The organism is Herbiconiux sp. 320_LB, from assembly GCF_059691755.1.
In genome coordinates this window covers 1-223,494 of sequence record NZ_JCAWAD010000004.1, presented here as the reverse complement: position 1 = coordinate 223,494, position 223,494 = coordinate 1, and the positions used below count along the sequence as shown (strand labels likewise).

223 protein-coding genes, 5 tRNA genes, 2 pseudogenes and 1 riboswitch (1 of these 231 only partly in view) are annotated in these 223,494 nt (G+C 70.6%); of the genes and pseudogenes, 110 read left to right on the top strand and 120 right to left on the bottom strand.

From position 1 onward, the window contains the following. A protein-coding gene (locus AC59HU_RS12460; protein ID WP_497223747.1) for an alpha/beta fold hydrolase crosses the window boundary here: on the top strand, positions 1-336 show its final stretch. The gene continues 501 nt to the left of window position 1, outside the view; the window shows 336 of its 837 coding nt (coding positions 502-837); its start codon lies beyond the left edge, outside the window; it ends in the stop codon at positions 334-336. Positions 337-461: 125 nt separating this feature from the next. Here AC59HU_RS12460 and ftsY read toward each other — a convergent pair whose 3' ends face one another. From ftsY to AC59HU_RS12435, 5 genes are all read right to left on the bottom strand, one after another. Continuing rightward, positions 462-1,337 (bottom strand): signal recognition particle-docking protein FtsY, encoded by an 876-nt coding sequence (gene ftsY, locus AC59HU_RS12455; RefSeq protein ID WP_497223746.1) that lies wholly within the window; start codon positions 1,335-1,337, stop codon positions 462-464. 23 nt (positions 1,338-1,360) lie between these two features. Beyond that, a complete protein-coding gene (locus AC59HU_RS12450; protein ID WP_497223745.1) occupies positions 1,361-1,636 on the bottom strand; it encodes a mycoredoxin in 276 nt (91 codons plus the stop codon). Continuing rightward, positions 1,636-2,613 carry a ribose-phosphate diphosphokinase gene (locus AC59HU_RS12445; RefSeq protein WP_497223744.1) on the bottom strand — a complete coding sequence of 326 codons (978 nt, stop codon included), beginning with the start codon at positions 2,611-2,613 and terminating at the stop codon, positions 1,636-1,638. The genes AC59HU_RS12450 and AC59HU_RS12445 overlap by 1 nt, the downstream gene beginning before the upstream one ends. Beyond that, on the bottom strand, positions 2,614-4,053 hold the full coding sequence (gene glmU, locus AC59HU_RS12440) for a bifunctional UDP-N-acetylglucosamine diphosphorylase/glucosamine-1-phosphate N-acetyltransferase GlmU (protein WP_497223743.1): 1,440 nt from the start codon (positions 4,051-4,053) through the stop codon (positions 2,614-2,616). It lies immediately after the preceding gene. Positions 4,054-4,103: 50 nt separating this feature from the next. Further along, positions 4,104-4,175 (bottom strand) — tRNA-Gln (locus AC59HU_RS12435). Positions 4,176-4,259: 84 nt separating this feature from the next. Here AC59HU_RS12435 and AC59HU_RS12430 point away from each other — a divergent pair. Beyond that, positions 4,260-4,760 (top strand): MarR family winged helix-turn-helix transcriptional regulator, encoded by a 501-nt coding sequence (locus AC59HU_RS12430; RefSeq protein ID WP_497223742.1) that lies wholly within the window; start codon positions 4,260-4,262, stop codon positions 4,758-4,760. Between the two features lie 9 nt (positions 4,761-4,769). On the opposite strand, the gene AC59HU_RS12425 is transcribed toward AC59HU_RS12430, so the two are convergent. Then, complete coding sequence (locus AC59HU_RS12425) at positions 4,770-6,626, bottom strand: ABC-F family ATP-binding cassette domain-containing protein (protein ID WP_497223741.1); 1,857 nt, start codon at positions 6,624-6,626, stop codon at positions 4,770-4,772. An 81-nt stretch (positions 6,627-6,707) separates the two neighbouring features. Continuing rightward, positions 6,708-7,337 (bottom strand): Pr6Pr family membrane protein, encoded by a 630-nt coding sequence (locus tag AC59HU_RS12420; RefSeq protein WP_497223740.1) that lies wholly within the window; start codon positions 7,335-7,337, stop codon positions 6,708-6,710. A 133-nt stretch (positions 7,338-7,470) separates the two neighbouring features. Here AC59HU_RS12420 and AC59HU_RS12415 point away from each other — a divergent pair, with 133 nt between their 5' ends. Next, a complete protein-coding gene (locus AC59HU_RS12415; RefSeq protein ID WP_497223932.1) occupies positions 7,471-7,968 on the top strand; it encodes an adenine phosphoribosyltransferase in 498 nt (165 codons plus the stop codon). On the opposite strand, the gene AC59HU_RS12410 is transcribed toward AC59HU_RS12415, so the two are convergent. The 5 genes from AC59HU_RS12410 to rsmI all read right to left on the bottom strand — a co-directional run bounded on the left by AC59HU_RS12410 (position 7,965) and on the right by rsmI (position 13,304). Next, complete coding sequence (locus AC59HU_RS12410) at positions 7,965-8,900, bottom strand: 4-(cytidine 5'-diphospho)-2-C-methyl-D-erythritol kinase (RefSeq protein WP_497223739.1); 936 nt, start codon at positions 8,898-8,900, stop codon at positions 7,965-7,967. The genes AC59HU_RS12415 and AC59HU_RS12410 overlap by 4 nt on opposite strands. A gap of 101 nt (positions 8,901-9,001) precedes the next feature. Further along, entirely contained in the window at positions 9,002-9,868 is an 867-nt protein-coding gene (gene rsmA / locus AC59HU_RS12405; RefSeq protein ID WP_497223738.1) for a 16S rRNA (adenine(1518)-N(6)/adenine(1519)-N(6))-dimethyltransferase RsmA, read from the bottom strand. After that, the gene (locus AC59HU_RS12400) at positions 9,865-10,779 is read right to left on the bottom strand and encodes a TatD family hydrolase (protein WP_497223931.1); all 915 of its coding nucleotides are present in this window, start codon (positions 10,777-10,779) and stop codon (positions 9,865-9,867) included. The genes rsmA and AC59HU_RS12400 overlap by 4 nt, the downstream gene beginning before the upstream one ends. 44 nt (positions 10,780-10,823) lie before the next feature. After that, positions 10,824-12,398 (bottom strand): methionine--tRNA ligase, encoded by a 1,575-nt coding sequence (metG, locus tag AC59HU_RS12395; protein WP_497223737.1) that lies wholly within the window; start codon positions 12,396-12,398, stop codon positions 10,824-10,826. Between the two features lie 84 nt (positions 12,399-12,482). Then, on the bottom strand, positions 12,483-13,304 hold the full coding sequence (gene rsmI / locus AC59HU_RS12390; RefSeq protein WP_497223736.1) for a 16S rRNA (cytidine(1402)-2'-O)-methyltransferase: 822 nt from the start codon (positions 13,302-13,304) through the stop codon (positions 12,483-12,485). Positions 13,305-13,347: 43 nt separating this feature from the next. Between rsmI and AC59HU_RS12385 the strand changes: the two genes are divergently transcribed. Both AC59HU_RS12385 and AC59HU_RS12380 read left to right on the top strand, forming a co-directional pair. Continuing rightward, positions 13,348-15,006 (top strand): dolichyl-phosphate-mannose--protein mannosyltransferase, encoded by a 1,659-nt coding sequence (locus AC59HU_RS12385; protein WP_497223735.1) that lies wholly within the window; start codon positions 13,348-13,350, stop codon positions 15,004-15,006. Next, on the top strand, positions 14,997-16,064 hold the full coding sequence (locus AC59HU_RS12380) for a YeiH family protein (RefSeq protein ID WP_497223930.1): 1,068 nt from the start codon (positions 14,997-14,999) through the stop codon (positions 16,062-16,064). Before AC59HU_RS12385 ends, AC59HU_RS12380 begins: the two co-directional genes overlap by 10 nt. A 23-nt stretch (positions 16,065-16,087) precedes the next feature. On the opposite strand, the gene AC59HU_RS12375 is transcribed toward AC59HU_RS12380, so the two are convergent. Next, positions 16,088-16,402, bottom strand: a complete 315-nt coding sequence (locus AC59HU_RS12375) for a DMT family transporter (RefSeq protein WP_497223734.1) — start codon at positions 16,400-16,402, stop codon at positions 16,088-16,090. Positions 16,403-16,416: 14 nt separating this feature from the next. Further along, positions 16,417-16,480: riboswitch (guanidine-III (ykkC-III) riboswitch) on the bottom strand. Positions 16,481-16,540: 60 nt separating this feature from the next. On the opposite strand from AC59HU_RS12375, the gene AC59HU_RS12370 reads away from it, so the two are divergent. Next, positions 16,541-20,029, top strand: a complete 3,489-nt coding sequence (locus tag AC59HU_RS12370) for an AfsR/SARP family transcriptional regulator (protein WP_497223733.1) — start codon at positions 16,541-16,543, stop codon at positions 20,027-20,029. Between the two features lie 9 nt (positions 20,030-20,038). Here the strand turns inward: AC59HU_RS12370 and AC59HU_RS12365 are convergent, their stop codons facing one another. The 4 genes from AC59HU_RS12365 to AC59HU_RS12350 all read right to left on the bottom strand — a co-directional run bounded on the left by AC59HU_RS12365 (position 20,039) and on the right by AC59HU_RS12350 (position 23,515). Beyond that, complete coding sequence (locus AC59HU_RS12365; RefSeq protein ID WP_497223732.1) at positions 20,039-20,854, bottom strand: ABC transporter permease; 816 nt, start codon at positions 20,852-20,854, stop codon at positions 20,039-20,041. Then, positions 20,851-21,906 (bottom strand): ATP-binding cassette domain-containing protein, encoded by a 1,056-nt coding sequence (locus AC59HU_RS12360; RefSeq protein WP_497223731.1) that lies wholly within the window; start codon positions 21,904-21,906, stop codon positions 20,851-20,853. The genes AC59HU_RS12365 and AC59HU_RS12360 overlap by 4 nt, the downstream gene beginning before the upstream one ends. A 146-nt stretch (positions 21,907-22,052) precedes the next feature. Further along, entirely contained in the window at positions 22,053-23,228 is a 1,176-nt protein-coding gene (locus AC59HU_RS12355) for an RtcB family protein (RefSeq protein ID WP_497223730.1), read from the bottom strand. Between the two features lie 152 nt (positions 23,229-23,380). Beyond that, a complete protein-coding gene (locus AC59HU_RS12350; protein ID WP_497223729.1) occupies positions 23,381-23,515 on the bottom strand; it encodes a hypothetical protein in 135 nt (44 codons plus the stop codon). Positions 23,516-23,686: 171 nt separating this feature from the next. Between AC59HU_RS12350 and AC59HU_RS12345 the strand changes: the two genes are divergently transcribed. Continuing rightward, complete coding sequence (locus AC59HU_RS12345; protein WP_497223728.1) at positions 23,687-24,781, top strand: sulfurtransferase; 1,095 nt, start codon at positions 23,687-23,689, stop codon at positions 24,779-24,781. A gap of 114 nt (positions 24,782-24,895) precedes the next feature. Here AC59HU_RS12345 and AC59HU_RS12340 read toward each other — a convergent pair whose 3' ends face one another. After that, the gene (locus AC59HU_RS12340; protein ID WP_497223727.1) at positions 24,896-27,199 is read right to left on the bottom strand and encodes a thioredoxin domain-containing protein; all 2,304 of its coding nucleotides are present in this window, start codon (positions 27,197-27,199) and stop codon (positions 24,896-24,898) included. Next, a complete protein-coding gene (locus AC59HU_RS12335) occupies positions 27,196-27,930 on the bottom strand; it encodes a DUF1684 domain-containing protein (protein WP_497223726.1) in 735 nt (244 codons plus the stop codon). The genes AC59HU_RS12340 and AC59HU_RS12335 overlap by 4 nt, the downstream gene beginning before the upstream one ends. A gap of 229 nt (positions 27,931-28,159) precedes the next feature. On the opposite strand from AC59HU_RS12335, the gene AC59HU_RS12330 reads away from it, so the two are divergent. From AC59HU_RS12330 to hrpA, 3 genes are read left to right on the top strand one after another with little or no spacing between them, the layout of a single operon-like run. Next, on the top strand, positions 28,160-30,625 hold the full coding sequence (locus AC59HU_RS12330) for a glycosyltransferase family 2 protein (protein WP_497223725.1): 2,466 nt from the start codon (positions 28,160-28,162) through the stop codon (positions 30,623-30,625). Continuing rightward, the gene (locus AC59HU_RS12325) at positions 30,622-32,292 is read left to right on the top strand and encodes a chitinase (RefSeq protein WP_497223724.1); all 1,671 of its coding nucleotides are present in this window, start codon (positions 30,622-30,624) and stop codon (positions 32,290-32,292) included. The genes AC59HU_RS12330 and AC59HU_RS12325 overlap by 4 nt, the downstream gene beginning before the upstream one ends. Positions 32,293-32,315: 23 nt before the next feature. After that, positions 32,316-36,320 (top strand): ATP-dependent RNA helicase HrpA, encoded by a 4,005-nt coding sequence (gene hrpA, locus AC59HU_RS12320; protein ID WP_497223723.1) that lies wholly within the window; start codon positions 32,316-32,318, stop codon positions 36,318-36,320. A gap of 87 nt (positions 36,321-36,407) precedes the next feature. On the opposite strand, the gene AC59HU_RS12315 is transcribed toward hrpA, so the two are convergent. Continuing rightward, entirely contained in the window at positions 36,408-37,226 is an 819-nt protein-coding gene (locus AC59HU_RS12315; protein WP_497223722.1) for a Pr6Pr family membrane protein, read from the bottom strand. A gap of 38 nt (positions 37,227-37,264) precedes the next feature. Between AC59HU_RS12315 and AC59HU_RS12310 the strand changes: the two genes are divergently transcribed. Together AC59HU_RS12310 and AC59HU_RS12305 are read left to right on the top strand one after the other, a co-directional pair. After that, positions 37,265-38,473: an MFS transporter gene (locus AC59HU_RS12310; RefSeq protein WP_497223721.1), complete on the top strand. Its 1,209-nt coding sequence runs from the start codon at positions 37,265-37,267 to the stop codon at positions 38,471-38,473. Positions 38,474-38,543: 70 nt separating this feature from the next. Continuing rightward, entirely contained in the window at positions 38,544-39,374 is an 831-nt protein-coding gene (locus AC59HU_RS12305) for an aldo/keto reductase (protein ID WP_497223720.1), read from the top strand. A gap of 45 nt (positions 39,375-39,419) precedes the next feature. Here AC59HU_RS12305 and AC59HU_RS12300 read toward each other — a convergent pair whose 3' ends face one another. Further along, positions 39,420-39,635 carry a hypothetical protein gene (locus AC59HU_RS12300; protein WP_497223719.1) on the bottom strand — a complete coding sequence of 72 codons (216 nt, stop codon included), beginning with the start codon at positions 39,633-39,635 and terminating at the stop codon, positions 39,420-39,422. 206 nt (positions 39,636-39,841) lie between these two features. On the opposite strand from AC59HU_RS12300, the gene AC59HU_RS12295 reads away from it, so the two are divergent. Beyond that, positions 39,842-40,876 carry a DUF4349 domain-containing protein gene (locus AC59HU_RS12295; protein WP_497223718.1) on the top strand — a complete coding sequence of 345 codons (1,035 nt, stop codon included), beginning with the start codon at positions 39,842-39,844 and terminating at the stop codon, positions 40,874-40,876. Between the two features lie 3 nt (positions 40,877-40,879). Here the strand turns inward: AC59HU_RS12295 and AC59HU_RS12290 are convergent, their stop codons facing one another. From AC59HU_RS12290 to AC59HU_RS12280, 3 genes are all read right to left on the bottom strand, one after another. Beyond that, positions 40,880-42,115, bottom strand: a complete 1,236-nt coding sequence (locus AC59HU_RS12290; protein ID WP_497223717.1) for an acyl-CoA dehydrogenase family protein — start codon at positions 42,113-42,115, stop codon at positions 40,880-40,882. Between the two features lie 86 nt (positions 42,116-42,201). After that, positions 42,202-42,717, bottom strand: coding sequence for a gamma carbonic anhydrase family protein (locus AC59HU_RS12285; RefSeq protein ID WP_497223716.1), 516 nt, complete (start codon positions 42,715-42,717; stop codon positions 42,202-42,204). A gap of 26 nt (positions 42,718-42,743) precedes the next feature. Beyond that, complete coding sequence (locus AC59HU_RS12280) at positions 42,744-44,456, bottom strand: cation:proton antiporter (protein ID WP_497223715.1); 1,713 nt, start codon at positions 44,454-44,456, stop codon at positions 42,744-42,746. Between the two features lie 35 nt (positions 44,457-44,491). Between AC59HU_RS12280 and AC59HU_RS12275 the strand changes: the two genes are divergently transcribed. Together AC59HU_RS12275 and AC59HU_RS12270 are read left to right on the top strand one after the other, a co-directional pair. Next, on the top strand, positions 44,492-44,893 hold the full coding sequence (locus AC59HU_RS12275) for a DUF3592 domain-containing protein (RefSeq protein WP_497223714.1): 402 nt from the start codon (positions 44,492-44,494) through the stop codon (positions 44,891-44,893). A gap of 86 nt (positions 44,894-44,979) precedes the next feature. After that, positions 44,980-46,182, top strand: a complete 1,203-nt coding sequence (locus AC59HU_RS12270) for a low temperature requirement protein A (RefSeq protein WP_497223713.1) — start codon at positions 44,980-44,982, stop codon at positions 46,180-46,182. A gap of 75 nt (positions 46,183-46,257) precedes the next feature. On the opposite strand, the gene AC59HU_RS12265 is transcribed toward AC59HU_RS12270, so the two are convergent. Continuing rightward, positions 46,258-47,943 (bottom strand): AMP-binding protein, encoded by a 1,686-nt coding sequence (locus AC59HU_RS12265; RefSeq protein WP_497223712.1) that lies wholly within the window; start codon positions 47,941-47,943, stop codon positions 46,258-46,260. Between the two features lie 59 nt (positions 47,944-48,002). Here AC59HU_RS12265 and AC59HU_RS12260 point away from each other — a divergent pair, with 59 nt between their 5' ends. After that, positions 48,003-48,149, top strand: a complete 147-nt coding sequence (locus tag AC59HU_RS12260; RefSeq protein WP_497223711.1) for a hypothetical protein — start codon at positions 48,003-48,005, stop codon at positions 48,147-48,149. 72 nt (positions 48,150-48,221) lie between these two features. On the opposite strand, the gene AC59HU_RS12255 is transcribed toward AC59HU_RS12260, so the two are convergent. From AC59HU_RS12255 to AC59HU_RS12245, 3 genes are all read right to left on the bottom strand, one after another. Further along, on the bottom strand, positions 48,222-48,431 hold the full coding sequence (locus AC59HU_RS12255) for a hypothetical protein (protein WP_497223710.1): 210 nt from the start codon (positions 48,429-48,431) through the stop codon (positions 48,222-48,224). Positions 48,432-48,479: 48 nt separating this feature from the next. Beyond that, on the bottom strand, positions 48,480-49,322 hold the full coding sequence (locus AC59HU_RS12250) for a hypothetical protein (RefSeq protein ID WP_497223709.1): 843 nt from the start codon (positions 49,320-49,322) through the stop codon (positions 48,480-48,482). 101 nt (positions 49,323-49,423) lie between these two features. Next, on the bottom strand, positions 49,424-51,079 hold the full coding sequence (locus AC59HU_RS12245; protein WP_497223708.1) for a DUF7059 domain-containing protein: 1,656 nt from the start codon (positions 51,077-51,079) through the stop codon (positions 49,424-49,426). Between the two features lie 48 nt (positions 51,080-51,127). Between AC59HU_RS12245 and AC59HU_RS12240 the strand changes: the two genes are divergently transcribed. The 3 genes from AC59HU_RS12240 (at position 51,128) to AC59HU_RS12230 (ending at position 56,447) form a co-directional block, all read left to right on the top strand. Then, positions 51,128-52,747, top strand: coding sequence for a carboxylesterase/lipase family protein (locus tag AC59HU_RS12240; protein WP_497223707.1), 1,620 nt, complete (start codon positions 51,128-51,130; stop codon positions 52,745-52,747). Positions 52,748-52,849: 102 nt separating this feature from the next. Then, positions 52,850-53,611, top strand: coding sequence for an HAD-IIB family hydrolase (locus AC59HU_RS12235; protein ID WP_497223706.1), 762 nt, complete (start codon positions 52,850-52,852; stop codon positions 53,609-53,611). A gap of 187 nt (positions 53,612-53,798) precedes the next feature. Further along, on the top strand, positions 53,799-56,447 hold the full coding sequence (locus tag AC59HU_RS12230) for a helix-turn-helix transcriptional regulator (protein WP_497223705.1): 2,649 nt from the start codon (positions 53,799-53,801) through the stop codon (positions 56,445-56,447). Here AC59HU_RS12230 and AC59HU_RS12225 read toward each other — a convergent pair. Beyond that, the gene (locus AC59HU_RS12225; protein ID WP_497223704.1) at positions 56,440-57,741 is read right to left on the bottom strand and encodes a glycosyltransferase family 2 protein; all 1,302 of its coding nucleotides are present in this window, start codon (positions 57,739-57,741) and stop codon (positions 56,440-56,442) included. The genes AC59HU_RS12230 and AC59HU_RS12225 overlap by 8 nt on opposite strands. Positions 57,742-58,099: 358 nt before the next feature. Here AC59HU_RS12225 and AC59HU_RS12220 point away from each other — a divergent pair, with 358 nt between their 5' ends. The 5 genes from AC59HU_RS12220 to AC59HU_RS12200 all read left to right on the top strand — a co-directional run bounded on the left by AC59HU_RS12220 (position 58,100) and on the right by AC59HU_RS12200 (position 64,745). After that, positions 58,100-59,485 carry a nucleotide sugar dehydrogenase gene (locus tag AC59HU_RS12220; RefSeq protein WP_497223703.1) on the top strand — a complete coding sequence of 462 codons (1,386 nt, stop codon included), beginning with the start codon at positions 58,100-58,102 and terminating at the stop codon, positions 59,483-59,485. Positions 59,486-59,562: 77 nt separating this feature from the next. Next, on the top strand, positions 59,563-60,588 hold the full coding sequence (locus tag AC59HU_RS12215; RefSeq protein ID WP_497223702.1) for an NAD-dependent epimerase/dehydratase family protein: 1,026 nt from the start codon (positions 59,563-59,565) through the stop codon (positions 60,586-60,588). Beyond that, on the top strand, positions 60,588-62,399 hold the full coding sequence (glmS, locus tag AC59HU_RS12210) for a glutamine--fructose-6-phosphate transaminase (isomerizing) (RefSeq protein ID WP_497223701.1): 1,812 nt from the start codon (positions 60,588-60,590) through the stop codon (positions 62,397-62,399). The genes AC59HU_RS12215 and glmS overlap by 1 nt, the downstream gene beginning before the upstream one ends. Positions 62,400-62,403: 4 nt before the next feature. Next, the gene (locus AC59HU_RS12205) at positions 62,404-63,906 is read left to right on the top strand and encodes a polysaccharide deacetylase family protein (RefSeq protein ID WP_497223700.1); all 1,503 of its coding nucleotides are present in this window, start codon (positions 62,404-62,406) and stop codon (positions 63,904-63,906) included. Further along, positions 63,903-64,745, top strand: coding sequence for a hypothetical protein (locus AC59HU_RS12200; RefSeq protein WP_497223699.1), 843 nt, complete (start codon positions 63,903-63,905; stop codon positions 64,743-64,745). Before AC59HU_RS12205 ends, AC59HU_RS12200 begins: the two co-directional genes overlap by 4 nt. A 15-nt stretch (positions 64,746-64,760) precedes the next feature. On the opposite strand, the gene AC59HU_RS12195 is transcribed toward AC59HU_RS12200, so the two are convergent. The 3 genes from AC59HU_RS12195 to aceA form a co-directional block, all read right to left on the bottom strand. Further along, complete coding sequence (locus AC59HU_RS12195; RefSeq protein ID WP_497223698.1) at positions 64,761-66,356, bottom strand: cation:proton antiporter; 1,596 nt, start codon at positions 66,354-66,356, stop codon at positions 64,761-64,763. A gap of 98 nt (positions 66,357-66,454) precedes the next feature. Then, a complete protein-coding gene (gene aceB, locus AC59HU_RS12190; RefSeq protein ID WP_497223697.1) occupies positions 66,455-68,119 on the bottom strand; it encodes a malate synthase A in 1,665 nt (554 codons plus the stop codon). A gap of 20 nt (positions 68,120-68,139) precedes the next feature. After that, complete coding sequence (aceA, locus tag AC59HU_RS12185) at positions 68,140-69,504, bottom strand: isocitrate lyase (RefSeq protein WP_497223696.1); 1,365 nt, start codon at positions 69,502-69,504, stop codon at positions 68,140-68,142. Positions 69,505-69,688: 184 nt separating this feature from the next. On the opposite strand from aceA, the gene AC59HU_RS12180 reads away from it, so the two are divergent. From AC59HU_RS12180 to AC59HU_RS12145, 8 genes are all read left to right on the top strand, one after another. Continuing rightward, complete coding sequence (locus AC59HU_RS12180; protein ID WP_497223695.1) at positions 69,689-71,122, top strand: helix-turn-helix domain-containing protein; 1,434 nt, start codon at positions 69,689-69,691, stop codon at positions 71,120-71,122. A gap of 143 nt (positions 71,123-71,265) precedes the next feature. Beyond that, entirely contained in the window at positions 71,266-72,123 is an 858-nt protein-coding gene (locus AC59HU_RS12175; protein WP_497223694.1) for a hypothetical protein, read from the top strand. Then, positions 72,120-72,740, top strand: a complete 621-nt coding sequence (locus tag AC59HU_RS12170; protein ID WP_497223693.1) for a hypothetical protein — start codon at positions 72,120-72,122, stop codon at positions 72,738-72,740. The genes AC59HU_RS12175 and AC59HU_RS12170 overlap by 4 nt, the downstream gene beginning before the upstream one ends. 107 nt (positions 72,741-72,847) lie before the next feature. Then, positions 72,848-72,970, top strand: a complete 123-nt coding sequence (gene ykgO, locus AC59HU_RS12165; protein WP_066043286.1) for a type B 50S ribosomal protein L36 — start codon at positions 72,848-72,850, stop codon at positions 72,968-72,970. Continuing rightward, a complete protein-coding gene (locus tag AC59HU_RS12160; protein WP_497223692.1) occupies positions 72,967-74,022 on the top strand; it encodes a FecCD family ABC transporter permease in 1,056 nt (351 codons plus the stop codon). Before ykgO ends, AC59HU_RS12160 begins: the two co-directional genes overlap by 4 nt. A gap of 136 nt (positions 74,023-74,158) precedes the next feature. Then, complete coding sequence (locus AC59HU_RS12155) at positions 74,159-75,172, top strand: ABC transporter substrate-binding protein (protein ID WP_497223691.1); 1,014 nt, start codon at positions 74,159-74,161, stop codon at positions 75,170-75,172. A gap of 14 nt (positions 75,173-75,186) precedes the next feature. Beyond that, entirely contained in the window at positions 75,187-76,005 is an 819-nt protein-coding gene (locus AC59HU_RS12150; RefSeq protein WP_497223690.1) for an ABC transporter ATP-binding protein, read from the top strand. Beyond that, a complete protein-coding gene (locus tag AC59HU_RS12145; protein ID WP_497223689.1) occupies positions 76,002-76,802 on the top strand; it encodes a class I SAM-dependent methyltransferase in 801 nt (266 codons plus the stop codon). The genes AC59HU_RS12150 and AC59HU_RS12145 overlap by 4 nt, the downstream gene beginning before the upstream one ends. Before the next feature lie 56 nt (positions 76,803-76,858). Here the strand turns inward: AC59HU_RS12145 and AC59HU_RS12140 are convergent, their stop codons facing one another. After that, complete coding sequence (locus AC59HU_RS12140; RefSeq protein ID WP_497223929.1) at positions 76,859-79,813, bottom strand: GH32 C-terminal domain-containing protein; 2,955 nt, start codon at positions 79,811-79,813, stop codon at positions 76,859-76,861. A 408-nt stretch (positions 79,814-80,221) separates the two neighbouring features. Continuing rightward, positions 80,222-81,217, bottom strand: coding sequence for a LacI family DNA-binding transcriptional regulator (locus AC59HU_RS12135; protein ID WP_497223688.1), 996 nt, complete (start codon positions 81,215-81,217; stop codon positions 80,222-80,224). Between the two features lie 160 nt (positions 81,218-81,377). Between AC59HU_RS12135 and AC59HU_RS12130 the strand changes: the two genes are divergently transcribed. The 7 genes from AC59HU_RS12130 to AC59HU_RS12100 all read left to right on the top strand — a co-directional run bounded on the left by AC59HU_RS12130 (position 81,378) and on the right by AC59HU_RS12100 (position 87,296). Next, positions 81,378-82,478 carry a substrate-binding domain-containing protein gene (locus tag AC59HU_RS12130; protein WP_497223687.1) on the top strand — a complete coding sequence of 367 codons (1,101 nt, stop codon included), beginning with the start codon at positions 81,378-81,380 and terminating at the stop codon, positions 82,476-82,478. 71 nt (positions 82,479-82,549) lie between these two features. Then, positions 82,550-83,596 carry an ABC transporter permease gene (locus AC59HU_RS12125; RefSeq protein ID WP_497223686.1) on the top strand — a complete coding sequence of 349 codons (1,047 nt, stop codon included), beginning with the start codon at positions 82,550-82,552 and terminating at the stop codon, positions 83,594-83,596. Beyond that, positions 83,593-84,387 (top strand): ATP-binding cassette domain-containing protein, encoded by a 795-nt coding sequence (locus AC59HU_RS12120; RefSeq protein WP_497223685.1) that lies wholly within the window; start codon positions 83,593-83,595, stop codon positions 84,385-84,387. Before AC59HU_RS12125 ends, AC59HU_RS12120 begins: the two co-directional genes overlap by 4 nt. Further along, positions 84,384-84,677, top strand: coding sequence for a putative quinol monooxygenase (locus AC59HU_RS12115; protein WP_497223684.1), 294 nt, complete (start codon positions 84,384-84,386; stop codon positions 84,675-84,677). The genes AC59HU_RS12120 and AC59HU_RS12115 overlap by 4 nt, the downstream gene beginning before the upstream one ends. A gap of 182 nt (positions 84,678-84,859) precedes the next feature. Next, positions 84,860-85,897: a carbohydrate kinase family protein gene (locus AC59HU_RS12110; protein ID WP_497223683.1), complete on the top strand. Its 1,038-nt coding sequence runs from the start codon at positions 84,860-84,862 to the stop codon at positions 85,895-85,897. Between the two features lie 62 nt (positions 85,898-85,959). Next, positions 85,960-86,436, top strand: coding sequence for a cupin domain-containing protein (locus AC59HU_RS12105; protein ID WP_497223682.1), 477 nt, complete (start codon positions 85,960-85,962; stop codon positions 86,434-86,436). A 77-nt stretch (positions 86,437-86,513) separates the two neighbouring features. Further along, positions 86,514-87,296: an alpha/beta hydrolase family protein gene (locus tag AC59HU_RS12100; protein WP_497223681.1), complete on the top strand. Its 783-nt coding sequence runs from the start codon at positions 86,514-86,516 to the stop codon at positions 87,294-87,296. 22 nt (positions 87,297-87,318) lie between these two features. Here the strand turns inward: AC59HU_RS12100 and AC59HU_RS12095 are convergent, their stop codons facing one another. Then, complete coding sequence (locus AC59HU_RS12095) at positions 87,319-88,575, bottom strand: hypothetical protein (RefSeq protein WP_497223680.1); 1,257 nt, start codon at positions 88,573-88,575, stop codon at positions 87,319-87,321. After that, positions 88,572-89,864 (bottom strand): sensor histidine kinase, encoded by a 1,293-nt coding sequence (locus AC59HU_RS12090; protein WP_497223679.1) that lies wholly within the window; start codon positions 89,862-89,864, stop codon positions 88,572-88,574. Before AC59HU_RS12090 ends, AC59HU_RS12095 begins: the two co-directional genes overlap by 4 nt. A 94-nt stretch (positions 89,865-89,958) precedes the next feature. On the opposite strand from AC59HU_RS12090, the gene AC59HU_RS12085 reads away from it, so the two are divergent. From AC59HU_RS12085 to AC59HU_RS12075, 3 genes are all read left to right on the top strand, one after another. Continuing rightward, a complete protein-coding gene (locus tag AC59HU_RS12085) occupies positions 89,959-90,654 on the top strand; it encodes a response regulator (protein ID WP_497223678.1) in 696 nt (231 codons plus the stop codon). Positions 90,655-90,715: 61 nt separating this feature from the next. After that, complete coding sequence (locus AC59HU_RS12080; protein ID WP_497223677.1) at positions 90,716-92,629, top strand: LPXTG cell wall anchor domain-containing protein; 1,914 nt, start codon at positions 90,716-90,718, stop codon at positions 92,627-92,629. 134 nt (positions 92,630-92,763) lie between these two features. Further along, on the top strand, positions 92,764-93,267 hold the full coding sequence (locus tag AC59HU_RS12075; protein WP_497223676.1) for a DinB family protein: 504 nt from the start codon (positions 92,764-92,766) through the stop codon (positions 93,265-93,267). Positions 93,268-93,806: 539 nt separating this feature from the next. On the opposite strand, the gene AC59HU_RS12070 is transcribed toward AC59HU_RS12075, so the two are convergent. Continuing rightward, positions 93,807-94,391 (bottom strand): helix-turn-helix domain-containing protein, encoded by a 585-nt coding sequence (locus AC59HU_RS12070; protein ID WP_497223675.1) that lies wholly within the window; start codon positions 94,389-94,391, stop codon positions 93,807-93,809. Between the two features lie 129 nt (positions 94,392-94,520). On the opposite strand from AC59HU_RS12070, the gene AC59HU_RS12065 reads away from it, so the two are divergent. Together AC59HU_RS12065 and AC59HU_RS12060 are read left to right on the top strand one after the other, a co-directional pair. Next, on the top strand, positions 94,521-94,925 hold the full coding sequence (locus AC59HU_RS12065; protein WP_497223674.1) for a VOC family protein: 405 nt from the start codon (positions 94,521-94,523) through the stop codon (positions 94,923-94,925). Between the two features lie 218 nt (positions 94,926-95,143). Next, a pseudogene (locus AC59HU_RS12060) lies at positions 95,144-95,395 on the top strand (winged helix-turn-helix transcriptional regulator); the annotation flags it as partial. Positions 95,396-95,481: 86 nt separating this feature from the next. Here the strand turns inward: AC59HU_RS12060 and AC59HU_RS12055 are convergent. From AC59HU_RS12055 to AC59HU_RS12045, 3 genes are all read right to left on the bottom strand, one after another. After that, positions 95,482-95,721: a toxin gene (locus AC59HU_RS12055; RefSeq protein WP_497223673.1), complete on the bottom strand. Its 240-nt coding sequence runs from the start codon at positions 95,719-95,721 to the stop codon at positions 95,482-95,484. After that, on the bottom strand, positions 95,718-95,981 hold the full coding sequence (locus AC59HU_RS12050) for a ribbon-helix-helix domain-containing protein (RefSeq protein WP_497223672.1): 264 nt from the start codon (positions 95,979-95,981) through the stop codon (positions 95,718-95,720). Before AC59HU_RS12050 ends, AC59HU_RS12055 begins: the two co-directional genes overlap by 4 nt. A gap of 65 nt (positions 95,982-96,046) precedes the next feature. Continuing rightward, a complete protein-coding gene (locus tag AC59HU_RS12045) occupies positions 96,047-97,069 on the bottom strand; it encodes an aldo/keto reductase (protein ID WP_497223671.1) in 1,023 nt (340 codons plus the stop codon). A gap of 93 nt (positions 97,070-97,162) precedes the next feature. Here AC59HU_RS12045 and AC59HU_RS12040 point away from each other — a divergent pair, with 93 nt between their 5' ends. Continuing rightward, positions 97,163-97,729: a TetR/AcrR family transcriptional regulator gene (locus AC59HU_RS12040; RefSeq protein WP_497223670.1), complete on the top strand. Its 567-nt coding sequence runs from the start codon at positions 97,163-97,165 to the stop codon at positions 97,727-97,729. On the opposite strand, the gene AC59HU_RS12035 is transcribed toward AC59HU_RS12040, so the two are convergent. Next, the gene (locus AC59HU_RS12035; protein ID WP_497223669.1) at positions 97,726-98,073 is read right to left on the bottom strand and encodes a type II toxin-antitoxin system PemK/MazF family toxin; all 348 of its coding nucleotides are present in this window, start codon (positions 98,071-98,073) and stop codon (positions 97,726-97,728) included. The two genes, AC59HU_RS12040 and AC59HU_RS12035, sit on opposite strands and share 4 nt — an antisense overlap. 11 nt (positions 98,074-98,084) lie before the next feature. After that, the gene (locus tag AC59HU_RS12030) at positions 98,085-98,309 is read right to left on the bottom strand and encodes a DUF8778 family protein (RefSeq protein WP_497223668.1); all 225 of its coding nucleotides are present in this window, start codon (positions 98,307-98,309) and stop codon (positions 98,085-98,087) included. Positions 98,310-98,447: 138 nt separating this feature from the next. On the opposite strand from AC59HU_RS12030, the gene AC59HU_RS12025 reads away from it, so the two are divergent. From AC59HU_RS12025 to AC59HU_RS12010, 4 genes are all read left to right on the top strand, one after another. Beyond that, complete coding sequence (locus tag AC59HU_RS12025; RefSeq protein WP_497223667.1) at positions 98,448-98,924, top strand: hypothetical protein; 477 nt, start codon at positions 98,448-98,450, stop codon at positions 98,922-98,924. Then, entirely contained in the window at positions 98,914-99,225 is a 312-nt protein-coding gene (locus AC59HU_RS12020) for a transcriptional regulator (RefSeq protein ID WP_497223666.1), read from the top strand. Before AC59HU_RS12025 ends, AC59HU_RS12020 begins: the two co-directional genes overlap by 11 nt. A gap of 87 nt (positions 99,226-99,312) precedes the next feature. Further along, entirely contained in the window at positions 99,313-100,029 is a 717-nt protein-coding gene (locus AC59HU_RS12015; RefSeq protein WP_497223665.1) for a DNA polymerase beta superfamily protein, read from the top strand. Then, positions 100,029-100,496, top strand: coding sequence for a phosphatase domain-containing protein (locus AC59HU_RS12010; protein WP_497223664.1), 468 nt, complete (start codon positions 100,029-100,031; stop codon positions 100,494-100,496). Before AC59HU_RS12015 ends, AC59HU_RS12010 begins: the two co-directional genes overlap by 1 nt. An 18-nt stretch (positions 100,497-100,514) precedes the next feature. On the opposite strand, the gene AC59HU_RS12005 is transcribed toward AC59HU_RS12010, so the two are convergent. The 7 genes from AC59HU_RS12005 to AC59HU_RS11975 all read right to left on the bottom strand — a co-directional run bounded on the left by AC59HU_RS12005 (position 100,515) and on the right by AC59HU_RS11975 (position 105,247). Next, a complete protein-coding gene (locus tag AC59HU_RS12005) occupies positions 100,515-100,796 on the bottom strand; it encodes a type II toxin-antitoxin system RelE family toxin (RefSeq protein ID WP_497223663.1) in 282 nt (93 codons plus the stop codon). Continuing rightward, entirely contained in the window at positions 100,793-101,077 is a 285-nt protein-coding gene (locus tag AC59HU_RS12000; RefSeq protein ID WP_497223662.1) for a type II toxin-antitoxin system Phd/YefM family antitoxin, read from the bottom strand. Before AC59HU_RS12000 ends, AC59HU_RS12005 begins: the two co-directional genes overlap by 4 nt. 10 nt (positions 101,078-101,087) lie before the next feature. Beyond that, positions 101,088-101,327, bottom strand: a complete 240-nt coding sequence (locus AC59HU_RS11995; RefSeq protein WP_497223661.1) for a hypothetical protein — start codon at positions 101,325-101,327, stop codon at positions 101,088-101,090. 11 nt (positions 101,328-101,338) lie between these two features. Further along, on the bottom strand, positions 101,339-101,626 hold the full coding sequence (locus AC59HU_RS11990; RefSeq protein ID WP_497223660.1) for a hypothetical protein: 288 nt from the start codon (positions 101,624-101,626) through the stop codon (positions 101,339-101,341). A gap of 342 nt (positions 101,627-101,968) precedes the next feature. Further along, complete coding sequence (locus tag AC59HU_RS11985) at positions 101,969-102,841, bottom strand: HIT domain-containing protein (RefSeq protein ID WP_497223659.1); 873 nt, start codon at positions 102,839-102,841, stop codon at positions 101,969-101,971. Between the two features lie 4 nt (positions 102,842-102,845). Further along, on the bottom strand, positions 102,846-103,328 hold the full coding sequence (locus tag AC59HU_RS11980) for a TIR domain-containing protein (protein ID WP_497223658.1): 483 nt from the start codon (positions 103,326-103,328) through the stop codon (positions 102,846-102,848). Between the two features lie 1,625 nt (positions 103,329-104,953). Beyond that, the gene (locus AC59HU_RS11975) at positions 104,954-105,247 is read right to left on the bottom strand and encodes a hypothetical protein (RefSeq protein ID WP_497223657.1); all 294 of its coding nucleotides are present in this window, start codon (positions 105,245-105,247) and stop codon (positions 104,954-104,956) included. A 260-nt stretch (positions 105,248-105,507) separates the two neighbouring features. On the opposite strand from AC59HU_RS11975, the gene AC59HU_RS11970 reads away from it, so the two are divergent. The 11 genes from AC59HU_RS11970 to AC59HU_RS11920 all read left to right on the top strand — a co-directional run bounded on the left by AC59HU_RS11970 (position 105,508) and on the right by AC59HU_RS11920 (position 113,270). Next, entirely contained in the window at positions 105,508-105,726 is a 219-nt protein-coding gene (locus AC59HU_RS11970; RefSeq protein ID WP_497223656.1) for a helix-turn-helix domain-containing protein, read from the top strand. 228 nt (positions 105,727-105,954) lie between these two features. Continuing rightward, the gene (locus AC59HU_RS11965) at positions 105,955-106,386 is read left to right on the top strand and encodes a TIR domain-containing protein (RefSeq protein WP_497223655.1); all 432 of its coding nucleotides are present in this window, start codon (positions 105,955-105,957) and stop codon (positions 106,384-106,386) included. Positions 106,387-106,389: 3 nt separating this feature from the next. Continuing rightward, a complete protein-coding gene (gene thcB4 / locus AC59HU_RS11960; protein ID WP_497223654.1) occupies positions 106,390-107,553 on the top strand; it encodes a Thoeris type III anti-phage system protein ThcB4 in 1,164 nt (387 codons plus the stop codon). A 10-nt stretch (positions 107,554-107,563) separates the two neighbouring features. Further along, complete coding sequence (gene thcA, locus AC59HU_RS11955; protein WP_497223653.1) at positions 107,564-108,217, top strand: Thoeris type III anti-phage system protein ThcA; 654 nt, start codon at positions 107,564-107,566, stop codon at positions 108,215-108,217. Positions 108,218-108,642: 425 nt separating this feature from the next. Next, positions 108,643-108,891, top strand: coding sequence for a hypothetical protein (locus AC59HU_RS11950; RefSeq protein ID WP_497223652.1), 249 nt, complete (start codon positions 108,643-108,645; stop codon positions 108,889-108,891). 441 nt (positions 108,892-109,332) lie between these two features. Beyond that, positions 109,333-109,695: a PadR family transcriptional regulator gene (locus AC59HU_RS11945; RefSeq protein WP_497223651.1), complete on the top strand. Its 363-nt coding sequence runs from the start codon at positions 109,333-109,335 to the stop codon at positions 109,693-109,695. Further along, positions 109,692-110,765: a hypothetical protein gene (locus AC59HU_RS11940; RefSeq protein ID WP_497223650.1), complete on the top strand. Its 1,074-nt coding sequence runs from the start codon at positions 109,692-109,694 to the stop codon at positions 110,763-110,765. The genes AC59HU_RS11945 and AC59HU_RS11940 overlap by 4 nt, the downstream gene beginning before the upstream one ends. Before the next feature lie 11 nt (positions 110,766-110,776). Beyond that, a complete protein-coding gene (locus AC59HU_RS11935) occupies positions 110,777-111,067 on the top strand; it encodes a hypothetical protein (protein ID WP_497223649.1) in 291 nt (96 codons plus the stop codon). A gap of 133 nt (positions 111,068-111,200) precedes the next feature. Continuing rightward, positions 111,201-111,737, top strand: a complete 537-nt coding sequence (locus AC59HU_RS11930) for an immunity protein CdiI family protein (RefSeq protein ID WP_497223648.1) — start codon at positions 111,201-111,203, stop codon at positions 111,735-111,737. A 156-nt stretch (positions 111,738-111,893) separates the two neighbouring features. Then, positions 111,894-112,220, top strand: coding sequence for a hypothetical protein (locus AC59HU_RS11925; protein WP_497223647.1), 327 nt, complete (start codon positions 111,894-111,896; stop codon positions 112,218-112,220). Positions 112,221-112,595: 375 nt separating this feature from the next. Continuing rightward, the gene (locus tag AC59HU_RS11920) at positions 112,596-113,270 is read left to right on the top strand and encodes a hypothetical protein (protein ID WP_497223646.1); all 675 of its coding nucleotides are present in this window, start codon (positions 112,596-112,598) and stop codon (positions 113,268-113,270) included. Between the two features lie 415 nt (positions 113,271-113,685). On the opposite strand, the gene AC59HU_RS11915 is transcribed toward AC59HU_RS11920, so the two are convergent. After that, the gene (locus AC59HU_RS11915; RefSeq protein WP_497223645.1) at positions 113,686-114,564 is read right to left on the bottom strand and encodes a CE1 family esterase; all 879 of its coding nucleotides are present in this window, start codon (positions 114,562-114,564) and stop codon (positions 113,686-113,688) included. Between the two features lie 81 nt (positions 114,565-114,645). On the opposite strand from AC59HU_RS11915, the gene AC59HU_RS11910 reads away from it, so the two are divergent. Further along, complete coding sequence (locus AC59HU_RS11910) at positions 114,646-114,990, top strand: MerR family DNA-binding transcriptional regulator (RefSeq protein WP_497223644.1); 345 nt, start codon at positions 114,646-114,648, stop codon at positions 114,988-114,990. Between the two features lie 107 nt (positions 114,991-115,097). On the opposite strand, the gene AC59HU_RS11905 is transcribed toward AC59HU_RS11910, so the two are convergent. The 3 genes from AC59HU_RS11905 to AC59HU_RS11895 form a co-directional block, all read right to left on the bottom strand. Then, the gene (locus tag AC59HU_RS11905; protein ID WP_497223928.1) at positions 115,098-115,403 is read right to left on the bottom strand and encodes a hypothetical protein; all 306 of its coding nucleotides are present in this window, start codon (positions 115,401-115,403) and stop codon (positions 115,098-115,100) included. Next, complete coding sequence (locus AC59HU_RS11900; protein ID WP_497223643.1) at positions 115,400-115,828, bottom strand: Abi family protein; 429 nt, start codon at positions 115,826-115,828, stop codon at positions 115,400-115,402. Before AC59HU_RS11900 ends, AC59HU_RS11905 begins: the two co-directional genes overlap by 4 nt. Positions 115,829-116,001: 173 nt before the next feature. Next, a complete protein-coding gene (locus AC59HU_RS11895; protein WP_497223642.1) occupies positions 116,002-116,565 on the bottom strand; it encodes a dihydrofolate reductase family protein in 564 nt (187 codons plus the stop codon). Positions 116,566-116,940: 375 nt separating this feature from the next. On the opposite strand from AC59HU_RS11895, the gene AC59HU_RS11890 reads away from it, so the two are divergent. Then, on the top strand, positions 116,941-117,294 hold the full coding sequence (locus AC59HU_RS11890; protein ID WP_497223641.1) for a nuclear transport factor 2 family protein: 354 nt from the start codon (positions 116,941-116,943) through the stop codon (positions 117,292-117,294). Between the two features lie 4 nt (positions 117,295-117,298). Here AC59HU_RS11890 and AC59HU_RS11885 read toward each other — a convergent pair whose 3' ends face one another. Then, a complete protein-coding gene (locus AC59HU_RS11885) occupies positions 117,299-119,224 on the bottom strand; it encodes a putative bifunctional diguanylate cyclase/phosphodiesterase (protein WP_497223640.1) in 1,926 nt (641 codons plus the stop codon). Then, positions 119,221-120,060, bottom strand: a complete 840-nt coding sequence (locus AC59HU_RS11880; RefSeq protein ID WP_497223639.1) for an alpha/beta fold hydrolase — start codon at positions 120,058-120,060, stop codon at positions 119,221-119,223. The genes AC59HU_RS11885 and AC59HU_RS11880 overlap by 4 nt, the downstream gene beginning before the upstream one ends. A gap of 151 nt (positions 120,061-120,211) precedes the next feature. On the opposite strand from AC59HU_RS11880, the gene AC59HU_RS11875 reads away from it, so the two are divergent. From AC59HU_RS11875 to AC59HU_RS11865, 3 genes are all read left to right on the top strand, one after another. Further along, complete coding sequence (locus AC59HU_RS11875) at positions 120,212-120,586, top strand: DUF7144 family membrane protein (RefSeq protein WP_497223638.1); 375 nt, start codon at positions 120,212-120,214, stop codon at positions 120,584-120,586. A 68-nt stretch (positions 120,587-120,654) separates the two neighbouring features. Next, positions 120,655-121,125: a VOC family protein gene (locus AC59HU_RS11870; RefSeq protein ID WP_497223637.1), complete on the top strand. Its 471-nt coding sequence runs from the start codon at positions 120,655-120,657 to the stop codon at positions 121,123-121,125. Then, complete coding sequence (locus AC59HU_RS11865; RefSeq protein WP_497223636.1) at positions 121,067-121,354, top strand: DUF4287 domain-containing protein; 288 nt, start codon at positions 121,067-121,069, stop codon at positions 121,352-121,354. The genes AC59HU_RS11870 and AC59HU_RS11865 overlap by 59 nt, the downstream gene beginning before the upstream one ends. A gap of 123 nt (positions 121,355-121,477) precedes the next feature. On the opposite strand, the gene AC59HU_RS11860 is transcribed toward AC59HU_RS11865, so the two are convergent. Next, positions 121,478-122,308 carry a helix-turn-helix transcriptional regulator gene (locus AC59HU_RS11860; RefSeq protein WP_497223635.1) on the bottom strand — a complete coding sequence of 277 codons (831 nt, stop codon included), beginning with the start codon at positions 122,306-122,308 and terminating at the stop codon, positions 121,478-121,480. A 136-nt stretch (positions 122,309-122,444) separates the two neighbouring features. Between AC59HU_RS11860 and AC59HU_RS11855 the strand changes: the two genes are divergently transcribed. After that, positions 122,445-123,200 (top strand): SDR family oxidoreductase, encoded by a 756-nt coding sequence (locus AC59HU_RS11855; protein ID WP_497223634.1) that lies wholly within the window; start codon positions 122,445-122,447, stop codon positions 123,198-123,200. Between the two features lie 52 nt (positions 123,201-123,252). Here AC59HU_RS11855 and AC59HU_RS11850 read toward each other — a convergent pair whose 3' ends face one another. The 3 genes from AC59HU_RS11850 to AC59HU_RS11840 form a co-directional block, all read right to left on the bottom strand. Further along, a complete protein-coding gene (locus AC59HU_RS11850) occupies positions 123,253-125,574 on the bottom strand; it encodes a DUF2510 domain-containing protein (protein ID WP_497223633.1) in 2,322 nt (773 codons plus the stop codon). 151 nt (positions 125,575-125,725) lie between these two features. Further along, positions 125,726-125,938 carry a hypothetical protein gene (locus AC59HU_RS11845; protein ID WP_497223632.1) on the bottom strand — a complete coding sequence of 71 codons (213 nt, stop codon included), beginning with the start codon at positions 125,936-125,938 and terminating at the stop codon, positions 125,726-125,728. Continuing rightward, complete coding sequence (locus AC59HU_RS11840) at positions 125,935-126,273, bottom strand: DUF7882 family protein (RefSeq protein ID WP_497223631.1); 339 nt, start codon at positions 126,271-126,273, stop codon at positions 125,935-125,937. Before AC59HU_RS11840 ends, AC59HU_RS11845 begins: the two co-directional genes overlap by 4 nt. A gap of 203 nt (positions 126,274-126,476) precedes the next feature. Between AC59HU_RS11840 and AC59HU_RS11835 the strand changes: the two genes are divergently transcribed. The 4 genes and pseudogenes from AC59HU_RS11835 to AC59HU_RS11820 all read left to right on the top strand — a co-directional run bounded on the left by AC59HU_RS11835 (position 126,477) and on the right by AC59HU_RS11820 (position 127,600). Beyond that, positions 126,477-126,788, top strand: coding sequence for a DUF7882 family protein (locus tag AC59HU_RS11835; protein ID WP_497223630.1), 312 nt, complete (start codon positions 126,477-126,479; stop codon positions 126,786-126,788). 91 nt (positions 126,789-126,879) lie between these two features. Beyond that, positions 126,880-127,143, top strand: coding sequence for a hypothetical protein (locus AC59HU_RS11830; RefSeq protein WP_497223629.1), 264 nt, complete (start codon positions 126,880-126,882; stop codon positions 127,141-127,143). Continuing rightward, positions 127,091-127,285 (top strand): annotated as a pseudogene (locus tag AC59HU_RS11825) (DUF2256 domain-containing protein); the annotation flags it as partial. The gene AC59HU_RS11830 and the pseudogene AC59HU_RS11825, both read left to right, overlap by 53 nt. Positions 127,286-127,300: 15 nt before the next feature. Beyond that, entirely contained in the window at positions 127,301-127,600 is a 300-nt protein-coding gene (locus AC59HU_RS11820; RefSeq protein WP_497223628.1) for a DUF3253 domain-containing protein, read from the top strand. On the opposite strand, the gene AC59HU_RS11815 is transcribed toward AC59HU_RS11820, so the two are convergent. The 8 genes from AC59HU_RS11815 to AC59HU_RS11780 all read right to left on the bottom strand — a co-directional run bounded on the left by AC59HU_RS11815 (position 127,597) and on the right by AC59HU_RS11780 (position 132,804). After that, complete coding sequence (locus AC59HU_RS11815) at positions 127,597-128,082, bottom strand: pyridoxamine 5'-phosphate oxidase family protein (RefSeq protein ID WP_497223627.1); 486 nt, start codon at positions 128,080-128,082, stop codon at positions 127,597-127,599. The two genes, AC59HU_RS11820 and AC59HU_RS11815, sit on opposite strands and share 4 nt — an antisense overlap. A gap of 126 nt (positions 128,083-128,208) precedes the next feature. Then, positions 128,209-129,354, bottom strand: a complete 1,146-nt coding sequence (locus AC59HU_RS11810; RefSeq protein WP_497223626.1) for a DUF2510 domain-containing protein — start codon at positions 129,352-129,354, stop codon at positions 128,209-128,211. A 322-nt stretch (positions 129,355-129,676) separates the two neighbouring features. After that, the gene (locus tag AC59HU_RS11805; protein WP_497223625.1) at positions 129,677-130,282 is read right to left on the bottom strand and encodes a hypothetical protein; all 606 of its coding nucleotides are present in this window, start codon (positions 130,280-130,282) and stop codon (positions 129,677-129,679) included. Then, complete coding sequence (locus AC59HU_RS11800) at positions 130,279-130,950, bottom strand: DUF6286 domain-containing protein (protein WP_497223623.1); 672 nt, start codon at positions 130,948-130,950, stop codon at positions 130,279-130,281. The genes AC59HU_RS11805 and AC59HU_RS11800 overlap by 4 nt, the downstream gene beginning before the upstream one ends. After that, positions 130,947-131,339 carry a hypothetical protein gene (locus AC59HU_RS11795; RefSeq protein WP_497223621.1) on the bottom strand — a complete coding sequence of 131 codons (393 nt, stop codon included), beginning with the start codon at positions 131,337-131,339 and terminating at the stop codon, positions 130,947-130,949. The genes AC59HU_RS11800 and AC59HU_RS11795 overlap by 4 nt, the downstream gene beginning before the upstream one ends. Beyond that, positions 131,336-131,527, bottom strand: a complete 192-nt coding sequence (locus tag AC59HU_RS11790) for a DUF2273 domain-containing protein (protein ID WP_497223619.1) — start codon at positions 131,525-131,527, stop codon at positions 131,336-131,338. Before AC59HU_RS11790 ends, AC59HU_RS11795 begins: the two co-directional genes overlap by 4 nt. After that, positions 131,524-131,991, bottom strand: a complete 468-nt coding sequence (locus AC59HU_RS11785; RefSeq protein ID WP_497223617.1) for an Asp23/Gls24 family envelope stress response protein — start codon at positions 131,989-131,991, stop codon at positions 131,524-131,526. Before AC59HU_RS11785 ends, AC59HU_RS11790 begins: the two co-directional genes overlap by 4 nt. A gap of 165 nt (positions 131,992-132,156) precedes the next feature. Beyond that, on the bottom strand, positions 132,157-132,804 hold the full coding sequence (locus AC59HU_RS11780) for a hypothetical protein (protein ID WP_497223615.1): 648 nt from the start codon (positions 132,802-132,804) through the stop codon (positions 132,157-132,159). A gap of 267 nt (positions 132,805-133,071) precedes the next feature. On the opposite strand from AC59HU_RS11780, the gene AC59HU_RS11775 reads away from it, so the two are divergent. The 4 genes from AC59HU_RS11775 to AC59HU_RS11760 all read left to right on the top strand — a co-directional run bounded on the left by AC59HU_RS11775 (position 133,072) and on the right by AC59HU_RS11760 (position 136,489). After that, on the top strand, positions 133,072-133,329 hold the full coding sequence (locus AC59HU_RS11775; protein ID WP_374892951.1) for a BatC protein: 258 nt from the start codon (positions 133,072-133,074) through the stop codon (positions 133,327-133,329). Next, the gene (locus AC59HU_RS11770) at positions 133,326-134,627 is read left to right on the top strand and encodes a cupin domain-containing protein (protein WP_497223613.1); all 1,302 of its coding nucleotides are present in this window, start codon (positions 133,326-133,328) and stop codon (positions 134,625-134,627) included. The genes AC59HU_RS11775 and AC59HU_RS11770 overlap by 4 nt, the downstream gene beginning before the upstream one ends. Positions 134,628-134,837: 210 nt before the next feature. Next, positions 134,838-135,881, top strand: coding sequence for a ferredoxin family protein (locus tag AC59HU_RS11765; protein WP_497223611.1), 1,044 nt, complete (start codon positions 134,838-134,840; stop codon positions 135,879-135,881). A 128-nt stretch (positions 135,882-136,009) separates the two neighbouring features. After that, complete coding sequence (locus tag AC59HU_RS11760) at positions 136,010-136,489, top strand: MarR family winged helix-turn-helix transcriptional regulator (RefSeq protein ID WP_497223609.1); 480 nt, start codon at positions 136,010-136,012, stop codon at positions 136,487-136,489. 132 nt (positions 136,490-136,621) lie between these two features. Here AC59HU_RS11760 and AC59HU_RS11755 read toward each other — a convergent pair whose 3' ends face one another. Beyond that, the gene (locus tag AC59HU_RS11755; protein WP_497223607.1) at positions 136,622-139,669 is read right to left on the bottom strand and encodes a lamin tail domain-containing protein; all 3,048 of its coding nucleotides are present in this window, start codon (positions 139,667-139,669) and stop codon (positions 136,622-136,624) included. A 255-nt stretch (positions 139,670-139,924) separates the two neighbouring features. On the opposite strand from AC59HU_RS11755, the gene AC59HU_RS11750 reads away from it, so the two are divergent. Beyond that, on the top strand, positions 139,925-140,905 hold the full coding sequence (locus AC59HU_RS11750; protein ID WP_497223605.1) for an Fpg/Nei family DNA glycosylase: 981 nt from the start codon (positions 139,925-139,927) through the stop codon (positions 140,903-140,905). Positions 140,906-141,044: 139 nt separating this feature from the next. On the opposite strand, the gene AC59HU_RS11745 is transcribed toward AC59HU_RS11750, so the two are convergent. Beyond that, complete coding sequence (locus tag AC59HU_RS11745) at positions 141,045-141,497, bottom strand: DUF3817 domain-containing protein (RefSeq protein ID WP_497223603.1); 453 nt, start codon at positions 141,495-141,497, stop codon at positions 141,045-141,047. A gap of 91 nt (positions 141,498-141,588) precedes the next feature. Further along, complete coding sequence (locus AC59HU_RS11740) at positions 141,589-142,158, bottom strand: hypothetical protein (protein ID WP_497223601.1); 570 nt, start codon at positions 142,156-142,158, stop codon at positions 141,589-141,591. A gap of 353 nt (positions 142,159-142,511) precedes the next feature. Between AC59HU_RS11740 and AC59HU_RS11735 the strand changes: the two genes are divergently transcribed. After that, entirely contained in the window at positions 142,512-142,718 is a 207-nt protein-coding gene (locus AC59HU_RS11735) for a hypothetical protein (RefSeq protein ID WP_497223599.1), read from the top strand. A gap of 48 nt (positions 142,719-142,766) precedes the next feature. Next, on the top strand, positions 142,767-143,039 hold the full coding sequence (locus AC59HU_RS11730) for a hypothetical protein (RefSeq protein ID WP_497223597.1): 273 nt from the start codon (positions 142,767-142,769) through the stop codon (positions 143,037-143,039). A gap of 23 nt (positions 143,040-143,062) precedes the next feature. Here AC59HU_RS11730 and AC59HU_RS11725 read toward each other — a convergent pair whose 3' ends face one another. From AC59HU_RS11725 to galU, 7 genes are all read right to left on the bottom strand, one after another. Next, positions 143,063-143,581, bottom strand: a complete 519-nt coding sequence (locus AC59HU_RS11725) for a hypothetical protein (protein ID WP_497223595.1) — start codon at positions 143,579-143,581, stop codon at positions 143,063-143,065. A 173-nt stretch (positions 143,582-143,754) separates the two neighbouring features. Next, positions 143,755-143,830, bottom strand: a tRNA-Ala gene (locus AC59HU_RS11720). 30 nt (positions 143,831-143,860) lie between these two features. Further along, entirely contained in the window at positions 143,861-145,168 is a 1,308-nt protein-coding gene (locus AC59HU_RS11715; protein ID WP_497223593.1) for an acyltransferase family protein, read from the bottom strand. Between the two features lie 79 nt (positions 145,169-145,247). Next, positions 145,248-145,517: a DUF7218 family protein gene (locus AC59HU_RS11710; protein ID WP_497223591.1), complete on the bottom strand. Its 270-nt coding sequence runs from the start codon at positions 145,515-145,517 to the stop codon at positions 145,248-145,250. A 127-nt stretch (positions 145,518-145,644) separates the two neighbouring features. Beyond that, positions 145,645-146,667 (bottom strand): hypothetical protein, encoded by a 1,023-nt coding sequence (locus tag AC59HU_RS11705; protein ID WP_497223589.1) that lies wholly within the window; start codon positions 146,665-146,667, stop codon positions 145,645-145,647. A gap of 148 nt (positions 146,668-146,815) precedes the next feature. Then, positions 146,816-147,469, bottom strand: a complete 654-nt coding sequence (locus AC59HU_RS11700; protein ID WP_497223587.1) for a GNAT family N-acetyltransferase — start codon at positions 147,467-147,469, stop codon at positions 146,816-146,818. 34 nt (positions 147,470-147,503) lie between these two features. After that, a complete protein-coding gene (gene galU, locus AC59HU_RS11695; protein ID WP_497223585.1) occupies positions 147,504-148,394 on the bottom strand; it encodes a UTP--glucose-1-phosphate uridylyltransferase GalU in 891 nt (296 codons plus the stop codon). An 84-nt stretch (positions 148,395-148,478) separates the two neighbouring features. On the opposite strand from galU, the gene AC59HU_RS11690 reads away from it, so the two are divergent. The 4 genes from AC59HU_RS11690 to AC59HU_RS11675 all read left to right on the top strand — a co-directional run bounded on the left by AC59HU_RS11690 (position 148,479) and on the right by AC59HU_RS11675 (position 150,338). Beyond that, positions 148,479-149,063, top strand: coding sequence for a 5-formyltetrahydrofolate cyclo-ligase (locus tag AC59HU_RS11690; protein WP_497223583.1), 585 nt, complete (start codon positions 148,479-148,481; stop codon positions 149,061-149,063). A gap of 57 nt (positions 149,064-149,120) precedes the next feature. Further along, the gene (locus AC59HU_RS11685; RefSeq protein WP_497223581.1) at positions 149,121-149,507 is read left to right on the top strand and encodes an FmdB family zinc ribbon protein; all 387 of its coding nucleotides are present in this window, start codon (positions 149,121-149,123) and stop codon (positions 149,505-149,507) included. A gap of 25 nt (positions 149,508-149,532) precedes the next feature. Then, positions 149,533-149,994 (top strand): large conductance mechanosensitive channel protein MscL, encoded by a 462-nt coding sequence (mscL, locus tag AC59HU_RS11680; RefSeq protein ID WP_497223579.1) that lies wholly within the window; start codon positions 149,533-149,535, stop codon positions 149,992-149,994. Between the two features lie 161 nt (positions 149,995-150,155). Continuing rightward, positions 150,156-150,338 carry a hypothetical protein gene (locus AC59HU_RS11675; protein ID WP_497223577.1) on the top strand — a complete coding sequence of 61 codons (183 nt, stop codon included), beginning with the start codon at positions 150,156-150,158 and terminating at the stop codon, positions 150,336-150,338. Between the two features lie 16 nt (positions 150,339-150,354). Here AC59HU_RS11675 and AC59HU_RS11670 read toward each other — a convergent pair whose 3' ends face one another. Then, a complete protein-coding gene (locus AC59HU_RS11670) occupies positions 150,355-154,023 on the bottom strand; it encodes an AAA family ATPase (protein WP_497223927.1) in 3,669 nt (1,222 codons plus the stop codon). Positions 154,024-154,305: 282 nt separating this feature from the next. On the opposite strand from AC59HU_RS11670, the gene AC59HU_RS11665 reads away from it, so the two are divergent. Beyond that, positions 154,306-155,433 (top strand): LLM class flavin-dependent oxidoreductase, encoded by a 1,128-nt coding sequence (locus AC59HU_RS11665; protein ID WP_497223575.1) that lies wholly within the window; start codon positions 154,306-154,308, stop codon positions 155,431-155,433. 49 nt (positions 155,434-155,482) lie between these two features. On the opposite strand, the gene AC59HU_RS11660 is transcribed toward AC59HU_RS11665, so the two are convergent. Then, on the bottom strand, positions 155,483-156,205 hold the full coding sequence (locus AC59HU_RS11660) for a VIT1/CCC1 transporter family protein (RefSeq protein ID WP_497223573.1): 723 nt from the start codon (positions 156,203-156,205) through the stop codon (positions 155,483-155,485). Between the two features lie 105 nt (positions 156,206-156,310). Further along, the gene (locus AC59HU_RS11655; RefSeq protein ID WP_497223571.1) at positions 156,311-158,104 is read right to left on the bottom strand and encodes a cell wall-binding repeat-containing protein; all 1,794 of its coding nucleotides are present in this window, start codon (positions 158,102-158,104) and stop codon (positions 156,311-156,313) included. 85 nt (positions 158,105-158,189) lie between these two features. Here AC59HU_RS11655 and AC59HU_RS11650 point away from each other — a divergent pair, with 85 nt between their 5' ends. Further along, positions 158,190-158,816: a 4'-phosphopantetheinyl transferase family protein gene (locus AC59HU_RS11650; protein WP_497223569.1), complete on the top strand. Its 627-nt coding sequence runs from the start codon at positions 158,190-158,192 to the stop codon at positions 158,814-158,816. On the opposite strand, the gene AC59HU_RS11645 is transcribed toward AC59HU_RS11650, so the two are convergent. Both AC59HU_RS11645 and AC59HU_RS11640 read right to left on the bottom strand, forming a co-directional pair. Further along, positions 158,789-160,132 carry a M1 family metallopeptidase gene (locus AC59HU_RS11645; protein ID WP_497223567.1) on the bottom strand — a complete coding sequence of 448 codons (1,344 nt, stop codon included), beginning with the start codon at positions 160,130-160,132 and terminating at the stop codon, positions 158,789-158,791. The two genes, AC59HU_RS11650 and AC59HU_RS11645, sit on opposite strands and share 28 nt — an antisense overlap. 46 nt (positions 160,133-160,178) lie before the next feature. Beyond that, complete coding sequence (locus AC59HU_RS11640) at positions 160,179-164,348, bottom strand: Pls/PosA family non-ribosomal peptide synthetase (RefSeq protein ID WP_497223926.1); 4,170 nt, start codon at positions 164,346-164,348, stop codon at positions 160,179-160,181. Between the two features lie 155 nt (positions 164,349-164,503). Between AC59HU_RS11640 and AC59HU_RS11635 the strand changes: the two genes are divergently transcribed. Together AC59HU_RS11635 and AC59HU_RS11630 are read left to right on the top strand one after the other, a co-directional pair. Beyond that, positions 164,504-165,178: a TetR/AcrR family transcriptional regulator gene (locus AC59HU_RS11635; RefSeq protein WP_497223566.1), complete on the top strand. Its 675-nt coding sequence runs from the start codon at positions 164,504-164,506 to the stop codon at positions 165,176-165,178. A gap of 25 nt (positions 165,179-165,203) precedes the next feature. Beyond that, positions 165,204-165,626, top strand: coding sequence for a nitroreductase/quinone reductase family protein (locus AC59HU_RS11630; protein WP_497223564.1), 423 nt, complete (start codon positions 165,204-165,206; stop codon positions 165,624-165,626). Between the two features lie 141 nt (positions 165,627-165,767). On the opposite strand, the gene AC59HU_RS11625 is transcribed toward AC59HU_RS11630, so the two are convergent. The 3 genes from AC59HU_RS11625 to AC59HU_RS11615 all read right to left on the bottom strand — a co-directional run bounded on the left by AC59HU_RS11625 (position 165,768) and on the right by AC59HU_RS11615 (position 167,416). After that, positions 165,768-166,052 (bottom strand): GNAT family N-acetyltransferase, encoded by a 285-nt coding sequence (locus AC59HU_RS11625; protein ID WP_497223563.1) that lies wholly within the window; start codon positions 166,050-166,052, stop codon positions 165,768-165,770. 86 nt (positions 166,053-166,138) lie between these two features. Further along, positions 166,139-167,080, bottom strand: a complete 942-nt coding sequence (locus tag AC59HU_RS11620) for a linear amide C-N hydrolase (RefSeq protein WP_497223562.1) — start codon at positions 167,078-167,080, stop codon at positions 166,139-166,141. Positions 167,081-167,149: 69 nt separating this feature from the next. Then, on the bottom strand, positions 167,150-167,416 hold the full coding sequence (locus AC59HU_RS11615; RefSeq protein ID WP_497223561.1) for a hypothetical protein: 267 nt from the start codon (positions 167,414-167,416) through the stop codon (positions 167,150-167,152). 22 nt (positions 167,417-167,438) lie between these two features. Here AC59HU_RS11615 and AC59HU_RS11610 point away from each other — a divergent pair, with 22 nt between their 5' ends. After that, the gene (locus AC59HU_RS11610; protein WP_497223560.1) at positions 167,439-167,918 is read left to right on the top strand and encodes a MarR family winged helix-turn-helix transcriptional regulator; all 480 of its coding nucleotides are present in this window, start codon (positions 167,439-167,441) and stop codon (positions 167,916-167,918) included. Between the two features lie 8 nt (positions 167,919-167,926). Continuing rightward, positions 167,927-168,661, top strand: a complete 735-nt coding sequence (locus AC59HU_RS11605) for a GNAT family N-acetyltransferase (RefSeq protein ID WP_497223559.1) — start codon at positions 167,927-167,929, stop codon at positions 168,659-168,661. 148 nt (positions 168,662-168,809) lie between these two features. Here AC59HU_RS11605 and AC59HU_RS11600 read toward each other — a convergent pair whose 3' ends face one another. The 5 genes from AC59HU_RS11600 to AC59HU_RS11580 form a co-directional block, all read right to left on the bottom strand. Further along, a complete protein-coding gene (locus tag AC59HU_RS11600; RefSeq protein ID WP_497223558.1) occupies positions 168,810-169,850 on the bottom strand; it encodes a PDDEXK nuclease domain-containing protein in 1,041 nt (346 codons plus the stop codon). 53 nt (positions 169,851-169,903) lie between these two features. Beyond that, a tRNA-Arg gene (locus AC59HU_RS11595) sits at positions 169,904-169,975 on the bottom strand. Between the two features lie 72 nt (positions 169,976-170,047). Next, on the bottom strand, positions 170,048-170,545 hold the full coding sequence (locus AC59HU_RS11590) for an HNH endonuclease (protein WP_497223557.1): 498 nt from the start codon (positions 170,543-170,545) through the stop codon (positions 170,048-170,050). A 344-nt stretch (positions 170,546-170,889) separates the two neighbouring features. Continuing rightward, positions 170,890-171,861: a C40 family peptidase gene (locus AC59HU_RS11585; protein WP_497223556.1), complete on the bottom strand. Its 972-nt coding sequence runs from the start codon at positions 171,859-171,861 to the stop codon at positions 170,890-170,892. A gap of 319 nt (positions 171,862-172,180) precedes the next feature. Beyond that, positions 172,181-172,873 carry an iron-dependent transcriptional repressor DtxR gene (locus AC59HU_RS11580; RefSeq protein WP_497223555.1) on the bottom strand — a complete coding sequence of 231 codons (693 nt, stop codon included), beginning with the start codon at positions 172,871-172,873 and terminating at the stop codon, positions 172,181-172,183. 94 nt (positions 172,874-172,967) lie between these two features. Here AC59HU_RS11580 and serC point away from each other — a divergent pair, with 94 nt between their 5' ends. Continuing rightward, positions 172,968-174,086, top strand: coding sequence for a phosphoserine transaminase (gene serC, locus AC59HU_RS11575; protein WP_497223554.1), 1,119 nt, complete (start codon positions 172,968-172,970; stop codon positions 174,084-174,086). A 105-nt stretch (positions 174,087-174,191) separates the two neighbouring features. Here the strand turns inward: serC and AC59HU_RS11570 are convergent, their stop codons facing one another. Further along, the gene (locus AC59HU_RS11570; RefSeq protein ID WP_497223553.1) at positions 174,192-175,343 is read right to left on the bottom strand and encodes a DUF3027 domain-containing protein; all 1,152 of its coding nucleotides are present in this window, start codon (positions 175,341-175,343) and stop codon (positions 174,192-174,194) included. Continuing rightward, positions 175,343-175,723 (bottom strand): cold-shock protein, encoded by a 381-nt coding sequence (locus AC59HU_RS11565; RefSeq protein WP_497223552.1) that lies wholly within the window; start codon positions 175,721-175,723, stop codon positions 175,343-175,345. Before AC59HU_RS11565 ends, AC59HU_RS11570 begins: the two co-directional genes overlap by 1 nt. A gap of 78 nt (positions 175,724-175,801) precedes the next feature. On the opposite strand from AC59HU_RS11565, the gene AC59HU_RS11560 reads away from it, so the two are divergent. The 5 genes from AC59HU_RS11560 (at position 175,802) to AC59HU_RS11540 (ending at position 182,460) form a co-directional block, all read left to right on the top strand. Then, positions 175,802-176,062, top strand: a complete 261-nt coding sequence (locus AC59HU_RS11560; protein WP_497223551.1) for a hypothetical protein — start codon at positions 175,802-175,804, stop codon at positions 176,060-176,062. Then, positions 176,059-178,074 (top strand): helicase-associated domain-containing protein, encoded by a 2,016-nt coding sequence (locus tag AC59HU_RS11555; protein ID WP_497223550.1) that lies wholly within the window; start codon positions 176,059-176,061, stop codon positions 178,072-178,074. Before AC59HU_RS11560 ends, AC59HU_RS11555 begins: the two co-directional genes overlap by 4 nt. Before the next feature lie 27 nt (positions 178,075-178,101). Next, the gene (locus AC59HU_RS11550; RefSeq protein ID WP_497223549.1) at positions 178,102-179,742 is read left to right on the top strand and encodes a DNA repair helicase XPB; all 1,641 of its coding nucleotides are present in this window, start codon (positions 178,102-178,104) and stop codon (positions 179,740-179,742) included. Between the two features lie 121 nt (positions 179,743-179,863). Then, a complete protein-coding gene (locus tag AC59HU_RS11545; protein ID WP_066040896.1) occupies positions 179,864-180,553 on the top strand; it encodes a response regulator transcription factor in 690 nt (229 codons plus the stop codon). Positions 180,554-180,585: 32 nt separating this feature from the next. Continuing rightward, complete coding sequence (locus AC59HU_RS11540; RefSeq protein WP_497223547.1) at positions 180,586-182,460, top strand: sensor histidine kinase; 1,875 nt, start codon at positions 180,586-180,588, stop codon at positions 182,458-182,460. Between the two features lie 622 nt (positions 182,461-183,082). On the opposite strand, the gene groL is transcribed toward AC59HU_RS11540, so the two are convergent. From groL to AC59HU_RS11510, 6 genes are all read right to left on the bottom strand, one after another. Beyond that, on the bottom strand, positions 183,083-184,702 hold the full coding sequence (gene groL, locus AC59HU_RS11535; protein ID WP_497223546.1) for a chaperonin GroEL: 1,620 nt from the start codon (positions 184,700-184,702) through the stop codon (positions 183,083-183,085). A 114-nt stretch (positions 184,703-184,816) separates the two neighbouring features. After that, complete coding sequence (locus AC59HU_RS11530) at positions 184,817-185,839, bottom strand: DUF3048 domain-containing protein (protein ID WP_497223545.1); 1,023 nt, start codon at positions 185,837-185,839, stop codon at positions 184,817-184,819. Positions 185,840-186,029: 190 nt separating this feature from the next. Beyond that, positions 186,030-186,233, bottom strand: a complete 204-nt coding sequence (locus AC59HU_RS11525) for a cold-shock protein (RefSeq protein ID WP_171703748.1) — start codon at positions 186,231-186,233, stop codon at positions 186,030-186,032. A gap of 180 nt (positions 186,234-186,413) precedes the next feature. Then, on the bottom strand, positions 186,414-187,022 hold the full coding sequence (locus tag AC59HU_RS11520; protein WP_497223544.1) for a LytR C-terminal domain-containing protein: 609 nt from the start codon (positions 187,020-187,022) through the stop codon (positions 186,414-186,416). 15 nt (positions 187,023-187,037) lie between these two features. Further along, positions 187,038-187,328: a DUF3263 domain-containing protein gene (locus tag AC59HU_RS11515; protein ID WP_497223543.1), complete on the bottom strand. Its 291-nt coding sequence runs from the start codon at positions 187,326-187,328 to the stop codon at positions 187,038-187,040. A 61-nt stretch (positions 187,329-187,389) separates the two neighbouring features. Continuing rightward, positions 187,390-187,857 (bottom strand): GNAT family N-acetyltransferase, encoded by a 468-nt coding sequence (locus AC59HU_RS11510; RefSeq protein WP_497223542.1) that lies wholly within the window; start codon positions 187,855-187,857, stop codon positions 187,390-187,392. 64 nt (positions 187,858-187,921) lie between these two features. Here AC59HU_RS11510 and msrB point away from each other — a divergent pair, with 64 nt between their 5' ends. The 3 genes from msrB to AC59HU_RS11495 all read left to right on the top strand — a co-directional run bounded on the left by msrB (position 187,922) and on the right by AC59HU_RS11495 (position 190,220). Further along, positions 187,922-188,326 (top strand): peptide-methionine (R)-S-oxide reductase MsrB, encoded by a 405-nt coding sequence (gene msrB / locus AC59HU_RS11505; protein ID WP_497223541.1) that lies wholly within the window; start codon positions 187,922-187,924, stop codon positions 188,324-188,326. Between the two features lie 3 nt (positions 188,327-188,329). Further along, positions 188,330-188,881 carry a nitroreductase family protein gene (locus AC59HU_RS11500; RefSeq protein WP_497223540.1) on the top strand — a complete coding sequence of 184 codons (552 nt, stop codon included), beginning with the start codon at positions 188,330-188,332 and terminating at the stop codon, positions 188,879-188,881. A 136-nt stretch (positions 188,882-189,017) separates the two neighbouring features. Next, positions 189,018-190,220 (top strand): MFS transporter, encoded by a 1,203-nt coding sequence (locus AC59HU_RS11495; protein WP_497223925.1) that lies wholly within the window; start codon positions 189,018-189,020, stop codon positions 190,218-190,220. 34 nt (positions 190,221-190,254) lie between these two features. Here the strand turns inward: AC59HU_RS11495 and AC59HU_RS11490 are convergent. Both AC59HU_RS11490 and AC59HU_RS11485 read right to left on the bottom strand, forming a co-directional pair. Continuing rightward, a tRNA-Thr gene (locus AC59HU_RS11490) sits at positions 190,255-190,330 on the bottom strand. A 101-nt stretch (positions 190,331-190,431) separates the two neighbouring features. Next, positions 190,432-191,337, bottom strand: coding sequence for a DsbA family protein (locus AC59HU_RS11485; RefSeq protein ID WP_497223539.1), 906 nt, complete (start codon positions 191,335-191,337; stop codon positions 190,432-190,434). Between the two features lie 258 nt (positions 191,338-191,595). On the opposite strand from AC59HU_RS11485, the gene AC59HU_RS11480 reads away from it, so the two are divergent. After that, the gene (locus AC59HU_RS11480) at positions 191,596-192,696 is read left to right on the top strand and encodes an ABC transporter ATP-binding protein (protein ID WP_497223538.1); all 1,101 of its coding nucleotides are present in this window, start codon (positions 191,596-191,598) and stop codon (positions 192,694-192,696) included. A gap of 22 nt (positions 192,697-192,718) precedes the next feature. Continuing rightward, positions 192,719-194,008, top strand: coding sequence for a DUF4032 domain-containing protein (locus AC59HU_RS11475; RefSeq protein WP_497223537.1), 1,290 nt, complete (start codon positions 192,719-192,721; stop codon positions 194,006-194,008). A 192-nt stretch (positions 194,009-194,200) separates the two neighbouring features. Here the strand turns inward: AC59HU_RS11475 and rlmB are convergent, their stop codons facing one another. The 4 genes from rlmB to AC59HU_RS11455 all read right to left on the bottom strand — a co-directional run bounded on the left by rlmB (position 194,201) and on the right by AC59HU_RS11455 (position 198,764). Next, the gene (gene rlmB, locus AC59HU_RS11470) at positions 194,201-195,244 is read right to left on the bottom strand and encodes a 23S rRNA (guanosine(2251)-2'-O)-methyltransferase RlmB (protein WP_497223536.1); all 1,044 of its coding nucleotides are present in this window, start codon (positions 195,242-195,244) and stop codon (positions 194,201-194,203) included. Continuing rightward, positions 195,237-196,670 carry a cysteine--tRNA ligase gene (gene cysS / locus AC59HU_RS11465; protein WP_497223534.1) on the bottom strand — a complete coding sequence of 478 codons (1,434 nt, stop codon included), beginning with the start codon at positions 196,668-196,670 and terminating at the stop codon, positions 195,237-195,239. The genes rlmB and cysS overlap by 8 nt, the downstream gene beginning before the upstream one ends. 421 nt (positions 196,671-197,091) lie before the next feature. After that, entirely contained in the window at positions 197,092-198,276 is a 1,185-nt protein-coding gene (gene ispD, locus AC59HU_RS11460; protein WP_497223533.1) for a 2-C-methyl-D-erythritol 4-phosphate cytidylyltransferase, read from the bottom strand. Positions 198,277-198,281: 5 nt separating this feature from the next. Next, on the bottom strand, positions 198,282-198,764 hold the full coding sequence (locus tag AC59HU_RS11455) for a CarD family transcriptional regulator (RefSeq protein WP_066040922.1): 483 nt from the start codon (positions 198,762-198,764) through the stop codon (positions 198,282-198,284). Positions 198,765-198,890: 126 nt separating this feature from the next. Here AC59HU_RS11455 and AC59HU_RS11450 point away from each other — a divergent pair, with 126 nt between their 5' ends. Further along, a complete protein-coding gene (locus tag AC59HU_RS11450; protein WP_497223532.1) occupies positions 198,891-199,466 on the top strand; it encodes a hypothetical protein in 576 nt (191 codons plus the stop codon). 13 nt (positions 199,467-199,479) lie between these two features. Here the strand turns inward: AC59HU_RS11450 and AC59HU_RS11445 are convergent, their stop codons facing one another. Both AC59HU_RS11445 and AC59HU_RS11440 read right to left on the bottom strand, forming a co-directional pair. After that, complete coding sequence (locus tag AC59HU_RS11445; RefSeq protein WP_066040926.1) at positions 199,480-200,160, bottom strand: winged helix-turn-helix domain-containing protein; 681 nt, start codon at positions 200,158-200,160, stop codon at positions 199,480-199,482. Beyond that, on the bottom strand, positions 200,157-201,314 hold the full coding sequence (locus AC59HU_RS11440; protein WP_497223531.1) for a sensor histidine kinase: 1,158 nt from the start codon (positions 201,312-201,314) through the stop codon (positions 200,157-200,159). Before AC59HU_RS11440 ends, AC59HU_RS11445 begins: the two co-directional genes overlap by 4 nt. A 209-nt stretch (positions 201,315-201,523) precedes the next feature. Between AC59HU_RS11440 and phoU the strand changes: the two genes are divergently transcribed. Continuing rightward, positions 201,524-202,180: a phosphate signaling complex protein PhoU gene (gene phoU / locus AC59HU_RS11435; RefSeq protein ID WP_497223530.1), complete on the top strand. Its 657-nt coding sequence runs from the start codon at positions 201,524-201,526 to the stop codon at positions 202,178-202,180. A gap of 97 nt (positions 202,181-202,277) precedes the next feature. On the opposite strand, the gene AC59HU_RS11430 is transcribed toward phoU, so the two are convergent. Beyond that, positions 202,278-203,030: a phosphoglyceromutase gene (locus AC59HU_RS11430; RefSeq protein WP_497223529.1), complete on the bottom strand. Its 753-nt coding sequence runs from the start codon at positions 203,028-203,030 to the stop codon at positions 202,278-202,280. 43 nt (positions 203,031-203,073) lie between these two features. Here AC59HU_RS11430 and AC59HU_RS11425 point away from each other — a divergent pair, with 43 nt between their 5' ends. Beyond that, complete coding sequence (locus tag AC59HU_RS11425; protein ID WP_497223528.1) at positions 203,074-203,895, top strand: class I SAM-dependent methyltransferase; 822 nt, start codon at positions 203,074-203,076, stop codon at positions 203,893-203,895. Here AC59HU_RS11425 and AC59HU_RS11420 read toward each other — a convergent pair. The 5 genes from AC59HU_RS11420 to AC59HU_RS11400 form a co-directional block, all read right to left on the bottom strand. Further along, the gene (locus AC59HU_RS11420; protein ID WP_497223527.1) at positions 203,888-204,319 is read right to left on the bottom strand and encodes a hypothetical protein; all 432 of its coding nucleotides are present in this window, start codon (positions 204,317-204,319) and stop codon (positions 203,888-203,890) included. The genes AC59HU_RS11425 and AC59HU_RS11420 overlap by 8 nt on opposite strands. A gap of 27 nt (positions 204,320-204,346) precedes the next feature. After that, positions 204,347-205,459 (bottom strand): FUSC family protein, encoded by a 1,113-nt coding sequence (locus tag AC59HU_RS11415; protein ID WP_497223526.1) that lies wholly within the window; start codon positions 205,457-205,459, stop codon positions 204,347-204,349. A 55-nt stretch (positions 205,460-205,514) separates the two neighbouring features. Further along, positions 205,515-206,729, bottom strand: a complete 1,215-nt coding sequence (gene ygfZ / locus AC59HU_RS11410; protein WP_497223924.1) for a CAF17-like 4Fe-4S cluster assembly/insertion protein YgfZ — start codon at positions 206,727-206,729, stop codon at positions 205,515-205,517. Then, entirely contained in the window at positions 206,726-207,427 is a 702-nt protein-coding gene (locus AC59HU_RS11405; RefSeq protein WP_497223525.1) for a nitrobindin family protein, read from the bottom strand. The genes ygfZ and AC59HU_RS11405 overlap by 4 nt, the downstream gene beginning before the upstream one ends. Positions 207,428-207,575: 148 nt before the next feature. Beyond that, positions 207,576-207,842 (bottom strand): hypothetical protein, encoded by a 267-nt coding sequence (locus tag AC59HU_RS11400; protein ID WP_497223524.1) that lies wholly within the window; start codon positions 207,840-207,842, stop codon positions 207,576-207,578. Positions 207,843-207,908: 66 nt separating this feature from the next. On the opposite strand from AC59HU_RS11400, the gene AC59HU_RS11395 reads away from it, so the two are divergent. Further along, the gene (locus AC59HU_RS11395) at positions 207,909-208,601 is read left to right on the top strand and encodes a response regulator transcription factor (protein ID WP_497223523.1); all 693 of its coding nucleotides are present in this window, start codon (positions 207,909-207,911) and stop codon (positions 208,599-208,601) included. Further along, complete coding sequence (gene mshD / locus AC59HU_RS11390) at positions 208,570-209,472, top strand: mycothiol synthase (RefSeq protein ID WP_497223522.1); 903 nt, start codon at positions 208,570-208,572, stop codon at positions 209,470-209,472. Before AC59HU_RS11395 ends, mshD begins: the two co-directional genes overlap by 32 nt. Before the next feature lie 63 nt (positions 209,473-209,535). Here the strand turns inward: mshD and AC59HU_RS11385 are convergent, their stop codons facing one another. Further along, a complete protein-coding gene (locus AC59HU_RS11385; RefSeq protein ID WP_497223521.1) occupies positions 209,536-209,880 on the bottom strand; it encodes a helix-turn-helix domain-containing protein in 345 nt (114 codons plus the stop codon). Positions 209,881-210,043: 163 nt separating this feature from the next. Between AC59HU_RS11385 and AC59HU_RS11380 the strand changes: the two genes are divergently transcribed. From AC59HU_RS11380 to pstB, 6 genes are all read left to right on the top strand, one after another. Next, positions 210,044-212,224: an RNA degradosome polyphosphate kinase gene (locus tag AC59HU_RS11380; RefSeq protein WP_497223520.1), complete on the top strand. Its 2,181-nt coding sequence runs from the start codon at positions 210,044-210,046 to the stop codon at positions 212,222-212,224. Further along, a complete protein-coding gene (locus AC59HU_RS11375) occupies positions 212,221-213,150 on the top strand; it encodes an NUDIX hydrolase (protein WP_497223519.1) in 930 nt (309 codons plus the stop codon). Before AC59HU_RS11380 ends, AC59HU_RS11375 begins: the two co-directional genes overlap by 4 nt. Before the next feature lie 184 nt (positions 213,151-213,334). After that, complete coding sequence (gene pstS, locus AC59HU_RS11370; RefSeq protein WP_497223518.1) at positions 213,335-214,471, top strand: phosphate ABC transporter substrate-binding protein PstS; 1,137 nt, start codon at positions 213,335-213,337, stop codon at positions 214,469-214,471. A gap of 90 nt (positions 214,472-214,561) precedes the next feature. Further along, on the top strand, positions 214,562-215,842 hold the full coding sequence (pstC, locus tag AC59HU_RS11365) for a phosphate ABC transporter permease subunit PstC (RefSeq protein ID WP_497223517.1): 1,281 nt from the start codon (positions 214,562-214,564) through the stop codon (positions 215,840-215,842). Next, positions 215,839-216,942 (top strand): phosphate ABC transporter permease PstA, encoded by a 1,104-nt coding sequence (gene pstA / locus AC59HU_RS11360; RefSeq protein ID WP_497223516.1) that lies wholly within the window; start codon positions 215,839-215,841, stop codon positions 216,940-216,942. The genes pstC and pstA overlap by 4 nt, the downstream gene beginning before the upstream one ends. 70 nt (positions 216,943-217,012) lie before the next feature. Continuing rightward, a complete protein-coding gene (gene pstB, locus AC59HU_RS11355; RefSeq protein WP_066040960.1) occupies positions 217,013-217,792 on the top strand; it encodes a phosphate ABC transporter ATP-binding protein PstB in 780 nt (259 codons plus the stop codon). Between the two features lie 85 nt (positions 217,793-217,877). Here the strand turns inward: pstB and AC59HU_RS11350 are convergent, their stop codons facing one another. The 3 genes from AC59HU_RS11350 to AC59HU_RS11340 form a co-directional block, all read right to left on the bottom strand. After that, positions 217,878-218,753 (bottom strand): anti-sigma factor, encoded by an 876-nt coding sequence (locus AC59HU_RS11350; protein WP_497223515.1) that lies wholly within the window; start codon positions 218,751-218,753, stop codon positions 217,878-217,880. Continuing rightward, entirely contained in the window at positions 218,750-219,352 is a 603-nt protein-coding gene (locus tag AC59HU_RS11345; RefSeq protein ID WP_497223514.1) for a sigma-70 family RNA polymerase sigma factor, read from the bottom strand. The genes AC59HU_RS11350 and AC59HU_RS11345 overlap by 4 nt, the downstream gene beginning before the upstream one ends. A 252-nt stretch (positions 219,353-219,604) precedes the next feature. Further along, positions 219,605-220,234 (bottom strand): DNA-directed RNA polymerase subunit beta, encoded by a 630-nt coding sequence (locus AC59HU_RS11340; RefSeq protein ID WP_497223513.1) that lies wholly within the window; start codon positions 220,232-220,234, stop codon positions 219,605-219,607. A 123-nt stretch (positions 220,235-220,357) separates the two neighbouring features. Here AC59HU_RS11340 and AC59HU_RS11335 point away from each other — a divergent pair. Next, positions 220,358-220,430: transfer RNA gene (locus tag AC59HU_RS11335), tRNA-Lys, on the top strand. A gap of 64 nt (positions 220,431-220,494) precedes the next feature. On the opposite strand, the gene AC59HU_RS11330 is transcribed toward AC59HU_RS11335, so the two are convergent. The 4 genes from AC59HU_RS11330 to AC59HU_RS11315 form a co-directional block, all read right to left on the bottom strand. Further along, positions 220,495-220,902, bottom strand: a complete 408-nt coding sequence (locus tag AC59HU_RS11330) for a hypothetical protein (protein WP_497223512.1) — start codon at positions 220,900-220,902, stop codon at positions 220,495-220,497. Further along, positions 220,899-221,825, bottom strand: a complete 927-nt coding sequence (locus AC59HU_RS11325; protein WP_497223511.1) for a DUF8686 domain-containing protein — start codon at positions 221,823-221,825, stop codon at positions 220,899-220,901. Before AC59HU_RS11325 ends, AC59HU_RS11330 begins: the two co-directional genes overlap by 4 nt. Before the next feature lie 40 nt (positions 221,826-221,865). Next, on the bottom strand, positions 221,866-222,216 hold the full coding sequence (locus AC59HU_RS11320; RefSeq protein WP_497223510.1) for a DUF7882 family protein: 351 nt from the start codon (positions 222,214-222,216) through the stop codon (positions 221,866-221,868). Positions 222,217-222,339: 123 nt separating this feature from the next. Beyond that, entirely contained in the window at positions 222,340-223,272 is a 933-nt protein-coding gene (locus tag AC59HU_RS11315; RefSeq protein WP_497223509.1) for an aldose 1-epimerase family protein, read from the bottom strand. Between the last annotated feature and the right edge of the window lie 222 nt (positions 223,273-223,494).

The following is a 223,494-nucleotide window of genomic DNA, read 5'->3' as shown; positions in this document are numbered from 1 at the left end:
GCGTTCCTGGCCGACTGGGAACGCGCATCCGGAACCGTGATCGACCCGATGACCCGCGCCGCGTTCCTCGCCAACGACGGCGCGGCCCTCGCGGCCTACATGCGCGAGACCGAGCGGCAGTCCCGGGTGGCGGATGCGGCGATCGCCGCGTTCCCGATGCCGGTGCTGCTGGTGGCGGGCACCCGCGACCGGCCGCGGCTCGAGGCGGCGCACCACGTGGCCGGACTCCTGCCGACGGCCCAGCTGCACCTCGTCGAGGGCGCGAACCACGCCGACACCCCGCGGCACCCCACCGTGCCGCCCCTCGTGCGCACCTTCCTCGCCGCCCACCCCTGAGGCCAGGCCCCTCTCTCGTCTCGCCGAGAAGTCACCTTTACGTCCAAAACTCCGGATTTGTACGGAGAAGTGACTTCTCGGCGAAGTGGGGGTGGGGTGTGAGGGGGCTGGGGTGTCGGGGGGGGCTAGCCGACGAGGTTCTGGGCGAAGACGTGGGGCGTGAAGCCGGTGAGGTCGTTGATGCCCTCGCCCTGGCCCACGAGCTTGATCGGGATGCCCGTCTTCTCCTGCACCGCGAGCACGAACCCGGCCTTCGCCGAGCCGTCGAGCTTCGTGATCACGAGCCCGGTGACCCCGGCGTGCTGGATGAACGCGTCGGCCTGGGCGAGCCCGTTCTGCCCGGTGGTCGCGTCGAGCACCAGCAGCACCTCGGCGACCGGCGCCTGCTTCTCGATCACGCGGCGGATCTTGCCCAGCTCGTCCATCAGCCCGCCCTTGGTCTGCAGCCGGCCGGCGGTGTCGATCAGCACGATCTCGGTGCCGTTCGCCTTCGCGCGCTCGATGGTCTGGAAGGCGACCGACGCCGGATCCTGCCCCTCGTGCTGCGGGCGCACCACGTCGGCACCGGCGCGCTCGGCCCAGGTGGCGACCTGCTCGACCGCGGCGGCACGGAAGGTGTCGGCCGCGCCGACGACCACCGAGCGGTTGTAGGTCTTGAGGAAGCGGGCGAACTTGCCGATCGTCGTCGTCTTGCCGACCCCGTTCACGCCGACGACGAGCACCACGGCCGGCCGCTCGGTGAGCTTGAGGGTCGGGTCGTACTTGGCGAGACGTTCCTCGATGGTCTCCCGCAGCATCCGCTGCAGGTCGCGCGGGTCGGTCGTGTTGTAGCGCGCCACGTTCGCGCGCAGCTCGCTCACGACCTGCTCGGTGATGTCCGGGCCGAAGTCGGCCTTGATCAGGGCGTCTTCGAGGTCGTCCCAGGTCTCCGCGTCGATCGTGCGCTTCTGGAACATGCCGCGCAGGGCACCGGAGAGCGACCAGGGGGTGCGATCAGCCATGGGATTCCTGACTCTTCAGTGCACTATCCAATGCGCTCGGCGACCTCTCGGGCCGAGGGGTTGGTGGCGGTCGACCCGTCGGGGAAGACCACCGTCGGCACGGTCTGGTTGCCGCCGTTGACCGAGGCCACGAGCTCGGCCGTGCCCTCGACCTCTTCGATGTTGACCTCGGTGTACGGGATGCCCTGGGCCTTCAGCTGGTTCTTCAGCCGGGCGCAGTAGCCGCACCAGCTCGTCGAGAACATGGTGATGCCACCGGCCTCGGGGGTGAACGCCTCCAGGGGCGCCGCCGCGGCCATCAGGCGTCTCCGTCGAACATGGTCGTGACGGAGCCGTCGGAGAAGACCTCGTTGATGGCCCGCGCGATCAGCGGGGCGATCGGCAGCACGGTCAGTCTGTCCCAGTGCTTCTCGGGAGGCAGCGGCAGCGTGTCGGTCACGACGACCGAGTCGATGAACGGCGACTGCAGGATCTCGACGGCCGGGTCGGAGAAGACCGCGTGGGTCGCCGCGACGACGACGCCGATCGCGCCGTTCGCCTTGAGGGCCTCGGCGGCCGCCACGATCGTGCGGCCGGTGTCGATCAGGTCGTCGACCAGCAGGCAGACCCGGCCGCTGACGTCGCCGACGATCTCGTGCACGCTGACCTGGTTCGGCACCCGCGGATCGCGGCGCTTGTGGATGATCGCGAGCGGCACGCCGAGCTTGTCGCTCCAGACGTCGGCCACCCGCACCCGGCCCATGTCGGGCGAGACGACGGTGAGCGTCGCCGGATCCAGCGACTTGCGCATGTGCTCGAGCAGCACCGGCATCGCGAAGAGGTGGTCGACCGGGCCGTCGAAGAAGCCCTGGATCTGCGCCGCGTGCAGGTCAACCGACATGATGCGGTCGGCCCCGGCGGCCTTGAACAGGTCGGCGACGAGCCGAGCCGAGATCGGCTCGCGCCCACGGCCCTTCTTGTCTTGCCGGGCATAGGGGTAGAAGGGTGCGACGACCGTGATGCGCTTGGCCGAGGCGCGCTTGAGCGCGTCGACCATGATCAGCTGCTCCATGAGCCACTCGTTGATCGGCGCGGTGTGCGACTGGATGACGAAGACGTCGCTGCCTCGCACGCTCTCGCCGTAGCGGATGTACAGCTCACCGTTGGCGAAGGTGCGCGCCTCGGTCTCGACGAGGGTCGTGCCGAGCTCGGCCGCGATGTCCTCCGCCAGCCGAGGATGCGCTCGCCCTGAGACGACGACGAGGCTCTTCTCTCCGCTGGCCTTGATTCCGGACACCTATTCTCCGCTCTCTTCGGCCGACTGCGCCGCCGCCGCTGTGGCCGCCGCAGAACCGGGCCGGTTGGTCTCGACCCAGCCGGCGAGGTTCCGCTGAGGGGCCACGTTGATCGCGAGAGCACCAGCGGGAACATCCTTGCGGACGACCGTTCCGGCGCCCGAGTAGGCGCCGTCTCCAATTCTAACCGGGGCGACGAACACGTTGTGCGAGCCGGTGCGAACGTGCGAGCCCACGACCGTGCGGTGCTTGTTCACGCCGTCGTAGTTCGCGGTGATCGTGCCGGCCCCGACGTTCGAGCCTTCCCCCACCTCGGTGTCGCCGATGTACGACAGGTGCGGCACCTTCGACCCGGGGCCGATGTGCGAGTTCTTGGTCTCGACGAAGGTGCCGATCTTGCCGTCGGCGTCGAGCACGGTGTTGGGCCGCAGGTAGGCGAACGGGCCGACGGATGCGCCGGCGCCGATCACCGCGAGCGTCGCGTCGGTGCGCTTGACGACCGCGCCCTCGCCGATCTCGCAGTCGACCAGCGTGGTGTCCGGGCCCACGGTCGCTCCGCGGGCGATGCTCGTCGCCCCCTTGATCTGCGTGCCCGGGAGGATCTCGACGTCGGGGGCGAGGCTCGCCTTCAGGTCGATCCAGGTGGTGGCGGGGTCGACCACCGTGACGCCGTTCAGCTGCCAGCCCCGGACGATCAGGGCGTTGAGCTTGGCCGCCGCCTCGCTCAACTGGGCGCGGTCGTTGACGCCGGCGACGATCCACGACTCGGCGACCGGAACGGCGGCGACCTCGGAGCCGGCACGTCGGAGCAACCCGATCACGTCGGTGAGGTACTTCTCCCCCTGCGCGTTCTCGGTGGTGACCTTCGCGAGCTGGTCGCGGAGCTCGGCGAGCCCGAAGACGTAGACGCCGGCGTTGATCTCGCGGATCGCGAGCTCGGAGTCGGTCGCATCCTTCTGCTCGACGATGCGGTCGAGCATGCCGTCGCCGGTGCGCACGATGCGGCCGTACCCGGTCGAGTCCTCCGGCAGCGCGGAGAGCAGCGTGGCGGCGGCTCCGCCGGCCCGGTGCGCGGCGACGAGCTCGGAGAGGGTGTCGGCGTCCAGCAGCGGCACGTCTCCGGAGACGACGAGCACGTCGCCGTCGAAGTCGGCCGGCAGCGCGGCGACCGCCTGCTCGACGGCGCGGCCGGTGCCGGGCACCTCGTCCTGGTCGACGATGATGCTGCCCGGGAAGTGGTCCTCGATCACGGCGACGACGCGGTCGCGCTCGTGACGGACCACGCTCACGGTGTGGGCCGCATCCAATCGCCCGGCCGTGGCCAGCACATGGCCGATCAGCGGGAGCCCCGCGATCTCGTGCAGCAGCTTGGGGGTGGCGGACTTCATCCGGGTGCCCTGGCCGGCGGCCAGGACCACGATCGCGAGTCGGGTGTCGGTCATGGGCGTTCTCCTAGCTCTGGGAGCGGTCGCGGGCCGTCGGGCCGAGACTGCTCCGCCTCCAGGGTTCGAACCTAGACCTAACAGCTCCAAAGGCTGTCGTGCTGCCATTACACCAAGGCGGACCGCCGGGATCCCGTCCCGGCGCAGTAGTCCAGTCTGCCAGACGGGGGACGGACACGAGCCGAGCCGGTGGCGATAATGGGGGGATGGACAACAGGGACTCCCGGGACACCGTGGACGAGATCGTCGATGCCTGGATGCGCGAGCACCCCGACCTCGACTTCTCGCCGCTGAAGATCCTCTCCCGGGTCTCCCGGCTGGCGAAGCAGCTCGAGCGCACCCGCCGGGCCTCGTTCGCCACGGTCGACCTCGAGTCGTGGGAGTTCGACGTGCTGGCGGCGCTGAGGCGCGCGGGCGAACCGCACGAGCTCAGCCCGAAGGCGCTGCTGGAGCAGACCTACGTCTCCAGCGGCACGATGACCAACCGGATCGACGGGATGGTGCGCCGCGGGCTCGTCGAGCGCCGCACCGACCCGAACGACGGCCGGGGCGTGCTCGTGCGGATGACGGACGAGGGTCGCGACCGGGTCGACGGGGCCATCTCGCACCTGGTCCGCGCCGAGTCCGAGCTGCTCTCGGGGCTCAGCCGCGCCGATCAGGACCGGCTGGCGGCCCTGCTGCGCAGACTCTCGCTCGATATGGCTTAGAGGGCCGCGTCAGCCGTCCAGCTGCTCCGACAGCTCGAGCCACCGCGTCTCGTGCTCGCCGATCTGCGTCTGCAGCGTCTGCAGCTCGGCCGTGAGAGACCCCAGACCGACGTAATCGCTCTGGTCGAACTCGGCGATGCGGTGGTGCAGTGTGTCGATCTGGCCCGTGAGCTTGTTGATCTTGCGCTCGAGCGATGAGCGCTCCTTCTCGGCTGCCCGCAGCTCGGCACCGGCCAGAGCGGGCGCACCCGACGAGGAGCTGCCCGACGTGGAGGTGCCGGATGCGGAGGCGCCGGCGGCGGGCAGGCTCGAGGCGGTGCCGCCCGGTCCGCTCGTGCGGGCCCGTGCATCCGCAGAGCCCGCCCCGCCCTTCCGCAGCGTGAGGTACTGCTCGAGGCCGCCGGGCAGGTGCCGGAAGTGGCCGTCGAGCACGGCGTACTGCTGGTCGGTGACCCGCTCGAGCAGGTACCGGTCGTGCGAGACCACGAGCAGGGTGCCGGGGAAGGAGTCGAGCAGATCCTCCAGCGCCGCGAGCATGTCGGTGTCGAGGTCGTTGGTCGGTTCGTCGAGGATGAGCACGTTCGGCTCGTCGAGCAGGATCAGCAGCAGCTGCAACCGGCGCTTCTGGCCGCCGGAGAGGTCTTTGACCGGGGTCATCAGCTGCGCGCTGGTGAAGCCCAGGCGCTCGAGCAGCTGGCCCGGCGTGAGCTCCTTGCCGCCCGCGACGTAGGAGGTGCGGTACCGGCCGATCACCTCGCTGACCCGGTCGTTCTGCACGTCGTCGAGTTCGGCGAGCTGCTGGGTGAGGGTCGCGATCTTGACGGTCTTGCCCTGCTTGACCCGCCCGGAGGTCGGCTGCACCGCGCCCGTGACGAGCCCGAGCAGCGTCGACTTGCCGGCGCCGTTCACGCCCAGGATGCCGGTGCGCTCCCCCGGCGCGATGCGCCACTCGACGTCTTTCAGCACCTGCTTCTCGCCGAACGAGACCGAGACGTCGAGGATGTCGACGACGTCCTTCCCGAGTCGCGCGGTGGCCATCTGGGTGAGCGAGACGGTGTCGCGGATGGGCGGCTCGTCGGCGATCAGCGCCTCGGCCGCGTCGATGCGGAACTTGGGCTTCGCGGTGCGCGCCGGGGCTCCGCGGCGCAGCCACGCGAGCTCCTTCTTCATCAGGTTCTGGCGCTTGGCCTCCATGGTGGTGGCCATCCGGTCGCGCTCGACGCGCTGCAGGATGTAGGCCGCGTACCCGCCCTCGAACGGCTCGATCAGGCGGTCGTGCACCTCCCAGGTCGCGTTCGAGACCTCGTCGAGGAACCACCGGTCGTGCGTCACGACCGCGAGGCCGCCCGCGTTGGCCGGCCACCGGCGCTTCAGGTGCTCGGCGAGCCAGGCGATGCCCTCGACGTCGAGGTGGTTGGTGGGCTCGTCGAGGAAGATGACGTCCCAGTCGCCGACCAGCAGCGCCGCGAGCGCGACCCGGCGGCGCTGGCCGCCGGAGAGGGTGCCGATGACGGCGTTCCAGTCGATGTCGCCGAGGAGGCCCCCGATCACGTCGCGCACCTTGGGGTCGCCGGCCCAGACGTGCTCGTCGAGGTCACCGACGACGGCCTGTGCCACGGTGAGGGCAGAGTCGACGGTGTCGGCCTGGTCGAGCATCCCGAGCGTGATGCCGCGACGACGGGTGACGCGCCCGCTGTCGGGTTCGATGCGGCCCGCCAGGAGCGAGAGCAGGGTCGACTTGCCGTCGCCGTTGCGGCCCACGATGCCGACCCGGTCGCCCTCGTTGAGGCCCACGGTGACCGAATCGAAGATGACCCGCGTCGGATATTCGAGATGCAGCGCTTCAGCGCCGAGGAGATGAGCCACCCGTCGAGGGTACCCGGTGCAGCTGGGCGCCCCGGCGCGAGGGCGGCTCAGTACAGCTGGGGTCTCCCGCGCATGGGCGGGCTAGAAGCGCAGGATGCGGGTGCGGCTGAGCGCCACCACGGCCCAGGCCACGATGCCGATGAACCCGGCGATGGCGACGACGTAGATCGCGACGGCGCCGTAGCCGCCGGGCTGGGCCGGGTCGAGGAACGGATAGGGGTACCAGCCCGTGATCGCGCCACGGATCATCGTGTACACCGACCAGACGAGCGGGAAGGCGATGATCGCGCCGATCGCGTTCCACTTCAGCGGCGACTTGCCCGGGGTCAGCACCCAGACCAGTACGACGTAGACGGGGGCGATCAGGTGCAGCACCTCGTTCGACCAGGCCAGCGTGCGCCCCTGCTCGAGGGTGATGCCGCGCAGCAGCAGGTTGTAGACGACCCCGGTGGTGGCCATGTAGGTCACCACGGCCGCGAGCGACAGGTTGTACCAGGCGGGGTCGCGCCGCACCGTGAAGGAGTAGACCGCGCCGATCAGCAGCGCGATCGCGGCGAGGGCGTTCGAGAGGATCGTGAAGTAGCTGAAGAAGTTGACGAGGAAGAAGCCCGTGTCCGGCACCACCTCGATGCTGTAGGTCAGTTGCCCGACGATCGCGGCGATGATCACACCCGCCGCGAGGATGCGGATGAGGCCGAAGACGGTGCGCATGCCCACACACTAGCGACCCGCTCGCTCTAGCATGGGAGCCGTGCCTGCCGCTCAGACGAACCCGACCGAACCCGCTGCGACCCCGACGGGAGCCGGCACCGACGCCCCGATCGTCGCCGTCATCCGCCGCGGGATGACGGAGACGCCCGACTTCCCGTCGCCCGGCATCCTCTTCCGCGACCTCTCCGGCCTCTTCGCCGACGGCGAGGGCCTCCGCGCGGTCGGCGCCGCCCTGCTCGAGCCCTTCGGCGAGGTCGACGTGGTCGCGGGCGTCGAGGCCCGCGGTTTCGTGCTCGGCACGGCGGCGGCCGTCGCAACCGGTCACGGGATGCTCGCGGTGCGGAAGGCCGGCAAGCTCCCGGGCGAGGTGCTCGGCGAGAGCTACGACCTCGAGTACGGCACCGCCACCCTCGAGGTGCACCCCGACACGCTGCCGGCCGGGAGCCGGGTCGTGATCGTCGACGACGTGCTCGCCACCGGCGGCACGCTCGCGGCGACCGTGCGGCTGATCGAGCGCGCGGGCTGGGTGACGGCGGGCATCGCCGTGGTGCTCGAGCTCGAGGGCCTCGGCGGTAGGGCGGTGGTCGAGGCGGTCACGGATGCGCCGATCACGGCGCTGTTGACGCTCTAGTCGGCGATGACGCGGGCGCCCGCGACGGGCCCGGTCACCCGCACCACCGTGTAACGCGCCGCGCTCAGCGCGATCTGCAGCTCCAGCGCGCTGTCGATGTCGGCCGCGAGGAAGGCGACCGTCGGCCCGGAACCGGAGACGAGCCCCGCGAGGGCGCCGTTGGCCTCCCCTACCTCGAGCACGGTCGCGAGCCCGGGATGGAGGTGGAGCGAGGGCGCCTGCAGGTCGTTGTGCAGCGCCTCGGCGAGCATGTGCGGGTCGCCCGCGCGGAGGGCTTGCAGCACGTCGGTGTCGACGGCCGGCTGGCCGCGGGCCGGGAAGATGTCCTGCGCGTGGCGTTCGCGGTGCCGGTCGAGCTCGCGGTAGACCTCGGGTGTGCTGAGCCCTTGGTCTGAGAGCACGAGCAGCCACTGGAACTGGCCCTTGGCGAGCGCGGGGCTCAGCTGGTCGCCGCGACCAGTGCCGATGGCGGTGCCGCCGAGGAACGCGAAGGGGACGTCGGCGCCGAGCTCGGAGGCGAGCGTGAGGAGCTCCTCGCGGCCCACGTCGGTGCCCCAGAGGGTGTCGCAGGCCAGCAGGGTGGCCGCGGCATCCGCCGAGCCCCCGCCCATGCCGCCGGCGATCGGCACGTTCTTCTCGATCAGGAGGTGGACGCCCTCGCGGTAGCCGGTGCGTCGCGCGAGCAGCTGTGCGGCCCGGATGGCGAGGTTCGACCCGTCGGTCTCGAGCCCCGAGGTGTCGATGTGGCCGGCGAACTCGACCGAGAAGTCGCTCGCGGGCGAGGCGTACACGTCTTCGTAGAGCGAGACGGCCTGGTAGGCGGTGGCCAGGTCGTGGTACCCGTCATCCATCACCGCGCCGACCTTGAGGAAGACGTTGATCTTGCCGGGAGCCCTGACACGCACGGTCCTCGTGCCACCCCGGTTGATCATGCCTCCAACCTAGCCCACGCCTGCGCGGCCCTCCGCACGGGCCGATCGGGCGGCCGAGCGGCTGCCACGGCAGTAGCGGCAGCAGCGGCAGCAGCAGCGGCTCAGGCCAGCGAGGCCTTGGCGATCGCCAGGAAGTCGTGCACGGTGAGCTGCTCTCCGCGCTCGGTCGGCGCCAGCCCCGCCGCCTCGAGGGTGCGTGCCGCGTTCTGCGAGTCGCCGAGCACGACCGAGAGCGACTGGCGCAGCATCTTGCGCCGCTGCTGGAAGGCGGCGTCGACGATCTCGAAGGTGCGCAGGCGGAGCTCCTCGGTGTCGAGCCCGGAGCCCTCGCGCTCGAAGCCGACGAGCACCGAGTCGACGTTGGGCACCGGCCAGAAGACCTGCCGCGAGACCTGCCCGGCCGTGCGCCACGAGCCGTACCAGGCCGCCTTGACCGACGGCGATCCGTAGACCTTCGATCCGGGCAGGGCGGCGAGCCGGTGCCCGACCTCGGCCTGCACCATGACCACGCCCGAGCGGATCGACGGGAAGTGCTCGAGGAAGTGCAGCAGCACCGGCACGGAGACGTTGTAGGGCAGGTTGGCCACGAGCCGGGTCGGCTCGTCCGGCAGCGTCAGGATGCGCAGCGCGTCGTCGTGCACGACCGTGAGCCGCGCCCCGGGAGCGAGCTGCGACACCGTGAGCGGGAGCTGGGCGGCGAGCCGGCCGTCGATCTCGACCGCCACGACCGCGGCCCCGGCCTCCAGGAGTCCGAGCGTGAGCGAACCCAGCCCCGGGCCGATCTCGACGACCGTGTCACCGGCCTCGACCTTTGCGACGCGTACGATCTTGCGGACCGTGTTGGCGTCGATCACGAAGTTCTGACCGAGCTTCTTCGTGGGGGTCAGGTCGAGCAGGCCGGCCAGATCGCGGATCTCGGCCGGGCCGAGCAGCGAGACGGAGGATTCCGCCGGACCGGGCTCGCTCACGACGCCGTCACGGGTTCGTCGCTCCAGCTGCCGTAGACCAGCTCGGTGTTGGAGGAGATCTGCGCGGCGAGCATGGAGACGTCGGTGCCCAGGTGCGCGGCCATCGCCCGCAGGGTGTGCGGGATCAGGTACGGGGCGTTGGGCCGCCCGCGGAACGGCGTCGGCGTGAGGTAGGGCGCATCCGTCTCGACCATGATGAGCGCCCGCGGCGCGACCGAGAGGGCCTCGCGCAGGTTGGTCGCGTTCTTGAAGGTCACGTTGCCCGCGAACGACATGTACCAGCCGTTCTCGGTGCAGATCTCGGCGAGCTCGGCGTCGCCGGAGAAGCAGTGGAAGACCGTGCGCTCGGGCGCGCCGACCCGCTTGAGGGTCGCGATCACCTCGGCGTGCGCGTCGCGGTCGTGGATCTGCAGCGCCAGGCCGTTCTCCTTGGCGATCTCGATGTGGGCCTCGAACGAGCGGTACTGCGTGGCCCTGTCCTCGTCGCCGGTGGTGCGGTAGAAGTCGAGGCCGGTCTCCCCGACCGCCCGCACGCGCGGCCAGCCGGCGAGCTCGGAGATCTCGGCGAGTGCGTCGTCCAGCCCGCCGGCCTGGGCGTACACCGGCGCCTCGTTGGGGTGCAGGGCGACGGCGGCGAGCATCCGGGGTTCGCGGGCGGCCTGCTCGGCCGACCAGCGCGAGGTCTCGAGGTCGGTGCCGACCTGCACCACGCCGCGCACCCCGACCGCCGAGGCGCGGTCGAGCTGCTCGTGGTAGTCGAGCGAGCCGGCGCCGTCGGGCTCGGAGCCGTTCGCGATCTCGAGGTGCGTGTGGTTGTCGTAGACGGGCACGACCAGCGCCTCGGGCAGCGGCGGATAGCTCCGGTCGGTGCGGTCGGAGGCCTCGCCGGGCTCGCGGGTGCGCAGGAACAGCGGCGGCTCCCCCGGCGTCTCGGGCAGCGCGGGCTCGAACGAGGTCACGATGCCGAGGCTTCGAGCTCGATGCGCGGGAACAGCGCCTCCAGCGGCTGCACCCGGTCACCGCCCCGCCACTCCCAGGCGGTGCGGAGCGGCTGCTCGGAGACCGTGCCGAGACCGCCGATCGCCGTCCACAGCTTCGCCGCGGCCTCGGGCACCACGGGCGACAGCAGCACCGCGAGGGTGCCGAGCCCGCGCACCGCGGTGCTGAGCACGGTGGCGAGCCGGTCGGCGTTCGCCTCGTCCTTCGCCAGCTTCCAGGGCTCCTGGATCGTGATGTAGCCGTTCAGCTCGTCGACGAGCTCCCAGACCCGGGCGATGGCCTCGTGGATGGCGAGCCGTTCGATGGCCTCGTCGGCCTCGGCCGTCACGCGCCGCTCGGTGTCGCGGATCGCCGTCTCGGCCTGGGTCACCGCCGACTCGATCGCCTCGGGGATGGCGCCGTCGAAGTAGCGGGTGACCATGGCGACCACGCGCGAGGCGAGGTTGCCGAAGCCGTTGGCGAGCTCGGCCTGGTACCGCGCGGCGAGGTCCTCCCAGCTGAACGAGCCGTCCTGGCCGAAGTTGATGGCGCGCATGAAGTAGTAGCGGAACGCGTCCGACCCGAAGGTGTCGGTGATCTGCTCGGGGGCGATGCCGGTGAGCTTGGACTTGGACATCTTCTCGCCGCCGACCAGCAGCCAGCCGTGCCCGTAGACCCGCCGGGGCACCTCGAGCCCGGCGGCCATCAGCATGGCGGGCCAGATGACGGCGTGGAACCGGGCGATGTCCTTGCCCACGATGTGGGTGGCGGGCCAGAGCCGGTCGAACTTCTCCTCGTCCGACCCGTAACCGGCCGCGGTCGCGTAGTTCAGCAGCGCGTCGAACCAGACGTAGACGACGTGCGACTCGTCCCACGGCACCTTGACGCCCCAGTCGAAGGTCTGGCGGGAGATCGAGAGGTCGGTGAGCCCCCGGCGCACGAAGGAGACGATCTCGTTGCGCACGCTCTCGGGCTGCACGAAGTCGGGCCGGGTCTCGTAGAGCTCGAGCAGCCGGTCGGCGAACTCGCTCATCTTGAAGAAGTAGTTGCGCTCCTTCAGCAGCTCGACCGGCAGGGAGTGGATGGCGCAGACCAGCTGCCCCTCGTACTTGCCGGTGCCCTCGACCAGGTCGGAGAGCTGCTTGTACTCCTCGCAGCCGACGCAGTAGTAGCCCTCGTACTCGCCGGTGTAGATGTAGCCCGCGTCGTAGAGCCGCTGCAGGAAGAGCTGCACGTTGACCTCGTGCCGCTCGTCGGTGGTGCGGATGAAGTCGTCGTTGGAGATGTCGATGGTCTGGAGCAGCGGCTGCCAGGCCTGGGCGACGAGCTTGTCGGCCCACTCCTTCGGCGTGACGCCGTTGGCCGTCGCGGTGCGCAGGATCTTCTGGCCGTGCTCGTCGGTGCCGGTGAGGAACCAGGTCGGGTCGCCCGCCTGGCGGTGCCAGCGCGCGAGCACGTCGGCGGCGACCTCCGTGTAGGCGTGCCCGATGTGCGGGACGTCGTTCACATAGAAGATCGGCGTGGTGACGTAGAACGTGGAGCCGTCGGACATGCTGACCATCCTAAAGGCCGGGCGGGTGCCGGTGCCGCTGGCAGGGCGCCCGGCGACGACGAGGCCGGGGCCGCAGCCGACGGGTCAGAGGCGGCGGGCCGCCAGGGCTCCCTCGTAGAGGTCGCGGCGGGACAGGCCGGTGGCCTCGGCGATGTCGGCGGAGGCGTCCTTCAGCCGGCGGCCGTCCGAGACCAGCTCGAGCACCTGGGCGACCCCGGTGCCGAGGTCGATCTCGAGGGCGGCGGCGCCGGCGACGACGAGGCAGATCTCGCCCTTGACCCCCTCGGCCGCCCACGCCGCGAGCTCGGCCGCGGTGCCCCGCCTGGCCTCCTCGTAGAGCTTGGTCAGCTCACGCACCACCACGGCACGGCGGTCGGCGCCCAGCGCGGTGGCGAGATCGGCGAGCGAGTCGGCGATCCGGTTCGGCGACTCGAAGAAGACCATCGTGCGGGTCTCGCGCTCGAGCGCCCGGAAGGCGGCGAGACGCTCGCCCTGCTTGCGCGGCAGGAACCCCTCGAAGGTGAAGCGGTCGGTCGGGAGGCCGGAGAGCGCGAGGGCGGTGACCACCGCGCTCGGCCCCGGCACGACGGTCACGCCCACCCCCGCGGCGACCGCGGCGACGACGAGCTGGTAGCCCGGGTCGGAGACCGTGGGCATCCCGGCGTCGCTGACCAGCACCAGGTCGCCGTCCCGCGCGAGCTCGACCAGGGAGGCCGACTTCTCGCGTTCGTTGTGCTCGTGCAGCGGGATCAACCGGGGCCGGTTCTGGATGCCGAGGCCGCGCAGGAGCTTGGCCGTCATCCGGGTGTCCTCGGCCGCGACCACCTCCGCCTGCTCGAGGATCTCGATCAGCCTCAGCGACGCATCCTTGAGGTTGCCGATGGGAGTGGCCGCGAGGATGAGCATGGCCCCAGTCTCCCACCCGGGTCGCACCCGTTAGCATGGCCCGGTGAGCACAGAGGTGACGACCGAGCCCCCGGCCCCGGCGTCGCCCGCACCCCCGGCGCCCTACGACGGGCCCACGGGTTCGCGGCTCGACGACTGGTGGCTGCGCCTGGTCCGCACCCCGGGCCGTCAACGGCTCTGGCGCTGGGGCGGCCCGATCGCGGTGACGCTGCTCGCAGCCGTGCTGCGCCTGGTCGACCTCGCGCATCCGCACAGCCTGGTGTTCGACGAGACCTTCTACGTGAAGGATGCCTGGACCACCTGGAACCTCGGCTACGAGGCCTCCTGGCCCGCCGACGCCGATGCCCAGTTCAATGCCGGGGCCTACCAGATCTTCCAGACCAGCCCGTCGTTCGCCGTGCATCCGCCGCTGGGCAAGTGGATCATCGGGCTCGGCATGGCCGTCTTCGGCGCCGACAACTCGTTCGGCTGGCGCATCTCGGTCGCGGTCTGCGGCATCCTGCTCGTGCTGCTCACGGCCCTGATCGCCACGAAGTTGTTCAAGTCGACGCTGCTCGGCACGATCGCCGGGTTCCTGCTCGCGATCGACGGGCACGCGATCGTGATGAGCCGGGTCGCGGTGCTCGACGGGATCGTCGCCCTCTTCCTCCTGCTCGGCTTCGGCGCGGTGCTGCTCGACCGGGAGTGGCACGCGACGCGGCTCGCCGCCGCGGTCGCGGCCCGGACGACGTACCCGCCCGACCGGCCGGACGGCTCCACCCGGCCGCCGGTCGTGCCCGCCTGGGGTCCGGTGCTCTGGAACCGGCCGTGGGTGCTCGCTGCGGCCGCCGCCTTCGGCTTCGCGTCGTCGGTGAAGTGGTCGGGCGTCTACTTCCTCGCCGCGTTCGGCGTGTACCTCGTGGTGGTCGACGCGCTCGCACGGCGCCGCCTCGGCATCCCGTTCTGGTTCAGCGCGGCCGTGCTCAAGCAGGGGCCGGTGACCGCGGTGCTTCTGCTGCCGCTCGCGCTGGCCTGCTACCTGGTGACCTGGATCGGCTGGTTCTCGACCTCGGGCGGCATGTACCGCAACTGGGCCGAGGCCGCGCAGGGGCAGTGGACCGGCGGGCTGTCGTGGGTGCCGCTGTCGCTGCAGAACTTCTGGCACCTCGAGTCGGCGGTGTACAACTACCACGTCAACGAGCACTCGCCGCATCCGTACCAGGCGAACCCGCTGAGCTGGCTGTTCCTGGTGCGGCCGACGCAGATGTACGTCAACTCGCTGCCGGCCGATCGGTGCGGTGGCGACGTCTGCTACGAGAACATCACCTCGATCGCGAACCCGATCATCTGGTGGTGCGCGACGGCGGCGTTGTTCTACCTGGTGTACCGCCTGGTGCGCAAGCGCGAGTGGCAGGTCGGCCTCGTGCTGATGGGCATGGTCGCCGGCTACCTGCCCTGGCTGCTCTACATCAACCGCACGATCTTCCAGTTCTACACGATCGCGTTCGAGCCCTACATGATCCTCGGGCTCACCTTCGTGATCGGGCTCGCGCTCGGCTCCCGGGGCGATCCGAGACCGGTCCGCACGAGGGCTCTGTGGATCGTCGGCGGCTTCTTCGCGATCTGCGTGCTGGTCTCGGCGTGGTTCTACCCTGTGTGGGTCGGGATGCCCGTGCCGGCCTGGTTCCTCAGCCTCCACTACTGGCTGCCGAGCTGGCGGTGACGCGCCTCGCCGGATCGGCCGGGCTCGCCGGGCTCGCCGTCGCGGGGCTCGCGGCACTGGCGGCCTTCGGCATCCACCTGCTGCTGCCCGCCGTGCCGATGCTCACGGCAGCCGTGGGGCTCGGGATGATCGCGGGTCAGATCCCAGCGGTGCAGCGCGTGCTCGACGGGGTGCTGAAGCCCGGGCTCGCGATCGCGGCCCGGCGGCTGCTGCGGATCGGGATCGTGCTGCTCGGTCTGAAGCTCAGCCTGGTCGACATCGTCGGGCTCGGCTGGGAGACGATCGTGGTGATCGTGCTGATCGTCGGGATCACCTTCACCGCGACGCTGCTGCTGGGGCGCGCGCTGCGGCTGCCCGGCACCCAGCCCATCCTGATCGCGGCCGGCTTCTCGATCTGCGGCGCCTCGGCGGTGGGGGCGATGAGCGCCGTGACGCGCAGCAAGGATGAGGACACCGCGACCCCGGTGGCGCTGGTGACGCTCTGCGGCACCTTGGCGATCTTCGTGCTGCCCGCCCTGCGGATCCCGCTCGGGCTCTCGCCGGAGGACTTCGGGCTCTGGGTCGGCCTCAGCGTGCACGACGTGGGCCAGGTGGTGGCGACCGCGCAGATCGCGGGTCCGGCGGCGCTCGCGGCCGCCGTCGTGGTGAAGCTGACCCGGGTGCTGACGCTCGCGCCGATGGTCGCGATCGTGGGGCTCGTGGAGCGGCGGGCGGATGCCCGGAACGCGGCCCTCGGCGCCGGCCATCCCGACTTCGTGGAGCGGCCGGCGGCGAAGCGGCCGCCGATCGTGCCCCTGTTCATCGCCGGCTTCATCGCCGCGGTGCTGGCGCGCACCTTCCTCGTGCCCCTGCTGCCGCCGTCCGGCGCCTCGGCCGTGCTCGACACCGCCGACCTCGTGCAGACCGTCCTGCTGGCGATGGCGCTGTTCGCGCTCGGCACGAGCATCCGCTTCCGCGCCCTGGCCCGCACCGGCGGTCGCGCCCTCGCGGTAGGCCTCACCTCCTGGGCCCTCATCGCCCTCCTCTCCCTGGCCGCAGTAGCCCTCCTCCGCCCCTGACCGGCTGCGCGAGCTGCCAGAACTCAATGCAGGAGCTTCAGCCCCACTACACAGCCCACGATCCCCAGCACCAGCAGCGTCTTCGCCAGCGAGAAGCCCTCGCCGCCGAAGGCCATCCCGTAGGCGACGGTGAGCGAGGCGCCGATGCCGACCCAGACGGCGTAGCCCGTACCGACGGGGATGGTGCGGAGCGCGTAGGCCAGCCCGCCCATCGAGGCGAGCAGTCCGCCCGCGAAGACGACGGTGGGCCACAGCTTGGTGTACCCCGCCGAGCGGCCCAGGGCCGTGGCCCAGACGGCCTCGAGAACACCGGATGCGATCAGGACGATCCAGGACACGACGACACTCCTCGTGTGGTCAGTCTTGTCGCTCTCCGGGTACTGCGCCCTCGTCCGGAGGCCGCATCGCGGCCTTGGCCCCAGCATGCCCGACGCCCCTGATCACCCCCTGTGCAGGCACGGATTAGGCTGTGCCGGGTGAGCGAGCAACCCTCCGAGACCGGGCCGTCGGGCCGGATCCGCGTCGGCGTGCTCGGCCCGGTCGCGGCCGGCGCCGCCGGTGCCCTCGCCGACGCCTCGGGCCCGCGCGCGAAGGCCCTGCTCGCCTCCCTCGCTCTCGCCGCCCCGCGCCCGGTGTCGGTCGAGCGGCTGACCGACGAGATCTGGGGCGACGAACCGCCGCGCGGCGCGCGGGCGGCCCTGCAGACCCTCGTCTCCCGGCTGCGGTCGAGCATCGGCGACGACCTGATCGAATCGCTCCCCTCGGGGTACCGGCTCGCCCTCGATCCGGCCGCGATCGACCTCCGCGCCGCCGAGGAGCTGCTCGACCAGGCCCGCGCCGCGGCAGCCGACGGCGAGCCCGGTCGCGCCGCCGCCCTCGCCCACTCGGCACTCGCGCTCTGGCGCGGCGAGCCCGGCGCCGATCTGGACGACGGAGCCCTGGCGGCCGCCCTCACCGAGCGGGCGGCCCACGCCTTCGACGCGCTGCAGACGGTCGGGGCGACGGCCGCGCTCGCCCTCGGCCGCCCCGAGACGGCGGAGGAGCTCGCCCGCGGTCTCGCCGCCCGGGCCCCCTACGACGACACCGCCCACCTGCTGCTGATGCGGGCCCTGGATGCGCGGGGCCGGTCGACCGAGGCCGTCGCCGTCTACGCCGGGTTCCGCGAGCGGGTGCAGGACGCCTTCGGCACCAGCCCCGACCGCGAGCTGCAGGCGCTGCACCTCGAGCTGCTCGACCGGGACGCGCCCATCGCGCCCACCCCGCCCACCGCAGCGAACGGGGCAGCCGGAGCGACCGGGGCGACCGGGCGCGCGCCGGGAACCGGCCCCGGGCGGGCCGCCACCACGGGCGAGGCACGCGGTATCCGCGCCGCTCCGAACGCGCTGATCGGCCGCGAGGAGGCGGTGACCGCGATCCTCGCCCTGCTCGAGATCGCGCGGGTCACCACGATCCTCGGCCCGGGCGGCCTGGGCAAGACGCGGGTCGCGCACGAGGTGGCCGCGCGCTCCCTCAAGCGCTTCCCGTTCGTCGGCGTCGTCGAACTCGCAAGCGTGCGCTCGGGCGACGACGTCGTGTTCCAGATCGCCTCCGCCCTCGGCATCCGGGAGGTCGGCAGCAGCCGCCGACTCGGCGACCAGGTGGCCCGCGCCGACCTGCGCACGCGCATCCTGAACCGGCTCGGCGAGACGCGCTCGCTGCTCGTGCTCGACAACTGCGAGCACCTGATCGAGACGGCGGCCGAGTGGTGCGCGACGCTCGCGGCTGAGCTGCCCGGGCTCACGGTGCTCACCACGAGCCGCACGCCGCTCGCGATCTCGAGCGAGCGGGTGTTCGCGCTCGCTCCCCTCGGGGCGGGTGAGACCGATGACGCGGTCACGTTGTTCGTCGACCGCGCGACCGCCGCCCGGCAGGACGCGGTGCTGCCGCGGGCGACCGTCGCCCGTCTCTGCGCGCGCCTGGACGGTCTCCCGCTCGCGATCGAGCTCGCGGCGGCCCGGGTGCGGACGATGTCGATCGACGAGATCGAGCGCCGCCTTTCGAACCGCTTCGCGCTGCTGGCCGGCGGCGACCGCTCGGCCCCGGAACGGCATCGCACCCTGCTCGCGGTGATCGAGTGGAGCTGGAACCTGCTCGGGCGCGACGAGCAACGGGCGCTCGCCCGGCTCTCGGAGTTCGCCGACGGGTTCGGGGCCGAGGCCGCCGGGGCGATGGTGGCGTCGGCCGGCGGCCCGGCGCCGTCCGGCGCGACACCCGCCGGCGCAGCACCCCCAGGCGCCGCACCGGCCGGCCCGGCACCCGGCGAGATCGAGGCGCTGCTCGACGCCCTCGTCGACCAGTCGCTCGTGATGGTGCGCGAGACCGGCTCCGGGCTCCGCTACCGGATGCTCGAGACGGTCCGCGAGTTCGGCCAGCTGCAGCTGGAGCGCACCGGCAGCCGCGACGAGGTGCGCGACGCCCTCTTCTCCTGGGCCGAGGGCTTCGCCCGCTCGCGCCGGCCGCGCCTGGACGGCCGGGGGCAGGTGCCCGCCTTCCGCGAGGTCGCGGCCGAGGAGGACAACCTCATCGACGTGCTGCGCCGCGCCATCGACGCCGAGCATCCCCCGACCGTGATCACCGTGTTCGCGCTGCTGGCCTACTACTGGTCGCTCCGCAGCGCGCACTCCGAGGTCGACGCGTTCAGCCGCCCGGTCTTCGAGGCGATCCGGCGGCACGATCCCGCGCCCGACGAGGTGGATGCACTGGTCACCTCGCTCGCCATCATGTGCGCCACCACGATGGTCGGCGACCTGCGCTTCGCCGTGCGCCCGCTCGGCCTGCTGCGCCGGCTCGTCCGCACGCACGAGGTGACCGACCCGCGACTGGTCGCGATCACGGAGCTGATGTTCTCGGTCGCCGACCCGACGGCCCTGGCCGGCCGGATCCAGGTGATCCTGAGCTCCGACGATCCGGCGACGGCCCTGCTCGGCACCCTGGTCGCCGGGGTCTCGGCCGAGAACGACGGCGATCGCGACACCGCGGCCTCGGCCGCCCGCCAAGGGGTCCGCCTGGCGGCCGGGCTCGGCGACACCTGGGGCGGTGCGATGGCCGCGCAGATGCTGGCCGCGCTGGCGAGCCAGGGCGCCGACCCCCAGGAGGCCCTGCGCTGGGCGAGGCCGGCCCGCGAGGGCCTGGCCGTGATCGGCGCCACCGAGGATCTGAACCAGCTCGACTGGGTGATCGGGATCAACGCGCTGGGCGTCGGCGACCTCGCCGAGGCCGCCGCGGTCTTCGAGCGGCTGGTCGCGCTGCCCGGTCGCACCGACGGCGTCGAGTACCGGTCGATCGGACTCGCGGGTCAGGGCGAACTGCTGCGGGCCCAGGGCCGCACGACGGAGGGTCTCGCGCGGTTGCGGGAGTCGCTGGACTCCTTCGACGCGCCCCGGCTCCGGGCGTCGCCGTGGTTCCGCACGATCCTCTCCGAGACGCTCGCGGCGCTGGTGCTGGATGCCTCGGGCGGCCCGGAGGAGGCGTACCGGCTCGCCCGGCGCATCCGTTCGCGCACGATCGCGACCCTGCGGGTCAGCCCGTTCGCCGATCAGCCGGTGCTCGGCGCCTCGCTCGTCGGCCTCGCGGTCTGGCTGGCCGAGCCGGCGCTGCACGAACCGGCCGACCGGCACGAATCGGCTGATCGGCACGAGCCGGCCGACGGGCACGAGCCGGCTGATCGGCACGGGCCGGCCGACCGGGCCGAGCGCGAGCGCCGAACCGCCCTGGCCCTCGAGCTCCTCGCGCTGGCCGAAAGCATGGGGGCGAAGCAGGACGCCCCCGCACTCCACCTCGCCCCGCTCTTCGAGCGGCTCCGCTCACAGACCTCCGACGCCTCGATCGCCCGCGCCCGAGCAGCGGCCGCCGCCCTCGCACCGACCGAGAGGCCCGGTCGCGCCGCAGCCGTGCTGCGGGCTCCCGGGCCCTGGTCGCTGCGCTGAGCCCGAGGCTCAGGCCTTCTTCATGTAGGCCCGCACGGTCAGGGGCGCGAAGATCGCGACGATCACCGCCGCGCCGAGCAGCGAGATCCACGCGTCGCCCGTCCACGCCCCGGAGTTCGCGAGGTCGCGCACCGCGGTCACGAGGTGCGACACCGGGTTCACGTTCACGAACCACTGCAGGAACACCGGCAGCGTGTCGACCGGCACGAAGGCGTTCGAGAGGAAGGTGAGCGGGAACAGCACCAGGAACGAGATGCCCTGCACGCTGGCGGCGCTGCGGGCGATCACTCCGAAGAACGCGAAGATCCAGCTGATCGCCCACGACGAGACGATCACCAGCAGCCCGGCCAGGATGACGAACCCGATCCCGCCCTCCGGCCGGTAGCCGAGGATGAACCCCATCACGAAGGTCAGCGTCGTGGCGATCGCGTACCGCACGGTGTCGGCCAGCAGTGCGCCGGCCAGCGGCGCGATCCGGGCGATCGGCAGCGACTTGAAGCGGTCGAACACCCCCTTGTCCATGTCCTCCCGCAGCTGCACGCCGGTGACCACCGAGGTGGTCACGACCGTCTGCACGAGGATGCCCGGGATCAGCAGCGGCAGGTAGTTCGCCACACTCCCGGCGATCGCGCCGCCGAAGATGTAGGTGAACATCAGCGTGAAGATGATCGGCTGCACGGTCACGTCGATCAGCTGCTCGGGGGTGCGGCGCACCTTGAGCAGACCGCGCCAGGCCATGCTGAGCGAGTTCTGCACGGTCTGGCCGAGGCCGACGTGGTTCTTCAGGGTGCGCGAGACACCCGGGGCGATGGTGAGCTGGGTCATCGTGCTCCCTCCAGTTCGGGTTCGGTCGCGCGGCCGGCGGGGCCGCCGGTGCCGCTGTCATCGGATGCCGGGACGGGTCCGGATGCGGCATCCCCCGCCCCCGTGTCGTGCCCGGTCAGGGCCAGGAAGACCTCGTCGAGCGTGGGCTGCTGCACCGCGATCTCGGCCACCGCGATGCCGTCGGTGCGGAGCCGGAGCAGCAGGTCGGTGACGCTGTCGGGGTCGGCCATCGGCGCCGTGATCCGGCCGGCCTCGGGCGAGAGCACCGCCTCCACGTGCAGCACGTCGAGGATCGCCAGCCGGGCGCGCTCGAGGCTCGCCGGGTCGGCGAGTCTCAGCAGCAGCGAGGCCGAGCCGACGGAGCCCTTCAGCTCGGCGGCCGTGCCCTCCGCCACGACGACACCGCGGTCGATGACCGCGATCCGGTCGGCCAGCTGGTCGGCCTCGTCGAGGTACTGGGTGGTGAGCAGCACGGTGGATCCGGTCGCGACCAGGCGGCGGATGGTGTCCCACATCTGCGCCCGCGTCCGCGGGTCGAGTCCGGTGGTGGGCTCGTCGAGGAAGATCAGGGGCGGCTGCGAGATCAGGCTCGCCGCGAGGTCGAGGCGCCGGCGCATGCCGCCGGAGAAGTTCTTCAGCGGGCGCTTCGCGGCCTCACTGAGCCCGAACTCCTCGAGCAGCTCGGCCGACCTCCGCCGGGCATCCGCTCGGCTGAGGCCGTTCAGGCGCGAGAAGAGCACGAGGTTCTCGGTCGCGCTCAGCGTCTCGTCGACCGAGGCGTACTGCCCGGTGACGCCGATCAGCTGGCGCACGATCTGCGGTTCGCGCCGCACGTCGTGACCGAAGATCGTGGCCTCGCCGCCGTCGGGCTTGAGGAGGGTGGCGAGCATCCGGATGGTGGTGGTCTTGCCGGCGCCGTTCGGGCCGAGCACGCCGTACACCGTTCCGGTGCGCACGCTCAGGTCGACGCCGTCGACCGCCCGGTTGTCGCCGAAGACCTTGACGAGGCCGTGGGCCTCGACGGCCCAGTCGGCGGATCGTGATTGAGGCATCCGATCTCCTTTCGATCGAGGGGGATGTCTTGGAACCCTGGGGTTCTCGACCAGTGTGCGAGGGCGCGCTTGCACGGGGCTTACACGGCGCTGACACGGGGAGGGTCCTCGTGTCAGCACCGTGCATCCGTGCGGTCTCAGGCGGTTCAGTTGCCCTTGACGTTCACCAGCTGGTGCAGGGTGTGACGGATGCGCACCAGGTCGCGCGCATCCTCCATCACCCGGTCGATCGGCTTGTAGGCCTGCGGGATCTCGTCGATGAAGGCATCGGTGTCGCGGAACTCGATACCCGTCATCGCCTCACGCAGCTGGTCGTGCGTGAAGGTCTTGCGGGCCCTGGACCGCGAGTACTCCCGGCCGGCGCCGTGCGGCGAGGAGTCGAGCGCGAGCGGGTTGCCCCTGCCCTCGACCACGTAGCTCGCCGTGCCCATCGACCCCGGGATGAGGCCAGGAGCGCCGTCGGTCGCGATGATCGCGCCCTTCCGGGAGACCCAGACCTCCTTGCCGAAGTGCTTCTCCTTCTCGGTGAAGTTGTGGTGGCAGTTGATCCGCTCCACCTCCTCGACGGGCACGCCCATCCACTCGCCCGTCTGGCGCACGACGCGGTCCATCATCTCCTCGCGGTTCAGCAGCGCGTAGTGCTGGGCCCACCGCAGCTCGGCGATGTAGCGGTCGAACTCGGCCGTGCCCTCCACCAGGTAGGCGAGGTCGCGGTCGGGCAGCTCGATCCACCAGCGGGCCGTCAGGTCCTGGGCGATCGCGATGTGCGCTCCCGCGATGCGGTTGCCCACGCCCCGGCTGCCCGAGTGCAGGAACAGCCAGATCGCGCCGGTCTCGTCGGTCGACACCTCGATGAAGTGGTTGCCCGAGCCGAGGGTGCCCAGCTGCTCCCGCCAGCGCTTCGCGTACCGCGCCGGGTCGAACCCGGCCGCGGCGGCCTGCGCTTCGAGCTCGGCGATCCGGGGCGCGGCCGTGTCGACGACCCGGCGGTTGACGCCGCCCGCCGAGAGCGGGATGGCGCGCTCGATCTGCTCGCGCAGCTCGGTCAGCCCCTTCGGGTTCGCGACGAGCTCGTCACGGGTGAACTGCGTCTTGACGGCGATCATGCCGCAGCCGATGTCGACTCCCACGGCCGCCGGGATGATCGCCCCCAGGGTGGGGATGACCGAGCCGACGGTCGCGCCGAGGCCGAGGTGCGCATCCGGCATCAGGGCCAGGTGCGGGTACACGAACGGCATCGTGGAGGTGGTGACGGCCTGCGCGCGGGCGTTCTCGTCGAGAATGCTCGCCCAGCTGTACAGGCGGTCGGTGATCTTCTCCATGGTCCTTTCTCTCTTCTTCTTTCGTTCTTCACGGTGCCCGTTCGGACCGGGGCCGCCTCCGCCGAGTGGGCGGGAACGACGGAAGCATGAGAAAAGCCCCGGACCTGGACGCGGTGCGGGGCTCGGACGCTGCCCCTCCTCGGGGCGGCGGATCAGGCCGGATGCACCACGACGGTGTGCTCGAGATCGCGATTGCCGGCGAGTGCGCGGGCAGGGGCGATGACGAGCTGTCGCTGGATGCGCTGCTGCTTCAGCGTCGTGATCGTGGTCGTGGTCTCGATCGACATGGCTCGTCCTTTCTCGTGCGAGGTCGGGGGGGGGTGGCCGGTGATACGGCTTGGTCACGGTAGCGGTGGGCTCGGCCCGCGCGCAAGGGCCTGTCCGACGACCGTTATGTTCACGTTACTTTCTGTTGCGATTACCAGCCGGGGGCTTCGGTTCGTGATTAGCGTGGAGCCGTGACCAGGAACACTGCTCAACGGGTGTCGCCGTATCTCGCCTCACCCCTCGTCTCGCCCCAGTGGCTGGCCGACCATCTCGGGTCGGACGGCCTCGTCGTGGTCGACGCGACGGTGCTGGGCGGGGCGATGCCGGGCGGGGCGTCGTCGGCAGGGTCGTCGGCGGGCGAAGCAGTCGGCGGGGCGGTGGTCTCGATCGGGCGCGGGCCGGTCTGGCGGAGCGGGCGGAACGCCCACGACTCCGGCGACCGCATCCCCGGCGCCGTCTTCGCCGACCTGCTCGACGGGTTCTCGGCGCCCGACGGCGCCCACGTCTTCAGCCGGCCCGATGCCGCGCGCTTCCAGGCGTCGGTGCGCGAGCTCGGGATCGACGCCGAGTCGACCGTGGTCGTCTACGACGCCGGGGCCGGGCAGTGGGCCGCGCGACTGTGGTGGTTGTTCCGGTCGTTCGGGCACGAGCGGGTCGCGGTGCTCGATGGCGGACTCGGCGCCTGGCGCGACGAGGAGCGGCCGCTCGAGCGCGTGTCTGCGTCTTTGTCGGTGTCGATGGCGGTGTCGTCGTCACCGTCGTCGTCGTCGCCCACGGACCTGTCGTCGGCGGAGGAGCTGTCGGAGGACGGCGAGGAGTTCGCACCCTTCGTCGCCGTGGCGCAGCCCGGGTTCTGGGTCGACAAGGCCCACGTGCGGTCGGTCGTGGCCGGATCGCGGAGTGCGCTGCTGCTGTGCGCGCTGTCCGGCTCCGACTTCCGCGGCGAGACGGGGCTGCAGGCTCGGCTCGGCCACATCCCCGGCAGCCTCAACGTGCCGGCCGCCGGGCTGTTCGACCGCGACCGCTCGCGCTGGCTCAAGCCGGCCGCGCTGCGGGAGCGGTTCGGGCGGGTGCTCGACGCGCTCGCTCCGCCCGTCGGGCGGCGGCCCCCCGCCGCGGCGGCCGAGTCGCCGCGCGTGATCACCTACTGCAACCAGGGCATCGCGGCCTCGGCGACGGCCTTCGCGCTCGCGGTGCTGGGCGAGACCGACGTCGCGGTCTATGACGGGTCGCTCGAGGAGTGGACCGCCGACACGCACGCGCCGCTGGAGGTCTCGGCGGCCTGAGGCGCGGCGTCTCGCCCGGGTCTCCACCGAACGGAATGAGATTCGGGGGGTCCGAGTGGAATGGACACGTGACCCCCTCGATTCTCCTTCCGTTCGGAAGCCGGCCTCGTGCTGTCAGGTGCCGAGGCCCGAGGCCTCGGTCGTGGGCAGCCGACAGACGAAGTCGAGACACCGATAGGCGGTGGGCGCGCCGCCCTGCGTGATGCGGCCGGCGAACAACTCGAAGCCGGACTCGGCGAGCATCGCTGCCTGCTCCTCGGTGGCCACCGCGACGACGGCGCCCGTGGCCATCCGCACCGCGGCCCGCAGCCCCTCGGCCCGCATCCGCGCCTCCTCGCCCGAACGCCGCCCGGGCCAGGACTCGATGAGTGCAGGCTCGATGAGTGCAGGCTCGATGGGCGCGGACTCGAGGGGCTCAGGCTCGAGGGGCGCGGGCTCGACGAGCACGAGCTGGGCGCCGGGGCGGGAAAGGCGCGCGAGGAGCTCGAGGGTGGCCCCGAACGCGATCGGCTGCTGCACCGCGAGGGGCACGAGCGGCGCGAGCGCCCGACGTGCGGCGTCGCGGTAGCGCGGCTCGGCGGTGAGCGCGTGCAGCAGCAGCGCCGCCGCGGCGCAGGCGCTGGTGCCCGAGGGGTAGGCGCCCTCCGAGGGATCGAGCTCGGCCGCGAGCCCACGACGGCGCAGCACCGGGTCGCCGCCGCCCGGGGCGACGAAGACGGGCCCGCCGGCCGCGGGGGCGAGCTCGGAGGCGCCCTCCGGCGCCTCGGCCCGGTGCACCTCGGCGCCCTCGGCTGTGACGCCGACGATCTCGCCGTGGTTCAGATCGATGCCGTCCGCGCTCCGGAGATCGGCGTCGAGGTGCCGCTCCGCGCCGTCGGCATCCACCTCGACGCGGCGCTCGACGTGACCGCCGGCGCGACCGCCCGACTGGTCGTCGGGCAGCACCGAGTCGACGAGCATCCGGCCCGCCATCGCGTACCGGGCCGACCCCGTGACCGCGGCCAGGCGCAGCACGCCCTCGGCGAGCATCCCGAAGTCTTCGAGCGTGGCCACCGCCGCCGAGGCGACGCCGTCGACCGAGGCGCGCACGAGACGACGTTGCGAGCCCGAACCGGCACCCGAACCGGATGCCGGCGGCAGGTGGGTGGTGAGCAGGTAGTCGGCGGCGTGCTCGGCGGCCATCGCCCACTCGCCGCGGTCGAAGACCAGGGAGGCGTGGGCGAGGGCGCCGATCGCCAGGCCGTTCCACCCCGTGAGCACCTTCTCATCGAGGGCGGGCGGGGTCTGCCGCGCGCGCTCGGTCGCGTCGAGGCGGTAGTAGCCGCCCTCGACGCGGCGGCCGTCGACGGTGCTCTCGGAATCCTGCGCCGAGGCGAAGCCCCCGGACGGCAGCTGCAGCACCTCGATCAGGAACCGTGCGATGCCCTCGGCGGCCTCGCGCGCCCAGGGCGCCGACGGGTCGGCGGCCCAGACCGTGCTGTAGGCGTCGAGCAGGAGGGCGTTGTCGTAGAGCATCCGCTCGTAGTGCGGGTCGCTCCAGTCGCGCCGGGTGGAGTAGCGGAAGAACCCGCCCTCGACCGGGTCGCGGAGGTCGGAGGCTGCCATGGCCCGCAGCGTGCGGACGGCCAGTGCGAAGGCGCTCGCGGCGTCGTCACCCGAGGCGCCGCCCGTGCCGTACTCCAGCAGGAAGCGCAGCACCGGAGCCACCGGGAACTTCGGCGCCCCGCCGAACCCGCCGAACTGCCGATCCTCGTACTGACCGAGCTCGGCGACGATCCCGGACAGCTGCTCGGGCGAGATACCGGCAACGCCGGCCCCGGCACCGCCGGCCCCACCCGCCCCGGCACCACCCGCTCCGGCACCAGCGCCCCCACCGGCACCCACACCACCGTCGCCGCCCTCCCCCACCGCGACCCGCCCGCTCTCGGCGAGCGCCGACGCGATGCGCTCCGAGACCTCGACGACCTCGTCGTGCCGGGTGGTCCAGGCCTCGGTCACCGCGTCCAGCACCTGGCCGAACGAGGCGTGCCCCTCGACCGGCACCGGCGGCGAGTAGGTGCCGCCGAAGAACACCTTGGCGTCGGGGGTCGTGAACACGTTCAGCGGCCAGCCCAGGTTCTGCGTGAAGGCTCCGGCCGCGGCCAGGTAGGCCGAGTCGACCTCGGGATGCTCCTCCCGGTCGACCTTGATCGCCACGAAGCCCTCGTTCAGCCGGGCGGCGAGCACCGGGTCGCTGAAACTCTCGCGCGCCATCACGTGGCACCAGTGACAGGTCGAGTACCCGATCGAGACGAGCACCGGCACGTTGCGGGCCGTGGCCTCGGCGAACGCCTCCTCGCCCCACGGATACCAGTCGACGGGGTTCTCGGCGTGCGAACGCAGGTACGGGCTGATCGCCTGGGCCAGCCGGTTCGTCATGCCGCCGCCTTCCGCACGACCGTCTTCTCGCCGGCTCGCACCGGCACGGTCAGCCGGTTCTGCGCCGGCGGCAGCGGGCAGACGTAGAAGTCGGAGAAGGCGCACGGCGGCAGGTAGGCGCGGTTGAGATCGACGTCGATCTCGCCGGCCCCGCCGTCGGCCCGCAGGGGCAGGAAGCGGAAGCGGTAGGTCTCGTCGCCGCTGGTCGCGTCGGAGAAGACGGCCTCGAGGCGGGTCACCGGGCCAGTGACGACGAGTTCGACCTCGACACCCCCGATCTCGACGGTGACCGTTCCGGCGAGCGCCTCGCTCTCGACGTAGCCGTCGATCTCGGTCAGGTCGATCGTCGCCGCGTCCTCCGCGGGCTCGAACCGGCCCCGCAGCACCAGTGCCGGGTCGGGCTCGTAGGCGTCGATGTCGGCGACGGCGGCCCGGGAGGGCGCATCAGGGTCGAGCACGCGCAGGGCGACGTCGTCGTCGCGACGGAAGTTGCGCAGCAGCAGACCGCCGACGAGCATCTCGCCGCCCTCGTCGATCGTGCAGTCGTCGCCCACGATCGCGGCGCCGTCGAGGTACCAGGTGCCCGGAAGGCCCTCGATCGTCTGTGGCTCGGGCGAGAGCCAGTGCGTGCCGACGAGTGCGGCCAGGCCGTGCGGGGCCGTGATCAGGCGCAACCGTGCCTGGTGCCAGGCGTTCCACGAATCCACGAATTCCTGCCGACTCTCGCTCACGCGTCCGAGCCTACGCCGCATCCCGCGCCCGTCGCCGAGCGCAAGTTTCTGCTCAGCTTTTGCTCAAGACGCCGTTCTCGACAGTCGTGGCCCACTAGCGTTCAGATGCCGGTGTGGGCCGCATCACCCGAGCGACACACCCGGCGCCCACCCGAAGACGGTCGGCTCCGCGCGAGGCCCCCACCCCCCCGCGCGGGGCCGGCCGCCGTGCACCCACCACCGAGGACCGATGTCGAAATCGACGAGACCGCCGTCAACCAGACGGCGGCAATGGGGTTCCGAGCGCAACCGCACTCCCCTTCCCACCGTGCACCGCAGGCCGAGCGACGCGAAGATCGTCCGCGGGCGGGTGGCCATCATCGTCACCGTCACCGCCTGGGTGCTCTACCTGGTCACCACGATCGCCCGGCAGATCTTCGAGTACGGCAACCAGGACTTCCGCCTGTCGATGGAGGCGGTCTTCTACCTGGTGGTCGTGACCTTCCTGACCTTCTCGGCGCTGATGTACCTGGTCGCCCGGCAGGGTGCGCTCCGCCGGTTCCGCGACCACGTGCGGGTGCCGCGCGCCGAGCTCGACCACCACTTCGCGACCCCGCACCCGGACGGGATGACGGTGCTGGTGCCCTCGTACGCCGAGGAGCCGTCCGTCATCCGCAAGACCCTCTGGTCGGCCGCGCTGCAGGAGTACCCCGCGCTGCGGGTGGTGCTCCTCCTGGACGACCCGCCGAAGCCGAGCGACCCCTTCGTCGCGGCGCGCCTGGAGACCACGCGGGCGATCACCGACGACATCGCCCGGGCGCTCGAGCAGCCCGCCGCCCGGTTCGCGGATGCGCTGCTCACCTTCGAGCACGAGCTGCTGCTCACCGGGCGGGTCTCGCTCGACGCGGTGGAGATCCTGGCCGGCGAGTACGAGGAGGCCGTGCGCTGGCTGCGCGCGATGGCCGAGAGCGAACCGCACGAGGATCACGTCGACACCTTCTTCATCGACCAGGTGCTCGGCGGCCTCGCCGACGACCTCGAGCTCACGGCGATCGCGCTGGCCGCGGCGCTGCAGGCCGAGGTCACCGGCCCCGCCGATTCCGTCGGCGCCGGCCCCGACTCCCCCCTCAGCGGCGAGCGGATGCTCGAGCTGCACCGCCGCCTGGTCTGGATCTTCGGGGTCGAGACCGCGACCTTCGAGCGCAAGGCCTACGCCTCGCTCTCGCACGAGGCGAACAAGGCGATGAACCTGAACGCCTACATCGGCCTGATGGGCGGCCGCTTCCGTGAGGAGCGCATCCCCGAGGGCGTCGTGCTGCGCCCGGTCGCGGGCGCCCAGCCCGCCGACCTCGTCGTGCCGAACGCCGAGTACCTGCTCACGCTCGACGCCGACTCCCTGCTGCTGCGCGACTACTGCCTGCGGCTGGTGTACCTGCTCGAGCAGCCCGACAACGCGCGGGTGGCCGTGACGCAGACGCCGTACTCGTCCTTCCGCGGCGCTCCGACCCGCATCGAGCGACTGGCGGGCGCGAGCACCGACCTGCAGCACATCCTGCACCAGGGCCTGACCGAGTACGACGCCACCTTCTGGGTCGGCGCGAACGCGGTGATCCGGATGGAGGCGCTCGACGACATCCTCGAGATCGAGACCTCGGGCGGTTTCGAGGTGCGCCGCTACGTGCAGGACCGCACCGTGATCGAGGACACCGAGTCGAGCATCGACCTCGGCGAGCACGGCTGGACCCTGGTCAACTACCCCGAGCGCCTGAGCTACAGCGCGACCCCGCCCGACTTCGGCTCGCTCGTGGTGCAGCGACGGCGGTGGGCCAACGGCGGCCTGCTGATCCTGCCGAAGTTCTTCCGGCAGCTGAAGGCGCGGAAGCGCGCCGGCACCCCGGTGCGGTTGACCGAGGTCATGCTGCGGGTGAACTACATGGCCTCGATCGCCTGGGCGAGCTTCGGCCTGGTGTTCCTGCTCGCCTATCCCTACGACAGCCGGCTGCTCAGCCCGCTCGTGCTGCTGGCCGCACTGCCGTACTTCCTCGCCCAGGCGAGCGACCTGAAGGCGTGCGGGTACAAGTACAGCGACATCCTGCGCATCTACGGCTTCAACCTGATCCTCCTGCCGGTGAACCTCGCCGGGGTGCTCAAGTCGATCGAGCAGTCGCTGACCGGCAAGAAGATCCCGTTCGCCCGCACGCCCAAGGTGCGCAACCGCACCGCCACCCAGCTGCTCTACGTCGTGGCGCCCTACGGCATCGTCGCGTTCTCGGTGCTCACCGCCTGGCGCAACGTGATCGACCAGAACTGGGGCAACGCGGCCTTCGCGGCGTTCAACGCCTTCACCGCGTCCTGGGCCATCCTCGGCAACATCGGCGTGGTCAACTCCCTCGCCGACGTCTGGCTCGGCCTCACCGACTGGATGTGGGTCGACAAGAAGCGCCGCGACGACGACCACGACCAGACCGCGAGCGGCGAGTTCGACTGGCAGACGGCGCTGTACCACGGGCACGCCCCGGCCGGTGCGCGCACGGGCTCGCGGCCGGCCGTGCGCCGGGAGACGCGGCCGGCGCGACCCGTCGCGGCGACGCCCGCCGCTGCCACGCCTGCCGCACCCGCACCCGGACCCGTTGCCGGCGCACGCAGTACCACGCCCACCACCTCCGCACCCGCCGCCGACCCGCGCCACGCCCAGAACGAGAAGCACCCCGCATGAGCACCCTCCCCCAGCCCGCCGGGCCCCACGCCGGCAAGCGCCTGTCGCCCTGGCGGGTGCTGCTCGGCCTCGCCGTCGTGGCGGCCGTGGCCGCGGTCGCGGTATTCGGCTTCCGTCTCTTCGTCGTCGACCAGGCGCGGGCGACCAGCGCCGCGCCGTGGTTCGCCGGTTACGTGGATGCGACGCTCACCCCGCAATACCCGTTCGAGACCCCCGAGACGCGCGCCCAGGGCGACGCCGTGCTCTCGTTCGTGGTCGCGGCCTCTCCCACCGAGTGCACGCCGAGCTGGGGTGCGGCCTACTCCCTCGACGCGGCCGCCCAGGATCTCGACATGGATCGCCGGATCGCCCGGATCCGTCAGCTCGGCGGCGACGTCGTCGTCTCGTTCGGCGGCGCGGTCAACGCCGAACTGGCCACCGCCTGCTCGAGCGTCGACGACCTCACCGGGGCCTACCGCTCGGTCGTCGACCGCTACTCCCTCTCGACGATCGACCTCGACGTCGAGGCCGACGACCTGACCGACTCGGTCGCCGGCGAGCGCCGGGCGACCGCGATCGCCGCCCTGCAGGCCGACCGTGCCGCCTCGGGCCACGACCTCGCGGTCTGGCTCACCCTCCCGACCATGCCGACCGGCCTCACCGCCGAGGGCAGCCATCTCGTCGACCAGATGCTGGCCGCCGGGGTGGAGCTCGCCGGCGTGAACCTGATGACGATGGACTACGGAATCGACCTGGGCGGGCGCACGATGGGCGACGCCGCGGTCGACGCGCTGAACGCGGTGCACGGCCAGCTCGCCCACGCCTATTCGGTCACGGGTCACGACCTCACCGACGCGACCCTGTGGTCCAAGCTCGGCGCCACCCCGCTGATCGGGCAGAACGACGTACCCGGCGAGGTCTTCACCCTCGACGACGCGCACCGGCTCAACGACTTCGCGCAGCAGGTGCAGCTGGGCCGCCTGTCGGCCTGGTCGCTCAACCGCGACCGGTCCTGCGGCCCGAACTACCTCGACACCACGACCGTGTCGAACCTCTGCAGCGGCGTCGACCAGGGCGACGAGACCTTCGCCGAGGTGCTCGCCGCCGGCCTGACCGCGGGCGGGGTGGCCGGCACGCCGACCGCGACCGTCGCGGGGCAGCCCGCATCCGGATCGCGCCCCACCCCGACGATCACCGGCTCGACCGGCGTCGCCGGTGCCGGAGCCCCGGCGACCTCGGCCCCCGGACACGAGGGCGAGCCCCCGGCGGATGACCCGGCCACGAGCCCGTACCCGATCTGGTCGGCCGGCACGGTCTACCTCTCGGGGTCCAAGGTGGTCTGGCACGGCACGGTCTACTCGGCCAAGTGGTGGACCCGAGGCGACCGGCCCGACGACCCCGTCGCCGACGCCGCCGACACCCCGTGGACCCTGATCGGCCCCGTGCTCCCGGGCGAGACCCCGTACACGCCGCCGACGGTGCCCGCGGGCACCTACCCCGACTGGGCGGGCACGAGCGTCTACCAGGAAGGTGACCGCGTGCTGTTCCAGGGCGTCCCGTTCGAGGCCAAGTGGTGGACGCAGGGCGACAGCCCGGCCGCAACCGAGCGCGATTCCGACGGATCGCCGTGGGTCGCCCTGACCGCGGCCCAGGTCGCGGAGCTCGCCGCGCCCTCCTCGGGCGGCTGAGCCACGGGTACGATGGAGGGCCGATGTCCGCCGACGCCCCCCTCTCCATCGTCTTCCCTCCCGAGCTGCCCGTCAGCCAGAAGAGGGAGGAGATCGCGCGCGCCATCCGCGACAACCAGGTCGTGATCGTGGCGGGCGAGACCGGCTCGGGCAAGACCACGCAGCTGCCCAAGATCTGCCTCGAGCTCGGCCGCACGAGCATCGGCCACACCCAGCCGCGCCGGCTCGCCGCCCGCACGATCGCCGAGCGCATCGCCGAGGAGCTCGGCCAGGAGGTCGGCGGGCTCGTCGGCTACCAGGTGCGCTTCACCGACCGCGCGTCGGCCGCGACCCGCATCAAGCTGATGACCGACGGCATCCTGCTCAACGAGATGAACCACGACCGGATGCTCAGCCGGTACGACACGATCATCATCGACGAGGCCCACGAACGCAGCCTCAACATCGACTTCCTGCTCGGCTACCTCAAGCAGCTGCTGCCGAGACGACCCGATCTCAAGGTCATCATCACCAGCGCCACCATCGACCCGGAGAGCTTCGCCCGGCACTTCGCCCGCCCCGACGGCACCGCGGCGCCGATCGTCGAGGTCTCGGGGCGCACCTTCCCGGTCGAGATCCGGTACCGGCCGTTGGCTCCGGATGCGCCCGACGCCGACTCCGACTCCGGCTCCGGCTCCGACGAGCCCCGCGACTCACGCGAGGCACGAGAGCGCGAACCCAAGGACATCTTCGAGGCCATCGGCGACGCCCTCGACGAGCTCGGCCGCGAGAAGGCGGGCGACGTGCTCGTGTTCCTCTCGGGCGAGAACGAGATCCGCGACGCCGAGGAGGCGCTCCGGGGCCGGTTCGCCTCGAGCGGAGCCGCGGGCACCACCGAGGTGCTCCCCCTCTACGGCCGCCTGTCGGCCGCCGACCAGCACCGGGTGTTCCAGCCGAGCAGCACCCCGGGCATCCGTCGTCGGGTGATCCTCTCCACGAACGTGGCCGAGACCAGCCTCACCGTGCCGGGGATCAAGTACGTGATCGATGCCGGCACCGCGCGCATCAGCCGCTACTCGGTGCGCTCGAAGGTGCAGCGCCTGCCGATCGAGCCCATCTCGCAAGCCTCCGCGAACCAGCGCTCGGGCCGGTCGGGGCGTACCAGCGACGGCATCGCCATCCGGCTCTACTCCGAGGAGGACTTCGACCGGCGGGCCGAGTTCACCGACCCCGAGATCCTCCGCACCAACCTCGCGGCGGTCATCCTGCAGATGATCTCGCTGGGGCTCGGCGACATCGCCTCGTTCCCCTTCCTGCAGCCGCCGGATTCGCGGGGCATCAAGGACGGGCTCGACCTGCTGGCCGAGCTGGGGGCGGTGCGCGCGGCGAAAGCCGGCGAGCACCCCGGCCTGACCCGCATCGGCCACGACCTCGCGCGCCTGCCGATCGAGCCGCGGTTCGCCCGGATGGTCGTCGAGTCCAAGCGCACCGGCACGAGCCGCGAGGTGCTGGCGATCGTCGCCGGCCTCACGATCCAGGATCCGCGGGAACGCCCGCTCGAGAAGCGCGGCCGCGCCGACGAGCTGCACGCGCGCTTCGCCGACCAGACCAGCGACTTCCTCACCCTGCTCAACCTCTGGAACTACCTCGAGGCGAAGCAGCGCGAACTCGGGTCGAGCGCGTTCCGCCGCCTCTGCAAGGCCGAGTTCCTCAACTACCTGCGCATCCGCGAGTGGCAGGACGTCTACCGCCAGCTGCGTCAGCTGGCCAAGCCGCTCGGCCTCACGGTGGGCGAGCCCGCGGTGAACCCCGACGGCATCCACAAGTCGATCCTGTCGGGCCTGCTCAGCCAGATCGGGCTGCGCGACCAGGTCAAGCGCGACTACCTCGGCGCCCGGCAGACCCGCTTCTCCGTCTTCCCCGGCTCGGCGCTGGCGAAGAAGCAGCCGGCCGCGGTGATGAGCGCCGAACTGGTCGAGACCAGCCGGCTGTTCGCCCGGATGAACGCGGCGATCGATCCCGCCTGGGCCGAGCCGCTCGCGGGCGACCTGCTGAAGCGCACCTACTCCGAGCCGCACTGGGAGAAGAAGCAGGGCGCCGCCGTGGCCTACGAGCGGGTGACGCTGTACGGCGTGCCGATCATCGCGCGCCGCCGGGTGCAGTTCGCCCGGATCGACCCGGCCTACGCCCGCGAGCTGTTCATCCGGCACGCTCTGGTCGAGGGCGAGTGGGAGTCGCAGCAGGCCTTCGACCGAGCCAACCGCGCGTTCCGCCGCGACCTCGAGCAGCTCGAGGAGCGCAGCCGGCGCCGCGACATCCTGCTCGACGACGAGGCCGTGTTCGAGTTCTACCAGGCCCGCATCCCCCGCGACGTCGTCTCGCAGCGCAGCTTCGAGGGCTGGTGGAAGACGGCGCGCCACGACGACCCCGAGCTGCTGACGATGACCCTCGAGACCCTGTTGCCCGAGGGCGCGCCGGAGGTCGACGAGGACGAGTTCCCGGCGCAGTGGCAGCAGGGCGACCAGCGGTTGGCGCTTCGCTACCGGTTCGAGCCGGGCAGCCCGGACGACGGCGTGACCGCGACGGTGCCGCTGGCGCTCCTGCCCCGGCTCGACGAGGCGGCCTTCGAGTCGCAGGTGCCGGGGTTCCGGCGCGAGCTCGTGACCGCGCTCATCCGCTCGCTGCCGAAGCGGCTGCGGGTGAACTTCGTGCCGGCGACCGACTGGGCCGGGCGGCTCCTCGACGAGCTGGGTGAGGATGCGGACGACGCGCTGCTCGCCCGCCTCGCCTCGACCATGTCCCGCCTCGCGCACGTCACGGTCACCGCGGCCGACTTCGACCGCGACCGCATCCCCGATCACCTCAAGGTCACCTTCCGGGTGGTCGACGAGCGCGGGCGCACGGCGGGCGAGGGCAAGGATCTCGCGGCCCTTCAGGCGGCGCTGTCGGATGCGGCCCGGGCGAGCATCACCCGCGCCTCGACCGGTGCGGCCGGCGGTGCGGGATCGGAGACGGGTTCGGGCCGGGGTGGCGGCGGTCGACGCGGGCGCGGTGCGGCCGGTGGCTCTGCCGATGCCGGCACGGACGGCCGTTCGGCCGGTGGCGGCCCGGGGGCCGAATCGCCCGCCGCGCGGATCGCCTCGGCCGGAGGGGCCGGCGGAGGCGCCGGCGGCGGCTCGGGCTTCCGTGAGGTCGAGGGGCTGACGTCGTGGACCCTCGGCGACCTGCCGCGCTTCGTCGACACCCGGCAGCATGGCGGGGTGATCCGGGCCTACCCGGCGCTCGTGGCGGGCAAGGACGACGTCGCCGTGCGCCTGATGGCCACGGCCGAGGAGCAGGCGCGGGCCACGCCGGACGGGTTGATCCGCCTGCTGCTGCTCCGGGTGCCGAGCCCGGCCGCCTACGTGCGCGACCACCTCACCCAGAACGAGAAGCTGCTGCTCGCGACCAGCCCGTACCAGAACGTGAACGCGCTCTTCGACGACGCGCTCCGCGCCGGGGCCGACGAGGCGCTGCACGCCCTGCACCCGGACGGCCTGCTCTGGACCGAGGCCGAGTTCGAGGCGGTGCGCGACCGCTTCTCGAAGGCCGTGCTGCCGCAACTGGACCACACGGTGTCGACCGTCATCCGCATCCTGAACGCCGCCCGCGACGCGGAGCGGGCGCTGAAGAAGGTCACCAGCATGGCGCTGCTGGCCGCGATCGGCGACGCCCGCGAACAGCTCGGCGCCCTCGTGTACCCCGGCTTCATCGCCCGCACCGGGCTGGCCCGGCTCGAGCACCTCCCCCGCTACCTCGCGGGCATCACCTACCGGCTCGAGAAGCTGCCGGACAACCCGGCGCGCGACCGGGCCTGGATGACCGAGGTGCAGACCGCGACGGCGCGCTACCTCGACGCCGGCGGCAGCATCCCGCTGGAGCCGTTCACGCGCGAGCCGCTCGTGCGGGCGCGCTGGATGCTCGAGGAGCTGCGCATCGGCCTCTTCGCCCAGCCCCTCGGCACCGCGGAGCCGGCGTCGCTGCAGCGCATCACGAAGCTGTTGAGTTAGTTCCGCGCCGGTCCCCGCCCGGCGCGGGCGACATGTTCGCGTGCCGTCGCGGATCGCGGCCTTCGGTCGTGATCCGCGGCGACGCGCTCACCGTGGGTCGGCGGGTACGGCCTGCGGCTTCGCAGGGCGCGCGGAACCCGCGGGGTGGGACAGCCTGGTGGCGAGTTCACCTGCAGCGGACCGGGACAGGGATCTCACCAGCCGGAAGGCCGCGGTGAGGATGAGGGCCAGGGCGACGGCGTAGAGGGCGAGCTGGGGGTAGCCGCCGACGGCCTCGGGGCTGACGAAGAAGTAGGGGTACCACTGGGTCGAGGCGCCACGGATGAGGGTGACCACGAACCAGCCGGCCGGGAAGACCAGCACCGGCCAGATGCGGTACGGGCGGCCGCGCGGCGGGTCGAGCATCAGGTCGAGGACGGCGTAGGCCGGCAGCACGAAGTGCAGGATGCGCGAGGACAGCGGCACGAGGAACTCGGCCCCCGTGTACCCCGCCGTGCTCATCAGCACCGCGAAGACCAGCCCCGACACGATCACGTAGGTCGCCACCGTGACGCGCACGAAGCCGAACCAGTGCGGCATCCGGAGCCGGCTGCCGCCGAACACGACCGCCACCGCCATCGTCACCGCGAACAGGATCGCGCTCTCGATCGTGAAGTAGCCGAGGAGGTTGCGGATCGAGCAGGTGCCGAACACGAAGGCGCAGTCGGCGCGCGAGACGAGCGCTCCCACCGCCGTACCGATCGCCGCGAAGCGCACGAGCATCAGCGCCGCGGCTCCGACCAGGCCGGCCGGGGCCGCCGCGGTCGTCGCAGCCGACGCCGATGCCGCTGACGATGCCGCTGACGCTCCTGGCGCGGCGGACGCCGCCGCCGTCGACGCCCTCGGGGCAGGTTCGATCTTGGTCATCCGCGCACTGGCCACTGCATCAACACTAAACTCGTTCGGTGAGCAGCTACACCGAACTCCTGAAGACGCGTGGCGTCGCGCGCATCATCGCCGCCCAGCTCACCGCCCGATTCCCCAACGGGATGCTGTCGCTGGCCTTCCTGCTGCACATCGAGCACACCTACGACTCCTACGGCGTCGCCGGGCTCGTGCTCGCCGCGCTGAGCATCGGCCAGGCCATCGCCGGCCCGCTCACCAGCCGGTTGATGGGCGTGTGGGGGATGCGCCCGGTGATCCTGATCGCGATGATCGTCTGCGCCCTCTCGATCACGTCCATCGCCCTATTCCCGCTCGGGATCGCGGCCGACATGGGCATCGCGCTGATCGCCGGGCTCAGCACCCCGCCCATCCAGCCGGCCGTGCGCACGATCTACCCGAAGATGGTCAACTCCAAGCAGCTCACCCCGCTGTTCTCGCTCGACGCCTCGGCGCAGGAGATCATCTGGGTGCTCGGGCCGGTCGTCATCACCTTCGTCTCGATCCAGATCGGCACCGTCTGGGGCATCCTGCTCGCGGTCGCGTTCCTGGTCGGCGGCGGCATCTGGTTCCTCACCAGCCCCGAGCTCGGCCGGGTGCGCATCCCGCGCTCGAAGCGCAAGCTGGGCGCGGTGCTGAAGAAGCCGCCGGTTCTGCTCGCCACGGTCGTCGGCTTCCTGCTCGTCGCCACCTGCGCGGCCATCGAGGCGGGGGTCGTCTCGACCTTCGGCGAGGGCGGCGCCGAGGCCGGGCTCGTGCTCGCGCTCTTCGCGGTCGGCTCCCTGGTCGGCGGCCTCTCGTTCGGGCACCGGCCGATCAGCCCGTGGTCGCTCGCCCGCCGCATGGCCATCGTGTTCGTCGGCACCGCGATCGCCGCCGCCTCGCTCAACGTCTGGTGGCTCGCGATCACGCTGTTCATCGCCGGCGTCGGCATCGCGCCCGCCCTCGCGGTCATGTTCGCGATCGTCTCGACGAGCGTGCGCTTCAGCGACACCGCCGAGGCCTACGGCTGGGTCGGCACCGGGCAGCTGATCGGCGCGGCGGTGGGTTCGGCCCTCGCCGGCTTCCTGATCGACGGCATCGGCGCGATCGGCGCCTTCTTCGTCGCCGGGGCGCTCGCGCTGCTCGGCTTCCTGGTGCCACTGCTCGGCCGACGCTGGCACCCCGATCTGCGGGGCCGGGATGCGAGCCCGCTGCCGGACACCGAGCCGGTGCAGGCCATCACGAGCTGAGCCGTCGCCCCGCGACGAATGGCCCCGGGCTGAGTGACCCTGCGCTGAGTGGCCCCGGGATAATGGGTGCATGGTCGAAGCCCTGTCGCCCCTGCTCACCCTGAACGACGGCAACCGGATGCCGCAGCTCGGCCTCGGCGTCTACAAGACGACCGACGACGAGGCCGCCGACGCGGTCGACTCGGCCCTCCGCCAGGGCTATCGCCTGGTCGACACCGCCGCGATGTACCTCAACGAGGCCGGGGTCGGCGAGGGGGTGCGCCGCAGCGGGCTGGCCCGCGAGGAGGTCTTCGTCACGACCAAGGTCTGGTTCACCGACAACGGCTACGACTCGACCCTGCGCTCGTTCGGCGAGTCGCTCGAACGCCTGGGCCTGGACCACGTCGACCTCTACCTGATCCACTGGCCCGCGCCGAAGAACGACCGGTACGTCGAGACCTGGCAGGCCCTCCGCACGATCCGCGACGAGGGCCGCGCCCGGTCGATCGGGGTCGCGAACTTCCATCCCGCCCACGTCTCCCGGCTGATCGACGAGACCGGTGAGGCCCCGGCCGTCAACCAGGTCGAGCTGCACCCGTGGCTCCCCCAGCGCGCGCTCCGGGCCTTCGACGCCGAGCACGGCATCGTGACGCAGGCCTGGTCGCCGCTCGCCCGCGGCCGGCTTCTGGACGATGGGCCGGTCGCCGACATCGCCCGGAAGCACGGGAAGTCGCCGGCCCAGGTCATCCTGCGCTGGCACATCCAGCTCGGCGTCTCGGTCATTCCCAAATCGGTGACGCCCGCCCGCATCCGCCAGAACATCGAGGTGTTCGACTTCGAGCTGGATGCCGACGACCTCGCGGTCATCGCCTCGCTCGAGAGCGGGATGCGGACGGGCGTCGACCCGGACGACCGCAACTGACCCGACCGGAATCGGGGCGGCGGCCCGGCTGATCCGTCGGCGACGTCAGTCGCGCAGATCCTCCTTGTAGTCGTTCTTCGCCTTGGTGGCGTCGCGCTCGGCCTCGGCCCGCTTCACGTCGCCCTCGGCACGCTTGACCTCGGCGTCGGCCTGCGCCTCGTCGACGCGGTCGGAGATGCGCTCCTTCGTGTCGTCGACGGCCCGGCCGATCTTCTTGCCGGTGGCCTCGGCCGCATCCTTCGCATCGTCGATGAATCCCATCAGCGCCTCCTCGTTCGTGGATTTGCTCCCCACCCTAGAACGGCTCGCGCTGACCGGCCACCGGTCCCGGAGCCGTTCCCCAGGGAGCTCCCGGAAGCCTTTCCCCCGCACCTCCCGGAGGGCGATCGGGCCGAGGCGATAACGACCGGATAACCATCCGTCGCTCCCCAGCCCGGACTCAGCGATCGATCCCTACCCTGGGCCTCATGAGACGAATGATCCTCGCTTCCGCCGCCGTCGCCGCGGTGCTCGTGCTCGCCGGCTGCTCGGCCGCGGGCTCGTCCGGCAGCTCCTCGAGCGGCACCGGCGGCTCGTCGGGCGGCGTGCCGGTGCCGGCCGGGCCCGGCTCCGAGCCCTTCGTGCCCGGCGACACCGCGCGGGACGGGCTGGGCCAGAACGGAACCGCGGAGGGCGGAGCCGCTGCCGACGGATCGACCTCGTCCGGCCAGAGCGTCATCACGACGGGCTGGATCACCGTCACCGTCGACGACCCGATCGCCGCGACGGAGCAGGCTGTCGCCCTGGTCGCCTCCGTCGACGGCCGGATCGACTCGCGGAGCGAGCAGGCCGGCTCGGACGAGCAGCGCTCGAGCTCGCAGCTGACGATCCGGGTGCCGGCCGACTCGGTCGACGCGACGATCGAGAAGCTCAAGGAGTTCGGCAGCGTCGACTCGGTCTCGCTGTCGTCGAACGACGTCACGCTGCAGGTGCGCGACCTCGACGCGCAGATCGGCGCGCTGCAGGCCTCGGTCGACCGCCTGCTGCAGCTGGTCGGGTCGGCGAGCAGCACGGCCGACCTGATCGAGCTCGAGACCGCGATCTCGGACAGGCAGGGCCAGCTCGACAGCCTGAAGTCGCAGAAGCAGTACCTCGCCGATCAGATCGACTACTCCACCATCACCCTCGACCTGGTGCAGAAGGGCGCCCTGCCGAGCAACGCCCCCGGCGACTTCTGGAGCGGTCTCGCGACCGGCTGGGCCTCGCTCACGGCGGCGCTCACCGGGTTCGTGGTGCTGGTCGGGGTGCTCATCCCCTGGCTGCTGCCGCTCGCGGTGATCGCCGCGGTGGTGATCGCGATCATCCTGCTCACCCGCCGCCGCGACGCCCGCCGCACGCCGGGCATCGGGCACCCGCGGCCGACACCGGGGCAGCCCGGTGGCGGGCAGCCGGCGCCGGAGCAGTCGGCGCCGCACCAATCGGCGCCGCAGCAGCCGGCACCGCAGCAGCCGTCCGGGCGCTAGCGGTCAGCGGAGGTCGGGGCCGGGCTCGGCGTCGGGGCCAGGGCCAGGCTCGGCATCGAGGTCCGGCACCGGCCCGAGCAGCGCGTTCGCGACGGTGGCGTGCGCCGACTCCCCGTCGGAGGGATGGAACAGGCCCGCCACCACGTCGCGGTACAGCCGCCCGAGTTCGCTGGAGTTCGCCAGCGACGAGCCGCCCGAGACCCGCAGCGCCTGATCGACCACCAGCCGGGCGTTCTCGGTCGCCCGTACTTTGAGGCCGACCAGCTTCGGGAACCAGGCCGCGCCGTGCGGCACCCCGGCGTCGACGTCGGCGGCGAGGGCCTGGATCTGCGGCGGGATGCCGTCCTGCAGGATGCCCGCCTCGGCGACCTTCCAGCGGATGTCGGGATCGTGCGCCAGCGGACGCCCCGCGTTCTTCATCGACCGGCGCCGGTGGGCCGCCTCGACCGCGAGCTCGACCGCCCGCTGCCCGATGCCCGTGTACACGGCGGCGAGCAGGATCTCGAACCCGGCGAAGATGCCGAAGATCAGCGGGTCGGCGCTCGGCCCGGCCGGCAACCGGCGGAACACCCGCGACGCGGGGGCCTCCGCCTCGCGGAGCACGGTGGTGCGGCTCTGAGTCGCCCGCATGCCCAGCGTGTCCCAGTCGTCGAGGGTCTCGACTCCCGGGCCGCGGTCGAGGAAGGCGTGCACCAGCAGGGGCGCCTGCGGATCGCTGTCGTCGAGTCCGAACACCCCGAGCCTGGTCCAGACCGGCGAGAGCGAGGTGAAGATCTTCGTACCGGTGAAGGCGTAGCCGCCGTCACCGGTCGGCACGGCCCGGGTGCGCGAGCCGAAGAGCACCAGGTCGTTGCCCGCCTCGCTGTTGCCGAACGCGAAGACCTCGCCCTCCGCGGCCTCGGCGAGCAGCCAGTCGAGCGAGTGGTCGCCCTGGGCGGCCAGCAGTCTCGCGACCCCGGTCCAGACCAGGTGCATGTTGATCGCCAGCGCCGTCGCGGGCGCGGCCGTGGCCAGCCGCGTCTGCTCGCGGGCGACCCGGGGGAAACCGAAGTCGAGGCCGCCGAACTCGGCGGGCACCAGCATCCGCAGGTAGCCGGCCTCGGCGAGCTCGCGCAGGTCGTCCTCGGGGAAGGTGTTCTCGCGGTCGTGCGTCGCCGCCCGCGATCGGATGCGCGAGAGCAGCGCGTCGTCGATCAGCGAGTCGGCGTCCGGCGATCCGGCGGCGTTCAGGTCGGCCATGCGGCCACCTTACCCACCACGCCCGACAGCGGCCCGCGCTGTCCGCCACCACTCCGGGGTCACTCGTCAGCGCCGGCGATCACCGCTCAGTCGGCCGTCGCCACCCGGTGCTCCGCGCTCAGCCGCAGGTAGGTCTGGGCGTTCCGCCGGATGCCGTCGCTCTCGGCCTCCCCGAGCTCCCGCCGCACCCGCGCCGGCACTCCGGCGACCAGCGACCCCGGGGGCACGACCGTGCCCTCGAGCACCACCGCGCCGGCGGCGACCAGCGACCCGCGGCCGATCACGGCTCCGTTCAGCACCGTCGCGTTCATCCCGATCAGGCAGTCGTCCTCGATCGTGCAGCCGTGCAGCACGGCGCCGTGGCCGACGCTCACGCCGGCCCCGATCGTGGTGGGCCGGCCCGCGTCGCAGTGCACCACCACGTTGTCCTGCAGGTTCGAGCCCTCCCCCAGCCGGATCGTGTCGGTGTCGGCCCGCACGACGGCGCCGTAGAACACGCTCGCCCCGGCGGCGATGGTGACCTCGCCCACGAGCACGGCGGTCGGGGCGATCCATGCGGACTCCTCGACCGAGGGGGTGCGACCTTCTATGGTGACGATCATGATCCTCCGTTGTGGCCCGAGCGCGCTCAGAGCCGGTTTCCGAGCCGCGAGACGATCGCGGCCTCCTGGTAGTCGAGCTGTTCGAGGAACTCCCGGGCCGCGTCGTCGTCGAGCCGGTTGCGGTCGCGCTCGTCGACGACGGCCACCCGCTGGGCCTGGATCACCTGGCGGTAGAGCTCCCCGAACGCGCCGCCGCCGCGCCCGGTGACCGCCTGGTCGTCCTGCTGCTCCGCATCCTGCTCGGCCTCGCGGGCGGCGCGGTCCGACTGCCGCTTCACGGCCGACGTGACGCGCTCGAGCACCTCGGGCGGCAAGTCCTTCGGCGGGTCGGCGAGGAACGCCTCGAACACCTTTGCCGAGGCCTGCTGGGCGATCTCCTGGGCGAGTCGGGTCTGCTCCTTGTCGTACTCCTCCTGCTTCGGGTCGCTCAGCGCGAGCGACCGGATGAGGAGCGGCAGCGAGAGGCCCTGCACGAGTAGGGTCCCCACCGCGACCAGGAACGCGATCGCCTGGATCTCGGCGCGTCCCGGGAAGGGCTCGCCGTTCGCCAGCACGAGCGGCACACCGGCCGCGGCCGCGAGCGTGACGACCCCGCGCATGCCGGTCCAGGAGACGACGAGGCTCTCCTTCCAGTCGAGGAAGACCGGGAACTGTCGCGGCTTCCGCCCGCGGGCGACCCGCACGGCGTTCTCCCGCTCGATCCGCTCGCGCACGCGTGCGTCGGTCGCGAACTTGCGTCGCATCACCCGGTCGCCGAGCCAGTTGCGGCCGAAGGAGAGGAACACCCAGACCGGCCTGACGAACAGCACCACGAGCAGCACGAGCGCGCCGGCGCCGAAGACGGCCCAGACCGACTGCCCGGCGTCGCTCAGATCCTGGATCACGAACCGCAGCTGCAGCCCCATGTAGGCGAAGACGAAGGCCTCCAGCAGCACGTCGAGCGACGACCAGACCTGCCGCTCCTGCAGCCGCGTGGCGTACCCGGCGCGGGTCGACGAGCCGCCGATCGCGAACCCGGCGGCCACCACGGCGAGCACCCCCGAGGCCTCGAACTGCTCGGCCAGCAGGTAGGCCGCGAACGGCACGACCAGACCGAGCACCGTCTCGAGCGACGAGTCCTTGAGCAGGCGCCGGATGATCGTGGCCACGGTCGCGAGCACCACCCCCACCAGGATCCCCACGACCGAGCTGTAGGCGAACAGCAGCAGCGGGTTCTCGAACAGCGTGTGGGTGCCGGCGACCGCCGCGACCGTGATGCTGAACAGGGTGAGCGCGGCGGCGTCGTTGACCAGGCTCTCGCCGGTGAGGATCGACATCACCCGTTTCGGCAGGCCCAGCTTCCGGCCGATCGCCACCGCGGTCACCGCATCCGGCGGGGCCACGATCGCGCCCAGCACGAGGGCTGCGCCGAGCGAGAGCGCGGGCACGATCCACGCCGCGACCACCCCCACGGCGAGCGCCGTGACGACCACGAGCCCCACCCCGAGCCCGATGATGGGGCGGAAGTTGCGGGCGAAGGAGAAGAACGAGAAGTTGAGCGCCGCTGAGTACAGCAGCGGCGGCAGCACGATCCCCAGGATCACGTCCGTGTCGAGCTCGAGTCGGGTGAAGCCCGGGATGAACGAGGCCGCGAACCCGACGAGCGTGATCACGAGCGCGGGCTGCAGGCCGCGGCGCTGGGCGAGTCCCGTGACCGCGATCGCGCCCACGATGACCAGGAGCAGTTGGACGCCGTTCACGGTGCCACTCTACCCAGGGGCAATACAGTGGCTGCATGGATGACCCGGCCGCCGCAGCCTCCCTGATCACCGAGCTGTTCAGCTGGATCGGTCTGGGGCTCGGTGTCGTCCTGCTCGTCGTCGGGTACATCCGGGGCGCGTTCTTCCGCGGCTGGCGGGAGACCCTCGGGGTGGTGGTGCTGGATGCGCAGGGCGATCTCGCCTACCGCTGGCTCGGCGAGGACGGCGTGCTCTACGAGGCTCCGTCGATCGAAGACGAGACACAGGTGCTCGAGCCCGGGGAGGACGTGACGGTGTACGTGAACCCGCGCGACCCCTCGGTCGGTCGCATCGACGATCCGGCCCACGAGGGGCGGGCCCTGCGCACCACGGGCTGGATCCTGCTGGGGCTCGGCGTCGTGGCGCTCGTCATCCAGTTCGTGCTGCTGTTCCTCTGAGCCCTCGGGCGCCGCCCCAGGCACCGCCCCCGGTGCCGCCCCCGAGCACCGCCCTCAGCGGCTCGGGGTGCTCGTAGGCTTCTGCCATGCCCCGCACACCCTCTCCCGCCGTCGGCCTGATCCCGATGGTGCGGATGCGCGCCCGCGACATCGACGAGCCCAACCGGGTCTCCAGCCCTCTGGAACTCCTCTTCGACCTCACCTTCGTCGTCGCGATCTCCTCCGTGGTCGCCCAGCTCGCCCACGCGGTCGCCGAGGACCACGTCGGCCAGGCGCTGCCGAACTTCCTGATGGTCTTCTTCGCCATCTGGTGGGCGTGGCTCAACTTCACCTGGTTCGCCTCGGCCTACGACACCGACGACGTGCCCTACCGGCTGCTCACGATGGTGCAGATGGGCGGGGTGCTCGTGCTGGCCTCGGGGGTGCCCAGCGCCTTCGACGACGGCGACTTCACCCTGATCACGGTCGGCTACTTCATCATGCGGATCGCCCTGGTCGTGCAGTGGCTGCGCGCCGCGCTCCAGGATCCCGACGGCCGCGCGACCGCCCTGCGCTACGCGCTCGGCATCACCGTGGTGCAGGCGCTGTGGGTCATCCGGCTGTTCACGGTCGGCGGACTGCCGGTGCCGGCGCAGATCGCGATCTTCGCGCTGCTGGCCGTCTGCGAGATGGCGGTGCCGCTCTGGGCCGAGCGACGGGGCATGACCCGCTGGCACCCGCACCACGTGGCCGAGCGCTACTCGCTGTTCACGATCATCCTGCTCGGCGAGTCGGTGCTCGCCTCGACCGTGGGCGTTCAGGGCATCGTGAGCGCCGGGGCCTCCTCGGTGGAGTTCGTGCTGCTCGCGGTCTCGGGCCTGGCGCTGCTGTTCGGGCTGTGGTGGATCTACTTCCTCGAACCCGCGCACGAGGGGCTGGAGCGCAACCGCGACCGATCGTACTTCTGGGGCTACGGGCACTACGTCGTGTTCGCGGCGCTCGCGGCCCTCGGCGCCGGGCTCGAGGTCGGCGTCGAGGCGGTCGGGCACCACGTCGAGGCTCCCTCGGTCGTGGTGGCCCTGGCGATCGCGGTGCCGGTCGCGGTGTTCCTGGTGGCGATGCAGGTGCTCTATCGGCCGCTGAACGGGGGAACCGTCATTCCGCCGGCCGCGTCGCTCGGAGCCGCCGCGCTCGTGCTGCTGCTCGCGCTGACGGCGGCGGTGCTGCCGCTCGGCGTCGTCGCGCTGTTGATCACGCTCACCGTGGCCGCGGTCATCGCGCTGACCATCCTCATCCGCCGCCCTCGCTGATCCGCACCGCCGAGGGGGCGGGTCGGCGGATCAGCGGGGGCGGCGGATCAGCGAGGGCGGCGGATCAGCGAGCCGTCACAACAGCTCTTTGAGCTCTCGCCGGAGGACCTTGCCGACGTTCGACTTCGGCAGCTCGTCTCGGAAGATGATCTTCGTCGGGCGCTTGTAGCCGGCGAGCTCGCCCTTGAGGTAGCTCTTCAGCTCGGCCTCGGTGAGCGAGGGGTCCGACGGCACCACGAACAGCACCACGGCCTCGCCCGAGCGGTCGTCGGGCACGCCGACGACCCCCGCGTCCTTGACCTTGGGGTGGGCGGTCGCGACCTCCTCGACTTCGCTCGGATAGACGTTGAAGCCCGACACCACGATCAGGTCCTTCTTGCGGTCGACGATCGTGAGGTAGCCGTCGGCCGACATCGTGGCGACGTCGCCGGTCAGCAACCAGCCGTCCTTCAGCACCTCGGCGCTCGCGTCCGGCTGGTTCCAGTAGCCCTGCATCACCTGCGGGCCGCGCACGCAGAGCTCGCCCGGTTCGTCGAGCCCGACGGGCAGGCCGTCCTCGCCGCGCAGCTCGATGTCGGTCGAGGGCAGCGGCAGGCCGATCGTGCCGACGCGCGGGCTGGTCCAGGTCGGGTTCACCGCGACCACGGGCGAGGCCTCGGTGAGGCCGTAGCCCTCGAGCATGTCGCTGCCGGTGGCCTCCCGCCAGGCGTTCGCCGTCGCACTCCTGACCGCCATGCCGCCGGCCACTGCGAGCTTGACCCGCGAGAAGTCGAGCGCCCGGAACGCGTCGCTGTCGAGCAGGCCGCCCGCCAGGGTGCTGACCAGGATGAGTACGCTCGGCCGGGTCTTGTCGAGGGTGCCGATCAGGTCTTTCGTGTCACGCGGGTTGGTCACCAGCACGTTGTGCGAGCCGTAGGCGAAGAAGGCCAGCGCATTCACCGTGCAGGAGAAGATGTGGTACAGCGGCAGAGCGGCGATCACGGTCTCCTCGCCCTCCGTCAGCCGCAGCCGCATCGGGGCGAGCATCTGCGCCTGGTTCGACACGAGGTTGTGGTGCGAGATGATCGCGGCCTTCGTGCCGCCGGTGGTGCCGCCGGTGTACTGCAGCAGCGCCGTGTCGTCGCGGGTGATCGCCGGGAGGCCGACCCCGGCGTGCCGCGCCCCGCGGGAGAGCGCCTCACGGAACGAGACGGTGCCCGCACGACGACGGAGCCCGTGGGCCGGCACCATCCGTCGCACCCGCTTGACGACGAGGTTGGTCACCAGGCGCTTGGGCGCCGGGAGCAGGTCGCCGACCTCGGTGAGGATGACGTGCTTCAGCTCGGTCTCCTCGATCACCGACTCGAGGCGGTCGGCGAAGTTCTCCAGCACCACGATCGCCACCGCACCCGAGTCGGCGTACACCTTCTTCATCTCGTGGGCGGTGTAGAGCGGATTCGCGTTGACAACGACGAGCCCGGCCTTCAATGCGCCGTAGAGGGCGATCGGGTACTGCAGCAGGTTCGGCATCTGCACCACGATGCGGTCGCCCTTGACCAGCCCGAGCTCACCGTGCAGGAAGCCGGCGAACCGGTCGGACAGGTCGTCGATCTCGCGGAAGCTGAGTTCGGTGCCGAGGTTGGAGTACGCCGTCTGGTCGGCGAACCTCTCGGAGGTCTCGTGCACCAGCTGGCCCACCGTCTCGAACGGCGTGTCGCCGACCGTGGGGGCGAGGTCCGGGGAGTAGCTGCTCAGCCAGGGCCGGCTCTCGAATACGTTCATCGCCTTCTTCGCTGTCGACGGGATGGGTTCGCCCTCACGCTACCCGCTATCGTCGGAGCATGAGCGACGACGATCAGGACGACCGGCCCTCGGGCTTCATCGGGAGGCTCGGTCGCGCACGCGCGCTGACCTGGATCGTGATCATCGGTCTCGTCGCCCTCAGCATCGGGGCGATCTCGTTGGTGGTCGTGCTGCAGGGCAGCTGACGAGCCCCGGATGCCGGTCGGACGACGGATGCCGGCCAGACGACGGGTGCGGGTCAGGCGGCGGGATACCGGTCAGACGGCGGGTGCGGCGCTCTCGTCGTCGGGCGTCGCGTCGTCGACGAGCTCCTGGTCCCACTCCACGATGGCCTTCTCGGCCTCGGCGCGGGTGGCGAACGGCCCGAGCGTGGGCGCACCCGGGAAGTCCTCCGGGTTGAGGTCGGTGACCACCAGGTAGCTGATGGTGTCGTAGTCTTCGCGCTCGACGATGTGCAGGTCAGTCATGCACGAGATCCTAGCGGGCCGGGTGATCCGGCCCCTGACAGGGATGCGTCAGAAGTCGAAACCGCCGCCGAAGTCGCCGCCGCCGCCGAAGTCGCCTCCGCCGAAGTCGCCGCCACCGCCGCCGAAGTCACCCCCACCGCCGAAGTCGCCACCCCCGCCGGACCAGTCGCCGCCGGTGTCGGCCCCGGAGGCCTCGACGCCACCGTCTCCGGCAGCCGCTCCCCCGTCGCCGCCCTGATCGCCGCCGCCCTGGTCGGCGCCGTTCTGGTCTGCACCGTTCTGGTCGGCATTCTGGGCGTCGCCGTTCTGGTCTGCACCGTTCTGGTCTGCGCCGTTCTCCGCGCCGGCCTGATCGGCCCCGGGGTCGGGCAGGAACGCGCTGACCAGCGCCGAGCCGATCACGTACCCGGCCACGGTTCCGAGCAGGGACGACGCGACCATGCCGCCGAAGCCCATCCCGCCGCCCCCGGGCCGGCCCTGCCCGGCGTTGGCGAACGACCGCTCCATTGTGCCGGGCTGACGCAGCTCCGACCGGGTCGCCGCCTGGGCGAGCGAGTGCGGGTCGTCGCCGCGGGGCTGCTCGCCGGCGGGGGCGTTCTCGCTGAGCTGGGTGAACAGGATGCGTCGCTGTTCCGGCGTCAGCTTCGTGAAGGCTTCTTCGTGCACCTGCTCGATCGTCTCGGGCGGCGCGGTGCGGAGCAGGTAGCGGTAGCGCTCGACCGCGATCTCGTCCTCGCTGCGCGCGGGCGAACCGTCGGCGGACGCCGGGCGGGCGGCTCCGCCCGGCGCGGGCCGAGCGGGTGAGGATGCGGGTGCGGATGCCACCGGTGCGGGGGCGGGCACGGCCGGCTGCGGCTCGTCCCGGCCGAGGAGTCGGTCGAGGAATCCCATGGTGATCGCTCCGATCTCAGGGGCGCTCGCTGCGCCGTCGCTGGAGTCCAGTCTCACCAAGCCGACTGGCAGATCACTGAGCGCCCCGCGCCGGCGCTCGGTCAGGCCGGCAGGAGGAAGGCGTCGTCGATCAGCGCGCGGATGCGCGGGAGCAGCTCGGCGCGCAGGGCGGCCTCGTCGACCTCGAGCACCTGGGCGATGGCGGCGATGATCGCGCCGGCCGACAGGTCGCCGTCCGAGGCGCCGACGAAGGCGGCGAGCCCGGTGTCCAGCGGCACGCTGCGGCCGAGGCCGCCGCCCTGACGCAGGGTCATCACCACGGGATCGTCCTGGCCCGGCCAGTAGTGGCGCTCCTCGGTCACGTCGGGTGCGTGCACCAGGCGGGCGCGTTCGAGCTCCGCGTCGTCGCGCGCGGTCTGCCAGTCGTGGCCGGCGAGACCCACGGCCAGGTGGTCGCCGAGCCCCACGGGATTGTCGCCGAGCGCGGAGTCGACGTGCTCGTAGCGGGCGAGCGGCACGCGCGGCCCACCGGACCCACCCGGCCTGTCCGGCCCGCCCGGCGCATCCGGCCCGGCGTCGACCGGCCGCCGCAGCAGCACGTAGCCGAAGCCGACCTCCTCCACCCCGCGCCGGTCGAAGTCGTCGAGCCAGGCCGCGTAGAGGGCTTCGAACTCGGGCGAGCCGGGTCGGGTGCCGCCGTCGCGGATCCAGGTCTCGGCGTAGGTCGGCGCATCCTGCCGTTCGCGCTCGATCACCCAGGCATCGAGCACGCCCGAGCCGCGCACGTCGGAGCCCGGCACCCCCGGACCACCCACTCCCGAGCCGCCGGCCCCGGCGCCCGACTCGACCCACGACCGCACCCGGTCGAGCCCCCCGTGCACCGCGTCGCCCGCCACCCGGTACTCCCAGTTGCCGAGCAGCTGCGCGATGCCGCCGGGGGTCAGGTGCTCGGCCGCCTGCCGCACCACGCTCTCGACCAGGGCATCCCCCACCAGGCCGCCGTCGCGGTACTCGTACTGGGGCACGCCCTCGACCCGGGGCGTGATGACGAAGGGCGGGTTCGACACGATCCGGTCGAACCGCTCGCCAGCGACCGGCTCGAAGAGGGAGCCGTGCCGGAACTCGATCGAGTCGATGCCGTTCAGCCGGGCGTTCAGCGCCGCGATCGCGAGCGCCCGGTGCGAGATATCGGTTGCGACGACCCGGCGGGCGAAGCGGGCGGCGTGCAGGGCCTGGATGCCGCAGCCGGTGCCGAGATCCAGCACCGAGTCGGCGGGCTCGGTGATCATGAGACCGCTCAGCGTGTTGGAGGCGCCGCCGATGCCGAGCACGTGGTCCTCGTCGAGCGCGCGGCCGAGCGCCGTCTCGCCGAGGTCGGAGACGATCCACCAGCTCCCCGCCCCCTGGCCGTCGACGAAGCTGTAGGGCCGCAGGTCGAGGCGGGCGCGGAGGCCGTCGTCGTCGGGTCCGACCAGGCCGAGCTCCTCGGCGCCGAGCGAGCCGAGCGACGGCAGGGCGGCGTCGAGCTCCTCGCGCGGCACCGTCTCGCCCAGCACGAAGAGCGCGCCGAGGGTCTGCACCGGGGAGATCCCGGCGCCGGTCGCGCGCCGCCGCGCGAGGGCCCGCACCGCCGGCAGCGTGCGGCCACGGAACAGCGCGGCGGAGGCGGAGGCGCCCCAGAGGGCGTCGAGCGCGTCGACCCGGTACCGGGCCGCGGTCAGGTCGTCGCGGAGGCGGTCGATGAGCTCGGGATTCACCCCTCTATTCAACCCCGCCGAGCCGCCCCCGATCGCTACAGTGTCCCCATGAACCGTGTCGCAGCCGACCCGCTCGTCATCGAGACGCCCTCCGGGGCCGTCCGCGGCACCGTCGTCCACGGGGTCCGCACCTGGCGGGGCATCCCGTACGGCGCAGCCCCGGTCGGGCCGCTGCGCTTCCGCAGCCCGCAGCCGGTCGAGCCGTGGGACGGCGTGCGCGCCGCCCAGGCCTTCGGACCGGCCGCACCGCAGCACGAGGGCAAGGCGATGCCCCTGCCGGACGGCATCGTGCAGTCGGAGGACTGTCTCACGCTCAACGTCTTCGCCGCGGACAGAGAGAGCGACGCCGATCCCGACCAGGCCGGCAGCGCCGACGCGGGCGGCGACGACTACGAGTACGAGTACGAAGGCGACGGCGACGGCGCGACCGGTCCCCTCCGCCCGGTCATGGTGTGGATCCACGGCGGCGCCTACGTCGCCGGCTGCAGCGCCCCGGCGCTCTACGACCCCACTCACCTGATCGAGCGCGGCGACATCGTGTTCGTGAGCGTCAACTACCGGCTCGGCGCCCTCGGCTTCCTCGACTTCTCCTCCCTCGCGACCGAGGAGGAGCCCTTCGACACGAACGTCGGCCTCCGCGACATCCTGCTCGCCCTGCAGTGGGTCAAGAACGGCATCGCCGCCTTCGGGGGCGACCCCGACAACGTCACGATCTTCGGCGAGTCTGCCGGGGCGGGCTGCGTGACCACGCTCCTGACCTCACCCGCGGCCGAGGGGCTGTTCCACCGCGCGATCGCGGAGAGCTCGCCGGCGACCTCGGTCTACGACCAGACCCGCGCCGCGGCCGTCTCGCGCCGCTTCCTCGACCTCCTCGGTGTCGCGCCGGAGCAGGCGGGCGAGCTCCGCCGGGTGTCCCCCGAGAGGCTCTCGGCAGCGACCTTCGAGCTGGTCGCGGCCGTCGCCGCCGACGCCCCGGGGTCCCTCGCCATCGCGCCGGTGGTCGACGGCGACGTCGTGCCCGTGCATCCGCTGGACTCCTACCGCGCCGGCACCCAGCTGCCCGTGCCCCTGATCATCGGCACGAACCACGACGAGGCGACCCTGTTCCGCATGATGAAGTCGCCGCTGATGCCCATCTCGGGCGCCTCGGTGCACACGATGTTCGCCGAGCTCGCCGCCGAGCATCCGGATCTCGCGGCCGCCGAGGCCCGGATCGAGAGCGCCTACCCCGAGTTCCCGAAGCGCACCACACCGGCCGAGCTCTCCCGCGACGCGGGGTTCCGGATGCCGTCGATCTGGCTGGCCTCGGCCCACAGCCGGCGCGCGCCGACCTGGATGTACCGCTTCGACCACTCCACGCCCATGCTCAAGGTGCTCGGGCTCGGCGCCACGCACGGCACCGAGATCGCCTACGTCTTCGGCACGCTCGGCGTCAACAAGAAGGACCCGAGCTTCGACCTCGGCGGTCTGCCCGAGGCCGAGCGGGTGAGCGCGTCGATGCAGGCCCACTGGCTCGCCTTCGCCGCCTCCGGCGACCCGGGATCCTGGGCCGGCTACGACGAGGCGACGCGCTCGACGCTGGTGATCGGGCACGACGAGACGGTGGTCGACGACCCCGACAGCGCGGTGCGGCTGGCCTGGGGCGACGAGGTCATCGGGTTCATCTGACACAATCTAGGGCGGTGCACTCGCATCCCCACCTGTTTCCCCGGCCCGGCAGGCCTCCACCGCCGTACCGCCCCACACCATCGCACACGAGGAGAACCCCCTTTGACGACGAACGTCCGCCTGGTCGCCTTCGATCTCGACGACACGCTCGCGCCCTCGAAGGCGCCGCTCGACCCCCGCATGGCCGAGCTCCTCGTGCGACTGCTCGACGTCGTGCCGGTCTGCGTCATCTCCGGAGGCCAGTTCGGCCAGTTCCAGTCCCAGCTCGTGGCCAACCTGCCGAGCACCGGCGAGGCCCAGCTGGAGCGCCTGCACCTGATGCCGACCTGCGGCACCCAGTACTACCGCTACGAGGCCGACACCTGGGTGCAGGTCTACGCCGAGACCCTCACCGACGACGAGAAGACGCGGGCGCTCGACGCGCTCGCCGACGAGGCCAAGAAGCTCGGCCTCTGGGAGACCGACACCTGGGGCCCCGTGCTCGAGGACCGCGAGTCGCAGATCACCTTCTCGGCACTCGGTCAGGCGGCCCCGGTCGACGCGAAGTCGGCCTGGGACCCGACGGGCGAGAAGAAGGAGTCGCTGCGCGCCGCCGTCGCCGCCCTGCTCCCGGACCTCGAGGTGCGCTCGGGCGGCTCGACCTCGGTCGACATCACCCGCAAGGGCATCGACAAGGCCTACGGAATGAACCGCCTCGCCGAGCTCACGGGCATCCCGCTCGACGACATGCTCTTCGTGGGCGACCGCCTCGACGAGGGCGGCAACGACTACCCCGTCAAGGCTCTGGGCGTGCCGACCCACGCGGTCGAGGGTTGGCAGGACACGGCCGCCTTCGTCGAGGGGTTCCTCGCCGAGCGATCCTGAGGATTCGCCACCGCCCTCGTCGGAAGGTCTTGTGATCGCCCCTGCCCTGGGGTAGAAAGCTCCTACCCGTAATCGGCGCACCCCGCGTGACGCCGCTACGTAGACGGCGTGGTCCTGACCTGGCCCGCCGCGCTCTTCCCAGGCGCTACGTGGCTGCATCTTCCCGACCCGACGGGAAGGAGCCGTGATGACATTTGTGGCTCGCACCGACGAGCTCGAGTACATCGAGCACGTCGCCGCGTCACCCGCCGAGACGGCGACGGTCTTCACCGGCGAGCGCGGGATGGGCAAGTCCCGACTCCTCGAGGTCGCGCACACCCGCCTGCGCGAGCAGTCGGTGCTCCTGCGCGCCAACCCGGCCGAGGCGGCCTGGCCGCTCTCCGGATTCTCGACGATCTTCGCCTCGATCGACGACTCCCGCGCGGTGGAGTTCAGCGGCCGGTTCACGCTCCGCTCGACCGAGCCGCAGTTCATGTTCGCCGCGGCCCGCGACCTGCTCTCGCTGCTGCGGGGGCTGAACCTCGACCCGCTGACCGTCTTCATCGACGACCTCGACCGCATGGATGCCGAGAGCCAGACTCTGATCGGCTTCATGGCGGGCCGTCTGGCCGGCACCGGCCTCCGCTTCGTCGCGTCCGCCTCGCCGCTCACCCCGGACAGCCCACTGGCCGGGTTCGCTCAGCGCGAGATGCCCCGGTTCAGCATCGAGGAGTCGGCCGAGCTGATCTCCTCCGAGCTCGGCGCCGGCGCGGATGTCGGGACCCTCCGCATCCTGGCCTCGCAGGGCGACGGCAACGCGCTGGTGATGATCGATGCGGCACGCTCGCTGAGCCACGAGCAGGCCGCCGGGCTCGAGCCGCTGGTGCTGCCCGCCCGGCCCCACGAGGCACTGAAGGCCGCCGCCGCCGAGCGTCTGGCCGGGGTGCCGGAGAACCAGCGGCGGTTGCTGGAGTCGATCGCGCTCGCCCCGGTCATGCCGGTCTCCGCCCTGCTGGACGGGCCGGACGACGCCGACGCGCTCGAGGAGATCCTCTACGCCGGCCTCGCCGTGGCCCGCGGTCAGTCCGTCCGCCTCGACGAACCGCTGCTGCGCTCCTTCCTCTACTGGGAGATGAGGCCGAGACTGCGGCGGGAGCGCCACCTCGAGCTCGCCCGGGCGACCCGCGAGACCGACCCCCGGCTCGCCACCTGGCACGAGAGTTTCGACGTCGGCGGGGATCCGTCGACCGATCCGCTGCTGGATGCGGCAGCGAGCTTCGTCGCGGACGGCGACGCGGCCTCGGCCGTCGAGCTCGCCGACCGCGCGCTGCTGCTCGCGATCGATCTCACCCGGCACCACGACGCCGTGCTGCGTCTGGTGCAGGCCCTGACCGCCCAGGCCGAACTCGACCTGGCGGCCCGGTACCTCAAGTTCGTGCGCTTCCCTCCCGCCTCCGCCTCGCTCAACATGACCCTGGCCGCCGAGCGGATCACGATCGACTTCGAGCGCTCGCAGTCGATCACCCCCGGCGAGGTCGACGCCGCCGTCAGCCTCTACGGCGACGACGACCCGGTCGGCGCGGTGACCCTGCTCTCGCGCGCCGCCTTCTTCCGGAGCTCGCGGTGGGAGCTGGACGAGGCCCGCCGCGGCCACGCCCTCGGCGGTCGCTTCGCTCCGAGGACCGGGCCGGCGACGATCTTCGCGCACGACGAGGCCGGCGCCCTACTCGACGCGATCGAGGGGGTGCCGGATCCCGGGCTGAGCACGGATCGGCTGAGCGCCGACGACCTCCAGCGGCTGTCGGTCTACTCGCTGGTCACCTTCGGCGAGACGCTCAGCTACCGGGAGCGCTACGGGCAGGCACGGCGGGTCTACACCGTGATCTTCCGTCGCCACTCGCACCACCGGCTCGCCAACGAATGGGCGCGGCAGATGGCCTACGTCAACGAGATGCGGGCCCAGGACTTCCACCGCGCCCGCATCGCGGTCGAGGAGTGGATGGCCGAACCGGTCGAGTCGGTCATCCACCGCTCCACCCGGGCGCTGGCGCTGTACTGGTACACCTCCTCCGGCGATCGCCCCGAGGACGCCGTGGGCTACGCGAAGGACTGTCTCGCGCGGGCCTCGGCCGAGCACCACAGCGCCACCCTGGCGACGCTGTTCACGCTGCAGGGCGCCGACGCGCTGCTCGAGCGGGATCCGGAGGAGGCGGTCCGTCTGCTCAACCAGGCCGACGTCGCCACGGGAGGCGCGGGCCCCCGCAACCCGGCGATGATCCGGCACTCCGCCGACCTGGTCGAAGCGCTGCTGGCGACCGGCCGGCCCCGCGACGCCGAGGCGGTGCTGCGGCGCCTGGAGGACCAGCTCGTCCGCCGCCCCACGCAGTGGCTCGACCTGGCGGTCGCGCGCGCCCGCGCGCTCGTGGCGCCCGACGACCTCGCGGGCGCCCTGTTCGACGAGGCCGTGCGTCGCGCTCCCACCGATTCGCTCGGCTACGACCGGGGCCGCACCCTGCTCGCCCAGGGCGAGTGGCTGGCGCGCCAGGGGGATGCGAAGGCCGCGGCTCGCGCGACCGCCGACGCGGTCACCGCGTTCGAACGCAGCGGAGCCCTGCGCTGGGCCCGCCGCACCGAGGCGCCGGACGCCGCGCGCGCGCCCGCCGAGGCCAGCGCCGTGCTCGCGATGCTCACCGCCGAGGAGCGCGAGGTGGCCCAGATGGTCAGCCGGGGGTTCCGCAACCGGGAGATCGCGAGCGAGCTGTACCTCTCGCTCCGCACGGTGGAGCTGCGGCTGACCCACATCTACCGCAAGGTCGGCGCCCGCTCCCGCTCGCACCTCGCGTCGCTGCTCAACTGACCGGTGTCGCACTCGGCTCCGCCCGGATCGCCCGCCGCGACGGGCTGGTCCAGGTGCCGCTCGTGCGCCCGCTCAGCGCGACCACCAGCGCCATCGCGCAGAGCACCGCGTCGATCACCCGGAGGAGCGGGAAGCAGAGTCCGTAGAGCAGGTACACCGGGCGCCGGGCGATGACCGCGGCGAGCAGGGTCAGCAGGTAGTCCGGCAGCACGACGCCGAGCACCAGCGCGAGCGGCGGCAGCAGCGTGGTCACCTCGGCCGCCGTGCCGGTCGGGTCCCAGCCGAGCGCGACCACCGCCGAGGCGTAGAGCGAGAGCACGATCGAGGGCACCAGGCAGATCAGCACGACGCTCGCCATGACGAGCTCGGCGATGAACAGGGCGAGCACGAACCAGAACAGCCGGAACCGGAACCGGTGCCGCACCACCGTCTGCCAGAACCCGGTGTTCCACCGCTCGACCTGCTTGGCGTAGTCGGCGAAGGTGTCCGGATCCTGCGTGAGCGCGATCGCCACGTGCGGGTGGAACGAGATGCGCCCGAGCTTCTTGGCGTGCAGCTCGAAGGTCATGTTGTAGTCCTCGATCTTGAGGCCCGGGGCGGCGATGTCGATGTCGGCCAGGATGCGGGTGCGGTACATGCTCGCGAAGCCCGGCACGATCGGCACCACGTTCGCATGCCGTGACGCCTGCCCGAACTTGAACAGGTACTGCATCGCGATGTAGACGCGTTCCCGGTAGGCGACCAGGATGCGCCCGACCCGCGTGGGCGACCGCGGGTTCAGCAGCGTCGACGCGCGCCCGGCCACGGCGACGATCCCCGGGTCGGCGAACTCGCCGAGGCCGGTGTCGAAGTAGTCCTGGTTCAGCCGCGTGTCCGCATCCAGGAGCAGCAGCACCTCGAAGCGGTCGGCGATCTCGAAGTGCCTGACCGCCTCGACGATCGCGCCGGCCTTGCCCCGGTTGGGGTCGAGCTCGAGCACGGTGGCCCCGTGGCTCCGGGCGATCTCGGCCGTCCGGTCGCTGGAGCCGTCCGAGACGACGAACACGGCGATGTCGTCGCCGACACCCTCCAGCGCCTCCAGGGTGTGGCCGATCACGAACTCCTCGTTGTGCGCGGCGATCAGGATGGCGACCTGGTCGCGGCCCGGGGTCGCCGCCCGCCGCGCCTGCTCCCGCTCGGGCGTCGACCGGAGTCGGGAGAGCCAGGCGGCGACGACCCGGAGGAGTCCCGCGGTGGTCCACAACAGCGTGTTGATCCCGAAGACGAGGATCACCACGATCACGAAGGACAGCATGGTCCCCTCCCCATTCACTCGGTGCTCCCGGCCCACGCTAGGCGAGGACCGGCTCCGGACCACCCGCACGATGGCTGCGGGAAACCGCACGCCGGAACAGGCTCCCGCAGCCCCACGCGAACCCGCCGTGGGAAACCGCAGTCCTCCCGGATCCGATTGATTTCGCTCTCCGACGGCGGCGACAGTGTCTCCGGGGGCAAGAGTCCGAACATCCGCTCATCTCTCAACCCGACCCGACCGCGTCACCCGGCGCCGGAACGGACGAGGCCTCACCCAGGCACACCCACTCGTCCGTCCCCCGCCGGCGACACCGTCTTTCTGATTGCCAATCGGCACCGGACACCCGAGGGAGAACGTCGTGACCACATTCGAGAGCATCACCCGTGCACACACCGATCAGGACTGGAGGCACGATCGCACCGCCGCGGCCGACCCGGCCTCGGTCGAGCGCACCCCGACCGCCGCGGAGGCGGCCCAGGCGGCCGGCTTCGAGTTCGACGTCGCCATCGTGGGCCTCGGCTACGTGGGTCTGCCGACCGCGCTGGCCTACCACGGAGCCCACTCCCGCGTGCTGGGGCTGGACGTCTCCCAGCGCCGCATCGACGTGATCGAGGCGGGCCAGGCCGACCTGCTCGACAGCGACCGTGCCCGGCTGTCGACGGCGCTGGACGACCCCGGCTTCGTGCTCACCAGCGACCCCGACGACCTGCGCCGCGCGGCGGCCGTGATCGTCTGCGTGCCGACCCCCGTCGACGACCACCTGGTGCCCGACCTGTCGATCCTCCGCGCGGCCTGCGCCATGGTGCTCGACCACGTGATGCCGGGTCAGGTGCTCATGCTCACCTCCACCACCTACGTCGGCTGCACCGAGGATCTGCTCGTCACCCCGCTGATGGCCCGCGGGATGACCGTCGGGCAGGACGTCTTCGTCGCGTTCAGCGCCGAGCGGATCGACCCGGGCAATGCTTCATTCGACCACGAGGAGGTGCCGCGCGTCGTCGGCGGCGCGACCCCGGAGTGCGAGGAGGAGGCCTCGCGCCTGCTGCTGCGCTACGTGGGACGCGTGCACCGGGTGCGCTCGCTCGCCGCGGCCGAGATGACCAAGCTCTTGGAGAACACGTTTCGCGCCGTCAACATCGCCCTGGCCAACGAGTTCGCCGACATCTGCAAGACGCTCGATCTGAACATCGCCGACGTCGTCGACGCCGCCTCCACGAAGCCCTACGGCTTCATGGCGTTCCTGCCCGGCCCCGGGGTCGGCGGTCACTGCATCCCGTGCGACCCGCACTACCTGCTCTGGCAGCTGCGTGAGAACCGGGTCGCGGCGCCGATGATCACCCAGGCGATGACCGAGATCGCAGCGCGGCCCACCCGCGTCGTCGACCGGGTGCAGGAGGTGCTCTCCGGCTCCGGCCTCGGGATGCACGGCACCCGCGTGCTGGTCGTCGGCGTCTCCTACAAGCCCGACGTCGCCGACCTCCGCGAGTCGCCGGCGCTGGAGATCCTCGACCGCCTGGTCGCCCGTGGCGCGACCGTCGCGTTCAGCGACGACCACTTCGACACCATCACGCTGCCGAGCGGTGCGGTGCTGCGGAACCTCGAGGACCCGTCCGCCTTCGGCGCCGCCCTCGTCGTGCTGCACACCCGGCACACCGGCAGCGACCTCGACTGGATCCAGTCGCACCAGCTGGTGCTGGACACCACCTACCGCGGCACCGACGTGCCGCAGCGCACCATCCTCTGACCCGCCCGACCCGGCGAGCAACCCCATCCACCACCCCACCCGACCCAGACCTCGATGAGTGAACAGGACTGAATGACATGCGTACCGTGATCACTGGCGGAGCCGGCTTCATCGGCAGCCACCTCGTAGAACACCTTCTCGAGCAGGGAGACGAGGTCGTCGTGCTCGACGACATGTCAACCGGCGCTCCCCGCAACCTGATGGCGTCGCTCGACGACCCCCGGCTCACCGTCGAGCACGGTTCGGTGCTCGACCGCGAGAAGGTGCTCGCGACCGTGCGGGGCGCCGACCGCGTCTTCCACTTGGCCGCCGCCGTGGGCGTCAAGCTCATCGTCGAGCAGCCGCTGTCGAGCCTGCGCACGAACATCCACGGCACCGAGAACGTGCTCGACGCCTGCGTCGCCACGGGGGCCTCGCTGCTGCTGGTGTCGACCAGCGAGATCTACGGCAAGAACGCCTCCGCCCGGCTGAACGAGGAGTCGGACCGCATCCTCGGCTCGCCGCTGAAATCGCGATGGACCTACGCCGCCGCGAAGGGCATCGACGAGGCGTTCGCCCACGCGTACTGGACCGAGTACGGCCTGGACGTGACCATCGTGCGCCCCTTCAACACGGTCGGCCCCCGCCAGACCGGCCGGTACGGCATGGTCGTGCCGAACCTCGTGGGCCAGGCGCTCCGCGGCGAGCCGCTCACCGTGTACGGCGACGGGGAGCAGACCCGCTGCTTCTCCTACGTCGGCGACGTCGTGCCCGCCATGGTCAGGCTGCTCGCCGAACCCCGCGCCACCGGTCAGGCCTTCAACCTCGGCGGCGCCGAGGAGGTCTCGATCAACTCGCTGGCCCGGCGGGTCATCGACGTCACCGGCAGCACCAGCACGATCACCCACCTGAGCTACGGCGAGGCCTACGCCGCCGGGTTCGAGGACATGCGGCGCCGCGTGCCGGACTACACCAAGGCCGCCGAGCTCGTCGGCTTCGACCCGGCGACGCGGCTGGACGACATCATCCTCCGGATCGCGGCCGAGATGCACACCCGCGACCGGCGCGAACGCGAGCCGCGGTTCGTGCGGCGCGAGGTCATCCTCGACGGCCGGAGCTCCTGATGTGCGGCATCGTCGCGTGCCGGACGGATGCGCCGGTCGCCCCGTTCCTGATCGGCGCCCTGGCACTGCTCGAATACCGCGGCTACGACTCCGCCGGCATCACGGTCCGCACCACCGGCGGGGTCACCGCGACCTCGCGCACGACCGCCAGGGTCGAGTCGCTCTCGCACCGGCTCGCCGGCTGGTCGGGTGCGACCCTCGCGGGAGCCGGGATCGGCCACACCCGCTGGGCGACGCACGGCGCGGTGAGCGAGACCAACGCGCATCCGCACCTGGACTGCTCGGGCCGGGTCAGCGTGGTGCACAACGGCATCATCGAGAACGCGGATGCGCTGCGCCGCGAGCTCGCCGCCCGCGGTCACCGCCTGGTCACCGAGGTCGACAGCGAGGTGATCAGCCACCTGGTCGAGGAGGGACTCCGCGAGACCGGCGACCTCCGGGCCGCCGTCGAGGAGACCACCGCGCAGCTCAGCGGCTCGTGGGCGCTCGTCGCGCTCGACGCCGACACGGGTCGTCTCGTCGCAGCCACGCACCGGTCGCCGCTGCTCGTGGCCGCCTCGGCCGACGGCGTCTTCGCCGCGAGCGACATCCAGGCGATCGGCTCCCGGGTCGACGGCTTCCAGGCCATGCGCGACGGCGACGTCGTCGAGCTGGCCGACGAGCTGATCTGGAGCCGGGACGGCCTGTCCACCGCTCCCCCGCCGTTCGTGCGCTCCTCCTGGACCGCGGTCGTCCGCGATCTCGGCGGCCACCCGGACTTCATGGGCAAGGAGATCGCCGAGCAGCCCGAGACGGCCGCCCGGATCATCGACGAACTCGCCCCGGGCATCGCCGACGGTTCGCTGTGGCGGGGCCTCGGACTCCCCGACTTCCGTCGGGTCGCCGTTCTCGGCTGCGGCACCTCGCTGAACGCGGGGCGCGTGGTCGGCTCGGCGTTCGGTGCCCTCGGGAAGCTGCCGGTCTCCTCGATCATCGCGAGCGAGGCCTCCGAGTCCGTCGTCGAACCCGGCACCCTGCTGATCGCGCTGAGCCAGTCCGGCGAGACCGCCGACGTGCTGCGCGCGATCGAGGACCTCGACCTCGACGGCTCGTCGCTCGTGGCGCTGACGAACACCGCGCACTCGACGCTCGCCCGCACCGCGGACTCGGTGCTGGACTGCCAGGCCGGGCCCGAGATCGGCGTGGCGGCGACCAAGACCTTCGTCGCCCAGGCGATCAGCGGTGTGGCGATGGCGCTCTCGGCGCTGGTCGCGACCGGGCGGATGAGCCGGGCCGACGCGCTGCTGCAGGTCGACGACCTGCGCAGGCTGCCCGACCTGCTGGCGCACGCGATCGCCGTCTCGCACGACCGCATCCCGCCGCTGATCGACGTGCTGCACGACGCCGGCGGCTACCTGTTCCTCGGTCGCGGCCCCGGGGTCGTGTACGCCGCCGAGGGCGCGCTGAAGCTGAAGGAGCTGAGCTACCGCTGGGCCGAGCACTACCCGGCCGGCGAACTCAAGCACGGCCCGCTCGCACTGATCGAGCTCGGCACGCCGGTCGTCGTGATCGACTCGGGCGACCCGCGGATCGAGAGCAACATCTCGGAGGTCGAGGCCCGTGGCGGCCGCGTCATCCGCATCGGCGGAGCCGGCAGCACGATCCCCGCGCTCGGGCTGAGCCTGGGCACCCCGATGCCGGGCGGCATCGACCGCTGGGGGCCGCTGGAGTCGGTGGTGCCGCTGCAGGTGCTGGCGCGCGACCTCGCGCTCTCCCTCGGCCGTGACGTCGACAAGCCTCGCAACCTGGCGAAGTCCGTCACGGTGGAGTGAGGACATGACCCGGACGACGATGTCCCCCCGTGCCCTCCTCGCCCGGGTGGCGGTGGCGGCGCTGACCGCGACCGCCGCCCTGAGCGGGCCCGTGCTCTCGAGCACGGTGCCCGCCTCGGCCGCCCCGGCCGCCGCGCTCAAGCCCCAGACCGTGATCAGCCTCACCTTCGACGACGGCAACGCGAATCAACAGGCGGCCGCCGACCTGATGAACGCCAAGGGGATGAAGGGCACCTTCTACATCGTCTCCGGGTTCGTCGGGGCTTCCGGGTACTTCACCCGCGCGAACCTCGACGCCCTCAAGGCGGCCGGGCACGAGATCGGCGGGCACACCGTGAACCACCCCGACCTCGCGACCCTCCCCGCCGCGGAGGTCAGCCGCCAGATCTGCAACGACCGCAGCACGCTGATGAGCTGGGGCTTCACCGTCACGAGCTTCGCCTACCCGTTCGCCAGCAGTGTGCCCGCCAACGAGACCGCGGCCAAGAACTGCGGGTACAACAGCGCCCGGATGCTCGGCGACCTCCGCACCCGCTTCGGCTGCACCGACTGCGGATACACCGAGTCGATCCCGCCCTCGAAGCCGTACTACCTCAAAGCCCTCGACCAGGTCGACACCACCTGGACCCTGGCCGACCTCAAGGCCTCGGTCACCAACGCCGAGAAGACAGGCGGCTGGGTGCCGTTCACCTTCCACAACGTCTGCGCCTCCGGCTGCGACCTCAACGTCACGCCGACCGTGTTCGGCCAGTTCCTCACCTGGCTGGCCCCGAGAGCCCAGACGAACAACACGGTGGTGAAGACGGTCGGCCAGGTCGTCGGAGGCCCGGCCAAGCCCGCGGTCGCCGGGCCCGTGACGGCACCGGCCGGCCCCGGCGTGAACGCCGTGGTCAACCCCGGCCTCGAGACGGCGGGCGCGAACGGGATGCCCAGCTGCTGGATGACCGGCGGCTACGGCTCGAACACCCCCGTCATCACCACCACAGCCCCGGCCCGCACCGGGAACGTCGCCGGCTACGTCACCGTGTCGAACTACGTCGACGGCGACGCGAAGCTGCTGCCCGCCTTCGACCTCGGCGCCTGCACCCCGACGGTCGTCACCGGGCACACGTACTCGATGCGGGCCTGGTACACCTCGACCGTGCCGACCCAGTTCGCGATCTACCTGCGCACGACGGCGGGCGTCTGGCAGTACTGGACCTCGAGTCCCTGGTTCGCCGCGAACCCGGTGTTCTCGGAGGCCGCGTTCACGACCCCGGCCATCCCGGCCGGTTACACCGGGATCAGCTTCGGCCTGAACGTCTTCGCCAACGGCACCCTCGAGACCGACGACTACTCGCTCTACGACTCGGTCGGGGCGCCCGCGGCCACGGTGGCGGCACTGCCCGCCCCGGCGGTCGCACCGAAGGTGTCCGGGCCGGTCGAGGTGCACATGAACAGCGGGACGGATGCCCCGAACGGCACGACGGACGACCTCGTGCCCCCCTCGACCGGAGCGGCCGGATGACCCGACGCCGGCCGCTCCCTGGACAGCCCCGCCGGTCCCCCCTCCGGCGGGGCCTCGCCGCCGCGGCCGTGCTCGGGCTGGCGGGCGGTGCGCTGGCCGCGTGTTCGTCGTTCCCGATCTGCTTCGGCCTCGCCGGCTGCTCGGGCACCGTCAACACGCCGACGACCTCGCCCGGCTCCCCCGCCGGCGGGCGCTACCCCGAGCACACCGGCATCGTCGCGACCACCTTCTGGGTGGGCGAGATCTTCGATCCCTCCGCCAGCGACGGCAGCCAGGTGCTCTCGACCTTCGACTCGCTCTGGCAGGAGCACTATGGCGGGTGCGACGGCACGATCACCGGCGGCGGATGCGAGACCGAGCCCCGCACGGCCGCGAACGACTACTTCCCGCTCGGGATCACCCCGCTGGAGAACCCGTTCTACCTCGACCTGCCCTTCGACGACATCAACGACGCCGGCGCCTTCGCCCGCCGCGACACCGTCGTGCCGTGGGCCGGCGAGGAGCCCTACGTCTCGCATCAGGGCGACAACGGCTTCAGCTACCTGAAGAACCGCTGGGTCGCGATCAGCTACGCCGGCGCCACCTGCTACGCGCAGATCGAGGATGCGGGGCCGGGCGAGTACGACGACGCCGAGTACGTCTTCGGCGCGGACGACGCCCGGCCGCTGAACTCCCGGTACGGCGGAGCGGGCATGGACGTCTCGCCCGCGGTCGTCGGCTGCCTCGGCTTCGAGGAGCTGAACGGCGAGCAGGCCGGGGTGTCGTGGCGGTTCGTCGACGACGGCGACGTGCCGGCGGGCCCCTGGACCAGGGTGATCACCACCAGCCAGGTGCGGTGAGGCGCTCGCCCCGCGCTATTCCGTCCGCGGCCGGCCCAGGTTGAGCTCGGTCTCTTCGACGTCGATCTTCGCGAGCACGGACTTGACCGCGCGCTCCTGGTAGCGGCCCTCCGCCCGCGCGGCGAGCACGGCCTCGCGCTCGGCCGCGATCATGATGCGGCGCAACCGCGCATAGCTCTTGTACGGGGGTTCGGAGCCCTCCGGTCCGGGGTTCTCCAGCGCGTCGCTCAAGAACTGGGCGTTGATCCGCAGCCGGTCGACGACCCGCTGGTCGACCGCATCCGTCACCTCGTTCTCGAGCTTGGCGAGCCCGACGTTCTGCGCCTCGGCCATCAGCAGGTGCACCTCGGTCTGCTCCTGCGAGAAGTCGGGCGGGGGCAGCTTCAGCCGGCGGATGACGAAGGGCAGGAGCGCACCGCCGAGCAGCGTGCCCACCACGACCACGAAGGCGAGGAACTGCAGGAACGCCCGGCCCGGGGTCTCCTCCGGCAGCAGGAAGACCGCGGCGAGGGTCACGACCCCGCGGATGCCGGCGAAGGAGACCGCGATGCCGTTGCGCCAGCTCCAGCCGCGGTTGCGGAGCCACTGCGGCCCGAACCGGTAGATCGAGGTGGTCAGCATCATCCAGGCGAAGCGGGAGAGGAAGATCGCGAGCAGGATGACGACGCAGATCACGATGGTCTGCCCGATGCTCTCGCCGCCGATCATGATGCTCTGCAGGATCGAGAACAGACTCAGCCCGATGAACAGGAACACCGCGTTCTCGAGCAGGAACTGGATCGTGCGCCAGTTGAGCGACTCGGCGATGCGCGCCTCGGCGGTCTGGATGACGGGGGCCCGGAAGCCGAGGTAGAGGCCGGCCACGACGACGGCCAGCACGCCGGAGCCGTGCAGCAGCTGCGCGGGGATGAAGGCCACGAAGGGCGTGATCAGCGACAGGCTCGTGTCGAGCACCGGCGAGTGCAGGCGCTTCCGGATCATCGCCTGCACGAAGCCGACGACGAACCCGAACCCGACGCCCACGACGATCGCGACGAAGAACTCGAGGATGATGTCCCACGGGGTCAGCGGCACCGCACCCGGGTCGGAGGCCCCGACGATGGCCGCGATCGCGGCGTTCAGCGCCACCAGGGCGGTGGCGTCGTTCAGCAGGCTCTCGCCCTCGAGCACCGTCACCAGCCGCCGGGGCAGTTTCAGCCGGCCGGCGATCGCGGTGACCGCCACCGCATCCGTCGGCGCGACGACCGCGCCGAAGGCGAAGGCGGCGGCGAGCGAGATCGCGGGCACGATCAGCCACGCCGTGAGCCCGACCGAGACCACGGTGAAGGCGACGAGCCCCACCGAGAGCAGCAGGATGCCGTCGCGCCGGGCCCGGACGTCGGCGAAGGAGGTGCGGATCGCCGCGGCGTAGAGCAGGGGCGGCAGCAGGCCGAAGAGGATGAGGTCGGGCTGCACCGAGATCGGCGGGACCCCCGGGATGAACGACACCACTGCGCCCACGACGACCAGCACGATCGGAGCCGAGATGCCGGCACGACCGGCGAGCCCGGAGACGGCGACGGTGACCGCCACGAACGAGACGATCCACACGATGGTTCCGACCGGGTCCATGGAGACCATTATGGCGATCCCGGACCCGGTCGGCCCACTCGAAGGTGACCCCCCTGGGGCCCGGCCGTCAGGCGGCCAGCCCCTCGCGGGCCCGACCGTCAGGCGGCCAGCCCCTCGCGGGCCCGGCTGCGGCGGCTCACGTCGTCGGCGAGGTAGTGGGCATAGGCCGGGATCGTCAGGAAGGTCGGGAACTCCTCCTCCAGCGCGACCCGCCGCAGCACGTCCTCGGCCTCGTCGAAGCGGTCGGCGAGCGACCGGTGGGGCAGCCCGAGCAGCACCTCGTGCAGCACCTCGCCGACGTGCTCGCGGGTGATCCTCGTGCCCTCCTCCGTGACCACGCCGAGGTGGATCCACTGCCAGAGCTGCGAGCGGGTGATCTCGGCGGTGGCCGCGTCCTCCATCAGCCCGTCGATCGCCGCGGCCCCGGTGCCGCGCAGCCAGCTCTCGAGGTAGCGGAGCGCGACCGACACGTTCGACCGCACTCCCGCATCCGTCACCGTACGGTCGACGCCGGTGAGGTCGGCGAGGTCGGCCGCGGAGACCTCGACCTCGGGTCGGAGCCGCTCGAGCTGGTTCGGGCGGCCGCCCAGCACCGCGTCGAACTCGGCCCGGGCGGTCGGGATGAGATCAGGATGCGCGACCCAGGTGCCGTCGAACCCGTCACCGGCCTCGCGCCGCTTGTCGTCGGCGACCTTCGCGAGCGCCCTCTCGGTGGCCTCGGGGTCGCGCCGGTTCGGGATGAAGGCGCTCATGCCCCCGATGGCATATGCGCCCCGCTCGTGGCAGGTCTGGACGAGGAGGTCGGTGTACGACCGGAGGAACGGCAGCGTCATCGCGATGCGGTCACGGTCCGGAAGCAGGTAGCCGGCGCCGCGCTCACGGAAGGTCTTGATCAGGCTGAAGACGTAGTCCCACCGGCCCGCGTTCAGCCCCGCGGCGTGGTCGCGGAGTTCGTAGAGGATCTCGTCCATCTCGTACGCGGCCGTGATCGTCTCGATCAGCACGGTCGCGCGGATGGTGCCGTGCGGAAGGCGGAGGGCGTTCTCGGAGAAGGTGAAGACGTCGTCCCAGAGCCGGGCCTCCTGGTGGTTCTCGATCTTCGGCAGGTAGAAGTACGGTCCGCGGCCGGCCTCGATCAAGGCGCGGGCGTTGTGCACGAGGTAGAGCCCGAAGTCGACGAGGCTCGCGCTCGCGGCCCGGGTCGACCCGGCCCGGTCGGTGTACCGCAGGTGCTTCTCGACCAGGTGCCAGCCGCGGGGGCGGAGAATGATCGTCGGCTGCTGCTCGGCCGGCGCGGTCACGCGGTACTGCCGGCCCTCCTCGCTCGTGAACGAGAGCCGCCCGCGGATCGCGTCGTGGAGCGCCAGCTGGCCGCCGATCACGTTCGTCCAGGTGGGGCTCGTCGCATCCTCGAGGTCGGCGAGCCAGGCGTTCGCGCCGGAGTTGAGCGCGTTGATCGTCATCTTCGGATCGGTGGGCCCGGTGATCTCGACCCGGCGGTCCTCCAGGCCCGGTCCGGCGCCGGCGACCTGCCAGGTCGGGTCGTCGCGGACCGCAGCGGTCTCGGGGAGGAAGCGGAGGTCGCGGCCGTTCTCGACGGCCTTGCGGTTGAGCATCCGGTCGTTCAGCCGCTCCTGCCGCCGGCCCGCGAACTGGTCGTGCAGGCGGGTGAGGAAGCGGAGGGCCTCGGGGGTGAGGATCTCGTCGAAGCGCTCGTCGAGCTCGGCGTGGACGGTGATCTTCGTGGCGGTGGAGCTGGTCATGGTCGATTTCCTTCCGGGGTTCAGTGGAACTGCTCGGACTCGGTCGACCCGACGAGCGCGAGGGTGGCGCTCGTCGGGTTCAGGGCCGTGGCGATCCGGTCGAAGTAGCCGGTGCCCACCTCACGCTGGTGTCTCGTGGCGGTGTAGCCGTCGGCCTCGGAGGCGAATTCGGCCTCCTGCAGCTCGACGTACGCGGTCATGTGACGCTCGCCGTAGCCGCGGGCGAGCGTGTACATGGAGTGGTTCAGGGCATGGAAGCCCGCGAGGGTGATGAACTGGAAGACGTAGCCCATCGCGGCCAGGTCGCTCTGGAAGGTGGCGATCTGCGCATCCGTCAGCTTCGCCTTCCAGTTGAAGCTCGGGGAGCAGTTGTAGGCCAGCAGCTTGCCAGGGTGCTCGGCATGAACCGCCTCCGCGAACCGGCGCGCTAGCTCGATGTCCGGCTCGGCCGACTCGACCCAGAGCAGGTCGGCGTAGGGCGCGTAGGCGAGGCCGCGGGCGATCACGGTGTCGAGTCCGGGGGTGGTGCCGTAGAAGCCCTCCGGGGTGCGGGTGCCGTCGAGGAACGGCCGGTCGCGCTCGTCGACGTCGCTCGTGATGAGGGTGGCCGCGAGCGAGTCGGTGCGGGCGATGACGATCGTGGGAACCCCGGCGACGTCGGCCGCGAGCCGGGCGGCGTTCAGGGTGCGGATGTGCTGGCCGGTCGGGATGAGCACCTTGCCGCCCATGTGCCCGCACTTCTTCTCGCTGGCCAGCTGGTCCTCCCAGTGCACGCCGGCCGCGCCGGCCTGGATCATCGACCGCATCAGCTCGTAGGCGTTGAGCGGGCCGCCGAAGCCGGCCTCCGCATCCGCGACGATGGGGGCGAGCCAGTCCACGGCCCCTCCGGCTGACGCCGGTCCCCGCCCGGCGTGCGCTCTCGGATCCGCCGACGCGGTCGCCGGATCCGAGCCGGCCCCGACCTTTTCGGCGAACTCGATCTGGTCGGCGCGCAGCAGCGCGTTGTTGATGCGGCGCACGACCGCCGGCACCGAGTTCGCCGGGTAGAGGCTCTGGTCGGGGTAGGTCTGGCCGCTGAGGTTGGCGTCGGCGGCGACCTGCCAGCCCGAGAGGTAGATCGCCTTGAGACCGGCGCGCACCTGCTGCACGGCCTGGTTGCCGGTCAGGGCGCCGAGGGCCGGCACCCACTCCTCGGTGTGGAGCAACTGCCAGAGACGGTCGGCGCCACGGCGGGCGAGGGTCGCGTCCTCGGCGACCCGCCCCCGCAGCGCGATGACGTCGGCGGCGGTGTAGTCGCGCTGGATGCCGTTCCAGCGGGCGTCGGTCTTCCAGCTCCGCTCGAGGTCGGCGGCGGTCTCGGTCTGGTCTCCCGGTCGAGTGGTCATCTCGGTGCTCCCTGCTGACGGATGGTCGAATTCCTGCTTGGGTTCGACTATCCGGGCCCTCAAGGCCGCCTTCACCCGGAATCCCGGCAGAATTTCTCGTCTTCTTCTGTTTTCTCGAAGATCCGGAGGTGAGAGCATGTCCTGCATGGCGACGGCGCTGGGGCTTCGGGATGACGATGGTGGAATGATCGACGCTCTCACCATCGGCAGGCGCATCCGCCAGCTGCGCACCGACCGCGGGCTGACGCTCGACGACCTCGGCAGCGCGATCGGGCGCGCGGCCTCGCAGGTCTCGGTGATCGAGAACGGCAAGCGCGAGCTCAAGCTCGGCGAGCTGCAGCGCTTCGCGACGGTGTTCGAGGTGCCGGTCGACACCCTGCTCTCGGCCGAGGCGCCCTCGCGGCGCGCGGCCCTGGAGATCGCGCTCGAGCGGGTGCAGCGCGGCCCCGTGTTCGCCTCGCTCGGCCTGCCGCCCCTGCCTCTGCGCAAGTCGCTGAGCGACGACGCGATCGAGACGATCCTGAGCCTGCACCGCGAGCTCGAACGCATCCACGGCGAGCGCGCCGCCACGCCCGAGGAGGCCCGCCGCGCGAACACCTCGCTGCGTCGAGCGATGCGGGAGCGCCACAACTACTTCGCCGATCTCGAGCAGACCGCGAAAGGCTTGCACGCGGCCGTGGGTCACACCGGCGGCCCGCTCTCCCAGCGGGTGGCCTCCGACCTGGCGTCGCACCTCGGCTTCACGCTGCACTACGTCGGCGATCTGCCCGGGTCGACCCGCTCGGTCACCGACCTCCGCAACGGCCGCATCTACGTGCCGCTGGGCCAGTCGCCGGATGCGGACCCGCGGTCGGTGGTGCTGCAGGCGCTCGCCTCGCACGTGCTGCAGCTCGGCGAGCCGGCCGACTACGCCGAGTTCCTGCAGCAGCGGGTGCGGACGAACTATCTCGCGGCGGCCCTCCTCATCCCCGAGAAGGGGGCCGTCGACATCCTCTCGGCGGCGAAGGATGCACGCGAGCTGTCGGTCGAAGACCTGCGCGACGCGTTCGGCGTCAGCTACGAGACGGCGGCGCACCGCTTCACGAACCTCGCCACCGAGCACCTCGGCATCCCGGTGCACTTCCTGAAGGTGCACGAGTCGGGCACGATCTCGAAGGCCTACGAGAACGACAGCGTGCAGTTCCCGACCGATGCGCTGGGCGCGGTCGAGGGACAGACGGTGTGCCGCTTCTGGAGCGCGCGCCGCGTGTTCGACGTGGAGGACCGGTTCAGCCCGTACCACCAGTACACCGACAAACCGGCGGGCACCTACTGGTGCACCTCGCGCATCCAGCCCTCGTCGCGCGGGCAGTTCTCGGTCTCGGTGGGCACCTCGTTCGCGCACGCGAAGTGGTTCCGCGGGCGCGACACGGCGAACCGCTTCGCCTCGGGATGCCCGGACGAGTCGTGCTGCCGACGCCCGCCGACCGGGCTCGCCGCGCGCTGGTCGGGGCACGCCTATCCGTCGGCGCGGCTGAACTCGTCGCTGCACGCGGCGATGCCGACGTCGGGGTTCACCGGCGTCGACACCACCGAGGTCTTCGAGTTCCTGGAGCGGCACGCCCCGGTGGAGCCCTGAGCGGCCCCCCGACTTAGGCGATGGGGAGGACTCCCCATCGCACTTGCCGACAGGCGTCGATAGGTTCGGTCAGTGTTCCGGTGCGACCGGACGGATCGGGGGACGACGTGAGTGGACCAGGGACGAGAAGACGGACGACCGGGGTGCCCGGCGCCGCCCAGCCGGTGTTCGGGGCGCTGGCGACCGGCGCGCTGGTGCTGGGGCTGGCCGGCTGTGCGGATGCGGGCGACGCGTCCGACCGCGCTCGCTACGACGCGATGCTCGAGGTCGAGAAGGTGCCCGGTGTCCTCGTCGCACCCTACGACTACTACGTGCAGGTCGACCCGGCGGCTCCGGAGGACGAGATCGTGACGACCGTGCTGGCCGTTCGCGACATCCTGACCGGGCTCGGGGAGAACCGGCCGAAGGAGATCGACGCCGTCGCGGTCTACCCGGGCGATGCGACGGTGACGACCGAGTTCACCACCGCCTACGACGACCAGGAGCGGTTCGCGCGGGACGCCCGCATCTGGGCGGGCCTGCTCGACGAGGGATTCACGGAGGTCAGGTACAACGTGTTCGACGAACCGGGCGACGGGGTGCTTAACGTGCATTCCGGCGAGCCGGGCGCGCCCGGCCCCACGGTGAGCGAGGCGTTCGACGCGATGGTGGTCGCGCTCGGCGACGACGTGGACTCGTTCACGGGGCTGCAGACCGAGGCGCTGGTCGACACCATGCTGGTGACGAACCGGTCGGGCCGACCCGCTCTGCCCGAGGGCTGGGGCGATGCCCTCGACGAGATCCGCGCACTGCCCTACCTCCAAAAGTCGGGGGCACGGTTCGATCCCGATTCGACCGCGGTGCGGCTGACGGCGGCCGACGCCGCCGGCGTCACCCCCGAGCAGTCCGCCGAGATCCTGGCGATCCTCTCCGCAGCGGGTGTGCTCCAGCCTTCGGTCAGCGTGACCGTCAGCACCGGTGACGACGATGCTCCGGTGGCGCTGTACGGAGTGGCGCCGTGAGGCGGCGGCTGGTGGCGGTCGCCGCCGTGGCCGTGCTGCTGCTCACCGGATGCACGGAGCGCTACGACTCGCCCGACGACCGCTCGCACGCGGTCGGGGACGCGGTCGCCGAGAAGCTGCGCGACATCGAGCCGCCCGTGGGCGACGTGGACGCGCGGGGCAGCTTCGACGGAATCACGGTGGAGGCCCGACTCGACGACAGGTCCGCCGCCGAGACCCGCGCCTTCATCGAGGCGGCGCTGCCTGTCGTCGCGGAGTCGCCCCTCGGGGCGATGCCGATCCGGATGATCCTGCAGCACGACGCCGCCGCGGGATCGGGCTCGGGCCCGGGGTCGGGAACCCTCGAGTGGCAGGGCTACGACCCGGCCCGGGCCGAGCGGTACTACGCGGCCGTGGAGCTGTGGCTGGAGGTGCTGGCCGATCCCGGTGTGAAAGTGAAGGAGAAGTTCGAGGTGCGGGCGGCCGCCGTCTACGGCGCGATCGAGGTGCTCGACGGTCGCGACCCGGGCGCCTACCGCGCCGAGCTCGACGCCGCACTCGCGCAGGCGGGCTACGTCGACCCGCCGCTCACGGTCACCTCCGCGCCGGCTTCGGGAGCGGTGCCGAGCGGGACGTGACGTGCAACGCGACCTGCCGCGTCGGGCGTCGGATCGCTGGTGAGTGTGGTCGTCATGGTGCGCTACTGTACTTGAGAATCGTTCTCAACAACAGCTAGGAGCCTCTCATGAAGGTCAGGAACTCACTGAAGTCGATGAAGAAGATGCCGGGGTCGCAGGTCGTGCGGCGCCGTGGCCGCGTGTTCGTGATCAACAAGCTCAACCCCCGTTTCAAGGCCCGTCAGGGGTGACCGCCGACCTCGTCGGGTCGATCCGGAGGACCCGGCGCCGCGCACGGGTCGTCGTGGCGGTCCTGCTGGCGGCGGCGGGCGCGGCGACACTCGCCGCGCTCGCCATCGGGCCCGTCCCGATCGCCCCGGCCACGGTGGCCGGAGTGCTGGGCGACCGGATCCTCGGCACCGGCCACGGCGACTGGTCCGAGTCGGCGGAGCAGATCGTATGGGCGACGAGGGCTCCGCGCGTGGCGATGGCCCTCGTCGCCGGCGCCGTGCTCGCGGTGGCAGGGGCGATGCTCCAGGCGCTGGTCCGCAACACCCTCGCCGACCCGTACCTGCTCGGGCTCAACTCGGGCGCCTCCACCGGCGTCGCCCTCGTGGTGCTGGCGGCGGGCGGAGGCGGAGCGCTCCTGTTCTCCGGCGCGGCCCTGGCGGGCGCCATCGGCGCGGTGCTGCTCGTTCTGCTCCTCGCCGGCGTCGCGCACCGCCGGGGTCCGTTCCGGCTGGTGCTCGCGGGACTCGCCGTGGGCTACGCCCTGAACGCGGCGACCAGCTTCCTGGTGTTCTCCAGCGACTCCCCCGAGGCCGCCCGTTCGGTGCTGTTCTGGCTCCTCGGCTCGCTCGCCTCGGTGCAGCCCCTCGCCCTGGCCGCGGCCGCCGTGGCCGGCGTGATCGGGATCGGCGCCCTGATCGTCCTCGCGCCCCTCACCGACGCCCTGGCCTCCGGCGACGACTCGGCCCGATCGGCCGGGATGGACCCCGAGCGCACCCGGATCGGACTGATGGTCGGCGTGTCGGCGATGGTCGGCGTGACGGTCGCCGCGGTCGGCGGAGTGGGCTTCGTCGGCCTGGTCGTGCCCCACCTCGCCCGCCGACTGGTGGGAGGCCGTCATCGCGCGGTGCTGCCGGTGTCGGCACTCCTCGGCGCCATCCTGCTGCTCGCCTCCGACACGGTGGCCCGCACCGCCTTCGCTCCCCAGGAGATCCCGGTCGGTGTGATCACCGGGGTCGTCGGCGCCCCGTTCCTCCTCGTCCTCCTCCGTCACGACGCGGCCTCGCGGTCGTGATCCCGGTCCAGCCGCGGCAGAGCTCCGTGCGCCGGCCCCCGCACCACTGACCCGTCCCGAACCTCCCGACAAGCCCGAACTCCCCGGCTAACCCGAACGCCCCGACAAGCCCGAACCCCGACTAGAGAGAAGACCCATGAGAAGACCCCCCTCCCGCCTGACCGCCCCGGCGGCACTGGCCGTCTCGGCACTCGCGCTGGCCGCACTGACCGCGTGCACCTCAGCGACCGGCCCGGACGCCGGCAGCGGATCCGGTTCGGCCGCCGCCTCCTTCCCCGTCACGATCGACAACTGCGGCACGGAGGTGACGCTCTCCGGCCCCGCGGAGCGGATCGTGCTGGTGAACAACGACGAACTGCCCAACCTCGAGGCGCTGGGCGCGGTCGACCGGATCGTCGCGGTCACCTCTCCCCTCCAGCCCGGCCTCTACGACGACGCGACCTACCGCTCGCTCCAGCAGCTCTCGCCGCTCTCGACCGACACGAACGCGACCGGAGGCTCCGTGGTGTCGCAGGAGAGCATCCTCGGCGCCGAGCCCGACCTGGTGATCGCGCCGGAGAACGCCGTCGACCGCGAGGCGCTCGCCGCGAGCGGCATCGCCGTGTACTCGCCCACCGCCTACTGCAGCGACCCCGGTCCCGAGCTCAGCGAGACCGCCACCTTCGACCGCGTCTGGACGGAGCTCCGCTCCCTCGGGACGGTGCTGGGCGAGAGCGATGCAGCCGAACGGGTCGTGGCGGAGGCCGAGGCGACCGTCAGCGCACCCGCCCCGGATGCCGGCACCGCCGCCGCCCTGTACGTCTCGTCCGGGGGGAGCGTGCTCTCGCCGTACGGCGGCCCGAGCATGGTGACCCCGGTCTTCGCGGCAGCCGGGCTGACCAACGTCTACGGCGACTCCGGCGAGCGGGTCTTCGACGCCAACGTCGAGGACGTCATCTCCCGGGATCCCGCCACCGTCGTACTTCTCTACTCCAGCGGCGACCCGCAGGACACGATCGACGCGTTCCTCAGCGCGCCCGGCGTCTCCGGGCTCTCCGCGGTGCGGAACGGCCGCGTGGTCGCACTCGAGTTCCCCTACACGGACCCGCCGAGCATCCTCTCGGTGAAGGGGCCCGAGAGGCTCGCCGGACTGCTCAGCGGTCTCGGATGATCCAGGCGGATGCCGTGACCGTCCGGCGGAACGGCCGCGTCCTGCTCGAGGACGTCTCCGTCACCGTGCCGACGGGCTCGGTGACGGGCATCGTCGGGCCCAACGGGAGCGGGAAGACCACGCTGCTGCGCACGCTGGTCCGCGCCGTCCCGCTGTCGACGGGCCGCGTCCGCGTCGACGGCCACGACATCCGCACCCGGTCACGCCGATGGATCGCCCGGCGGATGGCGGAGGTCGGCCAGCGCCTCGAGCCCGACCCGGCCCTCCGCGTGATCGACGAGGTCGCGCTGGGCGGTCTCGCCGAGCACGGTGTCCTCCGCTCCGGCGCCGCACGGCGGGATCGCCGCACCGCTGAGGCGGTCGAGGCCGTGGGGCTCTCCCACCGCGCCCTCGATCCGCTCGCCACCCTCTCCGGCGGCGAGTTGCAGCGGGTGGCCCTCGCTCGGGCGATCAATCAGGGAGCCGATCACGTGCTGCTGGATGAGCCCACCAACCACCTCGACATCCGGCACCGTCTCGAGATCGTCGCGCTCCTGCGCCTGATCGCCCCGACGGTCGTGGTCGTCCTGCACGACCTCGAACTCGCCGCCGAGGTGTGCGACCACCTCGTCGTGCTCCACCGGGGGCACATCGCCGGATGCGGCGCACCCGCCGATCTCCTCGGCCCCGACCTCCTCGACCCCGTCTACGAAGTCGCCAGCCGCCGGCTGCCCGATCCGTCCGGGCGGGTGCGACTGGACTTCACCCTCCCTCCCGACGTACGACGACCGCCGACCCGGCCGCCCTCGTCACGCATCCCCACCACCACCCCGCTCACGAAGGAGCACCGATGACCGAATCCACCACCCTCGCCGACGCCCGGATGCTGCAGGCGCGTTGGGACGCCCAGCAGACCGGCTACATCCGCCACCGGGCCGAACGTTCCGACACCATCGCGCGGGTCGTCGCCGCCGTGTGCGGAGACCGCGACCGGCCGCGCATCCTCGACCTCGCCGGCGGCACGGGCTCGCTCGCCGCCCGGGTGCTGAGCGCGGTGCCGCACGGTCGCGCCGTCGTCGCCGACAAGGATCCGGCGCTGCTCGCGATCGCCGCGGACCTCGCCGAGGCCGACCCACGCCTCTCGGTCGTCGAGCTCGATCTCGGGGCCGGCGGCTGGGCCGGGCATCCAGTCCTCCGGGAGGAGCCCTTCGACGCCGTGATCTCCTCGACCGCGCTGCACTGGCTGCAGCCAGCCGAGCTCGTCGACGTCTATCGGGCACTCCCGGGCCTCCTCCGTCCCGGTGGCATCCTGCTGAACGGCGACCACCTCGCGTACGACGAGCACCAGGCGGCGACCCTCGCCCGGATCTCACGCGACGACGACAGCGCGATGCAGGAGGCGACCTTCGCCGGCGGCGCCGACACCTGGGACCAGTGGTGGTCCGCGGTCGCCGATGCTCCTCGTTACGCGGATGCGCTCCGCCGACGCGAGGCGGTCTGGGGCGAGTCGCTCCACCAGGCGCCGCCGAAGGTGACCCTCGGGTTCCACCTCGAGGCGCTCCGCAGCGCCGGGTTCAGCGAGACCGGAACCGTCTGGCAGTACCTCGACGACCACGTCGTCTACGGGATCACTCCGGTTCCGGAGTCCTGAGGCCGGCGTCGATCGACGCCGGCCCCGAGGATGTCATCCGTGGCGACGCTCCGGTGTCACACGGGCGGCCGGGCCCCGCGGCGGCGCAGTCGGAGCACCAGCCCTCCGCCGAGCAGTGCGAGCGCCGCGGCGGCGACCCCCGCGATACCGCTCTGGCCGGTCGAAGCGAGGTTGCCCGCCGCTCCGGTCGAGCCTCCCGCGCCCGCGGTCGTGTCGCCCGCCGGGCCGGAGGTGGGCGTCGGCGTGGGCGCGCCGCTCACCGGCGGACCCGCGATGACGACCGTGGCGCTCGGCGACGAGACCGGCCCGTCACCGACGACGTTCGACGCGACGACGGTGAACGCGAGGGTCGAACCGGCCGCCAGACCGGTGACGACGCACGAGGTCGCCGTGGTGCGGCAGAGCACCGAACCGTCCTGCGCACCGCCGACGGCACGCACGGTGTAGCCCGTCACCGGCGACCCGCCGTCATCCACCGGCGCCGACCAGCTGACCGACGCCGTGCCCGCCTCGGTCGACTCCGCCGAGACGCCACCGGGCGCCCCCGGAGCCGTGAGCACGCGCTGAGGGTCGTACATCCCGCCGTACAGCGGGGTGACGGTCAGGCTCTCGATCTCGGCCGAGCCGCCGGTCGAGACCAGCGAGATGCCGGTCGACGACGGATCCGGGTAGATCTGGTCGCTGATCGTCGTCGTCCCGCCCTGCGCGAAGGCCTGCACCGAGGCGTTGTCGACGTAGACCTCGAGCCTCAGGCTCCCGTCGGCGTCCAGCGCCACCGGCGCCGACTCCACCGAGGCGAAGCTCGGGTTGAACGAGACGTCTCCCGAGGCGGTGCGATCGAGATCGAGCATTCCGGATGCGGTGTCGTAGACGAGCGGGGTGCCCTGCGTGCCGTCCGCCGACGTGCGCAGCGTGAGCCCGACGCGCGAGGCGGTGCCCGGCTTCAGCACGGCATCCACCCGGTAGACGGCGCCCACGTCACCGACGGGCAGCGCGGTCTCCCCCTCGGCGACCGGGCCCGCGGGCACGGTGACCGCGGCGAAGGGCTTCGACAGGCCGTCGACCTGGTCGACGACCTCGCTGACCAGCTTCGGCGACCCGTCGACGGTCTTCAGCGAGAGCTCCCGCGGCAGCGCCATCGCGCTCCGCCACTGCCCGGTGGGGATCTGGTTGGCGTAGTCCCAGTTGTTCAGCCAGGCCACCATGATCCGCTTGCCGTCGGGGGCGTTGTCGTAGGTCACCCCGGCGTAGTAGTCGCGGCCCCAGTCGAGCCAGTCGTACGACCGGATACGCGGCGTGGCCGGCTCGTCCGAGAACACGAACTGGTCGGCGAGGATGTGACCCCAGCGGGCCCGATTGTTGTCGACGACCGTGATGTGCGCGGTGCGACCGGCGAACTCCGACACGTCCCAGGAGTTCCAGTCGAGGGCCTCGCTGTTGTTGCCGGTGGTGCTGCGCACGACCTGCCCGTCGACGACGAGGTTCACCGTCGTCTCGCTGCTGCGCACGAGGGCCGGGGTGTCGGCCAGCACGACGTTGTCGAGGGTCATGTGCCCCCAGCCACCGGTCGCCTGATCGTTCACCCGGATGCTCGCCTGCTTGCCCCGGTAGGCCGAGACGTCCCAGCTCTTCCAGTTCAGCGCCCCGTCGTTCTCGCCCGAGGCGGTGTCGACCACGGCACCGTCGACGACGAGCTCGACCTGGAGGGTCTGGCCGCTCGCGGCGTCGCGCTTGCCGCCGCCGACGAGCATGCTGACGTAGTCCTTGTCGATCGTGAAGGCGCCCGAGGTCAGCGTGCCGGTGTTGTCGTCGCCGTTCGGCCCGCCCTCCCAGGTGTTGATCCGCTTGGCGCCGATCGCATAGTCCCCACCGTTGGTGGAGGGGTTGCGGGCCGCCGTGAAGTCTCCCGTCAGGGTCCAGCCGTGGTCGGCGAGGCTCTCGGTTCCCGGGTACTCGAAGCCGTCGAAGAGCAGTTCGCTGCCGGCGGGCGCCTCGTTGCCGAGCTGACCGCCCTCGATGTGCGGGTGGTTGCCGCCGCCCGCGAGGAAGTTGATGGTGCGCGACGAGACCGTGAAGTCGGGCGAGGTCATCGTTCCGATCGGCCAGTCGCCGTCGTTGAAGCCGTTGATCAGGCCTCCGCCGACCATGCCGGTGACCGTCTGCTGACCGTCGATCGCGCCTGCGGCGGGTGCGGCGCCGAAGGGCCCGTTCTTCCAATTGCCGGGTTCGTTGGCCACGGTCCAGCCGTCGTAGCTGCCGTCGTCGAAGCCGGCGAAGAGCTGCCCCGGGGGAACCGAGTCGTCCGAGCGGGTGGTGTCCGAGGTGAAGGTGGTGCCGTCGAAGTCGCCCACGAAGTACTGGCCGCCCGAGCCACCGGAGACACCGCCGGGGTTGAGGTTCACGACCATCACCCACTTGGTCTTCGCGGGGTCGCCGTCGACCGGCAGCGGGAACAGGTCGGGGCACTCCCACACGCCACCGGTGGCGTTGGCCGGGCCGAAGTCGCTGAGGTAGGTCCAGCTCTTCAGGTCGTCGGAACGGTACAGCAGCACGCGGTGCTCGGTGGCCTCGACGGTCACGACCACCCAGTACGAGGTCTCGGGCGTGCCGCCGTCGTACCAGAACATGTGCGGGTCACGGAAGTTGTTCGAGTCGCGGTCGAGCACCGGGTTGCCGGAGTACTTGGTCCAGGTCTGCCCGGCGTCGGTGCTGTAGGCCAGCGACTGGGCCTGCTTGCCCGTCTTGTAGGCCGAGGTGTACATCGCCACGAGCGGCGGGTTCTCGGCGGTGCCGAACCCGGAGGTGTTGTCGTGGTCGACCACGATCGAGCCCGAGAAGATGTCGGCGTCGGGGTCCTGCGGGATGGCCAGCGGCTGCTCGGTCCAGTGCACGAGATCGGGGCTGGTCGCGTGCCCCCAGCTCATGTTGCCCCAGATCGTGCCGAACGGGTTGTACTGGTAGAAGAGGTGGTAGACGCCCTCGTAGTAGACCAGGCCGTTGGGGTCGTTCATCCAGTTCTTCTCGGGGCTGTAGCCGAGGTACGGGCGGTAGGGCTCGGCCGGCGGCGCGACGTCTGCGGCGAGTGCGGGGGCGGCGGATGCGGCGGTCGCCGAGGTGAATGCGGAGCCTGCCGAGGCGGATGCGGCGGTCGCCGAATCGGATGCGGGGCTCGCCGAGGCGGGTGCCGCGGCGAGCAGCCCGGTGGCCGTGAGCACCGAGGCGACGACCACGGCGGCCGCCCTGGTCGTCGTCGCGGTACGCCGGCGACGGGGATGCGGATGGGGATTCTGGTGGTGCACGTGGACGCCCTTCGATGCGCGTGTCACGGGAGTGACATCGTTGTCGGTCTGGATGTCGGCGATGCTACGGACTGTCCACCGGACAATTCAAGGGGGTACTTCTCGGCGATCGGAAAATCGCTACGCGGGTCGGATCTCGCCCGATCCACGCTCGATCAGACGCGTCGGCACGATGAAATCCCGGGCCGGATCCGCGTCGCCGTCCAGGCGCGCGAAGATCTGACGGGCCGCGATGGCGCCGATCGCCGACGGGTCCTGGGCGATCACGGTGACCGCCGGCGACAGCAGTGAGGCCATCGGCACGTCGTCGAATCCGACCAGCGCCACCCGGTCCGACAGGCCGTGCGACCGGAGCGCGGTGATGGCCCCGATCGTGATCAGGTTCTGGGCGCTGAAGATCGCGGTGGGCGGGTCCTCCAGAGCGAGGAGCCGGTCGACGGCGACCTCGGCCTGAACCTCCTCGCCCAGGTTCTCGATCACCAGCCGGTCGTCGGGGGCGACTCCCCCGAGCCTCAGGGCCTCGAGGTAGCCGCGCTTGCGCTCCTTGGCGGTGTAGATGTGCTCGCTGTCGCCGAGGAAGGCGATCCGGCGGTGCCCGGCGCCCAGCAAATGGCTCGTCGCCCGCGCCGCACCCTCGAGATTGTCGGTCAGAACCGTGTCGGCGACCAAGCCGTTCGGCCTCCGGTCGACGAAGACGACCGGCATCCCCTGGTCGAGCTGGGGCCCGAGATAGGCCTGGCTGGGCTGGATCGTGGTGAGGATCAGGCCGTCGACGCGACGCCGCAGGAAGGCCTCGACCGAGGCCCGCTCGCGCTCGGGGTCGTCGTCGAGACTCGAGGCGAACACGGCCACGTGTCGATGCACGGCCGCATCCTCGACGGCCCGGTGCACGGCGGCCGAGAACGGGTTGGCCACGCTGCCGACCAGGAGGCCCAGGGTGTCGGTGCGCCGGTCGGCCCGGCGCAGGTTGCCGGCCTGCACGTCGGGCTGGTACTGCAGCTGCTCGGCGGCCTGCATGACCCGCGCGATCGTGTCGGCCGAGACGTGGCGCTCCTGGTTGATCACGCGGGAGACCGTCTTGACGCCCACCCCGGCGAGGTCGGCCACGTTCTTCATGGTCGGACGCTTCCGGGGCATCCCGGATCCCGATAACGATGTCATAACGCATACCCCGATCTTTTTTCAGGCTTGACTCTATCGGCCGCCGCCGTCTATACCTAGACACTGACATCGTTGTCGGAGACGACAGGTCTCCCGATTGCAGAAGAGGACTTCAATGAAGAATCGCACATCGACGACCGCCCGGCTGGGTAGCCTGGCCGCCATCGCCCTCGTCTCGTCCGTGGGTCTCGCCGCCTGTTCGAGCGGCAGCAGCAGCGGCGGCAGCACCGACTCCGCCTCGGGTGGAGACGTAGGCGTGACGCTCATCGTCAAGACGACCTCGAACCCGTTCTTCGTGGCCATGGAGGACGGCGCGAAGGCGGCCGCCGACAAGGCCGGCGTCAACCTCACCCTCGCCGCGGGCAAGGAGGACGGCGATGAGGACACCCAGATCCAGGCCATCGAGAACGCCATCTCGAAAGGCGACAAGGGCATCCTGATCACGCCGAACGGCCCCTCGGTGGTCGACGCGATCCAGAAGGCCCGGGATGCGGGGCTGTACGTGATCGCCCTCGACACCGCGCCCGACCCGGCCGACGCGGTCGACATCACCTTCGCCACCGACAACTTCACCGCCGGCGAGTCGATCGGCAAGTGGACCGCGGCGCAACTGGGCGGCAAGAAGGCGACCATCGCCCTGCTCGACCTCTTCGACGACAAGGTCGTCTCGGTCGACTACAACCGCGACCAGGGCTTCCTCACCGGACTCGGCATCGACACGGCCGACCCCGAGAAGAACGGCGACGAGGCGGCGACCGGCAAGTACAGCGACGGCGACTACGAGATCGTCGGCAACGAGGCCACCAACGGCGCCGAGGACGGCGGCCGCACCGCGATGGAGACCCTGCTGTCGAAGAACTCCGACATCAACGTCGTCTACACGATCAACGAGCCGGCGGCCTACGGCGCCTACCAGGCCCTCCAGGCCGCGGGCAAGGAGAAGGACGTGCTCCTGGTCTCGATCGACGGCGGCTGCGCCGGCGTCAAGAACGTCTCGGAGGGCGTCATCGGCGCCACCGCCCAGCAGTACCCGGTCAAGATGGCCGAGCTCGGCGTCGAGGCGATCGCGAAGCTCGCCACCGACGGCACGAAGCCCGAGACGAGCGCCGGCCTCGACTTCTACGACACCGGCTCGCAGCTGGTGACCGACACCCCCGTCACGGGCCTGGACAGCATCACCTCCCAGGCGGCGACCGACATCTGCTGGGGTGAGTGACCCCCGGCCGGAGGGCGCGTGATCGCGCCCTCCGGCCCCCTCCCGCCTCCCCCTTCCTCAGAAAGGCTCCCGTGAGCACCACGACACCGGCCCCGACGCCGCCGACCTCCTCGCTCGACCTCGCGTCCGAATTCCTCGACCGCCGCACCCCGCTCGACCGCGTCCGCGGTGTGCTGCACCGCTACCCGGCCGTCAGCCCGGCCGTGGTGCTGGTCGTCGCCATCATCGTCTTCGGCATCCTGAACGACCGCTTCCTCGCCCCCGCGAACCTCTCGCTGATCACCCAGCAGGTCGCCGTGGTCGGAACCCTGGCCGTGGCCCAGACCCTGATCATCCTGACCGCCGGCATCGACCTCTCGGTCGGAGCCGTGATGGTGCTCGCCTCGATGGTGATCGCCCAGACCGCCACCTCGAACGGGGTGCCGGCCGTGCTGGCGCTCGTGCTGGGGCTCGTCGTCGGCCTCGCCGCCGGCCTGTTCAACGGCCTGCTCGTGACGCGGCTCAAGCTGCCGCCGTTCATCGTGACGCTCGGCACGCTCAACATCTTCGTGGCGCTCACGCTGCTGTACTCGAGCGGCTCGACCGTGCGCGGCTCGGACATGCCGAGCCTCCTGCCGTGGACCGGGCAGACCTTCGACCTCTTCGGGGTGCGGGTGAGCTTCGGCGTCGTGATCATGCTCGTGCTCTACGTGATCGTCGCGTTCATCCTGGGCAAGACCGCCTGGGGCCGCCACGTCTACGCCGTCGGCGACGACAAGGAGGCCGCGCGCCTGGCCGGCATCAGCGTGAACCGCGTGCTGCTGAGCGTCTACCTCGCGGCCGGCGCCATCCTCGCGATCGGCGCCTGGATCCAGATCGGCCGCAGCAACGCGGCGAGCCCGAACGCCGGAGCCGACCTCAACCTCGACTCCATCACCGCCGTCGTGATCGGCGGCACCAGCCTCTTCGGCGGCCGCGGCACGGTGTGGGGCACGCTGCTCGGCGCCCTGATCGTGGGAGTCTTCCGAAACGGACTCTCGCTCGCCGGGCTCGACGTGCTCTACCAGACCCTGGCCGTCGGCATCCTGATCATCGTGGCCGTCTCGGTCGACCAGTGGATCCGAAAGGTACGCAAGTGACTCTCACCGACAGCACCATCCCCGAAGCCCCGACCCGCACGCCGGTGCTGCAGGCCAAGCGCCTCGTGAAGACCTTCGGCCGCGTGGTCGGCCTCGACGGGGTGAGCCTCGAGCTCTACCCCGGCGAGGTGCTCGCGATCATCGGCGACAACGGCGCCGGCAAGTCGACGCTGATCAAGTGCCTGACCGGGGCCGAGATCCCCGACGAGGGCGAACTGTTCCTCGACGGCAAGCCGGTGTCGTTCAAGCGGCCTCAGGATGCACGGGGCGCCGGCATCGAGACGGTCTACCAGAACCTCGCGGTCTCGCCCGCGCTGGACGTGGCCTCGAACCTCTACCTCGGTCGCGAGAAGCGGCGGCCCGGCATCCTGGGCTCCGTGTTCCGGATGCTGGACACCAACGGCATGAGGAAGGCGGCGAAGGACGAACTCACCACCCTCGGCATCTCGACGCTGCAAGACGTGACCGTGCCGGTCGAGAACCTCTCCGGCGGTCAGCGTCAGGCGGTCGCCGTGGCCCGCGCCGCCGCGTTCGGGTCGAAGGTCGTCGTGCTCGACGAGCCCACGGCCGCGCTCGGGGTGCGGGAGTCGAACCAGGTGCTCGAACTCATCCGCAACCTGCGCGACCGCGGTGTGCCGGTCATCCTGATCAGTCACAACATGCCGCACGTGTTCGACGTCGCCGACCGCATCCACATCCAGCGCCTCGGCAAGCGGGCCGCGACGATCACGCCGCAGTCGCACTCGATGACGGATGCGGTGGCGATCATGACGGGAGCGGCGACGGCATGAAGGTGCTCTACGCCGAGTTCACGGCGCTCCCTGGCGAAGAGGGGACCGTGGCCGCGCTGCTGGCCGACCTCGCCGTGCAGGTGCGGGCCGAGCCCGGCTGCCTCGAGTTCGCCCCGGCGCAGGTGACGTCGCAGCCGTCGCGGTTCTTCGTCTACGAGGTGTATCGCGACGAGGAGGCCTTCGCGGCGCACATCGGGGCCGAGTACGGGGCCGAGTTCAATGCCCGACTCGGGCCGTTGATCGTCGAGGACGGGTCGCAGTTGACCTGGCTGACGCCGCTCGGGGGCTGAGCGGGCGGGTGCACCTCGCGGCTGTGTCGCCCGATTGCACCCCCGCCGTGCCGCCCGGGTGCGCCGCCCGGGTGCGCCGCCCGGCCCGACACCCTCCCGATTCACCGGATCCCGACGGCCCTGCCCGCAGCCTCACCGCTCGGGCGGGGCCGTCCTCCAATTCCAGCCCGAAAGGCCTCCCCGTGTCCCACTCCCCCACCTCCGTCGTCGCGATCGGCGAGTCGCTGATCGACGTCGTGCGGCACCCGGGCGCCGCGCCGGTCGAACATCCGGGCGGCTCGCCCATGAACATCGCCTACGGGCTCGGCCGGCTCGGCCGCCCCGTGACCCTGGTCACCCGCATCGGTACGGATGCGCGCGGCGACGCGATCGCCTGCCATCTCCACGCGGCCGGCGTCGAGCTCGCGCCGGGATCCCGCCACCCCGAGGCGACCTCGACCGCGACCGCCCGGCTCGCGGCCGACGGGTCGGCCGACTACTCCTTCGACCTGCGCTGGTCGCTTCCGGCCGGGCTGTCCGCGGCGGATCCCGTCCTGGCCTCCGCCGGCATCGTGCACTCCGGATCGATCGCGGCCTTCCTCGAACCCGGCGGTTCGGCGGTCGCCCGACTGCTGGGCTCGCTCGCCCACCCGGCCACCGGGTCGCCCGCGCCGCTGATCACGCTCGACCCGAACGTCCGCCCGTCGATCGTGCCCTCGCACGACCGGGTGCTGGCGCGCTTCGAGGAGCTCGCCGGCTCGGCCGCGGTGGTGAAGCTCAGCGACGAGGATGCGGCGTGGCTGTTCGACGGGGCCGATCCGGACGAGGCGGCCGACCGCATCCTGCGCCTGGGCCCCGCCCTCGTGGCGGTGACCCGCGGGGGCGAGGGCGCACTGATGGCCACCGCGTCGGCGCGACTGTCGGTGCCCGGGGTGCCGGTCGCGGTCGCCGACACGATCGGCGCCGGCGACTCGTTCATGAGCGCGTTGATCGACCGGCTGGCGGCGCTGCTGGATGCGGGCCTGCCCGTCGAGTCGCTGCGCACCGGGGCCGCCCTCGACCCGACGGTGCTCGCCGGGATCGGCGACTTCGCCGTCCGTGCCGCGGCCATCACCGTGTCGCGGCCGGGGGCCAACCCGCCCACCCGGGCCGAGTTGGGGCCGCGGCTCGTGGGCGAGGGGACGGGTGCGGGGTCGGGCTCGGGGTCGGGCTCCGTGGTGTCGGCTTCGTCGCACCGCTAGGCAAGCCCCCGCCGCCTCGGGCACACTGGCACCACCACACCCGATACCCGAGGAGTTCGACGGTGAACACTGAAGAGATCATCCTGGGCGACCTTCCCGCGGGCATCGTCCGCGCCGACGAGGCCTTCAACGGCCGCGTCTGGAACGTGCTCGGCCACACCTACACGACCAAGATCGAGAGCGCGAGCACGTACTCCTGGCTCTCGTACGACCCGGCGGGCACCGGGGTGCCGCCGCACGTGCATCCGACGCAGGACGAGTTCATCTACGTCTTCGAGGGCGTCTACACGCTCTATCTCGACGGGCAGTGGACCACGGCCGGCCCCGGCGACCTCGTGCAGATGCCTCGCAACCTGCCGCACGCCTACTACAACAAGCAGGAGACGGATGCGAAGTCGCTGTTCTGGGTGAGCCCGGGCGGCAAGCTGGCCAACCTGTTCAGCCTGCTGCACAACGTCACCGACCCGGAGGAGGTCGTGCGGCTGTCGGCCGCGAACGGCGTCGACTTCTTGGCGCCCGGCAGCGTCGAGGGGGCGTGACGACGCCGGGCGAGCCGGGCCGGGCTTCCGCTGGGCAGGCTTCCGCTGGGCAGGCCGAGGCTGCGCCGGTTGAGGCTGTGCCGGTTGCGGGCGGGAAGGGCGAGGCGCCTGCGTCGGACACCCGTCCGTACGGCTCGCACGCCGACCAGTGGATCGAGTGGTCCGCTCCGGATGCGCCGTCGCGCGGCACCGTGGTGCTGATCCACGGCGGGTACTGGCGGGCGCCGTTCACGGCCGAGCTGATGCATCCGCTCGTGCCCGCGTTCACGGCGCGCGGCTGGACGGTGGCGAACGTGGAGTACCGCCGTGGTGCGGCCGGCTGGCCGGCGATGCGCGACGACCTCGCGTCGGCCCTGGCCGCGGTGCGGGCGGCGAGCCCGGATGCGCGGCTCGCGATCGTGGGGCACTCCGTCGGCGGCCAGCTGGCACTGCTCGGCGGCGCGGAGGACGACGCGGTGGGCGATGCGGTGGTGGCGCTGACGCCGGTCACGGATCTCGTGCGCGCCTACCGCGAGGGCAGCGGCGACGGTGCGGCGGCCGAGTTCTTCGGCGGCGGCCCCGACGAGCTGCCCGAGGTCTACGCGTCGGCCTCACCGCTGGCGCAGCTGCCGTCGCGCGCCGAGGTGCTGGTCGTCCACGGTCACGACGACGAGCGCGTGCCCTTCGCCCACGGCCGCGACTACGTCGCCGCCGCCCGGGCGGCAGGTGCGGCGGCGGGCGCGGCGGATTCGGCCGTGATCCTGCTCGAGCTGCCGCACCTCGCCCACCGTGCCGCGATCGACCCGGATGCGCCGCACTGGCCCGCCGTGCACGCCTGGCTCGACCGCTGGCGCGGCAGCGGCGAGCGGCCCGGCGGCTGACGTCGCGAGCGGGACCGAGTCGTCAGCCCATCCGCACCACGACCCGCGCACGGTCGCGACCGAGCTCGACCGTGTACCGGCCGAGTCGCGCGAAGACGGGCCACGCGGCGGGGTCGACGGGGCGGCGGCGCGTACCGGAGAGCGAGAACGCGACGACCATCGGCGGGTCGATCGGCGCATCCGCCCCGCCGCCTGACCTCGAACCGGACGCGGCGGCCGCCGAACGGGACGCGGCGGCCGCCGAACGGGACGAGGCCGCCCCCGGCCCCGCCGGCACCAGCTCGACGTCGAGCACGACCCCGCCGGCCGGCGCCGCGGCCACGCACAACCAGATCGCGGCGAGCAGGTCGCGCCGCGAGGCCGGGCGCAGGCGGGCCGCGAGCGCCGCGGGGTCGACGATCGACACGGTGCGGCCGAGGTGCTCGGACTCGGCGACGGCGATCTGCAGCCAGCTCTGCTCGTGGTCGGTGAGCAGCGCGAAGCGGAGCTCGCCGCCCAGGCGCTCCGCATGGGCGGCCGTCGCGGAGTCGATGACGCTGCCCTCCGGGGCCGTCGCCACCTCCGCGAGCAACCGCTCGGCCTCGCCGTCGAGTCGCCGCAGTTCGGAGGCGGCGGTGATGCTGTGTCCGAGCGCGGGCGCGGTCACGAACGACTCCGTGACCGCCTGGTCGATCCGGCGGCCGAGACGCCGGTCGGCGACGTGGATCATGGTGATCCCGGCCACGGCGGGCGTGAGGCCGAGGAGGAGACCGGTCACACCGGCCGAGAGGCTCGCGGGATCCAGCAGCCAGCCGGCGTACACGACCGCGCCCCCGCCGACGGCCAGCACGATCGCCCCGACGACGCTGCGGCGCAGCGGCTGCACGGGAAGGCAGGCCAGGAGGCACGCGCCGAACCCGATCGTCGCTGTGGGATAGAGCGGTCCCCAGTCGCTGAGCGCGAAGGCGGCGAGATCGAGAACGGTCGCGATCACCCCCGCGACCGGGACGAGCACCGAGAACCGCCCCGGGATGACGCCCCCGCTCGAGCGCGCCACGACGAGCGAGAGCACGAAGACGATGCCGAGCAGCACCCAGGCCGCGATCGAGAGCGGGCGCCCGCCCGACCAGGCCAGCGACGCGAGACCGCGCACGAACACGAAGCCGCCGAGCACGGCGAACCCCGCGGCGAGGTAGCCAGCGCTGAGGGCCCGATCCTGCCGCAGGCGCGTGCGGACCCGCCCATCGGCCTCCCCGAGCGCGAAGCCGACCGCGACGGCCGGCGGCGTGCGTGCGGTCACCGCGGTACCTCCAGGAGCACCGTCGTCCCGCGACCGGGCGACGAGAAGACGCGCGCCGAGCCGCCCACCGAGCGCACCCGCATCTCGACCGACTCGGCCAGCCCCAGCCGGCCCGCCGGTACCGCCTCGCGGTCGAATCCGACGCCGGTGTCGGTCACCACCGCACGCACCGAATCCGGCTGGTGGCTCACCGTGACCTCGGCGTCGGTGCGACCGGAGTGCCGCCGCACGTTCTCGAGGCACTCGCTCACCGCACCTCGCAGCGCCTCGGCGGCGGGCGCCGTGCTCCGGATGCGGTCGTCGCCGTACCAGGTGATCGTGATGCCGCGGAAACCGGCCCAGGCGTCGATCGCGCTGCGGAAGGCATGCCCGGGCGCACGCGGTGCGTCGCCGTCGCCGTCAGGGTCGCCGCCCAAGTGGCCGCCCGGGTGGCCGCCCGCATCCGCCCGGCCGTCCGCGGACGGATGCGCATCCGTCGGGCCGGGGGCGCGCTCGGCCACGACACCCCGGGTGCGCAGGCGTTCGAGCAGCCCGCGGTCGGCCGCGGCCTGCGACCGGAGGAGTTCGGGCGCGACGCCGGAGCCCTCGTGCGCGATCACCCCGAGGGTCGACAGCACGGTGTCGTGCATCACCCGGGCGCCGTAGCGCAGGTTGGCCTCCGCCTCCGTCGCGGCCCGCTCGGCGGCGTAGCCCTGCCTCAGCCGGGACAGCCCGTCGTCGGTCTTGCGTGCACTCCGCAGGAGCCAGAGGCCCGCCAACGTGAGCGCCGCCCAGCCGGCGATGATCGCCAGCACGACGAAGACGGCACGCCCGGTCGCCGCCGTGGCGAGCGCCGCGAGAACCGCCACGGGGATGCCTGCGCCGACACCGAGGGCGGTCAGGCCGGGCCACCGCGAGAGCCGCGGCCCGCGCAGCGCGACGACCGCGGGGATGAGCGAGGTGATCGCGAGCGAGGAGACGGTCGTCACCGTCGCGAGCGCCGACGGCAGGTCGTCGCCGTGACCGGTCAGCAGCAGCGCGCCCATCGCTGCGAGCCCTCCGCAGTAGGCCACGCCGATCCCGAGCAGGGTGCCGCGCGTGCCCACCAGGGCGAAGCCGCCCAGCATCGCCAGCAGCGCGATCACGGTCGGCAGCGCGGTCATCAGACGCGTCGGCTCGGGCACCAGGAGATTCAGCAGCGCGGAGACCGTGAACACGATCCCCAACGGTCGTGCGGCGACGACTCCGAGCGGGAAGCGCTCTCCGGTCGGCACCCGGCCCGTCCCGCCGGTGCCGGAACGGGAAGCCATCAGAGAAAGATATCCCGGTGCCCGCATCGCGGCACCGGGTGTTCACCCGATCGGGGGAATCCGCGTCGCCCGCGGACGTGTCAGAGTGGCGACCATGGCCACCGCATCCACCCGTCTCGCCATCGTCGACGACCATCGGATGCTGCTGACGGCTCTCAGCACCTGGATCCGGAGCGCGGCCGACGACATCGACCTCGTCGCGAGCGTCTCGACCTGGCCCGACCTGCTCGCGCATCCCGGTTTCCCGGTGGACGTGGTGCTGCTGGACCTCGACCTGCGTGATGACCTGCCGATCTCGGTGAAGCTCCGGGCGCTGGACACGGTGGGGGTGCGGACGGTCGTGATGAGCTCCTACTCGGAGCCGGCCGTCGTCGCGCAGGCGATGGCCTCGGGCGCGATGGGGTACATCGTCAAGAGCGAACGGGCGACCACGATCGTCGAGGCGATCCGGGCGGCGATGGCGGGCGAGCGCTTCGTGTCGGAGGGGCTGCGCGCGGCCGCCGAGACCGATCCGACGACCCCGGCGCTCTCGCCGCAGGAGCGGCGGGTGCTCGCGCTCTTCGCCGCCGGGGAGCCGATCAAGCGCATCGCGACCATCCTCCACATCTCGCACGAGACGGCGAAGTCGCACCTGCGACGCATCCGCTCGAAGTACCGGGTGATGGGGATCGACGTCGGCACGCAGCTCGGGCTGCGCGACGAGGCCATCCGCAGCGGGCTGATCCTGCTCGCCGAGCAGGCCCCGGGCACGGCTCCCGCCCCCGACGCGCTCGATCACGCCAGGGGATAGTCGGGACAATTGCCCTCAACGGGGGCGAGACCCGGGTGCGGGCGGCTGTCACGCTGAGCCCATGTCCCCGACTCCGCCCTCCCGGCCCCTCCCTGCCCGTCTCCGGATCGCCGCCGCCGCCGCCCTCGTGCCCGCGCTCACGATCTCCGCACTCCTGTTCTCCCCCGCCGTCGCCCAGGCGGCGGACGGCGGGGTGACCGACGACGGCACCGTCGCCGTCGCGGCCACCGACGCCGATCCCTCCGCCGTCGGGGCCGTCGGAACCGGGATCTCGCTCGAGTCGAAGGCCGACGCGAGCACCACGGCCGCGTTCGGCCCCGTGACCTTCGCGCCGACGACGATCGGCACCTTCCGGATCCAGGACACCCAGGGCGGCGGCTGTCTCACCCCGCCCGCCGAGGACGGCATGGCCATCGATCACTTCGTCTCGACCCGGGCCTGCGACGGCGCCGGGAGCCAGTACCAGGACTGGGCGCTCGTGCCCGCCAGCACGACCCCGAACGCGAATGCGAACACCAGCGCCGACGAGCACTACTTCTATCTGCTGGCGCCGTCGCAGAGCATGGGCGACCACGTGTTCCGCACCTGCCTCGAGCGCGATACCACCCTGTTCATCGGCGCGCTCGTCACGGCGCCGTGCGACACGAGCAAGGACAACCAGAAGTTCCGCGTGAAGAACGACACTCCGGACCCGCGGGGCTTCGCGCTGGAGTGGCAGAACGCTCTCAACCTCGCGATCACCTACGCCACGTCGAAGTGCGCCACCACGGCCACCGACTGCAGCGTGTCGCCCTCGACCGGCGCCTACGCCGGCCAGTGGTTCCGCTCCGACGACCCGAACATCAGCACGCTCGGCACGCTCTCGAAGCAGGCCATGGGATGCGGCGTGCCGACCTCCGGAAGCGCGAAGCTGCAGAACGTCACCGAGAACCCGATGACGCTGACGGTGTCGACCAACCAGTCCCTCACCAACACGGTCTCCGTGGCCAACACCTACGCCGTGACCGTCGGAGGCGAGGCGTCCTTCGGGGTCAAAGACATCTGGGGCGTCAAGCTCGCGGGGAGCTTCACGTACAACAACCAGACGGTCACCACGAACAGCTCGACGCAGTCGGTCTCCGATTCGAAGTCGAGCACGGTGCAGCCCACGCGCTGGATCATGGGCACCTGGATCCAGCAGACCTACACCCTGGCGGGCACCTGGCGTCTGGGCCAGACCATCCCGGCCACCCCGGCCGGCGGCCTCACCTGGACCATCCCGGCCTCGAGCTCGCACCCGGTGTCGGTGAACGGAAGCCCGTACGCCACCTACGCGGCGGTCACCTCGCACTTCGAGAAGGACTGCACGGCGGGCCCCTCGTCGACGATCGGCACCGGAGCGACCGACAAGCCGGCCCCGACGCTGGATCCCACGAAGTGCGGCACGGCGATCTCCGCGGGCCAGACGGCCGCGGTCGGCACTGTGGTGACCGCCTGCACGGGGCGCTGGAACATCCCCACCGGACAGGGCAGCAGCGACCCGCACTACGTCTACCAGTGGTACCTCAAGGCCGGTGGTCAGGGTGCGTTCACGCCGATCCCGAGCGCGACCGACAGCACCTTCACCGTCGACCAGGCGACTCTCGGTGCGACTCCCCTCTTCCTCGGCGTCTCGGTGCAGGAGCTCGGCAACGCTCAGCGACTGGACTCCGACGAGGTGATCTCGGCGATCACGGTGACGCTGCCCAAGGCCGCCACGGTCGGCGGAGCGGAGGCGGAGGGGACGCCGTCGGCGGTGGGTGGCTCGACGGATCCCGCGGCTGCGGCCGCGGCAGCTGCTGCGGCTGGTGCTGGTGCTGGTGGCGCCGGCCACCGGTCGACGCTGGCGGCCACCGGGGCGGATACTTCCGGCTCCCTCTCGGGCGTTCTCTCCGCGGCCGGCCTGCTCGCGGCGGGAGCCCTCGTGCTCATCCGCCGCCGCCGCACGGCGCGGTGAGCGCGGCCCGGTGAGCACGGCCCGGTGAGCTGAGCCGCGTTGCGGCTGAGCGGCTGAGCGGCTGAGCGGCTGAGCGCATCCTGTCACGGGGTTGACGGGGTGCGCTCCCGGGCCGGCTCGGGCAGACTCGACCCATGGCACGCACGGATCTCCCCAAGGACTGGGACGAACGAACGACCCTGCTGACGATGCTCCAGTACACGCGCGACACCGCTGTCGAGAAGGCGACGGGTCTCACGGATGCGCAGGCCGCCGCCACCCCGATCGCCACCTCGCCGCTGATGAGCGTCGGCGCCGTGCTCAACCACATGCGCTGGGTCGAGCACTCCTGGATCGAGAACCGCTTCGTCGGCGGCCCCGACCTCGGGCCGTGGACCGACGAGTCGCCCGACCAGGAGTTCATCGACGGTTCGGTGCTGCCGCTGCAGACCGTGATCGACGGCTACCGCGCGCAGGCGGCCGCCACCGACGCGCTCGTGGCGGGCCTCCAGCTCGACGACTGCTCGGAGGTCCCGCTGCGGTCCGGTGAGCATCCGACCCTGCGCTGGGTCATCCTCCACCTGATCGAGGAGAACGCCCGCCACAACGGCCACCTCGACCTCCTCCGCGAGCTCGCCGACGGCACCACCGGCGACTGACCCCGCTCGCGCATCCTGCTCGCTTCGAGCCCTCGCTCAGGATGCGCGGTGGCGCCCTAGAACGTGGGGCGGTCGAGCGCGCCGACCACGAACGGGCATCGACGCCGCACAGGCCGAGAAGCAGGCGGATGTCCCGCGTGTCACGTCCCGGCCTGTTGGCCCGGAGCTTCATGGCGAGCAGAGCATCCTTCGACGCCACCTGGATGAGGATGCCATCCCGGTCGCGGATCGTCTCCCATTAGAGTTCGCGGCCAAGAGTCGGGAGCGCGTCGGCGTTGGCGACGTCGAAGTTCAGCCACGCCGGGTTCCAGTCCCGGCGCCGAGCGACTCGGGCCGCGGCCGCCGCCACGTCGGCATCGCTGCGGAGCGGATGTGGAGCGAGTCGAGATCTTGCGTCGTCCCGCGATCGAAGTAGCGGAGGGCCAGCGCCGCCCCGCCCACGAGTCAGATCCCCGCGACCTGGTCGGTGGCGCGGAGCTCGGCGATGAGCTCGCGGAGGCCCGTGATGATGTCGTCGCGACCGAGAGCGGTGGGCACGGTCAGACGCTCGCGAAGGTGCCGCGCCAAGCAAGGACGCCTCGTCGGGCGAACTCGTCGGGCACCTCGGCCCGAGGCGGCACGGGGTCGGCCGGATCGATTTCCAGTACTCGCGGCTCGGCCAGGAATCTATCCCGCTGATCGACCCACGCGGGCACCGGGATACCCTCGTCCCCCAGCCGCCACGCCACGAGCCCCGCGATCGCCGCATCCCAGACGCGATCGCCGGTCGACTCGGGCTCAGCAAGTCCGAGCACTCCTCGGACGAGTCCGTGCTCGGCGAGCAGGTCGTCGTTCAACTGGAGCAGCGCCCGCAGGGCCCGATCCCGATCGCTTCCGCGGAGGCGCTTGCGGATCTCCGCGGCCGCCGTCGCGGCGTCGTCGCGACGGGTGGGCGCCGAGTAGAGCCGATGGCCGGCCCCGGCGAGCAGGCGATCCACGGTGCTGAAGCCCGCATCACGGCCGTGTTCAGACCGCGAGACGCTCCCCTGGTCGATCTGGGCGCGCTCAGCGAGTTGTTCCTGGGTGAGCCGTCGGCTTCGGCGGGCGGCGCGGATGAGGGTCGATGCGTCGACGACGGGGATCACCTCCTACAAATATGTTTTCTAAGCCATACTTGCAAGCGGTTAGCGCGGTTGGACGCCCCGAGGCAGCCGAAGAGACTGCTTTCATCTCACCCCTTGACGCCGCACTTCACTTTTGGAAGTATCACCCGCATGAGCCTTTTCATCTCCTGCCCCGTCGCCGACGTCGAGCGCACCACCGCCTTCTACACCGCCCTCGGGTGGACCCTCAACCCCGAGATGTCCGACCACAACGTCTCGTGCTTCGCGATCGCTCCCGAGCAGTACCTCATGCTCAGCAGCCGCGAGATGTACGCGAGCGTGGGCGGCGTCGAAGAACTCATCGGCGGCCCCGACACCCCGTCGAAGGTGACGGTCTCGTTCGACCTCGACAGCCGCGAGGCGGTCGACGAGCTGATCGAGCGGGCCGGCGCCGCCGGGGGTCGCGTCGGCGACACCGACGACTACCCCTTCATGTACCAGCGCCAGTTCGACGACCCCGACGGCTACCACTACTCCCCGTTCTGGATGAAGCCGGAGGCCGAGCCCGCCGCGTGAGCGCCCCGTCGTCGCCCGGTCGCGGCCCCCTCGATCCGCCCGGTCGCGATCCGGTCGAACCGCAGGGTCGCGATCCGATCGAGTCGCCCGGTCCCGCACCATCCGATCGGACGCTGCTCGCCCCCGCGCCGCCCGACCACGCACCGTTCGATCGCGCTCAGTCCGATCCGGATGCGCCGGGTCACCCTGCATCCCGCGACCTCGCGGCCGCGCTCGACCTGGTCGGGGCGCGCTGGGCGCTGCTGATCGTCGAGCGCCTGCTCGACGGCCCGCAACGCTACGGCGACCTGCAGCGCGACCTCGCGCTCGGAACCAACATCCTGGCCACCCGCCTGCGCGAACTCGAGGAGACGGGCATCCTCGTGCGCCTCCCGCTCAAGCACAACACCCGCGCCTACGCGCTGACCGCCCGCGGTCAATCCCTGCGCGACGCCATCGTCGCCCTCGGCCGCTGGGGCGCGGATGCTCCCCCACCAGCCGACCCGCCCGCATCCGCCGACGCGCCCGCACCCGCACCGGGCGACGCGGCTAGACCGCCAACCTTGCGCAGCGAAGGCTAAGGCAGCAGGTCGAGCGTCTGAGGCCGAGCCTTCATCGAATGGATGATCAACTCGTTCCCACTATCGAACCGCAGCACCACCAGTTCGAGGAGACGACCACCCGAGTCGAAGCCGAGCCTGAGTTGACGAGCCGGGCTGTCTTCATCCAGATCCTCGACCCACAGCGGCCAGGTGGCAGCCTGTATCGAATCGTCGGGTTCGACCCCGTGCTTCAACGCCGAGGGGTGAACCTTCATGCAGCCGACGCGGCCAGAGCCTCGCGAACGACCTCTGACCGCGACTTCTGCTCGCGGGCCGCGCGTTCATCGATGGCAGCGAGCTCCTCGGCGGTCAGGCGGATCGCAACGACCTGCGTCGGCTCGGCGCCGCGACCAGGCCGACCACGCCCGCGCTTCTTGAGCGCCGGTACGTCGTACCCCGCCTCGGCTTCCCCCGCCCACGCCTCGATCTGCTCCTCGGTGACGGGAACACCGTTGATCGTCTCGCGCTCATTCATGGAAGTATCGTAATACGAAATCGCCCTACGGTGAAGCACGACCTTCGGGGCAAGCCCGATCGACGCTACCCAGCCGAACGATCCGCCACGGGCCGCCGCCGCAGCCCCGCATCCAGCACCTCGGGGCCCCGGTACACCATGTCCATCGCCCCGATGCTCTCGCCCGGCGCGACGATCGCGTCGATGCGGTCGAGGATCTCGTCCGACAGCGAGACCTCGGCGCCCGCGAGGGTGTCCTCGAGCTGCTCCATGGTGCGCGGCCCCGCGATCGCCGAGGTGACGCCCGGATGCGCGATCGTGAACGCCATCGCCAGGTGCGTCAGCGGCATCCCGACTTCCTCCGCCAGCGAGACGAGCTGCTCGATCACGGCGAGCCGACGCTCGTCGCGGAAGTGCCGCATCCCGGTACCCGCCCGGAAGTTGTCGTTCGCCTGCCCCGCACGGTACTTGCCCGTCAGCGCGCCGCCGGCCAGCGGGCTGTAGACGAGCGTGCCCATGCCGTACCGCTGGGCGACCGGCAGGATCTCGCGCTCGATCTCGCGGTCGAGGATGGAGTAGTTCGGCTGCTCGGTGCGGAACCGCTCGAACCCGCGCCGCTCGGCCATCCACTGGGCCTCGACGATCTCGGAACCGCGCATCGACGACGTCCCGATCGCGAGCACCTTGCCCTCGCGCACGAGGTCGGTGAGTGCCGAGAGCGTCTCGTCGATGTCGGTCTCCGGGTCGGGCCGGTGCAGCTGGTAGAGGTCGATCCGGTCGGTGCGCAGGTTGCGGAGCGACCGCTCGACGGCCTGGCGGATCCACCGACGCGAGGCACCCCGGTGGTTCACGTCGTCGTCGACCGGACCCCAGAACTTGGTGGCCAGCACGACCTCGTCGCGCCTTCCGGCGAGCGCCTCGCCGACGACCTCCTCGGAGTCGCCGTAGCGATCGGCGGTGTCGATGAAGTTGATGCCGGCCTCCAGCGCGCGATGGATGATGCGCACGCCTTCCTGACGGTCGGGGTTGCCGAATGTGCCGAGCATCATCGCGCCGAGCGCGTAGGGCGTCACCTGGATTCCGGTGCGGCCGAGGGTTCGGTATTGCATGGGGTCCTCCTGTAGAGTCAGATACGGAACAACGTTCCGCCTTCTGACGATCACTATACGGAACATTGTTCCGCTTACGCAAGGGGCGCATCCATGACCGCTGCCGAGACGCCACGTAAGGTGCGCGCGGACGCCCGCCAGAACCTCGACACCCTCCTGGTCGCGGCCCGCACGGTCTTCGCCCGCTCCGGGGTGGATGCACCGGCTCGCGAGATCGCCACCGAGGCGGGCGTCGGCGTCGGCACCCTCTACCGACACTTCCCGAACCGGGCCGAGCTGGTCGTCGCCGTCTTCACCACCGAGATCGACGCGACCGCCGCGGCTGCCGACGACCTGCTGGCCACGCATCCGCCCGGCGAGGCCCTCGATCTGTGGATCACCCGCTTCACCCGCTTCGTCGCCACCAAGCAGGGCCTGTCGGCGGCGCTCCGCTCGGGTGACCCGGCCTACGACGCGCTGCCCGCGCTGCTCACCGGCAAGCTGGGCCCGGCCCTCGCGTCGCTGCTCGAAGCGGCCGAGGCCTCGGGCGACGTGCGCCCCGGGGTCGATCCCCTCGACCTGCTCCAGGCAGTCGGCGACCTCAGCCACCGGGCCCCCTCCCCCGACGGCACCCCGAACCCCATGGTCCGCCTCCTCCTAGACGGCCTCCGCGTTCGCTAGAGCGAGAGGTGGAAGCGCAGGGCGTGGTCGACCTGGCCCATCACCCATCCCGGCGCCGCGCCCCGGGTACCCGCCAGTTGCTCGACCGACACGGTGCGCACCTGCTCCGCCTGCACCTTCGAGGTGCTCGTCAGCCCCATCGACTCGAGCGCCTCGCGGTCAGACACGAGCACCTGGAACTCGCCTCGCGCATTGGAGACGTTCGTGGTGACCGGCACGACGGTGATCGTGCCGCGCCCCATCATGGTCGCCGCCTCGTTGGCGCCGTCGTTGCTCACGACGAGGCACGGCCTGGTCTTCGACGCCTCACCTGCTTCAGCCGGGTCGAGCCGAACGGCCACCACGTCCCCTCGCCTCACGCTCGGAGACCGTCGCCCTCGACCGTGCGCCAGGCGCCGGCAGCGCCCGAGTCGATCCACTCGTCGTTGGCGAGGGCGTAGTCGCTGACCGCCGCACGCTCTCGCGCAATACGAATGAGGTCATGGATGGCGGCCGACCGGTTGCCCGATCGGCCGCGCGCGAGCTCGTCGATGTACTCGAGGTCGCTGTCCGAGAGACTCACACTCAGCTTGCTGGTCATACCGCAATCCTACCGGAGTCGGACCCATTTCAGATCGGCAGAACAGTCCCACTCCGGCGAACGGCCCCGCCGAAAAGGGCAGCCGCCACGCATCCGGGCGCGTTGCTTAACTCCCCGGCAAGTGAAAGACTTGACCACATGGCAAGCGACTTCGACGACAGCCCTACAGCCCGGCCCTCCGACGCGGCCGCCCGCGACGCCCTGTCGGCCCTGGACGCCGACCGGCAGGTGCTGGCCGACCGCATCCGCACCCCCGCCTGGTACTACCCCTCACTCGGGTTGGCCACGGCGCTCATCATCGGGTCGCCGGGCCCGGGATTGCCGGCACAGCCGGTGATGGTCGCATTCGGCAGCCTCGGCATCGCGCTCCTCTCGCTGGCCTACCAGCGCATCACCGGACTGACCATCACCCGCACGGCGGGCCCGCGAAGCCTCGCCACCGCCATCGTGATGGGCATCGTGATCGTGCTGCTCCTGGGTGTCTCGTTCTCCCTCGCCGCCACCGGTCACGCGGTGTGGGTCGCGGCCAGCGCGACGGCGGCATTCGCCGTGATGTGGGGCGGGGGCATCCTCTACGACCGCGCCTACGATCGCGAGCTGCGGCGTGGACGCTGACGACGGCTTCGACGAGCAGATCCATGCCCCCACCCGGCTGCGCATCTGCGGACTGCTCCGCCCGGTCGACGCGGCCGAGTTCTCGACACTCCGCGCGACCCTCGGGCTCACGGAGGCGAACCTCTCCAAGACGCTGCGCAGCCTCACCGAGATCGGCTACGTCCGCGTCTCGAAGGCGGCTTCGGCGAACCGCGGCGATCAACGCCGCACCACCACGGTGTCGCTCACGAGCCAGGGCCGTCTGGCCTTCGACCGCCACGTCGCGGCCCTCCGCCGCATAGCGGGTGACCTCGACGGCTGAGGCGCGGCTCACCACCTTTTTCGCACCTCCACGACCCGTTCCCCCTATGCTGGTCTGCTGCTCGATCGCAATCACGGAGGTGGAGCCATGCAGACCATCGTCACCGCGGAATACGGCTCGCGCGCCATCGGCGTCGCCACCGAAGACTCCGACCACGACCTCATGAGCGTCTTCGTCGAAGACCCCGAGTACGTGCTCGGCATCGAGACCATCGACACCGACGCGTCCTCCACCGCGCCGACCGGCGAACGGTCGACCCGCGAAGACACCGACACGACGCGATACCCGCTGCGCAAGTGGGCCAAGCTCGCCGCCATCGGCAACCCCACCGTGCTCTCGCTGCTGTACCTCGACCCCATCGAGGGCTCCGCGCACTGGGATGCGCTGCGAAGCATCCGAGACGCGTTCATCTCGAAAGAGGCCGGTCGCCGATTCCAGGGCTACTCCCTGGGTCAGCGGCAGGCGCTGCTCGGGATGCGCAACAAGCGCACCAACAGGCCCGAACTGGTTCACAGGCACGGCTACGACACCAAGTTCGCGTACCACATGGTGCGCACCGCGATGCAGGGCATCGAGCTCATGACCAGCGGCGCACTGCGCTTCCCTATGGCGCCTGGCCACCTGGAGATCCTGCGCTCCATTCGCACCGGATCCGTCACGAAAGACTCCGTTCTCACCCTCGCCTCCGAACTCGACGACGACCTCGCGGTCGCCATCGAGCGCTCCGAGGTCGACGATCAGCCTAACCGGAGACTTATTAACGACACCCTCCGCCGCATCTACCTCGACTCCTGGGGCGCCTGATGAACCCCGCCGTCATCGTGGATGTCGACGGCACCCTCGCCGATGTGTCCAGCATCCGCCACTACGTCCTCGACGACCCCAACAAGAAGCTGTTCGCCAAGTTTCACGGGGCATCTGCCTTCGTACCGCCGATCGCCGAGGTCGCTGCAGTCACTCGAACGCTCGATGCGGCCGGCCTCACGATCATCGTCCTCACCTCGCGCCGCGAGCAGTGGCGGCACGTGACCCGCGGCTGGCTCGCGAAGTGGGAGATCCCCTTCCACGCACTGGGCATGCGCGCCGACCACGACAACCGCCGCGACGACGACGTGAAGCGCGACCTCCTCATCCGGATGCGCCGCCTCTACGACGTCGACCCCGTCCTGGCGATCGACGACAACCCCACGGTCATCGCCCTCTGGCGCTCTCTCGGCATCCCCACCGTGCGAGTGCCCGGCTGGGACGAGCAGCTCGCCTACCGAGAATAGCTCGACGAGGCGTCCCCGTCAGTCGCGGTAGGCGTCGCGACGATGCACGACGGAGACGACCTCGATGACGAGCTGGTGGTCGATGATGCGGTAGATCACGCGGTACTCACCGCGGCGGGCAGAGTAGAGCGGGTGCAGCGGTTCGAGGAGTTGCTTGCCGACCCGCCTGGGGTTCTCCCGCAGCGCACCCATGATGAATTCGTACGCGGCGGTAGCGATCTTCTCCGGCAGGTCGTGGGCGAGAGCTCGTTTCGCGGAGCGGGTGAACCTGACGTCGTAGGGATTGGTCGGCCGAGTCACCCTCGGAGCCGGCCGGCGTCGCGCATGGCCGCTCGCATGTCGCCCGCATCCACGACGTCGTCTCGACCGATGTCGTCGAGACCGGCGCGGATGGCATCCATCGTCGTCGAGTCACTCAGCACGTCGACCGTCTCGAGGAGCGTGTCGTAGTCGTCGGCGCTCAGGATGACCGCTGCGCGGCTGCCGTTGCGGGTGACCTCGACGCGTTCGTGAGTGGAGGCCGCCGACTCGACGAGCTTCGAGAAGTTCGCGCGGGCGTCAGCGACGGAGTAGGTGGCCATGTACAGAATTCTAGCTATCACGAGACCGGCGGGCAAGCGGAACGTCAGATGCGATCTGGCCGCTCAGCGCTCCATTGAGCGGCCTCTGTAACACCTGGCGGCAGGCCTGAGCGAGCACGAGACCAACGACGATCGTGGCGGCCTGGAACAAGGCGGAGAATCCGCGGTGGCCCCGCGTGCCCGACTCGGACATCAACACCGTGGCGGCCGCGTACTCACCCCCGGTGGCGATGCCCTGCAGCAGGCTCACGACCACGAGGATCACGGTCGCCCACGCCCCACCGCGCGCTCGGTCGGCGCAAGCGCGAGAGCGACGGATCCGGCCGACATGATCGTGACCGCCGCCACGAGTGCCCGTTTCCTGCCGCGCGTGCCGGCGAGTCGACCGAAGAGCCAGGAGCCGAGCGGGCGAGCCACGAACGTCACGGCCAAGAGCCCGTAGACGCAGATCAGCGAATCGGGCGAGTCGGGATCGAAGAACTCGGTCCGGAAGTACGGAGCGAAGGTGGCGTAGAGGTAGAGATTGAACCACTGCACGAGATTAGGCACCGACTCCGACAGTATGACCCCCACTTGAGCGCGACGAACCGGATGCGACCCGGCTGCGTGGGAATCACTCGACGACCCTGCCTAATGCCCTCCCCGGAGACTGGCGGTTGCATATCCCAGTGGGGAGTCGGCGGATCTCTTCATCGGGCCCTTTCGCGGTATGCCGCTGCTTGCGGGCCTAAAAGATCATGTTTGGCAACGAGTTTTGAATAGATTGCGACCCGCGGAAAATCAAGGGTGACGTCGACCTGCCGACAAGTGCTCGTTTCTGGAGATGCCGGGTAAGGCCCCAAGTGTTTGGGAAGAACGCCCTCGGAACCGCGATCGGCGGGAAATTACCAACTAACAGGTGAGGGCGATGTAGGTGACGAGGGCGCCGCCAACTCCGAGTAGAGGGAGGTAGAACGGAGCGATCGCCCAAGACCGCCAGTCCTGAAGATCGGGCCAATAGTTCACGGTGGCACGTTCCGAAGGGCCGGCGACCGTGGGATTCATGGAAAACGGCGGAACTGCACCGCCCCGTGCGACGTGGTCGTAAAGCTTACGGAAGGATCGTTCCTGTTTGAGGTAGTTCGCGTCCAGCAGAGCAAACACCGCCACCGCAGCCATACCAAGCACGGCCACGACCCAGTTGTGTTGGACGAACGCGTACCCGTACGCCGCGGTGACGATCGGCAGTAGCCAGGTCTTCGCCGAGGCAGACGCCGAAGCCATTCGCGAGATGACGCTCTGGATAAAGCTCAGATGCTGCCGACGGTCCTCCGGAGTTCCCACCGGCAAGTCCGCCGCCGTAGCCAGCTCCATCTTTTCGCGCACCCGCGCCGCGATCACTCGCTGCTGGTCATGCGTCTGCGCGCTCGTTCGCGGCCATCGCAGGATCATCCGATCCCGCCTCCACCGTGGCACCACGTGCACGTGGACGTGATCCACAGTCTGCGTGGCTGCCGCCCCGTTGGACTGGATGATGTTCAACCCGTCCGGCTGCAACGCCTCACGCAGCGACTTGCTCAGCGCGAGTGTCGTGCTCATTACCGCGGCCGCATCATCCTCCGACAGCTCCCACAGCCGAGCAGCGTGCGCCTTTGGCACGACCAGGGTGTGCCCTCGAGTCGCAGGTTTCAACGGAGCGAACGCGACGGTGCGCTCGTCCTCCCAGACGATGACTGCCTCAGCCTCCTCACCCCGGATGATTCGGCAGAACGCGCACGCGTGCACCGGATCAGGCCGTCGCGCCCTGATCCGACCAAGTCTCAAGGTTGTCCGCGAGATAGTTATAGGTGGCCTTGGAATCGATATTTCCGGTCCAGTCTCGCTTCGTCGGATCAAAAACCGGGATTAGGTGACCCGGGACATCTGCGGCGTCGAACGGGTTAGCGCCCTCGGTATCCACCGACCCCATGGACGAGACGCCGTGAATCTTGATCCCGAGCAGCGGCTTCCCCTCGGCCCAAGCCTTTTCGATCTCGTACTTCACCCACGGGCGTTGCGCGGTCTTCGAGCCGATAAGCACGACCACGACGCGCTTGTATTTCATCTGATCGTCGATCCATTTCTGTACCGCTGCCGAGCCCTGGCCCTGGATCGTCTCCCACTCCTGCGCGTTCAAGAGCGGCTGCCCTTCCAACGCGCCAATCTTCTGCACAAGCTGTACCCGATGAACATCGTTCGTGTAGTGAAAGCTGTAAAACACGGTCTTGGCCATGGATTCCCCTTACTTCGTTGTATTCGCCATATTTTACCGGGTGGGCACGCGCGCACGCAGAGCAAACCCCATCCTTTCGATGAAGTCCGAGAGGACCTGACTTTGGACCAAGGCGTTCGTCTTGCCGGGGTGATAGTGGCGATTTGCAGCCAGGCGCTGATAGGACGGTCGCGGCGAGGCGTCCTCGGCTCGGTACGCCGCGACCGGCGCTTAGCACACGAGGTCTCGGCCAGCGCGTCAATCGCAGGCCGGGGGCACGACCTACAGACGGTTTTGGCACTTGAGCGCTTCGAGCGGTTTCCAAGGCAGAAGTACCAGTCCCGCTGCGGATCAATCCGAGGGCGTCTTTCCTCAGATCGCCGTCTTCAGCGTGGCCATCGTCATGGCGGATGGGCGCAATCGGTCGTGACGGAAGCTCGAACGCATCGAGACGACGTGGACGGGCTTCATCGTCGGCGCTTCGGCCGGCCAAGCATGAACCTCGTGGACGACCTACCCGCGCGGAACGTAACCAGCGTGATGCGATCAGCCATGCTCAGGCAGAACTAGCAGAAATGGGAGGGAAACGGCTCCAAGGACATCGCCCCCGTCGCGGAGGTGAACCGCGATGGCAATCACCGAGAAACAATCCAGCGGACATCCTAGGCGCGCGAGCCGAGTTCGACTGTGTGGACGATCGTCTTCGCCAGAGACGGGGAAGTGTCCACAACATAGTCTCCTCATATGGAGAACCGTCCTAACGAGCAGGTGATGCGCGCGCTGCGTCTGGCCAGTGAGCTCAATACGGTAACCGAACTTCTCTCGTTGGGCCTTCACCAGGTCGCGAGCCTCAAGTGGCAGGCCCGCCAGCCCGGGCTGCCTTCACGCAGCTGTCACAGGGGGTGGAGCGTGTCCTCAAACTCACGTACTGGCTCAACGAAGAGAATCATGGCCGCCAGGTCCCGAGGTTCGCATCGGGGGCTGCTGGGCATGCGCTCGGCGAACTGAATGCAAAGGTATTCGACCTTTACCTGCTCGAGTCCCAGGCTGCGACTTCGTACATGAGAGGTCTAGTCGCAGAGGTTGTCGCCGATCCCTACTGGGCGGACATTTTGCTCGCTCTGGATGGGTGGTCAGCGACCTCGGGTCGATACCGCGATCTCGATGCGCTGCGAGGTCGAGAGGCTCAGCGCGATCCGCCGTGGGCATCCTGGGATGAAGCTGAGCATCGTGCGATCACGGAGAGCGATGGATGGACGAATCTCTCGGATGAGACTGTCGTTGCGAGCCGCCAGCGGATGCTCGTAAGCGTGATGCGCTGGTGGCATACCCTTTTCCGCGGGTGGCAGCATGGCCTCGTGGGAGCGCAGGGTAGGCAGTTCTCGAGTGGGCTCGATCCAAAAAATCCTCACCTACACGAGTCCATCGTTAGCTTGATAGCTGGTCGCTAGCCGCGGCACATCGGACGCTTAGGCGGCTCCCCCTGAGTCCAGACCAAGGATGCGTGTCATCGCCTGGATCGCGTGCGGCGCGTCCGGCAGCTCAACTCGTGTACCTGATCGACAGCGGTCCGGATGCCGCGACTCCGGCGGCCACTACTCAAGATTCGCGGGCCTGCGGATATGAACACGAGCGCCCAGCCGACACTAGGCGCGCTCGATCGTCTGAGCCTCGACACGCAGCACACAGAGGTCACTGCCTTCAAGCCCCGGCGGTTGAGACGCACGAAGCGCGCCCGTCACTACGACTCGCCCACCCTCAACCACGCACGCGAGGACGTGGTCCGCGAGCGCGCCCTCGCAGATGATCTCGCACGCGGGCTCCGGACGACCCGCGTGAACATCGTCGGAAAGCAGGAACGCAACCAATTCCCCGGCTGGCCCCTCACCGATGAACGGCTCACTCGACACGCATCCGCGCACCTCAACCTGCGAGAACATGCGACTCCAGCTCCTCGCTAAGCAAACACTCGCAGCACTCAGCAACTGTCTCCGATTGCTGCTTGATCCAGATCTCATTGGCGCACTCCTCCGAGCAGGCCAACTGGTCGTACCGCATCTCGTCGCGCGGCACTCGGATGCCGCAGTGCCGACAACGACGCAATCGGTCCCTAAATCTCACGTGAAGCCTCCATTCGATTTCCTCTATGCTACTCATAAGTATGTAGACCTTCAAGTATCATTCCGCGACGCTCGACCAGATGGAAGGCGAACTGCAAAAGACCCTCGGCCGCAACCTCCGCCGCCTGCGCGAGAGCCAGGGCATGAGCCAGGAAGACTTCGCCGACAAGCTCGGCTACCACCGCACCTACCTCGGCGGCGTCGAACGCGGCGAGAGAAACCTGACACTGCGCTCAGTGGAACGCATCGCCGACCTGACGGGCGTGGACCCGATTTTGCTTCTCACCCGAAATTCTTAGCTGACTGGCCTCATCCCCTGTGCGGAACGCACCACAGTCCCGGTGTGATTCAAAACGCTCAGCCTCCGCCCGTCGAGGAACGCGGAGGGCCTCCAGCTAACAGTTCACAATTGCGCTTCTGGGACGCGGATTGCACATACCAATGCTGCGGATCCGATTGGACACCTGTTGAATTGACCCCTCTAAGGGGTTTAGCGCATTGAATGGCCGGGAACGTACGCTCAGTCCATGCGTAAGGTCTTTTTTAGCTTTCACTATGCGCGGGATTCCTGGCGAGTCTCGCAAGTTCGCAACAGCAACATGATTGGTACAGGTTTCGTGAACCCCTATTACGATCGCGCCGGTTGGGAGGCCGTAAAGCAGAAGGGTGACGCAGCTGTCAAGCGTTGGATCGATGAGCAGATCAAGGGCACTTCTGTGACTGTCGTACTAATCGGCAAGGAGACGTCAACGCGGAAGTGGGTAAAGTACGAAATCGCTCGCACACTAGAGCTCGGCCATGGACTAATCGGGATTGACATTAGCAAGATCAAGAACAGTGCCGGCATCACCGATGTCACCGGGGCGAACCCCATGCCCGCTGGCTATCCGCTGTACAAATGGAACAATGACGATGGGCGGACGAACCTTGGCAGTTGGATCGAAAAGGCCGCGCGGTAGCCAATGACAACTGCATACGGAATCCGGGTGATCCACAGTGATCGTCCGGATGACGTGCGTTTGCTCCGAAAGGCAGTCGCGCGAGAAATCGGCACCCTGGGGCTCCACAGGAGCGTCACAGTGGTTGTCTCCGAAGATACACCGAAGGACGACGCTCCCTATGTGAGCGTCTTCCTCGGAAGCGCTCAGGCGAAGAGCAGCGCTGATGCAATCGCACAGGCGACAGTCGACTTGTCCGCGGGCATCACCGTTTTCCCAGTTGTAGCAGACCTGGACAACCTCAACGCCTGGGTCCCGAACATCCTTTCGCGAGCAAACGGTATGGTCTGGACAGACGAGGTCGGACTCGCGCATCTCGTCCGGGTGTTGCTTGAGGACCTAGGCATCGAAGACCGCCAGCGCAAAGTTTTCATAAGCCATCGAAGACAAGATGGACTAGCCGCTGCGGAGCAACTCCACGATCGCCTTACACACTTCGGGTTTCAACCATTCATCGACCGATTCGCAATTCGCGAGGGTGCTGATTTTCAGCAGGAGATCGCTAATGCACTCGAGGATCACGCGTTCCTCTTTTTGCTGGAGACACCGCTCGCCCATACGTCAGATTGGGTATACGACGAAATTGACTATGCCCTTAGCCATACAATGGGCATCCTAATTGCTAGCTGGCCAGGGGATGTTCAGGAGGTTCCTGGCAGCCCAGGACTCCCCCGGGTGAGGCTCGCAGCCGGAGACCTGGTGAGGGACAGCCATGACTTCGACACATTTACTGAGGACTGCCTAGATCGATTGGTAGCTTCGGTCGAAGCAGCTCATGCGTCGGGGCTGGTGCGCCGCCGGAAGATGCTTATCGGCAGCATTGAAGAGTCCGCCCGAGGGGCAGGTGTTCTATCCTGCGTTCCCCTTCGTGACTGGCGCCTCCTTGTGGAGACCTCTGACGGGATACGTGTCATCGGAACGAGCCCCAGATTGCCGAACGCCGCAGATCTCCAAGGCGTCGACGAAGCTTCCGCCCGTGTAGGGGCTTCTCTTCCTGGACTGCTCGTTCACAGCGCGAGGGTCATCCCGAACTCCCTAAAACAGCATCTGAACTGGGTCTCGGGATCACGCGAGTTGGGAATGATCCCGGAGAACTCAGTGGGGGGATGGTGGTCTAGTGCCGGTTAGCTTCGGGTCGATGCAGGACCGGCCACAGGGGACAAAAGGCACGATCTTTCTGTCTGGAAGTATTCCTGACCCCGCTAGGTGGACAGGCGAATTCCATCCACTAGAGATAACCGATGCAGTAGTTGCGTTCGCGAGGGCCTGCCTCACCAGGGGGTTTCGAATAGTTACGGCCGCTCATCCAACTCTCGCCCCACTGTTGCTCTATGTCGCTGCTGAATTTCCAAACTCCAACGAACCACAGATACTCGTTTACCAGTCGTTGCTGTTCGAAGACGTACTCCCGGTCGCGACGCGACGCTTTGAGGCGGATGGCGTCGGCGAACTGATTTGGACGGAGGCGGTCGAAGGGGACAGCCCAACGCCCAATCATTGGCATCGCAGCCTCGCGATGATGCGCGAGCGAATGCTGGGCGAATCGGACCCATGGGGAGCTGCGTTCGTTGGCGGAATGGATGGAATCGAGGATGAGTACGCGCGGTTCGTATCGCGCTACCCCGGTCGCCCGGTGTGTGCTCTGCGACGCCCCGGCGGCGTGGCTGCCAGCTTGCATCTGGACGATGGAGATAAAGGTCCTGCGAGCGATGATGACAGCGATTCTTACCCCACGGTCTGGAGTCGCTTCCTCGACCGCATTGAGCCGCCTTCCCGTCCAAATTTCGAATAATTCACCCTGAGCTGCCTCCAGGCCAGAGCTGGTCCAACCAGGCAGCATAGATACACGTGACGCACGACGTTGACTTATGAAGGGCAATCGCGGTGGTAACGTACTGGACTACTCAGGACCTCAGAGACCGAAATGCCGGTGTAGACGAGCACGCAGCACGGTCGCGTCTCGCTAGCCTGGGCCATCATGTACCGGCAAGTTTCGATGTGTTTGTAAGTCACAGCGTTGTCGACGCAAGGGTCGTCCTTGGCATCCGTAGTCTCCTAATCGCGCAAGGCTTGACTGTCTACGTCGATTGGCTGGACGACCCTCAGCTGGATCGTTCGACCGTCCGGCCTTCGACGGCCGCACTGCTTCGCCAGCGCATGCGTGCCTCTCGCACTCTCTTGTACGCGACCTCCCGGGCCGCAAGTAGATCACGTTGGATGCCTTGGGAACTCGGCTTTTTCGACGGGATCAAGGGATCCGATCGAGTTTCGATCATGCCAATTGAGAACTGGGGAGATCAGAACTTTGTAGGCGAAGAATACCTAGGGCTTTACAAGCTCGTGGCGAAACCTACCGGGGTGAGCAGGCCTTCGACCGCCTACGTTCTGCCGGTCTCCGGCTGGGCAGAATCTCTTGGTTCGTTTGGCAAAGCTGAAGGGCGCTACAACATTTACGAAAGACGGTAGATGGTAACTCGCGCGACCGGAAAGGACTGCGCCTAGTTGCGCCACACAATGCAGGATTTCATCAGCGGTCGTTCGGGAAGACGAATTCGCTCGGTTGATCTGACGATCAGATAGGCGAGGTGCGTCGCCAGCGACGCGTGCGATCACCCTCGATGGCCATAGGGGCATCTCGCCAATGGCAAGCAGGCCTCTCTTCTTTCGACGTCGTGGCAGCGGTTCGTGCCGCCTGCGAAGGCCTCGGCGACCCGCTAGTCGGCCTTCGGCGCTTCCTTGAAATGGGGCGGGGTACAGAGCCGAGCCTGTAGGTTCGCCTACCCCGTCGGGTTCAAGGAACACCTGGCTCCGGCACCCATTCGGCCCTTCGCCCTGATGACACACCCTTTTCACTGCGCACTACCGCGCACTCCGTGGTACCGTGTCACTCGACACAGTGGAGGTCCTATGGATACGACGCAACTACTCAAGGGCGTGCTCGACGTGGCCGTACTGGCCGTGGTGCAGCACGACGACGGGTACGGGTACGACATCGTGCGGCGCCTGCGCGACGCGGGGCTGGGCGACGTGGGTGACGCGTCGGTCTACGGAACCCTCCGCCGGCTCTACGCGGCGGGCGCGCTGTCGAGCTACGTGGTGCCGTCCGACGGGGGCCCGCACCGCAAGTACTACGCCATCAACGCCGAGGGCCGCGACATGCTGGCCCGCCAGCGCACCACCTGGTCCGACTTCACGGGGGCCATGTCGGCCCTGCTGGCCGAGACCCCGCCGAAGAAGTCCGCGCTTCGCACGATCGGAGAGAACAAGTGAGCGAACAGACCGCCACCCTCGACAAGTCCATCGCCGACTTCGCCGCCGCGGTGAGGCGCCACCTCGACGACCTGCCTCTCGACGACGTCGACGATTTGACCGGCGGGCTCGAAGCGGATCTCTCCGAGCAGGCCTCCGACGAGAAGGGCGACTTGCAGCTTGACGACCCGGCCTCCTATGCAGACGAGTTGCGCGCATCCGCTGGTCTGCCGCCCCGCGCCAGTTCGGCCCTGCCGCTGCGCGGGCGTGTGAAGAAGAAGCTCGACGAGCTCGAAGCGACGACCGAACGGATCATCCACTCGACCCGGATCGGATCGCGGCTGGTCGAGTTCGCCGTCTCGCTGCGGCCCGTCTGGTGGGTGCTGCGCGGCTGGGTCGTCTACCAGCTGCTCACGGTCGTGGTGCACGGGCGCAGCGCGCTGGTGCCGACCGGACTCATCATGTGGGGGATGCTGTTCGCCGCGATCGTGCTGAGCGTTCAGTGGGGGCGTGGTCGGTGGGCGCCCGGGGCGTTCCTGCGGGTTCTGCGGGTGGCGGTCTCGGTGGTCGCGATCGTGACGTTGCCGTTCGTCACGGCGTGGGCGTTGGACCAGGCCAGGACGGGTTCCGAGACCTCGTACGCCGTCCCCTCCACCGACCCGAGCGGGCTGTGGCTCGACGGGCAGCGGGTCACGAACATCTTCGGGTACGACGCCCAGGGCGATCCCATCACCGGCCTTCAGCTATTCGATCAGAACGGGGTTCCGCTGGTGACCGTCGGGTCCGGGCTCGTCGGGGAGGACTACAACCACAACGAGGACGGCGTGACGGTCACCGTGCCCTTCGCGGACAGTCCGCTCGGGAACATCTGGAACGTCTACCCGTTGAAGGAGGCGCCCGTCGATGGCGAGGGTTACGTGGATGCTCGCGACGCGCTGCCGGCGACACCACCGTTCCGCACCACCGACGCCGTGCCGGAGTCGGCGGCTTCTGCGCCGGCGGCCTCGCCGACGCCGAGCCCGACACCCACGCCGGCCCCGGCTCCTACGCCCACGGCCGAGCCGACTCCGGCGCCGGCGCCGGCGCCGTGAGCATGGCCGAGGTGCCACCTGCCGTCTCGGCGGACGCGGGAACCGATGCCCCGTTCGAGCTCGAGGCCCGCTGGAAGGAAGAGGTCTTCTACTGGGAGGGCGACCGCGGCTTCCTGTTCGACGCCGGCTGGGGCGTCGAACCTCCGGTGCTCTACGTGCCGCCCGCAGAAGACTGGGACGCCTGCACACCGGAATGGATGCACGGCCGTCGCGCCCTCATCCTGTCCCGGCTCGACGGCTTCGCCCGTCACCGCCTGGAAGAGGGGCCGTATCCGCGCACCCAGCGGGGCCTCACCCGATAGCCCGGAGCTACAGGAAGCCCGCGCCGAGGATGGAATGGTCGGCCTGGCCGGCCGCATAAGTGAGGCAGGCCGAATGTCTTCGGAGGTCACGTAGGTATAGTCCTCGAGGATATTGCGACCGTAGGCTCTCGATGTGAGCAGTGAGCGCGCCGCCCGGCGCCGGACGACGATCCGCCTCTTCCCGGACTACGCCCCGTCGGTGATCTGGTTCACCGATGGGCCTGTTGCGTACGAACGGACTCGGCTGAGCGACGAACTCGTCGCCGCCCTCAACGAGTGGGACTCGTTCTTCTACTCGTCGATGAATCTCGAGACGCGTGGCTTCACGAACGACGCACTGAGAAATGCCTTCCTGAACGAGGGGCGCCGGTTGGCGAGGTCTCTCGCGCGGGAGGTCGGCGCGGGGTTCGAGATCGAGTACGACTCGGTCGTCGGCAAGGTCACGACGATCAGTGAGGATGCGGCGGAAAATCCCGAGGCGGCGCTCTTCTTCAACGATCTCGCCGATGCCGAACTGGCTCAGGCGCGGCGGTGGGCAGAGAACAGGGAGCGATCGGGTTCGGTGCGCCTCGTGCGGAAGGCGGATGACGGATCGCTCCACGAGATAGTTCCGAGCGGCGACGACGACGCTCCCCAGGGCTCGGCAGCGCGCGACCGAACCTGCGATTAGCGATGGTCGGCGCCGCACCCCCACACGACCGGCATGTCTGCCGCATCCTGAGTCGGGCATCGGGCCTGGTCGTCGCCGGCCGTGGCTCGTACGCTGACGGGATACGCGCATCCGGGACCGTCCATGCCGAGCCGGCGTTCCCGCTAGAGTCGCGGCATGACCACGGGGGAACAACCGAAGACCGCAAAGTTCGTCAACCGACCGGGCGCGGAGCCCCTCAGAAATACGGCTCCCAATGCCTCCTACCCATTCGCGATCGTCGCACTTGTCGCCGGCGTGGTGTCGATCGTCCTGAACTTCTTCCTCATCCCGTCGATCGTCGGTGTCGTCTTCGGCGTCATCGGCATCCGTCACGCGCTCGCTGCGCGGACAGAGGCCGGCGCGAAGCCGGGTCTCGGCATCTCCATCGCGGGAATCATCCTGACGGGTCTGGGAGCGATCGCCTACATCGTCGTCGTCGCGATCAACGTTGCGATTCACTGAAACCGGGATGACGCGTGCGCGCCGGGTGCGGGAGGGTCGACGGACATGAATCCGACGCGCAATCGTCAGCACCCGCGACGTGGCCTCGGCGAACGCCTAGCGTCGCGCGATGACCTGCCGTCGAAACGCGGTTGGAGCATCTGGGCCGCTCTGCGAAGATGAGCTCCGGGGGCGAAATCGATGGTCTATATCAGTGACACGTTCGGGGTGATCGCGATCGTGGCTGTGATCGTCGTGCCCGCGGCCATCGCAGCTTTGCTCATAGCGGGAGGTGTGGCCGTCGTCGGCTGCATTCGTCGGCTCCGTGCTCGGGGCGACACGTTGAATCGTGAAGTCTCGGAACGGTAGACGGGCAGAGGGAGGGGGACGGACAGCGTGATCATCGCATCGACGCCGTGGCAGCGCGACGACTTCTCGGGCCACATGTCATTCCTCCTGATGCTCCTGGTCGGCTTCTTCGTGGTGTTGATCGCCGGAGCGCTCCTCGTCTTCGTCGGCGCGATGGTGGTCTCGCTGGCCCGATACCCGCGAGTTCTTCGAGACGTGAACGCCAACCTGCTCGAACTCGCTGCGCTGCATCCGGATGCGACGACCCTCGGGGGCATCGTCGCGAACGGCTTCTATCGCTCCCTTCGCCGACTGCGACTCGGCTCCGCCGACAAGGCCAGGCACATCGCGGTCATGGTCGACGCACGTGGCGTGACCGTGTGGTCGCTCACGACTCCCTACTTCCGCTTCGTCACCATCCCGGTCGAGGACATCGAACTCCTGAAGGTCGGGCGCGGAAGATCCGGTCGGGCTGGGGATCTGCTCTCGGTCACGGTCCGCGACGCGACCCGTGCCGGCGAGCTTCCATTGCTTTACTGGCGCCGCGGTCAGGGAGGAGCGACAGACGAAGGCTCAGCCCTCATGGCCGAATTGCTCGATCTGAATCTCCGGCACGACGTTAAGGTGCCGGTGCCGGATGGAGTGAACCTGTTGCAGGCGACCCCGGAGGAGGCGGGTCGGATGCGGGCCGTCGCGGCGGAACACCTGGCGGCGCGCGATTAGCCGGTCTCCGGGACTAGCTCGCGTCACCTCCACGGCACTCAGTTGGTCAGGCAACGGCGGGCCGGTAGAGCAGGGCGACTGCGCCCGATCTGAAGCCCTGGCGGTCGACGAGCTCGAGCGGCAGGCGCTCGCGTAGCCCCGCGAACAAGGAAGGTCCTTGGCCCCAAGGTCAGTACACGAAGTCAGGTCCTTGCCAAGAACCCTGAGGCCGAGGCGTTCTTGAACTGGCAGATGCCGAAGTCGCTCAGCTCAAGCGCCTCGCCGAGCTCCGCGACGAATCCGGCCGGTCCGCCTCATGCGCAAGAGCGAAGACGGATCGCTTCACGAGGCCGTTCCGAGCGTGGACGAACCCTTCTAAGTCAGCCGCTGGACCCGATAACTAGTTGGCACGCGGCAAACTGCGAGACGATTCACCTCACGCGGAGTGCTTGAGTGGGCCCATTGTGTCGAGAACGATGTCGTCAACGAGGCGACCTGCCCCCGTTCGTCCAAGAACAGCGGGCGCCGGTTTCGCCGCCGGAACGGTGTGGCCGCCGCCGTGCACTGTGTACAGCGTGACGGGCGGGCGGCCCGGCTCGCGGTACGTCGTCTTCTCCATCCGCGGGCGGCTGCGCATGCCGGGCGATGCCGGGACGTCCACGACCGTGGGGGCGGCGGCGATGCCGTTGCGGCGGGCGAAGTACTCGGCCGTGGCCGACGCGGAGAGCGCCACTCCCCCGACCTTGAACATCGCGCGCGCCCACCACGCCATCCGACCGCCCTTGTAAGGAACGATCCGATCCGCTGTGCCGGCCACGAGAGTGACAGGGATGGGGTGCTTCGTCGTCTCCGAGAAGGGGCCGATGAAGTTGTCCCGATCGGGCATGGTCGCTGCAACGACGACCACCCCCGTCAGGAGGTCCGGTGCTTCGTGGATGAGGCGGAAGACCATCTGGCCGCCGTTGGAGTAGCCGACGCCGACGACCTGGCGCGCGTCGACGCGGTGGGATCGGCGCACGGAGTCGACCACGGCACGCGCAAACGCGACGTCATCCACCTGCTCGAGACGGGCCGGGAAGGAGCTCTCGGCGCGGGCATCGTTCCAGTTGCCGCGGTAGCCGTCGAGGTAGGCCACCACCGCTCGGCCGTCGGTCGCGAGGCGGTCGAGGGCACCGCCCGTGAACTGGCGGTGGATCTCGCCGGTCTGTTTCGAGCCGTGGAGGACCAGCACGAGTGCGCGGTCTTCTGCTCCGTCGGCCTCTCCGGTCACCGTGAACGAGCGGGTGCGGCCTGCGGCCGTGACAGTTGAACGCATCGAACATCCTTCGTGTTCCGGCGGATCTCGCCCGAACACCGTCACGCTAGACTCTGACATCATGTCAAGGTCAAAGGCACGATGAAGATCGGCGAGGTCAGCCGGCGCAGCGGAGTGAGCGCGCGATCGCTGCGGTACTACGAGCAGCATGGGCTCATCTCTGCCCGCCGCGAGTTGAACGGGTATCGCGACTACGACGACTCGACGGTGGAGCGCGCCGAGATCATCCACATGCTCTTCGGCATGGACTTTCCGCGCGAGGTCGTGGTGTCGGTGTTGGCCTGCACCGGGGAGGCACCGGCGGATGCGCATGACGCTCTCGCGGAGCAGCTCGTGCAGGTACGGGCGGGGCTGGCGGAGCGGATCGCTCGGCTCACCGAGACGCATCGGCAGGTGAGTGCGTTTCTGGAGGAGCGGGGTCGCTGAGGCGGAAGTGCTTGGGCCCACGCGGCTTTCGGAGAGCGATAGCAGGTCACTACGAAGCGTGCCGCAAGGCGCTTGTCATGCCGCCAGCTCGGTCATCCAGCTCTCGATCAATGACTAGTCCAGAGATCAAGCTCCGCCCAACTCTCAGGGGCACCGAGGTGCTTGATGGTGACGGTGGGCATCGCAGGGAAGCTTCTCAGCACGGCCGGTAGCACACTGAGTTTGCCGAGGCCTCGTTGCTCGAGCAGGAACTGGATCATCGAGAGATGCCCGAACGCGCGGGTAAAGGGCCCGCATTCGTCGAGCTGAGGAAAGCGACCGAGCGACGGAAGCTTCGGCGCTATGGCGAAGACACGATTGAAAAGTCGCCCGTGATGAGCGCACACGTTTCGAACGACGTTAAGTGACTTCAGCCAGGAGCCGACTTACGGGCCCGTTCCAACTTCGCCACCCACTCGTCGTGGGAGTCGCCTTGCGCCGTTGGGCCGAGGCAGTCTTGACGCAGGTGAGCGCATTCGTCCAAGGCTCCCAAAGCGTGACCGAGCGACGCCCGCACGGCCAACTCGATACCGCCCAGAGCCGCGAAAGCCATCGACCGCAAACTGTGGTCGAACCGATACAGATCCAACACAGATGCAAGGGTCGTGCCTGGGTAAAAGTCGTCCTGCCGGATCCCATTCTCGAGCTCTCGAAATGGATACCAATAGCCGCTGAGACGGTAATAGCTGACGCGTTTGAGATCACGAGCCGCACTCTCGCGGTCACCGACATACATGCCCCGCTCGACCAACAGATCAATCAGATCGTCGTAATCCCGGTACTGCTTTACACCCGGCACGAGCGCACGCCCCGGTCAAAGCGAAGACCGGCCCTGGACCTACTGAGTAGGCGGAACCGGTCGTGATGGATTGACTTTACCACCTCGGGCCTTCTTGTGTGCAGCATAGCTGACATATTATCAACTGCTGGTTGAGTGGCCAGTCTCGCTGCGTGCCGCCGGAGAACGGTTGCTCACGTGGCGGCAGGCCGGTAGAGCAGAGCCACTGCGCCCGACTGGAACTCCTGGCGATCGATGAGCTCGAACTTAAGCCGCTCGCGCAGACCCGCGAACACGGTCGGCCCGTGACCCGCGATCACCGGATGCACCACGAAGGCGTACTCGTCGATCAGGCCCAGGTCGGCCAGGGCCAGCGGCAGCGTGACACCGCCGACCGACAGGCCCTCCCCTGGCTCGGCCTTGAGACGACGGACCGTCTGCTCCAGGTCGCCCCGGACGAGCTCGGCGTTCCAGTCGACCTCGGGCAGGGTGCTCGAGACGACGTACTTCTTCGCCGCGTCGAGGGTCTCGGCGAAGGGGATGTCCCGCTCGGTCATCCAGTCGGGCCATTCCCCCGAGCCAGGCCGGCGCCAGGCCGACTCCATCATCCGGTAGGTCTCACGGCCGTAGAGCACCGCATCCGCCCGGGCGATCTGTGCGGTCCAGAAGCGCATCGACTCGTCGTCGGGGGCGATGCCCGCCTCGTGATGCACGCAACCGTCGAGGGTGACGTTGATTCCGTAGCGCAGGGGTCTCATCCGTTGCTCTCCTTCGACGCGTGCGGAGTGGTTCACCGGTGCGTTGCCAGGGTACCCGCGCGAGATGCGGCGGTGAAGAGTGGCGGGCCTCCGATCCCGGAGAGCAGCGTCGAAGCCCGTGGCGCTCAGCCCGACGATGAAGACGACGTCGCGCGGGCTCGCCGCCTCGCGTGCTCACCGCCACGCCACCATGCCGACCCGCGGCCTCGCGTGCGCCCGGGCGCAAGGCCTCGCGCGCTCACTGGCTCACGGCTCCGCTGCCCCGCGGCCCCGCGGCCTCGCACAAGGATCGACCGGCGGCCGCCGCACCCGTAGCGTGGTTCCTGTCGCAGTACCGCGCTCCCACTCGCATCCGCCACAACGAAGGAGAGAACCATGACGAACAGCACCGAAGACCTGATGAACGCCAACCTCCTCGAGGTGTTCGGCCAGCGCGACGCCGCGCTGCGCCGCACGGCGATCGAGCGCACCTACACCGAGGACGTCGTGTTCCTCGACCCCGACGAGGTCGTCGAGGGCTATGACGCGCTCGACGCGAAGGCGGGCAAGCTCCTCGAGGGGGCGCCCGGCTTCGTGTTCGCTCCGGCCGGCCCCGTCTACGTCAACCACGACATGGGCTACCTCGCCTGGAACTTCGGGCCCGAGGGCCAGGACCCGGTCGTGCGCGGCTTCGACGCCTGCTTCATCCGCGACGGCCGCATCGCCAAGGTCTACACGGTGCTCGTCTAGGACCTCAACGATCGGGTGTGGCCGCAGCCTCGGATTCCCGGCGCAGGAACGGCATGACCGCATCCGGCGGCAGGGGCCGAGAATAGTGGTAGCCCTGCACGACGTCGCAGCCGAGCGCGGTGAGGTGCGCGAGTTGCGCCTCGGTCTCGACGCCCTCGGCGACGACCGTGAGCCCGAGGGCATGGGCGAGGTCGATGCAGCTCACGACGATCGCGGCCGCCTCGGGCGAGGTGTCGAGCTGGGCGATGTAGGAGCGGTCGATCTTGATCTCGTCGACGGGGAGGTCGTTGAGGTAGGAGAAGCCGGCGTGACCGGTGCCGAAGTCGTCGATCGAGAGCCGGATGCCGAGGCCGCTGAGCCGGCGGAGGTTCTCGAGCGCCTGGGGCGCGTCGGTGATGATTCCCGTCTCGGTGATCTCGAGGGTCAGCTGCGAGGGGCGCACGCCGGTCGCCGCGAGCAGGGATTCGACGGTCTCGGCGAAGTGGGTGTCGCTGAGCTGGCGGGCGGCGATGTTGACGGACATGTGGACGGGGGTGCGGGCGGCGGCGTGGACGGGCGGGTCACCGGGGGTCCCGGCCTCGGTGGCCGCATCGGCGCCGGCATCGGCGGTACCGACGGCTTCGACGACATCGCCGGCATCGAAGGCTTCTGCGGTTTCGGCGGCCAGCCGGTCGAGCTCGCTCATCCGCGCGATCGCCGTGCGGCAGGCCCAAGTGCCGAGCTGACTGATCAGCCCGGTCTTCTCGGCCACGTCGATGAACCCGGACGGCCCGATCAGACCCCGATCGGGATGTTCCCAGCGCACCAGGGCCTCGAAGCCGTACGGCCTCCCCGTTCGGAGGTCGAGCTGGGGCTGGTAATCGAGCCGCAGCTGATCGCCGGCGATCGCGGCGCGGATCTCGCCGAGCAGGCGGATCTCGTCGACGGCCGAGTCGTCGGTATCGGCCGTGACGTGCTTCCACCGGTTTCGGCCGGCCGCCTTGGCCTCGTACATGCCCATGCCCGCGTTGCGGAGCACCGCACCGACGGCCGCCACGGGGTCGAAGGCGCCCGGCGAGGGCGCAGCCGCCGGGTCGAGAGCGGATGCGGTGGCGAGCGGAGGGCCGGAGGCCGTCGCGGTCCCGATGCTCGCCGTGACCACGATCTCGAGCTCCTCGACCTGGATGGGCTCGGCGACGAGCTCGAGCAGTGCCTCCGCGTGCCCCGCGTCGGCGGAGAGCACGACGAACTCGTCTCCTCCTACCCGCGCCAGCAGAGCATCCGTCGCGTGGCGCTGTTGCAGACGCCCGGCGATGATCGTGAGGATCTCGTCACCCGCCGTTCGACCGAGGCTCTCGTTGATGACCCTGAAGTGGTCGAGCCCGATCCAGTAGCCCGTCAGCTCCTGCCCGGCGTCGAACCCGGGCAGGGCGGCGAGGAGGCCGGCCCGGTTGGGGAGGCCGGTGAGCTGGTCGTGGCGCGTCTGGTGCTCGAGGTCGCGTTCCGCCTCCTGCCGCCGGGCATCCGAATCCTCTGCGCGGTGCACGGCCGAGAGGAGGAGCGACTCCTCGGACGAGCGTTCACGGCGCGGCCCCATCAGGTAGACCGTGACCGCGGGGTCGGTGCCGAAACGGGATGCACCGAGGGCCGCGCGAAGGGGCGTTCTGTCGCGGCCGAGGATCGTGGTGGCGGTCTCGGGGATGCGCCCGGTCAGGTCGAGAAGCGGCTGCGCACGGGTGGAGAACAGGATTCGGTCTCCGACCGGCAGCAATCGCAGGAACGACGTGCCGATCAGGCTCGCGCGGTCGAGTCCGGTCCAGGTCGAGAAGGCGTCGTTGACGTCGAGGATCGTGTGCGCGGCGTCGGTGATGACGGATCCCGCGGGCGCGGCCCGGAACAGCGTCTCGAAGTCGATCTCGATTTCGGACCCGGGCGCGGCGCGTTCGGTCATGCCGTTCGGGCGCCCAGGTACTCGAGGATCACGCCCGCTGTCTCGGCGGGCGCACTCACCTGAGGCACGTGGCCGGTGGCGCGGAGGACGACGAGCTCGCTCCCCCGCAGCTGCTCGTGCAGGTACTCGCCGACGGAGAGCGGGGCGAGCGCATCGTCGGAGCACTGCACGACGAGGCTCGGGGTGGTCACGAGGGGCAGCAGCTCGCGCACGTCGGAGAGGAAGGTCACGCGGGCGAAGGTCCGCATCACCCGCGGGTCGACTCGGCAGAAGGTCTGTTCGAGCTCGTCGACGAGTTCGGGGGCGTCGGGGTTGCCCATCACGACCGGGGCCATCGTCGACGCCCAGGCCAAGTGGTTGTCGTCGAGGGATTCGAGGAGATCGCTGACGTCATCTGACGACAGGCCGCCGACGTAGCCGGTCGCCGTATCGTCGAGGTACGACGGGGAGGGGGCCAGGAGGATGAGCTTCGTGAAGAGGTCGGGGCGCCGGACGGCGGCGGCCATTCCCATCATCGTGCCGACGCTGTGAGCGACGAGCGTGACGTCGGTGAGTTCGAGGGCATCGCAGATCTCGAGGAGGTCGGTGGAGTAGCGGTCGAGCGAGCCGTACTCGACGGGGTCGTAGGAGTCGAGGTTCGAGCCGCCCGAGCCGACGTGGTCGAAGAGCACCACCCGGAACGTCTCGACGAAGAACGGCAGGATGCGGCTGTACATGCCTTGGTCGCAGCCGAAGCCGTGGGCGAACACGAGCACGGGGGCATCGGCCGGGCCGCTCACCGTGACATTGTTGCGCGCCACGATCTCCGGGGCGGGCAGGATGCGCGTTTCGGCCACGAGACCCAGCATGTCATATGACTTTCCCCTGATCGCCCCGGTCCCCCGGCTTCCCGCTGCGAGGTGCGCGCCCGCCGACTAGGGTGATGCTCGATGCCGACCGCACCGCGGCGGCCCGAAAGGGGGAACGACCGTGAAACGACCTGGTGGAGTGACTCTCGTCGCCGTGATCGTCTGGATCTCGGGGGCGCTCCAGCTCATCGGCGGCGTGATCGGCCTGTTCACGGCCTCCACGACCGCCGAGGTGAATGGCGCCCCGAGTTCGGCGGGCTCGCTCACCGCGATCGCCGTCGTGTCGATCGTGCTCGGCATCGTGACCGTGATCGTCGGCGCGGCCCTGCTTCGCGGCAGCCAGCTCGCCCGGGTGCTGACCACGATCGTGCTCGCGCTCAACCTGGCGAGCGCCCTCTACCTGCTCGTCAGCGCGCCGGCCAGCGTCGGGCAGGCCATCGTCAGCGGCGTGCTCGCCGTGATCGGGCTCGTCCTGCTCTACACCCGCCGCGCGAACGCGTACTTCCGCCGCTAGGCTCGCCCCCGCCGCGGCCCCGGCCCAGCCCCTAGAAGCCACCCCCCGCACCACGCCATAATGGCCGCGTGGAACGCATTCTGGGCATCGGCGGGCACTTCCTCCGCGCGAAAGACCCCTCAGCACTGCAGGGCTGGTATCGGGATGCGCTGGGGCTCGAGACCGACGAGTTCGGCGGCTGGCAGCAGCAGGCCGGGCCGACGGTCTTCGCCGCCTTCGACGAGGGCAGCGACTACTTCGGGCGCCCCGAGCAGCGGGTGATGCTGAACTTCCGCGTGCGGGATCTCGCGGCGATGCTCGAGCAGCTGCGCCGGGCGGGTGCGGACGTGGACGAGAAGACGCAGACGATGGACGGCGTCGGGGCCTTCGGCTGGGTCACCGACCCCGAGGGCAACCGCATCGAGCTGTGGCAGCCGGAAGCTGACCGGGAGAACCAAGCCGCTGACACCCCACCCGATCCGACGACCAGCAAGGAGAACGATGTCGTTCCAGGCGTACCTCGACACGATCGAGAAGAAGACCGGACTCACCCCGCGTGAAATCCTGGCGAAAGCGAAGGATCGCGGATTCGACGGGCCGGGTGTCAAGGCGGGCGACGTCGTCGCCTGGCTCGCCGAGGACTACGGGCTCGGCCGCGGGCACGCCATGGCGCTCGTGCACGTGATCAAGAACGGCCCGGCCGCGCCGCAGAAGCACGTCGGCACCACGGGAACCCACCGCGACGAGTCCGAGACCCTCTGGCTCGACGGAATCGCCACGAAGCCCTGACCGGGGCGAACGGATGCACGGCGTGCGCCGGCAGCGCTGATTCTGCATCGCAGATCCCGCGTCAGCGATACCGGCACCGTCCGGCTCGGCACCGCCCGGCTCGGCGCATACTCGGAGGGCACGCTACTCGCGGACCCCGGCCCCGGCCCCGAGCGCCCCCAGCAGACGCAGCTTCTCCGCCGCCTCCCCACCGGCCTCGGGGTAGTAGACGACGAGGATGAGGTCGCCGACCGGCAGCTTCTCGCGGTGCAGGGTCAGCGGGCCGACGACGGGGTGGCGCACCACGGCCGTCCCTCCCGCGAGCTCCCGGATGTCGTGCCGGGCCCAGAGCGTGCGGAAGCGCGCGCTCGCGATCGACAGCTCACCGATCAGCTCGACGGCGCGCGGATCCCCCACGTCCTCACCCAGCGTGTTGCGCGCGGCGGCGACGAAGGAGACGACGGCCTCCTCCCAGTCGGCCTGGAACTCGCGCTCCTCCGGATCGAGCAGCAGCGACCGCAGGCGGTTCTGCCCGGGCACGAGCCGAGGCGAGAGCGCGACCGCCGCGGGGTTCGACGCGAGCACGTCGAAGTACCGCCCCTCGATGAACGCGGGCACCTCGAGCGCGGCGAGCAGGTGGTGCAGCCTCTCCGGCACCCGTTCGGTGCGACGCGGCCGAGCGGTGCGCGGTCGTGGGGAGGTGAGGCCGACCAGATGGGCGGTCTCGACGTCGTCCAACTGCAACACCCGCGCCAGCGCCTCGAGCACCTGCACCGAGGGATTGCTGTCGCGACCCCGTTCGAGGCGCAGGTAGTAGTCGGCGCTGATGCCCGCGAGCAGCGCGACCTCCTCGCGACGCAGCCCCGCCACCCGTCGGTGCGGCCCGCCGGGCAGCCCCACCCGCTCCGGCGACACCAGCGCGCGCCGGGCCCGCAGGTACTCGCCGAGCGGGTTCGTCGGGGGCGCAGCATCCATGATCCGACCCTAGCGAGCATCCGCCGACCGAGAGGGGGCCCTGGCACTCCCCGGAACAGCGGGGACTCCTGAGCGACGGATGCGCGGGGCGAGGCTGGCCTGACACCGTCACCGATCAGAAGGGTCCAGAGCCACCATGGACATCCGCAACCGCACCGTTCTCGTCATCGGAGGGACCTCGGGCATCGGCCTCGGCCTCGCGCGCCGCTTCGCCGAGGCGGGCGGCTCCGTCGTCGTCGGCGGGCGCGACACCGCGAAGGTCACCGACCTCGAGACCGTCCGCATCGACGTCACCGATGCCGCCTCGGTCGAGCGGGCCCGGGATGAGGTGCTACAGGCGCACCCTGACCTCGACCTCCTGGTCACCATGTCGGGGGTGCTGCTGATGGAGGATCTCCGCGACCCCGCCCACTTCGCCACCGCCGAGACGACGATCGCCGTCAACCTGGTCGGCACGATCCGGGCCCTCGACGCCTTCACCCCGCACCTCATCGAGCGCGGCGGCAGCGCACCCCGGGGCGCCGACATCATCACGGTCTCGTCCGGCATCGGCTTCCTGCCGTTCCCGCTGATGCCGAGCTACGGCGCCTCGAAGGCCGGCGTCCACGCCTACACCGAGGCGCTCCGGCCCCAGCTCGCGGGCACCGGCGTCACCGTCACCGAGCTCGTCCCGCCCGCGGTCGCCACCGCCGGCCAGGAGAAGGTCAACCCGGCCGCCCTGCCGCTGGACGCCTACCTCGACGAGGTGATGGACCTGCTCGCGCAGACCCCGACGCCGGACGAGATCGTCGTGCAGGCCGCCCAGCGGCTGCGTTGGGCCGAGCGCGACGGCACCTACGCCGAGCTGCTGGCCGGGCGCTCGCAGGCGCTCGGCCAGCTGCCCGGCCGTTGAGCGTCGGCGCGACGAGGCGCCGGGCGGCCGTCGGTCGATCAGCGGATCCGGGTCAGGGCGTGGCGTAGGCCGGGATGGAGGGGTCGATCATCCACCGGTCGTCCTCCGCGCGCTCGGCGTTGCCGGTGAACCCGGAATCCGGGATCATCAGGTACGCCGAGGGGTCGCCGCCGTCGTTCCAGGTGGTGTCCACCGCCAGCCAGGTGCCGTTCACGAGCGACTTGTTCCAGGCGTGCCGGCCACCCGAGAACACGTCGCCGGTCACGACCACGGTCTGCAGTCCGGCGGCGTTCGCGAGCGCGGTGTAGGCCGCCGCGTAGCTCGCGCACACGCCGGTGCCCTGCAACAGGATGCCCGAGGCGTTCCAGGCGGCCTCGAGCCCGAGCGGGATCTTCTGTTCGCCCTGCATCTGCTCGAAGGCGGCGTCGTTGTACTCGCCGTTCGCGACCAGCCAGTCGTTGAGCGCGGATGCCTTGTCCGCATCCGTCATGCCGTCGGTGATCACCGCCCCGACGACCTCGTCGACCTTCTGCTTCAGGTTCGCCTGCAGCGTCTTCACCTCCTCGGTCGGCAACGAATACGTCACCAGCAGGGTGTCGCCGCCGTCACGGAGCCCGACGTAGTTCACGTTGAACACGTACGGGTTCTGGGCGGTCGCCTCCTCGGCCGCGTCGTAGGGATCCGGCGCACCCGGCACATCCACGTAGGCCGAGATGTCGATCGACTTCGTCTGCGCGATCATCTGCTGTGCCAGGTACCGGGTGAACTCGGTGCTGCCGTAGACCGGGTAGTCAGTCGGGGGCGCTTCGGCGAGCGGTTCGGAGTCGGTGTCCTCCGGGGGCGCGTAGGCCTCGAACCGGGGCAACCCCGTGTCCGGCGCCGCGGCCTGGGCCGCCGCGTTGAACTGCGCGATCGCCGCGGAGGGATCGGGGGTCGAGCGTTTGGTGATCGGGATCCACTCGCCGAGCTGGGTGCCTCGGCCCCGTAGCGGCAGGATCCAGCGGTCGCCGTAGTCGAGCACGCCGTTCGGGTCGATGTACGCGACCGTGGAGCGGGTGCGGCCGTCGATGGCGGTGAAGGGGAGGATCGTCTGCACGTTCTCGATGCCCTCGATGTACCCGCTGGCGCCCCAGTTCTTCAGGGCGCGGCTGGAGTTGAAGGCGACCTCGTAGGGCAGGGAGCCCGAGGTGCGCACCAGGTCGTGCGGGACGTAGGGCGAGTAGTGGCTGCCGTCGGTGGCGATCACGCCGAGGTCGAACGCCTGACCGAGATTCTCCTCGTACTCGTCCGAGGGGTTGCCCAGCTGCTGGTCGTCGGACCCGCCGCGGTAGCTGAAGGCCTGGAGGGCCGTGTTCTGCTGGTCGACCCAGGGCGCGTCGGTGACGTCGTAGACGTCGGAGGCGCTGGACCACTCGGTGCCGTCGACCTCCGCGACGAGGGTGATCACATCCTCGTCGCCGGTCGCGTCGCCGTTGGAGACGATGATGTACGAATCCGCACCCTCCACCGGATCCCAGGACATGTTCATCGTGCCGTCGGCGCCGGGATCGCTGAAGGTCACGTCCGGGGCGGCGAGCTCGGAGGTCACCGTGAAGCGGGTGACCACGGGCTTGGCCTTCGGCGTGCCGTCCTTCTCCACCCGGGTGACGAGGAAGTACTCGTCGTGCAAGCCCCAGTCGGCGACCTTGTAGCCGTCGTAGCCCTCGTCGGTCTCGTCCATCAGCGCGCGACCGCCCTCGGGGGCGTTCTCGCCGAAGGCCGTGCCGAGTTCTCCGCCGGAGACGGTGATGTCGGCTCCGGGATCCATCTGGAAGGCTTGGAACTCGGCGGGCTTGGTCAGAGCGGCGTCGTAGAAGACCTGCACGGCCCAGTCGTCGGGACCGCCACGCTCTCCCGGGGTCTGCCCGAGCGACTCCATGTGGGCGAGGTTGACCGCGTCGAGGTCGTAGTCGACGTCGTAGACGAACTCGTGGTCGCGCTCGAGGCCGAGCATCGCATCCGTGTAGTCGTAGAGCGTCGAGCGGTCGGTGTAGAGCGCGGTGTCCTTCGAGGAGAAGGCGGGGACGACCACGAAGGTCGCCACCAGCGCGAGCACCGCGACCACGGCGACGCCGCCGCCGATGAGCCCGATCATCAGGCCCCGGCGGCGCTTCGGCCGGGCGGGGACGGGTGGCGTCGCAGCTCCCGCGGGTGCGGAGGCGGGTGCCGGGGCGGTCGCCGCGCCCCCCGCGGTCGCCGGGTCCGCCGACGACACGACGGGCTGTGCCGGATGCACGTGCTCGGTCCACTGCCCGCCGTCCCAGTACCGCTGCCGCTGGGCGTCCCACGGGTCCGGGTACCAACCCGCGACCGTCTCCCCTGACTCTCCTGACACCGAGAACCCCTCCCCCGTCGTTGCGATCGCGCGTCCGGCCCCGGCGCGCGGTGATGTTTCCTCGCTTCGATCCTGCCCTGACCGCAGCGGGTCGCCAAATCGTTCGTGCCCGCCGACACGGAGCCTCCGCCGGTCGTCCGACGGCCCGGGCTCAGTCCTGCGGGGGTACCGGGAGGAGGGAGATCGAGACGCCCGGGGCGATCAGGATGCGCGCCTGGCGCACCTGTCCTTCGCCGAAGTTCACCTCGAGCCAGTCGGGCTGCCCCGTCGTGAGGGCGACGTCGATACGCGCCTGGAGCGCGTCGAGATCCTGGTCGCCGATGCTGTAGTCGCGGCCGTCGTAGACGATGTCGATGCGCTTCATGATCCGGACACCGTCGCGTCCATCGGCGCCGCATCCGAATGCTCCGGCTCGGGGACGAGGTGGAGCCCCTGCGGCGAGTTGGCCGCGAGCATCAGGGCTTCGACCCAGGCTCGGTTGAGGAGGGGAGCCCGGCCGCCGTAGAACTTGAACGCCACCGGGATGGTGGGGTGCAACCAGATGGCCGTGCGCCCGTCGCCGGCCTCGGGGTCGTCCTTCCAGGTGAAGCTGAAGGACTCACCCCGCCGGAGCTTGGCGGTGATGACCGTGTGGATGTGAGCCAGCACACGATCGTCGAATTCGACCGTCATCGTCGAGTCGTAGATCAGTTTTCCCATGTCATCCGCTCCCTGGCCGGTCGGGCTGCACCGGGGCGAACCCGAAGACGGGCTCGCTTGCACCAGCCTGGTGCGGTTCGGGTGTCAGCGCAACTGGCGGTGGCCGTCTCTCGGTCGTCAAAACGGCACCGACAGAGAATAATGGAGATCACGCGCAGCGACGCAACCGGTCGCTGACGACGTGGTCACGAAAGGCGGGTCGGGTGGGCACCCTCTTCTACAGCGGTGAAGCGAAGTTCGAACTCTCCGACAGGCTCCTCGCCCACCTGCAGGCCGTGATCGGCATGAAGCTGCGGCGCAGCGAGGCCTTCTTCCTCTCCTGGGTCATTCCCCCCGCCGAGGGCGGTGGCCGCAACGTGATGTGGATCGACAACGGCGTGTCGATCCGATTCCGCTACGACGGGTCGCAGGCTCCGCCGATCAACCGCGAGTGGGCCGAGACGCTCGCCCTGTCGGCCAACTCGAGCGCGGGCCTGGTCGTCACCGACGAGACCATCGCCCCCGCAGAACACTGATCGCGCGACGCACCATCCCCGTCTGCTGTCAAGCGGGTGCGCGATGGTCGAGAGAGCGTATCGTGGCAGTCACTCACGTGGGAGGAGAGCCGTGCCGTGCCGTCTGTTCGCGAACACCCGCGAATTCCTGCTCTCCGATGAGGAGGCGACCGCCGCGTCCGACGCGATCCTGGATGCGGTGCGCCGGGGTGGCGACTTCGTGCACCTCGAGCCGCTTCTCGGTCCCGAGGCCGACGTCCTGATCACGCCGTCGACGACCGTCGTGCTCCAGCGGGTCAGCCCGATCCAGCCGTCGTCGTTCGATCAGGGCGACCTCGCCGCCTTCCCCGCCTTCGACTGGCCGGACGCGTATTAGCGGCCGCTCGCCCACCTCGCGCGGTTCGTCGCCGCGGCCCGGTAGCCCCGCCCCGAAGCTCTGCGCCTCCTGCGGGCGCACGATCCAGTGGCGTGCCAAGTGGGCCGGGTCGTGGGACGAGGTGCGGTACTGCTCGACCAGCTGTCGACGCCGCGGCGTGACCGATGAGGATCGCGCACTCGAGCGAATGATCGTCGCGACACTGCGAGCTAGGCCGGGTGGAGCATCCGTCGACCTCGATGGGCTCGGGATGCGCGAGGGTGGGCCGGCTGCCGACTCCGATCCGGCGGCGCGGCGGGAACAGGTCCGACGGGCGGCGCGGCGGCTGGCCGCGCAGGGACTCGTGCAGTGGCGGCAGAAGGGCCGGGTGGTCGATCCGTCGACGGCGCGCGGCCCGGTCGAGCTCCGGTTGGTGGGGTCCGCGGCATCCGGGAACCCCACCGCGTCGAAGGGCTAGAGCTCGATCTTCTCGTTGTCGATCTCGATCGGTGTTCCGGTGACCTTCGACTTCACGAGGCTGAAGACCGTGGCGATGGTGGAGCCGGGGGTGTCCCAGTACTCGGCCGAGTCGGTGTGCACGATCAGCGCGCGGATGTCGGGGTCGGTGCGGCCGCCGGGGAACCAGGCCTCGACACTCGTGTCCCACATCTGGTCGATGTAGCTCTGCTCGGAGGTCAGCTCGGCGTGGCCGGTGACCGAGACCCAGGAGTCGTTCGAACCGAAGGCGAGGTTCACGACCTGGTGGCCCGCGATCCGCTTGGCCGTCGACGACTGGGCGCTGACCAGGAACCACAGATCGCCGTCGAAGGCATGGTGCTGCTGCTGCATGGCGAAGGGCTGCGAGACCGGCTTGCCGTCGTCGTCGAGCGTGACGATCATCGTGATGGGGAAGTCGTCCAGCAGGTCGGCGAGGGTCGAGATGTCGTCGTCGGCGGTCATGATGCTCCGTTCGGGGTTGTGCGGTGAGTCTTCGGTGAGCCTTCGATGGGGGCTCCGGCCCGGGTTGTTCGGGGTCGAGGGGCCTCACGCTACGCCCGGGCGGGGGTCTCGCCTAGGGGCGGCCGGTCATCCGATCGGCAGGCCCTGCGGCGGCGTGTCCGGCAGGAGCAGCAGGCGACGGGTGCGGCCGGAGAAGGCGAACATCAGGCCGCTCACCGCGGCCACGACGATCCCGGAGATCAGCAGGAAGACGCCGATGACGGTCAGCAGGCTGTCCACCGGCTCGGAGGCCAGGGACATCAGGACGATCCCGACGACGACGGCGAGCAGGCCCAGGCCGAGGAGCACCCAGAGCACGATGCGGAAGAGCCGCCAGGAGCGGGCGCCGTGGAAGGTGGGACGCACGCCGAAGGCGGTGTCGATGTACTGCGACCACCGCGCCCCGGTCCACCAGCGCGAGACGCGCGGCGCGATCGGGTACCAGCCGGCGCCCGGCGCCTCGGCGGCACCGGGGAGCGGCTGCACCGCGTCGACGACGACCGGCTCCCCGGTGGGGGCCGGAAGGCGCCGGAGCGCGCTCGCCTTCGCGGCGATCAGGAACCAGAGCACGGCGAGCGCGAGCATCATCACACCGCTGATCGCCGGGCCCGGGGTGAGCAGACCCAGGGCGAACTGGGTCAGCGCCAGCACGGCGAACACCACGCCGAGGGCCCAGGCCGCCGCCGGCTGCTCCGAGGTGGCCCAGTCGGTGCCGGGCACGCCGTTCTTGACGCGGAGTCCGCTCCACTTCGAGCCGTCCCACCAGCGCAGCGGGTCGGAGGCGGTGGGGTACCAGCCCATCGGCGGGCCCGCGGGGGCCTGCCGATAGGACTGGGCTTGCTGGTAGGGCTGGGGCTGCTGGTAGGGCTGCTGAGGTGCGTACGGCTGCGTGTAGGCCTGGGGCTGCTGATACGCCTGCGGCTGTTGGTAAGACTGAGGCTGCTGGTAGGCCTGCGGCTCCGCGTATTCACCGAACCGCGGCTGGGGCCGGGTCGGGGCAACGGGCGCTGGGGTGACCGGCGGAACAGCTACGGATGGCGCGGTCGCCGGCGGCGTGGTCACCGGCGGTGCGGTGACGTGCGGGGCAACGGCCGCCGGAGGCGCGGTCGCGACAGGAGCTGCGGCCTCCTGGGGCGCGGTGACGGGCGTCTCGTGCTCCGTCCACCTCGTGCCGTCCCACCAGCGGAGCCGGCCCGGCACCCCCGCGTCGTACCAGCCCGGTGCTGCCCCCATGTTCAGTCCCCTCTCGGATGCCCAGGCATCCCGCAACAGTGTGCACGACCGTATCCGCGTCCGTGTCGACATCCGCATCCGCATCCGCGTCTGCGTCCGGACTCCATTGCACCGTGATCGCGGCCGCCGCGCCAGTGCCGCGGCCGAACCCGAGCGTGGCCACCACCGTGGGGATGGCGGCCACGCGTCTGTGGGACCCGGGTTCGGAACCCGGGCGAGGGGCTGGGCGGCTGCCCGGGTGCGGGCCGGGCGTTCGCCCGGGGGGGCCGACCGATCGCACGGGTGCGGGGCCCGGATGCTCGTGGAGCCCCGGGTCGGTCGGCTACTGCAGGCGGGTGGTCGAGCTCACGCGAGCCCGGAACCCGCCACTGATCTGCACCAGCGCGGGGAGCGGCCGGCCGAGCAGCTCGTCGAGGGCACGGACGACGTCCTCGACCAGGGTCGCGGCGTCCCTCGGCGAGACGCCGCGTCGGCAGGTGACCGAGATCTTCAGCACCGGGGTGCGCTTCACGCGGTAGGTGCTGATGTGCGAGGCGACGAACTCGGATCGGCGACCGAGCGCATCCTGCAGCGCCTGTTCGACGAAGGACGACTCGACGATCGTCGTGCCGTGCTCGGTCGTCTGCTCGTCGATGGCGACGCCGGTGTGGCCGCGCCCCTGACGCACGATGAACGCGATCAGCACGATGACCGCGATCACCGCGAGCACGAGCAGGGCGGGCATGATCCAGCTCACCCCCGTGCCGCCGAGGGGCGTCTGCTGCAGCCACTCGGACACCTGGGACGAGACCGGACCGGTGGCGCTCTTCCAGGCATCCCGCATCCCGGGCACGAGCGCCGCGACGGCGCCCGCGGCCCCCACGACGAGGAGCACGAGCCCGATCACGAGCACGAAGAGCCGGTTGGCGACCCGGTTGGTGCTGTTCATGCGCCGATCCTTCCTGTCTCGCTGAGGTGCACCCGAGGGCGCACCGGGGGCTTCAGCCCGTACGAGTCGAGCTGTTCGGTGACCGCCTCGACGACGGCGGCCCGGTCGACGGGGATGCCTGTCGTCGGGGTGAGCCGCACCTCCGCTGCCCGATGGGTGACCGAGACGGTGGTGTTGTCGGGGTCGACGTCGCCGGCGCGGGAGGCGTGCCGGGCGAGGGCCGAGGCGATCACCTCGTTGTCGACGACGACCACGGTGCGGTCGGCCTGGAGGAGGTGCCTCGCGCGCCGCCCCGGCGCGATCGCCGTGACGACGAGCACGAGGCCGATGACGGCGACGAGGATGCCCGCGACCGCGACGACACCGACGGGTGCGTCGACGAGGTCCACCGCCGAGATGAACAGGTCCCACGGCGCGACCAGCAGGGCGGGGGCTCCCAGCAGGGCCAGCACGATCTCGGTGCCGAGATAGGCCAGCGCCAGGATGACGAGGATCGCGATCACGATCGCCGAAAGCGACCGCGGGGAGTGGGTCTCGCGGCGGGCGATGCGCCGGTAGACGCTCCGCGGCGGGGTCGCCGGAGGCGGGGTCTGCTGCGATCGGCTCGTCCCCGGCTGGGTCTGCCGGGACGATGTCGCCGCGGCCTGAGTCGTCGGGATCTGGCTCATCGGACCCGCTCCTCCTTCTGGATGTCGGCTCCGGAGAGCCTCACGATCACGCGGCCGACGGTCGAGCCGGTGATCAGGCCGACCCGGTCGCGGATGATCTCCTGCGCGCGGGCGGCCCGGTCGAGCACGGTGCCCACGGAGCGGCCCACGGCCCCGTCGCGGACCCGGTCGAGCGACACGACCCGGATGGGGGTGGTGACCGTGAGGACGAGGGTTCCGTTCTCGTCGGCCAGGTCAACCCCCACCCGCGCCGCCGCCACGCCCAGGGCCTCCGCCGTCACGGCGGTGACGACTCGGGTGAGGGCCCGGGACGCGATGCGGTTGCGACCGCGGTCGCCGGCGGTGCCGGGGAGGGGGCGGGCCGCGACGGTGGTCGCGGCGGTCGTCATGACGACGAACGCTTTCCTCGGAACGCCCCGATCAGCTCGGACACGTCGAGCTTGCCCTCGACGATCCGCCCGATCACGGCGCCGACCGCCATGGCGATCGCGACGAAGAAGAACGCCCAGAATCCGACGACGACCCAGGTCAGCGCCAGCACGGCGCCGACCAGGATGCCGGTGCGTGTGGCGGTCACTGGACTCGCGCCTCAGCGGTCTCGTCGGCGTCGTCGGAGGGCAGGTGCACGTCGTTGACGGTCACGTTGACCTCGGTGACCTCGAGGCCGACGATCGACTCGACGGCGCGGATGATGTTGGAGCGCACGCCGTCGGCGATCTCCTGCAGCGGCGCCGGGTACTCGGCGACGAGCGTCACGTCGACGGCGACCTGGGTCTCGCCGACCTCGACGCTCACGCCCTGGCTCTTGTCGGCGCCGGCGACGGCTTCGCGGATGGCTCCGAACGCGCGGGCCGCTCCGCCACCGAGGGCGTGCACGCCGCGCGACTCGCGGGCGGCGATGCCGGCGACCTTCGCGACGACGCCGTCGTCGATCACGGTCTTGCCGAGGGTGGTCGAGGTCGTGGTGGCGCCGGGGGTGCCGGTCGTGGTGGGGGTGGTGGTCTTCACAGCCGGGGTGGTGGGGGTGGGCGTGGTGGCCATGGTGGTACTCCTTCGGGGTCGGCCCCGGTTCGATCCGGGGTGTTTCGTGCTTCTACAGGTGAGACGCGACGAACGGGTGATTCGTCACGCCATCCCTGAAAAAGTTTTCGCGGCCGCCCGCTCGCACGATTGCCCCTCGAGACGGATCTCGGTAGTCGGGAGTCCCTAGACGATGACGGGCACCGCTCGTCGCCGCTTCGCGCGGCGCCGGCGCACGGCGAGCACCACGCCGAGGGCGGGCAGACCGAGGGTGAAGACCCAGAAGACGACGATGCCCACCACCCACACCGCGCGGGCGCCGGCGAACCCGTCCTCCGCATCCTGGAGCGTCTGGTGGGTGACGGCCTCGACGGCGCCGACGGGCCCGTGCGTCACGGCGCGAGGCGGGTCGTCGAGCACGACGAGGAAATCGATGCGCTCGGGATAGTCCGACGACGGCGGGAAGCCCCAGTGCTCTCCGCCTGCGAAGGTCATCGTCTCGATGGCGCCCGTCTTCGGGTCGGGCACCTCGACGTCGTAGTAGCCGGTGGTGTTCGGCAGCCCGGAGCTGGTGTCGACGTCGCTCAGGACGCCGGTGACCACGACATTGCGGTCGACCGCGTCGCGCTGGGCGGTGAGCAGGGTCTCGGCGCCGTCCTTCGTGAGACCGAGCACCCCGAGCATCACGAGACTCGGCACGAGGAGCAGGGCGAAGACGAGCCAGACCGGCCACGACGGGAACGGCAGGCGAGCGGATGCGGCGGCGATCGCGGTCGCGGGGTAGGGCGGCGGGGTTCCGGGGCCCGGGCTGCTCGAATCGGGTGCGCTGCTCATGCGGGCCTCTTCCCCGTCCCGTGCGGGACCGTCGCCCGACCCTATCGACGCGGGCGGCCCCGGGTCGATGGGGAGCGCTCCCCATCGGGGCGGGCGGATGGCGGTGTCGGGATGCTTGGCGTCGGGTTGCGGCGTCGCGCCGCTCGGCGTCATCGTGCGGCGTCGGGATGCGCGCATCCGGGATGCGACAAGGGGAGGATGCGCGGCGTCGGGGGTCGGGCGTACGCTTCGAGCGACGGCATCATGCCGGCGGTGAGAGGAGATCAGATGGCAATCGACGACGACGACATCACGACCGACGCAGCTGCGGGCGGCGAGGGAACCGCTGACGGCGGAGCGAACCCGGGCGGCCACGACGGTGGAGCCGACGGCTCCGCTGCGGGCGGCGAAGGGACCGCTGACGGCGGCGCGAACCCCGACGGCCACGACGGTGGAGCCGACGGCTCGGCCGACGAGGGCGAGGGCACCGCTGACGGCGGCGCCAACCCCGGTGGTCACGACGGCGGGGCCGACGGCTCGGCGTGACGACTGGACTCGAGCGCGGGTCGGTCGCCCGGCCCGCGCTCTCCCGTTGCATCTCGGTCGATCCCCAGGAGTTCGACCACGAGTACTGGGGCCGCAGACCGCTCCTGTCTCTCGCGTCGACGCTCGGCGGCGGCTTCGACGACCTGCTGACCGAGGCGGCGGTGGACGAGCTCGTGAGCGAGCGCGGTCTGCGCACCCCGTTCATCCGGATGGCCCAGGAGGGCTCGGTGCTCTCCCCCGCCTCGTACACCGCGCCCGGCGGATTCGGTGCCGAGGTCGGCGACCAGGTCAGCTCCGAGAAGGTGCTCGCCGAGTTCGCAGGCGGCGCCACGATCGTGCTGCAGGGCCTGCACCGCACCTGGCCGCCGCTGATCGACTTCACCCGGCGGCTGGTCGACGACCTCGGGCATCCGGTGCAGGTGAACGCCTACATCACCCCCGCGTCCTCGCGGGGCTTCGACCCGCACTACGACGTGCACGATGTCTTCGTGCTGCAGATCGCGGGCGAGAAGCACTGGCGCATCCACGCCCCCGTGCATCCCGACCCGCTGCGCGACCAGCCGTGGGGCGATCATCGCGCCGCGGTCGCGGAGGCCGCGACCCACGCACCCGTGATCGACGCCGTCTTCCGGCCGGGCGACGCCCTTTATCTGCCGCGCGGCTGGATCCACTCGGCCGAGGCACTGGGCGGCACGAGCGTTCACCTCACGATCGGCGTCGCCGCCTACACGCGCGCCGACGTGGTGCAGGCGCTGATCGGCTCGCTCGGCGACGTCGCGGCGCTCCGCTCGTCGCTGCCGGCCGGCCTCGACTTCTCAGACCCGGTCGCACTGCAGGCGGTGGTCGACGAGACGCTCGCGGCCTTGCAGGAGGCTTTCGCGGGAATGGCGTCGGGTGCCGCCGGTAGGGCAGCCTCCACCTCCCCGGATACGACGGGCGCGACGGAGGCGGCCGCGATCGTGTCGAAGCGGCTCGCAGCGCGGTTCGCGTCGGCCACGCGGCCCGAGCCGGTGTCGCCGCTCGCGACGGTCGACTTCATCGCCGCCCTCGGCCCCGACTCGCGGGTGCGCTGGCGCGGCTCGCTGCACGCCGCCGTCTCGCTCTCGGCCGACGGCGAGACCGTGCGCATCCGCACCGCCTCGAAGACCGTCTCGCTGCCGGCCGAGGCGTCAGCCGCGATCCGGCAGGTGCACGAGGGCGGCGAGGTCGCCCTCGGCGCGTTCGCCGGGCTCGACCCGGCCAGCGCGGTCGTGGTCGCGCGGCGGCTGCTGCGCGAGGGCATCCTGGTTCCCGCGTGATCGCTTCGGTGACGCAGGATCGGATGCGGCAGCCCCTGCAGCACCTGCCGGGGCTGCACCGGTTGCCCCGGCTTCAGGGGCGGCAGCGGCTTCACGGGCGGCAGCGGCTTTATGGGCCGCAGCGGCTTCACGAGTGGCAGCGGCTCCACGTGCGGCCGAGGCTGGATTGCCCGCGGCACCGCGGCGCAGCACGATGAGGGGCACCGGCCGATGACGACGGCGCTGCCCTCGACGGGTCTGCCGCCGGAGGGCTGGGCTCCGTGCAGCGACCGCTCGCGCGAGCGGATGGACCCGCTCGCGGCGACCGGGTCGCGCGGGCTGCAGTGGTTCCTGGTCGAGATCTCCGGCGCCTGGGGCACCCGCGCCTTCCTCGACCCGCCCTTCGACACCGAGCTGGGGCGCGCGCTCGTGACCCGCATCGAGGCGGCCGGGATGCGCCCGCTCGCCATCCGTCGCACCGGCCGGCGACCCGAGCAGACGAGCTGGAAGTGGGCCTTCGTCGACTCCCGCCCGGGCCGGGAGACCGTGCGCTGGGGCGAGGTCTCGTCACCGGAGGACCTGCTCGAGGTGCCGCTGGACGGTTCGGCGGGCACCGCATCCGACCGGCCCGTCTTTGCGGTCTGCGCCCATGCCCGCCACGACCAGTGCTGCGCCGTGCGCGGGCGCCAGGTCGTGACCCGGCTCGCCGAGGCCTACCCGGAGGAGACCTGGGAGTGCTCGCACCTCGGCGGCGACCGCTTCGCCGGGACGATGGTGCTCTTTCCGCACGGCCTCTACTACGGGCGGGTCGACGACGGCGACGCCGCGACGATCGCCGAGGCCTACCTCGACGGGCGGGTCGTCGAGGAGTTCTACCGCGGGCGCAGCTCGCTCACCCATCCGGTGCAGGCGGCCCAGCACTTCGCCCGCACCGAGTACGGCGACGACCGCCTCGACGCCTACGCCCCGCTCGCGGAGGAGTGGCACGACGGCGGCGGCACCGCCCGCTGGACCGTGCGCCTCGCGGCCGGGGTAGATGCGGATGCGGGCACGGATGCGGATGCGGGCACGGATGCGGATGCGGGCTCGGGTTCGGATGCGGGTTCGGATGCGGATGCGGGCTCGGACGCCGAGGCGCAGACGAGAGCGGATGCGGGCGGCGAGATCGTCGTCGAACTGGAGGAGGAGCTGTCGACCGCCCTCCTCTCCACCTGCACCACCACCCGCCCCGGGCAGGTGCGCCAGTGGGCCCTCGCGTGCCTCCGCCGGCACTAGCCCCCGCACGACTGTCCGCGACCCGTCACTTGTGGTCGCTAAACCCATGGGATAGCGACAACAAGTGACGGCTCGCGGACAGTCGGCGGTGCCAAATAGTTGTCGGGACAAGGACCTAGGATTGCAGCATGGACGGGGTGGAGTGGCTGACGCCTGAGCAGCTGCGGGCCTGGATCCGCTTCGAGTCGGTCGTCGAGCTGCTGCCGGCCGTGCTCGACTCCCAGTTGCACCGCGACGCCCAGCTCACCCACTTCGAGTACCTCGTGATGGCGAAGCTCTCCGAGGCCCCCGAGCACCTGTTGCGCCTGACCGCGCTGGCGGCCACCACGAACTCGACGCTCCCCCGGCTCTCGCACGTGGTCTCGCGCCTCGAGGCGCGCGGCTACGTCGAACGCGTCCCGTGCCCGAGCGACCGCCGGGCGACGAACGCGCACCTGACCGAGTCGGGCTGGGCGAAGGTCGTCGAGACCGCTCCGGGCCACGTGCGCACGGTGCGCGAGCACGTGATCGACGCGCTGAGCGACGAGCAGGTCGGCCAGCTCGACACGATCATGGCGCTGCTGCTGCAGAAGCTCGACCCCGAGAACTCCCTCCGCCGCCTGCCCTGAGGCCCGCGCCCGCACGCGCTTCCGCCGCACCGCCGCACCGCCGCACCGCCGCACCGAGAAGTCACGAATGGTCCCACCCCAGGCGGGGAAGGACCATTTGTGACGTCTCGACGGAGCCGAGACGGGTGAGACTCAGGCGCGCCGGCGACGGATGACGACGAAGGCCGCGCCCGCCCCCAGCAGCAGCACCGCGAGCGACAGCGGCACCAGCGTCTCGGCCCCGGTCGACGCGAGCGCCCCCGACCCGGAGCCCGAGCCCGAGCCCGAGCCCGAACCGGAGCCGTTGCCCCCGGCCACACCCGCCGGCACCGACTCGGCGGCGGCAGCGGTGACGGTGATATCGGTCCAGCCGATCAGCGTACCGTCGGCCGCCAGCACCACGAGGCGGTGCGCGCCGGCCGCGGTTCCGGCGGGAATGGTGACCGAGACGGTTTCGGCCGACGACACGGTCGTCCGCGCGAGGTGCACGGGCGTCGAGTGCAGCCAGACGTCGACCTGCTCACCGGCGTGCCCGGCACCCACGGTGACCGTGACCGACGAGCCGGCGGCCGCGGAGGCGACGGTCGAGACCGCGCCGCGGTTCGCATCCGTCAGCAGCGACTCGTCGATGGCGACCAGGCCGGAGCCGGAGGACGGCGCCCCCGTGCCCGGGTCGGTCGGCGGCGTTCCCGGATCCGTGGGCGGAGTGCCCGGGTCGGTCGGCGTCGCCGTGCAGTTGAGCGTGCCGGCGCGGAGGGCGTGGCCGTCGGTGCCGTTGTCGTCCGACCAGAACACCGGCTTGGTGCCGTTCACGCAGTACTGGTTGGGCGCGATGGCGAAGCCCTCGTTGTTGATGTTCGGCATCCCGGCGGGGCGCTCCTGCACCGCGGTGACGGCGTAGTGGCCGGGGGTCGCGGTGGTGCTGCCGGCGGCAGCAACGTCCAGCAGGGCGGTGCGGCCCTGGCAGGTGTCGTCGCAGACGGCCCAGAGGAGGGTCGTGGCGGGGTCGTACTCCAGATCCATCACGCTCTCGAAGCCGCTCAGGATCGTGGCGACGCGGTGGTAGCCGCCGCCGACCTGGTCGAGGGCGTAGGCGTAGATCGTGCCGTTCGACTCGAGGCCGACGAAGAACAGCCCGCCGCCGTGGTTCGCGTAGACGGCCGGGTCGTACGCCGCGTTGGTGCTCTCGTCGACGAAGCCCTTGGCGATCAGAGCCGCATCGGGAACCCAGGTGATCCCCTCCAAGCCCGAGTTGGCGCCGACGGCGGGGAGGTCGCCGACCAGGTTCCACTCCATCGAGGCGTTGACGCTCGATCCGGTCGCCGAGGCGTCGTAGCGGATGATCGACGGCCGGCTCGTGCCGCTGACGTCGTTGTTGCGCTCGGTCGAGACGAACACGCCGCCCGCGGAGCCGGCGTCCGTGAGCGTCACGCCCTCCGCATCCACGTTGCCCGTGCCGTCGGCGTAGTGAAGCACCTTGCCCGCCGACCAGCCCGAGGCCGACGACGGCACCCAGTTCGTGCCGTCGAAGCTGAGCTTGTAGAGGGTGCCGGGGCCGTTCTTCACGGCCCAGAGGGTGCCGGGGGCGGGGGCGGCGCCGGGGGTCGTGCCGCCGGTCGTGCCGGTCGTGCTGCCGGCCGTGCCGGTCGCCTTCGCGTCGGCCTCGTAGACCAGGCCGCTCATGTTGGTGCCGAACGCGCCGGCCACGTCGACCGTGCTCACCTCGGCACCGCCGGGCCAGACGGATGCGACGGGCTCGGTGCTGCCGCCCTCGCAGTCGTTCGCCGCACCCTTGGTCGCGGAGAGCGTGGTGGTGAAGTCGCCGGTGCCGTCGGGGCAGCGGCCGTAGGTGGTCGTGGCGTGGGTCGTCCAGCTGTAGGAGTCGACGAGCGTGGTGCCGTCAGCGGCGAACAGGCGCGCGCTGTCGGCGCCGCCGAGCCCGAATCCGCCCGTCACGTCGACGTCGACCGCGAGGAAGCCGCCGGCCGCGATCGTGGTGCCGGCGGCGACGGTGAGGGCGTGGGAGTCGTCGTTGTCCTTGAGCACGAAGCCGCTCACGTCCGCCGCCGTGTTCGCCGGGTTGATCAGCTCGACCCAGTCGCCCGGAGTGCCGCCCGAGGACTCGACCTCGTTGATGCGCACCGGCGAGCTGCAGTCGTTCGCCGCACCCTTGGTCGGGCGGGTCGTGGTCTGGAAGGCTCCGGATGCGTCGGGGCAGCGCCCGTAGGTCGTGCTCGCGTGGGCGGTCCAGCTGTACGAGTCGACGAGCGTGGTGCCGTCGGCCGCGAAGAGCCGTGCCGAGTCGGCGCCGCCGAGGCCGAAGGTCATCTCGGGCTCGCCCGCCACGAGGTAGCCGCCGGCCGCGATCGTGCTGCCCGCGGGCAGGGTGTAGCTGTGGGTGTCGTCGTTGTCCTTGAGCACGAAGCCGGTCAGGTCGACGGATGCGGCGGACGGGTTCACGAACTCGACCCAGTCGCCGGGGGTGCCGCTGGAGGACTCGACCTCGTTGATGCGCACGGGGACGCCCGGGGTGGTCGGGGGCGTCGTCGGCGGGGTCGTGGGGGGCGCGGTGGGCGGAGTCGTGGGCGGGGTCGTCGTCGCGGCGGTGTTCGCGGCGCCCTTGGTCGGGGCGCCGGTGGTGACGAAGTCGCCGGTGCCGTCGGGGATGCGGCCGTAGGTCGTGGTGGCGTGCGCGGTCCAGCTGTAGGAGTCGAGGAGCGTGGTGCCGTCGGCCGCGAAGAGGCGGGCCGAGTCGGCACCGCCCAGGCCGAAGCCGCCGGTGACGTCGACGTCGACGGCGAGGAAGGCGCCGGCCGCGATCAAGGTGGCGGCCGGGAGGGTGAGGGCGTGGGTGTCGTCGTTGTCCTTCAGCACCAGGCCCGAGACGTCGACGGTGGTCGCGGCGGTGTTGACGAGCTCGATCCAGTCGCCGGGGGTGCCGCCGGAGGACTCGACCTCATTGATACGGATGGCGGTGGGGGTAGCGTCGGCGGCAGTGGCTGCGGCTTTGTCGACGGCAGCTTTGTCGGCGGCGGCCATGCTGGCGGCGACGTTGCTGGCGGCGACGCTGCCCGCCGCGGTGGCGTCGGTCGGTGCGGCGAGCGGGGTGCTCGCGGCGAGCGCGGGGGTCGAGGCCAGCAGCGGGACCGTCAGGGCGACGGCGGTGATCACGACGGCGGAGGGGCGCCAGAGTCTGCGCATGGGAAGCGGCCCTTTCGAGGCGGGGAAGGGTGGCCGGGCGCGGCCATCGGCAGTCTCCCGATCGCGGGCCAACTCCCGGTGAACGCGAGGCGAACCGCCGGGGCCGATCGGTGTGGGCGGGGTGTGAGGGTGGGCGTCCTGGGCGGCACGGGCTGGGGGCAGCACGGGGGGCGGTGCGGGTGATGCCGGCACGCGCGGAAGACGCCCTGGGCGAACCGGGTGGCCGATGTCGGTGGCGGGTCGGAGACTTGAGGTGTGCCTGAGCTTCCCGAAGTCCACTCCCTCGTCGCCGATCTTGGCGCGAGGCTCGTCGGGCGCACGATCGCGCGGTTCGACCTGGCGTCGTTCGCGGCACTGAAGACCTTCGATCCCCCGGTGTCGGCCCTGGCCGGCCGCACCATCTCGGCGGTGACCCGGCACGGCAAGTTCCTGGATTTCGTGACCTCGCCCGCATCCACCTCGCCCGCATCCACCGCACGAGCATCGACCCCGCCCGCATCCACCTCACCAGCATCGAGCCCGCCCGCATCCGACTCAGCCGCATCCACCTCGGGCGATGCCGAGTTGCACCTGGTGCTGCACCTCGCTCGGGCGGGGTGGATCCGGTGGCGAGAGAGCCCGCCTCCACCGCCGAGCGGCAGGCCTGGCAAGGGGGCGCTGGCCGCGCGGCTCGTGCTCGAGGGCGACGAGGCCGGGCTCGACATCACCGAGGCGGGCACCAAGAAGAGTCTGGCGTTGTACCTGGTGCGAGACGTCGCTGAGGTGCCTGGCATCGCGCGGCTCGGGCCCGACCCGCTCGAGCCGGAGTTCACCGAGGAGGTCTTCGCGAGCATCCTGCGCGCGGCCGGGCGCTCGCAGATCAAGGGTGTGCTGCGCAACCAGGGGCTGATCGCCGGGGTGGGCAACGCGTACTCCGACGAGATCCTCCACGCGGCACGGATGTCGCCGTTCAAGCCCGCGACCATGACCGCCGACGAGGTCTCGGCGCTCTACGCGGCGCTGCAGTCGACCCTGCGCGGAGCGATCGAGCGGGCCGACGGCCTCGCGGCGTCGGAGCTGAAGCGCGAGAAGAAGTCCGGCCTGCAGGTGCACGGTCGAACCGGCGAGCCCTGCCCGGTCTGCGGCGACACCGTGCGTCAGGTCACCTACGCCGACTCGAGCCTCCAGTACTGCCCCACCTGCCAGACCGGAGGCAAGCCCCTGGCCGACCGGGTCCTCTCCCGCCTCCTCAAGTAGCCCCGCCCCTCACAACCACGCCGAGAAGTCACTTTTACGTCCAAACCCCGACTCTTGGACGTAAAAGTGACTTCTCGGCGAGGTGGGTGAAGGTGACTTCTTGGCGCGGTGGGTGCGAGAGCCTGGGCGGGGGTCCGGGTCAGCGGCCGGGGGGACCCGCGAGGAGCGCCACGAGTGTCAGCAGCGCGATCACCACGAGCAGCAGCACGAGAAACAGCCACGGGCGCCGGAGGAAGTACCGCAGGGTGCGATCGACCCAGCCGGCATCGCGGGGGTCGTCGGATGCGGTGAGCCGCCATCCGCCCCGCAGCCGGCCCGTGCGCTCGAGCACCGCATCCATCACGACCGTGCCGTAGGGCGGCACCGAGGTCAGCGCGGTCACGAGCACAAGCCACCAGGGCCAACGCTGGTTGAGCCCGACGACGACGGTGCTCGCGACGAAGGCGAAGAACACGACCCCGTGGGCCAGCCCGACCGCGAAGAACACCGGCACCTCGGCACCGGTCGCGCGCACGATGATCGCCATGAGCAGGGCGGTCCAGGTGACGGCTTCGGCGAACGAGACGATTCGGAACAGGGTGCCGGGCGACATCCCGTCGAATCTACCGTGTGCCGCTTCGTGACCCCGGCCGCCGCGGCGCGGCCGCGCCAGCTGCGCCGGCACCAAAGGCCAGCGCTGCCGCTCAGCCCGCGGCGCAGCGGGAGTCGCTGGCGAGGGTGACGGTCGACCCGCCGGCCGCCGGCAGCGTGACGACGTAGGGCACCAGCGCCGGGCCGATGAACGTCGTGGCGGTGTCGCCGGAGTCGGTCGGGGCCTGGGTGACGCTCCAGCCCTTGTCGCGGTAGGCCGACGAGGTGTCGCGCACCCAGCCCGCCGCATCCACCGAGGGTGCGAGCGTCAGCGTGCGCGTGAGCACGACCTGCTGCTTCTCGCCGCCGTCGGGGCAGGGCTGGATGCGCGACTGCGCATTCTCCGCGACCGGTGCGACGGGGAGGGTGGCTTCGAGCTCGTCGAGTCCGAGCGACGATTCGGCCGTGACGCCGTCGATCGTGGTCGGGTAGGCGGTGCTCGAAAGTGCGATTCCGGCCCAGGTTACCGCCACGAGCACGACGGCGACGCCGAGGAAGATGAGCGTCGATCGGCGCCTAAGGCCGTGCCAGGGTTCTCCCTTGGGCGGGAGCTGAGGAAGTTTGCGCCGTGGCAGCAGCCCGAACTGCCGCGGCCCGGTGCGCACGTCGGGCGGGATGCTCATGCCACGACGCTACCCGACGGTGCTGCGAGCCGCCGGAGTCCGCCCCGGCCCAACCCCGCGCCGGCACCCGGCCCGACCCCACCTCGGCACCCGACCCCGCCCGGAGCCCGGGCGCGACCCCGCCTCGGAACTCGACCGGGATCGCTCCCCAGCCCCGCCCCCGAACTCGGCCCGGCCCGGCCCTGGTGCACGGCCCGGATCCCGCCCCGGACCCCGGCCCAGCAGAATCACGCGGCGGAGGAAGACGCGGCCGCGCCCTCCACCCGCCCCCGCGCATCCTGCACCCCGCCCGCTCCGGCGCCCTCGCACCCCGTCGATAGCAAACGTTAACCTGCGGCCGTTACGGTCGGCGCGTGACCGACAGCACCTGGACCCGAGACGCCCTGATCGCCCGCACGGACGCCGCGTTCGCCCTCGACCACGCGCGTCTCCCGGTCACAACCGAGCGGGCTCGCCTGCGCCTGGAGTACTTCGACGTCGTGTCGGCCGTGACCCGGGGCGAGCTCGACGCGCAGCAGGCCGCGGTGCGCTTCGAGCGCATCACCGACCAGGTCGCCTAGCCCGCGCCGGACCGTCGGGGCTGGGCGCTCCCGACGTAGGCTGTTCGCGTGAGCCCCGTGCACCCCAATGGCGACGACCGCGGCGCAAAATCCGCCGCGTCCCTTGGCCTCCCCGATTCCGCCGCATCTGGCGGATCCCACGACTCCGCCGCATCCGCCGACGCGCAGGAGCGCCGCGCCCTCCAGGCCCTCGAGTCCATTCTCGCGGGTGGAGACCTCGGCGACGAGACCCTCCGCCTCGCTAATGAGTTCACCGACCGGCACACAGCGCGCTTCACAGCCTGGGTCCGCCGTCTGGGCGCCGCCCTCCGCCAGCCCTGACCGGACCCGCCTCGGCAGTCGCCTCAGCCCGGCTGCAACCCGAGCTGGCGGGCGTACTCCCGCGTCTCGGCCTCGGTCGCAGACCCCATCGAGAAGAAGCGGCGCGAGACCATCGCGATGCGGATCGGCTCGCGCATCCAGTCGACGTGGAGGATCACCGCCGATGTGTCCCGCCCGAGAGCCGCCGGCGAGGAGATCTCGATGGACGTGATCCGGTCGCGGGGAATCGCCGCGAAGGGCGCCGGGCTGGTCGACTTCCACCAGAACTCGACGGCCGAGTCGGAGGCCGCAACGGTCGGGGCCGCCGGCACCTCCGACCTCGCGTCCAGAAGGAGCTGGAGGTTCATCCCGCGCTGGCCCGTCAGCGTGAAGGCGGGTCTGCCCAACCGGCGCTCGAGTCGTCGGGCCGGCGCCTCCAGGAGGTGCATCACCAGGAGGATACCGAGCCAGGCCGCACCGACGACCACGGGGACGGCGATCACCAGGGTCCACCCGAGACCGGCGGAGCGGCCGAACCCCTCGACGATGCGGGGCGTGACCACGACGACGAGGCCGACGCCGAGTGCGCCCAGTGCGCCGATCCGGCGGACTCGTGCGTTGATCTATTCCCCGATGACGATGCTGCGAACCGACGATGCTGCGAACCGACAATCCGACACCCGATCGCCCCCGGCGAAGCCGAAGGCCCCGGGATCGTGGATCCCAGGGCCTTCCGTGGTGGAGCTACGGGGATTCGAACCCCGGACCTTCTCATTGCGAACGAGACGCGCTACCAACTGCGCCATAGCCCCGCTGACGAAAGAATCGACAACCCCGAAAGTCTACGACGAGAACCCCGCCCGGCGCCAATCCGGCCGGCGCCCCGCGCCCCACCGCCCGAGCATCAGGATCGACACCCCGAGCAGCACGCTGCCGACGATGGCGATCGGCAGGTCCATGAAGAACTGCATCACCAGGAACGGCGGGATGAACGCCAGCACCGTCGCCACGGCCACGACCGCGGGCGGCGGCGTCGCCTTCACCTCGCGCGGCGCCTCCCACCGGCCCACCAGGAACGACAGCCCGAAGACCGCGAGGATCACCAGCACGAACATCACCGGCCTCGTCAGCCACCACGCGGCCGACGCGGGCGGCGGGCTGGCGAACGGCACCAGCAGCGCCAGGCCCGACAGCACCAGGATCACCGGCAGGTGCCACAGGTAGATCGTCATCAACCGCGACCCGATCAGGAACACGAAGGCCCGCGCCGCGTGCGTGTTCATCAGCGCCGCGAGCGCCGGCCGCAACAGGCGCAGGATGCACGCCTGGGCGATCGCGAGCGCCACCAGCGGCAGCGTCGGCGGGTTGAGGTTCGTGAGCATGTCGTCGGCGTACGGGCCCCAGGCGGTCAGCGGCACGAGGCTCGCGTAGGCGACCGCCGCGATGGCGACGAGGGTCCACCACCGCCGCGCGGCGAACCAGCCGTCGGCGTACCAGAAGCCGAGCTGCTGCACGAGCAGCCAGACGAAGAACAGGTTCGCCAGCCCGATCGCGTCGATGCCGGTCGAGTAGCGGATCGCGTCGACCGCGATCGCCCCGGCCAGCAGCACGACGAGCGTGGCCCGCGGGCTGCGCCGATGCCAGACGACCATCACGGGCACCAGCGCCTGGCACAGCGTGTACGCGGCCAGGAACCACAGCGGCGACGCCGCCCCGACCACGGCCACGTCGACGAGCTGCGGGTCGATCCCGATCAGCCGGGCTCCCCCGATCACGACGACGTAGAACACGAACAGCGGGAACGCCGGCTGCGCGAGACGCAGCACCCGGTTGCGCACGTAGTCGGCACCCGTGCCGCCACGCCGCTCGAGGCTCCGCCAGGCGGTGATCGAGGCGAAACCGCCGACCACGAAGAACAGCGGCATGATCTGGCCGGCCCAGGTGGCGGGGGCGAACCACCACTGCTCCTCGAGCGGGCGGCTCACGGCGATCTGGCCGTCGGGCCCGGAGCCCACCCCGACCATCAGCAGGTGGATGACCACGACCAGCAGCACGCAGAACACCCGCGCGAGGTCGAGCGTCAGATCCCGCTTCGACAGATCGATCGACGTGGCGGTGCGGGCAGCGGTTCGGACTCCGTCGTCGCTCATGCTGACATCCTAGGAGGGCGACCCATTCCCGTCGGGGAATGAATCGGCGGCGACCTCCAGCCACAGCCGCGGCCCGGCGTCAGGAGTCGCGCAGAACCTCCACCAGCTCGGCCTTCTTCTTCGACGAATACCCGGTGAGACCGAGCTCTTTCGCCCGCTTCTTCAGCTCGGCCACGGTCCAGTCCTCGTACGATCCGGATTCCCCGCCCTTCTTCCCCACCGCCGTGCGCCCTCGGGCTGCGGCGGCGTTAGAGATGCGGGCGGCCTTCTGCTTCGAGTCGCCCTGGTCGCGGAGCTCTTCGTAGAGCCCCGGATCCTTGAGCTGGGGCGGCGTCTTCTTTCCAGGCATCGTCGTCTCCTTCCGATGCGCACCGAGGCTACGCCGGGGGTGAGGATGCGGCAACGCCGCAAGAGCGCCAGGATGCGGCAACGCCGCAAGAACGTCGCGAGCGCCAGGAGGCGGCAACGCCGCGATGTCAGCCCGCGCGGCGCCGGGCCAGGATCTCGTCGAGGTCGAGGTGCGACGCGGTGTCGTCCTCCACGATCCCCATCCGAGCGAAGCGCGACGGCGGCCCCGCGGGAACAGCGGCCGGAGCGGCCGGCTCAGCAGCGACCGCGACGGGGACCGGGAGCTCGGAGACCGTCGCGTGCTCCGCATCCAACCGCGCCCGCAGCGCCGTCTCGGCCTCCGCCGCCGCCTTGAGCAGCGACTGCCGGTGCGCGACGGCGGCGCGGGCGGTCGCCTCGGCGAACTCGCTCGTGCGGTCGATGTCGAGGGTGCCCTCGTCGTCCAGCGGCTCCTCGTCGGCGAGGCCGAGCGGCACGTCGACGGGATGCGCGAGGTAGCGCGGGCGCGGCACGGCCACCGGCACCCAGCCACCCCGGCTCTCCGCCTCGGCCGACTCGGCGCCCTGGGAACGGGAGTACTCGGCGAGCTCGTCCGCAGCGCGCTCGTCCGACGAATCGTCGGCGAACGCATCCGAGTGGTCGACGAGCTCGGGCGAGACCAGACCGACCGGGCGCGGGAGCTTCAGGCGTCGGCCCGCCTTGGCGAGCTTGACGAGTGCGCTCAGGCTGACCGCGCTGGCGATCACGCCACCGATCAGGATGATCCAGGCCCCGGTGTAGACCGCCTGCATCCCGCCGAGCACGGCCACGGCGAGCGACAGCGCGAAGACCGCGGCGGTGACCGCCCGCGAGCGGCGCAGCCGGTCGGCGGTGCGGACGGCGGTGGGGATGGCCTTGAGCTCGCGCTGGGCGGCGCGGTGCTTCAGGATGCGCTCCTGCTCGGCGATGCTGCGGGCGTTCGCCTCGATGCGCACCTCGTCGGGCACCTCGGCCGTCTCGGCCAGGATGCGCAGGGTCTGCTGCAGACGCACGGCGTTGCGCTCGGTGGCGAGGTACTGCCGGCTACGGAACCACGAGGGCACCAGATACGCCAGCCACAGCACCGCCGCGAGGGCGATCATGAACCCTCCGCCGAGCCATTCCGTTGTCATGCGTCAACGGTACGGGGAGCGGTGTCCGCGGCCCCGGCATGAGGGGCGCGTGTCGCTGGGCATCTGCCCGTCCGGGTGGTTTCGGAGCCCCCGGTCACCGCAACCGGTCGCGGATTCCGTCACCGCATCCCGACCACGCGATCCCGGCTCAGCGCGGTTCGACCGGCAACGCCGTCTTCGCCGCCTCCACGTCGCTCTCGGGCACGCTCCCGCCACCCGGCGGGATCCGCCCCTCCTGCCAGCGGCGCAGCACGCCCACCGGCAGCTCCTCGCGCACGAGCGCGAAGCAGAAGTGGTCGCGCCAGTCACCGTTGATGTGGATGTAGCGCCGCCGCAGCCCCTCGTACCGGAAGCCGAGCTTCTCGACCACCCGCAGGCTCGGCCCGTTCTCGGGCCGGATACAGATCTCGATCCGGTGCAGCCCCACCGAGAAGAAGCAGTAGTCGGCCGCGAGCGCCACGCCGATCGGCGTGATGTTCTTGCCCGCGAAGCGCTCCGAGACCCAGTAGCCGATGCTCGCCGAGGCGACCGAGCCGTAGCTGATCGAGGACACGTTGAGCTGGCCGGCCAGCTCGCCGTCGTGCTCGAGGATGAACGGCAGCCCGAGCCCTGCCCGTGCGTTCGCCTGCAGCGCCCGGATGCTCGCGCGGGTGTCGAAGGACATCGGCCCCTGCGGGTTGGTCGCCTCCCACTTGCGCAGCCAGCTGCGGTTCTCGATCAGCTCGCGCTCGAGCGGTTTCGCGTCGCGGACGCGGATCGGCCGCACGGTGACCGGCCCCTCGGAGAGTGTGGGAACGAACATTGCTCGAACACTACCGCGTCGGCGACCGCCTGCCTTACAGGCCGCCGACGAACTCCTTCAACCACGGACGGAGGTCGGGCCCGAGGTCTTTGCGGTCGCAGGCGAGCTGCACGATCGCCTTGATGTAGTCGAGCTTGTCGCCGGTGTCGTAGCGACGGCCTCGGAAGACGACGCCGTAGACGCCGCCGGCGAGCTCGTCGTCTTCGGCCAGCGTGAGCAGCGCATCCGTCAGCTGGATCTCGCCGCCCTTGCCCGGCGGGGTGTTCTCGAGGATGTCGAAGACCTCGGGGCGCAGCACGTACCGGCCGATGACGGCGAGGTTCGAGGGCGACTTGCCCGCGTCGGGCTTCTCGACCAGGCCGGTGACCTTCACCACGTCGTCGTCGTCGGTGGCCTCGACCGAGGCGACACCGTAGAGGTGGGTCTGGGAGGGGTCGACCTCCATCAGGGCGATCACGGTCGCGTTGCGCGACTCCTGCACGTCGAGCATGCGCTGCAGCAGCGGGTCGCGGGCGTCGATGATGTCGTCGCCGAGGAGGACGGCGAAGGGCTCATGGCCGACGTGCATCTTGGCGCGCAGCACGGCGTGGCCGAGGCCCAGCGGGTCGCCCTGGCGCACGTAGTGCATGTCGGCGAGGGCGGTCGACTCGTTGACGACCCGCAGCATGTCGCCCTTGCCCTTCTGCTCCAGGGTCGACTCGAGCTCGTAGACCCGGTCGAAGTGGTTGTCGATCGCGGTCTTGTTGCGGCCCGTGACGACGAGCACGTCGGAGAGCCCCGCATCCACCGCCTCTTCGACGACGTACTGGATCGCCGGCTTGTCGACGACCGGCAGCATCTCTTTCGGCATCGCCTTGGTGGCCGGCAGGAAGCGGGTGCCGAGACCCGCTGCCGGAATGACTGCTTTCGTCAGATGTGTCCCCATGACCCAAGCGTATCCAGTTCCGCCGACAGCGGATGAACGCCCCGGAAACACCCCTGTCACCGGGACGGACCTACAATTGCAGCCATGGCCTCCGACCCGTCCCACGACAAGCGGGCGCTGCGCGCCGAGCTCCGCGAACGCCGCCGCACCCGCCCCGCCCACGTCGTCGACGCCGCCGAGGTCGGGTTCACCGCGAACCTGGTGGCGCTCGCGACCGAGGTGGATGCACGGACCATCTCCTGTTACCTCTCGACGTCGTTCGAACCCAACACCCGCCCCTTCATCAACTGGGCCCTCGCCGACGGTCGCCGGGTGCTGCTGCCGATCGCGCGGCAGGACGGGCTGCTCGACTGGGCCGAGGGCGACGGCGAGACCGAGACCGAGGGCCTGTACGGCTTGCCAGAGCCGGTCGGCGGCATCCTCGGGCCCATCGCGATCAACGACGCCGACCTCATCGTCATCCCCGCCTCGGCGGTCGACGGGCGCGGCACCCGGATGGGCTGGGGGCGCGGCTACTTCGACCGCACCCTGGGCTCGATGGAGAAGTGCCCGCCGGTGTTCGCCGTGGTGTTCGACGACGAGATCCTGCAGGACGTGCCCCGAGAACTCCACGACGCGCCGGTCGACGGCGCCGTGACCCCGACGCGGATCATCCGCTTCACCCACTGACATCGATCTGACCACCGCGCCGTACGCGGCGCCCCACGCTCTACGCCGGAGGCTCCTGTGCCCACCTACTCCTACCGCTGCACCGAGTGCGAGAACGCGTTCGACATCCAGCAGGCCTTCACCGACGACACGCTGACCGTCTGCCCGGTCTGCGGCGGCAAGCTGCGGAAGGTCTTCAGCCCGGTGGGCGTGACCTTCAACGGGTCGGGGTTCTACCGCACCGACTCGCGGGCCAACTCGGGGTCGGGCGAGTCGTCGGGGTCGTCGTCTTCGTCCTCGTCCTCCAGCTCGTCGTCCGGAGGCTCGTCCTCGGGGGGCTCGTCCTCGGGCGGCTCGTCCTCGGGCGGCTCGTCCTCGGGGGGCTCGTCGTCCGGAGGCTCGTCGTCGGGCGGCTCCTCCTCGTCGTCATCCTCCGCCGCTCCCGCGGCAAAGCCGGCGAGCTAGCCCTCGGCCTCTTAGGCTTGACGGCATGTTCAAGGGATTCAAGGAGTTCATCCTCCGCGGGAACGTCATCGACCTCGCCGTCGCGGTGGTCATCGGTGCCGCGTTCACCGCCGTCGTCACGTCCATCGTCACCAACGTGTTCAACCCCCTGATCGGTGCGCTGTTCAAGGCCGAGAACCTCGACGGCGTGGCCATCCTCACGATCGGTGACTCGCAGATCAAGTTCGGCGCGGTGCTCGGCGCGATCATCCAGTTCCTGCTGGTCGCCGTCGTGGTCTACTTCGTCTTCGTCGTGCCGATCAACCATCTGAAGAAGGTGGCCTTCTCGCTGAAGAAGACCCCCGCGGAGTCCCTCGAGGAGCAGAACGAAGAACTGCCCCCCACCGAGACCGAGCTCCTCATCCAGATCCGCGACCTGCTCGCCCTGGAGCGCGCGAAGGCGGCCGGCGAGACCCCGACCCCGCCCGACCACACCCCCAAGCACTGACCCGCAGCAGGTTCCCCACCCCCACCCCCGGATGCCCTCGATCCGTCAGTAGTTGTCGCCAAACCAGTGAAATAGCGACAACGAGTGACGGATCGAGGGCATTCGGGCGGGACGGGTAGGCTTCACGCGTGGTCGAGGTGAAAAGGACGGGACGACGGCGGGTGTCGACAGACGCCGCGCCCGGGTCGGATCCCACCCCGCAAGCCTTGCCCGACGGCACCCCCGTGCGGGCCGCCGAAGACACCGACGCTGCCTGGGGCACCGCCCCCGCGCCCCGCCCGTCCACCGGCGCCTCCACCGAGAACGACGCCCGCCTCAAGGCAGACAAGCCCCCGCACTGGTAAGCATCCGGCGCGGCAGTCAGATCGAGATCGGCGCGGTCTCTACGAGCGAGAGCTCCCGCACCCCGATCACGTCCGCGATCCGCGACGCCACCGCCTCCGGGTTCGTGAACAGCTCGAAGCTGTGCACCCGGAGGTAGTGCCAGCCGAGCCGGCGCAGCATGTCGGGCCGGAGGCGCAGGGACTCGCGGAGCGAGGTCGAGTGCACCACCGCATCCGTCTCGATCGCGATCGCGCGACCCGCGTGCGAGGCCACCAGGGTGAGCTTGCCGCGGTGCTCGAAGGCCACCTCGAGGCCGCGCGCGCCGAGGCGCCGCGCGAGGTCGATCAGCAGCGCGTCGCCGGGGCTCGAGAAGGTGTCGGGCGTGGGCCCGGTCTCGGCCTCCTGCAGGATCTGGCGGAGGGCGACGACACCGAAGTTCATCCTGTCCTCGTCGATGTCCGAGGGCATGAAGCAGCTGACGATGTCCATGGATCGACGGGCCCTCGTCATACCGACCGCGAGCAACCGCTCGCCACCGGGACGAGCGAGCCCGCCGAAGTTGGTGAGCACCCGGCCGTGCGCGGTCTTGCCGTAGCCGACCGAGAAGATGACCCGGTCGCGGCTCTGCGCCACCGACTGCTCGAGCGTCGCAACCATGAACGGCTCGGCGCGCTCCTTCAGGATGAAGTCGGCCAGGTCGCTGCGCTTCGCGAACGCCGCGAGAACCGCCTGCTGCACCCGCACCGCGTGCCGGGGCGATGCGGTGATGACCATGAGCGACTCGCGCGGGTAGTTGATGGCGTGGTCGAGCACGAGGTCGACGACGCGGTCGACCTCGGCGTCGACGCTCTCGACGGCTCCGGTCTCGGGGTCGGGCATGCCGCCTCGACCCTCGACGTAGTGCAGCGCGAGGCTGCCGTGGCCGAGGAAGGTGCCGGCCCAGGGAAGCGAGTCGATCTTGCCGCCGTAGAAGCGGTGGTTGACGAGCTCGGCGAGGTCTTCGCCGCCGGCCCGGTAGCTGCGGGTGAGCGACATGGTCGGAACCAGGTCGGCCAGGCGCGCGAGCGCCGACTCTCCGTGCAGCTCCTCGACCTCGGCCGCGTCGGCGACCGAGCGGGTGCGCTGTTCTTCGATGGGGCGCACGGCGATCTCGAAGCGGGAGGGCGTCTGGGTCACCGGGTCGCCGAAGGCGACGACCTGGCGGCCACGGCGGATCGCACCCACGTTCTCCGACAGCGTGGTCGCGCCGGCGTCGACGAGGATGACCGTGTCGAAGGTGATCGCATCCGTGATCTGCGGCACCTCGTAGGGCGAGGCGAGCCAGACCGGAGCCAGGGCCTTGCCGAGGTGCGGTGCGGCCTCGTGCAGGGTCGCGGAGGTGACCTTGTCGGTGCGCAGCAGGTCCTTGAGCGCCGTGGCCTCCATCGGGTGGTCGAGGATGCCGACGCTCCAGGTCTCGGCCAGCTGCCACGCGAGCAGCTGCCCGTTCATCGAGGCGTGAGCTTCGTCGACGAGCCGGAAGTCGCCCTCGAGCCGGTCGAGCACCCCGGTGTTCGCCCCGAGGAGCGCGCGGTCGTTGGCGAGCATCAGCTCGAGCACCGACTGCCACCAGGCGAGCTCGAGCTCGTCCGGCACCGCCGACTCGGGCACGTGGCGGTTCGACAGGTCGATCAGCAGCGGATCGAGCGAGTGCTCGTGCAGCGAGTCGAGCAGCGAGGTGCGCTCCTGCAGGTTCGCGAGGACCTCGGAGTCGGCGGCGAGCCCCTCGATCATGCCGATCAGCTGATCGATCGGCAGTGCGGAGAGCTGGCGCGCGGTGCCGCCCGTGCCCAGCGGCAGGTCGAGTTGCGCGAGGTCTTCGGTGACGCGCTGGTAGGCGACCTGCACGTCGTTGATGCCGACGGGGATCTCCGGCGGGATGCCGGCGGCCGCGTAGCGGTACCAGAGCGTGCGCTGCTGCTGGATGCGGCGGAGCGACTCGTTGATGTCGCCGATGTGCACGCCGGGCCGCACGTACTCCTTCGCCAGGGCCTTGAGTCGACGGCGCGAGGTCGACGACATCTGCGGGGCGTCGCGGCGCGGGGCGGTGGCGGCGATCAGGTCGGTGAGCGAGCGGTCGAAGACCACGGGCAGGAACTTGTCGAGCGTCTCGCGCAGGTCGGCGAGCAGCCGCAGGTAGGTGCCGAGCTCGGCGAGCGAGGTGAAGGGCCGCATCCGGGTCTGGCCGATGAGGTCGTAGGCGCCGGTGAGCAGTCGCGGCAGCTCGTTCGAGTCGAGCCGCTTCGCGAGCTGGTGGGCGCGGTGGGCGTCGTCGCTCGAGGAGAACTGGGCGCCGTACCAGGGCGAGTCGTCGGGCCCGTAGCGGAACTGGCCGAGCTCGGCGGCGCGGCTCAGGGTCTTCGCGGCCTTGGCGCGGCCGGAGGCGAGCGACTCCAGGGCCGCCCGGTCGAGGCGCGCCGTGGTCGACGGCGGGTTCGGCAGCAGCGCCAGGCGGGCGAGCTCGCGCAGGGCGTCGAGCACCGAGACCTTGAGGGTCGGGTCGACGCGCGACATCGAGCCGCGGTAGTCGAGCAGCACGCTGCGCAGCCGCACGAGCGCCTCGTCGACGTCGGCGACCCGCGGCTGCTGGGCCTTCTCGTTGCGGCCGATCGACTGGATGAGGTCGCGACGCAGGGTGCGCGGGGAGACGGCCACGCCGGGCAGCCCCACATCCGACAACCGCCGGCTGATGCCGCCGAGGCTGAGGCGGCGCGGGCTCACCACGAGCACGCGCTTGTTCTGCGACACGAGGGCGCCGATGGCGTTGACGATGGTCTGGGTGCCGCCGGTGCCGGGGAGGGTCTTGACGACGAGGGAGTTGCCGCCTGAGATCTGGGCGACCACGTTCTCCTGCTCGCCGTCGGCGTCGAGCAGCAGGGTGTCGGTGCTCGGGGCCCGGTGGTCCTGCGGCGAGGCCTCGACGGGGTGGTAGCCGCTCTGCACCGCTCGGCGCGAGGTGACGTTGCCGGCGAGGGCGTCGAGCACCGGATGCGCGAGATCGCGGCTGTCGGCCACCATGGCGCTGGCGACATCCGCGAACGACGACACGACCAGGCGCGGCTGCACCGCGAACCAGGGCAGGTGCGAGGTGAGGCTGCGGAGGCGGTCGATGACCGGCTGGGGCTTGAAGACGCCGTTGGACGCGGCGAGCGCGACGAGGCTCTCGCCGTCGATCGCGATCTGGAACTGCGCCTGCAGCACCTCGGCGAGCACCGGGTTCACGAACGGGGCTCCCCGCAGCTTCAGCTCGAAGTCGCGGCCGTAGCGGCGCACCGAGATGGGCCGGAGCAGCACGGGGGCGCGGTACTGCACGGCACGGCCGCCCTGGCCGTCCTCCCCCCGCCACTCGGCGAGGCCGATGGCGAGGTGCACGGAGTCGACGCCGCGGACGGAGCGGAGCTCGACGCCCTTGTCGGTGATGGCGCCGGCGGCGATGCGGGCGTTGCGGAGCGCGAGCTCGTCGCGGATCAGGCTCGAGAGCAGGGTGGCGTTGCCGGTGATGAACTGGGCGAGACCACCCGGATGCGTGGTGCTGAGTTCGATGCGGGAGCGCGGCGAATCGTCGAAGACGAGCAGCGGGGACTCCCCACCGAGGGCGGACAGCTCACTGCGCCAGCGCTCGCGCGCGGGCTCGACGAGGCTCTCCGTCGTCAGGACCTGGCCCATGGGCGCGCCTCCGGCCGCGAGACCGTTGCGCCCCCACGCCGACTCCGCGGAGTCGGCTGCGGACATCGATTCGTCCACTTCTCGTTTCTTATCGGCACGCCACACACCGCTACCGTACGTGCGGAGGTGCGGAATGCCGGGAAATCGGGGCGAGTTTCGCGAAGTCGCCGGGTTTCGGCGGGGGTGGGCGGCGCAGGTGGCGGCGCATCCCGTCGACGTGGATGCCGTGACGGACTCGGCGGGCGGAATAATCCGGGGCTCCCGACGGCTGTCTTCTGTGACATGACGCAGCTCTCCGTACTCGATCTCATCCCGGTCCGTACCGGGCAGTCCTCCGGCGAGGCGATCGCCGCGAGCCTCGGTCTGGTGCAGGCCGCCGAACGCCTCGGCTTCACCCGCTACTGGGTCGCCGAGCACCACAACATGCCGGCCGTCGCCTCCACGTCGCCGTCGACGCTGATCGCGCACTTCGCCGGGCATACCGGGCGCATCCGTCTCGGTTCGGGCGGCGTGATGCTGCCGAACCACGCACCGCTCACGGTGGCCGAGCAGTTCGCGCTGCTGGAGGCCATGCATCCGGGGCGCATCGATCTGGGTCTGGGCCGCGCGCCCGGGTCGGATCCCGTCACCTCGTACATGCTGCGCGGGCCGCGCACCACGACCGACGTCGACCCCGCCGCCTCCTTCCCCACCGACGTCGAGACCGTCGCCGCCCTGCTCGGTTCGGACCGCGCCGCCTCGGCCGTGCCGTTCGGGCCCGACGACCAGCCGGGCGTGGGGCTCGACATCCGCGGCCGGTCGTACGACCTGAAGGCGACGCCGAACGTGACCAGCGCCCCGGCGCTCTGGCTGCTCGGCTCGAGCGACTTCAGCGCGACGCTGGCCGCGAAGCTCGGCATCGCGTTCGTGTTCGCCAACCACTTCGGCCAGCCCGGCATCGAGCAGGCGCTCGAGATCTACCGCTCGCGGTTCGAGCCCTCCGAGGCCCTCGCGGCGCCGCAGACCTTCCTGACCGCCAACGTCTCGGTCGCCGAGACGAGCGAGGAGGCCCAGCGCGTGGCCCTGCCGCAGCTGATCACGATGGCGCGCCTGCGCACCGGCGGCGCCCTGGTGCCGCAGCTGACCGTCGAGCAGGCCGAGGTCGCCGAGCTCAGCCCGGCCGAGCAGGACGCGGTGCTGCAGCAGTCGCGCCACTGGTACATCGGCGACCCCGAGTCGGTGGAGCAGCGACTGCGCGCGTTCGCCGCGCAGCACGGGGCCGACGAGGTGATGGTGTCGCCGATCGGCGGAGCCCTGGCGTCGGATCCGCTCGACGCGTCGCCGGCGCGGGTGCGGTCGCTCGAGCTGCTCGCCGAGCGGTTCCCGGAGCTCGCGGGGTCCCCTGCGGGCGCCGAGCCGGTCGCGGTCTGAGCGCCCCGCTCCCCCCGAGCCGGGCGCCGGCCGTCGAGCCGGTCGCGGCCTAGACCACGCCGCTCGTGCCGAGCAGCGTGCCGATCGCGAAGGTCGCGGCGAGCGCGAGCGCTCCCCCGACGACCACGCGCAGAGTGGCCCGCCAGATGCCCGCGCCACCGATCCAGGCGCTGAGCGCCCCGGTGAGCATGAGCGCGACGAGCACGACCACGAACGTCACCGGTACCCGAACCGGTTCGGGCAGGAGCACGATCGACAGGAACGGCAGCAGCGCGCCCACCGTGAAGGCGAGCGCCGAAGCGCCGGCCGCCTGCCACGGGCTCGCGAGGTCGTCGGCGTCGATGTTGAGCTCGGCGGCGAGGTGCGCGCCCAGGGCGTCGTGCGCGGTGAGTTCGCGGGCCACGGCCGCCGCGGTCTCCTCGCTGAGGCCACGCCGGCGGTAGATCTCGGTCAGCTCGGCGAGCTCCTCCTCCGGCATCTCGCGCAGCTCCCGTGCCTCCTTGGCGATCAGCGAGCGCTGGCTGTCGGCCTGGCTGCTCACCGAGACGTATTCGCCGAGCGCCATCGAGATCGCGCCACCGACGAGTCCTGCGACGCCGGCGGTGACGATCGGCCCGAGCTCGCTCGTGGCCCCCGCCACACCGACGACGATCGCGGCGACCGAGACGATGCCGTCGTTGGCGCCGAGCACCCCGGCCCGCAGCCAGTTGAGACGCCCGGCCGAGGCGTCGGAGTGCTCCTCACCGGTGTGCGGCGCAGGGAGTTCGCTCATGCCCTCAGACAATCACACCGGGCGGCCCTCCGCGAGGGTCGCCCGGTGCGATTCATGCCATGTGAGCTGGGCCGGGCTGCGCCGGGCTGCCCGCTCCTGTTCCGGTCAGCAGCCCTGCAGCGTGAACACCCCCGTGCCGAGGCTGTTCGGGCCACCGAGCAGCGTCACCTGGTGGATGCCGGCGGGCCGGAACCCGGTGCGCACCGCGGCGGGCACGCAGGTCGGCTGCACCACGTACAGCGGCGCCTTGACGGCACCGGCCCACGCGGATCCGGCCAGCGCATCCGGGAAGTTCACGCCGGTGGCCAGGAACGCCCGGCTCGCCTTCGTGAACACGGCCGCGTTGATCTTCTGCGAGGTGTCGTAGCGATCGGAGCCCGAGATGCGGTTCGTGTTCTGCGTCACCTGCTGCTGTGCCGAGGTGAGAACGCCCGCGCTGACCGAGTTGGGGCCGCCGACCACCGTGATCGACGTGACGCCGAGGCCATTGAGCGCCTGCACCGAACCGCTGTCGAGGCTCGAGGCGCTTCCGTCGACCAGCAGCACGGGCTGACCCTTCGATCCGGCCGCGGCTCCGGCGCTCAACGCGTCGGGGAAGTTGCCGCCCGTGGCGATGAACGCCCCACCGGCTCCCCCTTTGAAGGCGTCCTGCACGAGCAGTCGCGAGGTGTCGTACCGGCTGGCGCCGGCGATGCGGTCGACCGTGACACCGGGTACCAGGGTGCCGAGCTGGGTCTTCACGGCATCCGAGACCGAGTTCACCCCGCCGACGACCACGATGCGCGCGGGCTCGAGCGAGGCGATCTCGTCGGAGACCGACTGCGGCAGCGCGGCCGGGTCGGTGAGCAGCAGCGGTCCGCCGAGCTTCACCGCCGCGGGCCCGGCCGACAGGGCGTCGGGGTAGTTCTGGCCGTTGGCCACGAACACCACGGGAGCGGTGTCCGGGAAGGCGCGCTTGGCGATCTCCACGGCACCGGAGTACCGGTCGGCCCCGCTGACCCGGTCGACGTCGATCTGCGGGTACCCGAACCAGTCGGTGTAGATCACCCAGAAGTTGATGTTGCCGAAGCTCGCGCACGGGTCGGTGTCGTCGCCGTTCAGGGCGGCGGCGTTCGGCTGGTACGGCGTGTAGTTGTACAGCGACGCGGTGGCCTGGGTCGCCGGCGTGCGCTGCGGCGGGGCGGGGGTGTTGCACGAGTTCGCGGGCGCGTACTTGATGGATGCGGCGACGCCGACCTTGTACTGGTAGTCGCCCGGGTTCAGCTTGTAGTCCTGCAGCTGCCACGCCGAGTAGTAGACCTGCTTGAAGAAGCCGGCGTAGTCGGGGTTGCACGGCCCGGAGTCGGAGCAGTCGAAGCCCATCGCCTGGTCGTACTGCTTCTGGCTCGGGAAGTCGTCGCCCGGCAGCTCGGACTCCTTCTGCATGATCACCAGCAGCGCCTTCTGGTTCACGCCGCAGGCGGCGCCGACGCGGGCGATGATGGCTGCGGCCGACTCCGAGCTGCGGCCGGTGTAGGTAGCGCAGCGCGCATCACCGGCGATGGTCGGGGTGGTCGTGCTGAAGCCGCTCAGGCAGGTGTAGCCCGTGCGGCACACCGGCACCTGCTGCTGCAGGAAGGCCTGCACCGCGGTCGCGTCGAGCGCTGCGCCGTCGTACATGTTGCGGTCGGTGATGATGTAGTCGGGGTCGAAGCTCGTCACGGCGACCCGCTTGGCCAGCGGCGTCAGGTGCTCGTCCGGCGCGATGGTGCGATCCGGAGAAGACGTGCTGGTCGGGGCGGGCGGGGGCGCCTCGTCGGCCGAGGCCGTGCCGGCACCGGCCGCCAGGAGCCCGGTGGTCAGGGCGAGGCTCGCGAGCCCGGCCAGGAGGGGTTTGCGCCACTTCGCACGAGTTACCATTCCGTGATGCTAAGCGATATCTACAGCTGTCGCCAAGGGCGCGCGGGTGAACTCTGCGTGCATTGTCAGCGGCTACGCTCGCACCGTGGACAGCACCGCCGACCCCGGAGTACTCTTCCGGCTGCAGCTCGACGAGGGCGATCGCGCGGCCGATCACGTGGCTCTCGCCGCGCTCGCGGGGGCCGCTGGCATCGGGCACCGCTGCCCAGTCTGCGGGGCCGACGACCACGGGTCGCCCATCGCGTTCCTCGCCGACGGCTCTCCCGCTCCCGAGTACGTCTCGCTCGCGCGAGCGGGCGGCCGGGTCGCCCTCGCGACCTCGTCGGCGGGTCGGGTCGGCGTCGACATCGAGGAGATCGCGCGCGTGGCCGCATCCGCTCTCGACGACGTCGCCTTCGACGGCCCCGAGCGGGCGATGCTCGACGCCCTGAACCTTGACGAGGGGCGACGGATGCGCGCCCTGCTCTGGTCGGCGAAGGAGGCGGTGCTCAAGGCGGCCGGCACGGGCCTGCGCACCGACCCGCGATCGCTCGGCCTGGAGCCGGGCGACGAGGGCCAGCTCGCGCTAACGAGGAGCGCCGCGCCCGGCATCCGCCCCGAGACCGTCGAGCTCCACGAGATCGACGTCCCCGCCGGCCTGGTCGGGGTCATCGCGATCCTGCGAACACCCCCGGCATCACCGCATCAGAGCTTCGGCAGCGCCTTCGAGTAGATCCACCGCTCGATCAGCGGCCCCACGACGTCGCTGCCCGAGGAGGCCTCCATGATCTCCACGAAGTCCTCCGTCGCGACCACTCCGTACCGGCACTCGGCCACATACGCCCGCAGCGCGGGCCAGAACGCCGCGTCACCCAGCGCCCGGCGCACCGCGTGCAGGGCGAGCGCCCCCCGCTTGTAGACGCGGTCGTCGAACATCCCCTGCGCGCCGGGGTCGCCGATCACGATGTCCTTCGGCTCGGCGTCGAGCCGGGCCCGGTGGGCCGCGGCGTTCGCTTCGGCCGAGCGCCCGCCCGAGGCCTCGGCCCAGAGCCACTCCGCATAGCAGGCGAAACCCTCGTGCAGCCAGATGTCGCGCCAGCGCGCCACGGTGAGGCAGTTGCCGAACCACTGGTGCGCGAGCTCGTGCGCGATCAGGCGGTCGCTGCCGTGCGCGCCGTCGACGTGATTGCGCCCGAAGATCGCCAGCCCCTGCGCCTCGAGCGGGATCTCGAGCTCGTCGTGCGTCACGACGACCGCGTACGACTCGAACGGGTACGGCCCGAACAGCCCGCTGAACACGGCGACCATCTCGGGCACCCGCGCGAAGTCGACGGCCACCTGGGTCTCGAGCGACGGCGGGTAGTGGAGGGCCTGCGGCACCGGCGACGCCGGGGCCGGGGCCGGCGTCACGGCGCGCGACCGATAGCGCCCGATCTGCACGGTCGCCAAGTAGGTGGCCATCGGCTGCCGCATCTCGAAGGTCGAAGTGGTGCGGCCCGAGCGGCTGGTGCGCGAGACGAGCTCGCCGTTCGAGACGGCGGTGTATCCCGCCTCGCAGGCGACGACGATCCGGTAGGTCGCCTTGTCACCGGGGTGGTCGTTGCACGGGAACCACGACGAGGCGCCGCAGGGCTGACCGGCGACGATGACGCCGTCGGCGAGCTCCTCCCAGCCGACCTCGCCCCAGGCGCTCCGGATCGGATGCGGGGCTCCGCGGTAGCGCACGTGCACCGTGAACTCCGCGTCCTCCTCGATGGGGTTCTCGGGCGTGATCACCAGCTTGCGGGTGGTCTCGGCCAGCTTCTTCGGCCGCATGCCGTCGACGGTCACCTTCACGACGCTCAGGCCCGCGAAGTCGAGGCTGAAGCGGGCCAGCGGCTGGGTCGCGCGGGCCCGGATGACGGCCTCCGCGGTCAGGCGGTTCGTCGAGACCCGGTAGTCGAGATCGAGCTCGTAGTGCACGACGGTGTAGCCGCCGTTGCCGCTGGTGGGGAGGTAGTCGTCACCAGCGGTCGCGGAACCGATCTCGGAAGCGGGGATGGCGGCCATGAATGGGCTCAAGTCTGCCACGACCCCTCGGAGAGCGGCACGCGGGTCACGAGCGCCCGGCGATCGTCCACGGGGCGATCGGGTTGCCCGCCCAGAGCGTTCCCCCGGGCACCCGCTCCCCGCGCATCACGAGCGAGGCCGGTCCGACGCTCGCGTGCGCGTCGAGCGAGGCGGCGGGCAGGATGACGCTGTGCGGGCCGAGCGTCGATCCCGCGGCGAGCGAGACCCGGTCCAGCTGCATGATCCGGTCGTGGAACAGGTGCGTCTGCACCACGCAGCCGCGGTTCACGGTCGCCCCGTCGCCGAGGGTCACCAGGTCGGCCTCGGGCAGCCAGTACGACTCGCACCAGACGCCCCGGCCGATCCGGGCTCCGAGCGTGCGCAGCCACACGGCGAGCGCCGGGGTCCCGGAGGCGTTGGCGGCGAACCAGGGCCGCGCGACGGTCTCGACGAAGGTGTCGGCGAGCTCGTTGCGCCAGACGAACGACGACCAGAGCGGATGCTCGGTGGCGTCGATCCGCCCCACCAGCGCCCATTTCGCCGCGGTCGTGATCAGCGCGGCGACCGCTCCGGCGGCCAGCATGACCACCCCGGACAGCAGTACGGCGACCCCGAGCCCCACCTCGGTCCAGAGCCACTCGAGCGAGGCGAGCACCGCGAGCGCGATCCAGGCCGTCACGACGATCGGCACGACGCGGAGGATCTCCCAGATCGCCCGGGCCGCCTTGAGCGACGCCGGCGGGCGGAAGGTGCGCGCCTCGTCGAAGTCGCTGGCGGTTCGGCGCAGACGCACCGGCGGGTTGCCGAGCCACGACGAACCCCGCTTGGCTCCGCGCGGGGCGGAGGAGAGCACGGCGACCAGGCCGTTGCGGGGCACCGTGCGGCCGGGCCCGGCCATGCCGCTGTTGCCGAGGAACGCGCGCCGGCCGACCTTGGCCGGCGCGATGCGCAGCCAGCCGCCGCCGAGCTCGTACGAGCCCACCATGGTGTCGTCGGCGAGGAAGGCCCCCGGGGCGATGGTGGTCAGGGCGGGCAGGAGCAGCACGGTCGAGGCCTCGACGTTGCGGCCCACCTTGGCCCCGAGCATCCGGAGCCACCACGGCGTCGCGAGGCTCGAGTAGAGCGGGAAGAGCAGGGTGCGGGCGCTGTCGAGGATGCGTTCGGTCGACCACACCTGCCAGCCCACGCGGCTGCGCACGGGGTAGTAGCCCTCGCGCAGGCCGAGTCCGAGCAGCCGGACCGACCCCAGCACGAGCAGGGCGTAGACCGCGCCCGCGACCACGACGGCGACGGGCACCCAGGCGGCGGCGCGCCAGGCAGCCTCGGCGAGCGACCCGGACCCGGTGATCCCCGCCCCGACGACGAGGGCGCCGAGCACGACGGCGACGGCGGGCATCGCGGCCATCCCGAGCGAGCCGAGCGCGTAGGCGGCGAGCCAGCGCCGGGCGGGCAGCGGCCGGGAGGCGGGCCAGGGGCGCCGGGCGGAGCCGACCCGGGCGGCGGGCGAACCGGCCCAGCGCTCGCCGGCCGGCACGCGCCCGGAGACGGCGGAACCCGGCTCGACCTCCGAGCCGCGGCCGAGGTGCGCGCCGCCGAGGAGCGTGCTGCGGGAGCCGACGGTCGCGTCGGCGCCGATGCGCACCTGACCGACGCGGAAGGTGTCGCCGTCGAGCCAGTAGCCGGCGAGGTCGACCTCGGGCTCGATGGCCGCGCCGGAGCCGATGCTGAGCATCCCGGTCACCGGCGGCAGGGAGTGCAGGTCGACGCCCTGGCCGATCGTGGCGCCGAGGGCGCGGGCGTAGTAGCTGATCCAGGGTGCGCCGGCGAGGCTGACCGAGCCCGCGAGCTGCGCGACCTGCTCGGCGAGCCACACGCGCAGGTGCACCGAGCCGCCGCGCGGGTACTCCCCCGGCCGCAGCCCGGCGAGCAGCAGGCGGGAGAGCACGACCGAGATGGCCATCTTGCCGGGCGGGGTGACGAAGAGCACGAAGCCCACCGCGATCCACCACCACGACAGCGTGGGGAGCACGGTGACCGCACCCGTCGCATCCAGCAGGTTGTTGGCGGTGGCGAGGTAGACGAACCAGCGCAGGCCGACGAGCACGTGCAGCGGGATGCCGAGCAGCGTCTGCGCCAGGCGGCTCGACGCGGGGGTGAGCGGGATGCCGGCGGCCGAGGCGCCGGGCCGGCCGTCGGCGCCCGAGGCGGCACCCGTGCCCGTGCCGGCGGCCACGCCCGCGGCAGCCGCGGCCGCGGCGGCGGCCTTCGCGTCCGCCTCCGGCGAGCGGGCGTCGAGCTCGTCGGCGAGCGAGCCGATGCGCGGGTGGTCGTAGACGTCGGAGACCCGCGTCTCCGGGTACCGCGCGCGGATCGCCGACACCAGCTGTGCGGCCGCGAGCGAGCCGCCACCGTGGGCGAAGAAGTCGTCGTCGGCGCTCTCGACGGGGAGGCCGAGGATGGCGGTCCAGTGCTCCGCGAGCCAGGCGGTGGTCGGCGAGAGCACCGGGCCGTCGTCGGCCGTGGGGCCGCCGGCGAGGCCGGTTCCGGATGCGCCGCCGGAGGCGGTTCCGGATGCGCCGCCCGCCGCATCCGCACCGCCCCCGGCCGCACCGGTCGCGGCGGTCGCGCGAGCCCCGGGCAGAGGCCAGGGCAGCGCGGCCCGGTCGACCTTGCCCGAGGTGCGGGTGGGCAGCGAGTCGACGACGGCGAGCACCGGGACGAGGGCGGCCGGGAGTTCTTCCCGCAGCCGGGCGTTCGCGGCCTCGCGGTCGAAGGCGACCCCGTCGGCGAGCGCGAGGTAGCCCACGAGCACCTGGTTGCCGGCGGCGCTCGTCTTCACGGCGGAGGCCGCACCGGCCACGCCCGGGAGTCCCTGCAGGGCGGCATCCACCTCGCCGAGCTCGATGCGCCGGCCTCCGAGCTTGACCTGGTCGTCGGCGCGGCCGACGAAGACGAGTCCGGCCTCCTCGAAGCGCACCAGGTCGCCGCTGCGGTAGGCCCGCTCCCAGCCGAGGGTCGGGAACGGGGCGTACTTCTCGGCGTCCTTCGCCGGGTCGAGGTAGCGCGCGAGGCCCACTCCCCCGATGATCAGTTCGCCGGTGCCGCCCTCCGGCACGCGCCGGCCCTCGGCGTCGACGACGGCGAGCCGCCAGCCGTCCAGCGGCAGGCCGATGCGCACAGGTCCCGGCCCGAGCAGGGCCCCGCAGGCCACGACGGTCGCCTCGGTCGGCCCGTAGGTGTTCCAGACCTCGCGACCGCGGGCCACGATCCGGGCGACGAGCTCGGGCGGGCAGGCCTCGCCGCCGAAGATGACCAGGCGCACCGACTCGAGCGACTCCTCGGGCCAGAGCGAGGCCAGGGTCGGCACGGTCGAGACGACGGTGATGCCGTGGGCGATCAGCCACGGACCGAGGTCGGCGCCCGAGCGCACCAGCGATCGCGGAGCCGGCACCAGGCAGGCGCCGTGGCCCCAGGCCAGCCACATCTCCTCGCACGAGGCGTCGAAGGCGACGGAGAGCCCGGCCAGCACGCGGTCGCCCGGGCCGAGCGGTGCCTTCTGCAGGAACATCCGGGCCTCGGCGTCGACGAAGGCGGCGGCGGAGCGGTGGGTCACGGCGACGCCCTTGGGCACGCCGGTCGAACCCGAGGTGAAGATGATCCAGGCGTCGTCGTCGGGGCGGGGCGTGCCGAGAGCGGGGATCGTGCCGGTCGGGGTGCCGAGCGTCGGGGCGCCGTCGTCGGGCAGGCCGCGGGAGGCGAAGCCGCCTTCCCCCGCCTCGTCCGTCGTCGCGGCCGGGCGCGTACCGGGCGACTCGGCGAACCCGCCCCCGGCCCCGATCACACCCACCACCGCGGCCTCGCCGAACACCAGCCGCGCGCGTTCCTCCGGGTCGTCGGCGTCGACCGGCACGTAGGCCGCGCCGACCGCGAGCACGGCGAGGATGGAGACGTAGAGGTCGCGGGTCCCCGACGGGATGCGGATGCCCACCCGGTCGCCGCGGCGCACCCCCTGCGTCGTGAGCGCGGCGGCCTGCGTGTTGATCAGCCGGAGCAGCCGTCGGTAGCTGACGGCGCCGTCCGGGGTGTCGAGGGCCAGCGCATCCGGATTCTCGGTCGCCGACTGGCGGAGGATGTCGATCAGCGTGCGCGGCGGCGGCGTGCAGTCACCGGCGTCGAGCACGGCCTGCGCCCCGAGGTCCGGCCCGCCGGCATCGATCTCGGTCACGTCGGCACCTCTTCCATCCGGTCTCCGGGTCAGGACGACCGGTTCGTCCACGCTATGCGAGAGGTGACGCTATTCAGCGGAGGTGACGCGCAGGTGAACAACGGATGTCCCCCGAGGCAGAACGAATGTTCTGTTAAGCTCGAGCCGTGTCGACCGTTCGAGAGAGCAGCCCGGCGCCCGGTGCGAAGGCGTCCGCGGCGCGCGATCGCCTGCTGCGGGTCGCCTCCGAACTCTTCTACCGCGAGGGCATCCGCGGGGTCGGGATGGACCGGGTGCTCGCCGAGGCCAAGGTCACCCGCGCGACGATGTACCGTCACTTCTCGGGCAAGGAGGCGCTCGTCGCCGCCTGCCTCCGCCGCGAGGACGGGATCGTGCGCTCGGCCTTCGAGGCCGCGCTCGCCGACGTGCCGCCCGACGAGGCCCCGGCGCGCCTGATCGACGCGATCGCCGACGACTTCGAGCACCGCCACACCCGCGGCTGCCCGTTCATCAACGCCGGGCTGGAGTATCCGGATGCGGCGAGCCCGGTGCGCGTGATCGTCGCAGAGCATCGGGGCTGGTTCCGCGGTCTCGTGGTGGAGGTTCTGGCGGGGCGCGCTGCCGCTTCGGCGGGAGGCGGTGCCGAGGCGGCCGGGGTCGCCGGTGATGCCGCCGATGCCGGCGCTTCGGCGACCGCCGGCGAGGCGGCCTCCCCCGTCGAGGCGGCCGCCGACGCCCTCGTCCTGCTCCGCGACGGCGCGCTCGTCGGCGCCCATCTCGACGACGCGGCATCGGTCCGCGAGGCCTTCACGACCACGGCCCGCCGACTGCTCGCGCTCTGACCCAGCCCAGGTCTACGGTGGTGCCGTGAGCGATTTCAACCAGATGGTGATCGACGAATTCAGAGCCAACGGCTGGGTCGAGACCGGCGGTTTCGGCTCGGACATCGTGCTGCTGCACACGACCGGGGCGAAGACGGGTGAGCCGCGGATGAGCCCGGTGATGGCCATCCGCCAGGGCGAGTCGTGGCTCGTCGTGGCGTCGAAGGCCGGGGCGCCGGAGAACCCGGCCTGGTACGCGAACCTGCGCGCGCATCCGGATGCCGTGATCGAGGCCGCCGACGACCAGGGGCGCGTCTCGGAGGTCGCCGTCACCGCGGTGCCGCTCGAGGGCGAGGAGTACGCCAAGGCCTGGGCGGCCGTGGTGGCGCGGGCGCCGGGCTTCGAGGGCTACCGCGAGCGCACCGCCGGCATCCGGATCATCCCGGTGCTGCGGCTCGACCGCCGCTGAGCACTGCCGTTGCGGTCGATACCGTAATCCCGGGTTAAACAGTGGTGGAGAGGGCCGAAGCCCTCCCCACGAGAGAGCATAGCAACACTCCGCGGCCCAGATCCAATCGGGAAAGGGGCTCGGGAGGAACTCCGAGCGGGCTCAGCGCTCGAGCAGTCCCGCGCGCTCGGGGTGCTCGTCGAACCACTTGCCGACGTACCAGCACATCGGCACGATGCGGTGCCCGGTGTTCTGCTCGACGTCGTCGACCGCGAACGAGACGATCTCGCCGGCGTAGCCGTGGCCGCGCTGTTTGGGGTCGGTGAAGGTGTGCGTGAACGAGATGTGGTTCTCGTTCACGACGTAGTCGACCGCGCTCACGAGGGCGCCGTCGACGCGGAGGGCGTAGCGGTGCTGGTCCTCGTCGTGACTGAATTCCCGTGCCATGCGCTCCACCCTACGCTCGGTTCCGGGCGCCTCGGCGGTGACGGCGTGATTCGCGCATCCGCTCGGTGGCGCTCTCGCGCATCCGGTCAGTAGAGGAGTTCGGCCGGTTCCAGCTTCGCCGTCGCGTCGCCGACGAGCGACTCGTCGCGCGGATCCAGTCGCAGCACCTGGTCGCCGTCGACGAGCCCCTCGAGGGGAACCCAGAAGATGCTCGGGCTGCGGGTCGAGCCGAAGTAGTAGATGCCGTTGGTGAGGTCGGCGCCCGCGTGCCACCAGGTGGGGTACACGCCGCCGTCCTGATACGGGGCGCCGTAGGGCACCGAGACGTTCGAGATCAGCTGGAACACCCCGGCGACCGCCTGCTCCTCGTTCTCGGGCTCGGGCAGGTAGTGCAAGAAGTAGGAGGCGCGCACGAAGCGGTCGAGGCTGGTGATGTCGCCGGGGGGCGGCAGCTCGCCGCCGAAGGGGCGGTAGTTCGCGAGGTTCTCGAGCTGGCGGTCGAGCGAGGGCGAGTTGGCCATCACGGTGAACTGCGGGCCGTGGTGCACGACCAGCCGGCCGCCGATGGGTTCGATGATCGCCGAGTCGCCCGAGGGGTCCTCCAGCGCAATGTGCACGCCCATCTCGTTGCCGCGCAGCAGTTCCGAGTGGATGCGCACGTTCTCGAGGTCGGCGACCGCGTCGGCGACGGTCGCGAAGTTGTCGAGCAGGTACTGCACCCAGACCGCGTTCGAGAGCACGGGCCGATCGTCGACCGGCGGGAACTCCACGTCGGCCATGTCGAGGTAGAGCGCGTGCACGCCGAGGCCCTTCTCGTTCAGGCCGTCGACCGTGCCGAGCCCCCACATGCTCACCGCGATGCTGGAGTAGGTCGAGGTCCACTCGACCGATCCCTCCCCCGCGTTGCCGGAGCGCTCGAGGCCCCGGGGCAGGAACCACAGGTCGGGTTCGTCGCTCACCGCCCAGTCCATGCAGCGGCTGACGGTCTTGGCGACGGCGTTGTCGTTCCAGAGGATTCGGGTGCACATGCGGTCAGCGTAGCGCCCGATCAGGGCGCCGCGACGCAGGAGCTCGCCGAGCCGATCGGCCGGGCCGGTTCAGGGGCAGTAGAGCTGAGTCCGCTCGCCCGATCTGTCGATCTCGTGGTCGGCCATCGGCTTTCCGCACAGAGGGCAGCGGGGGTCGGCCGGAGGAACGTAGGGAGCCTCGGCCCGGCCGATGCCCACCTGGGCGGGACCGGCGTAGCCGTAGACGATGCGGTTGAGGTTGTTGATGAAGCCGGGCTTGCCGTCGAACGGGTTCATCGGATTCGGCGTCCGGGGCGCGCGCTTCGACTTCTCGCGTCCGTTTTTCCTGAGTGCCATAACAATTAGTATACTAACGATTATGAGCACGCGCAGCACGACCGTCGATCTCCTCGCCCTCGAGCGTCAGCTCTGCTTCGCACTCGCGGTGGCGTCGCGGTCGGTGATCGGGTACTACAAGCCCATCCTCGAGCCGCTCGGCCTCACGCATCCGCAGTACCTCGTGATGCTGGCGCTGTGGGAGCAGGAGCCCCGCTCCCTCTCGCAGCTCGCCGAGGTGCTGCGGCTGGAGCCGGCGACCCTGTCGCCCCTGGTGAAGCGCCTCGAGGCGGCGGGCTTCGTGACGCGCTCGCGCTCGGCGCACGACGAGCGGTCGCTCGCGGTGCGGCTGACGCCGGCGGGGCGGGAGCTGCGGTCGAAGGCCGAGGCGGTGCCGCCGCAGGTGGTCGAGGCGTTGGGGGTGGATGTGGATGAGCTGGTCGACCTGCAGGCGCGCCTCACCGCGGTCATCGACCGCATCGCGCCGGCGGCTGCGTCGGCGCCTGCGAAGCCCGTAACGTGAACGGCGCTATGACAAAAGACCTCACCGACCTCGCTCGCCTCCATCTCGAAACAGAGTCAGAGCTCGACAACCCCGTGTGGTCTGCCCTGACCGGTCCGCAGGCGTCCCTGGGAACGGTGCGTGGCGGCGCAGCCCTCTTCGCCGCCGACGTCTCTCCTTTCGGGGCCCTCCGCGACCCGTCCCCATCACCCGCCGACTGGTCGACGCTGCGCGACCTGGCGGGCACCGAGGTCATAGCCCTCCCCGGCATCCCGCCCTCGGCGGTCCCCGCCGACTGGCAGATCCTCGAGCACATCCCCTGCCACCAGATGATCACGGCCCCCCTCCCCGCATCCGTTCCGCCTGAGTCACCATCATCCGCAGTGGAGCTCACACCGGCCGACGTCCCGGAGATGCTCGACCTCGTCGCCCGCACCGAGCCCGGGCCCTTCCGCACCCGCACGATCGAGACCGGTCGCTACCTCGGCATCCGCGATGGTGATGCCCTGGTGGCGATGGCCGGCGAGCGCCTCCGCACCCCCACCTGGACCGAGCTCAGCGCCGTCTGCACCGACCCCGCCTACCGAGGCCAGGGCTTGGCGCGCACCCTCATCGAGTCCCTCCTGGCCACCAACGCCCGGGCCGGCCGCCGAATGGTCCTCCACGTCCGCATCGGCAACCCGGCCGAGTCCCTCTACGCCTCCCTCGGCTTCACCACCCGCCGAGCCCTCGACTTCACCATCGTCCAAGCCCCCGGTAAGTGAAACTAACGCCCGCCCTTATCCACACTTACGCGGCTAAGTGAGAGTAAGAGAGGCGAAGGGCACCCGCCCTCACGGCCGTGAACTCCGATTGGGGTGGCCCGAATCGACCGCAGGAGAGTCGCGCCTCTTTCTAGCATTGCCACGCCCGTCACTCGGCGGCATCTCCGAGTTCGCGTTCGATCTGCTCGATGCTCGGCAGCGCGGTCCGCAACTGATCAGGCAGTGCCTCGAGGAGCTGATACTGGGCGATGCCGAGCGGCTGGCTGTTGTCGCGGAGCGCGTACTCGGCGACTGCCTCATTCTTGGTCTTGCACAGAAGCAGGCCGATGGTCGCGCCGTCAGCTTCATGGCGGAGCAGCTCGTCGACAGCAGTCATGTAGAAGCCGAGCTGACCGAGGTGCTCGGGCTTGAACTTCTCCGCCTTCAGTTCGACCACGAAATACCGGCGGAGCTCCAAATGGTAGAAGAGCAGGTCGATGTAGAAATCGTCACCGCCGACTTCCAGATGGACCTGGCGCCCCACGAATGCGAACCCGGCCCCGAGCTCGAGCAGGAAATCGGTGATGTGCCCGATGAGCGACGCCTCGATCTCGCGCTCGTGGGCCTCGTCGCCGAGCCCGAGGAAATCGAGCCGGTAGGGATCCTTCAGCGATTCGCGGGCGAGATCGGACTCAGTCTTCGGAAGCGATCGTTCGAAGTTCGTGGTCGCCTTACCCTGACGCTCGATCCGCTTGCGCTCGATGTGCATGACGAGCACGTTGCGCGACCAGCCGAATTCGACTGCAGCCTCGGCGTACGCCAATCGCAATTCCGCGTCCTTGAGCTTCGTGAGGAGGACGATGTTGTGCCCCCAGGGCAATTGGCCAACAGCCTGTTGGCCAATTGACTCTTCGCTCCAAGCACCCGCGAACGCCCTCATGTACTTCAGGTTGGCCCGGGAGAACCCGCCCAGGTCGGGGAACGTCTGCCGCAGATCGTGCGAAAGCCGATCGATGACCTTGGCGCCCCAGCCCTGTTCAGCTTCCCGCGCCAGGATATCGCGCCCGATCTCCCAGTAGACCCGTAACATCTCGCTGTTGACCGCGAGAGCTGCACGCTGCTGCGCCGCGCGGATCCGCCGCTTGAGGTCAGCGAGCCACTCGCCGTACCCCTCCGGGGGTGAGCTCAGTGCTGGTACCGTTTCCGCCATGGCCAGAGTGTCGCACTGACCTCTGACACCGCCGGCGACTGTCGATCAGACGGTGCCCCTGGAGGGACTCGAACCCCCAACCCTTTCCTTAGGACGGAACTGCTCTTCCATTGAGCTACAGAGGCTGACCCGCCAAGTCTACCGACGCCGAGGCGGTCGCGACGCGACGCCCGAGCGCCCCGACGCGAGCACACGACTCACGCCGCCGCCTCCAAGAACGTCTCCCACTGCGGCTCGGCCCGCTCCGCACCCTTGATGGTCCAGCCCGCCTGGTGCGGCATCCGCGGCGAGAAGCGCAGCGACCAGCCCATCTCGGCCGGCGTGCGGTCGCCCTTCACGTTGTTGCAGCGCAGGCAGCAGGCGACCAGGTTCTCCCAGGTGTCCTTGCCACCGCGCGACCGCGGCTGCACGTGGTCGATGGTGGTGGCGGATGCGCCGCAGTAGCCGCAGCGCTGGTTGTCGCGCCTCAGCACACCACGTCGGGAGACCGGCATCATCCGGTTCAGGGGTACCCGCACATAGCGGGTGAGCAGGATGACCGCGGGCCGCTCGTAGGCGCCCGTGATCCCGAGAACCGGGTGGTCGTCATCGCTCGCGAGGACGCGGGCCTTCTCGTTCAGGACGAGGACGAGAGCCCTCTTGAACGAGACGACACCGAGCGGTTCATATCCTGCATTGAGTACCAGAGTTCGCATGCTCTCCCTTTCGAAGAGACCTGGACGGCTTCCAGGTGTTCGACGTTTCACACACCATCGACGGGGTCAGGAGACGTGCGGGCAACAAAAAAGGCGCCGTCACGATGACAGCGCCTTACTCCCAGAACCAGCTATGCGGCTCTGACTCAGCCCACTCGAGTGCCGGCGCACGAGCAGCAGGAAGCGCACCGTGGTGCGGACGCTCCTACCCTGTGACATCAGGCTCTCCGTGATCTCGAGGACGATCAGAGCTACAGAGTACGACAGAAACGGCGTGCCTCATATTCGAGGCACGCCGTTTCAGGAGGCGGTAACGAAGTGTTTACACTCCGGTCGCGAGCAGGTCAGCTGACGATGCGCACGAAGTAGTAGCTGCCCCAGGTCGGGCGGTGCTCGACGTAGCGGCCCCAGTCGGGCGAGTCGATCATCGTTCCGTCGCCGGCGTAGATGCCGACGTGACCGATCGGGTAGATCATCAGGTCGCCGGCCTGCGCATCCTCAGGAGCGATCGGGATGCCCATCGCGGCCTGGTTGCTCACCGTGCGCGGCAGGTAGATGCCGAACGCGCCGAAGACGTACTGGGTGAGACCGTCGCAGCCGAAGCTGGTGTCGGGGCTCGCACCGCTGCCGTAGGGCACGACGCCGACGAACTGCTCGGCGAACGCGACCAGGGCCGCACCGCTGTAGGAGCCCGACGGCGGGTTGACCGTGAAGGCGCCGGAGGACGCGCCCGAGGTCTTCTTGGCGGCGTTCGCGGCGTTGGTCGCGGCGAGCTCGGCGGCCTGGGTCGCGGCGACCGCGGCCGCAGCGGCCTCGCGGGCGGCGGCGAGCTGCTCGGTGGTCGGCGCGGTGTAGTTGTCGCGGCTGACCGCGAGCTGGGCCGAGGCGTCGGGAACGACGAGGGTCTGCTGGCCGCTCAGAGCCGCGTCGGTGGACACGCCGTTGTCGAAGCTGCCGCCGCCGCCGAAGGCGTAGGCCGGGAGTGCCATGGTCGCGACCAAGGCCGCCGCGAAGGTCATGACGACGACGCTGACGGTGCCCTTCTTGGTGGGCTTGGCGAAACGGGGCTTGCGGATGAACGGGGCGCGCCGAGCGGGAACCGCGGCCTTCGAGGCGGCGACGACCGACGTCGCGGCCGAAGCCGGGGCATCCTGCACCGGAGTGGCAACGGGCGTGGTCGCGACGTCCTTCGAGGGGGTGACGGCCGACGAGGCCAGCACCAGCTCCGTGGAGGGCGTGACCGACGAGGCCGCAGCGGAAGGAGCCGACACAGCAGAACCGGCGGTAGCGCCGGCAGCGGCAGCCGCCTGCTCCATCGCGCGCAGCTCTCGACGAGTCAGAGGCTGAGCGGGAGGTGTCTCGGGTCGGTTCGGGTCTTCGGGGTTCCGCTCGGAGCCGAGCGAGTCACCATGTGGGGCCAAAATGCAATCCTCCGGCACCTCTCGCAGCATCATGCGCTGCTCCCGTCCACACCGATAAGCGTGCGTAGTCAGCGACCAAGAGACGGGAGTAGAGGTGTCTTGGCCCGTGTCCAGCTGCTTCGGGCGGGGCCGGACTCGTTAGAGAATACGGGAGGCTACGGCCTTTGTCACTTTCGCGGGGGGTGTTTTTAACAATTCCGTAACGAGACGTGGACTAGATGCCAACGAATATATGGGATGCGACCTCATTGGGCAGTTCGAGCCCTTCGCTGAAACCTTCGACCTCTACCAGAACGTAGGAACCGACCTGCGTGAACGCGGCGGAGTTGCCGGGGACCACTCCGGCCTGCTTGAGCTGCAGCAGCAGCTCGGGGTCGACCTGAGCCGGTTCGCCGAGCCGGCGGATGATCTTGGTCTGCGGGCCGACCGCCCCGTGCACGAGCGTCACGATGTTGACGACGCCCTTGGTGAAGGGGATCGAGGCCTCCTCGCCGAAGGCGTCGAGCCCCGGGATCGGGTTGCCGTAGGGCGACTCGGTGGGGTGGTCGAGCATCTCGAGGATGCGGAGCTCGACCTGCTCGCTCATCACGTGCTCCCAGCGACAGGCCTCGTCGTGCACGAGCTCCCACTCGAGCCCGATGACGTCGCTGAGCAGACGCTCGGCCAGACGGTGCTTGCGCATGACGGAGATGGCCTTCTTGCGGCCGACCTCGGTGAGTTCGAGATGCCGATCGACCGAGACGACGACGAGACCGTCGCGCTCCATCCGCCCGACCGTCTGCGACACCGTGGGACCGGAGTGACCGAGGCGCTCCGAGATCCGGGCCCGCAGAGGATTGATGTTCTCCTCCTCGAGCTCGAGGATCGTGCGGAGGTACATCTCCGTGGTGTCGATCAGATCAGTCACTGCAAAACTCCTCATCGCCTTGTTAGGCGTACCTCAAACAGCCTAGTGTTCCGGCGTGCCGGAGGGGCGCTCGCGCGTCGATACTATGGGCATCATGGCTGAGATCCAGATTCCCACCGACCGACTCCCCGTGGACGGACGATTCGGCTGCGGCCCCTCGAAGGTGCGCCCCGGTCAGCTCGAAGACCTCGTCACCCGCGGTGCGACCCTGCTCGGCACGAGCCACCGCCAAGCACCCGTGAAGAACCTGGTCGGCTCCGTGCGCTCCGGGTTGTCGACCCTGTTCTCCCTGCCCGACGGCTACGAGGTCGTGCTCGGCAACGGCGGGTCGACCGCGTTCTGGGATGCGGCATCCTTCGGTCTCATCCAGAAGCGCGCCGAGAACCTGTCGTTCGGCGAGTTCGGCTCCAAGTTCGCTGCGGCCGCGGGAGCCCCCTGGCTCGAGGCGCCGCACGTGATCAAGTCGGAGGCCGGCAGCCGCGGCGAGATCGAGGTGCTGGAGGGCGTGGATGTCTACGCCTGGCCCCACAACGAGACGAGCACCGGCGTGATGGCCCCCGTGCGCCGCGTGCACGGCGACGAGGGTGCGCTGACGGTGGTCGACGCCACGAGCGCCGCCGGCGGCATCGACTTCGACGCGGCCGAGGCGGATGTCTATTACTTCGCCCCGCAGAAGAACTTCGCCTCGGACGGCGGGCTGTGGTTCGGCCTCTTCTCCCCCGCCGCGCTCGAGCGCGTCGAGACGATCGCGGCCTCGGACCGGTACATCCCCGAGTTCCTGAGCCTGAAGAACGCGGTCGACAACTCGCGACTCAACCAGACCCTCAACACCCCGGCGATCGCCACGCTCGTGATGCTCGACGACCAGGTCTCGTGGATCAACGAGAACGGCGGCCTGCCCTGGGCCGCGTCGCGCACGGCCGAGTCGTCGTCGGCGCTCTACGGCTGGGCCGAGGGCGTCTCCTACGCCACCCCGTTCGTGGCCGACCCGTCGCACCGCTCGCAGGTCGTCGTCACGATCGACTTCGACGACACGGTGGATGCTGCCGCGGTCGCGAAGGCGTTGCGCGCGAACGGCATCGTCGACACCGAGCCCTACCGCAAACTCGGCCGCAACCAGCTGCGCGTGGCGACGTTCGTGGCGATCGAGCCGGACGACGTGCGCCAGCTCATCTCGTCGATCGAGTACGTGGTGGAGAACCTCGGCGCGTAGGTCGCTATATACCTCGCCCTAGACGAAGAAGAGCCCGACCGGTCGATCCGGTCGGGCTCTTCTCGTCGGTGCGCGTGCGCCGTGGGCGCATCGGCGTGGGGTGGGTCAGCGGAGCAACTCCGGGCCTTCGGTGTGGGGGTCCTCGTCGTCCTCGTCGTCCGGCTCGTCGTCGTCCGACTCGTCAGCGTCGTCGTTCTCGTCGTCATCGTCAGACTCGTCGTCGTCGTCGTTCTCGTCGTCATCGTCAGACTCGTCGTCGTCGTCGTCGAAGTCGGCCGCCTCGTCGTCGTCGTCGTCGTCGATGCCGTCATCCGAGTCGTCGTCATCCGAGTCATCGTCCGACTCGTCATCGTCATCGGCGTCGTCGGAATCGTCGTCGTCGTCGGAGTCATCGTCAGACTCGTCGTCGTCGTCGGAGGCGGCTGCGTCGGCCGCGGCGAGCTCGTCGTCGTCGGAGACGTGGTCGTCGAGATCGATGCCGTCGTCGAGGTCGAGGACGTCCTCGTCGTCGTCCGCATCCTCGGAGTCGTCTTCGTCCTCATCGGAGTCGTCCTCCTCATCGTCGTCGAGGTCGTCCTCGGCGGCGGCGGTCGCGGCGGCGAGCTCCTGCGCGAGCTGGTACTCGGCGAGTCGCTCCGACCAGGGAACCCAGTCGGGGGCGACCAGCGCATCCTCACCCGGCAGCATCTCGACCTCGAGCACGGTGGGCTCGGACTCCTCGTCGACGCGGGCGAGCGTGACGGTCCAGTGCCAGCCGGGGTAGCCGGCCAGGCGCGACTCGAAGTGCAGGCTGAGCACGTGATCCTCGTCGGCGCGGTGGCCGACGACTCCGCCGATCGTGGAGGCGGGCGTGATCTCGCGCAGCGCGCTGCGGGCGAGCTCGACCGAGGCCAGCAGCACCTCGTCCGTCACCGGCGCAGGCTTCTCGGCCTCGACCTCAACGACCTCGGCGGTCTCGTCGACGTCGTCGCCGTCCGCGGTCTCGACGACGACATCCGTCACCTCGACCTCGACCTCGACGCCGTCCGCGGTCTCCACGGCGGCATCCGCGACCGCAGCGCCCTCGAGCGTCTCGACGTCCGCGGTCTCGACGACGACATCCGTCACCTCGACCTCGACGCCGTCCGTGGTCTCAGCGCCCGCATCCGTCACCTCGACGACCTCGAACGACTCGACGTCGCCCGCGGTCTCGGCGGCAGCATCCGGAGCCACCTGCTCCTCCGACGCCTCGGCGGGCGTGGGGGTGTCAGACGGCACTAGGCGTCCAGCTCGTCGGCGACCTTGCGCAGCAGGGCTGCGATCTTACGGCTGTGGGCGTTGTCGGGGTAGCGGCCGCGCTTGAGGTTCCCGCCGATCGAGTCGAGCACCTTCACCAGGTCTTCGACGATCACGGCCATGTCGTCCGCGGGCTTCCGTGACAGCTTGACGAGGCTCGGCGGCGCTTCGAGCACCCGCACCGAGAGGGCCTGGGCGCCGCGCTTGCCGTCGGCGATGCCGAACTCGAGTCGCGAGCCGGCCTTGACCGACGCTCCCGCAGGCAGGGCTGACGCGTGCAGGAAGACCTCTTGGCCGTCATCGGTGCTGATGAAGCCGAAGCCCTTCTCGTCGTCGTAGAACTTGACCTTGCCGGTTGGCATCGCGATTCTCCTCGTGTAATCGGCCCGGATACCCCTCCTGGCCACCTACCAGCCTACCCGTGCCCGTATCCTTGCTCTGTGAGCGATGTCGAGAAGACCCCGGCGAGCCGTCCTGAGCGCGCACTGACCTTCATGGTGGTGACCCTCGTGGGGCTCTCCGTGCTCGCGATCATCGCGGTGCTGATCTGCGGGTTGGTCGGGGTGAACCTCAACAACGACTTCGGCCGCACCGTGGCGCTCCTTCCGGTCATCGCGCTGCCCGTCGGCCTGATCCTGATGATCGTCCTCCTGGTGATGAGCATGCGTCGACGCCTCCGCGACGACCGCGGGAGTCGATGAGCGATTCGCTCCCGCTCGCCCGACGGCTGAGCGCGCTCGACGACGACGCACTGATCCGTCTCGTGACGGAACGGCGTGTGTCGGCCCGCGACATCCGCGACTTCTTCGATCTTGCGGACGCACTGCTGCAGCCCACGTCGATCCGTCTCGCCCTCCGCGACGTCGACCGCGCGGGCCTCGAGCGACTCGCGGCGCTTCCGGGCGACACGAGCCGCTCTGGCGATGAGGGTGGGCCGCTCGCCACGACCGACGACGAGCTCCTCGCCCTGGCACTCGCGACGCGAGCTGGCTCGGATGCGCCCGACTCCAGCGCGCTCCTCCCCTACGAAGCGGCGCGCGCGGTCGCGCAGGCGATCCTCGCGGAGTCACCCGCGGCGGGTGGCGGCGACCCCGCCGGAGTCGACGAGGTGGCGAGCCCCGGCGACCCGGCCCTCGTCGCGGCCGCCGCGGAACGCGCGTTCACGACCGTCTCGGCGGTCTCCGAGCTGCTGCAGCAGCTGCGCTCGACCCCGGCCCGGCTGCGTGCCCACGGCGGCATCGGCACGACCGAGGAGCGGCGGATCGCCCCGGTGCTCGGCGTCGAGGTCGACCAGGTGGCCCAGGTCGTCGAGCTGGCCTCCGCCGCACGGCTGGTGGCGGCCGAGGCCGAGACGCTCCTCTCCACGACGCTCGCCGCGGAGTGGAACCTGCTGCCCGCGGCCGAGCGCTGGCTCGCCCTGACCCGCAGCTGGTTCGACACCCTGCCGCTGCCGTGGCGCCGGCTCCTCCTCTCCTCCCCCGGGTGGCGCACCGGCGACGACCTCGCCCGCGCCTTCGCCGACCGGTACCCGGCGGCTGACGAGTCACGTCACGAGGCGCTCGCCCGCATCGACGGGATGGCCTCGACCCTCGGACTCGTGGCCGACGGCCGTCCGACCCCGTTCGGCACGGTCGCCCTCCGCCTGACACTCGAGGACGACTCGGGAACCGTCGACGGCGCCGCGGCCGACAGCGCCACCCCCAGCAGCACCGCCCCCGACGGCACCGCCCCCAGCAGCACCGCACTCGACACCGTCGCCTCCGCCCTCCCGCCCGAGGTCACCCAGGTCTACGTGCAGCACGATCTTTCGGTGATCGCACCCGGCCCGCTGCCGCCCGCGATCGACACGCGCATCCGCCTGCTCGCCGACCTGGAGAACCGGGGGCTCGCCTCGGCGTACCGCATCTCGCAGGCCTCGATCGATCGCGCCCTCGCCTCGGGCGAGACCGAGGAGTCGCTGCGGGCGTTCCTCGGCGAGGTCTCGCTGACCGGGATGCCACAGGCGCTCGACTACCTGCTCACCGAGGGCGGGCGACGGCACGGCCTGGTGCGGGTCCGCCCGGCGACCCCCGGTGCGCAGACCGTCGGTGTCCGGTCGATCGTCGAGACCTCCGACAGCGCCCTCCGCGGCACGATCGCCCTCGACCACGACCTCTCCTCGCTCGATCTGCGGCCCGCCCCCGAGGCGAGCACGGCCTCTGGAGACTCGGCCGACCCCGTCACCCATCTGGTCAGCCGCGCCGAACCGACCACCGTCTACTGGCTGATGCTCGACGCGCGGTACCCCGTCCTGGCGCTCGACGAGCAGGGTCGGCCGCGCACGATGACCCGCGCCCGCATCCTCCCGGCTCCGACGCCCGCCCCGCCCGCGGCAGGCGCCCCCGCGGGCGGCCCGACCGGGCAAGCCGCCGCGACCGGGCAAGCTCTCACGCCCGCCGCCCCCGCTGCCGCAACCGACCTCCTCGCCCGCCTTCGCGACGCCCCCGCCGCCTCCCCCGACGACCCCACCGCCTGGATCACCCGCCAGCTCGACCAGGCGGTGCGCGCCCGCACCCCGCTCCGCATCGATCTGCGGATGCCGGACGGCTCGGCCGTGCAGCTGCTCGTCACCCCGCAGAGCCTCTCGAACGGCCGGCTGCGCTGCGTCGACGAGAAGGCGGGGATCGAGCGGACGGTGCCCGTGGCGAACATCCTGGCCGTCGAGGCCGTCTGACGCGAGGGCCGCGTAGACTTTCCAGTTATGCCCGACGGCCCTCTCATCGTCCAAAGCGACCGCACCGTACTGCTGGAGGTCGCGCATCCGGATGCCGATGCGGCCCGCCACGAGCTGGCGGTGTTCGCCGAACTGGAGCGCGCCCCGGAGCACGTGCACACCTACCGGATCACCCGCCTCGGCCTCTGGAACGCGCGGGCGGCCGGTCACTCGGCCGACGAGATCCTCGCCACCCTGGAGCAGTTCTCGAAGTTCGCGGTGCCGCAGTCGGTGACCCTCGAGATCGTGGAGACCATCGGCCGCTACGGCAAGCTCGTCATCGAGCGCGACGACGAGGGCGTGCTGAGCCTGCGCTCGACCGATCCCGCGGTGCTCACCGAGATCACCCGCGGCAAGAAGGTGGCACCCTTGCTCACCGAGCGCCGTGACGACGGCAGCTGGATGATCGCCCCCTGGGCCCGCGGTCAGCTCAAGCAGGAGCTGATCAAGCTCGGCTGGCCCGCCGACGACCTGGCCGGCTTCACCCCGGGCACCCCGCACGAGATCGACCTAGACGAGTCGACCTGGCACCTGCGCGACTACCAGCGCCAGGCGGTCGACCTGTTCTCCGAGCACGGTTCGGGCGTCGTCGTGCTGCCCTGCGGCGCGGGCAAGACCCTCGTCGGCGCGGGGGCGATGGCCGCGATCAAGACCAACACCCTCATCCTCGTCACCAACACCGTTTCGGCCCGCCAGTGGCGGAGCGAGCTGCTGAAGCGCACCAGCCTCACCGAGGACGAGATCGGCGAGTACTCCGGTCTCGTCAAGGAGGTCAAGCCGGTCACGATCGCGACCTACCAGATCCTCACCTCCAAGCGCAGCGGCAAGTACGCCCACCTCGAGCTGCTCGACGCCCTCGACTGGGGCCTCGTCGTCTACGACGAGGTGCACCTGCTGCCCGCCCCGGTGTTCAAGCTCACCGCCGACCTGCAGGCCCGGCGCCGGCTCGGCCTCACGGCGACGCTGGTGCGGGAGGACGGCCGCGAGTCCGACGTGTTCAGCCTGATCGGCCCCAAGCGCTTCGATGCGCCATGGAAGGAGATCGAGGCCCAGGGCTACATCTCCCCCGCCAACTGCTACGAGGTGCGGGTCGACCTGCCCTACGACGAGCGGATGACCTACGCCGCCGCGGGCGACGACGAGCGGTACCGGCTCGCGGCGACCGCTCCGGCGAAGCTCGACGCGACCCGCCGGCTGATCGCGCATCACGAGGGCGAGCGCATCCTGGTGATCGGGCAGTACATCGACCAGCTCGACGACCTCTCGGCCCAGCTCGGCGCGCCGGAGATCACCGGCGCCACGCCGGTGGCCGAGCGCGAACGGCTGTTCCAGGCCTTCCGCGAGGGCGAGGAGAAGATCCTCGTGGTCAGCAAGGTCGCGAACTTCTCGATCGACCTGCCCGAGGCGAGCGTCGCCATCCAGGTCTCCGGCTCGTTCGGGTCGCGGCAGGAGGAGGCCCAGCGCCTCGGCCGCCTGCTGCGCCCGAAGGAGTCCGGGCTGTCGGCGAGCTTCTACACGCTCGTCGCGCGCGACACCGTCGACCAGGAGTTCGCGCAGAACCGGCAGCGCTTCCTCGCCGAGCAGGGCTACGCCTACTCGATCGTGGATGCGGACGCGCTGGCGGCGTAGGAACCGGAGAATCGCGGTCTGGCCGGTGTCTGGCCGGTGTCTGGCCGGTGCCGATCCACCGGAGAGCGCGCGCCCCGCTGACTCACAGTTTTCGCACAGCGCACCCGCAGATAATGGGATCATGACCGGCCCTCGCATCCTCATCGTCGACGACGAACCGAACATCCGCGACCTGCTCACCACCAGCCTCCGCTTCGCCGGCTTCGCCGTGCGCGCGGTCAGCAACGGTGCGCAGACCATCTCCGCCGTACTGGAGGAGGAGCCCGACCTCATCATCCTGGACGTCATGCTCCCGGACATGAACGGCTTCGGCGTGACCAAGCGGCTGCGGGCCGCGGGCTACACCGCCCCCATCCTCTTCCTCACGGCGAAAGACGACACGGAGGACAAGATCACCGGCCTCACGGTCGGTGGCGACGACTACGTGACCAAGCCGTTCAGCCTCGACGAGATCGTGGCGCGCATCAAGGCGATCCTGCGTCGCACCATGCAGGCCGACGAGGATGCGATCATCCGGGCCGGCGAGCTGACGATGGATCAGGACACGCACGAGGTCTTCGTCGGCGACACGGCGATCGAGCTCTCGCCCACCGAGTTCAAGCTGCTGCGCTACCTGATGCTCAACCCGAACCGCGTGCTCTCGAAGGCGCAGATCCTCGACCACGTCTGGGAGTACGACTTCAACGGCGACGCGGGCATCGTGGAGTCATACATCTCGTACCTGCGCCGGAAGCTCGACGCGCACACCGAGGAGTCGCTGATCCAGACCAAGCGCGGCTTCGGCTACATGCTCAAGGTCAGCAAGGCCTAGCCACAGCCTGAGGCGGTAGCCTTCTCCCCGACATGCTGAACGCCATCCTGAAGCAGTGGAACTCGATCTCGCTGCGCACCAAGATCACCGGCGTGACGGTCTTGATGCTGACCTTCGGGCTGGTGGTGTCAGGGGTGGGCACGATGATCGTGCTGCGCACCTACTTGCTGCAGCAGGTCGACTCGCAGCTCGACACGGCGTCGAAAGACGCCTCGCCGTTCCTGGGGCCAGATGCGACGCAGGAGCGGTTCGGCATCCAAGATGTCACGTCGGCGCCGGCCGATTACTTCGTCGGGCTGCTGAGCGCCTCGGGTGAGCTGATCGTCAGTAACTGGGGCGACCGCGACCCGGGTGCGATGCCCCAGGCCCAGGTCTCGCTCGACACCGCGAACCTGCTCGAGGGCAAGGTCTTCAGCATCGACTCGATCGATCAGCACACGCAGTGGCACGCGATCGCGACGACGGTCTACCTCTACGGCGGTGACGGGTCGCTCGGCACCATCGTGATCGCCAAGTCGCTCGCCGAGACCGAGAAGACGACGGCCACCTACCTGTCGATCTTCCTGGCGTTCGGGATCGGCGTGGTCATCCTGGGCGCGATGCTGACTCGGCTGCTCGTGACCTCGACCTTCGGGCCGCTCCGCGAGGTCGAACGCACCGCCGCGGCCATCGCCGACGGCGGCGACTTCAGCCGCCGCATGTCGGATGCGACGCCCAACACCGAGGTCGGGCGCCTCAACCGCTCGCTCAACACGATGCTCTCGCGCATCGACAGCGCGTTCGCCGACCGCGCCCGCACGATCGACCAGATGCGGCGCTTCGTCGGCGACGCCTCGCACGAGCTGCGCACGCCCCTGGTCTCGGTGCGCGGCTACGCCGAGCTGTACCGGATGGGCGCGCTCCAGACCCCCGAAGACGTGGCCCAGGCGATGGATCGCATCGAGAAGGAGGCGATCCGGATGGGCACGCTCGTCGAAGACCTCCTCGAGCTCGCCCGCCTCGACGAGACGCGGCCGCTGCAGCTCGCCCTGATCGACCTGGTGCCGTTGACGCTGGATGCGGCGATGGATGCGCGGGCCGCCAGCCCCGAACGCGTCGTCTCGGTGATCACCCCGAACGCCCCCTCGTCGGTCACCTTCGCCCCGGCGATCGAGGGTACTGCGGCGGATGCGGCGGGCGGGACGGGCGGCCCTGTCGGCGGCCCGGCGGGTGCCGCCGGGGCTCCCGGTGGTGCGAGCTCGGGCGGCGTCGGCGGTGCGGGCGGGCCCGACAAGCCGTCGACCGCGACGCGCCCCGTCACCTTCGCGAACAGCGCCCTCGCCCGGCTGCGTCGCCGCCCGCGGGCGGACGGGGCGGCGGAGACCGGCCCGGTCACGCCCCTCGACCCGGCCGCGCCCACCGGCCCGATCGCCCGCTCCGGGTCGGGTCGCGGTTTCGGCGCATCCCGTCGCGCGGCGAATGCGGCGAACGCCGCCAACGCCTCGGGCTCGCTGGTGCCCGCCGACACCGCTTCGGTCGCGGCGCAGCCGGCGGCCGAGGTGCGACCGATCGTGCTGGCCGAGGAGAACAAGATCCGGCAGGTGCTGACCAACCTGATCGGCAATGCTCTGCGGTTCACCGACGCCGACAGCCCGATCGAGCTCTCGGTGCAGGTCGACGAGAAGCGCCGCGTCGCGACCGTCGACATCATCGACCACGGAACCGGCATCCCGCCGCAGATCCGCGAGAAGATCTTTCAGCGCTTCTACCGCGCCGACTCCTCCCGCACCCGCGAGACCGGCGGAAGCGGCCTCGGCCTCGCTATCGTCTCCTCCATCATCGCCGCCCACCACGGCACCGTGGAGGCCCTGGAGACCCCGGGCGGAGGGGCGACCTTCCGGGTCACGCTGCCCCTAGCCGAGCAATAGGCCCCGGCAGGTGAAGGCCCACTAACGGCCTTTCCGTCCCGGAAGGCGAAGGCCTACTAACGGCCTTTCTGTCCCGGTAGGTGAAGGCCAGCTAACGGCCGTTCCGTCCCGGAAGGCGATGGCCCACTAACGGCCATTCCGTCCCGGAAGGTGGGGCCTACTAACGGCCTTACCGTCCCGGAAGGCGAAGGCCCACTAACGGCCTTACCGTCCCGGAAGGCGAAGGCCCACTAACGGCCTTTCCGTCCCGGAAGGTGTGGGCTGCAAATGTCCCGCTGTGTTAGCTGCCGGGATGGGCGTGCTTTGCGCGCCCATCCCGGGTCGCGCCGGTCCCCGCCCGGCGCGACGCGACATGTGAGTGTGCGGTCGCTCACGCGGCTGCGCACTCACCCTGTGTCGTCGAAAATGGCCCGCAGCATTCCACCCCGCCCGAACTTTTGGGACGGAGATGAAGGCTGCGGGCCTTTGTCGACGACACAGGGTGAGCGCGTCGCCGCGAAGCACGACCGCAGGCCGCGCTTCGCGACGGCACGCGAACATGTCGCCCGCGCCGGGCGGGGACCGGCGCGGCAAAGGGAAAGGCGGCCCCCGCCAGGGGACCGCCTTTCTCTTGGGATCAGACCTAGAAGTCCATGCCACCCGTGGGGTCGCCGGCCGGAGCCGCGGTCTTCTCGGGCTTGTCGGCGATGACGACCTCGGTGGTGAGGAAGAGGCCGGCGATCGATGCGGCGTTCTGCAGCGCCGAGCGGGTCACCTTGGCCGGGTCGATGATGCCGGCGGCCAGGAGGTCGACGTACTCACCGGACGCGGCGTTCAGGCCCCAGCCGTAGTCGAGGTCGCGCACCTTGGCGGCGACGACACCCGGCTCCATGCCCGCGTTGAACGCGATCTGCTTGAGGGGGGCCTCGATGGCCACCTTCACGATGTTCGCGCCGGTCGCCTCGTCGCCCACGAGCTCGAGGTTCTCGAACGCGGTCTTGCCGGCCTGGATGAGGGCGACGCCACCACCGGCGACGATGCCCTCTTCGACGGCGGCCTTCGCGTTGCGCACGGCGTCTTCGATGCGGTGCTTGCGCTCCTTGAGCTCGACCTCCGTGGCGGCACCGGCCTTGATGACCGCGACACCGCCGGCGAGCTTGGCGAGGCGCTCCTGGAGCTTCTCGCGGTCGTAGTCGCTGTCGGTGTTGTCGATCTCGGCACGGATCTGAGCGACACGTCCGGCGATGGCCTCGGGGTCTCCGGCGCCTTCGACGATGGTGGTCTCGTCCTTGGTGATGACGACCTTGCGGGCCTGACCGAGCAGGTCGAGGGTGACGTTCTCGAGCTTGAGGCCGACCTCCTCGGAGATGACCTGGCCGCCGGTGAGGATCGCGATGTCCTGCAGCTGCGCCTTGCGACGGTCGCCGAAGCCGGGGGCCTTGACGGCGACCGACTTGAAGATGCCGCGGATCTTGTTCACGACCAGCGTGGCCAGGGCCTCGCCGTCGACGTCCTCAGCGATGATGAGCAGCTGCTTGCCGGTCTGGATGACCTTGTCGACGATGGGCAGCAGGTCCTTGATGTTCGAGACCTTGCTGTTCACGATCAGGATGTAGGGGTCTTCGAAGACCGCTTCCTGGCGCTCGGGGTCGGTGACGAAGTACGCCGACAGGTAGCCCTTGTCGAAGCGCATGCCCTCGGTCAGCTCGAGCTCGGTGCCGAAGGTGTTCGACTCCTCGACGGTGACGACACCCTCCTTGCCGACCTTGTCGATGGCCTCGGCGATGATCGCGCCGATCTCGGGGTCGGCCGCGGAGATGGATGCGGTGGCCGCGATCTCTTCCTTGGTCTCGATCTCCTTGGCGTTCTTGATCAGCTCGGCGGAGACGGCGGCGACGGCCTTCTCGATGCCCTTCTTGAGCGAGATCGGGTCGGCGCCGGCGGCCACGTTGCGGAGGCCTTCCTTGACCAGGGCCTGGGCGAGAACGGTGGCGGTGGTGGTGCCATCGCCCGCGACGTCGTCGGTCTTCTTGGCGACCTCCTTGACGAGCTCGGCACCGATCTTCTCGTACGGGTCGTCGAGCTCGATCTCCTTGGCGATGGACACGCCGTCGTTGGTGATCGTGGGGGCGCCCCACTTCTTCTCGAGGACGACGTTGCGACCGCGCGGGCCAAGCGTCACCTTGACGGCATCGGCGAGCGTGTTCAGGCCACGCTCGAGGCCGCGACGGGCCTCTTCATCGAAAGCAATGATCTTTGCCATGTGTGTTTCTCGTCCTCCCTGGACGTCGTTCAAAGATTCAGGTGTTAGCACTCAGACTTCACGAGTGCTAAGTCAATATTGGCACTCAGACTGCCCGAGTGCAAGTGAGCGGGGTCAGGCCCCGGGCACCACCGTGACGCTGCCCGACTCCGCGGGCACCAGCTCGATCCACGTATTGCCGGGCGCCAGGCGCACCGTCGCGCCGAGGTCGTCGACCAGCCGGATCGGAGCGGTCGGCGAATCCTTCGACCAGGTCGCCTGCACCGTCCGCCCACCGGTCGAGACGGTCGCCTCGCCGGTGGCGATGAGCACCGCCTGCGGCACCTCGGCGTCGTAGTTGTACACCTCGTCCACACGCATGGTCACGACGTTGACGGCCCGGATGCGGTCGCCGTTCGCGTCGAGGTCGGGCCCGCCCTCCTGGCTGCGGAGGAACGCCCCCGTGGCGGCATCCCAGTCCCACCCGGGGTACCGCTCGTCTGAGAACACGACGTCGATCGCCGAGGTGGGCGTGCCCTGCACCACGGCCGTGGAGGAGGGCACATCCCATGAGTAGGCGAACTGCTGTGCCGGGGCGGCGAGGTCGGTGTGCTGGGCGACGAGCTCGGTCGCCTTGACGACGACGTCGTGAGGGCTCGACCGCCCGTCCATCCGATAGAAGGTCGACTCGGTGTCGGCCTGGCCGTGGATCGCGCTGTAGACCGGCGCCGCCCGCATCATGTCGACGAACTGCTCCTGTCCGCCGGAGAACGCCACGATGCCGCCGAAGGAGGAGAGGATGTCCGGATCCATCGGCCGGATCGACCGCACCGGGCCGATCAGGTCGGGCACGTCGGACTGCCATATCGCGACGTACCGCGTCAGCCCGCCCTCGACCAGCTCCTCGAACACGATGTCCGTGCGCTCGAGGCCGAGCTGGGGGCGCGCCTCCTCGTGATTGTCGATCTTCGCCGCGAGCGACGGACCGCTGAGGGTGCCGGCCGGCACCAGCGTTCCCCGGAGGGGCGCGGGCACCGTGGGCGCGGGCGTCACATAGTCGGAACCGAAGGCGGCCGTCGGGGTGATCGACGCATCCGTCGGGCGGGGATCGGGCGCGCTGCACCCGGCGATGACCGCCACGACAGCGAGAAGAACCACGCCCGAGACGACCCTCGTGGCGCGTCGTCGCCGGTCGGAACTGGGCGTCGGCGCACTCGTGATCACGAGCACACCCTAGTGCCGGTGCCGCCGGCGCAGCGGCTGACGCGCCTGGGCTCCGCGCTCAGGCGAGACGCGCTGAGGCGAGAGTGATCTGCCGCCGAGCGAGACGCCCTCAGGCGAGACGCGCTCAGGCGAGTCGGACGGACTCGGCCTGCGGGCCCTTCGACCCCGTCCCGACCTCGAACACGACCTGCTGACCCTCTTCGAGGACCTTGTAGCCGGCCATGTCGATGGCCGAGTAGTGCACGAAGACGTCCTGTCCTCCGCCGTCCACGGTGATGAAGCCGTAGCCCTTTTCAGCGTTGAACCACTTCACGGTCCCGTTCGCCATGTCTTACTCCCAAGTGCTGTGTTTCTGCAGTGGTGACACAGTTGCCACGACCATTTCCAGATCCTATGCACAGCAGAACGGCGCACAACGGCCCGGACGGCGAAATCACCGGATCGTTGCCGCAAATCAACACGACGGAAACACCCGCGTAATAAAACGGCGGGCGTGACGGGCGGGGAGCTAGCCCTCCACCCCGGAGGCGGTGCCGTCGACGACACCGCTGTCACCCGCGACCGACGACCCCGGGCCGTCGTAGTCGGTGCCGAGCACCACGGTCAGGTTGGCGCCGAGGAAGGTCTGCGACTCCTCGGTCGGGACGTTGCCTAGCAGCTGCGCGAGGCCGAGCGCCGCGGCCTGGTTGGCCGGGTCGGTGTAGTAGACGGTGGTGGTCGGGAAGTCGTCCGTGCTCGCGTTGGCCATCGAGCCGACGCTCCAGCCCGCGGCGCCCGCGGCGTCTCCGACGGCGGTCGCGAGGCCCGCGATCGTGGTGCCGTTCAGCACGGTGACCGAGAGCGACCCGTCCGTGACCGGCGTGATGGTCGGGGTGGGTGTGGGGGTGTCGGTGGGCACCGCCGCGTCGGTCGAGCCGCTGAACGCATCCGTGAACTGGATGTTGTTGTTGATCACCGCGAGGTAGGTGATGCCGCCGCCCACGAGCAGCACCGTGGCGAGGGCGGCCCAGGCGAACACCATCCAACCCCGGCCGCGCGGCTTCGGACCACGATGGGCGCCCACCCGTTCGGGATGGGCTGGCAGTCGGTCGAAGCTGTCCTCAGAGAAGCGTGCCATGTGGGGGAGGTGGTCCTAGTCGTCGCGCGAGAGCAGTCGGGCCGAGCGCGCGGCGAGCCGCGCATCCCTCACCCGCTGAAGCCTCTTGATGAGCATCGGATCGTGTGCGAGAGCGGCTGGCGAGTCGATCAGCACACCGAGAAGTTGATAGTAGCGGGCCGACGAGAGGCCGAACTCCTTGCGGATGGCCTGCTCCTTGGCGCCGGCGTGCCGCCACCAGCTGCGCTCGAAGCTCAGGATGCGGACGTCGCGCTCGGCGAGAGCGGCCTGCGGGGTCGCGGTCGTGCGCTCATCGGCGACGGACATGCGGCTCCTCCGGTCTGCTCCCGCGAATATCGTCGCCATCATATTCGGGGCGACCTCCGCGTCAGCCGATAGCCGCGCCGGGTCGCCACATCGTCAGGTGCGGGATGCCCGCCTCGACGAACTCGTCGCCCACGGCCTCGAAGCCGGCACGCGCATAGAGAGGCACGATGTAGCTCTGCGCGTGCAGCAGCATCGACTCCTCGCCGAAGCGCTCGACGACGGCCGCGAGCAGCTCCTGCGCGAGCCCCCTCCCCCGCTGCGCCGGATGCACGACGACCCGCCCGACGACGCGTCGCGCGTCGCGGTACTCGGCCTCCGCATCCTGCAGCACCCGCAGGTAGGCGACGGGTGCGCCGCCCTCCTCGATCCAGTAGTGGAGGCTCGAGGGTTCGGCGTCGCGCCAGTCGAGCTCGCTGTCGTCGACCTTCTGCTCGACGTAGAAGACGTCGGTGCGCAGCTTCAGCACGGCGTAGAGCTCGCGCGTGGTCAGGTCGTCCCAGCGCTTGACGATCACGGAATGGGCAGCCACAGTCCAGAGTTTACTGGGATGATTGTCGATCGATCATCAGCCCAGCACGCAGGAGCAGCACGTCATGAGCAACTACGAGGTTTCCAAGTCCGACGACGAGTGGCGCTCGGAGCTCTCGGCCGACGAGTTCGCGGTGCTTCGCCAGGCGGCCACCGAGCGGCCGTGGACCGGTGAGCTGCTCGAGGAGGACCGCGAGGGCGTCTACTCCTGCAAGGCCTGCGGGGCCGAGCTGTTCCGCAGCACCACGAAGTTCGACTCGCACTGCGGCTGGCCGAGCTTCTACGACGCCTCCGGGTCGGATGCGGTCGAGCTGATCGAGGACCGCTCGCTCGGCATGGTGCGCACCGAGGTGCGCTGCGCGACCTGCGGCTCGCACCTCGGGCATCTCTTCGACGACGCCCCTCAGACGCCCACCGGCGACCGCTACTGCATGAACTCGGTCGCCCTCAGCTTCGACGCGGCGGAGTAGCGCGTGCCCGGCGTCAGAGAGGCGATGCTCGCCCGCCGCTCCTCGTCCAAGGTGACGGATGCGGCACCCACGACCCACGAGCTCGCCTCGGCCGTCGAGGCGGCCGGCCAGCTCGCCGACCACAGCGGTCTGCGCCCGTGGCGGGTCATCGCCATCCGCGGCGACGCCCGCGACCAGCTCGGCGACGCGCTCGGCAAGGCGGAGGGCAAGAAGGGCAAGGATGCGGAGAAGTACCGCAGCAAAGCCCGTCGCGCCCCGCTCGTGCTCGCCGTCGTCGCCTCCCTGCGCCCCAAGCACAAGGTGCCCGGCTGGGAGCAGGAGGCCGTCGCCGCCGGGGTGGCGCACAACCTCAGCCTCATCCTTGACGACCAGGGCTGGGGCGTGTTCTGGCGCACCGGCGAGGCCACTCGTTCCAAGGCCGTGCGCTCGGCGCTGGGGCTCGGCAAGCACGAGGAGCTCATGGGCTGGCTCTACGTCGGCGGGCTGCCCGAGCGGGGCCGGAAGCCTCGGCCGAAGGAGCGCATCTCGGTCAAGGAGCATCTGAGCTTCCTCTGATCCGGCCTGGGCGCGCGCGGGGCGTAGGCTTGCTGACGTGACCAAACTGGATCTCACTCCAGTCAACGACGACTCACCCTCCTCCCCGCCCCGCCCTCCGCAGGACAGCGCTGCCGGGTCTCCCGGCGAACCCGCGGTGAGCACGCTCCGGCGGTGGCTCGCCATCCTGGCGCTCGCGCTCGGTGGCTTCGGCATCGGCGTGACCGAGTTCGTCACGATGGGCCTGCTGCCCGACATCGCGCGCGACCTGCTGCCGGCCCAGTTCACGGCCGACGCGGCCGACGCCACCGCATCCACGGGGCTGCTCGTCTCGGCGTACGCGCTCGGCGTCGTGGTGGGGGCGCCGACGATCGCGGCCCTGGCGGCCCGGTGGCCGCGGAAGCGCCTGCTGATCGCGCTGGTCACCGTCTTCGTGATCGGCAACCTCGCGACGGCGATCCTGCCCTCGTTCGGGCTGGTGCTGGAGGCCCGGTTCGTCAGCGCGCTCCCCCACGGCGCCTACTTCGGCATCGCCTCCCTCGTCGCGGCCTCGCTGATGGGGCCGGACAAGCGGGCGCGCGGGGTGGCCTTCGTGCTCGGCGGGCTGACCATCGCGAACATCGTCGGGGTGCCCTTCGGCACCTTCCTCGGCCAGAGCTTCGGCTGGCGGAGCGCCTACTTCCTGGTCGCGGGGATCTTCGTGGTCACCCTGATCGCCATCATCGCGACCGTGCCGTTCCAGCCGGGCGACCCGCGCGCGACGCTGAAGAACGAGCTGAGCGCCTTCACCCGGCTGCAGGTCTGGTTGACGCTGCTGCTCGGATCGATCGGCTTCGGCGGCGTCTTCGCGGTCTACACCTACGTGGCGCCCGTCGTCACCGACGTCGCGCACCTGCCGGCGAGCACGGTGCCGTTCGTGCTGGTGATGTTCGGGGTCGGGATGACGATCGGCAACTTCACCGCCGGCTGGCTCGCCGACCGCTCGGTCAAGCTCACGCTGGCGATCGGGGTGGTCGGCATCACGCTCGCGGTGCTCTCGTTCGGCCTGTTCGCGCACACGGCGCCGGGACTGTTCCTCGGCATCCTGTTCGTCGGCCTGTTCGCGGGCACCTGCGGGCCGGCCGTGCAGACCCGGTTGATGGACGTCTCGCACAACGCCCAGTCGATCGCCGCCGCGCTCAACCACTCAGCGCTGAACCTCGGCAACTCGCTCGGCGCCTTCCTCGGCGGCGTGACCATCGCGGCGGGCCTGGGCTACATCTCCCCCGCGTTCGTGGGAGTGCTGCTCGGTCTCCTGGGCCTCGTCGTGCTGCTGAGCTCGTTCGCGGTCGACCGCCGTCGCGCCCGCGCCGCCCGCTAGCGCGTCGAGGTCAGGCCCAGGTCGATGGGCAACGTGGGGCCGGCCACGGGACTCGAACCCGTAACCCCCGCTTTACAAGAGCGGTGCGCTACCAATTGCGCCAGGCCGGCTGGGATGGAACAGCTTCATTGTAGCCAGAGCGCGAAGAGCCCCTCGCCCGGATCACTCCGGAGCGAGGGGCTCTCGACGGTCTGAGGCGTTACCGCCCCGCTCAGCCCGCGGCGGGCGAGGGCGTCGGGGTGGCGGTCGAGAGGGCCTCGTTCGAGACCTGCACGACGAAGGCCGAGAAGGCGGCCGGGTCGGTCAGCGAGCCGGAGTACTTCTGGCCGTTGACGAGCACCGTCGGCGTGCCCTGGATCGACACGTCGCTGTTGGGCAGGTTGCCCGAGAGCGCGCGGGACGTGGAATCCGAGACCCAGCCCTTGAACTGGGTGTCGTCGATGCAGGAGTTGACCTGGTCGGTCGAGGTCACGCCCGCCTGGGAGGCCAGGTCTTTCAGCTTCGCGTCATCCAGCCCTTCGGTGTTCTCGGCGGGCTGGTTGGAGAACAGCAGGCTGTTGTACTGCCAGAACTGGTCGGGTGCGTAGTTGGCGACGCACGCGGCGGCGTTCGCGGCGCGGGTGGAGTACTTCGTGCCGAGCGACGAGCGGTCGAGGATCGACAGCGGGTGGATCTCGATTGTCGCCGCGCCGGACTGCACCCAGTCGGCGATCTGAGAGTTGTTGGTCGCCTCGAACTGGCCGCAGTAGGGGCACATGTAGTCGACGTAGGTGCGGATGTCGACGGTGCCGGAGGCCGGGTCGTTCGCGGTGGCGATCGGGTCCTCCCCCGCGGCGAGCGCCGGGGTCGTCGCGGCGACGAAGCCGGTGCCGATCTGGATGCCGTCGCTGGCCATGTTGAGCGGGCCGGGGCCGGCGGGCTTCAGCGTGGAGGTGATCACGAGCGTGACGCCGACGATGATCGCGACGACCACGACGCTCAGCGACGAGATCAGGATGACGCGGTTGCGGACATCCTTCTTCCGCTGCTCCTCACGCAGCTGCTTCGCCTTCTCCCGCGCGGCCTCGCGGCGCTGATTCTTCGACTGTCGGGAATCTCCGGGTCCGCTGATGGTCATGCGTGTCAGTGCTCCGTGATGGGGATGTGGGGGCGTACAGGGGGGTGCCGGTGTACGGATGCGGGGGCCGAGGGGTGCCCGAGCGACTCGTCAAGAATACTAGGAAGGCAGTCTGGGAGCTTGCCACGGGCCAGCTGGACGGGAGGGCTGTCAGGCGGGCGTGACATAATCGACATGGGTCTCCGACGACGCAGGCCCGGTTCCATCCATCACAACGGATCGTCCGGCACGTACCTGCCGGTGAAGGAGTAATGAATCATGGCATCTGTCACCTATGACAAAGCCACCCGGATCTACCCGGGTTCCACGCGCGCCTCGGTCGACAAGCTCGACCTCGAGATCGCCGACGGCGAGTTCCTCGTGCTCGTCGGCCCCTCCGGCTGCGGCAAGTCGACCTCGCTCCGGATGCTCGCCGGCCTCGAAGAGGTCAACGAGGGCCGCATCCTGATCGGCGACCGCGATGTCACCGACATCCCGCCGAAGGATCGCGACATCGCGATGGTCTTCCAGAACTACGCGCTCTACCCCCACATGACCGTGGCCGAGAACATGGGCTTCGCGCTCAAGATCGCCGGTGTCGGCAAAGACGAGCGCGCCACCCGCGTGCTCGAGGCCGCCAAGCTGCTCGACCTCGAGCCCTACCTCAGCCGCAAGCCGAAGGCCCTCTCCGGTGGTCAGCGTCAGCGCGTCGCCATGGGCCGCGCGATCGTGCGTCAGCCCCAGGTGTTCCTGATGGACGAGCCGCTGTCGAACCTCGACGCCAAGCTCCGCGTGCAGACCCGTACGCAGATCGCGTCGCTGCAGCGCCGCCTGGGCGTCACCACCGTCTACGTCACGCACGACCAGACCGAGGCGCTCACCATGGGCGACCGCATCGCCGTGCTGAAGGACGGCGTGCTCCAGCAGGTCGGCACCCCGCGCGACCTGTACGAGAAGCCCAGCAACGTCTTCGTGGCCGGCTTCATCGGCTCGCCCGCGATGAACCTGTTCCACGCCGACCTGACCGACGCCGGTGTGCGCTTCGGCACCTCGGTGGTCCCGGTCGACCGCGAGACGCTCGCCAGCTCGTCCGGCACCAGCGCCACGATCGGCGTGCGCCCGGAGGACATCGTGCTCTCCTCGACGCCCGGCGAGGGCCTGGAGGTCGTCGTCGACCTGATCGAGGAGCTCGGCGCCGACGGCTACCTCTACGGCCACTCGGAGATCGACGGTAAGCGCACCGACATCGTCACGCGCGTCGACGGCCGCTCGCACCCCTTCGTGGGCGACAAGGTGTACCTCACGGCCGCTCCCGGCCACGTGCACCTGTTCGACCTCGAGTCGGGCGAGCGCCTCGGCAACAAGGCCGTCGTCAGCTGACCCGGAGATCCAACACCGCGCCGTGACGAGCTCACTCAACATCACCTCGGCCACCGCCGATCCGGGACTCCTCGATCTTCCGTGGAACCTCCCGCTCGACGACTGGCCTGACGAGTACATCGCGGCGCTGCCGAAGGGCATCTCCCGGCACCTCGTGCGGTTCGCGCACCTCTCGGGTCACGTCATCGCCATCAAGGAGACGACGGACGAGATGGCCAAGCGCGAGTACGAGATGCTCCGCACCCTGCAGCGGCTCGACGTCCCGTGCGTCGAGCCGCTCGCGGTGATCACCAACCGCACCGACGTCGACGGCGAGCCGCTGCGCTCGGCGCTGGTGACCCGGCACCTGAAGTTCTCGCTGCCCTACCGGGCGCTGTTCTCGCAGATGCTGCGGCCCGACACGGCGACCCGGCTGGTCGACGCACTGGCCGTGCTGCTGGTGCGGCTGCACGTGATCGGCTTCTTCTGGGGTGACGTGTCGCTGTCGAACACGCTGTTCCGGCGGGATGCGGGTGCCTTCGCGGCCTATCTCGTCGACGCCGAGACCGGCCAGCTCTACGAGGGCCTCTCGAACGGCCAGCGCGAGAACGACCTCGAGATCGCCCGCGTCAACATCGCCGGCGAGCTGATGGACCTCGAGGCCGGCGGCCGGGTCGACGAGGAGCTCGACCCCATCACGGTCTCCAACGGCATCGTCGCGGCCTACCGCTCGCTCTGGAAGGAGTTGACCGGCTCCGAGTCGTTCAGCTCGTCCGAGCGCTGGCGCATCAACGAGCGCGTGGGCCGGCTCAACGACCTGGGCTTCGACATCGAAGAGCTCGCGATCAAGACCACCGAGGGCGGCACGACCGTGCGCATCCAGCCCAAGGTGGTGGATGCGGGGCACCACCAGAGACGGCTGCTGCGACTCACCGGGCTCGACGCCCAGGAGAACCAGGCCCGCCGCCTCCTCAACGACCTCGACTCCTACGCCGCCCGCTACGGCAAGAAGGACTACGACGAGGAGATGATCGCGCACGAGTGGCTCGCAAAGGTCTTCGAGCCGGTCATCCGCGCCATCCCTCGCGACCTGCGCGGCAAGCTCGAGCCGGCCGAGGTGTTCCACCAGCTGCTCGAGCACCGCTGGTTCATGAGCCAGAACCAGTCCCGCGACGTGCCTCTTGCCGAGGCCGTGTCGAGCTACGTCGACACGGTCCTCCGGCACCGGCGCGACGAGGCGACCGTGATCGACCCGCCGACGGGGGCGATGACGCTCGCCATCGAGACGCAGGAGCCGGACGCGGAGGCGGAGGACTGGCGGCTGACGGTGTGAGGGGCGGGGCGTCGTCCCTACGGAGCGGCGCTCTGGCTACCGACCGACGGGGGCGTCGCGGAGATCTACCGACGGAGCGTAGCTCCGTCGGCACTGGCGTCTTGGCACTGACCGACGGAGCGTAGCTCCGTCGGCACTGGCGTCGCGGCGACGGTCCACTGGACCGTCGCTTATAGCTCCAGCGTGCGTCTCCTATAGCTCCAGCGTGCGCTGGCGCGCGATCTCGTAGAGGGTGACGCTCGCCGCGATGCCCGCGTTGAGCGACTCGGTGCCCGCCGAGATCGGGATCGACACGATCGCGTCGCAGGTCTCGGTCACGAGCCGCGAGAGGCCCTTGCCCTCGTTGCCGACCACGATCACGATCGGGCCTGAGGCCAGGTCGAGCTCCGGCAGCGAGACGTCGCCGCCGCCGTCGAGGCCCACCACGAACACCCCGGCGGCCTTGAAGGCCTTGAGGGTCTGCGTGAGGTTCGACGCCATCGCGACGGGCGTCCGGGCGGCGGCGCCGGCCGAGGTCTTCCACGCCGACGCCGTGACGCCGACCGAACGGCGCTGCGGCACGATGACGCCCTGGCCGCCGAACGCGGCGGTCGAGCGGATGATCGCACCCAGGTTGCGCGGATCGGTGATGCCGTCGAGGGCGACGAACAGCGGAGTCTTGCCCCGGCGCAGCACGTCGTCGAGCAGGGTCTCGGGGTGCGCGTACTCGTACGGCGGCACCTTGAGGGCGAGGCCCTGGTGCACCGAGTCGTGACCGGAGAGCCGGTCGAGCTCGGGCCGCATGACCTCCATCACGGGGATGCCGCGCTTGTTCGCCAGCGACAGGGCCTCCTTGACGCGCTCGTCGACCTCGACGCGGAACGCCACGTACAGCGCCGTCGCCGGGATGTGCGCACGCAGCGCCTCGACGACCGAGTTGCGGCCGGTCACCATCTCGCTGTCATCGGCCTTCTTGACCCGGCGTGCGGGGGCGGGTCGGCCCTGCTGGCCCGCATCCTGACCACGCTCGCTGTTGGAGCGGGCGCCCGGACGACCCTTGCCACCGGCCGCCGCGAAGCGCTCGCGCGCCGCCTTGGCCTTCCCGGCGGGGTGGTACGGCCTGTCCTCGGCCTTGGGGGTGGGCTTCTTGCCCTCGAGGGCCTGGCGGCCCTGACCGCCGGAACCGACGGCCTTGCTCCCCTTGGTTCCCCTGCGAACGGCGCCGGCCCGCGAGGGGCGGCCTGTTGATTTAGCCATCGAGACTCCAGTGCGCGCCGGTGGGCGTGTCTTCAATCGAGATTCCGGCCTGTCCGAGTTCGTCCCGGATGCGGTCCGCGGTAGCGAAGTCGCGGCCCTTGCGTGCCGTCTCCCGGTCGGAGACGAGGCGTTCGACCAGCGTACCGAGTGCGCGCTCGGCTCCGCTGTCGTGACCGGTGGCCCATTCGGGCGAGAGCGGGTTGATGCCGAGCACGTCGGTCATCGCGAACACCTGGCCGAGGAGCGCGGCGGCCTCGACGAGATCTTCGTCGTCGAGCGCGGCGTTGCCCCGGCGGACCGACTCGTGGATGACGGCGATCGCCTGCGGAACGGCGAGATCGTCGTCCATCGCCTCGCGGAACTCCTCGGGCACCACCAGTTCTTCGGTGCCCGCGAACCGGGTGCCGGCCAGGCGCCGGGTGGCGCGCTCGAGGAAGCCCTCGATACGGGAGACCGCGGCATCCGCCTCCTCCAGCGCGCCCTCGTGGTACTCGAGGGTGGAGCGGTAGTGGTTGGCGCCGAGGTAGTAGCGCAGCACGACCGGGCGCGCGGAGGCGATCAGCTCGGAGGCGAAGACCGAGTTGCCGAGCGACTTCGACATCTTCTGGCTGCCGATCGAGACCAGGCCGTTGTGCAGCCAGTAGTTGGCGAAGGCGTCACCGGCGGCGCGCGACTGCGCCAGCTCGTTCTCGTGGTGCGGGAAGCGCAGGTCGAGCCCGCCGCCGTGGATGTCGAACTGGGTGCCGAGGTACTTCGTCGACATCGCGGAGCACTCGATGTGCCAGCCCGGGCGGCCGCGACCCCAGGGGCTGACCCAGGCGGCGGTCTCGGGCTCACCCGGCTTGTGGCCCTTCCAGAGCGCGAAGTCGCGCACGTCGCGCTTGCCGCGCGAGTCGGAGTCGGTGGCAGGCGCCATGTCGTCGAGCTTCTGATGGGTGAGCTCGCCGTAGTCGGCCCAGCTCGCGGTGTCGAAGTAGACGTCGCCGGTGCCGTCGTCGGTGGCGTAGGCGTGGCCGGCATCGATCAGGCGCTGGATGATCGCCTGCATCTCGGGGATGCTGGCGGTCGCGCGGGGTTCGTAGGTCGGGGGCAGCACGCCGATCGCGGTGTAGGCGGCCGTGAACTCGAGCTCGACCCGGTAGGCCAGCGCCCACCATTGCTCGGGGCTGCCGGCCGCGGCGCTCTCGGCGGCGTTGATCAGGATCTTGTCGTCGATGTCGGTGACGTTGCGCACGAAGGTTACGGCGTACCCGTTGAACGAGAACCAGCGGCGCAGCTGGTCGTAGACCAGGGCCGAGCGGAGGTGGCCGATGTGCGGCGAGGACTGCACCGTGGGCCCGCACACGTAGATCCTGACCTGTCCCGGAACGAGGGGCGTGAAGTCGACGAGGGCGCCGAGCTTCGAGTCGTGGAGTTTGAGTGTCACTCAGACAGTTTATTGCCGCGCCGCCGCCTCTGCGGCGCGGGCCACATGTTCGCGTGCCGTCGGAGAGCGCGGCCTACGGTCGTGCTCTCCGGCGACGCGCTCACCTTGTGTCATCGAGTACGGCCCGCGGCTTTCATCCCCGTCCCAAATCTTCGGGCGGGTTGGAAAGCTGCGGGCCTTTTTCGTTTACCCAGGGTGAGTGCGCGGCCGCGATAGCGACCGCACGCGAACATGTCGCGTCGCGCCGGGCAGGGACCGGCGCGACCCGGGATGGGCGCGCGCAGCACGCCCATCCCGGCAGCTAACACAGCGGGACACTTGCAGCCCACACCTTCCGGGACGGAAAGGCCGTTAGCTGGCCCTCACCTTCCGGAACGGAAAAGCCGTCAGCTGGCCTCCACCTGCCGGGACGGGACGCCGGTCAGTAGACCAGCGCTGTGGCTATCGCCGTCAGGCCCTCGCCACGGCCGGGGAAGCCCAGGCCGTCGGTCGTCGTGGCCGAGACGGAGACGGGGGCGGCGAGAAGGGAGGTGAGGAGGGCGTCGGCCTCGGGCTTGCGGGGGGCGAAGCGGGGGCGGTTGCCGATGAGCTGCACGGAGACGTTGCCGATCGTGAAGCCGGCCTCCTCGAGCAACGAGCGGGTGCGGCGGAGGAAGACCTCGCCGTGCGCCCCGGCGAGCGTCGGGTCGGAGGTGCCGAAGCGGCTGCCGAGGTCGCCGAGGCCGGCGGCACCCAGCAGGGCGTCGCAGATCGCGTGGGCGACCACGTCGCCGTCGCTGTGCCCGGCGAGCCCGGCCTCGCCGGGCCAGTGCAGACCGGCCAGCCAGAGCTCGGCGGCGGGGTCGAAGGCGTGCGCGTCGACGCCGAGGCCGGTGCGGGGAAGTGCGGGCATCCGAGTCCTCCGGAGAAGGTCGTCGGCGCGCTCAAGGTCGGCGGCCGTGGTGATCTTGAACGAGAGCGCGTCGCCCGGCACGACGGTCACCGGATGCCCGGCGTCGCGGACCAGCCCGGCGTCGTCGGTGGCGTCGGCGGCCGCTCGCGCGTACGCATCCTCGAGCAGCGCCCGCGGGAACCCCTGCGGCGTCTGCACGGCCGTCAGTCGCGAGCGGTCGACGGTCTCGAGGACGAGGCCCGCCGCATCCACCCCCTTGACCGTGTCGGTGACCGGCAGCCCGGGGATCACTCCCCCGCCGCTCTGCCGCACCGCGGCGACCACCCGCTCGAAGACCGAGGTCGGCGTGAAGGCCCGGGCCGCGTCGTGCACGAGCACCACCTCGACGCCGTCGGGCACCGCGGCGAGGCCGGCGGCGACCGATTGCTGACGGGTCGAACCGCCGGCGACCACGACGGTCCCGTCGGGCTCCCGCACCTCACCCGGGTGGGAGGCCGTCTCCTGCTGCAGCTCTGCGGGCACGACGACCACGATTGCGGGCTGCTCGCCCATGCCCCGGATGCCGTCGAGCGAGCGGGAGAGGATGCTCCGCCCGCCCACCTCGACGAAGGCCTTGGGCCGACCGAGACCGAGCCGGGTTCCCGACCCCGCCGCGACGACGATGACTGCGACGGTCGGCGTCGGTGAAGAGACCCCGGAGGGCTCGGTGTTCACTCGGCTCAGGAAGCAAGAACCTCGTCGAGCACCAGCGAGGCCTTCTCCTCGTCGGTCTTCTCGGCGAGAGCGAGCTCGGAGATGAGGATCTGACGCGCCTTCGCGAGCATCCGCTTCTCTCCGGCCGAGAGGCCGCGATCCTGATCCCGACGCCACAGGTCTCGCACGACCTCGCTGACTTTAATGACGTCGCCGGAGGCGAGCTTCTCGAGGTTGGCCTTGTAGCGGCGCGACCAGTTGGTCGGCTCTTCGGTGAACGGCGCGCGCAGCACCTCGAACACCTTGTCGAGGCCCTCACGGCCGATGACGTCGCGGACGCCGACGAGGTCGACGTTGTCTGCGGGGACCTCGATGGTCAGGTCGCCCTGGGTGACACGGAGTTTGAGGTAGATCTTCTCTTCGCCCTTGATGACCCGGGTCTTCACCTCGGAGATCGTGGCGGCTCCGTGGTGGGGGTAAACGACAGTTTCGCCAACCTCAAAAAGCATGAATGGATGTCCTTCCGTGACTACCAGGATACCACAGCGGGCATGTGGTAAGGGTTGCCTAACCACCTCGCCGAGCGCGGCTCGTTGTAGGCTGGGGCCAAAGCGTTTACGACTCTGGAGGGTCTTGTGAGAGCTCGGTTCGCGGCATCCGTTCTGGTGGTTGCCCTCGTCTCCTTCGGCACCGCCGGGTGCGCGTTCATCACCCCTCAGGCGACCAAGGAGATCGTGGAGACCTCCGACGGCGTCAACGCGACCGTCGGCTCGGTCGCGATCCGCAACGCCACGTTGATCAGCGAGGACGGCGAGCTCGCCAGCATGCTGGTCTCCTTCGTCAACAGCGGCGACTCCGCCGTGCAGGTCGGCGTGCAGTACGAAGACACCGTCTCCGGCGACCGCGTCACCGAGAAGGTCCTCGTCGCGGGCGGCGGCACCATCACGAGCTTCGGCGGGGCCGACGGCGAGCAGATCGTGCTCCACAACGTCTCGGCCCCGGGCAGCCTGTTCCCGGTCTACTTCCAGTACGGCGGCGAAGAGGGCAAGCAGGTCATGGTGCCGGTGCTCAACACCTCGCTGCCCGAGTATGACGGTCTCGCCCCGACCCCGACGCCGACCCCCTCGGTCACCATCGCGCCGGTCACCCCGACGCCGGTCAGCACCCCCACGGTCACCGCCGAGCCGACCGCTCCCGCGACCCAGGGCTGACCGGCCCCCGGCCTTACCCCTCGAACCGGTACCCGAGCCCCCGCACGGTCACCAGCAGCGTCGGCTCCGACGGCGTCTTCTCGATCTTCGAGCGGATCCGCTTGATGTGCACGTCGAGCGTCTTGGTGTCGCCGAAGTAGTCCGAGCCCCAGACCCGGTCGATCAGCTGCCCGCGGGTCAGCACGCGCCCCGCGTTCCGCAACAGCAGCTCCAGCAGCTCGAATTCCTTCAGCGGCATGGACACCTCGGTGCCGTCCACCGACACCGTGTGGCGCTCGACGTCCATCGAGACCGGGCCCGCCTTCAGCAGCGGCTCGGCCGCATCCAGCACCTCGAGCTGACGACGCATCACGGCCCGGATGCGCGCGAGTAGCTCGCGCGTCGAGTACGGCTTCGTGACGTAGTCGTCGGCGCCCAGCTCGAGCCCCACGACGATGTCGATCTCGGAGTCCTTCGCGGTGAGCATGATGATCGGCACCGACGACCGGGTGCGGATCTCGCGGCAGACCTCGGTGCCCGGGATGCCCGGGATCATCAGGTCGAGCAGGATGATGTCGACCCCGCCCCGGTCGAACTCGCTGATGGCGCTCGGCCCGTCGGGCGCGACGGTGACGCCGTAGCCCTCGCGGCGCAGCAGGTAGCTCAACGGCTCGCTGAGCGCGGCCTCGTCCTCGACCAGCAGGATGTGGGTCATCGTCTCTCTCCTTGCGAGGCGGCCTTGGGCGCCTGTGACGCCTCGGGCAGCCGGATGGTGAATGTGGAGCCCTGCCCGATCTGGGACCAGGCACGGATGTCTCCGCCGTGGTTCTGCACGACGTGCTTCACGATGCTCAACCCGAGGCCGGTGCCCCCGGTGTTGCGCGACCGCGCCTGATCGACGCGGAAGAACCGCTCGAACACGCGCGGGAGGTCCTCCTCGGGGATGCCGATGCCCTGGTCGGTGACCACGAGCTCGACGACGCCCTCGTCGTGATGCACCCCGATCCCGATCCGGGAGCCGTCCGGCGAGTACTGGATCGCGTTGGCCACGAGGTTGTTGACCGCGAGCGTCAGCAGGGTCTCGTCGCCGGAGACCGACACGCGCTTCTGGCCGCCGACCGCGAGGGTCATGCCGTGCGCATCCGCGACGACGCGGTTCTGGTCGACGGCCGACGAGACCACGGTGTCGATGTCGACCTGCTTCGCGGTGGCCAGGATGTCGGTGGCCTGCAGCCGGGAGAGCTCGATGATCTCGCGGGTGATCTGGGCCAGCCGCGTCGCCTCCTGCCCCATCCGCTTCGCGAAGCGCCGCACCTGGTCCGGGTCGTCGGAGGCCGGCTCGAGCGCTTCGGCGAGCAGCGCGATCGCGCCGATCGGGGTCTTCAGCTCGTGCGAGATGTTCGCGATGAAGTCGCGGCGCACCTCTTCGAGCCGGTACGCGTCGGTGCGGTCCTCGGCGAGCACGAGCACGTAGCGGCTGCCCAGCCGGGCGACCTGCACGTCGAGATGGATGCTGGCCTCACCGAACGGGCCGCGCGCGAGCGTGACCTCCTGGTTCTCCGACTCCCCCGTCGACCGCACGAGGGCGACGATCTCGGCGACCTCCGCGTGCACCAGGAGCCCGTTGGCGACCAGACCGTAGGTGTAGGCCATCTCGGACGCCTTGACGACGTTGTTCGACGGATCCAGCACGAGCCCCGCGAAGTCGAGGGCGTCGATCACCTGGTCGACTCCGTCGGGAACAGCGTTGGATGCGACGGTGACCGCATTGTTTCCCCGGCGTTCAGCCACATGGAGCAGGATGACGAATCCGGCCCCGACGACGAGGCCGAGTACCACGGAGAACAGCACCAACCAGCCTGTTTCCATAGCAACTACACTAGTGAGTCCCCTGGGGCGGCAATCCGCGTATCCGGCCGTTCAGCGGTCGTTTCCACGAGTGTTCAACTGTCCGGCACCTCGCGTTAACCTGTCCCCGGGAGGATGGAGCCGTCGCCTCGCCGATCGCGGCGGTGCCGCCGCGCGCACGTGTGCTCCATCCGGACGTGTCCGCCGTATCCAAGAAAGGACCCACACGCATGCGTGAGGTATTCCAGCAAGAGCTGCGTGAGGTGCAGGAGCGTCTCGTCGAGATCTCCGAGCTCGTGACCGCGGCGATCACGAACGCGACCGCCGCGTTCAACGAGTCGAACGTGGCCCTGGCCGAGCAGGTCATCGCCGAGGACCCGAAGATCGACGCGCTCGCCTCGAGCCTGGACGAGCTGGCCATCAGCATCCTCGCGCTGCAGCAGCCCGTCGCCCGCGACCTGCGGATCGTCGTGACCGCGCTGCGCGTGAGCTCCTCCCTCGAGCGGATGGGCGACATCGCCGAGCACATCGCCCAGCTGGCCCGGTACCGCTACCCCGACAAGGTCGTGAAGAAGAGCCTGCGCCAGACCTTCGCCGAGATGGGGCGTCTTGACGTCGAGATCGCCAAGAAGCTCACCGTGCTGCTGCAGACCGAGGACGTCGCCCTCGCCGACGAGATGCGCAACGACGACGACCGCATCGACGAGCTGCACGTCAGCGTCTTCGACGCCGTGCTCGGCTCGCACTGGAAGGGCGAGGCCGTCGACACGGTCGACGTCACGCTCGCGAGCCGCTACCACGAGCGCTTCGCCGACCACGCGGTCTCGATCGCCAAGAAGGTGCAGTACCTGGCGACCGGCGAGTGGCCGGCGTCCGGCATCAACTAGCGGCCCCGTTCATCCGCTGTTCACCGGCGGAGCCCCTGACAGACGAAGAAGCCCCGGCCGCTCACGCGGACCGGGGCTTCTTCGTGTGGCCGGACGGCTACTTCTTGCCCTGGGCGGCGACCGCGGCCGCACCGGCGGCGGCGGCCTCGGGGTCGAGGTACTCCCCCGGGCCGACCGGCACGAAGGACTCGTCGAGGCGGTAGACCAGCGGGATGCCGGTGGGGATGTTGAGCTCGGCGATGTCGTCGTCCGAGATGCCGTCGAGGTGCTTGACCAGCGCGCGGAGCGAGTTGCCGTGGGCGGTCACGAGCACGGTCTTGCCGAGCGCGAGGTCACCGGTGATGTCGGACTCCCAGTAGGGCAGCATCCGGTCGATGACGTCTTTCAGGCACTCGGTGCGGGGCACCGCGTCGCCGAGGTCGGCGTAGCGCGGGTCGCCGACCTGCGAGTACGGGTCGTCGTCGGCGATGGGGGGCGGCGGCACGTCGAAGGAGCGGCGCCAGATCTGGAACTGCTCGGGGCCGTACTCGGCGAGCGTCTGCGCCTTGTCCTTGCCCTGGAGGGCGCCGTAGTGGCGCTCGTTGAGGCGCCAGGAGCGCTTGACGTCGATCCAGGCGCGGTCGGCCTCGGCGAGCGCGAGGTTCGCGGTCTGGATCGCGCGGCTCAGCCGCGACGTGTACAGGATGTCCGGCAGCAGGCCCGACTCGGCGAGCAGCTCGCCGGCGCGCTTGGCCTCGGCGACGCCCTGATCCGACAGCGGGACGTCGACCCAGCCGGTGAAGAGGTTCTTCTGGTTCCAGTCGCTGTTGCCGTGGCGCAACAGGATGAGGGTGTAAGGCTCAGTAGGCATGCTCTCATCCTATTCGGCGGCGCCCGCGTGATTTGATGGGCTCATGCCGATCGGTGCCGTCACGCGGGGAACCACGAACACCAACCGCCTGCGCCGGGTCGACCGCTTCATCCAGACCCTGCCGGTGCTGCGGCGCACCGACGATCCCCTCGTGGTCGACCTCGGCTACGGGGCGAGCGGCGTCACCGCCTTCGAGCTGCAGACACGGCTCGCGCGCGTGCGGCCCGACGTGCACGTCCGGGGGCTGGAGATCGCCCCGGAACGGGTGGCCACGGCGACCGCCCAGCTGAAGGATGTGCGCGACGGCCGCACCCCCTTCGCGCGGGACGCCTCGGTCGACTTCGCGGTCGGCGGGTTCGAGGTGCCGCTTCCGGGCCCCGCCTCCCGCCGGGCCGCGGTGATCCGCGCCTTCAACGTCCTGCGGCAGTACGACGAGAGCGCGGTCGCGGGCGCCTGGGAGCTGATGCGCGGCCGCCTGCAGTCGGGCGGGATGCTCGTGGAGGGCACCTGCAACGAGGTCGGCCGGGTGTCGAGCTGGGTCACCCTCGACCCGGTGGGGCCGGTGAGCTTCTCGATCTCGTTGCGGCTGACCGACCTGGAGCATCCGTCGATCGTCGCCGAGCGGTTGCCGAAGGCGCTCATCCACCGCAACGTGCCCGGCGAGCGGATCCATCGGCTGCTCGGCGACCTCGACCGGTTCTGGCAGCACAACGCCGCCCTGCAGACCTACGGCCCGGTGCAGCGGTGGCTGGCGACGCTCGACGCGCTCACGGCGTCGGGCTGGAGCATCCGCACCCCGCAGCGACGTCGACGGCTCGGCGAGCTGACCGTGCCGTGGGCGGAGGTCGCCCCGGCCATCACTTGACGGGGAGCAGGACCTTCTGACCCTCGACCATGACGGTGAGCTCCTGGGTGGTGGTGACGTTCGCCGGGGTCCAGAAGACGGAGGTGTGCGGCACGAAGTCCATGGTGCAGATCGCGTCTCCGTCGATCGGCACCGTGACGATCTCGACGGTGTTGCCCTGGTTCTCGGGCTCGACGACCTTGATGTCGGAGCCGATGACCGGGCAGGTCGAGCTGCCGGAGATGGCGACGCCGATCTGCGAGCCCTCGTGCAGCCAGAAGGCCTGCACCGCGGCGGCCTCGCCGCCCGGGGAGGAGTTGACGATCTGCTCCTCGTCGGGGAGGCCGGAGAAGTTCTCGGTGGGGCCGGTCACGGTGCATCCGGCCAGCGCGAAGGCGAAGGCAGCGGCGACGACGGTGACAGGAGCAAGCTTTCGCATCTTCATGGCTCTACGGTACCCAATCCGCGACTCTCACGTGGTGATGTCGGGCAGGGTTCGGCGCGCCTCCTCCAGGGGCATGCCGCTGGCCACGAGCAGATCGAGCACGAGGGGGCGGATCGACACCACGAGGGCCGACTCGGAGAAGGGCTCGCCGCGCAGGAAGGTGCGGGGATCGAGGGTGATCGCGATCAGCACGAGGCTCTGGCGCACGACGGGCCGCAGCCCCGGGCGGTCGATGCTCTGGGCGAGCATCGAGGCGGCGCTCTGCAGCGACGCGATCAGCTCGGCCAGCTCCGGGCGCGGGCGGTCGCCGGGCAGCACGCTGATCCGCCGCGAGATCACGCGCAGGTTGCGGGTGGCGTGGTCCATGTGCAGCTGCATCCGCTGCTGCTCCAGCAGTTCGGGCAGGCGACGGCGGAGGAACGGCGAGATGCGGGCGATCGCCACGGCCGAGTCGAGCGACCCGCGCCACTGCTCGATCAGGGCCTGGGTGCCGCGGGCCCGGCTCAGCACGATCTCGGCCGTGGCGTGGTCGCCGATCCGGAGCACCGTGACCAGCGAGGCCAGGATGCCGGTGAAGGCCGAGAAGAACTTCAGCGCCTCCCGCCGCGCCGCGCGCCGGGGGTCGCGCGGGAGCAGGGCCGTGCACGCGATCGCGACCAGGCCGCCGACCACCGCATCCGCCGACCGGGTGAAGGGGCCGCCGGGTGGCACCGGCATGAGCGAGACCAGGGCGGCCTGCACGGCGGCGAGGATGGGGAGCCCCGGCACCGAGGAGAGCGCCCGGGCGACGGTCAGCGACACCAGGATGGTGAGGGCGAACTGCCAGACGCCCTGACCGACCGCGATCAGGATGACCTCGCTGAGCGCGATGCCGATCGTCATCGCGAGCGCGGTCTCGAGCACCCGGCGGGGTCGGGCATCCAGCACCAGCCCGAGGCTGGAGAGCGTGACGGTCACCGCCGCGATGGGGTACTGGTGGCCGAGGAGGTAGTGGGTCAGGAGGTAGGCGATCGTGACCGCGACGACGAGCTGCAGCACGGCGGGGGCGCTGCCGATGGTGCGATCCCACGACGCACGCACCGCGACGCCGAGGCGGCGGCCGGGGGTGGGCCGGTCGTCGCTGGCCGGCACGAGGGTCACGGCAGGGGCCGCGGCCGGCAGCGCGCATGCGGCCGGACCCGCGGTCGCGCCGGCACTAGCGCGACCGGGCGCCGAGCCGGGGAAGGCGCGGACGCGCGACCGCGGCGCCCGCGTCGGGCGCGACGATCTGCTCGACGGCCGCGGCGACCGTGCCGTCCGAGGTGCGCACGGCGACCGAGCTGTCGGCGGGGAGCTGGCGGCGGACCACCGCGAGCGCGACCGGCCCCCACTCGTGATGGATGCCGACTGAGGTCACCCGACCGACCGCGGCCTCCTCGTCGAGCCCGGTCGTGTCGATCGGGGCACCCTCGGGGCCCGCATCGAAGACGGGGTCGCCCACGGCGGGGAGCACCGCATCCGACCCGTCGAGGTGCAGGAAGACCAGGCGGCGCGGCGGGTGACCCAGGTTGTGCACCTTCGCGACGGTCTCCTGGCCGCGGTAGCAGCCCTTGGCCAGGTGCACGGCCGACCGCATCCAGTCGAGCTCGTGCGGGATCGAGCGCTCGTCGACCTCGGTGGCCAGCCGCGGCCGCCAGGCGGCGATGCGGAGGGCCTCGGCGGCGAGCACGCCGGCCGCGGTCAGCTCGCCGGCGACGACGGAGTCGGCCAGCCGGCCCAGCTCGGCACGCGGCACCAGGCTCTCGCGCCACCACCAGTCGGCACCGGGGTGGGTCTCGACCAGGGCGTACTGCACGCCCCCGGTCAGGACCTCTGGCCACGGGTCGCTCCAGGTGAGCGCGTGTCCGTTGCCGTCGGCCACGACCGCGGCGAGTGCCGCCGGGGCCTCGGCGTCGGCGGAGGCGGCGAGCCAGCCGATCGTCGCGAACTCGGCGGTGCGGTCGGCGATCTCGACGCGGAGCATGAACCGCATCCGCTGCAGCCACTGCTCGAGGGCCTCCGTCTCGGCGCCGTCGACCAGCAGCCAGGCGCTCTCGCCGTCGTCGAGCACCCGGATGGCGTGCTCGATCCGGCCGTTCGCCGAGAGCAGCAGGGTCTCGGCCGAGGCTCCGGGGGCGAGGTCGCGGATGCTCTGGCTGGTCACCGAGTCAAGCCACGACAGGCGGTCGGGCCCGGTCACCGAGATCACTCCGCGATTCGAGAGGTCCACCACGGCGGGGGCGCCGGAGGGCCGCCCGCTGCGGCCGGCCTCGAGGGCGCGCTGCTCACCGAGCGGGTTGCCGTAGTGCGCGGCGACGCCCTCGTCGGGAGCGGCGGCGGCCACGGCCGCCGGGAGCGCGAGGAACGGCGTGGGCGTGCCCGCCACGGTCAGTCGACCTTCGCGAGCCGGGCGGAGGCGTGGGTGCGCAGCTCCTGGCCGAGGGCCGCGATGTCCCAGGCCCAGAGCAGGTGGTTCTCGACCAGCCCGTAGATGCGGGTGGCCCCGGTGTACTCCTTGGCTGAGCGGGAGCGCACCACCGCGTCGGTCGCGAGGTCGATCCGCGGGCCCTTGACCTGGCCGAGGTAGAGCTCGCTGATGCCGGTGGGATGCACGATCGAGACCTCGATGTCGAAGCCCTCGGCCGAGTTGCGGAGCGTCTCCACCGACTGGGCGGTGTTGAACGGACGGGCGCCGACGCCGGGCAGCATGCCGGGGCCGACGTCGCCCTCGATGTGCTGGCGGCTGAGGCGCCAGAAGCCGGTCTCGGCGACCAGCGGGGTCGCGACGGGTTCGAGGGCGTCGGACTCGGGGGCCGGCGCATCCGGATCCGGCTGCACGGTCGCATCCGGCTCGACCTGGTCGGCGAGCGAGGGCATCTCGGGCCCGGGGTCGTCGCCGAGCAGCCAGGTGTACGAGCTGTAGTTGAGGTACGGCAGGCCGTCGTGACTGAAGCTGATGCGCTGGCCGAACTCGCGCGAGACGCGCTCTTCGCCGACGGCGTAGTCGATGACGCCGGTGCCCTCCCAGACGCCGATCAGCCAGGACAGCGGGACGAGCTCGGAGGGGAGGCCCGTGGGGATCTCGATCATCGTGACGTCGCTCGCGTCTGCGGGGCCGGCGTCAGCGCTGGCCGCGGAAGAGCTTATAGACGACGATGCCCGCCGTCCACGCGATGCCGAGGCTCGCGAGCCCGAGGAGGCCGATGAACAGGAGTTCGAGCGCTACGTAGGACATGCCTTAAAGCTTAGCGCCTGCCGAGAAGGCCAGAGGGGCGAGCACGACGGTGGCGATCGCGAGCACCAGCACGGCTCCGCCGAGGCTGGCCGAGACCCGGTCGACGAAGCCCTTGCGCACCGGAACGACCAGTTGGATGCCGAAGGTCACGACGAGGGCGAGACCGAGAACGAGCGGCAGGAAGAGGAGGTAGTAGTTGGGCGAGACGAAGACGCCCACGGCGATCACGGCGAGGATCGACAGGATCCAGACCGGGACTACGCTTCTCATGAGCAGACTCATACCCGCCATTCTGCCCGATAGTATGTACCGCAGGCGTTCTCTGGAGGATCTTACGTGGCGCAGTTGTTGATCCTGACCTCTGCGGTCGACCGCGAGGTGTTGCCCGCACTCTCGCTGTTGAGCCACCGCACCCGTCAGATCCCGGCTGAGCCGTCGCAGCTCGTGAACACCCCGAACAGCGACCTGATCTTCGTCGACGCCCGCCACGACCTCGCCTCCGCGCGCTCGCTCTGCAAGATCCTCAGCACGACCGGGATCGGCGTCCCCGTGGTCCTGATCCTCACCGAGGGCGGTCTGACCGCGGTCAGCGCCGAGTGGGGTGCGGCCGACGTCGTGCTCGAGTCGGCCGGGCCCGCGGAGGTCGACACCCGCATCCGGCTGGCCATCGGCCGTCAGGTGCAGGATCAGTCGACCTCGAAGATCCAGGCCTCCGGCGTCGTGATCGACGAGGCCAGCTACTCGGCCCGCGTGCACGGGCGCCCGCTCGACCTCACCTTCAAGGAGTTCGAGCTGCTCCGCTTCTTCGCGATGCACCCCTCGCGGGTCTTCACCCGCGAGCAGCTGCTCAGCGAGGTCTGGGGCTACGACTACTTCGGCGGCACCCGCACGGTCGACGTCCACGTGCGGCGGCTCCGCGCCAAGCTCGGCGACCTCGAATCCCTGATCGGCACCGTTCGCAACGTGGGGTACCGCTTCAACTTCTTCGAGGACGACAATGAGCGACTCGCTCACTCTCTCGGTCAGTAATCCCGACGACGGGCGCGAGCCCTTCCTCCGGCTGATGGCCCGCGCCGCTCTGGTCGACGGGCAGCAGCCCTTCAACGACCAGGCGCTGGTCGACATCGGCAAGGGCGCACGATCGCTGCTGCTCGCCGAGCGCGGCGGGCCGGGCACGGGCACGGTCGTCGGGGCCGCCGTCGTCGGCCAGGGCGAGCTCGAGTTCGTGATCGATCCCGAGTGGCGCGAGGAGGGGCTCGGCCGCCAGCTGCTGGAGATCGTGCTGGCCAACAACTCCGACGGCCCCCTGCGGGCCTGGGCGCACGGCGATCATCCCGCGAGCCGGCGCCTCGCCGCCAGCCACCGCTTCGACGCGGTGCGCACGCTGCTGCAGCTGCGCCGCGAGCTGGTCGAGACGGCCGGGGGCGGCGAGCTGCCGCCCGGGTTCTCGATCGGGGTGTTCCAGGGCGGCGCCGACGTCGACGAGTGGGTGGCGCTGAACGCCCGTATCTTCGCCGAGCACGACGAGCAGGGCGGGCTGACCGCCGACGACCTCCGGTTCCGGATGTCGGAGCCCTGGTTCGAGCCGGGCGACTTCCTGCTGCTCCGCGACGACGCGGGGCGGATGATCGGCTACAACTGGCTGAAGATCGAGCCCGACGACGACCGGGTGGGCGAGATCTACGTGGTCGGCGTCGAGGAGGGGCACGCGGGGCAGGGCCTCGGGCGCACGCTGATGAACCGGGGCCTCGCCCGGCTGGTGGAACGAGGATGCCGGCAGGCGGCTCTGTTCGTCGACGCCGACAACGAGCGCGCGGTCGCCCTCTACCGGTCGCTCGGGTTCACCGAGCACACGATCGACGTGCAGTACCTGCAGCGCAGCCCGTTGCGACGCCGCTGAGCCTTCGGCCGCCACTCACGGGCGCCACCGCCGACGGGCGCCGCCACTGACGGGCGCCACCGCTCAGGCTGCCGGGCCGGCCCCGGTGCCAGCGCCGGCCTCGGCCCCGGAAGGGCGGCCCTGCTGCGCCCGCACCACGTCGGCCACCGTCACGCGCCGGGAGCGATCGGGCAGCAGGTCGGCGCCGAGGCCGTCGACCAGCACCGAGGGGTCGATGTCGAGCGCCGCCGCGATTCGGAGCAGCGTGTGCAGCGAGGGGTTCGCCTGACCGCGCTCGATCTTGCCGAGGTTGGTGAAGTGCAGGGCGGCGAGGTCGGCGAGTTCCATCTGGCTGATCGCGAAGCGCAGTCGCTCCTCACGGATGCGGAAACCCAGTTCGCGAGCGGCGGCGGAGAGGACGGAGGACACGGTTCAGGTGTAACAACCGCACGCTCTCGTCACCAGAGCACCGACGCACCATGCGCGGACACTGCACACGGCGCATCCGCTCGCCCCCTCCACAAAGCTGATCTGAGGTTATCTCATCCACAGGGGATCCTCGTCGGACACCCGTGAGTGACATGATGTCTGCATGGACGACGACATGATCTCGCTCGACGCCGGCATCGTCACCGACTTCGACGACGATTACGACGAGCTGGAGCCGGTGGACAGCTCCGACCCGCTGCCCGAAGGCCGCTACCTCGACCGCGAGCTCAGCTGGCTGGCGTTCAACACGCGCGTGCTCGAGCTCGCCGAAGACCCGACGCTCCCTGTGCTCGAGCGGGCGAACTTCCTCGCGATCTTCGCGTCGAACCTCGACGAGTTCTTCATGGTGCGGGTCGCGGGGCTGAAGCGCCGCATCCTCACCGACCTGGCCGTGCCCACCAACGTGGGCCGCCGCCCCACCGACGTGCTGGCCGACATCTCGACCAAGGCCCACGAGCTGCAGATGCGGCACGCGCTGGCGTGGAAGGACCTGGTCAGCCCCGCCCTCGCCGACGCCGGCATCCGGATCATCACCTGGGACGAGCTCGACGACGCCGACCGCGAGAACCTGCACGAGATCTTCTCGAGCCAGATCTTCCCCGTGCTGATGCCGCTCGCGGTCGACCCCGCGCATCCCTTCCCCTACATCTCGGGCCTCTCGCTCAACCTCTCGGTGCGCGTGCGCAACTCCAAGACGGGCAAAGAGGAGTTCGCGCGCCTGAAGGTGCCGCAGGTGCTCAACCGCTTCATCCGCGTCGACCAGCGCGAGACGCCCGACGAGCTGCGGTTCATCACCCTCGAAGACCTGATCGCGAACCACCTGAGCGACCTGTTCCCGGGCATGGAGATCGTCGAGCACCACGTCTTCCGCGTCACCCGCAACGAAGACGTCGAGGTCGAGGAGGACGAGACCGAGAACCTCCTTCAGGCCCTGGAGAAGGAGCTGCTGCGCCGCCGCTTCGGCCCGCCGATCCGGCTCGAGATCAGCGACGACATGGATCAGGTCACGCTCGACCTGATCGTGCGCGAGCTCGACATCACCGACCAGGAGGTGTACATGCTGCCGTCGCCGCTCGACCTGGGCGGCCTGTTCGACCTCACGCGCATCCCGCGGCCAGACCTCAAGTACCCCAAGCACGTGCCCACCACGGCCGCGGCCCTGCTGCCGCCGGAGCCCAACGCGAAGCCCGACATCTTCAAGGCGATCTCGCGCGGCGACGTGCTGCTGCATCACCCCTACGAGTCGTTCGCCACCAGCGTGCAGGCCTTCCTCGAGCAGGCCGCCGCCGACCCGCACGTGCTCGCGATCAAGCAGACGCTCTACCGCACCAGCGGCGACTCCCCCATCGTCGAGGCGCTGATCGACGCGGCCGAGGCCGGCAAGCAGGTGCTCGCGCTGGTCGAGATCAAGGCGCGCTTCGACGAGCAGGCGAACATCTCCTGGGCCCGCAAGCTCGAGAAGGCCGGCGTGCACGTGGTCTACGGGCTCGTGGGCCTGAAGACCCACTGCAAGCTCGCCCTGGTCATCCGTCAGGAGAAGGGCCGGCTGAAGAGCTACAGCCACATCGGCACCGGCAACTACAACCCGAAGACCTCGCGCATCTACGAAGACCTGGGCCTGCTGACCGCCGACGACCAGGTCGGCAAAGACCTCACCCGCCTGTTCAACGAGCTCTCCGGGTACGCGATCGAGAAGAAGTTCAAGCGCCTGCTGGTGGCCCCGCTGCACCTGCGCAAGGGCCTGCTCAAGCGCATCAACACCGAGGCCGAGAACGCGAAGAAGGGGCTGCCCTCGGGCATCCAGATCAAGCTCAACTCGATCGTCGACGAGGCGATCATCGACGGGCTGTACCGGGCGAGCCAGGCCGGTGTGCCGATCGACATCTGGGTGCGCGGCATCTGCTCGCTGAAGCCGGGGCAGGAGGGGCTGAGCGAGAACATCCGCGTGCGCTCGATCCTCGGCCGCTACCTCGAGCACTCGCGCGTGTTCTCCTTCGTCAACGACGGCGATCCGCAGGTGTACATCGGCAGCGCCGACATGATGCACCGCAACCTCGACCGCCGTGTCGAGGCCCTGGTGCGCCTGGTCGACCCCGACCATCTGAAGGAGATCGACAACCTGTTCGAGCTCGCGATGAGCGACAAGGTCTCCAGCTGGGCCCTCGACGCCGACGGTGTCTGGACCAGGCACGACGTCGACTCCCACGGCGCTCCGCTGATCGACATGCAGGACGAGCTGATGCAGCAGATCAGCCGCCGCAAGCGCCCGGGCACCACGCGGTGACGGTCTTCGCGGCCGGAGCGGTCTGCTGGCGGGTGGTCGACGGCAAGATCAAGGTGCTCGTCATCCACCGCGCGGCCCACCGCGACATCTCCCTACCCAAGGGCAAGGTCGACCCGGGTGAGACGCTGCCGCAGACCGCGGTGCGCGAGATCGCCGAGGAGACGGGGCTCTCCGTCACGCTCGGTGTGCCGCTCGGCGTCACGAACTACACCATGCCCAACGGCCGTGAGAAGGTCGTGCACTACTGGGCCGCCGAGGCGACCGACGAGGCGATCCTGGCCTCCACCTTCCTGCCGAACGACGAGGTGGCCGCCCTGGAGTGGATGCCGCTGAAGAAGGCGGCGGGCGCGCTCACCTACGAGCGCGACGCGGTGATCGTCGAGCGGTTCCGGATGCTGGTCGACGAGGGCGTGACCCGCACATTCGCGATCATCGCGCTCCGCCACGCCAAGGCGGTGCCCCCGTACCAGTTCGACGGCCCCGACGCCGCCCGCACCCTCACCGAGCGCGGACGAGGCGAGGCGAAGTCGATCGTGCCCTCCCTCCGCGCCTTCGGCATCGAGAAGATCGTCTCGAGCACCGCCGTGCGCTGCCGCCAGACCGTCGAGCCGCTCTCGAAGGCCCTCCAGCTGCCGGTCAAGCAGACCGAGCTGATCAGCCAGGACGCCTACGAGGCGGCCCGCAGCGACATCCGCGAGGTCGTCGGCAAGCGCGTGCGCAAGCGCGTCACGGCAGTGCTCTGCAGCCACGGCCCGGTACTGCCCGACATCGTGCGCGAGGTCGCCCTGGCGACCGGCACGGCTCCCGCCGTCACGGTCTCCCGCGCCGGCGACCTGCCCGTCGCGGGTTTCTCCGTCCTTCACCTCTCGGTCGATCGGCCGGGCTCCGGGATCATCGCGATCGAGACGCACACGCCGCACTCCTGAGTCGCATCCGTCGCCGTTCGACCCGTGCCGTTAACCTCTCGTTCACCTTCGTGCGGGTGACTGGTCAAACGCCGCACCTAGTGTCTCTCACGGGTCAGCACCGACCCGACCCGCGCGCGCCCGTCTCGATGACTCGACCTTTCACTGCGGCCGCGTCGGAAACACCCAATTCGAAGGGAACACAGTGAAGCTCAAGAACGTGGCAGCGGTGGGCACTCTCGCCCTCGCGACCGCCCTGGCTCTGACCGCTTGCTCGGGAAGCAGCACCACCGGCAGCGGAAGCACCGACGCGGCATCCCCGTCGAGCACCGCTCCGTCCATCGACTTCGCGTCGCTCTCCGGCACCATCACCGCCGGTGGCTCCAGCGCTCAGGCCAACGCCGAGGCCGCCTGGATCACCGCCTTCACCGCCCAGGCCAAGGGCGTCACCATCAACTACGACAAGTCGCAGGGCTCGGGCGGTGGCGTCACCAACTGGCTCGCCGGCAGCTACGACTTCGCGGGCTCGGACTCGCCCCTGAAGGCCGACCAGCAGACCTCCGCGCAGACCATCTGCGGCCCCGGCGGCGCGCTGAACCTCCCCGTCTACCTCGACGGTGTGGCGGTCATCTACAACCTCGCCGGTGTCAAGGACCTCAACCTCTCCTCGGCCACCATCGCGAAGATCTTCTCGCTGCAGATCACCACCTGGAACGACCCGGCCATCGCCGCGGACAACCCCGGCGTGACCCTGCCCGCGACGGCGATCACCACGGTCACCCGTTCCGACGGATCCGGCACCACGACCAACTTCACCAACTACCTCAGCCAGACGCAGCCCAGCATCTGGACGAACGCGCCCGGCAACGCCTGGCCGATCGCCGGGTCGAGCGCCCAGCAGGGTGGCTCGGGTGTCGTGAACACCGTCAAGGCCGGCGACGGCACGATCGGCTACGCCGACCACAGCGCCATCGGCGACCTGACCTCGGCCAACATCCAGGTCGGCACCGGCACGGACTTCGTGCCGTTCAGCGCCGAGGGCGCCTCGGCCGCCTTCACCGAAGCCGCGGCGACGCAGGACTCCGGCGTGAAGGGCGACCTCGCGCAGAAGATCGACTACACCAAGATCACCGACGCCGACGCGTACCCGATCCCGCTCATCTCGTACCAGATCGTCTGCACGACCTTCGCCGACGAGAAGCAGGGCGAGCTCACCAAGGCGTTCGTCAGCTACGTCGCGAGCGACCAGGGCCAGCAGATCGCCGTCAAGAACGCGGGCTCGGCTCCGATCCCGGCCGACATGCTCGAGCAGATCCAGACCAGCCTCGAGCTCGTCAAGTAACACCGCGTCACCCGCACCACAGCAATACCGCACCACCCGTCAGATCCGCCGTCAGGCTCGTCCACACCGAAACCCTCGAGAAAGAGTGAAGTGAGCGACAACACAGCAGTTCAATCCGCCGCGAGGCCCACTCGTGCGGACGACCTGACGGCGACCGGACCGGCATCCGCGCCCGGCGGCCGAGGCCCCTCTTCGAAGGGGTCCCGGCCGCCGCGTGCGAAGGCCCGCCCGGCCGACCGCATCTTCCTCGGGCTCTCCACCGCCTCCGCCGCCTCGATCATGGTGATCCTGGCCGGCGTCGCCCTGTTCCTGATCATCCAGGCCATCCCCGCGATCATGGCCGACTGGCCCAGCAACTCCGACCTCAACGAAGGTCCGACCGCCGGGTACGCCAACTTCTGGACCTACGTCGGCCCGCTGATCTGGGGAACCCTGTTCTCCGCGGCGATCGCCCTGGTCATCGGCGCCCCGATCGCCATCGGCATCGCGCTGTTCATCTCGCACTACGCGCCGCGCCGCCTCGCCGGCATCCTGGGCTACCTCGTCGACCTGCTGGCCGCGGTGCCCTCCATCGTCTTCGGCCTCTGGGGCATCATCGTGATCCGCCCCTTCCTGCTGCCGCTCTCCGACTGGCTGAACACCTACCTCGGCTGGATCCCGCTCTTCGGCGGCCAGGTCTCGACCACCGGCTCCACGATCCTGGCCGGCGGCGTCGTGCTCGCCGTCATGATCCTGCCGATCATCACCTCCATCTCCCGCGAGATCTTCCTGCAGACGCCGCGGCTGCACGAAGAAGCCGCTCTGGCGCTCGGCGCCACGAAGTGGGAGATGATCAAGATGGCCGTCTTCCCCTACGGCCGCTCCGGCGTCATCAGCGCCACCCTGCTCGGCCTCGGCCGCGCGCTCGGCGAGACGATGGCCATCGCGCTGATCATCTCCCCCGCCATCCTGGTCTCGGTCCGGATGCTCACCGAGGGTGAGAACTCGCAGACCATCGCCGCCAACATCGCCCTGAACTTCCCCATCGCCACCACGCTCCAGCGCGAGGCGCTGATCGGCACGGGCCTGCTGCTGTTCGTCATCTCGCTGGTGGTCAACATGCTCGCCCGCGTGATCGCCGGGCGCGCCGGCGCGGGTGTCAAGCGCAAGCGCTCGAAGATGCTGGCCGAACTGCCGCCGTCGGATCCGAGCACGGTGCTCGCCGTCGACGACGTGCTCGCCCGCAAAGCCGCCGCCGACCACACCGAGGGCGCCGACCTGGCCGAACCCGAGATCGACGCCGAAGAAGCGGATGCGGGCGTCTCCGGTCCGTTCACCCCCGACGACCGCCCGGCGAACAGCACCGAGAAGCGACAGGGAGACGACGCGTGAGCGCCACCATCACCCCCACCCCCCGTCCGGTCGCCCCGATCGGGAACGCGCTGACCTCGGGCCAGCTCCCCCGCTTCGTCGAGTGGTACGTGCTCGGATCGTCCCTCGTGCTCTCGGCGGTCATCCTGCTGCTGATGGGCTTCAACATCGCGGGCTGGCTCGTGCTGACCGCGGTGATCTACCTGATCGCCCTCGGCATCCTCTCCTCGGTGGTCGAGAACCGCCGCAAGGCGACCGACCGGGTCATCCGGGGGCTGGTCACGGTCGCGTTCCTCCTCGCGCTCGCTCCGCTGATCTCGACCCTCATCACGGTGATCAGCAACGGCATCGGCTCGATCAGCTGGGACTTCATCACCCAGACCTCCGGCTCGGTCTTCGACCCCGACACGCTCGAGGTGACGACGAAGGTCGGCGCCTGGCAGGCCATCGTCGGCACGCTGATCATCACCGGCATCGCGGCCCTCATCTCGATCCCGATCGGCATCCTGACCGCGATCTACCTGGTCGAGTACGCGCAGCCCAAGCAGTGGATGGCGCGGACGGTCACCTTCCTGGTCGACGTGATGACGGGCATCCCGTCGATCGTCGCCGGTCTGTTCGCCTTCTCGCTGTTCTCGCTCATCGTCGGCCCGAAGGCCTTCAGCGGCTTCTCGGCCTCGGTCGCCCTCTCGGTGCTCATGATCCCGATCGTCGTCCGCTCCTGCGAGGAGATGCTGCGCCTTGTCCCCGGCGACCTGCGCGAGGCCTCCTACGCCCTCGGGGTGTCGAAGTTCAGCACCATCACCAAGATCGTGCTGCCGACCGCCATCGCGGGGATCGTGACCGGCGTCATGCTCGCCATCGCCCGCGTGATCGGCGAGACCGCACCGATCTTCATGGCCGCGAGCTTCACCGACAACTTCAACTCCAACCCGTTCGAGGGTCCGATGCAGACGCTGCCCGTCATGGCGTACACCGGGTACAAGTTCCCGGGCCAGGACATCGCGGCCTCGAACGCCTCGGCCTGGGGTGCGGCGCTGCTCCTGGTGATCCTCGTGGTCATCCTGAACCTCATCGCCCGCATCGTCGCCCGGGTGTTCGCGCCCAAGGGCTCGCGGTAACCCACCGCCCGCCGGCGCGCATCCCGAACGCACAACGAAGCCCGAAACGCACAACGAAAAAGGATCAACAGTGTCCAAGCGCATCGAAGTCAACGACCTCAACGTCTACTACAGCGACTTCCTCGCCGTCGAAGGCGTCAACATCAACATCGAGCCGCGGACCGTCACCGCGTTCATCGGCCCGTCGGGCTGCGGCAAGTCGACCTTCCTCCGCACGCTCAACCGCATGCACGAGGTCATCCCCGGCGCCCACGTCAAGGGCGAGGTGCTGATCGACGGCAACGACCTCTACGCCCCCGGCGTCGACCCGGTGCTCGTGCGCCGGCAGGTGGGCATGGTCTTCCAGCGGGCGAACCCGTTCCCGACCATGTCGATCCGCGACAACGTGCTCGCGGGGGTGCGCCTGAACAACAAGCGCCTCTCCAAGAGCGACGGCGACGACCTGGTCGAGAAGTCGCTGAAGGGCGCGAACCTCTGGGAAGAGGTGAAGGACCGCCTGAACCTCCCCGGCTCCGGGCTCTCGGGCGGCCAGCAGCAGCGTCTGTGCATCGCGCGCGCGATCGCCGTCTCCCCCGACGTGCTGCTGATGGACGAGCCCTGCTCGGCCCTGGACCCGATCTCCACCCTCGCGATCGAGGATCTGATCGAGGAACTCAAGCAGGACTACACGATCGTGATCGTGACCCACAACATGCAGCAGGCCTCGCGCGTCTCGGACAAGACCGCGTTCTTCAACATCGCCGGCACCGGCAAGCCCGGCAAGCTGATCGAGTTCGACGACACGACCACGATCTTCTCGAACCCGACCGTGCAGGCGACTGAGGACTACGTCTCCGGCCGCTTCGGTTGATCCCGACGCACTGACGACGAAGCCCCCTCACTCGCTGGAGTGAGGGGGCTTTCTCGTGGGCTGGGCAGTTGCGCTGCCGGGACGGCTAGGCGCTCTGCACGGCCAGGATGGGCTGGGTGGTCGGCGCGGAAGAGCCGCCGGCCGGTTCGACCGTCACGCCGACGGTGTCACCGGGTGACAGCGCGCCGTCGAGCACGTGCCACGAGGTGCCGGAGCCGGCGGCGGTGAAGGTACCGGCCGGAGCCGCGCCATTCGCGTCGATGTACCAGGCCTCGTAGACCTTGCCGTCCGGCAGGCTCGGCAGCCCGTCGGCTAGCACGGCCGAGCGGCCCAGCTCGTTCGACCAGACGACGGTGGCGTTGCCGCCGCCCTGCACCGGCACCGAGGCGCGCTGCACGTCGTCGGCGGCCGTGAGCTGCGCCAGCTGCGACGCCGAGGCGTCGATGACCGAGGTCGTGGAGGAGTTGTTGACCAGCGCACTCCCGACGAAGCCTCCGCCGAGGAAGAGGGCGGCGGCCGCGGCCGCAGCGGTCAGGATGCCGACGGGCCGGCTGAACCAGCGCTGTCGTGCGGCGGTCTCGCGGGGGCCCGCCGCCGCATCCGACTCGTGCTCGACCGCGAGGGCCGGCTGAGACGCCGGCTGCGGTCGCGACGACGACGCCGGAGACACCGCCGAGACCGGAGGCACCGTCGAAGCAGTCGTCTGCATCGGCGGGTCGGCCGGGAGCTGGGGGGTCATGGCGATCTTCGCCATCAGATCGGCCTTCAGCCGCTCGGAGGGCGTGACCGGAGTCGCGGCCAGGCCGAGCAGGGCCGCCGTCTCGGCGAGACCGTCGGCCTCGTCGCGGAGGCTGGCGGAGGATGCGGTCGCTGCTCGGATGTCGTCGGCCTCGGCGGGCGAGACCGCGTTCAGGGCGTAGGCGCCGGTCAGGAGCCGCGGATCGCGATCGTCGTCGGTCATGCGGTCACCCCCATTTCGTCTCGGAGCCGGATCATGCCGTCGCGGAGCCGTGTCTTCACGGTGCCGACGGGGATCGCGAGGATACCGGCGATCTCGGTGTGGCTGTATCCGCCGTAGTACGCGAGCGAGATGGCTTCGCGCTGGAATGCCGTCAGTTGCTGCATGGCCCGTTTCACCCTCTCGTGCTCGATCCGTATCTCCACGGATTCGCTGACATTGTCGTAGTCGGTCTCGATGTCCCGGAGCCCGATCCGCTCATCGCGGTCGTGCCCGGCCTGGGACGACCGCACGCGGTCGACCGCCCGGCGGTGCGACATCGTGAGGATCCACGACATCGCGCTGCCCCGGTGTCCGTCGAACCTGGTCGCGGTCCGCCAGATCTCCAGGAAGACTTCCTGGGCGACCTCCTCGGACTGCGCGTGATCGACGAGCACCCTCTTGATCAGACCGAGCACGCGGGGCGCGGTTCGGTCGTACAGCTCTGCGAACGCCTGCTGATCGCCCTGGGCGACGAGCTCCAGAAGGTTCTCGAAGGGGACGACGGCATCGATGTTCTCGGCGTCGGTCGGCCCTCGATCTGAACTCACGAGTTCAAGCATGACAGGTCACACTCCCGATCGTGCTCTGAGGACCGCTGACGACGTTCACAACAGGTATTCGGAGCGCGGCTTCACCCGGATTGCCGAGACCCGCCACTCGGTACCCGGAGCACACGCGTCGACAGGAAAGGAGGGTGAGTGCCGGGCCGCAGAACGCCTCTCGGCGGAAGGCCGCTCGGAGCGGCGAATATTGGAGCCCGGGGTTACTGCGGCCCGGCTCGACTAGTTTACCCGGAACTCGGAGAAGGCGGGTCAGTCGAGCTCGTCGGTGCGCCAGAGGGCGGCCGAGCGGGTCAGCTCGTCGCCGATGGTCTCGAAGCGCAGGGCGCGGGTGGTGAGCGTCGACGCCGTCTCGGGGGCGCCGATCTCCGCGTCGTCGGCGATCGAGAGGCAGCCCTGGGCCATGATCCGGCAGAAGGCGGCCGCGCGCTCGAGGGCGATCGCGAAGTCGCCGGTGAACAACCCGCGGAGGATCTGGTCGGCCAGCTCGATGATCTCCTTCGGACCGGTCGGCGACTCGGCGCCCGCGACCACCGGGTCGATGCTCGAGATCACCTCGCTGCCGCGCTCGAAGAAGTAGCTCGCCTGCTGCGGGTCCTGTCGGATGAGCACGCGCAGCAGGTAGATGCGCCAGAGGCTGCCGGGCAGGCTCCGCGGCGAGGCGCGCGACCACAGCTCGGCGACCGCGTCGATGCCGTGGTCGTCGGTGAAGGCGAGCAGACGGTCGATCACCTCGGGCTGCGGGTCGTCCCGCACCCGGCTGAGCAGCGCGCCGGCCGTCTCGTGGGCGACCCGGTTGATCTGGGCCGGATCCTCCCCGCCCTGGAAGGCCTCGAAGCTGCGGCCCTCGAAGAGCGTGGGTTTGTGGAAGTCGTCAGCCATGCGATCCATCATCCCCCACGCCCGGCGCGCGGGGGCGGACTCACGCGCAGAGCGAACGGCCGGTGGCGGATGCGCGAGCGGGCCGCGCATCCGTCGCCCTGATACGCGCTAGATTGGAAGGGAGGGCCTGTAGCTCAGTTGGCAGAGCATCGGACTTTTAATCCGCGGGTCGAGGGTTCGAGCCCCTCCGGGCCCACCTCATCCTGCGACGTCCCTGCGTCGTCTTCTGCGCTGTGTTCCGAGCCGGCTTCTGCGCCGCGTCAGCCCTCGGGGAGCGGCTGGCCGGTGGGGGCGCAGAGCGGCACGAGCGCGGTGTACGCCTCTAGGTAGGCGTTCACGTCGGCCGGGTCCGAGTCCGTCGTGGGGAACGACCGGCCCGAGAGGGTCTGCAGGGCGGTCGCGAGCTCGGTCCAGGCCGGATCCTCGGCCGCCGCCTGCGCCCCGAGCGCGGCGGCCTCGGTGCGGTTGTCGCCCTCTCCGGCGATGAGCGCGCAGGCCGCCGCCGCATCTCCGGAGGACGAGGGGTACGGGGTCGGCAGGGCGGTCTGTCCGGCGACCGACGGGGTCGGCGTACCGGTCGGGGCGGGCGTGCCCGCCGCGCATCCACTCAGCAGCAGCACCGTCGCAGCAAGCCCCAGCACCGCCGAGGCCCGGGGGCGGGCCGTCATGGCGACGGGCGGTCCCGCACCGCCGGCGATCCCCACCGGTTCCACGCCAGCACGTAGATCGCGAGTCCGGCGATCAGGCCGACGATGACCCAGAGCACCACGAGGAAGTCGATCCACGACCCGATCGGCGGCGAGCCCGGCAGGAAGCCGCGGAGCGGCACGACCGCGAAGAGCATCGCGCCCATCCAGCTGGTCAGGGTGGCCTCGACCTTCCGCTTGCCGAGGAACGTGCGGATCGACACGAACAGCACGAGGGTCGGCATCACGATCAGCAGGGCGAGCAGGAGGAACGCGAAGACGAAGGTGCTGGCAGAGCGGCTGGCGGTGACGTTCGCCGTCGGGAGCGGGTGGATTCCGGTGTCGTCGGTGACCGTGGCGCCGTTGCCCTGCTGGTCGATCGAACCGCCGAAGTTCCAGCCGGGCACGCTGGCTTCGACGTAGATGCGCGTCTGCAGCGCCTTCCGCGCGCCGTCGTCCGTCGTGTAGGCCAGGGCGGTGATCTCGGTGGTGTGCGTATCGAAGGGATAGGTCTCGACCGCCCCCTCGGTGAAGACGACGGTGCTCGAGACGGAGGGCACGTCACCGGGCTTGAAGTGGAGCACCTGCGCCCCCTCGATCGGGGTCAGGATGAGGTCGAAGCCGCGGGACAGCCCGATCGCCCCCGGGTCGGTCTCGTCGTAGAGCGATTGCGGCGCCTCGATCGAGACGTCCATCGTGATCCGCTCGGTCACCGGATTCACCGCGGTCGGGCTGAGGTTGATGACCACGGCCGACGGGTCGGCGGGTTCGTCGCCCACCACACTCTCGCGATTGCCGTAGGCGAAGAGCAGCTGCACGGCGACGTAGACCAGCAGCGCCACGACAGCGATCCCGATCGGGATCCAGCGGCGGCGAGGACGCGGCCGTGCACTCTCTGCGCTCACGTGCCGAGCCTATCGAGCATCGCGGCGCGCGTCCGCGCTCTCAGCCCTCGGTGTCGGCGTGGTTGGGTTCGGCCATGATCCGCAGGTCACCGCGGTTCGCCACCGTCACCATCGCGTCGATCCAGGCCCGGTTGATCGCGGGCGGGCGGCCGCCGAAGAACTTGAACCGCAGCGGGATGGCCGGGTGCACCCAGAGCGTCTCGCGGCCGCTGCCCTGCTGGGCGTCGACGTTCCAGGAGAGCGAGAAGGCCTCGTGGTTGCGGAGCTTGGAGAGCACGACGATCCGCAGGTGCGCCAGGAGACGGTCGTCCATCTCGATCTCGGACGCACTCGGTCCATAGATCAGAAGGCCCAAACCACCGCTCCCACGTTCAGCGGGAGCACTGTTCACTCCCGGTTTACGAGCGTAATAGTCGCCGAAATGCTCCCAAAATTTTGCGCAGGGGGTTGACACGAACCCCGAGGATCCGATCCGGATCCGCCGATCGAGCGTCCCGGGGCCAGGCCGTCCGGTTCAGTCGCTCTCGATCAGGCGGAGCCCCCAGGACAGCTCCCACCGCTCCCCCGGCGCGAGCCAGCGCAGCCCCACCCCGGAGTTGAACGCGTCGGCCGGGGCCGTCAGCGGCTCGAGTGCGACCGCGCGACGCGGCCCGCCCGGGCCGAGGAACGCCGTCGGTGTGAACACCTGCACGAACGCGAAGTCGGGGTCGGCCCAGAGCTCCACCCTCCGGCCGTCGGGCGCGCGCACGGTGTGACGGCGGAGGCCGCCCTCCCCCGCCGTGAGACCGCCGAAGGCGTGGTCGAGGTCGAGGTCGCCGACCCGCCGGCCGCCCGAGAGGTCGGCCTCCGTGCCGGCCACCGGTTCCTCGACCACCGGGATCAGGTGCTCGTCGGTCACGAACCGCGTCGTGGCGGCGACGGTGACGACGAGGTCCTCCGGCGGCACCTCGCCGACCCGCAGATACGGATGCGCGCCCACGGCGACCGGGGCGGGCTCGGCCGAGTCGTTCACGATCGTGTGCACCACGGTCATCCCGTCGCCCGTGAGGCGGTGCTCGACCGTGGTGGTGAGCAGGAACGGGTAGCCGTGCTGCGGGAACACCCGCGCGCCGAGCAGCACGCGGTGCGGCTCGGACTCGAGCTGCCGGTACCCGGTGTAGCGCAGCAGACCGTGGCTCGCATTGCCGGTCTTCGGCTCGGTGATGTCGAGCTGCTGCGGTTCGCCGTCGAGCTGCCACCGCCCGCCGGCCACGCGATTGGGCCAGGGAACCAGCACGATGCCGGCGGCTCCCGGCGGGGCCGACTCCTCGGGGAAGGGCTCGACGAGCGCCGTGCCGTCGACCTCGAGCGAGCGGATGCCGGCCGCCACCTCGGTGACGACGGCGGTGACGACCCGCCCGTCGGTCTCGAGGCGGAGGGGGTACTGGGTTCCGGTGGGAGCGAGCACGCGGCCAGCCTAGCGGCCGGTACAGCTAGACGTCCCGCCCCCGGTGCGGACACCGGGGACGGGACGTCTCAGGGGAGGTGCCTCAGCCTGCGGTGCAGGGGGTGAGGTTCTCCACGGCCTCGCTGAGGGAGCCCGTGCCACCCAAGAGGGTGACCTGGCGGGCGCCGAGCGCGGTGATCTGCGCCAGCGTCTCGGCCGGGACGCACCCGGACGGGACCGTGA

Excerpts from the sequence above, each read along its gene's own strand:
- ftsY (WP_497223746.1), bottom strand. The coding sequence starts at position 1,337 with ATGGCTGATCGCACCCCCTGGTCGCTCTCCGGTGCCCTGCGCGGCATG.
- AC59HU_RS12450 (WP_497223745.1), bottom strand. The coding sequence starts at position 1,636 with ATGGCCGCGGCGGCGCCCCTGGAGGCGTTCACCCCCGAGGCCGGTGGC.
- glmU (WP_497223743.1), bottom strand. The coding sequence starts at position 4,053 with ATGACCGACACCCGACTCGCGATCGTGGTCCTGGCCGCCGGCCAGGGC.
- AC59HU_RS12430 (WP_497223742.1), top strand. The coding sequence starts at position 4,260 with ATGGACAACAGGGACTCCCGGGACACCGTGGACGAGATCGTCGATGCC.
- AC59HU_RS12420 (WP_497223740.1), bottom strand. The coding sequence starts at position 7,337 with ATGCGCACCGTCTTCGGCCTCATCCGCATCCTCGCGGCGGGTGTGATC.
- AC59HU_RS12415 (WP_497223932.1), top strand. The coding sequence starts at position 7,471 with ATGACGGAGACGCCCGACTTCCCGTCGCCCGGCATCCTCTTCCGCGAC.
- AC59HU_RS12410 (WP_497223739.1), bottom strand. The coding sequence starts at position 8,900 with ATGATCAACCGGGGTGGCACGAGGACCGTGCGTGTCAGGGCTCCCGGC.
- metG (WP_497223737.1), bottom strand. The coding sequence starts at position 12,398 with ATGTCCGACGGCTCCACGTTCTACGTCACCACGCCGATCTTCTATGTG.
- rsmI (WP_497223736.1), bottom strand. The coding sequence starts at position 13,304 with ATGCTCATCCTCGCGGCCACTCCCATCGGCAACCTCAAGGATGCGTCG.
- AC59HU_RS12365 (WP_497223732.1), bottom strand. The coding sequence starts at position 20,854 with ATGACCCAGCTCACCATCGCCCCGGGTGTCTCGCGCACCCTGAAGAAC.
- AC59HU_RS12360 (WP_497223731.1), bottom strand. The coding sequence starts at position 21,906 with ATGCCTCAATCACGATCCGCCGACTGGGCCGTCGAGGCCCACGGCCTC.
- AC59HU_RS12355 (WP_497223730.1), bottom strand. The coding sequence starts at position 23,228 with ATGGAGAAGATCACCGACCGCCTGTACAGCTGGGCGAGCATTCTCGAC.
- AC59HU_RS12350 (WP_497223729.1), bottom strand. The coding sequence starts at position 23,515 with ATGTCGATCGAGACCACGACCACGATCACGACGCTGAAGCAGCAGCGC.
- AC59HU_RS12340 (WP_497223727.1), bottom strand. The coding sequence starts at position 27,199 with ATGACGAACCGGCTGGCCCAGGCGATCAGCCCGTACCTGCGTTCGCAC.
- AC59HU_RS12330 (WP_497223725.1), top strand. The coding sequence starts at position 28,160 with ATGTCGAAATCGACGAGACCGCCGTCAACCAGACGGCGGCAATGGGGT.
- AC59HU_RS12325 (WP_497223724.1), top strand. The coding sequence starts at position 30,622 with ATGAGCACCCTCCCCCAGCCCGCCGGGCCCCACGCCGGCAAGCGCCTG.
- hrpA (WP_497223723.1), top strand. The coding sequence starts at position 32,316 with ATGTCCGCCGACGCCCCCCTCTCCATCGTCTTCCCTCCCGAGCTGCCC.
- AC59HU_RS12315 (WP_497223722.1), bottom strand. The coding sequence starts at position 37,226 with ATGACCAAGATCGAACCTGCCCCGAGGGCGTCGACGGCGGCGGCGTCC.
- AC59HU_RS12305 (WP_497223720.1), top strand. The coding sequence starts at position 38,544 with ATGGTCGAAGCCCTGTCGCCCCTGCTCACCCTGAACGACGGCAACCGG.
- AC59HU_RS12300 (WP_497223719.1), bottom strand. The coding sequence starts at position 39,635 with ATGGGATTCATCGACGATGCGAAGGATGCGGCCGAGGCCACCGGCAAG.
- AC59HU_RS12295 (WP_497223718.1), top strand. The coding sequence starts at position 39,842 with ATGAGACGAATGATCCTCGCTTCCGCCGCCGTCGCCGCGGTGCTCGTG.
- AC59HU_RS12290 (WP_497223717.1), bottom strand. The coding sequence starts at position 42,115 with ATGGCCGACCTGAACGCCGCCGGATCGCCGGACGCCGACTCGCTGATC.
- AC59HU_RS12285 (WP_497223716.1), bottom strand. The coding sequence starts at position 42,717 with ATGATCGTCACCATAGAAGGTCGCACCCCCTCGGTCGAGGAGTCCGCA.
- AC59HU_RS12275 (WP_497223714.1), top strand. The coding sequence starts at position 44,492 with ATGGATGACCCGGCCGCCGCAGCCTCCCTGATCACCGAGCTGTTCAGC.
- AC59HU_RS12270 (WP_497223713.1), top strand. The coding sequence starts at position 44,980 with ATGCCCCGCACACCCTCTCCCGCCGTCGGCCTGATCCCGATGGTGCGG.
- AC59HU_RS12265 (WP_497223712.1), bottom strand. The coding sequence starts at position 47,943 with ATGAACGTATTCGAGAGCCGGCCCTGGCTGAGCAGCTACTCCCCGGAC.
- AC59HU_RS12260 (WP_497223711.1), top strand. The coding sequence starts at position 48,003 with ATGAGCGACGACGATCAGGACGACCGGCCCTCGGGCTTCATCGGGAGG.
- AC59HU_RS12255 (WP_497223710.1), bottom strand. The coding sequence starts at position 48,431 with ATGACTGACCTGCACATCGTCGAGCGCGAAGACTACGACACCATCAGC.
- AC59HU_RS12250 (WP_497223709.1), bottom strand. The coding sequence starts at position 49,322 with ATGGGATTCCTCGACCGACTCCTCGGCCGGGACGAGCCGCAGCCGGCC.
- AC59HU_RS12240 (WP_497223707.1), top strand. The coding sequence starts at position 51,128 with ATGAACCGTGTCGCAGCCGACCCGCTCGTCATCGAGACGCCCTCCGGG.
- AC59HU_RS12230 (WP_497223705.1), top strand. The coding sequence starts at position 53,799 with ATGACATTTGTGGCTCGCACCGACGAGCTCGAGTACATCGAGCACGTC.
- AC59HU_RS12225 (WP_497223704.1), bottom strand. The coding sequence starts at position 57,741 with ATGCTGTCCTTCGTGATCGTGGTGATCCTCGTCTTCGGGATCAACACG.
- AC59HU_RS12215 (WP_497223702.1), top strand. The coding sequence starts at position 59,563 with ATGCGTACCGTGATCACTGGCGGAGCCGGCTTCATCGGCAGCCACCTC.
- glmS (WP_497223701.1), top strand. The coding sequence starts at position 60,588 with ATGTGCGGCATCGTCGCGTGCCGGACGGATGCGCCGGTCGCCCCGTTC.
- AC59HU_RS12205 (WP_497223700.1), top strand. The coding sequence starts at position 62,404 with ATGACCCGGACGACGATGTCCCCCCGTGCCCTCCTCGCCCGGGTGGCG.
- AC59HU_RS12200 (WP_497223699.1), top strand. The coding sequence starts at position 63,903 with ATGACCCGACGCCGGCCGCTCCCTGGACAGCCCCGCCGGTCCCCCCTC.
- AC59HU_RS12195 (WP_497223698.1), bottom strand. The coding sequence starts at position 66,356 with ATGGACCCGGTCGGAACCATCGTGTGGATCGTCTCGTTCGTGGCGGTC.
- aceB (WP_497223697.1), bottom strand. The coding sequence starts at position 68,119 with ATGACCAGCTCCACCGCCACGAAGATCACCGTCCACGCCGAGCTCGAC.
- aceA (WP_497223696.1), bottom strand. The coding sequence starts at position 69,504 with ATGACCACTCGACCGGGAGACCAGACCGAGACCGCCGCCGACCTCGAG.
- AC59HU_RS12180 (WP_497223695.1), top strand. The coding sequence starts at position 69,689 with ATGATCGACGCTCTCACCATCGGCAGGCGCATCCGCCAGCTGCGCACC.
- ykgO (WP_066043286.1), top strand. The coding sequence starts at position 72,848 with ATGAAGGTCAGGAACTCACTGAAGTCGATGAAGAAGATGCCGGGGTCG.
- AC59HU_RS12155 (WP_497223691.1), top strand. The coding sequence starts at position 74,159 with ATGAGAAGACCCCCCTCCCGCCTGACCGCCCCGGCGGCACTGGCCGTC.
- AC59HU_RS12145 (WP_497223689.1), top strand. The coding sequence starts at position 76,002 with ATGACCGAATCCACCACCCTCGCCGACGCCCGGATGCTGCAGGCGCGT.
- AC59HU_RS12140 (WP_497223929.1), bottom strand. The coding sequence starts at position 79,813 with ATGAACGACCCCAACGGCCTGGTCTACTACGAGGGCGTCTACCACCTC.
- AC59HU_RS12135 (WP_497223688.1), bottom strand. The coding sequence starts at position 81,217 with ATGAAGAACGTGGCCGACCTCGCCGGGGTGGGCGTCAAGACGGTCTCC.
- AC59HU_RS12130 (WP_497223687.1), top strand. The coding sequence starts at position 81,378 with ATGAAGAATCGCACATCGACGACCGCCCGGCTGGGTAGCCTGGCCGCC.
- AC59HU_RS12115 (WP_497223684.1), top strand. The coding sequence starts at position 84,384 with ATGAAGGTGCTCTACGCCGAGTTCACGGCGCTCCCTGGCGAAGAGGGG.
- AC59HU_RS12090 (WP_497223679.1), bottom strand. The coding sequence starts at position 89,864 with ATGGCTTCCCGTTCCGGCACCGGCGGGACGGGCCGGGTGCCGACCGGA.
- AC59HU_RS12085 (WP_497223678.1), top strand. The coding sequence starts at position 89,959 with ATGGCCACCGCATCCACCCGTCTCGCCATCGTCGACGACCATCGGATG.
- AC59HU_RS12080 (WP_497223677.1), top strand. The coding sequence starts at position 90,716 with ATGTCCCCGACTCCGCCCTCCCGGCCCCTCCCTGCCCGTCTCCGGATC.
- AC59HU_RS12075 (WP_497223676.1), top strand. The coding sequence starts at position 92,764 with ATGGCACGCACGGATCTCCCCAAGGACTGGGACGAACGAACGACCCTG.
- AC59HU_RS12065 (WP_497223674.1), top strand. The coding sequence starts at position 94,521 with ATGAGCCTTTTCATCTCCTGCCCCGTCGCCGACGTCGAGCGCACCACC.
- AC59HU_RS12055 (WP_497223673.1), bottom strand. The coding sequence starts at position 95,721 with ATGAAGGTTCACCCCTCGGCGTTGAAGCACGGGGTCGAACCCGACGAT.
- AC59HU_RS12050 (WP_497223672.1), bottom strand. The coding sequence starts at position 95,981 with ATGAATGAGCGCGAGACGATCAACGGTGTTCCCGTCACCGAGGAGCAG.
- AC59HU_RS12045 (WP_497223671.1), bottom strand. The coding sequence starts at position 97,069 with ATGCAATACCGAACCCTCGGCCGCACCGGAATCCAGGTGACGCCCTAC.
- AC59HU_RS12040 (WP_497223670.1), top strand. The coding sequence starts at position 97,163 with ATGACCGCTGCCGAGACGCCACGTAAGGTGCGCGCGGACGCCCGCCAG.
- AC59HU_RS12030 (WP_497223668.1), bottom strand. The coding sequence starts at position 98,309 with ATGACCAGCAAGCTGAGTGTGAGTCTCTCGGACAGCGACCTCGAGTAC.
- AC59HU_RS12025 (WP_497223667.1), top strand. The coding sequence starts at position 98,448 with ATGGCAAGCGACTTCGACGACAGCCCTACAGCCCGGCCCTCCGACGCG.
- AC59HU_RS12015 (WP_497223665.1), top strand. The coding sequence starts at position 99,313 with ATGCAGACCATCGTCACCGCGGAATACGGCTCGCGCGCCATCGGCGTC.
- AC59HU_RS12010 (WP_497223664.1), top strand. The coding sequence starts at position 100,029 with ATGAACCCCGCCGTCATCGTGGATGTCGACGGCACCCTCGCCGATGTG.
- AC59HU_RS12000 (WP_497223662.1), bottom strand. The coding sequence starts at position 101,077 with ATGGCCACCTACTCCGTCGCTGACGCCCGCGCGAACTTCTCGAAGCTC.
- AC59HU_RS11980 (WP_497223658.1), bottom strand. The coding sequence starts at position 103,328 with ATGGCCAAGACCGTGTTTTACAGCTTTCACTACACGAACGATGTTCAT.
- AC59HU_RS11975 (WP_497223657.1), bottom strand. The coding sequence starts at position 105,247 with ATGTTCTCGCAGGTTGAGGTGCGCGGATGCGTGTCGAGTGAGCCGTTC.
- AC59HU_RS11970 (WP_497223656.1), top strand. The coding sequence starts at position 105,508 with ATGGAAGGCGAACTGCAAAAGACCCTCGGCCGCAACCTCCGCCGCCTG.
- AC59HU_RS11965 (WP_497223655.1), top strand. The coding sequence starts at position 105,955 with ATGCGTAAGGTCTTTTTTAGCTTTCACTATGCGCGGGATTCCTGGCGA.
- thcB4 (WP_497223654.1), top strand. The coding sequence starts at position 106,390 with ATGACAACTGCATACGGAATCCGGGTGATCCACAGTGATCGTCCGGAT.
- thcA (WP_497223653.1), top strand. The coding sequence starts at position 107,564 with ATGCAGGACCGGCCACAGGGGACAAAAGGCACGATCTTTCTGTCTGGA.
- AC59HU_RS11950 (WP_497223652.1), top strand. The coding sequence starts at position 108,643 with ATGCCTTGGGAACTCGGCTTTTTCGACGGGATCAAGGGATCCGATCGA.
- AC59HU_RS11945 (WP_497223651.1), top strand. The coding sequence starts at position 109,333 with ATGGATACGACGCAACTACTCAAGGGCGTGCTCGACGTGGCCGTACTG.
- AC59HU_RS11925 (WP_497223647.1), top strand. The coding sequence starts at position 111,894 with ATGACCACGGGGGAACAACCGAAGACCGCAAAGTTCGTCAACCGACCG.
- AC59HU_RS11915 (WP_497223645.1), bottom strand. The coding sequence starts at position 114,564 with ATGCGTTCAACTGTCACGGCCGCAGGCCGCACCCGCTCGTTCACGGTG.
- AC59HU_RS11910 (WP_497223644.1), top strand. The coding sequence starts at position 114,646 with ATGAAGATCGGCGAGGTCAGCCGGCGCAGCGGAGTGAGCGCGCGATCG.
- AC59HU_RS11895 (WP_497223642.1), bottom strand. The coding sequence starts at position 116,565 with ATGAGACCCCTGCGCTACGGAATCAACGTCACCCTCGACGGTTGCGTG.
- AC59HU_RS11890 (WP_497223641.1), top strand. The coding sequence starts at position 116,941 with ATGACGAACAGCACCGAAGACCTGATGAACGCCAACCTCCTCGAGGTG.
- AC59HU_RS11885 (WP_497223640.1), bottom strand. The coding sequence starts at position 119,224 with ATGACCGAACGCGCCGCGCCCGGGTCCGAAATCGAGATCGACTTCGAG.
- AC59HU_RS11865 (WP_497223636.1), top strand. The coding sequence starts at position 121,067 with ATGTCGTTCCAGGCGTACCTCGACACGATCGAGAAGAAGACCGGACTC.
- AC59HU_RS11860 (WP_497223635.1), bottom strand. The coding sequence starts at position 122,308 with ATGGATGCTGCGCCCCCGACGAACCCGCTCGGCGAGTACCTGCGGGCC.
- AC59HU_RS11855 (WP_497223634.1), top strand. The coding sequence starts at position 122,445 with ATGGACATCCGCAACCGCACCGTTCTCGTCATCGGAGGGACCTCGGGC.
- AC59HU_RS11845 (WP_497223632.1), bottom strand. The coding sequence starts at position 125,938 with ATGAAGCGCATCGACATCGTCTACGACGGCCGCGACTACAGCATCGGC.
- AC59HU_RS11840 (WP_497223631.1), bottom strand. The coding sequence starts at position 126,273 with ATGGGAAAACTGATCTACGACTCGACGATGACGGTCGAATTCGACGAT.
- AC59HU_RS11815 (WP_497223627.1), bottom strand. The coding sequence starts at position 128,082 with ATGACCGCCGACGACGACATCTCGACCCTCGCCGACCTGCTGGACGAC.
- AC59HU_RS11810 (WP_497223626.1), bottom strand. The coding sequence starts at position 129,354 with ATGGGGGCAGCACCGGGCTGGTACGACGCGGGGGTGCCGGGCCGGCTC.
- AC59HU_RS11805 (WP_497223625.1), bottom strand. The coding sequence starts at position 130,282 with ATGAACAGCACCAACCGGGTCGCCAACCGGCTCTTCGTGCTCGTGATC.
- AC59HU_RS11800 (WP_497223623.1), bottom strand. The coding sequence starts at position 130,950 with ATGAGCCAGATCCCGACGACTCAGGCCGCGGCGACATCGTCCCGGCAG.
- AC59HU_RS11795 (WP_497223621.1), bottom strand. The coding sequence starts at position 131,339 with ATGACGACCGCCGCGACCACCGTCGCGGCCCGCCCCCTCCCCGGCACC.
- AC59HU_RS11785 (WP_497223617.1), bottom strand. The coding sequence starts at position 131,991 with ATGGCCACCACGCCCACCCCCACCACCCCGGCTGTGAAGACCACCACC.
- AC59HU_RS11780 (WP_497223615.1), bottom strand. The coding sequence starts at position 132,804 with ATGAGCAGCGCACCCGATTCGAGCAGCCCGGGCCCCGGAACCCCGCCG.
- AC59HU_RS11775 (WP_374892951.1), top strand. The coding sequence starts at position 133,072 with ATGGCAATCGACGACGACGACATCACGACCGACGCAGCTGCGGGCGGC.
- AC59HU_RS11765 (WP_497223611.1), top strand. The coding sequence starts at position 134,838 with ATGACGACGGCGCTGCCCTCGACGGGTCTGCCGCCGGAGGGCTGGGCT.
- AC59HU_RS11760 (WP_497223609.1), top strand. The coding sequence starts at position 136,010 with ATGGACGGGGTGGAGTGGCTGACGCCTGAGCAGCTGCGGGCCTGGATC.
- AC59HU_RS11755 (WP_497223607.1), bottom strand. The coding sequence starts at position 139,669 with ATGCGCAGACTCTGGCGCCCCTCCGCCGTCGTGATCACCGCCGTCGCC.
- AC59HU_RS11745 (WP_497223603.1), bottom strand. The coding sequence starts at position 141,497 with ATGTCGCCCGGCACCCTGTTCCGAATCGTCTCGTTCGCCGAAGCCGTC.
- AC59HU_RS11740 (WP_497223601.1), bottom strand. The coding sequence starts at position 142,158 with ATGAGCATCCCGCCCGACGTGCGCACCGGGCCGCGGCAGTTCGGGCTG.
- AC59HU_RS11715 (WP_497223593.1), bottom strand. The coding sequence starts at position 145,168 with ATGAGCGACGACGGAGTCCGAACCGCTGCCCGCACCGCCACGTCGATC.
- AC59HU_RS11710 (WP_497223591.1), bottom strand. The coding sequence starts at position 145,517 with ATGCCTGGAAAGAAGACGCCGCCCCAGCTCAAGGATCCGGGGCTCTAC.
- AC59HU_RS11705 (WP_497223589.1), bottom strand. The coding sequence starts at position 146,667 with ATGACAACGGAATGGCTCGGCGGAGGGTTCATGATCGCCCTCGCGGCG.
- AC59HU_RS11700 (WP_497223587.1), bottom strand. The coding sequence starts at position 147,469 with ATGTTCGTTCCCACACTCTCCGAGGGGCCGGTCACCGTGCGGCCGATC.
- galU (WP_497223585.1), bottom strand. The coding sequence starts at position 148,394 with ATGGGGACACATCTGACGAAAGCAGTCATTCCGGCAGCGGGTCTCGGC.
- AC59HU_RS11690 (WP_497223583.1), top strand. The coding sequence starts at position 148,479 with ATGGCCTCCGACCCGTCCCACGACAAGCGGGCGCTGCGCGCCGAGCTC.
- mscL (WP_497223579.1), top strand. The coding sequence starts at position 149,533 with ATGTTCAAGGGATTCAAGGAGTTCATCCTCCGCGGGAACGTCATCGAC.
- AC59HU_RS11670 (WP_497223927.1), bottom strand. The coding sequence starts at position 154,023 with ATGGGCCAGGTCCTGACGACGGAGAGCCTCGTCGAGCCCGCGCGCGAG.
- AC59HU_RS11665 (WP_497223575.1), top strand. The coding sequence starts at position 154,306 with ATGACGCAGCTCTCCGTACTCGATCTCATCCCGGTCCGTACCGGGCAG.
- AC59HU_RS11660 (WP_497223573.1), bottom strand. The coding sequence starts at position 156,205 with ATGAGCGAACTCCCTGCGCCGCACACCGGTGAGGAGCACTCCGACGCC.
- AC59HU_RS11655 (WP_497223571.1), bottom strand. The coding sequence starts at position 158,104 with ATGGTAACTCGTGCGAAGTGGCGCAAACCCCTCCTGGCCGGGCTCGCG.
- AC59HU_RS11645 (WP_497223567.1), bottom strand. The coding sequence starts at position 160,132 with ATGGCCGCCATCCCCGCTTCCGAGATCGGTTCCGCGACCGCTGGTGAC.
- AC59HU_RS11625 (WP_497223563.1), bottom strand. The coding sequence starts at position 166,052 with ATGGCACGGGAATTCAGTCACGACGAGGACCAGCACCGCTACGCCCTC.
- AC59HU_RS11620 (WP_497223562.1), bottom strand. The coding sequence starts at position 167,080 with ATGTGCACCCGAATCCTCTGGAACGACAACGCCGTCGCCAAGACCGTC.
- AC59HU_RS11615 (WP_497223561.1), bottom strand. The coding sequence starts at position 167,416 with ATGGCACTCAGGAAAAACGGACGCGAGAAGTCGAAGCGCGCGCCCCGG.
- AC59HU_RS11610 (WP_497223560.1), top strand. The coding sequence starts at position 167,439 with ATGAGCACGCGCAGCACGACCGTCGATCTCCTCGCCCTCGAGCGTCAG.
- AC59HU_RS11605 (WP_497223559.1), top strand. The coding sequence starts at position 167,927 with ATGACAAAAGACCTCACCGACCTCGCTCGCCTCCATCTCGAAACAGAG.
- AC59HU_RS11600 (WP_497223558.1), bottom strand. The coding sequence starts at position 169,850 with ATGGCGGAAACGGTACCAGCACTGAGCTCACCCCCGGAGGGGTACGGC.
- AC59HU_RS11590 (WP_497223557.1), bottom strand. The coding sequence starts at position 170,545 with ATGCGAACTCTGGTACTCAATGCAGGATATGAACCGCTCGGTGTCGTC.
- AC59HU_RS11585 (WP_497223556.1), bottom strand. The coding sequence starts at position 171,861 with ATGGAGCAGGCGGCTGCCGCTGCCGGCGCTACCGCCGGTTCTGCTGTG.
- serC (WP_497223554.1), top strand. The coding sequence starts at position 172,968 with ATGGCTGAGATCCAGATTCCCACCGACCGACTCCCCGTGGACGGACGA.
- AC59HU_RS11565 (WP_497223552.1), bottom strand. The coding sequence starts at position 175,723 with ATGCCAACCGGCAAGGTCAAGTTCTACGACGACGAGAAGGGCTTCGGC.
- AC59HU_RS11555 (WP_497223550.1), top strand. The coding sequence starts at position 176,059 with ATGAGCGATTCGCTCCCGCTCGCCCGACGGCTGAGCGCGCTCGACGAC.
- AC59HU_RS11550 (WP_497223549.1), top strand. The coding sequence starts at position 178,102 with ATGCCCGACGGCCCTCTCATCGTCCAAAGCGACCGCACCGTACTGCTG.
- AC59HU_RS11545 (WP_066040896.1), top strand. The coding sequence starts at position 179,864 with ATGACCGGCCCTCGCATCCTCATCGTCGACGACGAACCGAACATCCGC.
- AC59HU_RS11540 (WP_497223547.1), top strand. The coding sequence starts at position 180,586 with ATGCTGAACGCCATCCTGAAGCAGTGGAACTCGATCTCGCTGCGCACC.
- groL (WP_497223546.1), bottom strand. The coding sequence starts at position 184,702 with ATGGCAAAGATCATTGCTTTCGATGAAGAGGCCCGTCGCGGCCTCGAG.
- AC59HU_RS11525 (WP_171703748.1), bottom strand. The coding sequence starts at position 186,233 with ATGGCGAACGGGACCGTGAAGTGGTTCAACGCTGAAAAGGGCTACGGC.
- AC59HU_RS11520 (WP_497223544.1), bottom strand. The coding sequence starts at position 187,022 with ATGGCACGCTTCTCTGAGGACAGCTTCGACCGACTGCCAGCCCATCCC.
- AC59HU_RS11515 (WP_497223543.1), bottom strand. The coding sequence starts at position 187,328 with ATGTCCGTCGCCGATGAGCGCACGACCGCGACCCCGCAGGCCGCTCTC.
- msrB (WP_497223541.1), top strand. The coding sequence starts at position 187,922 with ATGAGCAACTACGAGGTTTCCAAGTCCGACGACGAGTGGCGCTCGGAG.
- AC59HU_RS11485 (WP_497223539.1), bottom strand. The coding sequence starts at position 191,337 with ATGACCATCAGCGGACCCGGAGATTCCCGACAGTCGAAGAATCAGCGC.
- AC59HU_RS11480 (WP_497223538.1), top strand. The coding sequence starts at position 191,596 with ATGGCATCTGTCACCTATGACAAAGCCACCCGGATCTACCCGGGTTCC.
- rlmB (WP_497223536.1), bottom strand. The coding sequence starts at position 195,244 with ATGGCTAAATCAACAGGCCGCCCCTCGCGGGCCGGCGCCGTTCGCAGG.
- AC59HU_RS11455 (WP_066040922.1), bottom strand. The coding sequence starts at position 198,764 with ATGCTTTTTGAGGTTGGCGAAACTGTCGTTTACCCCCACCACGGAGCC.
- AC59HU_RS11445 (WP_066040926.1), bottom strand. The coding sequence starts at position 200,160 with ATGACCCACATCCTGCTGGTCGAGGACGAGGCCGCGCTCAGCGAGCCG.
- AC59HU_RS11440 (WP_497223531.1), bottom strand. The coding sequence starts at position 201,314 with ATGGAAACAGGCTGGTTGGTGCTGTTCTCCGTGGTACTCGGCCTCGTC.
- phoU (WP_497223530.1), top strand. The coding sequence starts at position 201,524 with ATGCGTGAGGTATTCCAGCAAGAGCTGCGTGAGGTGCAGGAGCGTCTC.
- AC59HU_RS11430 (WP_497223529.1), bottom strand. The coding sequence starts at position 203,030 with ATGCCTACTGAGCCTTACACCCTCATCCTGTTGCGCCACGGCAACAGC.
- AC59HU_RS11425 (WP_497223528.1), top strand. The coding sequence starts at position 203,074 with ATGCCGATCGGTGCCGTCACGCGGGGAACCACGAACACCAACCGCCTG.
- AC59HU_RS11420 (WP_497223527.1), bottom strand. The coding sequence starts at position 204,319 with ATGAAGATGCGAAAGCTTGCTCCTGTCACCGTCGTCGCCGCTGCCTTC.
- AC59HU_RS11405 (WP_497223525.1), bottom strand. The coding sequence starts at position 207,427 with ATGATCGAGATCCCCACGGGCCTCCCCTCCGAGCTCGTCCCGCTGTCC.
- AC59HU_RS11400 (WP_497223524.1), bottom strand. The coding sequence starts at position 207,842 with ATGAGAAGCGTAGTCCCGGTCTGGATCCTGTCGATCCTCGCCGTGATC.
- mshD (WP_497223522.1), top strand. The coding sequence starts at position 208,570 with ATGAGCGACTCGCTCACTCTCTCGGTCAGTAATCCCGACGACGGGCGC.
- AC59HU_RS11380 (WP_497223520.1), top strand. The coding sequence starts at position 210,044 with ATGGACGACGACATGATCTCGCTCGACGCCGGCATCGTCACCGACTTC.
- AC59HU_RS11350 (WP_497223515.1), bottom strand. The coding sequence starts at position 218,753 with ATGACCGACGACGATCGCGATCCGCGGCTCCTGACCGGCGCCTACGCC.
- AC59HU_RS11345 (WP_497223514.1), bottom strand. The coding sequence starts at position 219,352 with ATGCTTGAACTCGTGAGTTCAGATCGAGGGCCGACCGACGCCGAGAAC.
- AC59HU_RS11340 (WP_497223513.1), bottom strand. The coding sequence starts at position 220,234 with ATGGCTGACGACTTCCACAAACCCACGCTCTTCGAGGGCCGCAGCTTC.
- AC59HU_RS11330 (WP_497223512.1), bottom strand. The coding sequence starts at position 220,902 with ATGACGGCCCGCCCCCGGGCCTCGGCGGTGCTGGGGCTTGCTGCGACG.